This window comes from Elusimicrobia bacterium HGW-Elusimicrobia-1 (assembly GCA_002841695.1).
Taxonomy (GTDB): domain Bacteria; phylum Elusimicrobiota; class Endomicrobiia; order PHAN01; family PHAN01; genus PHAN01.
Genome location: PHAN01000002.1, coordinates 1 through 230,686, shown reverse-complemented (window position 1 = coordinate 230,686; position 230,686 = coordinate 1). Strand labels below are relative to the sequence as shown.

Below are 230,686 nucleotides of genomic sequence, written 5' to 3'. Positions count from 1 at the left end.
AGTTCGTCGTAGCTCAGTTCCTCCGCCTGAGAGTCCAAAACTTCGACTTCATGTGCGGTATGTTGTTTTAGATAAGCCGCGATATACAGAAGTCCCAACGGAGGGTTATACCCCCTTTCTTCCTCGAGACCCCGAGGAAGAATGGATGATATGATATTTTTTGTCGGAGGGTTTATCAATAAAACTTTCATATTGTCAGATTAATGTCCGCTATCTTCTGATACGTAATGTTTTTTTGAACTCAACTGCTCCCGCCAGCAAACCGTAAAATATACCGGCGGCATAACTTATATGGTGCGCCAACAGCGCCAAAACCAAAACCGGAAAAAAATCTCTGTGTTTGACAATGACGTATACGGAAACAGGAACGATATAGATTAATAGCGCAACAGGTATGATAACGGGATCAATCACCAGCGCTAAAAAGAAAGCGCAAATGGCTGTGATAATCATGGAAAACATTAAATTGCGGGTATAAAGAGCCGGATATGCCAATGTCAACCTGCCGTTGTTGGTTCTCAGTTTGAATCTTTGTTTTATATAAGCCCATCCGAATTGCCTTCTATGGTGGCGCACAAATACATCGGACGAATAAAGAAAATCCTTGCGGGTCCTTTTTTTTGCCTGGTATACAAATTCGGTATCCTCGCCGCCGTATCCGATATATTCGTTAAAACCCCCGACAATTTCAAAAATAGATTTGAACACAAACAAATTGCACAAATGTATCTCTCCGAGTTTGGCTTTTCTTGTGCCGCTTTCAGATGAATACCCGGTATGGCCGCTTCCTAAAAGCGGAAAATTCAGCACTAAATCCGTCAATCGTTCGCCGCGCGAGGCGTTTACAGGCAGTAGATTCGGTCCGCCCGCTCCGCAATAATCCGGATTATTTATAAGTACGCGCCGTCCTTGTTCGAGCCAATTATAGGGGGCTATGGCGTCATCGTCTATGAATGCCAATATGTTACCATTAGACGATAGAACGCCTTTATTCCGTTTTATCGCCGGATTTGCAGTTTGAGTTTTTACGAAAATCATTGGGGGCTTTATCGAAGATTCAAGTTCGGCGCGCTCACTTACGACTATTATTTCGTAGTTTTTGCGCGGTATGGTCTGTTCAATGACGGATTCCAACGTTTCATTTATATTCGGCCTGCCTGCGGCTATAATGACGGAAATCAAACTGTTTTCCATATCGGAACGCATTGTTTTAATTTAACGGACAAATGTGCCGGGCGGGCCCAAAAGGAAAAATGCTTTTGCAGCGGTCGTATCAGCGCAATCTTTTGTCTATCAGGTCCGCCAGCATGCCGATGGACATTACGGCGACTGCCGTCATCATTATGATGCCGACAGTTACGTTCATTATAAGGCCGAACAGCAGCCAGCTGATAAAAAAGACGGATGTGGCCAGCAGCACCAAAAACAGGCTTAACGGTATAAAAATCTTCAGGGGGTCGAAATACAGCACCATCCGTATAATCAGCTGGATGAAGTTCAGTGTGTCGTTTATCGGGCTTATTTTGGATTTTCCTTTGCGGGAGTAATAATCTACGGGTATATATTTTACCGAATATTTATTGGTTAACATAGCGACCGTGATGGTGGAAGTAAGAGAAAAACCGTCAGGCAGAAGGTGGATGAATTTTTCAGCCACCGATTTTTTCATAACCCTGAAACCCGAGTTGAGATCCGGTATGTTGGTGCCGGTCAGCAATATCGCCAGTTTCCTGATAAACCATTTGGCTATTTTTCTGAGAGGATGGGATACCACATTCTGTCCGGTGCGCGACCCTACGACCATGTCGTGATTCGCGGATTCTTTCAACAGTGTTTGTATGTCGGATATCGGATATGTTCCGTCGGCATCCACAATAAGTATCAGATCATAGATTGCGTTGGCTATGCCGGTTTTTATGGAGGCGCCGTAACCCCTGTTGGAAGAGTTCTCGTAAAGTTTGACTTTAACATCGCAGTTCTTTATGATTTCCTTTGAGCGGTCGACGGAGGCATCGTCTACTATGATTATTTCGTAATCGAATTGAGTTTGTCGCATGGCGGACTCAATCTCGCGTAAAACTTTCTCAACGGTCGCCTCTTCGTTGTAGACAGGAATGACTATGCTTACCATGTTTTACCTCGCGATGACTGTCTCGATTATTCCGGATTCGGCAAACTTTCTTTTGCCCCGCCCGCCCCGATATGGCCGATAAACAGTATAAACCGGACGCCTATGAGTTAACTGAAAAATCTTTTTATCGTCTCTACGACGTAAGATGCTTCGTCGTTTTCAAGTTCCGGATACATCGGCAGGGATATTACTTCCGCGGAAACTTTTTCGGTTACGGGCAAATTGAAATGCGCCAGACCGAGGTCTTTCTGCTTGTGGAGCGGCCGCGGCCACGACACAAGGACTTCGACGCCGTTAGCGCGCAGATGTTTGACGAGTTCGTCGCGTTTTTTCGTCCTGACGACGTAATTCTGGTAGACGTCGAAATAATCCGCGCCCGATCGCGGGTGCGCGGCCACGTCGCCGACGCCTTTTAATGCCTCGTCGTAAAAAGCGGCGATTTCGCGGCGGCGTGACACCCACTTGTCGAAATATTTGAACTTCATATCCAGAAGCGCAGCGTGCAAATTATCCAGCCGCGTGCACCATCCGAAACATTCTATGATTTCGACGGAATCCACTCTGCCGTTGTCGCGGAAAGCGGTTATCTTGCGCGCCAGATTGTCGTCGGAAGTGACTGCCATTCCGCCGTCGCCGGCGGTGCCGAGCATTTTAGCCGGATAAAAACTGAATATGCCGGCTTTGCCGAAAGACGCGCAGGATTTGCCTTTATATTTGGCACCCAGCGCCTGAGCGGCGTCTTCAATCACGACGAGATTATGTTTTGCGGCGATGGCCATTATTTTGTCCATTTCGCAGGCGTGGCCGTTGAGATGAACGGGTATTATACCTCGGGTTTTGGGAGTTATGGCCGCTTCGATTTTGTCGGGGTCTATGTTGAAATCGTCTCTTATGTCGACGAGAACCGGTTTTGCGCCGCACTGGACTATGGAGCCCACCGTGGCCACGAAAGTGTGGGCTACGGTGATCACTTCGTCTCCGGGCTTAAAAAGCGCCTGAGCCAGAAGATACAGCGCGTCGGTTCCGGTATTTACGCCTCTGGCGTGCTTAACACCCAGATATTCGGCGATGTGTTTTTCAAAGTTCTCCATGTGGGAGCGAAGTATGAAATCGCCCTTGGACATTATTTCTTCAAAAACTCCGTCGAACTCTTTTTTTAGCGAAGCGTACTGTTTGGGATAATTGACGAAACGTACTTTCATCGGCATTGTCGTGGTGTCTCCTTACTTTTTCTTTTTTACTGACGCAAGAGCGGCGCTGACTATGTCTTTTGAAGACGGATAATAGATTTTTTCAAGTGTCGATGCCGCCGGAGCGGGAACGTCGTCTATGGCCACGCGCATCGGAGGAGTTTTAAGGCGTATGCCGCTTTCGGCGACTGAAGCAATTATCTCCGATGCTGTTCCGAAACTGCGCCAGCCCGCGTCGGCGACTACCAGACGTCCGGTTTTGGCCGTCGAGGCAAGAATCGTTTTTTTGTCGAGCGGTTTTACCGTGCGGATGTCTATTATTTCCGCCGATATGCCGTGTTCGTCGGCGAGTTCTTTTCCCGCCGCGACGGCCTCGCGCGCCATGTAGGACACCGCCGCTATGGTGACGTCTTTTCCGCGCCGCCTCACCGCGGCCTTTCCTATGGGCACGCGGAAAAGTCCCGCCGGCACGTTTTCTTCCTCGGAATAAAGCCATCTGTCGTCGATGAAGACGACGGGGTCGGGGTCTTCTATCGCGGAAATCATAAGGCCTTTGGCGTCGCGCGGCGTGGCGGGCATCACGACTTTTAATCCCGGAAAATGCGCGTATGTCGCGTGCAGCGCCTGCGAGTGCTGGGCGGCCTGTTCCCCGCCGCGATTGATTATTCCCCATATCACTACGGGAGCGCCTATTCGGCCGCCCGACATATACCGCCAGTTGGCGGCTTCGTTGGCTATGGGATCGAGCGCGTACATCATAAAATCCATTCTCGGATGCACCACGACGGGGCGCATTCCGGCTATCGCCGCTCCGACGGCTGCGCCGGTTACGGCGTTTTCGGAAACCGGCGTGTCTATCACGCGGCCCGCGCCGAATCTTTCAAGGAGACCGCGCGCGGTATTGCCGACGTACCACGGACTTTTTACGCCTTGTCCGACGAGAAATACCCGTCTGTCGCGCGACATCATCACGTGAAGCGCGTCGTTTATCGCAAGAGAGTAGGTAAGTTTTTTATTCCGCGAAGACATAGCGTTTGAGTTCGGCTTTCCCGGGCAGCGCGTTTGCGCGGGCGCGGGTGTGAGACATTAAGACCTCGGCCGCGACGGAGCGTTTCAGGCCGTCAATTTCTTTTGCGGTCAATATTTTGCGCGCAAGCAGGTATTTTTCAAACCGATCGAGAGGATCTTTGCGCGCCCATGCGGCGATTTCCGACTGCGGCCTGATGTCGGTGTGACAGCCCTGTATGTTGTCGTCGGGGCCGACGTGTCCGCGCATACGGTACGTGCGGTATTCTATGAATGCCGGGCCGCGCCCCGCGCGGCATCCGTCGAGCGCTTCGCGGGCGGATTCGTAAACCGCCAGAACGTCGTTGCCGTCGACGCTTTTGGAAAACGGCAGCATCCGGCCGAAGGCCGGCGCTATGGCCGTCGACGGACGGCAGTCGAGTATCGGCATATGCGTGGCGTAAAGATTATTTTCGCAGACGAAGAGTATGGGGAGTTTCATGAGCGCGGCCAGGTTTGCGGATTCGTAGAGCGCGCCCTCGCCCGTGGCGCCGTCGCCGAAGAAACTCACGGCGGCGCTTTTGTCATTCTTGATTTTTGAAGCGAGCGCGGCGCCCGTCGCAAGGGAAATGGTGCCGCCCACTATCGGCGCGGCGCCCAGGAAATTGACTTCGGGCGCAACCAGATGCATCGAACCGCCGCGCCCCCGCGCGCAGCCGGACGATTTTCCGTAGACCTCGGCCACCATGGCGTCCATACATCCGCCTTTGGCCAGATAATGTCCGTGAGAGCGGTGGTTTCCGAAAACGATGTCGGATTTTTTAAGGGCGGCGCCCACGCCGGCGGATACGGCCTCCTGCCCCGTGCAAAGATGGACGGGACATTTGATTTCGCCGCGAAGTATGGGTCCGACGAAACTCTCCTCGCAAAGACGTATGCGGAGCATCGAGCGGTAAAGAGCCGTCAGAAATTTTTTGTCGTATTTTCTCATCGGACAATATCAAGAACGTTTTATTATTTTGACCAGCGTAAGAAATATTATTTTGATGTCGCCGGAAAAAGAACGCTCGTCGACGTATTTGAGTTGAAGCCGCTTCTTTTCGGGCCAGATTTTTTCCATGTACGTTTTTTCCGGGTCGGGGCTGCCGGCCAGAATCGAACCCTCGTCGGAGTTCCACAAAGACGCCCGGTCGGTTATGCCCGGCTTTACGCCGAGTATCCGCTTTTCTTCGCCGGTGAACATATCGGTATAGTGCGGCACTTCCGGGCGGGGGCCGACAAAAGACATTTCCCCTTTAAGAACGTTTATCAACTGGGGTAGTTCATCGAGCTTATATTTTCTTAAGATTTTACCGGTTTTAAGAAGCCGCGGGTCGTCGCCCGCCGTCGACGGCCCACCGATTTTGTCGGCGTTGACGACCATCGAGCGGAACTTGTACATTTTGAATTTAATTCCGTCTTTGCCGGTGCGGATTCCCGGATAAAAAACCGGCCCGCCGTCCTCTTTTTTTATCAAGATCGCCGCTAAAGCGAATGCGGGCGAAAGCGCGATAAGTCCGATAAAAGAAAATATTATATCAAAAGTTCTTTTCAGCATTTTTTTCTCCGATAACAGTGGACAGGCGCACAATCGTTGTCTAAATTTTGACCAGCGCGGTTCCCCAAGACAAACCTACGCCGAAGCCGCTCAGTACTACGGTGTTCCCTGAGATGATTCTGTTCGCGTCGAGAGCGTTTTTAAGACAAATCGGTATGGTCGCACCCACCGTGTTTCCGGCTTCGCCTATGTTTCTGAATGATTTCTGCGACGGTATCCCCATAATTCTTTCCAGAGAGTCGAGCGCCATCGCGCTTGCCTGATGAAATATGAACATGTCTATCCGGTCAGCGCTCAAACCGTTCCGGTTGAGCACCTCCGATACCTGGGACGGGACTCTGGAATTTACGAACGACAGAATGCCCATACCATCCATGTAGATATTTTCCAATGTCCTTGTATTGCCGCTTTTATCCGTGAGTGGCTTGGAGGTTTCCGGCGTTTTTGGCATGCGGTTTCCGCCAGACGGTATGATCAGTTTATCGTATCCCTTGCCCGAAGTCGCACACTGTATGTCCAGAATGCCGCTTTCATCATTTTCACCGGCGGCAGTTATCAGCGTGACGGCCGCGCCGTCGCCGAAGAGTATTCTTGTGGCGCGGTCCTGCTTGTTTATGTACTTGGAATACGTATCGGCATTTATCAGCAGAATATTTTTTGCCTGCCCTGAAATAACAAGACCTCGGGCCAAAGCTAAACCGTAAATAAATCCCGAGCATGCCAGATTGTAGTCGAAGGCAAAGACATTTTCCGGAAGGTCCAGCATCTTATGGAGCATGCAGCAGTTCGGAGGCAGTATGTAATCCTCGCTTTCCGTACAGAATATCAATCCGTCAATCCTTGCGGCCGCATCCGGAACGGACTTGAAAAGTTGTTTACACGCCGTCAATGCCAGATCCAGCGCCGTTTCGTTGTCGGAGGATATATGCCTTTGGCGCACACCGGTTCTCTCCTCCAACAATTTGACATTCCATGAAGGATTTTCAGCTTTGATGTCGTCGTTTGTCACGACTTTTTGCGGCAGGTAGTATTCTATCGCTTCTATCTTAACGCGGTTGGATGCCATAGAAATTCGGTTATATTCCGCCCAGACCTATGGTTTGAGCGGTGAGTTGTCCGCTTTTTTCTGAAATCATAAAGTCCACGGCTTCGCATATATCGGTGAAGTTTATCAATTTACCGGTGACGGTTTTTTTCAGAGTTTCTTCGGTTGCCGCCGGGCTTATGTTAGCGGCCATTCCGGATTCTGCGACGATGGAAAGTCTCAGAACGTTTGCCGTTATGCCGTATCCGTAAATTTCTTTGGCCAGCACTTTTGTAAATTGTTCGACCGCCGCCTTGGATGCTCCGTAAACGGCGCTGCCTGCACTGCAAAGAGGTACGGCGGCGCTTGAGAAGTTTACTATTCTGCCATAACGGTTTATCTTCATGAGTTTTGACGCCTCGCGGCACAGAAGAAAGGCGCCCCTGACATTAACGTCAAGAATTTTTCGCAGGGTGTCATCCGAAGTCAGCAGAGCGCCGCCTATGGACTGGAGTCCGGCGCAGTTTATCAGAATGTCCAACCGGCCGTATTCCCTGTGGATGTCGGCGAACATCAGTTTAACGGAGTTTTCGTCGGCGATATCAGCAATAAAATGTTTATATCCGGGATTGGATATATCCGATGGTGTGCGACTGCAACCGGCCACGCGGAATGTTTCCCCTGAACTGAGATAGCGCTCCACAATCCTTCTGCCTATGCTTCTTGACGCACCGGCCACGAGCGCCACACGGGGTTCGGACATCAGTTTTGCCTTCCGGACAGGATACTGTCTATGTGATCCGCCAGAGATCCGATATTGGAGAACGGTCCGTCTTGGCGTGTCATAATATCGTCTCCGGCGAGCGTTACGGCCTTGCCGAATTCCTTATGTATTGCCTGTTCCACGCGTACTATCATGTCCACGAAACCAAGAGAATCCAGCGAGCCCCCGGCCAGAGGCGTATCTTCTTTAAGAGGGAGCTTTTGGTCATCCGGAAGTTCGCGATTCATCTCTGCAACGGCATTATATATCAACCCGATTATTTTTCCCCTCACCGGCGTTACACCTCCTTTTTTGCCGCCATCGCCTCGATGTAATCCGAGTAATCGGCGTAGATCTTGTCGGCGTCGAACATTTCTTTATAACTGAGCAAGGCGGCTTCCGACATATTATTATACATATTTTTGTCTCGATACAGGTTTCGAATGCCGCTCAACATGCTTTCCACGTCGCGCGGAGGGCAGTAAAATCCCGCTTTTCGCTCTTCGACAAGCTTTTTGGCATCCCCCGCGAAGGAAGATACTATGGGCAGGCCCGCGGAGAGATAAGCGTATATCTTGTTGCTTGTGTTGTTTACAGTCCTGACTGCGGGACACATGCCGACTTTGGCCATAGACAAGAAATATTCCATCTCTTCGTGATTAAGCCATCCGGTAAAAGTTATATTGTCGAGCGCGGCGGCCTCTTTTTTCAGGGACGGAGCCAATTCGCCGTCGCCTCCGATTATAAAGTGAATTCCCTGAGTGTCTCTCAAAATTTTTGCCGCGCTTATAAGTATGGAAGGATCGTGATATTTTCCGGAAAGCGCACCTATGTAAAGCACTATGAACTTTTCATTCAGTATTTTTTTAAGTCCGGCGAACTTACATTCGATTTTTGAATAATCGCGAATTTTTATTTTCTGATAGCCCAACGGAAATACCATGTCCGCAGGCGTTCTTACGCGCGGCACGCGTGAAAGTCCCCAAGCAAGCAGGGTGCCGGAAACCGCTGTCATTGCACCGGCCATTCTAAGGGCATTTTTCAATATTTTGAAGTCGCGGTACAGCACGACCCTCGCGACGGGCTGAAGCGGAACCGGCAAATGAAACAGAAACGCATCCGGCCATGGATCCCTTATGTCGACTATGAACGGAATTCCGCGCCTGTTCGCGTACGACGCGGCGGAAAAAGCCAAGTTATGAGAGGGCATGGAAGCGACTACTATGTCAGGCGGCGCGCGCTTTTGCGCCTCAGCCGCGAACCTTTGCGCTACCATCTCATGGTCTATATATCTGCGTACGGAAAAATTTTTGGAGTATCCGCAGCCCCGCAGACCGGTTATTTTATAGTTTTCGGAAACGGATAGTTCGGAATTTTTGTCGAAATCGCGGACCCACTCTTTTTTGGAATGGCCGAAGGCGCTTGTCCACCACGTAACAGTATGTCCCCTGTCGGCAAGTTTTTGCGCGAGGATTCCGGTGCGCATGAGTTTAACATCGGGTCTCAACGGCAGAGGCTCGGAGATTTTCAACAGCCATACGTTAAGTTTGTTTTTCATGGCGGATTCAGCGTACGTCGAAGTTCGATAAATTCACTTCCCAGTTGTCTATATCAAAAATCCTGTCGTCGAGCGCGCCGCCGAGCAATTTTCCGATCATCCTGATTTTTTTCGGTTCCAACGAGCGCGGCAGTTTTATAAGGTTGGGCGGAGGAGATCCCAGTTTCCCGATATAGGCCACGGCAGCGGCATTTTTTTCATTTTTTATAATAGATGAAACCGCGCCTTGTATATTTTTGCCGTCTGCCGGTCGAATGTCTATAATGAAGGCCACATCGAATCTGCTTAGTTCACGGCACATCCTGTAAATAAACTCGGTGCCGTCGGGCAAATTAACGGTCCGATACCCTGTTCCGTATCTGTGTTCCATAAAAATATTATCCGCAATCTTTTTTATTCCCGCGTTTCTGACGACGCGCCGAAGTTTTGACACTCCGAACATAGACGCGGCGCGGTGCAGCCATCCTGCCAAAAAATCGGCGGGTTTGGCTGCAATCCCGGCGGGAAACAAATAAAAATCGAGTGCGCCGATATCTCTCCAGCCCAGCACCTTTTTTGTATACAGATAGGCGCTGTCGTTCGGAAAGCAAAATATGAAAGGGATATCGTTCGCCCTGAGATTTTCGTAAACCGGAGATGTCATTTTTTTATAGCCGAGTGGGTCTAATTTTCTGTATTCAGGGTGTATCATTCCGTCCACGGCCAACGCAAATATGAACTCTTTGCCAAAGAATTCGTATCTATACGGCACGGCGGCGTAAAACCCGACTACGCCGGAGCCGTCTATCATAAGACCGTGATAGGAGTATCCTTTTGCCGTCAGAGAATATTTTTTTTCAAAATCCGCGGGGTCAAATACTTTGCCGAAAACTTCGTAATGCAAATCGCGGACGCATTTCTTCTCACCGTCGGTCAGTTGGTTAGTGGTTTTAAACAGATAGTTCATTCGAGCGAACGCATTTTAAGGTAATCTTCCGCGGTGGTGAAAGAGAAATTGCGCAACAGATTCGAAAGTTTTTTCTTTACCGAGGATATTCCGTAGTAAGTTCTGAATTTTCTTATATTTGATATTTCTCTTATGCGAGTCACGACATCGCCCATTTCAAACGGATGAAGATACACCACTCCCGGCAGTCCTTCGGTGTTCAGTCGGGAGAACAGGAATTTGGTCAGCGCAAACGGGTAAAGGCGCAAATAACCGCCTCCGCCGAAGGGAATATTTTTGCCGAGGATGTGCGCGGTTGACATTGGAATCTCAACGAGGCCGTTCTGCATTCGGAACGGCGCCCTTGTGAATCCGCCGACGCCGTAGACATCGTGGAAATCTATCGGGTAAACGCTGGAGTCGTATAAAAAACCCGACTCGCGGAGTATGTCAAAAGCCCATAGATTGGTTTTTGTTATAGAGAAGTCGGGCGCACGGAATCCTACTACTTGCCGTCCGGAAACATCTTCGAGCATATTTTTGGCGTCGCTTATCATTCGGCGGCAGGCAATTTTATCGAACTTATGGATACGGCGATGGATTAGACCGTGACATGCCACCTCGTGTCCTTCGCCGGCTATTTTTCGCACCAGTGAGGGCATATCTCCGGCTATTCGTCCTAAAATGAAGAAAGTCGCCTTCTGGTTGTGGCGCCGCAACAACTCCAGTATAGCCGTGGTGTTGACCTCTATTTCCTTTCTTTCGGATTCCGCGGAAATATATCGCTCGGGCACGTCGAAGGAGTCGTGCGACGCCTCGATGAACCCCTCGATATCGAAAGTAAGAATATTCGCCGGCCCGGTCATTTTAATTGTTAGTTCGTCCTTGATATATTTCCGGCGCTTCCGCCGGCGGGTTATATCGCGATGTCGTTATTTTATAAACTGCCGCGGTCAGACCCAGAAAAATCCAAAGAATCTCGTTGGGCATAATGGTCTTAAAAGCATCCTGCACCAGAGCGGTGACGCTTATTCCGGCGAGCATGGCGTATGCCGTCGCGGCCGTAACTCGACCCAAATCCGTACTGTTTGGGTGTTTTAAAACAGCCCTGCACATACTTGCGGCAATTATCAGAACCATTATGAACGCAATCATTCCGAATATGCCGGTTTCCATTATCATTTTTAGATAGCTGTTATGGACTTCCCCGAATACTATCGACTCGTAACCAGGATACAGTATCTGGCCTTTACCGAATCCTATCCAGAAATTATCACTGATATATTGAACAAAATCTTTCCATATGTCTAATCTATTGAGCTGTATCGCCAGATAATACGCCTGAAACCCGAATACCCGCGCTATGGCGGGCGATATAAACTTTACCAAGATATTTTCAAGCAACTGAAGAGCCAATACGACAGCAACTCCGGAGGCGGCTATCTTCAACATAATCTTTTTTGATAATTGCAAGCTGATGATAATGACAATGCCTACCGCGAAGAGTACCAGAGATATTTTCTCGCCCGACATAACGCTCATAATTGTCGACAATATCCCCGCCGCAAGAAAGAACTTTCTCTCAGGTCTGCGCGGAGCCAGAAAAAAAAATGCGTAGAACAGGTAGGATGCAAAAGCGAAAAACAGGGCCACGTGGAAAGCTCCCGATTCGCCTATGAGACAGGGGCCGTACAACGAAAATCTTCTGGGATGATGGTACGCCCCTTCCGGAATTGTTACGATAAAAAGAGGCCCGTATTTGCGCGTCAGTATTTGTATCCACAGCCACAGGGTATTTATAAAAACTCCGCCGACGAAGAACTTAAGCAAAATTTCAAGATGCTCATCGCTGTTTACAATGTTGGCGGCAAGGAAAAAAAGTACAAAAAACTGCAGTTCCTTGCCGAAGTATAGAAAAGTTCTTAATATGTGTCCCGCTTCGGGGTTTAAAAAAAGCGCGATTCCGGTGGTGGACGCAGCGACGGCAATATAAAGAAAAAACGGCTTATATATCGGAGTGAGATATATATGGGCATGAGGGCGCAGAATTTTTCTGCCCCAAAAAAACAACAACGCCAAAAGCATGATATCTTCCGCGCGAATGTCGATGGTGCGGGAAGGTATATAAAAAGGCAGCGGGAACCGCGGTGACAGGCATACTGCCAGAATGAGCAGGCCAAGCACTATAACGGAAATATCTGTTTTTTTCAGGTCTATTTTCATCGGTTGATTACCATAGAGATTTTTCTTCTTGCCGCCAGTATCGCCCTGCCCGGGCGGGATTCCAGCATACTCATAAATATTCTCCCTGTCAGCCCTCTGCGTGCGATACCGTCGGCCGATAAAAGCAAATCGGCGTTGCGTATTGACATCATATTTGCAAGGCCGGCGAGTTCAAAATTCTTTCTGCTTTCGGGCCATACGTCGCGTTTTGACGGATTTAAGCCGGTATGTTTCAAGTCGTGATCCTGATGGACTGCTAAAATCGCCGCCGAAGCGTCGACTATGGGCACGCCCGTTTCCTTTGCCCTGTACAAAAGCCAGTTGTCCCAGCCCGGGCGGCCTACCGCGAACGGAGGCATCCCGTGACGAAAATCGCGTCTGAAAATAAAATAGTCGATTCCCGAATATCCGTGCAACCGGCCTTTCAGGCGGGCGTCGGACATCAGTTTTTGCGCCCATGCCGAGTCGGAAAAATCCAGCGGGCGCGGTATGCTCATATCGGTTCTTCTGCCAACCGCCAGAAATGATTTCAGATTTATTTTATTTACGGCGGCTTCAAAGTCCGGCATCAGAACTATGTCGGCATTGATGTAAACGAGTATATCGCCCCGCGCGATTTTTTGGGCTGTGTCAAAAGCCGCGGATACAAGCGGAGTCCCTGCTTCGCTGACGGCTATCCGCGGCTCATGCCTGACATCGAGCTTTCGACAGATATCGGCCGCGCCGGGGTCGTCGCCGAAGATTATTATTTCCCCGCTTTTAGCGGCGCGCTTCCAGCTTTCAATGGCATTCGACTGCGCCGTCGCCGCGTCGCCGGCAAAAGCTTTTGGTATGGAAAATACTGTTATCATATATTATGGCGATTATCGGTTTCAACGCTGCGGAATTTGTCGGTAAAAAGTTTTATGTCTTTGAAATAATCCCTATTGGATTTCAGCCATGCCGTATCTTTGTCCCACCATCTGAAGGCGCGCAGAAATTCCGCGTCCGCGGGGTTATCGTATCTGTCTCTTAACTTTTTGGCGGGCACTCCCGCGACTATGGCGTAAGGTTCAATGTTTTTGGTCACCACGGCCCCCGCTCCCACTATCGCGCCGTCGCCTATGGTTATTCCGTCGAAGATAATGACATCGTCTCCGATCCATACGTCATTGCCTATTTCGACCACGAATAGTTTTTTATCATCTACATACAGATGCTCGTCAAACATGCTCGCCGGTGTGAAAGTAAAACCGGCCTGTTTCTTATCGGAAAAAAATGCGGGGTGGGTGCTTACCCATTTTTCCGAAGGGTGCCTGCCTACGCAAGTGCGCACATTTTGGCCTATTGAGCAGAATCTTCCCACCTTGGCTCCGCTTATTCTTGAACGCGGAGCGATAAAAGTTCCACGCCCGATGAAAGAATCCGTGATATCGCACCCGTGATTAATGTACGAATGGTCCTCGAAGCGTGTAGCGGAAGATACGCGCACGCCCCAACCCATATACACCCCGCGATGGCGTATCCGGCAGAGAGTTTTTAGCGCAATATTTCTTAAAAAGCGCAAGATATCTTTTATCAACATCATTTTTTTATAGACCTCGCGGGCACGCCCGCCACCGTATCGGAAGCGGCAACATCTTTGGTTACGACGGCGCCGGCCGCCACAACGGCATTGTCGCCTATGGAGACGCCCGGCAGAACTACGGCGCCGGCGCCTATCCATACGTTGTCGCCCAGAGAAATTTTGCGGGCTACTGCGGTGGTGGCACGCATGTCGGAGCGGGCATCGTGGCTCTGCGACGTAATAACGGCGTGCGCGGCTATAAGCACGTTATTGCCTATGTCCACCCCCCCGCCTCCCCATACAACCACATAATCCCCTATGCGCGCGCCTTCCCCCACGGTTACATTTTCGGGCGCGTGTATGATCACGCCCTTGTAAAAAACGGCGTCGTCGCCAAGCTTCCTGAGCCGGGCAGACCAGTATGCCCGCCTAAGCACACGGGAAACCAAACGATACGTCTTTGCGCCTATTCCGGCGAGGGACTTTATCATGATTTTCTCCCGTCGCAACCGAGCCCGACGGCCGAAATTATTTCATCTATGTTCTTAGGATAGCATATTTTGCCGTTCGATTCTCCGTCAAGATAGCGACGATAGATTTCTCTGCATTCGGGGTCTATCGGGTCTATATAATCCAAAAGAGAAATAGCGTGTTTGCCGGACTTGGCCGCCCATATAAGCGCGGCGCTGGCATAACTTATTACACAGTTAAAACTCGACATTATAATTTCCGATGTCACATAGTCCGGCGCGGCCACACTTATATCTTTTTCCATCCCGTAAAGACGCCGCCACACAGGATGCGGTTTAAGGGCTGTTTTGGCAAGCAATCCATTTTTTGACAGCGCTTTTATAAGTTCGTCCATCCGTTTCAAATACTCGTCTTCGCCGGTGATTCCGTTGCCGGGCGAATCATGGGGCGCAAGTAAAATCTCTTTGCCTTTTAAGTCCAGTCCCAATTTGTCAAGAAAAGCGGCGTTTTCTTTTATGACGAGGGGCTTGTCCCATAAATGTTCTTCCGATACGGTCGACGCGTAGAAAGACGCCGGCATGTAGGTTATATATCTGCCGCCGCCGTAACCGACTTCGACATCCATACCGTAAAGAATCCGGTAGGCGGCTTTGTAAACGAGAGTTTTAAGCGAAAGAGTTTTTTTGAACCCGGCGGGTTTGGCGACTATCTGATGATATATCACTTTATTGTTTGCCGAGAGTTTTTTAACCATCCAAAACTCTACGGGCGCAAAAGCCACCGAGAAAAAATGCACACGGTGTCCGCTGTATGAGGAGAGTATCTTTCCGGCGGATAGCCGCACGGATAAAACTGCCAGCGCTCCATTTATGGCACGCGCAGGCCTCATGGAATTGCGGTTTTGCGCCGGAATTTCAACCGACAGCACATTCTCGTCGCCGTAGAGTTTGCCCATAATCATTCTGCCGGCGGGATATGTCGTGATAATTTTAAACTTTCCCCGCTCCGGATCGGGACCGAGCAGGGTCAGTATGGCGGATACGGCCATAGAAGACGAGCAAATGTATATATCCATAACGAAGTCAGGCGGAGATTTTTTTGAGTTTCAGGATATTGCGTATTTCATCCATGCGCAATAAGCCGTAGGCCGTTGCAGCCGCAAGAACCAACTTGGAAATAAATGCGAATAACGGCCAGCGTTCCAGATAAAAATGGTAGCCGGTCAGTATGGCGCCGGAGCACGCAATATAAGTCATAAGACGAAACCTGCCCGTCTGAACGAAAAAGCATCTCTTAGAGTACTCATATTCTATGGCGTATCCGCATACGAAGGTCAAAATAGTCGCGGCCGCCGCGCCGTTGATGCCGAAGCGCGGTATCAGCGCCAGATTCAGCATTACGTTTAGCACAGCCACAATAAGCGATATGTACATATCCTGTTTTGTCTTTTTAGATTGCGTTATTGAAAGGCCGGCCAAGCTCATAAGCGCCGAAAAATAATAGGCGTATAATACTACCCTGGCGATGCCGTAGGCATAGGAATATCTCGAATCTATAAATGTCTCCATAACTTCTTTGGTGAAAAGAGCGACAAAAAAAATGGATGCCAGCGCCAGTACCGTATATACGTCGTTTATGCGCGACAGTTTGTTTTTGGACTGCAATATATCGGTCGCGTCGTTGGCCATCTTGTAAAAATACGGGGCGTAAGCCGCGTTGAATCCGCCGAATATAACCAGTCCCAAAGTTCCTATTTTATGCGCGAGAGAAAAGACGCCTACATCGGCCAGAGTGAAGTATCGTTCCAGAAAAATCCTGCTCGAGAGGTTAAGCACCCATGCCGTCAGAAGAGAAGGAACCATCGGCATACTGTAGCGCAAAGTTTCGCCGATTATACGCTTGTTTATTCCCGGAGTCGCTATTTTGCCGAGGATATACAAATAGACAGGCGCGGCTATAAGCGCCGATAGAAAAGTGGCTTTAAGCTGTCCCGCCGCACCTTCCCGCTTTACGCATACAAAAAAAACAATGAGGGCCGTAGTAAGCAGAAATTGGCCCGACGAGAGAATCACGAATTCTCCCGCCCGCTCCGTCACCCTGAGGTTTATCAAAGGGATATAAGAAAACGTCAGAAACAAACAGGTCATTATGGTATAGGCGTAGTAGGGATGAAACGGTATGGATTTATAAAGAGACCCCGCCGCATTACTGAAAATAAAAAGCAAGGCGGCCGCCGCCACTGACAGGATTATGGTAAATGTAGCCACCGATCCCAGAAAGATTTTTTTGTCGGCTTCGCTCTTGTAATCATAATATAATCTATAAACCGCGCGCTCGGCGCAAAGAGTGTATAGAATGGCCAGCACCCCGCTTAGTGTCGCCATTGCCGCGACTATGCCATAATCCGCCGGCGTAAGATATTTGGCGTACAGGGGCAGCAAAATAAAGCCCATCGACGGAACCAGGGCGTTGCCGAGAGTGTATATAAAAGTATTTTTGACTAGTTTTGACACGATTCGTTAAGAACGGCTTCCTTAATGCGGATAAGTTCCTGAAAGTCCGGATCTGTATCGGTCAGCTTGGTGCCGAAGGCGGATATTGCCGGCACAACGGCAAAACCGCGCGCTATCCAACGCTTTATTTTACGGGCGACTGTGAGTAATCCGTGGTTTTTATTCATCAGGGAGGGCGTGGCGCCGAATTGCGCAAGGAAATATTCATCCATGGCATTGTCTATTCGCTTGCCTGCTGTCGATATGTCCGTATCCGGGGATTCTTTGGACAATGCGGATAAAAGACATTTTTTAAACCGGTCGTATTTTGCAATATAGGTTCCGTCCTCTATGTAATCCGTCAGAGAGAGCACGCTCTGCCCGGTAGATTTCACTCCGGTTCTTCTGGCGCAGTAAAAAGTATCCAAAAAAGCCATTTTGCCGTATATCAGAGAAAGCGACGAAGGCAAAAGTTCCCCGAATCTCATATCGTCGGTATGTCTCGGAGTTTCGTTCCAAATTCTCCGCAGAACTTCAGTTTTGTGCAGCGCGCTGAAAGTGGCCAGCCGGTATTCGGCCAGGTTTCGGCAAACCCTGTCTATCGCCGATGAATCCGTCACGGATGTTCCGGAATTCACGGGAGCGGCGTGAAAATCGGTTTTCCCTGACCTATCGGCCGACGCGGTATATACGGCATATCTTCCGTGAGCCAGAGCATAGTCGGGATTTTTATCGAGATGAGCCATCGCGGCGGTCAGTCCCGCGGGAGTTATGAAATCGTCCTCGGAACATACGGCGGCGTAAGGCGTGGCCGCGTGCATTAGCCCGTCGGAGAGTTTGTCCTCGAACCTCGTATCATGCGGATAAGAAATGTGCTTGACCGCTTTGTGAGAAAGAATGGCCGATACTTCGCTTTGGTCGGCCGGAGTTTCCGAGGAATCCAGCACCAGTATGGGACAGGGAAAGTCAAACAACGCGTAGTAAGCGAGGAAAGATTTAAGAAGTTTGTGCCCGTAGTGCGGCGTGGTTACTATGGTGGCACTGCTCATTTACAAGCCACCGCGCTCAAAAGCCGCAAGGTTTCGGCTATGCCTTTTTTTATGTCTCCGCGGAAATTAAATCCTTTGCCGGTAAATCTCTTATTGGAAACATTGTAAGAGAGCTGGTTCATTATAGCGCAGTCCACGAGTTCTATTTTTAACGACGGAATATGCTCCGCTATTGCGCCGGTAATTTCCCTTACGGAAGCATTCAGGGTAACGGCATTGTAAATTCTTCGGTCGAAAATATTGTTTTTGATGACAAAATAAAACGCGTCGATCGCATCCGCTATGTCCAGATACGGCCGCTTCTGGCCCATCGCCGTCCTCCAGACCGTTATGTTCTGCCCGACGCTGGCCTGCCAGCAGAATTTATTGACCGCCGTGTGAAATCTCATGCCGGGAGAAACCCCGAATATTGTCCCCAGGCGGAAAATAAGAAAATCGAGTCCGGAAGATTCGCCCAATCCGCACAGAAGTTTTTCGGCTTTTATTTTGCTTTCCGCGTACGGACTTTGCGGTTTTAGGGTTTCTTCCGGGCATTCTTCGTCGACAATTTCTTCCTGCGTGCCGTACACGCTGGTGGTGGAAGGAAATATCAGTTTGCATCCGTTGCGCGCGCAGGCCTCGGCGACATTTTTTGTGCCCTCAAGGTTTACGGAAAAAACCTCGTCTCTTTTGTCATGAGAAGATGCCGCGTCGGTTATGGCGGCCAGATGGATAACCACGTCGACACCCTTAAAATGCTCGTTGATGCCGGGGGAGCGTATGTCGTCTTCGATGAAATTATACTTTACGCCCCGTGGCAAATCGAACAAAGAGCAATATCTCTGCGTGGACAGATTGTCGATTATGATGATTTCTTCTATACCTTTATCCGATGCCGACCGAATCAGACGCGAGCCGATGTGTCCGAGAGCTCCTGTGACAAGTAGTTTCATATTTACCTCGGGATATACTCTTTGATGCAATTTGCGTAGTATTTTTTTGTCTCCGCCAGACCGTCGACAAAGTTGTATGCGGGTTTCCATCCCAGAGTGTCGGTTATTTTCTTATTGCTTATTACGGCATCGCCTATTTCCACGCTTTTTCTTTCGGGCGGCCAGTCGACAAGATTCAATTTCCCCCCTACGACTTCCGTTATTTTCGAGGCGATATCCGCGACGCTCAAATGTTCCGAACTTACGGCGAAATAGACCTTGCCGTCGGTCTCGCGGCTAAGCGCCGACATAATCAGAGCCGTAACGGCGTCGTCCACATAGGTGACATTTCTCAGCTGCCTGCCGGGTTTATAAACAGTGATACTCTTATTCTGCATGGCGAGGCCTATGAAATAATTTACGAAGGTAAAATCAGGGCTGTGTATGCTTGCCCTCGGACCGAATATATTGGCGAATCTCACTACTGTGGCCGGGATTGAGTACGCGTTGCCGTAAAGGAGCACATATTTTTCGGAGACACTCTTGTTGGCGGAATATATATCGGTCGGGAATTCCGGGTGGTTTTCGTCCGCCGGATTGTAGTGGAGCCGGCCTATCTGAGTGCTGGTTCCGATATGGATAAACTTGGCTTCCCTGTTGAAGCGGCGCGCGGCTTCAAGAAGGTTTATCACGCCGCGGCAGTTGACATCCAGGTCTATCCAGGGTTCCTTCATGGAAAAAGGATGCGAAGTGGACGCCGCGCAGTTAAATACAATATCCTGACCGACGATGCTTTTAATAAGTTCGTCGAAATTAAGTATATCGCCCAAAATAACTTCGGTGTCGTTTCTTATGTCTTTTATGTTATAAAGGTTGCCGCCGGAGTGCGGATCCAGACAATCGTATATGACAACTTTCGCTCCGAGTTCCAGACATCGGCGGGCAAGGTTCGATCCTATAAAGCCGAGACCGCCGGTTATGAGAACTTTTTTATTTTTGAGTGTTATGCCGCCTGATGAAGCGATGGCGCAGGTGTCGATTTTTTTCATAGTACCTCGGGTAGTCACTTTTTTCTCGCTTTTGCGAGTATCATAAGTTCACGGTCGCCTTTCCATCTGTATGTTGATATTTCTTCCTCTTCAAAACCCATGCGGGCGAGAATGGCCTTAATTTTTGGTATCGTGTAGCAATTTTTATGACCTTGTCCCGTCGAACTCTGCGAACCGAAAATGCTTGCCGTCAGATAACCCCATCTGCTTGCGGTGGAGTAGGAGTACTGCCCGAACCAGTGCTGTTTGGCCACGGCTTCCGGATCCGAGCGGAAAAAATCTTTCCACTCATCTTTTGCGGCCAGCCATTTTTTTACCGTATCCTCGAAGTCGGGGGTTGAAAAAATAAAAAGTCCGCCGGGGCGCAGCGCTCTCTTTACTTCTTCGAAAAACAGGGGCTCCTCGGTAAAAGATAAGTGTTCCACGAGAGAATCCGCCCTTATCTCCGCGACCGTTCCATCAGGATAGGGCAGGTTGAATATATCGTACTGAAAAATTTTGAGGTCGTCGGGAAATGAGTTGTCCGGATAGCGTTGTCTGAGTTCATCCACGGTATCCATATCGAGATTTACGTAACCGGCGAGGGGCCGTCCGCCGCAGCCAACATTTATTCTTATGTCTTCTTGTTTGTTCATAGTAACCGTCCTAATTTCGGGGGTATATGGAATCTATTGTGGATTTAATGCCGGTTTTCAGGTCGTATTCCGGCGCCCAGCCCGTAAGTTTGGTGAATTCCGAGCGGTCGGCGACGAAATTTCTGTTTTCTATGGGCGATAGGTTTTTGGGGGCGGGAACACTTTTGACCGTGGATTTAATTCCGGGTTTTTTGGCCATCGCCATTTCAGCCACCATGGAAAATGCTTCCGATACAGTATGCCCCGTGCCGCTTCCAAGAACGAAATGTCTGCCGTTTAGAAGATCAATCTTTGATGCCGCCGTCAGAAAAGCCCGCGCGACGTCGTTGACGTATATGTAATCTCTGGTAAAGTTTCCGTCTCCGTAGAGGGTTATATCTTCTCCGGCCAGAGCTTTGCGCGCCATCAGGTTCAGTATGCCGCGATCGGCGCTGCTGCTTTTTTTACCGGGGCCGTAAACATTGGCCAGCCGCAGAACGCAACCCTTAACAAATCCCGATGCGGCGTAATGTTTAAGATAATTTTCCGCGGTGAGCTTGTGTATATCATAAATCGTCATGGGCGCATCGGGATGTTTTTCATCCACCGGAAGATATTGCGACATTCCGGTTACCGTGACTGTGCCGGAAAACAGCACCGTCGGACAATGGCGATTTTTTCTGCATGTTTCCAGCATCGAAAGCATAGGCATAACGTTTATGCGCCAGTCGTCGGCGGGATCTTCCTCCGCCCTGTAAACGCTGGTCTGGGCGGCAAAATGAAAAATGATATCGGCCCGCCGCAATAATTCCGGGCTTATTCCCGAGACCCCGATATCCTCCACAATTTCTTCTATCTCGGGTGATTCGCCGGCGCGCGGAGTCGCCGCTTCCGGTGGTTTGATATCCGCACGGATTACCTTGCAATCCGTGCCACGCAAAAGCGCAACCAACGTGTCGGCAAGATACCCGCGTCCGCCGGTGATTAAGATAGTTTTGTTTTTGAAGGATTCCGTTATTTCTGTCATTGCTTTGACCGATAGATCATTTTATCTCGGGGCCTTTCAACCAGTCGTAACCGATTTCTTTGTCGTTATAAGATATGCGGCCTTCTTCCTTAGTGTCATACACTCCGGAAGTGACATAAAAAAGGTCCGACGGGCCATTTAAGCATTTGCAGCCGTGGGCCACTCCGGCCGGTATCTTCACGATAACCGACGGCCAGTTGTCGCCCATAAAGATTTCCATTATTTGTTTATATGTGGTCGAATCTTTTCTGGTATCATAAAGTACGACTTTCAGTGTTCCGCAAGCGACGTACCACCAATCTATCTGTTTCTTGTGAACGTGCCACGCTTTGACAACACCCGCATTCATGCGGGATACACTTAATTGCCCGAAGCCCTCCCTGAAAAAATCGTCGCTCTTTCTTATTATCTCGCGGAAATATCCTCTCTCATCCGTGTGTGTAACAAGCTCTTTCATCACTACGCCTTCTATCATAAAAAACCTCTCTTTATGTCAAATCGCGGCTCACAATTCGCCGTTGAAAAATTTCTTGACGGCGCCGCAAACAGCGGTTATCTGCGCGTCGGTTATTTCCGGATACATGGGAAGAGACAATATTTCTCCCGCCGCCGTTTCCGTCGCGGGCAGTGGCGCGGATTGTTTATATGCCGGCTGAAGATGCACGGGTACCGGATAATGAATCAGCGGCATTATGCCGATTTTTTTCAGGGATTCCATCAGCATATTGCGTTTTGGCGTACGCACTACGTACAAATGAAACACATGATAAGAACCGGGACGTTCGCGCGGCAGGGTAACCGGCAGGGATGACAACTCCCTGTCATATACGGCGGCCGCCTTCCGGCGCAGGGCATTGTCCGCGTCGAGATATTTAAGCTTGACTCTCAGAACCGCCGCTTGTATTTCGTCCAGGCGCGAGTTCCAGCCGTGCATAAAACTTACATATCTTTCTTTCCAACCGTACTCCCTCATCAATCCGGCTTTTTCGGCGATGGCGGGGTCGTTTGTAAGCACCATCCCGCCGTCGCCTGCGGCGCCGAGATTTTTTGTGGGGTAAAAGCTGAAGCACGCCGCATCGCCGAATGAACCGGCTTTCCTGTCCTTATACCCTGAGCCGTGCGCCTGGGCGCAATCCTCTATAACTTTCAGCCCGCGCTTGCGGGCAATCGCCATAATAGCGTCCATATCCGCCGGCTGGCCGTAGATGTGAACCGGCACGATGGCTTTCGTTTTGGATGTAATCAAACTTTCTATTTTTGCCGGATCAATGGTATAAAAATCCGGCTCTATGTCGGCGAAAACCGGAACGGCTCCGGCCGATACAATTGCGGACACCGTCGCTACCGCCGTATGCGCCGTGGTTATAACTTCGTCTCCCGTACCCACACCGCAGGAAGCAATCGCCAGGTGGAGCGCCTCGGTGCCGGAGCCCGCGCCTATCCCGTGCCGGACTCCTGTGTAGCCGGCAAATTCCCGCTCAAATGCCTTGGTTTCAGGTCCCAGGATGTAGTAGCCGCTCTGAAGCACGCGCGCCACGGCATCGTCTATTTCTTTTTTGCGGACTAAATACTGCGCGAGTGGGTTGGCGCAGAGTATCATCAGAGCACCCTGACGTCCGGAACGTACACTATCCACTTGCCGCCCGCTTCGCTGAATTTGGTTTCTTTGGCCATAATTTCCTTTGCGTGGTTGTATCCGAACAGAAGCGCGTAGTCCGGATATTTATCTTTGAAAGTTTCATAGGGTTTCACGGGTATATGCGCGCCCGGGCTGAATTTCCCCTGTTTGATCGGCGTGGTGTCGCAAATGTATTCTATTTGCCCGGCGGTAATGCCGCAGTAGTTGATGATAGTTGTGCTTTTGGATGTGGCGGCATAACCGACTACGCTTTTGTCTTTTGACCTCACGTTTTCCAGAAGCCGCACAAGCTCGCTCCTGAATCTTTCGCAGTTTTCTTTGAATTTCAAATATGTTTCCGGCCTGTCAAGTCCGAGTTGTTTTTCTTTGGCGAGTTGAGCGGCGACTCTTTCTGAAACCGGACGCTTTCCCTTGTTGGCGATGACATATCTCATAGAACCGCCGTGGGTTTCCTGCGGGAGGGCGTCTATAACTTCCATTCCGTGCGATTCAAAAAGATATTTGACCGAATTCACCGAATAAAGAAACACATGCTCGTCATAAATCTGGTCGTAGGTGGTTTTTTCTATTACGTCGCCGAGATAAGGATCCTCGAAGGCGACCACGCCGTCGGGCGCAAGAAGCGTTTTTATACCGTCGACGACGGAATGTATGTAGGGTATGTGGCACATCACGTTGGCGCCTAAAAACGCGTTCGCCCGGCCGTATTGAGCCACTATTTTTTCGGCAAGGTCCTTGTCAAAAAATTCCGAGACCGTATTGACTCCGCTTGCTCTGGCGACGTCGGCGACATTTGCTGAGGGTTCTATGCCAAGATGTCTTATCTTGCTTTCGGCGAAGTTTTTCAGCATTATCCCGTCGTTAGACCCTATCTCGACGACGAAAGGGTCATTTCCCAGATATTTCTTTTTTATGTCGTCGGCAAATTCTTTGAAATGAACGGCCATTAGTTTCGACGTTCCGGAGAAGAAGGCATAGTTTTCGTTGAACATTTTTTCTCTTTCGGGCTGTTCGGTAAGCTGAAAAAGGCCGCACTTGGGGCACGAAGCCACTTTCATCTCGAAAAAATATTCCGCGGCGAATTGTTCTTCGGTCAGGAATCCGTTGGCTATCGGCATTTTGCCGAAAGACATAAACGGTTCTATCGGGGTTTCGCAGGAGCGGCACTTCTTCATCATTTCCTCCGGGTGTTGTTTATTCTCTATAATTCGACATTTTAAAGTAAATGTCCATGTCGGCGGCCTGTTCGCCCAGGTTTTTTAGCCGGATGACCGGCCCCGACATAAATTCTTCGCACTGTTTGAACAATCCCGGCTTATAAGTTTTATCAAGATGGTCGGCGATCTCGATTTTTTCCGCGGTAAAACTCCCTTTTTTCTGGACGTGGAGCTCTTCCAGTGGTTTTAATATAATCCGACGGTTTTTAGTCATAATTTCCACGCCCCATCTGCCGGGCGACGTCCAATCTGCGTGATAGGAAAAAAGCGCGCCGGTTTCGCTGACGCCGCCGCCCGCAAAGACCGCGGCCGACGGATGCCAAGTCAGCTCCTGCGAAGTGTAACAGGAAATCTCCGACGGTTTCCCGCCCAGATAAAATGCCAGATCGACCACGTGGGTGGAATTGGCCAGAAACCACTTTTTCTTGACCTCGTCGGCTTTGGCGACTTTTTCGACTATATGGCTTAACTCGGTGAACTCAAAATGAAACGACGTCGCGCCGCCGTCTTCCCGCACGATATTTTCAGCCGCCATGACGGAAGAATAAAAGCGACGGTTGTACGCCACGAACACTTCGGCCGTATGGCGGGACGCGGTATCCAGCAAGTCGCGGACTTCGACACGGCTAAGCGCGGCGGGTTTCTCAACCAGAATTCTTTTTACGCCGGAGGAAATAAGCGTTTTTGCGGCTGATGCAAGACCCTCGGCGGATACGCATACTATCGCCGTTGCGGGGATGGTTTCTCTGCCGCCCGACGCGAAGCGTTCGACGCCTCCCGTCACGGCCTCTATGCCGGTTTTGGCGGCAAACTCACCGGCCGATTTTTGTGATCTGCCTATAACTGTAAAACCGGTTTTCATGGCGGTGAGAACTTTCGCATACTCTACAGCCATCGGGCCTGCGCCGACAAGCCATATTTTCGAGTTGTCGGTTTTCATGTAATAGGACACCTTTCCATTTTTTGGCCGGCGGCGGTTTCCATATGTTCGGATAGAGCATTCAAAAGCGGCGCGTGCAACGCTGCCGAATCGCTCAAATCGCTCAAATGACAGCGCCCGGCGCTCAATATGTCACGGGCGATAACGGCGGTAAGTTCGCTTTGAAGAAGCGGCTTGCAAGGAACCGGATGCCATTGGCTGCTATCGGCGCCTCGCCGGTCGTAATATCCCCCACCGGCACTTTCGTCTATTATAAAGCGGACATTTTCGCCCACAATGCCGATTACAGGCGGGGATGCCTTCCACGCCTGAGAGCACAATATCAATTTATCTCCGTTGGCGAAAGAAACAAACAGGGTTCCGTTGACTTCTTTGAACCCCTTTCTCTTGCTCTCGACAAAGCCCTTATCCAGATGCGACGCGTCGACTTCGCATACGGCGGTTCCGCCCAGGAAAGCGGCCAAATCCATATAATGGACAGAGTTGCACGCGAGCCCCCAATTCCCTCCGACAACGGTGATAACTTTGGGGCCGTCCGCCGCCGGGTCTTTTTGAAAATCTCTGTAGAACGGATAATATCTGCGCGGGCAATTCACCCAGCTTTTAATTCCCTTCCGTTCTAAAATATCGAGGATTTCCGCAAAGTCGGAGAGTTTCTGGAAAACAACTTTTTCAAAAACTATATTTTTAACCTTTTTGGAGGTTACCAGTTCTTTCGTAATCTCGGCCCTGACATCCGCGTTTGTGGCGATTATGGCCAAATCTATTTCGTTTTCAAGTCCGGATAGATTTTTGTGAAATGAAACCCCGGAGATTTGAGGAGCGTTGCCCGCTTCTTTGAACCGTTCCGCGGCGATACGCAGCGAATCCCCGGAGGGGTCTAACACGCTTATGGCGGCGGGCATTGCCAATTTTGACAGACCTTGCAGATGCCTGCCGCCTATTTGTCCGGCGCCTATGACAACTATATGTTTCATAACTTCTTTCTTTTCATCAGATATTCGGCGAATCCAAAATCCAGAGCCGTGTCTATGTCCACGGATCTTTCTTTGGGCATAATATACGCATAACAGCGCGGGCCGAAAAAGTTTTTATGTTTTCTGATATAGCCGACGCGCGCCGCGAACAAAGCTCCGTTCAGGCGGTAATACTTCGGGAATTCCTGCCTATTGCGATTGATATACTTCTTCCTTACGAAACCCTTCATATTGCCGTCGGGCGGTAAAGTGTTTTGCCAGTAAGGGTGATGTTCGGTTTCGCATACTGATACCACGGAATCCGCGCCCTTTAAGTCCATAAGCCGCAAAGCTTTATCTATATCGCCGGTTTTTCTAAGAGGCGAGGTGGGTTGAAGAAGCACGAGGACATCGTAATTTTCACCGCGTTTCACAAGCCGGTTTAGCAAATGCAAAACTACATCTATGGATTTTGCGCGGGAAGTGGATAAGCGCGCCGGTCTTATAAAGGGCACATCGGCGCCGTGCCGCGCGGCTACGCGAGCAATTTTTTTATCGTCCGTTGAAACTATGATTCTATCCAAATATTTGCTTCGCGCCCCTTGTTCTATCGTCCAGACCAGAAGCGGTTTGCCGCCCATAACCCGTATGTTCTTGCGCGGCAGGCCTTTGCTCCCCCCTCTTGCGGGAATTATACCCAGTATTCTTTGGTTTTTATACACAGTGATATCAGTAATTATTCAGGTCGATAAAATATTTTTGCAATTCGATTTTCCAGATGCTCGCATTTTTCATTGTGGCAAGAAATTTGTCGGTGCTTTTACCCGTTCCGAAGTGATATGACGGCTTCTTTATCATCTTCTTAATTTGGCCTATGGCCTTAAGAATATCCGTTTTCGATTCGTTGATATTGATTATGGTATCGTGCTTAAATCTTCCGGTCTGACGAGTGCCCAGATTTATCGTCGGCACTCCATATATGGGGGCTTCTCTTATGCCCGCGCTGGAATTGCCTATTATGAACTCGCAATTTTTCAAGAGCGTCAAAAAGTATTCAAACCTTATGGAAGGAAATATTTTTATGCGGGGATTAGAGGCGTATAACGCCAATTCTTCTATTATTATATTGCCGCCCGGGTCGTTATTTGGATAAATGACCACATAGTTTTTAGCGGATTCACTCACTGATTGCATAACTTGTTTGAAATTATGCATTATATCGTGAATTTTCGTGACAACCGGGTGGTATATGAGGATGGAATAGTTATCGCGGAAAGGGATATCGTAATATTTTTTTACTTCGTCTATGGAAGGGAGCCCCGGCGATAACATCAAATCGACGTCCGGAGATCCTATAACAAAAATATTTTCTTTATTTTCCCCCATGCGCAATAAACGTTTACCGGCCACCTGATTGGATACAAAATGTATATGCGCCAATTTGGAGACGGAATGACGAATTGACTCGTCTATGGTGCCGGAAACCTCGCCGCCCTCTATGTGCGCGACTAAAAAATTATTCAATGCGCCGGTTATTGCTCCGGCCAGCGCTTCTACCCTGTCGCCGTGTACAATGATCATATCCGGCTTCAATAAAGTAAGATAATTGCCCAACCCGATTATTGTGTTGGAAAGTATCGTATCCAGCGTATCGTTCAAACGTTGATTTATAAAGTAGTAAATATTTTTAAAACCGCTTTTGCGAACCTCTTCGCCGGTATATCCGTATCGCGGCAACATATGCATGCCTGTGACAAACATATGAACCGCGAATTGTTTTTGCTTTTCAAGAGCTTTGGCCAGAGGTTTTATCTTTCCGAAGTCGGCCCTTGTTCCGGTCAAGAATAATATTTTTTTACTCATTTATGTCGTCCCATTTCAACTGGGCATTCTTTTCGATCTCGCGTGTCGCGCTTTTGCCGAGAATATTTTGAAAATGAAGCGCCTTAATCTCCCCCGTTCCGGGGCGCTTGACCCATATGTTCCGCGGAGTAAATACTTCCCCGGGCTTTATATCCCTTATGGCGACTACGCACGCATATGCAAAGTCGATAGTAGGCCGCTCCTCCTTCAAAATCTTTTTTTCGCCGCCCATAGCCGCATAAATCGCGCGACTGCCGCGGATAAGGTCCGATAGCTCGGGAGGAGTCAGGGATATGGGGATATCAGGACCCGGCCATGCGGCGCTTGAAGTAAAATGTTTTTCAAGGATGGCCGCCCCCAGCGCCACCGCGGCAAAACAGGTGTAATTCCCGATGGAATGGTCGCTCAAACCCACAGGGACATTCGGAAAATTGTTCTTCAGATCGAGCAGAGCGCCGAGTCGCACCTTCTCGTAGGGAGTCGGATATATAGAAGTGCAGTGCAGGAGCGCATACGGCACTTTATGCTTCCGAAGGATGTCAACACTTATGCGAATGGAATTTATGTCGTTCATCCCGGTACTTAATATCACCGGTTTCCCGAACGCGGCGATATGCTCTATTAAGGGATAATTATTGCACTCGCCTGAACCGATCTTGTAAGCGGTCACCCCCATTTTTTCAAGTCGGTCAGCCGCTGCCCTGGAAAAGGGTGTTGACAGAAACATCATACCTTTGGATTCGGTATAATTTTTCAGTTTTTTCTCTTCGGACTCCGTCAGTTTGCACCTGTCCATGATTTTCCATATGGACTCAGAGGCGTTCCCCGGGATAACATTGTTGGGGATCATTTCGTCTTCGATTATGTGGGACTGAAATTTTATACACTCGCAGCCGGCTACGGCGGCATCGTCCACCATCTGCATGGCCTTCGATAAATCGCCCTCGTGATTAATGCCCACCTCCGCAATCACAAGGGGAATTTGACCATCGCCTACAGTGCGTTTACCTATGACGAAAGAACTCATGATTTTACTTGGACGTCTTGCGGCCGGCGGCGTACCGGCATATAGTTTTTTTGAGGCCTTCTTCAAAGGCCGTTTTCGCCTTGAAACCGAACTCTTTTTCGGCCCTCGACGTATCGAGCGATCTTCGCGGCTGGCCGTCGGGTTTTGAGGCGTCCCAGGTTATTTTGCCGTTAAATCCGGCGATAGCCGCCACTTTTTCTACAAGGTCTTTTATGGTTATTTCAAAGCCCGCGCCGAGATTAACGGGTTCCGACTTGTCGTATTTTTCCGCGGCGAGGACTATTCCCTCCGCGGCGTCGTCGACGTAGAGAAACTCCCTGGTGGCTTTTCCGCTGCCCCAGACGACTATCTCTTTGTCGCCGTTTTCAATAGCGTCGAAACATTTTTTTATCAGCGCGGGAATCACGTGGCTCGACGCGGGGTCGAAGTTGTCGCCCGGGCCGTAGAGATTTACCGGCATAAGAAATATCGAGTTGAAACCGTATTGCTGACGGTAAGATTGCGACTGCACCAGAAGCATTTTTTTTGCCAGGCCGTAGGGAGCGTTGGTTTCTTCGGGGTAGCCGTTCCACAAGTCGTCCTCTTTGAACGGCACGGGCGTGAACTTGGGATAACAGCAGATAGTTCCGAGCGCGACAAATTTTTTGACGCCGCGCAGGCGCGCTTCTTCCATAAGCTGCACGCCCATCATAAGATTGTCGTAAAAAAACTCGCCGGGCTTCTCGCGGTTCGCCCCTATGCCTCCGACTTTGGCGGCAAGGTGTATCACAATATCCGGACGAGCGTCGTCGTACATTCTTCTTATATCTTCCGTTTTCGTGAGGTCGTATTTTTCTATGACGGGGACAAACACCGACTTCGCACCCCTTTCTTTCAGACGCGCCGTCAGGCGGGCGCCAAGAAAACCGGCTCCGCCGGTTACCGCGAATCTTTTTTCGGAAAAAATATCACCCACGCTCGCCTCCGGATGAATCCGACCGCTTTTTCGCGGTAATCATAAAATAAGCCGACGACAACAGCAGCCCGAGCCCAAAAGCCACATAGCCGGAGTTTTTCTTGGATATAACTTTAACGGGGGTATCGCTCACGTAGGGTTTGACCAGCATCTCGGTTTTAGAAGGAATCAGTTCGCCCACCTGATACAATGATATGGATGATATAGATGTTTTATGCATTTGTATCAATAACAACAGCATCTCTTCCCTTTTTTTCAGAGCGTTTTCGAAAAGGACGCTGTGATTCGACAGTATGGTTTCGGACAGGTATGTGACTATGAGCAACGCTTCTTCCTGCGACGAAGCTCTGGCCCCGATTCGCAACACATCGCTTTCCTCCGCGACCAGCGAAACTTTTGCCGCCAGGACATTCAAATTGTTTTGCGTGGGCTTCAGGCCTATCACCTTGGCAAGTTTGACCCAATTTTCGGTCACGTTCATTATTATTTTTGTGGTCGAGGGTTTTTCGAGCACCTTGCCGGAAAAATATCCTATGCTGATATACGCTTCGGCTTCGTATATTTTGACTTCCCGGGCAAGGCGTTGATGCACCAGTCCCGCCGCGCCGAAAGTTACCGCAATAATCAAAATATAGCCCCATTTTTTTCGCAAAGCCGCGAGTATATCGTCTATGGCAATAACATCCGTCAAACCATTTTTTTCAATCATATTTTATGCCTCCCTGTGCATATCCAAAAAGTTAATCGTTTTTTTGATGCCGACCGGCAAATCGACCTCGGGTTTCCAGCCAAGATTCTTTTTTGCCCTTGATATATCCGGACACCTGACCTTGGGATCGTCGACCGGAAGCGGCCGGCGTACTATTTTGCTGCCGGATCCGGTAAGCTTTAAAATCAGTTTCGCGAAATCATTTATGGTTCTTTCTTCGGGATTCCCCAGATTGAGGGGTTCGTGTATTCCGGACAGCAGAAGTCCGTAGATGCCCGCGACCAGATCTGAAACATAGCAAAAACTTCTGGTTTGCTTTCCGTTCCCGTATACCGTAAGAGGTTTGTTGTGAAGCGCCTGATAAATGAAGTTCGGAACCACTCTGCCGTCGGCCAGGCGCATACGCGGCCCGTAAGTGTTGAATATCCGCACTATCCTTGTATCCAGCCCGTGATAGCGGCGGTAGGCCATAGTCATAGCTTCCGCGAAACGTTTGGCCTCGTCGTAAACTCCCCTCGGGCCGATGGGATTGACGTTTCCCCAGTAGGATTCTTTCTGAGGCGACTCAAGAGGGTCGCCGTAAACTTCGGATGTGGACGCCAGCATGAACATGGCGTTTTTTTCTTTTGCCAAGCCCAGCGCTTTGTGCGTTCCCAGCGCCCCCACTTTCAGAGTCGGTATCGGATATTTAAGATAATCTATCGGGCTTGCCGGCGAGGCGAAGTGAAGAACCGCGTCTATTTTTCCGCCCACGTGAATATAGTTTGTTACGTCGTGTTTTACGAAGTTAAACTGCGGATGGCCGAATAGATGTTCTATGTTTCTAAGGGATCCGGTGATGAGGTTGTCAAGCGCGATTACGGAGTGTTTCTTCGATATAAAATAGTCGCACAGGTGGCTGCCTATAAAACCGGCGCCGCCGGTTATAAGGACTCGCATACTGCCCTTGTTCGACGGAGGAGATACCCCGATGGAGCGTTTCTTGGTATTCATTTGATAATTAAATCCGGTCTTTGAGAGCTCACAAAGCGTTTTTTGCGCGCCCGTGCGCAAAATCGCGGAATCAGACGGTAAAACCGAACAGATATTATATCATATTCGGCGCAGAACGCTTATGAATGCACTCCATCCGTCGGCCGCCGCATCCGCTTTTTATCTTCCCACTCCGGTGTAAACGAAGCCGAGTTTTTTCATTTTGGCGGGCTCGAACATATTGCGCCCGTCGAGAATTATGGGGTGTTTGAGCAGTTTCTTTATGCGAGACAAGTCCATCGCCGCGAAATCGTCCCACTCCGTCAGTATTACCAGACAGTCGCTGCCGCGGGCCGTCTCGTAAAGATTTTTACAATACTTCACATTCTTTAAAATTCCGCGGGCTTTCGGCATCGACACGGGATCGTAGGCCTTGATTTTGGCGCCTTCGGCTTGAAGTGTTTTTATTATGTCTATCGACGGGGCGAACCTCATATCGTCGGTGTTCGGCTTGAATGAGAGCCCCAGCACTCCGATGGTCTTGTCTTTGATAATCCAGAGCGCCTCCTCGATTTTTTTGACGAAAAGCGCTTTCTGCGTCTCGTTTATTGTCTTTATGGCTTTAAGCATCGGGAAATCGTAGCCGAGTTTTCCCGATATCCACATAAACGCCTCGACGTCCTTGGGAAAACAGAATCCTCCGAAGCCGATACCCGCGTTCAGGAACGACTTGCCGATTCGTCTGTCAAGCCCCATCCCCTCGGCAACCTGCTTAATGTCGGCTCCGACGCGCTCGCAGACGTTGGCCACGCCGTTGATAAAAGATATTTTCGCGGCCAGAAACGAATTGGACGCATGCTTGATGATTTCCGCGCTTTTTATGTCGGTAACCAGCATCGGAGCTTTTATGGGCGCGTAAACTTCCCTGAGTATTTTTTCGGCCCGCGCGGACCTGACTCCCACGACAATTCTGTCCGTCTTGAAAGTGTCCTTTACCGCCGAGCCCTCTCTCAAAAATTCGGGATTGGACGCAACGTCGAAGGGTATGTTTTTTTTGAGATTCCGCCGGACTGTCTCTTCCACGCGGTCTCCCGTTTCCACGGGAACGGTGGATTTATCGACGATGAGTTTATACGAAGTCATCGCTCGCGCAACGTCTCCGGCCACTTTTTCGACGAAAGACAAATCGGCGGAGCCGTCTTCCCTGGGTGGCGTGCCCACCGCTATGAATATCACCTCGGATTTTTTGACGGCGGCGGCGGTATCCGTGGTAAATGTCAGGCGTTTGCGCCTGACGTTTGCCGCCACGAGTTCTTTTAGGCCCGGCTCGTATATGGGCATTATGAATTTTTTAAGCCCGCGGATTTTCGCGGCGTCGTTGTCGACGCAGATTACGCTGTGTCCGAGTTCGGACATGCACGCTCCGGTAACAAGCCCCACATATCCGGTTCCTATCACGCATATTTTTTTCAAGGTGTTACACTCCCGTTTTTAAGTAATATTCGATGAGAGATAATCGGCCACGGCCTCGCGCCACGGCCTTAGCGGCTTGAATCCTTCGGCTGGCCACAGGCGGCTTTTCAAAGAAGAGCACGCGGGTCTGGCCGCCGGAAGTCCCAGCGCCGCCACGGATATTTTCTTGACGCGCTTAACCGGAAGTCCGAGAGTTTTGGCGACGAAAAGCGCGACTTCATATCTTGAAGCGGCGCCCTGATTGGTCAAATGGTATACGCCCGTGCGCGCCGCGCCGTATTCCGCGCTGTCTACAAGCAGGCGAATGGCCTCGGCCAGGTCGACAGTGTAAGTGGGACAGGCGCTCATATCCGACGCCGCGAAAACCTCCCGCCCGGCGTCCGCGGCGGCAGAAACATAATTTGCGCGCCGCGATCCGAAAACCCACGAAGTCCTTACGACGCAGTGCATGGCCCCCGTCGTTCGCGTCAGATATTCGCCCCAAAGCTTGGACTTGCCGTAAACGTTCACGGGCGCGGGCGGCTCCATTTCATCGTAGCCGTCGGGATTTTCGGGCGGACGCGCGCCGAAAACATAGTCCGTCGATATCGATATCAGATATGCGTCGAACCTCCGCGCCGCTTCGGCGACATTTCTGGCGCCGAGGGCGTTGATTCTGTAGGCCGCATCAGGATTGCGCTGACAATCGTCAACGCCGGTCATTGCGGCCGCGTGCACAACGACGTCGGGGTTGATGGCGGTGATTTTGGAATATACCGTCGGAAAATCGCCGATGTCGGCGGCTATGTGGAAAGCCGGATCCATTGTTTCGGGACGTTTTCGGCTCAGGCCGAAAACGTCGGCGTTATCCTTGCGGCTTATGCGGGAATATATTTCGGAACCCAGCAGTCCGGACACTCCCGTAATGAGTATTTTCATTTGTCAGAAAGTTTTCCGTACTGCTTGCGGCAGTAAGATTTGAAGTCCGCGTTCTTGAGTTTTTTCCACCACGCCGTGTTGCTCCGGTACCAGTCGACGGTTTTTTTAAGGCCCTCGGCAAAATCCGTCGACGGACGGAATCCGAGTTTCCCCGTCTTAGAGGCGTTCAGCGAATATCGGCGGTCGTGACCCGGACGGTCGCCGACTCTTTTAACGAGCGTCTCCGGCTTGCCGAGAATTTTAAGAATGTTCGAGGCCAATTTTATGTTTTCGACTTCCGAGCCGCCGCCTATGTTGTAAACCTCGCCGGCGCGTCCTTTGCGCAGGACTATCCCTATGGCGCGGCAGTTGTCCTCCACGTATATCCAGTCGCGCACGTTTTTCCCGTCGCCGTAAAGCGGCAACGGAGCGTCTTCCAGCGCGTTCGTTATGAAAAGCGGTATGACTTTTTCGGGATACTGGTACGGCCCGTAATTATTCGACGAGCGGGTTATTATTACGTTGAGGCCGTATGTCACGAAATACGAACGGCAGAGCATATCGCCCGCGGCCTTGGATGCGGCGTAAGGACTGTTGGGACTAATGGCGGAGGTCTCCCTGAATGAACCCCGGTCGATAGAGCCGTAAACCTCGTCGGTCGATATCTGAATATAACGTCCCACGGCGAATTCCTTCGCGGCTTCAAGCAGAGTGTAAGTTCCGAAAACATCGGTCTTGACAAAATCTCCGGCGCCCATTATGGAACGGTCCACGTGGGTCTCGGCGGCGAAATTTATTATCGCGTCGGGTTTGAATTTCGACACCGTCCGTCGGACGCGGGAACTCTCGCAGATGTCGGCTTTTATAAAGTCGTAGCCGCGGGCGCGTTCGACGTCGCGCAGATTGTCGGGGTTGCCCGCGTAAGTGAGTTTGTCGAAGTTGAGAATTTTATAATCGCGCCCCGACTTCAAAAGCATCCTTATGAAATTAGAACCGATAAATCCGGCGCCGCCGGTGACTATCAGTTTCATTTAGATATTCTCCTTTCGCGGGACGCCAGATACCATTTTACAGTCATTGCGATACCGCTTTCAAAGCTCACCGACGGGGAGTATCCCAGATGTTCTTTTGCGGCGCTTATGTCCGCCCGAGTTTTCCTTACGTCGCCGGCGCGGGTCGGCGCGCGTAGGACGGCGAGGCGCCGGCCGAATATTTTTTCCAGAATCTTTATCATTTCGGACAAAGAGTGCGTTTCGCCGCAGGCAACGTTGAATACCGGTCCGCTTCGGGCGACCGAGGAAGGCGCGGCAGCGGCGGCAAGGTTGGCGGCCACCACATTAGAGACGTAACTGAAATCCCTCGACTGCTTGCCGTCGCCGTGCACCTCAAGAGGAATTCCCCTCGCGGCGCTTTCTATGAACTTGGGGACAACGGCCGCGTACTTGGACTCGGGATTCTGTCGGGGCCCGAAAACGTTGAAGTATCTCAAACTGACGGTTTCCAGGCCGAAAGTTTTTGCGAATATTCTGCAATAATTTTCCGCCGCAAGTTTGCTTACGGCATAAGGAGAAAGCGGCGACGGCGTTTGCGTCTCTTTTTGCGGGAAGACGCGCGAATCGCCGTAGACCGACGACGACGAAGCGTACACCACCCGGCTGGCGCCCGCCGCGCGGGCGGCCGCCAGCAGTTCCAGCGTGCCGGCCACGTTGACGTCGTTCGTGGAGAAAGGATCGTCGACGGAACGTGGCACCGAGCGCAGCGCGGCCTGATGAAGAACCGTGTGCGCGCCTTTAAGGGCTTTCGATAGATCTTTTCTGTCCCGTATGTCGCCTTCTACGACTTCAAGCTGTCCGCGCATTTTTGAACCGCCGTCAAGGGCGAAAGCCAGATTTTCTTTGTTTCCGGTGCAGAAGTTGTCCAGCACGCGCACGCTTTGTCCGCGCCTCAGCAGTTCTTCGACGATATTCGATCCGATGAAGCCGGCGCCGCCGGTTACGAGAAATATTTTTTTCACAGCCCTGCCAACCCTTTTTTGCGGGGACTCATATAATCTCCACCCTCGACGAATCGCCGACCATAATCCTGTATGCGGCGGGTTTTTTGCGCGTGCGCGATATTTCCACGTTCTGCCCGATGAGAGAATCCTCAAGGCGTTTTACGTCGATTATGCGGGAATTCTCAAGAATTATGGAGTGTTCTATTTCGGAATTCTCGACGGTGACGTTGTAGTATATCGACGTGTAAGGCCCTACGTAGGAATTAATGACCGAAGTGTTTTCGCCTATGATGGCGGGACCGCGAATGGTGCTGTTTTTAACGGTCGCGCCTTCGGCGATTTCGACCTGTCCTTCTATTGTCGACGACGAATCGACCGAGCCGCGCAGGGATTTTTTCTTGGTGGAAAGAATTATGCGGTTGGCCTCGAGCATATCCTCAAGCTTTCCCGTATCTTTCCACCATCCGTTGATAACGTGCGGCTTTACCTCCGCGCCGGTATCTATCAGATGTTGTATCGCGTCGGTTATTTCCAGCTCTCCGCGCCCGGAAGGCCGTATGGCTTTTACGGCGTCGAATATGGCGGAGTTAAACATGTAGACACCCACGAGAGCCAGATCGCTCTTGGGTTCGGCGGGCTTTTCTTCCAGACGGACGACACGGTTGTTTTTAAGTTCGGCCACGCCGAACTGCATGGGGTTGGGCACATGCGCCAGCAGTATTTGCGCGGCGGGTTTCAAGACGGCAAATTCGGAAACCAGCGGTTTTATTCCGTCCTTGATGAGATTGTCGCCCAGATACATGACGAACGGCTCGCCGCCGATAAAGTCCTCGGCGATTTTCACGGCGTGAGCAAGACCCAGCGGCGCCTCCTGCGGAATATACGTGACGCGGGCGCCCCATTTGGAGCCGTCGCCCACGGCGGCTTCTATCTCGGCGCGGGTTTCCCCCACAATGATTCCTATGTCGGTGATTCCGCAGTCGACTATGGCCTCGATACCGTAGAAAAGAATCGGCTTGTTGGCCACGGGGACCAGTTGCTTAGCCGAAGTATGGGTGATAGGGCGCAGGCGCGTGCCTTTGCCGCCCGAAAGTATAAGCGCTTTCAAATATTGGCTCTCCAGTAGTTTAAAATATCCTCGAGGGTTTTCTCGAACGGTATCTGCGGCTGCCAGCCGGTCGCTTTCCTGAACTTTGTGTTGTCTCCGACGAGAATTTCCACATCCGACGGTCTCATCCTGGCGGCGTCGGGCCTGACTTCGACTTTGACCTTGCTCATCGATAAAAGCGTGTCCAGAACTTTTTTTATTTTCCAGTCATTGCCGGAACATATATTGTACACTTCTCCGAATTCGCATTTTTCAAGCGCCGCGAAATATCCGCGCACCATGTCGCGGGCGTCGGTATAGTCGCGCCGCGCGTCGAGATTGCCTACGAAAACCACGGGTTCCTGGCTGCCTTTTTCGATGAGAGCAATCTGTTTGGCGAAGTTGCTTTCCACAAAAACGTCTCCGCGGCGCGGGCCGGTGTGGTTAAAACCTCTCGTGCGCACGACCTTTGTGCCGTAGGAGCGGTTATACTGGTATCCGAGCATATCCTGAGCCACCTTGGAAACGCCGTAGGGAGACAGCGGTCTCAGAGGGTTCGTTTCTTTGATAGGCGTCTCGTCCGGATACACCATTCCATATTCTTCCGACGAGCAAGCTATCTGTACGCGGGCGTCGATCCGCAGTTTTCTGAGGGCCTCAAAAATATTCAGCTGCGATATGATATTGGTTGTTATGGTTTCCTGCGGAGCGTGCCACGACGTGGGCACGAATGACTGCGCCGCCAGATGAAATATTAAATCCGGCCTGACCGTCTCGACGGCCTTTTCCACCGACGTCATATCCCTCAGGTCGCATTCGATAATTTTGAGTTTATCTTTTACGTGCTTGATATTTACGTCGCTGGAACGCCATCTGGCGACCCCGAAGACCTCGCAATCTTTTCTGGAAAGAAGATAGTCGGCCATGTGACTTCCGACGAAACCGGTAATGCCCGTGATAAGCGCTTTCATAAATTTCTCCCTGACGTATGTTCTGCGCGGTCATTTTGTCGTCGACGCGCGGACCGCAAATTCTACATTTTTTGAAAGATGAAACCAAAAAACCACGCCGCCCGGGGCGACTGTTTTTGAGGCGGACGCTACTTGCGCCAGGGGTAAACTTCCTTTTCTATCTCAAGCCGCCGGACGGCGGAAATCTCCCCCATTTTCATGGAGAGCTTAAAGAAAAATTCGTCGACAGGGTCGCGCAGCAGGGATTCCCGCCGGCGGTACAGCAGCCACAAGTTCCAGCAGTGAAGGTCGTAATTGAGCTTAATCTGGCGGGAAAGAGGCATAAACTTTTCATCCTCCAGATTGCCTATCAATTGTAATGTAACCGCGATACTTTTGCCTATTGGTACGCTCAATTCCGCGCCGATGCCAAAAGTATTCGTGGATGTGGCATTGTGATAGATATTCATGGACGCGGTTTCTCCGTACGACCAGACGGCCAGAGCGTTCCGGTACTCTTTTGTGGCCCAATCGTGATTTACGTTGAGAAAAAACGAATGCTTGCCGCCGGAGATATTTATTTCGTTTGAAAGCTGCTTGGGGGTTTCTCTTAAAAAATCAAACCCGCCCGATATTTTCCAGAACAAACCGGACACGGGGAAAGTATAAAGCGCGGTAGTGAAGTCATTTCGCCCGATGCCATCTTTGTCGACGATAAACGTGTCCGGCAGGAATCTTTGGGTATAACCGTAGTTCAAGTCCAGAAAAGCCGCGCGCAGCCAATACCAGCGCATACCCGAACCGGCGTAATAACTGCCGGAAAGAATGTAAGTGTTCGACGACTGTTCGGTGTACGCCTCGTTGATTCCGAAGACCGGCGACAGCACCATGGAATTGCCGATTTTTTTTTGCGATGCGGCGGAAGCGTTCGCCGACAATATCGACAAATACGGCGCCTCGTGCCCGATGGAAAGTTTCTGATAGCCCAAAGTATACTGCGGGTAGAAACCTAAAATCCGTTCCATTCTGTAGCGTGTGTACGTGACGGACGGCGCTTCGGTGCGGGCGTTAAGATAGCTCACCGTTTCGGGATCGTACACCTGTCTTCTTTGCACTCCGATATTCAGGTACGACACCGTCGACTGACGGGCGAAAAACAGGTTCGAGTTGACCTCCCGCTGCACGGGATTCCACGCCTCGGTGAAATACGATTCGTTGAACGACTCGTCGCTGGAGTATTTTATTTCGGAGCGCGCCGACCAATCTTCGGATATACTCTGCCACATATACGCCTGCGCCGACCACCTGTCGACACCCGTGGTTTCTTCCCTTATTTTGTAAGCGTACACGGCCGACTTGTGTTTTTTGGAGAAGGAGTGGGCGGAATCAACGCCGAAACCGTTGCCGCGTTTACCGTAATAATCCGCCAAAAACACCGTCCGGGCATGATCGCTGTAATTGTAAGATGTGCGCGTTTTGGCGTCGAATCCGTCCTTGTTGTTGTATCCGGGTTCAACGGCCACGTTCAGAGGGCCGTCGCCCAGAGAATGCCACCAGTACGGCAGCCAGAAAACAGGCACGGAGCCGACGAAAAAGAAAGCGTTGGTCGTGCTCACGAAACGTCGCGGGACTATGGTAAGGCGCGTCGAGTGGATGCGGTAGTGCGGCTTAGTCAGGGTGCAATTGGTGTAAGTCGCGCCGGAGCCATACAATTTTAAGCCGCTGCGTTTGAGCCGGCGGGCGGTAAATGTCCACGACCCCGCGAATCCTCTGGCGTCGGACATCAAACCTGTTTCGTCGGAAGAGCCGAAACTTCCCGTGGAGAAAAAAATCGCCGCGCCTTCACGGGTGAGTTTGGCGTTTCCGCCGGCGTATATCAGATTTCTGTCTATGAATACCTCGGCCTCGTCGGATTCCAGCTTTGTGCCGCCTTGCATTATCACGACGTTGCCGCTCGCCCGGGCGATATGCCCCTCGGTGTCGTACTCTACGATATCGGCCGATATTTCTACGGGATGATTGCTTTCGGCCGCGGCAGCGACGGCCCGCGCGGCGGAAGATTTTTTTACGTCGGCTGACGGCGCCGCCAAACAGCGCGCCGCCGAAAGAAGAATAAATGCCGCCGGTAGAATTATTTTTGTTGCCGATGATGGGCGAAAGACAGAAAATTTCATTTTTTGGAAGGAGCGGAGGCGATAAGCGCCGCGCCTGCGGCGCCCAGAATATCGTCGTGGCCGGTGACCATTATCCGAACGCTTCGCGCGGGATGTTTAAACGCCCTTTTTCTCATCTCGGCGACGGCCGCAGGAAGAAAAAAATCAGCCGCGCGCGAAACGGCTCCGGCTATTATTACGGCCGACGGATTCAGCGCGTCGACTATGTCGGCCAGAAGCACGCCGAGTATTTCGCCCGTCCGCCGCCAGGTTTCAAGCGCGGCGCGGTCGCCTTCGGCCGCAAGCGCCGCTACCGTCATGGGCGTGACGTTCTTTGCGGAACCGGATTTCCGTCGTCGGGAAATCTCCAGGAATCTTGCGACTATCGCGTCGCGGCCCAGATATCGCTCGAAGCATCCGCTGTTGCCGCAGGAGCATTTTACGCCGTCGGGTTTATAGGTCATGTGGCCGATTTCTCCGGCGGAACCCGTCGCGCCGCGCAGAAGTTTGCCCCCCGCGATTATTCCTCCGCCCACGCCCGTGCCCATAGTGACGCAAACAATGTCGGAATAGCGCTTAGCGCCGTCGAGCATCCATGCCCCCATGGCCGCGGCGTTGGCGTCGTTCTCGACGACAACCGGTTTCCCCAGTATTTTGCGGGCTATGGTTCCTATGTGTACGTTTTTCCATCCGAGGTTAGGGCTGAATCGGACGATTCCCAGCGCGGTGTCAATGTCCCCCGCAACGGCTACGCCGACGCGCGCGTAAGCGGAAGTCATGCCTGCGGAATTTTTGACGGCTCTGAATATTGCGGCGGGGTCCGCGTTAAAATCCACCGAAGGCAGACGGATGATTTTGCCGCCGGCGCCGAGCAATCCGGATTTGATGCGCGTTCCGCCCACATCTATGCCGAGGGTTTTCAAGCCTGCACCACCTTGGAACCCCAGCGTTTGCGGTTTTTGACGAGATTTCTGGAATCCACGACGAGCCGCGAATGCCTCGCGATGAAGTCCCCGTCGTAAACCGTGTGGTCGGTCAGCACAATCACGCAGTCGTAGCGCCCAAGAGCGGCCGCGCTCAGTTTGACGGATTTTTTCACGAACGAATACTTTCTCATCCTGGGGGTTTTTGGAGCGTAGGGATCGTTGTAATCCACGCGGGCTTTCTTTTCTTCCAGGAGTTCCATCACTTTGAACGACGGAGATTCGCGCACGTCGTCTATGTCTTTTTTATACGCAAGGCCCAAAATGAGTATTTTGGCTCCGGCGATTGATTTGCCTTGAGCGTTCAGCGCCTCTATTGTTTTTCCGACGACGTAATCCGGCATCTTCGTGTTTATTTCCCCGGCCAGTTCGATAAAGCGGGTGGCGAAACCGTATTCGCGCGCCTTCCATGTCAGATAAAACGGATCTATGGGGATGCAATGTCCGCCCAGCCCCGGCCCCGGATAGAACGCCTGAAATCCGAACGGCTTTGTGGCCGCCGCTTTTATGACTTCCCAAACGTCGACGTCCATTTTGTCGAAGAGCATCTTAAGCTCGTTAACGAGCGCGATATTCACCGCGCGATAGATATTTTCGAGCAGTTTGGCCGCTTCGGCGGCTTTCGTCGACGAAACAGGCACGGTCGTCTCCACAATGCTGTCGTAGAGCGCCTTGGCGGCTTTCAGGCAGGCGGCGGTGTATCCGCCCACTACTTTGGGAATCGTCCGTGTCGTGAAATTTTTATTATTGGGATCTTCCCGCTCCGGCGAGAAAGCCAGATGAAAATCTTTGCCGGCTTTAAGACCGGTTTTTTCAAGAATCGATCTCATATCCTCGTCGGTGGTGCCGGGATATGTGGTTGATTCAAGCACTACAAGCTGGCCGCGTTTGAGATATTTTGCCACGGCCGTCGTTGTATCGAGAACATACGAGAGATCGGGCTCGTGATGAGCGCCAAGCGGAGTGGGAACGCATATTACTATCGCGTCGGCGGCTTTGAGCGCGGCAAAATCGACCGTGGGATGGAAGCGTCCGAGCGCCCTCCATTTTTTTACGATCGACGAATCAAAATGCTTTATGTAGCTTTTGCCCGCTTTAAGCATACGAATTTTTTCAACGTCAATGTCCAAACCCGTCACGTTGAATCCCGCGGACAAAAATTCTCTGACCAGAGGCAGCCCCACGTAACCAAGACCGATTACGGCCACCTTCGCCTTTCCGCTTTTGATTTTCTCGACGATGTTCATTTTACGTCCTCCGGTTTCCCACGATTATGGCGAGCGCTTCGCCCGCGAGCCGCAAAGATCCGGCGATGACTATGTTCGCCGGCGTTTTCTTGCGCAAAAATTGTTTAAGTCCGCCGGGGCCGGAGATTATCCGCGCCGGAGTTTTTAATATTTTTTTGAAAACGGCCGATATCTCGTCGGCGCCGAGAGCTCTGGGGCCGTCGAGCGCGCGGACGGCCACGGAATCCGCGGCGCGGGCTATCGATCCGGCCATCGCGCGATGGTTTTTGCCGCGAAGCGCCCCGAAAACGAACACGCTTTTTTTTGAGGCGAACGGGGATTTAAGATAATCCGCCGTGAAACGCCGCATGGCGTCTTCGTTATGCGCTCCGTCGACGATAATCGTGTTGCCGCCGAATTTTCTGACGTCGAAGCGGCCGGGCCATCGGGCGAGAGAGAGTCCTTTTCTTACGGCGGCTTCGTCCACTCCGCGAAAAACGCGGGAAGTTTCAAGAGCCGCCTTGACGGCCACCGCGGCGTTGCCGATCTGATAAGACCCCATCAGACCTATTTCCAGCCGCGGAATCACCGACGCTTTCTGACGGTAATCGAACGCCTGCCGCATCCGGCGCCAGTCCGTCGAGACGGCGGACGGCTTAAAATCCCGTCCTTCCGCATAAATCGGACAGCCGGCGCGACGGGCCGCCGCAAAAGCCATTGCCGCAAGGCGCGGATTAAGACGTCCGACGACAAGCGGTACGCCGCGTTTTATTATGCCCAAATCCTCGGCTATCATTGCTTCCGTGCGCGGTCCGAATAAATCCACGTGATCTACGGAAACTCCGGTTATGACCGTCACGGCTTTGTCGCCGAAAACGTTGGTGGCGTCGTAGGCGCCGCCGACGCCTACCTCCATAACCGCCGCCTGCGCGCCGCAATCCGCAAAGTGCGCCGCGGCCAGCGCGGTCATCGTCTCAAAAAATGTCAGGCCGGATTTCTCTATGCTCGCGCGGAAACGTCCGTAGAGTTCAAAAAGCCGACCGCGCCCGACGGGTTTACCGTCGAAAACTATTCTTTCTTCCGCGCGGATAAGATGCGGGGATGTATAAAGTCCGGTCTTTACGCCGGCGGCGCGCAGTATCGAGTCAAGATAAGCCGCCGCGCTTCCTTTGCCGTTGGTGCCGGCTATGTGGATTATCTTAAACGCCCGCGGGTTCAACCCCGCGAGATTTATAAAACTCCGAATTCTTTCGAGCCCCGGCTTGATGAGCGTGTATTCCCGTTGCGCCCAGTTGTCAAACAGGTTCGCCGGCGCCTTCCGCGCACGATTCCGTCCGTATGCTGCTACAACGCGGCGGGCCATCGGATTTCAGGCCGCGCCCAGAATGTCAAGGATTTTTGAGACGGTGCTTTTAAGATTTTTCCTTTCGCAGACGATATCGACCATCCCGTGTTCTTCGAGAAATTCCGCTTTCTGAAAATCGTCGGGCAATTTTTGCTTAATGGTTTCCTCTATAACGCGCGGTCCCGCGAAACAAATCAGCGCGCCGCGCTCGGCGATGTTTACGTCGCCCAGCATGGCGTAAGATGCGCTCACGCCGCCGGTGGTGGGATCCGTCAGCACGGATATGAAAGGCACGCCCGCTTCGTCGAGTTTGGATATCGCCGCCGAAGTTTTGGCCATTTGCATCAGCGAAATTATGCCCTCCTGCATTCGCGCTCCGCCGGACGACGATACAACTATCAGCGGTTTTGCCGACTTTGCGGCCGCTTCAGCCGCCACTGTAACCGCCTCGCCGACGGCCGAGCCCATGCTTCCGCCCATAACTTCAAAATCCATGGCGGCTATAACGACTTCGTTTTTTCCCACAAGCGCCGTCCCCGCCAGCACGGCATCGCCCGCGGGCAGTTTAGAGAGCTTTTCGGCGTAGCCGGGGAACTTCAGAGGATCGGCGCTCCGGTGCCCGGTAATCGTTTCCTTGAAACTATTTTCCTCCGCGAGCATGGCTATTCTCTGACGGGAGTTCAGGCGGAAATATCCTCCGCATTTCGGGCAGACACGGAAATTTTCGGTGAGTTCTTTCTCGTAAATTATTTCGTCGCAAAAGCGGCACTTTTTCCAGAGATTTATGCTTTCCGGCTTGTTTTTTTCTTCTGTGCGCGGCATTAGCGTGACCTCTTTTTTTTGATGGCTTTTTTGCAGGCGGCGACAAAATCGCCCACGGCCTCCGGCGCGCGCCGCGCGGGAGTATTTTCAATAATCTCCATTACGGCGGAACCTATAATCACTCCGTCCGCGAATTCCGCAAGGGCCGCCGCGCGGGCGGGCGAAGAAACCCCGAAGCCCGCCAGCACAGGTTTGCCGGCGGACAGCGCGCGAAGTTTTTCAAGAAACTTTGCCGGCGGACGCGGAGCTGTCTCCCGTCGGGCGCCGGTCACTCCGAAAAGCGATACGGCATAGACGAAGCCGCTTGACGAGGCGGCGATTTTTTTGAGACGGGCGGCGGGCGTATTGGGAGCCGCAAGATACACGATTTTTTCGGGCAGCGGCAGACCCTTGCGTCTCATAGATGCGGCGGAATCCGGCGTGAGGTCGGGTATGATGAATCCGGACACATCCGCGCTTATCGTGTCGGTATCGAGCCGTTTTGCGCCGTAAGCCGTCAGAGGATTAAGATAACTCATCAGATAAACGTCCGCTCCGGCATTTTTAAGTTTGCGCGCAATCGAGAATGTTTTTGAAAGGTCGATTCCCCTCTCAAGCGCCTTTTGCGACGCGCGCTGAATGGTTTTTCCGTCGGCGGTTGGGTCGGAAAACGGAACGCCCAGTTCGATTATATCGGCTCCGGCGGATATTGCGGCGCGGGCAATCTCAACGGACGCGGATACAGTCGGCAGTCCGGCCGTGATGTAAATCGCAAGTTTTTTCTCGGAAGATTTTTTAATCATTTTTCAATTCCGGCCACTATGTCCAAATCCTTGTCGCCGCGACCCGACAGACACAAAATTACCGAGTCGCCTTTTTTGGTGCGCGGCATAAGTTCGTCGAGATAACCCAGCGCGTGCGACGGCTCCAGCGCCGGGATTATTCCCTCCGCGCGCGACAGCAGATGAAAACCCGCCAAAGCCCGTCTGTCGTCGACGGCCGCGTAGCGGGCCCGTCCCGTGTCCTTGTAGAAAGAATGTTCCGGTCCTACGCCCGGATAGTCCAGCCCCGCCGAAACGGAGTGTGTTTGGGATATCTGACCTGATTTATTCTGCAGCACATAGGAACGCGCGCCGTGCAGAATCCCGGGCGAACCTTTTGAAAGTGTGGCCGCGTGCATTCCCGATGAAAGTCCCCGACCGGCCGCCTCCACGCCGATAAAAGCCACGCCGGTGTCGCGGTAGAAAGACCGGAAAAGACCTATGGCGTTTGATCCGCCGCCGACGCAGGCCACAAGATGGCTCGGGAGTTTGCCTTCGGCTTTGAGGATTTGTTTTCGCGCTTCCGTTCCTATCACCGACTGAAAATACGCAACCATCGACGGATAGGGATGCGGCCCCACGACGGAACCTATCGCATAAAAAGTATCGGCGGGACGCGCCGTCCAGTCGCGCATGGCTTCGTTAATGGCGTCCTTCAAAGTCATCGAACCGGAGTTGACGGGAACGACTTTTGCCCCCAAAAGACGCATGCGTTCCACGTTGGGCGCCTGCCTGGCCACGTCCTTGGAACCCATATATACTTCGCATTCCAGGCCGAAAAGCGCGGCGGCGGTTGCCGTGGCCACGCCGTGTTGTCCGGCTCCCGTCTCGGCGATGATTCTTCTTTTTCCGAGGGTGAGAGCCAGAAGCGTCTGAGCGACGGTATTGTTTATTTTGTGCGAGCCGGTGTGCAGCAAATCTTCTCTTTTAAGATAAAGACGCGCGCGGTTCCACCGTCGGGTAAGATTGGACGCGCAGTAGAGCGGCGTGGGTCGTCCCGCGAAGTTTTTCAGCAGGTCTGCCAGGCGCGCGCGGAATTTGCCGTCGCGGGAAAGGATTTTGAAACCTTTTGTGATTTCATCAAGGGGCGCGATGAGCGTTTCGGGCGCGAACCTGCCGCCGAAATCCCCCCAGAAACCGTCGGACGGGAAAATTTTATAATCGTGTTTTTGTCTGCGTTTAACCATAAAGTCGATCAGAGTTTTTTGGCCGTTCTTATGAAGGACATCATTTTATCGTAGTCCTTTCTTCTGGGCAGACGCTCCAGGCCGCTTGAGACGTCGACTGCGTAAGGATGACCCGATTTTTCCACGGCCTCGGCCAGGTTCGTCGGATTAAGACCTCCGGCCAGAAATATTTTAGCGCCGGTTTTTACCGCCTCCGCCGCTATTGCCCAATCAAAGGTTTCCCCCGTTCCGCCGGGAAAATCTCCCGACGGCGGAGCGTCGAGCAATATGTAATCCGCGACGGACATATACTCTTTTAACCTCTCGATTACGGATCCGTCGGCCGCGGCGAAGGCCTTGATGACGGCCGCGCCGGTTAAGGCGGCCGCGAGCGATTCTTTCAGCGCGGCGCAGTATTCGACGGATTCGTTTCCGTGCAGTTGAACAGCCGCCAGGCCGCATTTTTTCGAGATTTTAAGCACATTCTCCGGCGGAGCGTCGACAAATACTCCGACGGCGGAAACTATGCCGCGCACGGCGTCGGCTATTTTTTTTGCGGTGGCCGCCGAAACATTGCGGGGGCTCGGCTCGTGAAACACCATGCCGACATAATCGTAGCCCATTGAGGCCGCCATTTTAGCGTCGTCGAGATTTGTGATGCCGCATATTTTTACTTTCAGCATATTGAGACCGTTGAAAAATCCTTGTTATGTCATTCCCGTCCCGCTTGTCATTCCGTGCTTGACACGGAATCCAGCGGGATAAACTCCAGCGGGAATCCAGAATTTAAGGTTATAGTAGATTCCCGATAAAAACATTCGGGAATGACATTTTGGGTAGATTCCCGCTAAAAACATTCGTGGTAGGCATTCGGGAATGACAAAATGGTCAAAAAATAGATTTTTCAACAATCTCATATTACGTTTCCTTATTTTTCCTATACGCCCGCCGCCGATATTATCTCCGACAACTTGCGCCCCGGCTCCGGATGTTTCATAAGAGCCGAACCTATTAAAAATGCCATCTGACCGCCGCCCCGCGCGGATTTTAGCCGGATGATATCTTCGGCTGATTTTATAGCGCTTTCGGCCACGGCCGTAACCGTCGAGGGTATTTTCTTTAAGAGTTTTTCGGTGGCGGCAGCGTCGATTTCAAAAGTGTCGAGATTCCTGCTGTTGACTCCTACGGCGCAGTCGACGCCGGAAGACAGAACCGCGTCGAGCTCTTTTTCGTCGTGTGTTTCGGCAAGAACGGACATTTTAAGCGACCTCGCCGTTTCGGCCAAACGCCGGAATTCATCGTCGGAAAGAATTTTTTTGATGAGCAGAACCGCGTCGGCGCCGAAGTGCCGCGCTTCAAAAATCTGATAAATATCGACGATAAAATCCTTCCTGAGCAGAGGCGTCGATGGAGCGCCCTCGCGGGCGTCGATGAGATTATAGATGTCCCCGCCGAAATACTTTTCTTCGGTTACCACGGATATGGCGGCCGCTCCCGCGACGGCGTATTGCGCGGCGATCTGCTTAGTGTCGCAAAGCGGACGTATTGAGCCGGCGGACGGGCTGGATTTTTTGATTTCGGCGATTACGCGGGTTCCCGTTTTTTTCAATGAAGCGGCAAAATCAAGAGGCGGTTTTAACGCGGCCGAATACGCGGCAGCTTCCATCCCGACGGGGCTTACGCGGCTTTTTGAGCGCTCAATGCGTTCGCGCTGAGTGTTGACTATTGTATTCAAAAATGAAGTCATAAGAGGCATATTTTATGTTTTGTCATTGCGAGGCAATCTCGTCGTTAAATCCTATAATGTTCCGTTTGTAGGGGCGAAAGATTTTTCGCCCCTACATGATTTGGGCAGGGTTACATTTTAGATGATTTGATACGCGCAATGACAATTCGGAAAGCAGATTATATAAAATTCAGCGGATTTTTGCTTTATTCTTCGACTGTCCTTTGTGTAATGGCGGCGTCAAAAACCAAATCCCCCTATATCCCCCTTTTTTAAAGGGGGACGGAGGGGGATTTTCGCTTTGTAGCGGCGGGATTGCTATCCCGCAAACATGACGAATGGCAATTCCGCAATTTAGGCGCATAGTCCCGCCAAACTACGGCGTGCCGCCCGCTACAGAATTGCGGGGGTGGTGTCGAAGTAAGCGGTCTTTTGGGTTTGCGTCCGTCGAATATATCCGTCAATGCCATTTTGACAAAAAAAAGGCGGGCGCCGACCAGCGGGGTTGTTGCCGGCGCTCCGCCTTTAAAACTATGTGCGGCTGTTTCTAACGATGAGCGGATTCTTCCATGATGTAGCCGCCCCCGTACACCGACCTTATGCGGACATTGGCTCCGCTTATTTTTCTTCTGATAGAGGCGATATGCCTGTCTATGGCGCGGGTGCAAGTAGTTTCGCCGGCGCGGGTATCCACTACCGATATAAGTTCGGCGCGCGAGCAGATTCGTCCGGCGTTTTTCGACAGATGAACGAACAATGCGAATTCCATCGGCGTAAGATTTACCTTGATGCGGCCCGATGATATTTCGTGGCGGCCCTGGTTTATGAGCAAACCGTTGAATCGAAAGTGCGAACCCGTCGGCGGCGCGGGGGCCTTCGACGCTCTGCGGAGTATGGATTTGACGAGCGAAACCATTACGGCCGGCGAAAACGGTTTTACGACGTAGCCGTCGGCGCAGAAATCCTCGTATCCCGATGAAATGTCGGCCGCCGATTTATAGTGTCCGCTTACCAGAACTACGGGCAGTTCGCAATACACGCGGTCATGCCTGATCATTTTTATCACGTCCCATCCCGATACCGGTGAAATATTCAGGTCGAGAATGACGGCGTCGGGATTGAATCGCCTTATTTTTTCAAGGGGTCGGGCGGAAACACCGTAGATCATTACTTTGAATCCTCCCGACACACAGAACGCCTGTTCCACCATCGACGACAATTCTTCATCTTCCTCGAATATAAGAATTTTTTTTACGGTTGCGTCGTAGCCGCGGCGGCGGGATGCGGCGAAAATGGAACGCTTGGAGAGATCGTCGGGCGGAAGATAAAACGTGATGCCTGCCAGAATTTTATTTTTTTTGATACTCAAAAGTCGCCTCTGTTTAATCCGCGCTAAACGGCGGTCAGATACGGGCCGGACGACGCATCGGGCATGATGCGTCGCGTTACGGCCGTGGGGGCGACTGTGAACTTATTGTAGCAGTGGATTGTAACGGAATTGTAACGGAGGGCGAAAATATTTCAGGAAATCTTAAAAGACGTCTTGGCTACGAGACCGAGGACGGTTTGGCCGGAAGTTTCCAAAATTTTTCTGCGGGCGGCGGAAACTTCGCGTCCGGCGCCCTTGGGAAGATAAACTCCGCGCGTCTTGGCGAGGCGCGAAAGTCCTTCCAGATACGCGGCGCGGGCCAGGACGGATGCGGCCGCCACGGCCGGATATCTTTCGGCGCGTTCCAACATGCGAATATTTTGCGGCGGCACCGCCGATACTGCCGATATCATATCGCGCGCCGCGCCGGATTTCGCGAAGGCGTCGACTATGACGTCGGGGCGGCGTCCGGCGGACGTCGGGGCCAGACGTCTTATGACATCGGCGTGCAGGCGCGCCAGAAGAGTGTTGAGGTTTCCTCCTCGGGAGAGTTCTTTCGCGTAGGCGGCATTATATTCGACCGGCTCAAGAACCACGACCGCGCAACGGGCGGCAAAATCCGACTTTATGGCGGCGGCTATTCTCAGCGCGGCCTCGTCGGTAAGTTTTTTAGAGTCACGCACGCCCGAGGCCGAAAGCGACTTGTCCGTCGCCGCGTCCGATAAAAAAGCGGCCACGGCCAGAGGGCCGAAGTAGTCGCCCTTGCCGGATTCGTCAGAGCCGATGTAGGGTTTTTTCGGCGATATCACGACCGCGGGAACCGCGGTCGAGGAGACATATCCGCAGAATATTTCGCCTATTGTTTTTTTTAATGCGGCGGAGGCGCCCTGCGGAACGATTTTCGTCCCCTTTTTGCCCGAATAAACGTTGATGACCGCGCGCTCCGCGCCGCGGGCGATGAGAAACTGTTCGCCGTATGGCAATATAGAACGCGATTTGATTGTTATTGCGTGTTTCGAGAGTTGCGCCGCGACGAATCCGGCGGCAAGATGTTTTCGCGCAGCGGTCACAATTCGTTTTTAAGCGGGCGCGTCATAAGATCGGCGACGGCCTTTCGGGGAGATTTGCCGCGGAAAAGTATCGCGCGGACTTCGTCGGCTATGGGAGTGTCGATGCCGAATTTGCTTTTGAGTTTTTCGACGGCGCGGGCGGCGTAAACGCCTTCGGCCACCATCGTCATGGATTTGAGCGCTTGTTGAAGCGTTAGGCCCGCGCCTATCATTTCCCCCAAACGTCTGTTGCGCGAGTGGCTTGAATAACAAGTAACGATAAGGTCTCCGGCTCCGGCCAATCCCGCGAAAGTTTCGCGCTTGCCGCCCAACGCGCATCCGGCGCGCGACATTTCGCTTAATGAGCGCGTCACCAGAGCCGCCTTTGCGTTGTCGCCCAGACGAAGTCCGTCCGTTATACCGGCGGCTATGGCGTAGATGTTTTTAAGCGCTCCGGCGGTTTCGCAGCCGCAAATGTCGGTGTTGACGTAAACCCTGAAGTTCTCCGTCGAGAATATTTTTTGAGTTTTTTCGGCGAAGGATTTCGACGCCGAAGCCGCTACGACCGCCGCCGGAAATCGCCGCGAGACCTCTTCGGCGTGCGACGGGCCGGTGAGCACGGCCACGTCGGCCGACGGCAATACGCGTCTGGCTGCGACGGACAGCGGCGAGGCGTCCCGTCCCGCGAAGCCCTTGGTGGCGATTATTACTCCCGGACGGCGAGAGCTTTTCATATCGTTTAAAATTCCGCGAACTGACTCAAGCGTGCTCTTGAAAGCGAACGACGGAAGCGCCGCGACCATTATGTCCGCGGGAAATACTTCATCGAGGCGCGACGTCACGCGGACCGAAGAAGGCAATCTGAAACCCGGCAGATTTTTAAGAGAACGCCCGACAGCAAGACGCCGCGCCGCGGATTTATCGAACTCCCAGAGAGAAACTTTGTATTTTTTGCCCGCAAGCATAGCCGCCAGCGTGGAACCCCAAGTTCCGCCGCCCAGCACCGCTATATTCCCGACGGCCGACGGAGACGCGGAATATTCGGCGGAGATTTTGCGAGTTTTTTTCATAGAGGCGTTTTCCTCTCCTGCTTGTTTGCGATTCTTATTATGTTGGAGCGATGTCTTATTATAATCACAAGCGCGGCCACCGAGGCGGCTGCCACCGTCGACGGCGGATAACCGGCCGCAAGAGCCGTCGGAGGAACCGCCGCGGCGGCCGCGACAGAACCCGCCGAAACGTATTTGGTAAGTCCGTAGACGAGCGCGAACACGACGAAACCCGCCGCTATGGCCGCGGGAGCCAGCGCGGCGAAAACTCCCAGAGCGGTCGCAACGCCTTTTCCGCCCTTAAATCCAAGAAAAACCGTGTAGGTATGTCCGACCACGCAGAAAATGCCCGCGATTGCGGCGGCCAGGTCGGGATCGGCGGCATAGTTGCCGAATAATGCGGAAGCCGCCAGCACCGCCGCCGCGCCCTTTGAGGCGTCCAGCGCAAGAGCCGCCGCGCCGAGAGTTTTTCCCACCGAGCGATATGCGTTGGTGGCGCCCGGGTTGCGCGAGCCGACTTCGCGCAGGTCGACGCCGGCGAATATTTTCGCCAAAAGCCACGCGAACGGCGCCGCGCCGGCGAAATATCCCAGCAGGGCGGCAAGGATGTATGGCGTCATAATTTTGCTCCGTTTATTTTTTGGATTGTTTGTGGACAGCGCGTTTGAGCACTATGCGCAGCGGCGCGCCTTTAAGAGGGTAGACCTCTCTGATACGGTTGGCAAGGTATCTGCGATAGGAAAAATTCGCCGTGGCCGGATTATTCACCGATATTACCACCGTCGGAGGAGAGGCGGTGACCGACTCTATGCCTTTATAGGAAAGTTTCTCTCCCTCGCGCAGCGCGGGTCTTTTGCGTATCGCCTCTTTTATTATGTCCTCGACGGCGCGCTTGTCTATAACGCAGTTGTACGCCTCGTAAGCGGCCAGTATTTCCGCTATGAGATTCGGGACTCTCATTCCGGTCACGGCCGATATCGACGTAAAACGCGCGTACGCCAAAAATGTGTATTTACTCTCGAACTCCGAAGTCAGCCGCTTGAAAAGATCCTCGCGATTGTCGGCGGCGTCCCATTTATTGAACACCACCACGCACGCTTTGTGCGACTCGGCAACAAGTCCGGCAAGCGCCTCGTCGGCTTTGGTAATGCCCTCAAGAGCGTCGGCCAGCAAAACGGCCACGTCGGATTTTTCGACGAACTTGTTCATGCTCACGAAAGAAAGATAGTCGAGAACGCCGGAAAACTTTCTCTTGCGCGCGATTCCCGGCGTGTCGGTGAAAATTATTCTGCGCCCGTCGATGTCGAGCGCTATGTCCACGCTCTCGCGCGTGGTGCCCGGGCGCGGGTCGGTCACCGAACGTTCCATACCGGCCAGACGGTTCAGAAGCGTGGATTTGCCCGCATTTGGACGTCCCAGAATTATCACTTTGGGAACGCGGGCGGAAGATTCCGAGATTTCGCAGGGGGCCAGAAATTCCGCGGCGGCGTCTAAAAGTCCGTCGATGTTTCGTCCCGTCGCGGCGCTTACGGGAATCGGCTCGCCAAGTCCCAGACGCCAGAATTCCGACGCAGTGTCCGCGCGTTCGCTCGTGTCGGCCTTGTTGACGGTCAGGAGAACCTTGCGGCCGAGGCGGCGCAAGCGCGCGGCGAAGGCCTCGTCGTCGGGCGTGATACCGGTTTTGGCGTCGACCACGAATATGACGGCGGCCGCGGTTGCGGCGAGGCGGTCGGCGATATCGCGCATTTTTTTATGGACGATGTCGGGCGGCGAGGGTTCCCATCCGCCGGTGTCGGCCAGAATAAATCTTTTTCCTTCCCAATCGACTTGGGTCTCTATGTAGTCGATGGTGGTGCCGGACACGTCCGAGACAAGCGCGCGGCGCGTCGAAGTGATTCGATTGAAAAGGGCCGATTTCCCGACGTTCGGGCGGCCGGCTATTACCACACGTTCAAGCATATTTAGGGTCTATGGGTTAGGGTCTAGGGTATAGGGTATAGGGTTTATGAAAACTTTTTTATTCCGTGAAATGCATAGTCCAAAATCGACCAAGCAGTCGCAGCCGCCGCCGCGTAAAGGAAGTAACCGACAAAATGCGAGGTTCCGGCCATTGCCGCGCCGTGGGGCGAGGCCAGCACGAAAAGCACAAGGAACATCTGCATTACGACGGCAATCTTTCCGCTGACGCGCGGCGATACGTCTTTTTTGTTCGTTATGAAAAAAAACAGGAACCATCCTATCACAACCAGAAAATCCCTGCTGAGCACCAGAACCAAAAACCATCTGGGGGACATACCGCGATAACTTAGCGTAAGAAACGTAAATATCAGCAGCAGCCGGTCGGCCATAGGGTCGAGAAAAGCGCCGAGTTGGGTCTGTTCTTTGCGCACGCGGGCTATGAGTCCGTCGGCGCAATCACTGAGCATTATGGGAATATACAAGAGAACCGCCCAGTTCCATTTTTGAAGCAACGCTATGATAAAAAGCGGTATGAGTATTATCCTGAGTATAGTAATTTTGTTTGCGAGCGTCATTTTATTTCAATGCCCTGCGGACGGAACGGACACCTTCGATGTTCTTTATCCGCGATAAATTTTCTTCGGTAGATTCCAGCGACAGTTCGACGCCGTCGTCGGTATACCGCTTGCGGGTAATTATACTCAAATCGTATATTCCGGTCAAGCGTTTATGCTCCGAGTACGGCAGAAAAAAGACCGCCTGTATCATCTTCGGCTCTACGATTTTTTCGACTTCCGAGAGTAATTCATCCACGCCGTCTCCGGTCTTGGCCGATATAAGTATACGGCCATCTCCCCTGAACGCGCGCGCGTCCGGGCGCGGAAGCGCGTCTATCTTGTTATAGACCTCCATTATGCGCGCTTCGGGATTCAGCGACGCTATGGTCTCGGCGGCCACTTCCCGCTGTCTGCGCCAATATTCCGACGACGCGTCAATGAGATGAATGACCACGCGCGCGTGCTTTATTTCTTCCAGCGTGGATTTGAAAGCGTCTATGAGTTCGTGCGGGAGATTCTGGATAAAGCCGACTGTATCGGTAAATATCGCCGCGCGTCCGCCCGGAAGCCGTCCGGCGCGCGAGACGGGATCGAGCGTGGCGAAGAGTTTGTCGTCGGCGTAAACTTTTTTGGACGGGGCAAGGCGGTTGAGCAAAGTGGACTTGCCCGCGTTGGTGTAACCGGCTATGGCCACCGTGGGAGTTCCGCCGCGCAGGCGCGATTTACGCATGGTCGTTCTTCTGGACGATAGTTCCCCGATTTCTTTTTTAAGTTTTGCGATTCTCTCCATTATGCGGCGGCGATCCACTTCAAGTTTTTTTTCGCCCGGGCCTCTTGTGCCGATTCCGCCCGTTTGCTGTTCAAAAGTGCCGAATCGCTCCGTTATCCTGGGAAGAAAATAATTCATCTGGGCGAGTTCTACCTGAAGTTTTCCCTCCGCGGAGCGGGCGCGGCGGGCGAAAATATCGAGTATGAGACGCGCGCGGTCGATGACCTTAAGCCCCAGCAACTCCTCCAGATTTTTTTGCTGGGCGGGCTTCAGAATATTGTCGAATATCACTGCGGATGCGCCGAGCCGCGCGGCGAGTTTCTTTATTTCATCCATGCGGCCTTTGCCGGCGAAATAAGCCGGGTCGGGACGTTCTCTCGACTGCGTCTTCACGTCGGCCGCCACGGCCCCCGCGGTGGCGGACAGACGCTTGAGCTCTTCCATAGAGTTTGCGAAAGATTGTCCGCTTTCCGAGGCGGTCTTTACTCCGAAAAGTATCGCTTTTTCCATTAGTTTAAACCATTGAAGAAAACTATTTTTAAACATTCGTTCATTCCAGAATGCCTACCACGAATGTTTTTATCGGGAATCTGCCCAAAATGTCATTCCCGAATGTTTTTATCGGGAATCTACTATAACCTTAAATTCTGGATTCCCGCGTTCGCGGGAACGACGTCTGGATTCCCGCTGGAGTTTATCCCGCTGGATTCCGTGTCAAGCACGGAATGACAAGCGGGACGGGAATGACAAAATCTATTCAATTTGGTTTCAGTGTTTTACGTTATCCGCCGTTCTTTGCGGCGTCGGACAGAATCTGCGAAGCCGTAACCGCCGCCGGTTGAGACGCGTCGTACCATTTATCGGGAGGCGTTTGCGTGCGGAACCATGTGGTCTGGCGCTTGGCATATTTAATTGTGTCGACGGCAATCCGTTCGATGAGCGTTTCGGAATCGATTTTGCCGTCGATGAAATCGAAGACGGCGCGATATCCTATACCGGTGAAAGCCGGACAGGAACGCGGATGGCCTTCGCCGAGAACGCGACGGGTTTCGTCGATCAGTCCGCCCGAGACCATGCGGCGCGCCCGCGCCGCCAGCCCGGCGCGAAGGATATTGCGTTCCACGGAAAGCCCGGCGCAGTAGTAGCGCGCGCGGCGGGAGTCCCGACGGGCGGGATCGCGCCGCAAGGACATAGGAACGCCGGTAAGCTCGAACACTTCAAGCGCCCGCAGAAGCCGCTGCGGATTGCCGATGTTTTTGTCGGCCGATGCGGGGTCGACGGATTTGAGTTTTTCGTATATTCCCGCCGTCGAGAGTCCGCTCAGGCGCGCTCTCAGCGCGTGGTCGGCGGAGGGCATAGCGTCGAGGCCGCCGTCGAAAAGCGTTTTAATGTAAAGCCCCGTGCCTCCGGCAATCACCGGAAGTTTCCCCCGGACGGCTATGTCGCGTTCGGCCGCCCGAGCCGCCTCAAAGAACTCCGCCGCCGAGTACGCTTTTCCCGGCGACAGAAAAGACACCAGATGCTGCGGCGCGCGCGTGGGCGACAGGTTTGTTCCCACGTCAAGGCCTTTGTAGACCTGCCGCGAATCGGCGGATATTATTTCGCCGACGGCCGCCTCGCAAATCGCGTCGGCTACGGCGGTTTTGCCGGAGCCGGTCGGACCTGTTATGACTATGTATTTCGGCATTATCGGACATATCCCCCGAGGCAGGAGCGCGCCCGTCGGGATTCGAACCCGAACTAGAAGCTTCGGAGGCTTCCGTGATATCCGTTTCACTACGGGCGCATTATGCGAAACTAATATTAGGTTCGCCGGAACTTCGAGGCCAGTTCCGACGAGGAGATTTTTACGAGTGTCGGCCTGCCGTGCGGGCAGGTTTGATAATTCTCGGACGCGAAAAGATCGTTTAGGAGCCGTTGGTATTCGACGAATCCCAGCCGATCCCTCCCGCGTACGGCTGCGTGGCAGGACCTTTTGATTATATCTTCTTCCGTAAGCGAAGTCGAGCCGCTTTCGCGCGACGGCTCGAAAACAGCCATCAGCACCGAGCGGGCGTCGATGTCGCCGAGCGCCGCGGGAACGCCCGAACATTTCAGCGAGGACTCGCCGAAAGGTTCTATCTTCCATCCCAGGTCGTCGAGTTTGTCGATATTCGTCACAACATCCGCGTAGACGGAAGCGGGTATGTCCACTACCATCGGCGCCAGCAGCAACTGCGATGCCGAGGCGGTTTTGCGCGAACGGTATTTTTCGTAAAGAACTCTTTCAGAAGCCGCGTGCGAATCTATAAGATAAAGTCCGTCGCCGTCGGCGGCGATAAGACAGTATCCGAAAACGTCGGCTATAAACTTTACGCGCGAAGACGCCAGTTCCGAGGCAAAGAAAGCGGCGGATTCGCTCTCCGTCGTCGCGGAAGTTTCCGACGCGTCGTATGACATCCCTCGCGCATCCGTCATAGCGGGCGTGCGCCGCGAAGCAAAACCATAACTTACCGGCCCGGACGATGCAAGAGCGCCGCCGACCGCGCTTCTGATGGCCTTGAACACCGACGTATCGTCGGCAAATTTTATCTCGCGTTTCGTGGGGCTTACGTTGACGTCTATGGCGGAAGGCGGCACATCGACGAAAACCGCGAAGACCGGATGCCGCCCGCGCGGCAGAAATTCCCTGAGCGCCTCGTATACGGCCGACGAGACGGTTTTCGATGATACCGGCCTGCGATTGGCAAAGACCCATTGCATCGAACGCGCGGGCACAAAAGCGTCTATGGGGGATATCCATCCGCGCACGGCGACGTCTCCGCCGCGCGCTTCAAAAAATACAGCGCGGCCGAAAATGTCTTTTTTGAGAGCGGCGGCCAATCTTTCCCCGTCGGACTTTGCCGCTTCGAGCCGGAAAGCGCTTTTTCCGTCGACGGAAAGCCGAAACGCGGTCCCGTGGTTGGCCATCGCCAGAGAAAGCGCCGCGGCCACGCAGGCGTTTTTTTCGGTGACGTCGGATTTAAGGAACTTGAGCCGGGCCGGAGTGTTGGCGAAAAGTCCGGCGACTTCAACGGCCGCGCCCGCCGATACCGGAGACGGCGATACGCCCGATATTTTTGAATACGCCGCCGATATTGCCGCGCCGCGGCTTCTTACTCCATCCGGAAGCGCCCCGGCGGATTCGACTTTGACTTCGGCCACGGAAGAAATCGCAGCCATCGCCTCGCCTCTGAAGCCCATGGTGTCGAGACGGAAGAGATCGTCGTAAGACGTTATCTTGCTTGTCGCGTGGCGAAGAAAAACTTTGGGCAGTTCGGCGGCGGGTATTCCCCTTCCGTCGTCGACCACTCTTATGAGTTTACGCCCCGCGCCCTCTATCTCGACCGAAATATTTTGCGCTCCGGCGTCCAGCGAATTCTCGATGAGTTCTTTGACGACGGAAGCGGGGCGCTCCACCACCTCTCCGGCGGAGATTCTTTCGACTGTGTTTTTGTCCAGAAGGCGGATGGACCGTCGCGTGGAAGGAACTTCAGATTTTGACATTCTTGCCGCAGAGATTATAGTAGTGACATCTTTTGAAGCACACGTCGGTTACGCCCAGCGCGAGCTTTGTTTCGCAATCGTTATAGTCGCGCGCGATGGCGCTTATGTGATTTCTGTCTTCCGACTTTATATCAATGAAAGCGATTCCGACCCTGTTGATGTCCGGTTTTTTTTCGACACGCACGCAGCGGCATTTTATGGTTCGGGTTTTAAGTGACGGCAGTTGCAGTGCCATCTCGAATTGTTTGCCGGTTTTGAAATCCGCGGGCGTAAGCAGCGCCAGACCGCCGGCGGAGAGATCGGATATGACGGCCTCGTCGTGGACAATGCCTGCGCCGGTTTTTACGTCCATCGATATTACGTTGTCCAAGTCGTGAGCGACCGGGAATCTGATGTGCCCGCGGCGGTCGTCTTTCATTGTGGTTTCTCCGTTTTTTTGGCCTTTGCGACCGAAGCTCCGGCGATATCCGCCAGAAGATTAAGCGCCTCGACGGGTGTGATGCTTTCCACGTCGATATTCCGAAGTTTATCAAATATCAGAAAATCCTCAAAATCCATCTGGGACGCAGACGATCCCTCGGCGGTTTTTTTCTTGAGCAGGCCGTGTGAATTGGTCTGTAAATCGGCGAGGATTCTGCGGCTCGAATCTATTATGTCCGACGGCATTCCCGCGAGTTTTGCCACATGGATTCCGTAGGAACGGTCCGCCGCGCCGGGCTCGATTTTATGCAGGAACACGACTTCGTTTTTCCATTCGCTTACGCTTACACTGAGATTTTTTACGCGAGGCAGCTTTTCCGACAATTCCGTAAGCTCGAAATAATGCGTCGCGAACAGCACCTTGGGTCCGCCCAGCGGCTCGCCGTCGGGCGACTGGGCGCGCTCGTGCAGATATTCGACTATGGCCCACGCTATCGATATTCCGTCGAAAGTGGACGTGCCCCTGCCGACCTCGTCGAGAATAATCAGAGAACGCGGAGTCATGCCGCGCAGGATGGACGCGGTCTCGGTCATCTCGACCATAAATGTGGATTCCCCGCCCGCCAGATTGTCGGCGGAACCTATGCGGGTGAATATCCTGTCGACCACGCCCATCACGGCGCAGGTAGCGGGCACGAACGAACCCGCCTGCGCCAGAACAACGGCGATGGCCGTCTGCCTGAGATAAGTGGACTTGCCCGCCATATTGGGGCCGGTCAAAAGAATTATCTGATTTTGATTTCCGTCGAGGAGTACGTCGTTCGGGACAAACTTTCCGGCGTGAAGCCGATGCTCCACCGCGGGATGCCTGAGGTTCTTAATGTCGATGGCGTCCATAGAGTTCATCGACGGGCGCGTCCAGAGTCCGGACGCGGCCGTCTGTGCGAAGGAGCACAAAACATCTATGAGGGCGACGGCGGAGCTCAAGGCGGATATTTCCTTTTTTCGCGCCAGGATGAGATCTCTTATGCCGTCGAGCAGCAGTTTCCGGCGCGCTTCGGCGCGCTCCGCGGCGTGAAGTATTTTTTGCTCTATGTCCACGAGCGCGGGAACCGAGTATCGTTCGGCGTGGGCCAGAGTTTGTCTGCGGGTGTAATCCGAAGGAACCGAAACGGAATGGACTTTGGTGACTTCTATGAAATATCCGCTGACGGAGTTATAACCTATCTTCAGAGAATTAATTCCCGTACGGCTTTTTTCGCTTCGTTCGAGTTCGAGTATGCAGTCGCGCGCGCCGGCAGCTATTCCGCCGAGTCCGTCGAGTTCGGAGTCGAAACCCGCCCTGATGAACCCGTCGGCGCCGCCGTCGGGGTCTATCGCCGCGTCAATGCGTGAAGTCACGTCTTCAAGCGACGTTATCCGCGAAAGCGTTTCCGCCAAAAGAGGAGGAGGCGGCGCCATGGACGGCGACGAATCGCCGTCGAAAGCTTTTTTTATCCGCGCGGCTTTTTTTAGCGACGCGGAAAGATGATGGATTTCGCGCGGCGAGGCGGAGGCCGCGCTCAGACGCGTCAGGATTCTTTCGACGTCGCCCACGCCGGCGAGTTCCTCGCGGAGGATGCGGCGCAGAAAAGAATCTTCGACGAGGAATCCCACGCATTCGTGACGGCGGGATATGGCCGATGGGTCGGTGAGCGGCGCCAGAAGCGTCTTTTTAAGCAGTCGCGCGCCGGCGGGCGTAGCGGTATCGTCGAGCACTTCAAGCAGCGTGCCCTCGACGGAACCGTCGCGCATATTTGACACGATTTCAAGCGTTTTTATGGCCGACGAATCCAGCCGGAGGACGTCCGAGGGCGATCTGAAAACCGCCGACGACACTACCTTGCCCGAATCGGGAAAACGTATGCGCTCCAGATACGAGAGCAGCCCGCCCATCGCCGAGCGGGCGGCGGCGTGCGTTCCCGGGTCGATGGACTTCCACGTGGCTACGCCGGCGGTCTCGGTCATTTTGGCAAGCGCCCTGTTTTCGTCGAAAAACCAGTCGGGTTCGGCCGTAAGGAGCGCGGCGCCTGTTAAGATTTTTTTGAAGTCGGCGAAGCGCGACTCCTGGACTATGATTTCCCCCGGCGAGAGCGCCGCTATTTCCCCCGCGAGTTCGGACACAGGAATTTCGGCGATGTAAGCGTCGGAGGCGCTGATGTCCGCCGCGGCGATGCCGGCAAGACCGTCGGGACCGGCGGCGACGGCCATCACGTAGTTGGACCGTCGGGCGTCGAGAAGGTTTTCCTCCCACACCGTTCCGGGCGTTATCAGGCGGACGACCCGTCGGTTCAACAGTTTTTTTGGGCCGTCGGACGCTTCGGCCTGCTCGCATAAGGCGATTTTCTTGCCCGCCGCCAAAAGCGTTTTTATATAGTTTGCCGAGGAGTGGTGAGGCACGCCGCACATAGGCGTTTGCTGTCTTTTAGTCAGCAGTACACCCAGAATAGGCGACGCCTCTACGGCGTCGTCGCCGAACATTTCATAGAAATCGCCGAGACGGAAAAATACTATGTAATCCGGATGCGCGGATTTTATGGCGGCATACTGGCTCATCAGGGGCGTTATATCCCCGTGTCCCGAAGTCCCGCCGGATTTTATTTTCCCGATATTTTTTTCAGCCATCTGTGAGTGCGCGTGACTTTGGCGACATAGTCGCGCGTTTCCTTGTAAGGTATTTTTTCGGCCGTCAACCTGCCGCCCGAATCCCTTTTCCACGAAAGGGCTTTCCCGCGACCGGCATTGTAGGCCGCCAGAAGCTCGATGTCGCTCTCTACCCATCTCTCCCGACGGAGCTTGGCAAGATAATAAACGCCCACCTTAATGTTGACACGCGGATCTTTCAGGACGCTTACGTCGTTCTTCATGCCGAGTTCTTTTCTCAATTCGGCAAAAGTCGAGGGAATAATCTGCATAAGTCCCACTGCGCCTTTGTGCGACTCGGCGGCGGGCATGAAACTCGATTCCGCGTAGATTATGGATACGACCAGAAGCGGGTCTATGTCGCGCCTGACGGCGTGTTCCCTGATCACATCGTAATAAACCAGCGATTTGATAATTCCGGGCGCGTTTATGGCCAAGAGCGCGGCCGGAACCAATAATGCGATAATGAATTTGTGGCGGAGAAGTTTTCTCTTGCCCGCGGCGGCCGAAGCCGCAAGAAGGACACGCAAATTTTTCACGCGCGGGCCGCCTTCGACGGGCAAAGTTCGAGCGCGAGCGCCAGTCGGCGTTCCTTTTCATGTACCGGCACATCGTCGGCCATAACGGCGGAGGCCGTACCCTCGCGCGGAGAATATTTGAACGCGAAAAAGCCGTCGAAGCGAACTTCGCGGATAAGCGAAAGGGTATCTTCGAATTCCTCCGGTTTTTCCGACGGATAGCCGACAATTATGTCCGTGGTGATCTCGGCCGACGGACAATTCCTGCGGACGCTTTCAATCACTTTAAGGTACCGCGCGCGCGTGTATCCGCGATTCATCAGAGAAAGTATCCTGTCGGATCCCGACTGAGCGGGCAAGTGAAAATGCTTTCTGACTTTCGGCTCGCCGGCGGCGGCGATTATTATTTCATCGCTCATATCCCTGGGATGACTTGTGAGAAACCCCACGCTTTCGACGCCTTCGGCGGCGGAAACGGTTTTAAGCAGGCGGGCAAAGCTCATTCCTTCCGAAGAATAAGAATTTACGTTCTGTCCCAGAAGAGTTATCCGCCCCGGGCCGCTTTTTACGACATCTTCCACGTCGGAGATTATTTCCCGCTGCGGGCGGGATATATGCGGGCCGCGAACGTAAGGGACAATGCAATAGGAGCAGAAATTGGAGCAGCCGCGCGATATGGTAACGAATTCGCGCGCGCGCTGGCCGTTCGGGGAGGCGGAGATTTTTCCCCGCTGTCCGACGCGCGCGGACGAAACGCTTTCACCGCCGAACTCCGCGTCGAAACTTTCTATCCGGGGAGCCGGTACGATGCCGTCAACGTGAGGAAATCTTCGCTTAATTTCTTTTCCGAGACGCGTCGCCGCGCAACCTATAAGAAATATTCTCGCCGCGGGATTGCGCGTTTTGATTTTTCTGAGCGTCCCGAGATACGACAGCGCGCGGTCTTCGGCGTGTTGTCGGACGGTGCAGGTGTTTACGACGATAAAATCGGAGTTTTCCGGCGCATCGTTCCGTTCATAGCCGCGCCTTTCAAGCGCGTCGGCCACAAAATCCGAATCGGCCGCGTTCATCTGGCATCCGAAAGTTTTTATGAAGTATTTCATTGTTTTCCCGCGTCGCGACAGGTTCAGGCGGTAAGAGTATACTATTTTTCGAGGGTATCAGAGACGGAGAAGTTCGCCGGCTTCCATAGGCCGCCAGTTTGTTTTGATTCCGGGCAGAGGTTCGGAAGAAACCACCGCCGAATATCCGACAGACGCGGCGTGGATGGTGTAATAATCCGGCCGCTTGGTATATTCGCGGAAAGCGTAGATGTCTTTGCCGTCGGAAAAAAGCGACGTCAGGGACGTGTGCGCGCGATTTACGGCGACGTCCGCGAAAGCCGCGCGCAAATTATTATAAACCGACGGCAAATGTCCGCTCATTACGCGCCCCGCAAGATACCTGAACAATACCTCGGTATCGCAAGAATCGTCGGCCGGACGGATATCGGACGGTATTTCGCCCGCAAGATTTTTGTAATCTTCGACGGTGCCGTTGTGGGCGAAAATATATTTGTCGAACGTAAAGGGATGGGCGTGGCGGGCGTATGTCGTGTCGTCCCAGGCGGATTTCCGCAGGTGGACGATGAGAACCGGCGAGGCGTCGATTTTTTTAATCTCGTCGAGAATCCTGTTTCTTTCGTCTATGGCCGACCCCCCGCTTTTAACTACCGACGGAGCGCCCGCGGCGTCATAGCCGGCAAAGCCCCAGCCGTCGGTGTGGCCGGGTTTGGAATTTTCGGGCACGCGGCCGCAAACCGCAAGGCGCAAAAACTCGCCGACCAGCGGCAGGTGGATATTCTTAGAGTAGTTTTTTATTCCCAAAACGCGGCACATGTCAAAAAAGTGGGTAGTGGATAGCGACCAGTGGCAAGTTGTTAGTAGCAGTGCTCATTTTTACTCGCCACTATCCACTCGTCACTAACCACTGCATTATGCTATTTGAAAAAAAGTTTCGCCGTGATTATCGCCACGACTATTCCTATTGCGTCGGACATAACGCACACCGGCACCAGATATTTGGTTTTTTTAATTCCTACCGCCCCCAGATATACGGCCAGCACATAAAAGGTCGTCTCGGCGCTTCCCATTATTACCGCCGACATAAGAGACGGCAGCGAATCGGCTCCGGTATTTTTAAGTACGTCGGCAAAAACGGCAAGCGAAGCCGAACCCGACAAGGGCTTTACCAGAGCCACGCCCAATGCCTCGGCCGGAATCGAGAGCGCGCCGAGGGTTTTTGAGAACGCTTTCTGCAATATCTCGAACGCGCCCGACGCCTGAAAAGTCCTTACTGCCACAAGAACCGCCAGAATATAAGGAAATATTTTGGCTATCAGTCCAAGTCCGTCCCTGGCTCCGGCGACGAAAGAGTCGTAGACCCTGACTTTCCGCGCCGCGCCGAAAATTACGGCGAAAAGAAGAAACGCGGGTATGACGGCCGTCGAGAGATATTCAAAAGTTTTTATCATTTCTTGGAAAACTTCCTGAAGGCAAAAAGTATGAGCACGGCCGTTACCGCGGATATCAAGGTGGCCGTTATAGTGGGCAGAATTATCGCCGACGGATTAGACGAGCCGTATTGCGCCAAAAGACCCACGACGGTAAACGGGATAAGCTGAATACTGGCCGTATTTATGACTATAAAAAGCATCATCTCGAACGTTATGTCGTCGGAGTCGGGTTCAAGAGACCTCAAATCGCGCATGGCTTTTATGCCCAGAGGCGTGGCCGCGTTGCCGAGGCCGAAGAGATTAGCCAGGAAGTTCATGGTAATGGAGGCCAGGGACGGATGTTCGGGCGGGATATTTCTGAAAAGTATTCTGACGGCGGGACGCATAAAGCGGGCTATTTTTGCCACCAGGCCGGCGTCTTCGAGTATCTTGGTTATCCCCATCCACAGGGACACTATGCCCAAAAGATAAAGCGATACCTCGACGGCCGACTTGGCGCCCTCGAAAACTCCCTGAGTGAAAGCGCCCAGACGTCCGGTGACTACGGCGGCCAGAGCGCTCACGGATATTATTACGACGAATAATATGTTCATTGGTTTTTTGCGGATTGCCCGCCAACGGCGGGATAGCCGTCCAGCGAAAGCACTTCGAGCGCGGCCGTGCCGGATATACGCGGAGCGTTGAGGGCTACCCGCGCCCCGACGGGAAACGTGATTTTGCGCGGGACGTGACCGACGTCGGGACAATATATAACGGGGCATTTCACATTGACAAGAGAGCGTATAACATCGAATACCGCGCGAGTATCCACGCCCCTGAAATCACCCAGCGCCAGCCCGCGAATGCCTTGAAATTTGCCCGCCAGCGCCCAATGGGCGAGACATCTGTCTATTTCGTGCATTTTCTCGTCGACGTCCTCAAGGAAAACCACGGCTCCGCGCGTGTCCGTCTCCCACGGGGTGCCTATGAGCGCGGTGAGCGTGACGAGATTGCCCCCCTTCAGCACACCGGTCGAGCGGCCCGCCGCAAAAGTCCGCGAGACGGCCCCGTCCAAAAGATTTTTATTCGGAAATCCGTCGAGAGCGTTGATAAAAGAGCGGGTCGCAAGCGGTCGCAAGGACGTGAAGTTCCATAACATCGGAGAATGCAGACCGATTACGCCGGTTTTTTCGTAAATAGGATTCAGAAGCGCCGAGAGGTCGCTGAAACCGGCCAGTATTTTCGGAGATTTTTTGATGACGGAGAAGTCCAGATACGGCAATATTTTCATAGAGCCGTAACCGCCGCGTAAAGCCATAACGACATCCGCGCGCGGGTCAAGGAAGGCGCGCCTGATTTCAGCGGCCTTGGCGGCGGACCCCGCGCACAGCATGTGTGCGGGGCGGAAAGCGGGATTCAAAATGTTGAATCCCAGCCGACGGAGATTGCGCTCGGCAAGCAGATGCTCCCGTCGGGACTTTATAAGCCACGCGGGGGCTATTACGTATGCGGAAAGCGGCTTTCGGAGCGACTGCATATAGGCGGGATCTGTCGACTTATGTCCTTACTATTATGAACTCGATGCGGCGGTTTTTCGAGCGGCCTTCGAGGGTATCGTTGGTTCCCACCGGCTGAAACTCGCCGTAACCGGCCGCGGCGAATCTTTCGGACGGAACTCCGAGTTTGTTCATATAGTTTATCACGTTTATGGCGCGATCGACGGAAAGCTCCCAGTTGTTGGCATATTTCGGAGTGCTTATGGGAATATTGTCGGTGTGCCCCTCGACTATGACCTTGTTGGGCACTTTACGCAGCATTTCGGCTATTTCATCCATTACGGACGCCGCTTCCAGTTTCAGTTCGGCGTCGCCGGAATCAAACAACACGGGAGTAGCCAGCTGTATTCTGATGCGCTGGGCGTTTACGTCCACATTCGCCAGTTTGTCCAGGCCTTTTTCGGAAAGATAATTCGATATCTCGGCGGCGGCCTGGCTTTCTTTTTGCTTGGCTTCGAATTTTTCCTGAGCTTTTTTGTCGAGTTTGGTGAATTCGCTCTGAAGTTGCGTAAGCACCTGTTCGTAACTCGATGAGTTCTGGTTATATGTGAACGAATACAAAATCAGGAAAAGAACCATCAGCACCGTCATCATATTTCCGTAGGGAATCAGCCATAGCGACTCAGGGTTGATATCGTCTTCATCGGCGCGATGAGCGCGCTTCCGGCCCGACGATTCGGCGACCTCGGCCTGTCTGGCATCGCGTTCGGCAAGACGTTGTTTGAGTATATCTTCGGGTTTCATAATTATTCCTTAAAGACGCGGCGGCATTTTATTTTTTCACAAGGATTATGTCTATTCTTCTGTTTTTGGCGCGGTCTTCCTCGGTATCGTTTGAAGCCACCGGCTGATACTCGCCATAGCCCAGCGCCGACATACGCGCGGGACTGATGCCTTCTTTCTCCGTGAGATAATTCAGCACCGCAAACGCCCGGGCGGCCGACAGGTGCCAGTTGGATTTATACTTCCCTCCCGACATCGGGATGTTGTCGGTGTGTCCCTCGACCGTAATGGGATATTTGCTTTCCTTGAGCGGTTTTGATATTTCCGAGAGTATTTGTCCGGTTTCGGATTTTACATCGGCCTTTCCTATGTCGAACAGGACGGGCGCGGGCAGCGTTATTTTGATTCTGGACTCCGTCTCCTCGACGAGCGCTATTTTTTTTAATTCCTCCATTTGCCGGTCGTCTTTTTTTTCTTCGACTTTCTGCTCGGTTTTTTTTCCGCTGAACTGGTCTTTGAGCGCGCTTTGTAAGTCCTCGCGCAAACCCGTTTGCAGACGGGACATTGTAAAAAGCATCAGGAAGAACAGCATCAAGTTGGTCATCATATCCGAATAAATGGTAAGCCAAATTGTGCCGCCGTCGTCGCCGTCCTCGCGCGGACGGGCGCGTCTGTCTCTCATACGCCTGAAAATAGCCATATTTTTATCTCTATTCGCGCCGGTGCGCGGCGCCGTCGTATTTTATTTTTTCGCCTCTTTTCTGGTTTTGTACGCCAGGTACGAGTGAAGTTTCCTTGAAACTATGAGCGGTATGTCGCCCGCCTGTATCGAGAGAATGCCCTCGATGGCCACTTCCTTGAGCAGCACTTCCTGTTCCGTCAGCGCGGCGAGTTTTCCGGCCGTGGGCAGAAATATGAAGTTCGTGCCGAAGATGCCGTAAAACGTGGTGGTAACGGCGACGGCCATCGACGATCCTATTGATGTGGGGTCGGTCAGGTTTTGAAGCACCTGTACGACGCCAATAAGAGTTCCCAGCAGACCGAATATAGGAGCGTATGCGCCCATGCTTTTAAAAACTGCGGTTACCTGGGAGTGTCTGCGACGGAGAAACACTATTTCTTTTTCAAGGTTCTCGCGCACAACCGTGGGGTCGAGACCGTCAAGCACGGCTTGCAGGCCGTCTTCCAGAAACGGGTCTTTAAGGGTCGGGAACTCGGCCTCAAGAGAATCAACGCCCGACTTTTTAGCTTTTTCGGCGAGTCGAAGAAGCATACTCATCATATACTGCGGCGTATAGCGCTTCGGCGGAAATAATACGAGCATCATCGCCTTCGGCACTCTTTTCAATATGATAAAAGGGTAGGTAACGAGTGTGGCTCCGAGCGTGCCGCCATACACCAGCACGGCCGCCGGAGCGTTCAGAAGCAACCCGACGACACCGCCGACATACATCGTATAATATATCGCCGCGCCGCCTATCAACAAACCTGATACTGTCATTATGTCCATCTAATGTCTCCTTAGGGGCAGTGGATAGTGAATAGTGAATAGTGGATAGTCCGTTTTTGCTAACCGACTGTAGCCGAACGAAGGGCTTTACTATCCACTATTCACTATCCACTAACCACTTCTTTTTTATTTTCTCGTCACTATATCATAGCCGTCGCCCTGTTCTTTTTTGGCGCGGTCTATAACTATGTCGCCGTTTTTCTCCAAATCCTTGACGGCGGCCTCTATCATCTTGCGCTCTTCCTGAATGCGTTTGTCCGAGACCTCTCCGAGCAGGTCTATCTGCTCGGCCAGCATTGCGCGGGCGCCTTCGGTAAGAGCGTCCATTACCCTGGTCTTGATTTCTTCGGGCGAGTTTTTCAGAGCCAGAGCCAGGGATATTTGTCTGCGCTGAGATTCTCTTATGACCTTAAGCAGCGACGTCTTGTCCAGAAGTATCAAATCCTCGAAGAAGAACAACTGGCTCTTGAGTTTTACGGCCAGGGTGGGATTCTCGGTTTCGAGTGTCTTTAGTATGTTCTCCTGCGTTTCGCGGTTGACGGAATCGAGAATCTGCATAAAGTTTTCTTCTCCGCCGAGGAGGTAATCTATTTTTGTCTTTATGTCTTTTTCTATCGAATCCACGTCGGCGGGGTTGAGAATTTTGACGGTGGCAAGATTCATGGCCACCTTGGCCTGCGTCGCCGGCGCAAGTTCCGTCAATATCAGCGAGGCCATATGCTGCGGCAGATAACTTATTACCACGGCGATAGATTCCGCCGGCTCTTTTTTGATCAGGTAGATGAGATTTTTGAGATTTGCGTCGTTAATGAATCCGAAACGCTTCATCGGGTTTTGCTCTCCTTCCTTGAGTTGCGGACGTTTTCTGTCGAGGACGAGTTCCATAGAACCGCCGCCGAACGGATTGCCCCCGCCGCCCATACCCGCGCCGGTAAGTTCCGCGCCGCCTCTTATCCTGGTGTCCGCCTCGATCTTTAACTCCATAGCTTTTACGACTGTTTTAAAAAAACTTCTCACGGGGCCGAACAGAAACAGCGTGAGAAGTCCCATAAGGAAAAACCAGTAAAGATGCCGCGAATAATCTTCCAGATATTCGCGAAGTTTTTTTGTCTCGCGGCTGAATGCGATCTTTGTTACCTGCACGGTATCGCCGCGCAGCGGATTAAGTCCCAGCAATTCGTTTGTTTCCTTGCGGACGCGCTCTGAGAGCAGTTCCTGGGTTTCCAAAGGAAGCGTAATAAGAACCGTTATCCGTTTTATGACGACATTTTGCTGACCCATGCTGTAAGTGTCGAAAGGGACGTAAGAATAAGTGATGCCGGGCAGATAGTCCTCTTCGGCGCGGCGGGCGCCTGCGAAAGCGTCGCGCTCGCCATCCTTCTTGGACTCCTCGTAGGCAAGTTCGACGGTGGTGAGCACCACCATTTCCTTGGAGCCGGTTATTTTTTCGACGATTTTCTCGGCGCGGTCCTGAATCGCCTTCTCGAAGAGCAGTTTCTCTTCCATAAGAGACGTCGCGGCAAAAGCAGACGCCGCCGACAATAATGAGAATATGGCGGCTATAAATAATCGAAGCGCTCCGGCGGTTTTATTCATTATTGTCTCTCCATGAAAACGTCATTACGAGGAACGCCCTCGCCTGTCATTGCGAGCGACACACTCGCTTTTGTCATTCTGAGTTCCGCCGGTTTTTGGCGGGACGAAGAATCTTGCTACAAGTTACGAGACCCTTCGCTTCGCTCAGGGTGACACTGCGAAGTCAGATTGCTCCGCGGAAGTCACCCCGCGCACCGACACTGTACTTACAATGACAAAAATAAATTAAATATCGGTCTGACTATCATTTGATTTTCTTTATAAGATCGTCGAGATTCTTGTCGTAAACGAGTTCATTGGAGCGCTCCCACATCTTTTTGGCTTTGTCTTTTTCGCCCAGAGCGTAAAAGGCCGAGCCCATTCGTTTAAGCGCCAGGGCGTTGTCGGGCTCAAGTAAAAGTATCTCTTCGCAGAGTTTTATCGTCTCGGCGTAATCTTTTTTCTTGAACGCTATCAAACCCTCGTATTGCATTTTATCGACGAGCGTAAGTCCCGACGCTGGCTGCGAGCGGTCCACGCGGTATCCGGTTTTTTCCTCGACGCGGCCGAGCAATCTCATCATTGTGAAATTATCGGGTTCCAGAGAGAGGGCGTAGGCCAGCGTTTTTACCGACGATTGCCCGTGGCCTTCCACAAAATACACTATGCCGCGGCGCATAAGTTCGCTGACTTTATCCGTAGACATATTCTGAGGGACAATCGGGGTTATCAGGTTCAGGCGCTCGACGTAAAGAGGAACGTCGGGATCCGTGGGGTCTATGTTGCCGGCGTTTTTGAAGCGGTCCAGAGCTATGGTAAACAACCCTCTCTTGTACATATTGATGGCGCTCTGATAATTTTCCTGGAAGGCCATAATGCGCTGTTCGTCCTCGGGCGCGACGGATGTCGTCTCCGAGCTCTCTATCAATTTGGCGGCGGCGGAGGCCTTGCGCGCCAGTTCACGGAGTTCCGCCATCGAACGTCCGAATCGGAAGTTGAACGACGCGCGGTGCGAGAGTCCCAGATAATGAGTGGCCATGGCGTAATCCAGATTGAAACCGCCGAAGCCCAAGCCGAATCCGCCGGTCATCTCCTGGCGATTCTTGCCAAGGCGCAGCGCAAAATATTTATTCAAACGGCTCTCTATACCGACCGCATACGATCCGACGGACGAGCCATCGCCCAGCGTAGCGCCGTAGTCCATGGCCAGCCGCAACCGCTCGCCGAAAACTCTGTAGCCGCCGCCGATTTTCGCCACTACCGGCATAGTATCCGAAGTGTCGCCCGCAATCACCGATATAACGTTGGCGAAACTCAATCCCACGTCGGCCAGCGGCGTCAATCGGTACGCGGCGCCCACGTCCATCGCAATGCCCGACGCCGAAACGGTGTCCAGAGTGTTATTGTGAACACGGCCGCGCAATCCCACGGAAAGTTTTTCGGTGACGGCCTTGCCGTATCCTACGCCCACGGCAATCTGCTGGCCGGCAAAATCACCCGTCACGCGGTTGTTCTCGTCGGTCTTTACGGCGCCGCCGGAATAAAGTCGTATGACGTCGAAACCGATAGCGCCGCGGTCGAGCATGGGATGCACATAAGATAAGTAGCTGTAAGCGGTTTCTTCCCAAAGTACGGCCTGAAGCGTGCCGATTTCTTTTTTTTCAATGAAGCCAAGCGAAGCGGAGTTATAGTATGGCGAGAAAGCGTCGGCGTCGCCCACGGCCGTTCCGGCGCTGCCGAGCGCAAGATGTCTTGCTCCGGCGCCCCACGACATGAACGCGCCGGACCTGCCGGCGGCGTAAAGACAGTGATTAGTGGTTAGTGGGTAGTGGATAGTAAAAATAAAAATGGCAAGGGCGCAGCGTATCAAAGGCCGAGACAGCGCCGTTCCTATTGTCTTAGTGTGAATATATGACTTATTCATAAAAAAACTCTTTATTCTAACCACTAATCACTATCCACTAACCACTGCCCTAATGTATCACACCGATTTTCCAGCGTTTATTTTTCTTTTCTCCGTCGACAGGCGTGACGTCCACTGAAAGAATATACATTCCCATCGCCACTTTATAACCCGAAGAATCGGCGCCGTCCCATCTGATTTCATTAAAGCCGGCCGCTCCGCCTTCGGAACCGGCGGTGTAGTCCCACTTGCGCACCAGATTGCCCAGCAGGTCGTATATTCTCATATCCACGGCGGACGGGCCTTTGAGTATGTAAACTATTTTGCAGGAGGCCAGGCGCGAATCGAAAGGATTGGGATATGTGGAGAGCATATCGAGCGTTTCGTCCGGAAGCGATATGTACGCCACAGACGACGGAAGCGAATAGGCGCTCCATGTGCCGGCGTAATTTTTCGCGCGGATGCGGTAATAGTAAAACTGCGACGGCGACGAGGACGCCACGAAATATTCCACGGCCGTGGCCGTGCCCAGCGCCACCCACATATCCGTGCCGACCTTTTCGGAGATTTCGTAGTACAGTATGCCCGACTCGATGTCTCTCACGGGTTCCCACGAAACCCAGTATCCCGACGCGGACGCGCGACGCGGCGCGGCGGCGGGCGCCGCAGGGGAAGTTTCGTCCTGAGCGGTTGTCTGGGGTTTTTCGGGATCCGGCGGGGCGGTCAGGTCGACTTTCATTTCAAAGGTGTTGACGCGCACAAAATCGTCGGCGCTGGTGGCTTTGCACCAGACATAATATGTCGTATTGTGTTTAAGGTTCAGACGGTCGAAGTCGATATTATCGTCGGAGGATACTCGCCATGCGGTAACGTCGGGCGTGTCGGTGCTCGTTGTCATATCGAATGACGCGGCGGCGTAGCCGAGGTCCCTGACGCCGTTTTCGGCGATTGACGTCCAGGAGAATTTCAAAGACGCTTTCCTGTTGATGAAGTAAGTTATTTTACCCGGCTCAAGTTCTATGCCGCCGGGTTCGTCTATGACAAATTTGGCGGAAGGCACCGACGGAGTGCGCCTGTCGAGAAGTCCCATAAACGTGGACCTTATGTATCCGAAATTCTGTCCCGAGTTAGGCAGGTTATACTGAAGGCCGGAAGAATCCAGCCCCGCGCCCACGGTGCGATCGGGTGTGGAGTTGGGTTCAAAATCGTAGACAACAAAAATCATCTTCGACGCGTCATAAATCGTAAGCGGACTGGCGAGCGCTATCGAGGCGATGCCGTTACTGTCAAATGTCCCCGCTCCCAGAAGCGTGTCGCCGGACGCGGAGAAAAGCGTGTCGCCGTCGTCGTCGTAAAAAATCTTGGCCGCGACTACGTTTGATGGCTCGGCGGTTCCTTCGAGCGCCACCACCACCCTGTCGAGCGTGGCGTCGCAGAATGCCCGCAGTTCGGCCGAAAGCATAAGGACGTTAGTTTCGGCCACGGTCGCGTCTCTGGGCGCGCGCGAGCGCACGGAGGCGGTAACCTCGTCGGGGAAGTCCTGTATTGTGGCTTCCGCCGACTGTATAGGGAAGTTGGTGGGCATCACCTGGTCAACGCCGCCCAGCGTTATATAAGATGTGGAAGCCATCCTCAGAGCCAGTGTGGCTCCGACGGTGGCGCGCTTGGAAATTGCGCAGGCGACGAAATATGTGGTGTGGGCCGGCAGTATTGTATTGAGCGTCTCGGGAACGGCAAAAACAATATCGGCGATGCCTCCGGAAAACCTTGCGCTGCCGACAACCGCGTCGACGGATTCATTAAGCTCGCCGTCTCCGTTGACGTCGCGGTAAAGGGTAACTCTCTCAACGTCCGCATCGACCGCGGTGGATCCCGTGGACCTGTCTATGCGTATCTTCGTCCACACGGCGTTATTGTCGTTGAGCGAGAGGTTCAAAGGCATAAATACCTTCGTGTCGGACTGTCTGAGTATGGGGATGGCTTCAATCACGGGGTTTACGGTAAGTTTGTCGGAAGCGACATTTATTTTTACTGCGCCCGAGAAGAACAGTTTCCCCGCCGGCAATATGCCGTTGGCTCCTTCGGCGTCGAGGGTAAAGTAGTTGGTGGTAAATCTCGTCGTCACCGCGAACCTTACATCCTGAGTGTCGGAAGAATATTTCGAGTTTGGCGATATGTCGGCGGTCAGGAAATATTGAGCCGTCGTAAAAGCGTCGATGTCGGCGAAAAGCCCCGGCTCGGTCGGATTATTCGCAAGCGCGATATTGAGCGCCGCCACGCCAAGAGAGTTGAAAGCCGCGGTGGACACAAGCCGCGTAACTCCGATGTCGTCCCAGTTGTCGGCTCTGTAAAGGTTAAGCTTTTCTATGTCGGACGGGGCAAGGTTCACGCTGTTCGTCGAGATGTCCACCCTGAGACGGGTAAACGGCGACTCGCCGATGTCGGCTATCATCGAGAACGACGATATTCTGACGTTTCTTGCGCCCTGCTCCACTTGCGCCGGCGTAGTTGAGTGTATCGTCATAAAAATGGTGTTTGAACTCGGTATTATGTCTCTCGGCGCGATGTCGTAAGGCAGATTATTTCTGGAAAACGACGGATTGCCGACGGAGCCGACACAGCCGAAATTAAATTGCGCCCCCAGTGTTGCGCCTATGGGCGCGTCCTGCGCAAGGGAATAAGTGATGAAGAAATACGACGTTGTCGCCGAAATCGTCTGATTGGCGAAGTTAACCTGCGCGGAATCGCCCACAAAAACCGCCTCGCCGAGATAGGGCTCGTCCGCGGCGTCGAACGCCCTGTTCCCGTTTCTGTCGCGATATACTTTTACCGACGTGACGGCGGTTCCGGCGGCCGAGCCGGTTCGCGTGACGGTGACACGGTTGGCCGAAGAGTTCGATCCGTACGCGTTCCAGAGGCCGAGGCGGGCGACCGCCTGGTTATTTTTTCTTTGGACTAACCGCTGCGCGACGGGAACGAAGGTGGAAACCATTCCGTTCCAGCGCATTTCCGACGACGCGCCGGCCATTCTGATCTGAGACCACGCGAGTCCGTTGTTGGTGGTGCGAAACTGTCTGCCCGATGTGCCCGCCGCCACCGCTATCGCCGTGCCCGGGAAGTACGACACGCCGTTGAGACGTCCCGCGGCGGCCGAACTCACAAGCACCCAAGTGGCTCCTCCGTCGGCGGAACGGACTATGGTGTCCTTGTCGCCCACGGCAATTCCGTTTGATGGACTCACGAAGGATATGCCGTAAAGCGCCTGGTCGGTCGCCGCCGCCAATGTCCACGAATCGCCGCCGTCGGTAGTTCTTAAAACGTTGCCGCCGGATGTCGCAATGAAACCCGCGCTTTCGTCGTAGAAAAATATTTTTCTGAAATCGCCGGTGTCGCCCGGGGATATGTCGCTCCACGCCGATCCGCCGTTGAGCGTTCTGAATAATTTACCCCCCGCTCCGGCGACAAAACCCGTCGACGGACTCACGAAAAACACGGAGTAAAGCGCGGGCGCGCCGGTCATTGTGCCGAGATTCGACCATGTCTCGCCGGCGTCGTCGGATTTAAGAACCTTGCCTGAGGCCGTCGCCGCGAAGCCCGTGGAGACATCGGCGAAGTAAACCGAGTTTATGCGCTCGGCTACGCCCGATGCCTTTTGAGTCCATCCGGTGCCGGAATCGGTGCTTACGAAAATCCTTCCGCCTTCGCCCACGGCGCAGGCCAGCGAACCGTCGGGAGAATGAACGCCGTAGAATCCCGATGCCGAACCCACCGCGTACCGCTGCGCGAACCAGTCGCCGCCGGAGTTGGCCGTTTTCTTTATGATGCCTTCGTCGGCAGCGGCCCACGCGCGGCCGCCGGCGCCTGCCCATACATCGACGTAATTCTGTGCTATCGCCTCATAAACGTTCACGACGCCGGGACCGGCGTAGAAGAGATTTCTTAATGTGTAATTTTTTGTGCCGGCGTCGGCGGAGGCGTACATATGCGTGGACGGAATGACCTGCATTCCGGAGAAGGTGGTTGTGGATATCATTCCGCCTTCGTATTCCACCGATATGTTGCCGGCGTTGTAACCGTCGTTGGCGTATATCGTCAGATTCTCGTCGATACCTATGGTTCCGGCGCCGTCGTGCGTTACCATATACCTTATGGCCTTGGCCGGAAGGATGGTCTGCTGCTGCTGAGCCGAAGCCCAATCGGCGGACGGGGACTCGTCTGCGGTAATAGTGGGGTTGCCGGACTGCAAGTCCCTGTAGAAGAACGACTGTTGCGAAGAACCTGCCGCGATATTTACGAATGTTATTCCGAAGCTGCCTTCGTCGCCCGACAGCGAGAATTCTCCGTCGGGAGAGTCGGTCACAAGCGAGATGTTTTGAGCGGTGTCCAGACGCAAAACTCTGTCCGAAGCGTCGCGGGCCTCGACGGTAATAGGACCTATCGGGCTGCCCACTTCGCCGGTTCGGGCGGGCGTGACATATACGAGTTTTGCCACTTTGGCGGCGGCGGTTCTGGTGTTTGCGGAATCCAGAATATGCGTGGAAACATCCGAGTAATTTCCCTGATAGTCGACGGATCTTATGGAGAAGCCCCATATACTGCCCGGGGTCAAACCCGTAACCACATAGGTCTGCAGCTGCCCCGCCGCAGCGGTGGTCGAAATATTGGCGACTGTAACCGCCGCGTCGAATTGCGTTGTGGTGTTTATGAGGAAGTCGGCGCGACGCTTGATTACAAAACGGCCGTTTGTCAGTTGCGCCGTTCCGGCGTTGTCCGACGGAGCCGTCCAGGAGAGCACCACACGGCCTTCGTCCGTGGGCGACGGCACGGCCGTCAGGTCCGTTATGGCGGAAGGCGAGCCGCGGTAGTAAAACGGTCCGAGCGTGCTTATGCCCGACGGGATATTGCCCTTGTTGTATGTCCGCGCGTGGAAATACCACGACTCGGAGTTGAAACCCGCCTGCGGAATTATCATTGCCTTTTTAATGTGGAGATCGCCGGAGTCGGGATGGGTTACCGTGGAAACATTCGGAATCCACACCGTCTCGGTATTAACCCACGAGTGCGAGGGCTGTGTGCTGAACACAAAACGGTAGTACTCCACGGATGTAGTCGACATATCCGACGTGAACATAAACGTCGACTGATAAATCGCCGTTTCCGTCGGAACAGTGTTATACTGAACGCCCGCACCCGGCAGAAAAGCGAATTCCTCGGCCACGGGAACCGGCGCGTGCGAATAGGTCGTTACGCCCGCCGGAAGCAGCCGAGAGTCCGACGAGCGGCTCGACGCGTTGCCGCCGTTGGCGCTATATGCCACTGCGTACCTGTTATAGAGTATATTGGGCGACAGGTTATGCTCCGTGTAGAAAGTGGCGTCTGCCCCAAGTTCGCAGAGCATTCCCGTAAGCGAAGACACATAACCCTCGGCGGGCACGGAAACCGTTCCCGAGTATATTCTGTAACCCGTTTCGTTGCTTGAATTATCCGACCATTCCCAGTGAATTACCGTCGAGGAAACCGCCGTCCCGCGGAAGCCCGAAGGCCTCTGCGGCACAGGGCTGTGATCCACGGATATTTCCACAAGAGCCGGCGAAGTCGTGCCCGGTCCCGAGAGGTCGGCGCGATATTGAAGGTAGCGTCCCTGAATATTTGTAAGCGGCGCGCCGTTACTTAAAGCCGTCCACGGCGTGGGCGTTGAACTCTGCAAACTGAACGAATAATTGGATCGCCTGTACTGAATATTGGCCGACGTCCCGGCGGGGGTCGTGACCGTCCATGAGGCGCTGTTGATGTGGGTATTCTCGCCGCCGAGATCTTTTACTTCGGAAAGATAATATCCGTCGAAGTAATACTCGTAGCCCACGATTTCCGGCGACTGAGAGTAGTCGAGTGTGGGCGGCGAAGCGGTATATTTGCGCACGGAAATGAAATCGACCCATCCGCGGTCAAGCCCTGTGCTTATTCCGTCGGTGTTCTTGTTGTATTTCCACCGGATGGTATTCGGCGCCGCGGCAAGGTTCTGCGTGGTTTGCGTCCACGGTATTTCACCGCCTATGAGTGAAATATGCGAGTCCATATTATTCACATAGAAACGCAGACGGTCGGAATTTATTTCGGGCTGGCAGGAAGTGGCCCACCAGAAAGTGACGCGGGCAGCCATGGCGGGATTCACCGTGAATTGTATGTAGGATTCCTGTCCGTGCGTTATGGTGCCCGACCGCACCGAATAAGCGCCGGCGTATTTCGATGATGTCGTAATCTGAAAAGGCGCCTGCCCGCCCATAGACCACTTGCCCGGGTCTATGGCCGCGCTCGACCAGTCCTCGTAGAAATCGTCTACATTATGACGGTTGGAAAGCGATGAGGCCGTGCTGGAATTATTGTAATAAACATATATGGTCTTCTCGCCTACGGGGACGGACGGAATCCTGACCCATATCGGCGCGGCGGTGTTGGCGTTGATCGGAGTGCTTGTGTCCACCCAATAGGGCAACAGCGTTACGCCGTCGGAATCCGTTACTCTTAAATCCGCGCCGTCGGAACGCAATTTGGCCGAATCCACGTAACCCTTGGTGTTCAGCGTCAATTGAAGCTGATATTCGGTGAGTACTCCGGCGGAGTTGGTTATTTTAACGGGCTGTCTTTCCTGCCACGTGTTGCCGGGAACTGTGTACCAGTCGGCGACGTTTTGGATCCGTATCGGCGGCGACGCTACGGTGGAAGTGGTGCGGGAGAAATATCCGTTGGAGAAATCGGAAGCGGAGTTTTCCGTCCAGAAATCGGCATATGACGGAATGGCGAGCGCGAGGGCCGCCAGAAATACGGCGGCCGAGGCGAATACCCACCTCGATAATTGAGGTCTTGTCAAGGGCATTTTTATCGAACGTAAATTATACATTTTTTTCGGCGTCAAAAAATAATTTTATCCGTCTTCGCGGCGGATCAGGCGCCCGTCAGCGACTTTATGCGTTTTTCCAAATCCTTCAAGTCGAAAGGTTTGGCTATATAATCGTCGGCGCCGGCGGAAAATATGCGCGACTGCGTTTGCTGGGAATCATAGCCGGACATGGCAAGTATGGGAATCTTGCGGGTAAGGGCTCCGGCGCGAAGCGTTCTGGCCACTTCAAATCCGTTTATTTCTCCGGGCATCATAATGTCGAGAAGCACGAGATCCGGAAGCGTTTTTTTTATGAACTCCACGGCCGGAACGGGCTCGCCGAAAAGCGCGTACTCAAAGCCGAGTTTTTCGGCTATGACTTTTACAACCTCGGCGACGTCGGCATCGTCCTCGACTATCACTATTCTTTTCATATTTTGGCGATCGGCAAACGAATAATTATCTCCGTTCCCTTTCCCTCTCCCGGGCTTGACGCCGTAATTGAGCCACTGTGCTTTTGAATTATGCCGTAACAAATCGTAAGACCGAGGCCGGTTCCCTGGCCTATGTCTTTAGTCGTAAAAAACGGGTCGAATATATGATTGATATGTTCCTTTTTGATGCCGATTCCCGTGTCTTTTATCGATATCGCGACTTCCTGTCCGCTGCGATAGGTCGATACGAAAAGCGTACCGTTTCCGGTTTTCATGGCCTGAGTGGCGTTGGTCATTATGTTGAGCGCCACCTGATGCATATGCGACGGCGAAGCCATGACTTTGGGCACCGGCTTAAGGTCTTTTTTGACGATTATGCTCTTTGACTGCAATTCGCTGGACAAAAGGTCCAACGTTTCTTCGATTATCTGATTGATGTCCGTCGGGGCGAAGTTGTAGTCCTTGTCGCGCGAGAAATCCAGAAGAGAGCGGACTATCTTGCGGCACCGCTGCGCCGCCGATTCTATTTTAACGATGTGACTGCGGTAGAGCGAGTCCTCGGGCAGTTTTTCAAGCAAAAGCTGCGCCTGCCCCAGCACACCTGTAAGCGGGTTATTTATTTCGTGCGCAACGCCTCCGGATAATTGACCTATCGACGACATCCTGTCCATTTGCACTACTTGCAGCTGAAGTTTGGCGAGGTTCGAGACCATAGAATTAAAATTATCCGCGAGGGTTTTGAGTTCCGGCGGGGCGCGCTTAAGAATAATGGTGTGCGTAAGGTCTCCGGAACCTATCAAGCGGGCGCCGTCTTCCAGAGTTTTTATGGGCACGGAAATCGAGCGGAATAGAGAGACACTCAGATAGGCGGCAAGAAAAAGCGCCGCGAGCCCTCCCATGACGGAAAATATGAAACTTTTGCGAGTGCGCGCCGCGATATCCTTTTCTATTGAATCTATGCGGATGGCGTAGTCGTCTATGCGCCCGGTTATATCATCGGTGAGCGCTTTCATAGCCGGTTCCACGCGCTGTTCAAAGTATCTCATCGGAGTTTCCTCCGGAGTGTGCGATGAGAACATCCTGTTCACGGCGGCGGCATAATCACGGTAGGCGTCGCGCCAGACGGCTATGTCTTTTGCCTCCGACGACAATCTTATAAGATTTATAAACTCATCGATTTTCCTTACGATGAGCAACCCCTGGGTATTGAACGATTCCTTCTCGGCGGGCGTGGCGAACATCAAGTAATAATCTATGGTCCGGCGCTGCCTTGCAAAAGCAAAATCCGTCTCGCGCCAGAAGGACAGTACCTGGGCGTAGGAAATGCTCGAGTCCAGCTTGTCTCTTAAAATCGCGCTCATATAAAGATTCAAGGCGGCGATAGAGCACACCAGCGCAACGAACAACCCGAATGAAATAGTAAGTCGTGTGCGTATTCTCATAATATCATTCCCGCCTCTTGCTTCTCATTGAGAATAACAAACCATAAACACCTTAGCTGTCATCCTGAGCGAAGCGAAGGATCCTCTTAGAGTATGGCGAGGATTCCCCGCCGGAATATGACGGGGATTCTTCGCTGCGCTCAGAATGACGATTTATCTTGACTCTCGCTTCTTGACTCTATTTAATTGCTCTGGATTTCCGCGTTCCCACAGCCCCGCATTTGCGGAGCATCGCCTACGGCGCGGCGCGGGAATGACATTTTGCTTTTTCTTTTACTAACCACTAACCACTCGCCACTAATCACTTTATTTTATCTTGCCACCACCAATGTCCCCGAAAAAACTTTTCCGTCGGCTTCAAGCTGATAAATATAAACGCCGGGCGACACCATTGACCCCGCGGCGCAGGCGTTCCAGACGAGACGTTCCGTTCCGGCCGCGCCGTAATCAATTTCCTCTATCTTTCTGCCGTCGAGAGTGAATATTCTTAAAGTGAGCTTTTCGTCCGGCTCGACGAAAGAAAATATTACGCGGTCGTTGAAACCCGACGAGCCGCCGGGCGTAAGCACGCGCGGCTTTACATCGACGAGACGGAACTCGGCCGGCGCCGGCGCGGCAAGACAAGCGCAGGCGACAAGCGCGGCCATTACGGCTGAGAATGTTTTATTTATTTTCATAATTGTGCCTCATATCATAAAATTACCTTTATTCGCCTGACAAAAATCCGGAATATAGCCGCCAACATTAAATCCCCCTCTTTCCCCCTTTTTCAAAGGGGGATGAACTTCACCCGACAATCTCTTTCAACCCCCCTTTTAAAAGGGGGATACAGGGGGATTTCTAATTTGCTTTTCCGGCGGGACAGCGGGTGTTCTTTCCTCCCCCCACCCGCCTATGGCGGGATAAACTCCGATGTAGACCCCGTGTCCCGCCGATATATTATTTTACCGTCTTAAGCTCCTCTTTGGCGACAGTTACATCGACGCCGAGCACCTGGTACTTGGTTATCATGCGATTGAGTATGTCCTTGCGCTCCTCGACGGATATACCCTGCCGTACGAGACGTTTGTAGTAAGTAAGCGCGTCGTTATAGAACTTGGTCTGCGCGGCGAATTCATTCCTGAGTATCATCTGTTCGTCGACGGCTTCGGTTATCTTTATCTTGCCCTGATAACGCGCGACTATGACGTCAACCGCCGCGATGCGCTGCTTAATATCCATTTTGGAAGCGTCGCGCTGATACTGGTTGAATTCTTTGGCATAAGCGGCTCTCAAAGCGTCGATATCGGTGGGCATAGCGGGCGCGGCCGGCGTTACGCCGGGTTTGACGGCCGCGGGCGTCTCCGTAACCGTCGGCTTGGGCGACGCGATTTCTCTTGGCGCCGGTATGGGAGCCGACGGACGCTTGAGCAATTCCTCTATCTGATTTTTGAGCTGTCTTATCTCTTCTCTAGCGCGGGCGAGTTCTATCTCGGACACCCTGTATTTCTGCTCGTACTCTTTGCGGGCGGTAATTTCCTGCGCCAGGCGCACCTGCGTTTCCGAGTCGGATTCGGGGTGGCGCATAACGGGCCCGAATTTGAAATTCACCGAGACCCTGTGACTGCCTGAAGTGTTCTTTATGCCCGACAACGGCCATGCGAGGCCGTAATCGAAGCTGAGGGCGTCGGCTTTGAATCCGAAACCGCCGGCGATATTGGCCCATCCGTCGGTGCCCATTCCCAGCCCGGCCCTCAGGGCGCCACCGAAGTCGAAACTTTTTTCGACGCCGACCATTCCGCGCACTACCGAAGAGTCCGAAGCGCCCGCGACATCGGCCGAAAGCGCGTAGGCCTTGCCGGTGTGAGCAAGGCCGAAACGGTAACGACGCGGCAGCGCGACATTGGGGTCGTTGACGAGCGATATATTTGCGCCCGCCAGATTCTGCGCGACGGCGGCCACGGCGTAATTTTTGGCGAAAGCGTATCTTATTCCGGCGTCGAAGTCGGCGGCGGATTTGATATAGCCATAGTTGAAAAGCGGGTCCGCCGCGCCGGTCGTGTTGCCCTCGTTGTCGAAGGCGTTTTTGGTGTAGTCGTTTTCGCCGTAGGTAATAGAGAGCATTTTGGCGCCGAATCCGAAGGAAAGTTTGTTCTTTACAATGTCACGCGCCCAGGACAAGATTATAGTATTTTCCTGATAAAGTTCCGCAAGGTCGAATCTTATCCATCCCGCGCCGATTGTGCCGTAATCGGCCGAGCCGAATTTAAGCGGCTGCGCCACGCCGAAAAAAGCGTTGGAGAGTTCCGAACCGTCCGTAAGCCCCGTATGAAGTTTGGAATATTGCGCGCCGAACTCGGCCCTTGCCATACCCGCAAGCGCCGCGGGATTGTAGTAGATGGAATACGCGTCGCCTTCGACCGCTGTATACGCGCCGGAAAAAGCCGCGGGACGTCCGCCGACGGAAATATCCTCGAATGCGGCGTAAAGAGGGTGAATAGTGGATAGTGAATAGTGAATAGTAAAAACGATAAACAAGAGAATAAACAATGACGACGGCGGCGGAAATTTTTTGATGATTTTAATAAGTGTATTCATAAAATGCTCCTTTGAAGACGGCATCGCCTCGTCGGCGGACAAAACAGAGAATCTCCCTCCCGCCTGTGGCGGGATAAACTCCGAGATTGACTTGGGTTTGCCCGCCGATGAAGCGACGCGCCGATAAATATATTTGTTATTGTCCATAAAATTCTTGTTATCTGTCATCCTGAGCGAAGCGAAGGATCTTGTTAGAGTATGGCGAGGATTCTTCGCCGGAAGATGACGAGGATTCTTCGCTTCGCTCAGAATGACGGTTTATCTTGCTTCTTGTTTTTTCTTTTACTATCCACTAATCACTATTCACTTCTTTATCTTTACCTGGCCACCACTATGGTGCCGTTGATAATTTTTTCTTCAAGTTCCAACTGATAAACATAGACGCCGGGCGCGACGATGCGATTGTTGTCGTCGAGACCGTCCCAGAATATATGCTCGCCGGGCGTGTCCGACGCGGCCGTTGTCTCGCCTATGTCTCTTACAAGAACGGAATTGATGTCGTAAATTTTAAGCGTAATCGAGCGTCCCTGCGGATTGGCAAAGCGGAACATCGCCCTGTCGTTGATACCGTCGTTATTGGGCGTGATGATTCGCGGGACGGCATCGTAGAAAGCGAACTCGCCCGTAGAGGCGGCGCGGCGGAGTTGATATTTGCCCGCGAACCGCACGGACGAGATAACATAGCCGTCGGGCGCGGCAGCCGAGAGATTTATCCTCTGCCACTCGACCCCGTTGTAATAGAACACTCCGAGCTGCGACTGTATCTCCGGGCGCGACGGCGCTTTGCGCGAGGGCGCGGCGACGGCGACGGAATCTCTGTCCGTATCATAGCTGAACGCCAGTTTCGCTCCGGGCGCGCCCAGAGAGAACCCGGGGACGTCTTGGAGCCGCATAGCGTCGGACGTCTCGGATATGGCCGACGAGCGGAACTCCACGGACTTATAGATTATGCCTTTCTCGTCGGCGGGAACGCGCGAAAGCGAAAGCAGATGCGAATCCTTGGCCGGATTCGACGGCGTGCGCAAGGACGAAACGATGTCCGCCGGCACTTTCACGTAGCTTGAATCGCCCGCGGCGACGTATATGTTGCCGTCGAGGTCGAAGGCGTATGAGTCGGCGCAGTTGCGTCCCGCGTCGACGGCCCGTATCTTGTAATATCCGGTCGCCGCCGCGGCGATGTCGCAGAAAGTCAGCGACGGATTCATTCTGTCTCCGACGATCCAGGGGCCTTTCATCGACGTAGATTTGAGGATTTCGTAGAAGTAAATCTGGTCAGTGCGCGGCGTCGCATAGTTGGGTATGGCCGCCAGGTTAGCGTCGTATTTCACGGGGCTCCACGTAACCCTGCGCGATGACGAAATCCTGACGTCGCGCGGCACGTGCGGCGAGACGGTATCCGTCCACGGAATATCAGTGTAGACCGCGACCTTAGCCGGCCGCGACGCCGCGCCGCGCTCGGCGACGGCAAACAGCGATATGTAATTGGTGGTAAGCGATACAAGCCGCTTAAATTCCGCGGAGCCGGTCGCGTCGGGCAGTCCGGTCCATTCCGTAAGCGCGTCGCCGTCGGAAACGGACAGCGGGAAGCCGTCGAGCGATATTCTGGCGACTATACGCGCAAAATGCGATTCCGGCGGAGCTCGCCACGTGAGCGCGACTTTGCAGCCGTCGGCGTATTCGCGCGAAGCGGTATAGAGATGGGTTACAATAGTCGGAGCCGACGGCGGCACGTGATCTTCGCAGATATAGACCGAGTGAGTCGAGCGCTCTACGGCCGTCTGCTCGTTTGAGATTGCGTCTACACTCGCAAACGAGTAATAGTATGTCGTGTAGGGCGCCGCGCCTGAATGAATAAACGCCGTCTCGGAGGCGGAGGCCGTCGAGAGATACACGTGGTCGGCGGGGTCGGCCGAGGTCGTGCTGACATAGACCCTGACTCTGTCAAAGTCGATATTCCTGTAAAGCATAGCGGCCGATGCGTCCGGCGCGCTCCACGCCAGGCGTATGGCATAGGCGTCTTCGTCTCCGTCGGTAGAAACATCGACGAAGGACGTTATATTTTTGACGCCGGCGGGCGGATTTATATCGAACGATGTGAACGTTTGCGCATTGCGCGGCGAGGAGTAGAAGTGGTTGGAGTCGTACGCCCAAACGGAGTAATAATAATTATGCCGCGGCAGCAAACGGATATGCGCGTAGTCGGTGGATGTGCCGGACGCAAGAGGTTCTACATCAAAATAATTTCCGGAATCGGGCGATGACGGATACGACGACGTGGAATATCCCACGCGCGCGCCGGCGAAGAACTGCTCGTTTTCGGGATTTTCCCACGAAAGCGTGACGAAACTGGCTATATCGTTGTCGGCGGACGCCGACGCGGTAGCGACGAGATCGTCCACGGGCGAGAGGTCTATGTAAGGCCGCACCGTAGTGACTGGGTATGACGCATAAGACCACTTGTTAGGCCATTCGTTTTTGGTGAAAAGATGGACGTAATAGGTGGTATTGTGCGAGAGTCCCGTAAGGACGTAGTTTTGCAGGTCGCCCGATTGGACGTTGCGTGTGGATACTATGATTCTTTGAGAAGCCGCCCAGTTGTTCGGCTGGTTGGGTCTGTTGACGGGCTCGGGCGGAGGCGCCGTAGAATACTGGATGCAGTACTGTCCGAGTTGTTTTATGTGACCGGGAAGAATTTCGTAAGGCGGATTATTCTCCACAAACAAAGGCGCGAACCATTCAAGCATTGCCGCCGCTCTTATTGCCGCCATAGGTTCTGCCGCAAGCGTTGTGACTATGTAGGGCTGCCACGGCGGAGTGGTGGCGTAAGCGTTGCTTTGCGAGGATACACCGTCGTAAGGTATGTCCCAGACGGAGAATCTGTGGTATCTGTCGACGGACTTGACCGCGAAATAATAATACGTTCCGGATTCAAGGCCGGATACCGATATTATTTCGTTTCCTTGCGACGACACGAGAGATTTTTTGCCCCAGCGAACGTTTAGTTCCGGATCAAAGGCGGTTATACATTGCGGATGATCCCACCAGGCGTCTTTGTCCCCTCCCATATCCGCGACGGAAAAAGTCGCGTACTTGACTATGTAGGAGAAAACGTCCAGACCTCCGGCGTCCGACGGAGCCGTCCAGTTCAACTTTATTTTCCCCTCCGCTTCCGGCGCTGAAAAATCGGGAGCGGCGATGATGGACGTGACTCTGTTCGGCGGTCCCGCGTAAGGCGGTGAGCCGCGAAGCGTAACGGGGGCGGCGTACAGCATCGAGGGCATAGGAGCCCCGTGAGCCGCTATAATCCCTGTCAGCAGCGCTCTTAAGAAGATAGTGGAAAGAGATTTATTCCTTTTCACCGATGCGACTCCCTGTTACAAAGGAGACATCGACGGAAAACGGAAATCCTGTCTCGCTTGGCGCGCAATATGATAAAACGGACTTTGCGCGCGGCGCGGACGATTTGCCGCTCCGCCTTCTTTTAGTAAGCGCTGACCCTCAGCGTTATGGCTGTAAGGGCGTTGGCGTTTTCAAATGCCGTAGGCGTCTGGAGCTTGAGCCACATATGACGCTCGGACTTCGTCGCGCTATAGCTGGCCGGAAGCACCTTGGACGCGTTGGGACTGAATGACGACTCGACATAAGATGCTATCTGGTCATAGAAATGGCTGCCGTTCACCACGTCGAGGCGATAGGCCTTGGCGCCCTGAGCCGTCGTGGAAACAGTATCCAGCGCCACATCAAAGTCGCCTGACGTAAGCGTGTTCGTCGAGAACTTTGCGTGAAGCGTCATTCTGTTAAGCCCCGGCGTGTTTCCTATGACCCACGCGCTGGCTCCGCCGTCCTGCGTAATTTCCGTGATGTCGAGCGTCCAATTGGCTATGGAACCCACTCCGCTGTTTCTTACGCCCACGGGATTAGCCGAGACGTAAACGCCCGCGGCCCCGACTTCGCCGAAATCATAGAAGGTCGCGGAGGTCGGAAGTGACCCGCCGCTGAACAATTCTATGGCGACGGTGGCCGTGCATCTCAGCGTGATATACGCCGATGCGGTCGTGGCCGCTTGCGCCTGAGACGCCGAAATGGCGCCCAGACCAACGGCTGCCGCCGATAACAACAACAACTTTCCGAATCCCGCTATGCGGGATTTCACTTTGTAAAACATACTGCCTCCCTGTCCCCGCGTTTCCGTCGGGGGACTTGATTTTGTTTCCCGCACCGTTTGCGGGACATCTTTGAAACGACTTAAACCGTTCATACTGCCTCCTTTAAAGAGAGTGGATAGTGATTAGTGGATAGTAAAAACAAAAAACTAACCACTGCCCTTTCTATCCACTAACCACTCGCCACTATCCACTACCCATAACCACTCGTCACTATCCACTACCCACTTTTTCTCAGTTGACATAAACCCTCACGAATTTTGCGACTTCAAGCGTCTGCGACTTTATGGTTATTCTGACAATATAAAACGACTTGTCCGACGGCACTTTCCTGAGAAACACTCCGATATTTTCAATCTTGTCCGGCTCAAGAGACGCCGACGTCTTTGAAAAACTTATGTCCTTGGCCGCGCCCTTGGCATATCCCGACGGCGCCGATATCCCGGCGACTTCGGGCGCGACGGATTCTATCGTCACGGACACTTTTTCCCTCGACGAATTGATAATTTTAAGCGGTTCGTCGGCCGTTAATTCGGCGTTGATGCCCCCCGCTTTTACCGATGCCTCAAGCCGCTCCGGCTCAATGATCACCCCCCGCCTTGCGCGTATTCGTTCGCGCCTTAATTCGGACAATTCCTCTTCGGTCGGCGGCTTGCCGGCCACGCTCATAAGTATCTTCCCGTTTACGGCAAGGGCAATCGAGACGCCGGGCGAACCCTTGGGCGGATTTGCCGAAACCTCGACGAGCGCCTGATATTTTTTGCCCAGATGTTTCGGGTCGTTTGGCACGTTTACCGTTACGTCGATATTGGCCGTTTCGTCGCTCATCAGTTCAAACTCTTTTTTTGAAACCGTTATCCACGAAATATCGGGCACGGGTTCGTATCCCGCGCGCATAACTTCCTTGAAAGGCAGTTTCGGCGTCACTTTTATCAGCGCCCTGTCGCCGCCTTTCCACAATATCCACATAGGATAATTGGCGGTGGCCGTAAGATTGTAGGAGCCGCCGATTTTAAGATTGTCCACGTAAACGTCGGAGTAATTGGTGGCAATCGAGGCCGCCGCCAAACCGCGCGGCGCAATAAATGCCGATAAAATCAGCAGAGCAAGCGGGGTGAAAACATTTTTAGTCATAATATTTCTCCGATAAGAAAATATGGGGGCGGTACGCGGCGGTGTTTTTCTCCCTCCCCGCCTTCGCGGGGATAAACTCCGATAATAGACAACCGTGTCCGCCCCCGATAGTTGAAGGGGCGGCTCGTACGCCCCCCGAAAAAGATGCGGACGGGCGATGCGTACTGCCTCCCCGTAGAGGTTCGACGTTCGTGTCCGTCCGCAAAAAAAAGTAAGCCGGCGGGACCGGTAGTGATGCACTCCCCGTAGAGGCAAACTTCCGGTCCGCCGGCAAAATGGTTTTTTGAAATCCCCCTCAGTCCCCCTTTTCCAAAGGGGGAGGTGCGATATTCCCCCTTTTTAAAGGGGGATACAGGGGGATTTTCCCGACGCGTTTCTGCAAAATAGTAAGCGGAGCGGCAGGCGTTTCTCCCCGTAGAGATAGACCTCCGCTCCGCAAAAAAGAAGGCCGGCGAATGGGTGATGTTTTTTCTCCCCGTAGAGAATAGACAACCGCATCCGCCGGCAAAATCGTTTATTCGGCTATAAAAAACAAAAGCCGTCGGGCGCATAGCCGCGACGGCAAAATAATCTTTAAACAGATGGGGCGCCGACTTCATCGGCGCCACCGATAATTCCGGGGTCGCAAACGTCTCGGGAAAATGACACCCGAAAACATTCGCGTCCATGATGGCGGACACGGAAGTCTACCTCTACGGGGAGTAATTTTGTTAACCTATGGAGTCCCGCCGGACTACGGCGGGATACCAAAGACCAACTTACGCTGACCTTAAACTGCTGTGACTAATCTTTATAGACCTAAACCGGCCTTGACCAATACCTCGAACTTACGATACATACTGTCCGTAACGGCCGAGGGCGTCAGAACCCTGAAGTACAGGTTCCTTGTGTCTGTCGGCGCGACCATATTCAGGTTGTTACCGCTGGCTACAGCGCCGAAATATTCGTCGGCAGCGGGGCCTAAATCTGCCGAACCTGTCTTATAGACCGTGCCCGTGGAGAAGAGCACGTCCAGGTCGTTGTAATCGCCCAAGACGGCGGGATTACTCTTGAAAACAGCGGCGATTACAATCTTGTTTGGGCCATTGGCCGTAAGATTGTTGCCGTACGTCCAGTCCGGATATGCGGTCGTCGTGTTGGCGAAATCGGCTATATCAGGCGTAGCCGAATAGGTCTGCGTCGATACCAAATGGAGCGTCCAGTTGGTTATGGCACCAGAACTTGTGTTCCTCACGGCCACACCCGTCGACACATATATCTGATTGACACCGCCGTTGTACGGTCCGGTACCCGGCGCGTCGTTGATGTATGGCACCCAGGCGTTGTCTGTGCCTGTGGGGGCGACATCAACCGACACGTTAACCGTGCAACGCACTACGACGTAGGCGTTGTCCCAGTCGGCTGCCTTTACCGTCGAGGCAAAAAGCCCCACGACGGAGGCGGCCAGAAGCATAAAAAATAGCTTCTTCATAAATCCTCCCTCTTCCTTTTGATTTTTGCCCGCGCCTGTCACGGATGACGGTGCGCACTCCGTCACCACCGACGCCGCGAGCTCTTTTTCTCTATTGCTTTTTAAAGATTGAATCATACGACCTTTTTTCACCTCCTGCCCTTCTTCGGCGGGCCAACCCACGTCTCATTTTATTCAAGATGTTAAATTAAGAAGTATGCTTCCTGTTTGATATACAGTATATAGCAAAATAATTATATAAAGTCAAGGGTTTTTTAGGGGCAGTGGTTAGTGGTTAGTGAATAGTGGATAGTAAAAACAAAAAACTAACCACTGCCCTTTCTATCCACTAACCACTCGCCACTATCCACTGTCTATAGCGGTTAGTTTTTTGAGTAGGCCGTGTGTCATCTTTTGAAGTTCGGCAGTTTGTCTTTCTATCCACTCACCACTATCCACTGCTTTTAGATAACCCAGTTCCTTGGCTATTATTGCCTGTGTATCAAGTTCCGCCAGGGAGCCCAACGCCTGATACAGAAACTGCACAAATTCTTTCGTATGGTTTCTGGCCTGCCCTTCCGCTATATTTGAAGGTATCGATACGGCTGCCCTTCTCATCTGATTTGTCAATCCGAATAATTCTTTTTGCGGGAAACTACTGGTCGCTTTGTACACAATTTTTACAAGTTCCATACTTTTTCGCCAGATTATTAAATCTTTATAACTCCTAACTCCTATCATACTATTCCCCCCCTTTTTCATTTTTACTATCCACTAACCACTTTTTTTTATTTCACTAACCACTGCTACTTCATATCCACAAAGAATCTGACCAGATGATTGACTTCTCTTATGGGCGATTTGACGGTTACGGCAATGGCGAAATAGTAGCTTTTCCCCTCGTGTTCCGGGCCGGAAGGAATGTTTATGGTAACCGGCGCCTCGGCTATGCGGTTTTTCTGAATCTTGATTTTTCTTTTTGCGGGCACAAGCCATTTGTGATCGGGGGCGGTTTCATAACCCGACGGGGCGAACATCCCGAACTTGGCGGGGTCGGCGGACTCTATGACGGCCTCTACGTCGAAATCCGACGAGTTCACTATTTTTATAACATCGCCGAAAGTTTTTTTGACGTCTATCTTTTTTCCCGCCTCGATTTCGTTTACGAAAATTCTTTCCGGAGACACAACCACACCGACCGACTGTCCGTGCCGAAGGCGCCGTAACTGCCGGATTTCGTCCGGCGTGGGAGGAAGCGCGGCTATGTCGAGGCGCAACTGGCACCTGAGCGCCGTGCCGAAAACAATGCCCGCTCCGCTGGCGCGCGGCGCGCCCGACTGTGGCTGTATTATGACGATATATTTTTTGTCAAGATGCGCGGTGTCGTCGGGGATTTTTATGAGGATGTCGGTTTCGGCGGTCTGGCCCGGATCGAGAGAGAAATGCGAGCGTTCGATTTCTATCCAGTCGTTGGACGGGATGGGTTCGTATCCGTCGGATGTCGCGGTGGACAGCGCGATCACGCTTATGGACAGGTCGGCCATTGAGCGTCCTTTGTAGGTGGCTTTGAATGGGTAGCCCAGCAGTTGTCTGAGTGAATACGTCTGGCCGATTTTAAGGTTACCCAGATACATCGAGGCGTTGGGAGACGAGAGACCGGCGGCGTAAAGACAGTGGTTAGTGGTTAGTGGGTAGTGGATAGTAAAAACGATAAACAAGAGAATAAACAATGACCCTGTCGATGAGAATTTTTTCATTTTTTCCTCCAATCAAAAGTAAGTGGCTAGTGTATAGTGGCGAGTGGTTAGTGAATAGTGGATAGTAAAAACAAAAAACTAACCACTGCCCTTTCTATCCACTAACCACTCGCCACTAACCACTGCCCTTTACGGGTACGTCTCCTCGCTTGTAATTACCACCGGTATGGTCTGATATTCGGTGGTCGATGTGGAAAGCGGCGTGGAGAGACGGAACCATAAAGTCGTGTCGGACAAAAGCGGAGCCGCCAAAAACGGCTCTATGTAGCGGCCTTCGTGAGTGCCGTCGGAAAAGTTGACACCGGTGGCGTAAATATCTTCAAGCGTGAGCACGTCGTCTCCCGCGGCCGCGCCGAAATCTCCGTCGAGCGGCTGGGCGTTTTTGAACATTGTTTTTAACACGAATCTGTTGGCGCCGATAGTCGTGGATGTATCCCAGATAGTGTTGGCCGGAGGCACTGTGCCGGTGGCGATGCGCAACAAATAGGACGCATTTACGTTGCCGTCGTTGCGGACGATTATTCCGTTCAGCGACACGGTCGATATTTGAGTGGGCACGGCTCCGAAATTGTAAGTGGACGAATCAAGAACGTAGACGGAAAGATTTACCACCTGCGCCCACGATGTGGCCCCGTTTGAAATGTTCGACCAGTTGTCTTCGAAGCGGTCGCGGGTCCAAAGCCGGAAATAATAAGTCGTGCCGGGCGAAAGCGCGGTTATGTTGAGCGCCTCATCCTGACCGGGCGAGGTATCCGTCGACCATATCATCTCATACTTATAAGTGCGGTCGGTCCAGTCGCCGCCGTTCCAGAACGAATCGCCTCCGTCGACATAAGTGGAATATTTCAGACGGTACGCGCCGCCTGTTATGTCGCCGGTCATTACGTTGTCGCCGGGAGCCGTCCAGGCCAGATCGATGGAACGTCCGCGCAAAGCGGGAAGCGCGGTGAGGTTCGTTACGGCCGCGGGCGCTATAAGAGACGCCCACGACGTCGCGACGTTGGAGGCAAGAGATGTGACGTTAAAATCAGAATGCCAGTACCAGACGGTGAAATAATAAGTGTTGCCTTCGTCCAAGGACATCTTGGTGTAGAACTGATGTTCCCCCACAAGAACCGGTCCGGTGGAGATTACCGTCTGAGCATTGTCCACATTCCAGTTAAACGGCGCGTCCAGATGCGTGGAATGCTGTATGTAGTAGCGGCTGCCTATGGGCAAATCCACGTGACCGCAAATTCCGGGGTACGTCCAGTCAAGGTCTACCGCGCCTTCGGCGTCCTGTGAAGTCGCGGCGGCCAAATCCGTAATTGTTTTTGGTCCGCCGGTCACCACCGTGGAGTGACGCACGCGGAATATGGCATCGCGGGAGGTACGCGGGTCAAACGTCGTTCCGTAGTTGACGACAAGGGTACTGTCAGCCCCGCGATAGGTAATGGCGTCCCTGTAAGTTTCGGTGGCTCCATGATTGAGGGTGGCGAACTCGTAGTAGCCCGACGTTGAGCCGGTGGATTTAAGAATTATCCAGTATGTGCTTCCTTTCAAAAGCGGCGCCGGGCATTCCACCATCTGCTCCGAAATGTGCCAGTTGAATTCGGTGGCGACGGCCTCAGGAGAGGCCAGAAGTCCCGATGACAAAACATTGGACGAGTCATTCGGGCCCAGAAGAAACCAGTAAAGGCCGTCTTCCGGCTGTACCGCGGAACGTTTTACCCAGAAGTGGAATGCCTTGGCCGATACCGACGACTTTTCCATGGTGAATATCTGGCCTATGCATGTCGAACCCTTCACCTGATAGTACGCGCCCGACGAGATTACGCCGAAGGGATTGCCTTCCTGGTAATAAGGCGGAGCGGCGTAGTGGAAGTAGTAGATGGGCGTGAAGTTCCTGACCATCCAGAAATCAGGGTTGTCGTCAAAGCCGTAATCCAGAACATTTGCCGCGAAGTCGGGCTCGGCGTCTGTGGGGCGGTTGAACGAAAGCGGCGCGGATTTTCTTATTCTATAGTTGGTTGCCGCGGTGTAAGTGGAGTATATCACCATATGATATGTGGTTCCTTTTGTGAGAGACCACGCGCCGGTGGCGTAATGCCAGCCGTCGTTTTTGTATATATTCGCGGTGGATGAAGACAAAAGAATGCCGGGATAGCCATCGCCATCGTCGCCGCGCAACTCGAACACGTAAGAATCATTGCCGGCGGCGGTCGAATTATAGGTGTAGACGCGGTTGTACGGGCGGGTGTCGTTCGCGGTGAATCTTATCGACATTTTCTTTGTGGTTCCGACGATGTCGGTGGTCGTAAGGGTGTCCGTGGAATAATAAAGGTTGCCGTAAGTCGGATGCCCCACGAAGTCGAGGTCGCTGCGGTCGTTGGGGAACGAGGAAAACTCGTAGCGGTCGGGATAGGAAGAGTCTATGCCGCTTGCCGTGGCCGTGGTAAAATGCAGAGCCGCGCTCGACGGCATCACGATGTACTGTCGGCAGACCGGCACGGTGAACGAGTAATTTCCCCCCGCGTCGGTAAACGTACGGCCGTTCCTGAAACCGGACAGTCCCACGCCCACTCCCTGAATGGGCTGTCCTGTTTCGGAGTTAGTGATTTTTCCGGAGAGCGTTTTTGTAGTTGTGACCGATATGGGACCGCCGGAGTTTGATGACGAAGACCAGTTTTTGACCTTGTCGCCCGTCCATATTTTGAAATAGTAACTTACCCCCCAATGCGGCACGCTAATATCGTAAACGCAGGGCGCGCCGGCGGCGACTGGGCCGGCCGTTACTTTTACCTGGGCGTTTGCGCGGCTCCAGCCGACGTCCATATCCGAATACTGTATCCAGAACTGCGACGTCTCCGTGAGGCCGTTTTCGGTGCCGTCGCCGTAGGGTGCCGTCCATTCAAGACGAATTGCGACACAGGAGCCGTCCACCACGGAAGCCGTAAGATCGCCTATCGCCGACGGGGCGGTTATGTCCCGCCGAAAACACCACAAGTCATTGGCCGTCGCACCGCGCCAGATATAAAGATGGTCCAGAGCGCCGTTGTCGGAATGATACGCCAGACGATTGCCGGTATTAGTGCCTACCGGGGAGGGAAGATTGGGAAGGACTACCCAAGAACTCGTCTCGATGTCGTAATGCCAAAGGTCGGTGTTACCTCCGCCTCTTATGGCGTAAATAGAGTTGCCGCCGGTGTAAAGCAGCGAGCCGCCCGCGCCGACGTTCTCCGGAGCGCCGGTCAGGTCGGTCCAGGCGTCTCCCGACGGAGAATATCTTTTGAACGTCTTCAGAGTGCCGCCGCGCAGGCCGTAAACGTATGTTCCGTCCCATGTAAGCCCGCCGCCCAATCCGAAGGCCACGCCGTAATCGGCGGGGTCGCCTCCGTCGGCAACGTTGTTCCACCTGTTGTTGGGTATGTTGTATCGCCAGAACGGCCCGCCGGCTGCGGGACTGGACACGAATATATCGGCGCCGCCGGTCCACACCATCGCCGCGCCGCCCGCGACGGCATCGGGCAAATTGGCCATCGTCTGCCAATAATCCTCCGCTATGTTATAACGGTAAAAATGGTCTTGAGCGCCGCCGCGAATGGCGTAAAGCCACGACTGTCCGGCCTCCGTGCCCGTGGAGACCCAGACCATAGCCGAACCGGTGCCGGCCGCGGCAGGAAGTGTCGCCTTGGAATTCCATAAGTCGTTGGGTATGTCGTATTCATAAAATAAATTTGACGCGCCGCGTATCAAAAACAATCTGCCGCAGGCGGTCGTCTTGGCATAGACGATATTTGTTCCCGAGCCGTATGCGCCTCCGGAAGTCAGCGCCGTGAATGTTTCTCTGTCGCCGTGGGCGTGCCCGACGGGGGACCCGGGAGAGTACTGCGTCGCGCCGACGGAAATATCCGACCAGTTGTTGGCGTTTTCGTCACGCGTCCACATTCTGAAATAATACGTCGCGCCTGACGGCAGGCACGACGCGCCCGCCGTCAGGCCGGTAATTGTCAGCCCGTGGGTGTGCGACGGAGTCGCGTCGGTGGAGAACTCAAGAGAATATTTGTTGACGTAGTCCGTCCAAGTCCCCGAGTCCCAGTCGGAAACCGCGGATGTAGACCATTTGACGCGGTATTTGCCGCCGGTGATATTGCCGACGGAGCCGTCGTCGCCTGGCGCGGTCCATGAAAGGTTTATCCGACTGGAGGAATCGCCCGGCAGCGCGGAGAGATTCGTGATTTTGTCCGGCGGAGAGGTGTCCACGATGAAAGAGCGCGACGCCGACGACACGGAAGCCGCCCCGCCACGGTCGCGCGCTTTGACGCGCCAGTAGTACTGCCCCTGATCCAAAACCCCCTGCGGCACCGTCCACGAAGTCCCCGCGACGTTGACCCGACATTGCACCAGCGTCGGAAAATTCGCCGAGGTGGAAATCTCTATCATATACGAAGTCACTGCGTCGCCAGAATCGGGGTCGCCGTTGTCGCTCCACGAAAAAGCCGGCGTGGATATATCGACACCCGCGCCATCGGCGGGAAGCGAAAGAGACGGCGCGGATGGAGGTTGGTTAATTTTGAGGCCCGAGGCGTCTATCTGCGCCTGCGCCCAGAAATCCGCGTCGGAATCGGATATGTCCTCGTCCCAGGAGTTCATACCCCACTGCGAATCGTTGTAGGTCGAAGCGGCGGAAATACGCGCTATGGACATCGCGTCGAGTGCGTCGGGGGCGTAGTATTTGGTCGAGTCCACGTCGCCTATGAGTCCCAACAGATTCTCGAAAACCGCGGCGGAGAATTTCAGGGTTTTGATTCCGGCGGCGCCTATGTCGGAGCGGCGGACTTTGGCTTCCATCCATCCGCCGTCGCCGGTGGTAAGCCAGCAGGCAGTGTTTCCGGCTCCGGTGAGCGCGGGCGTGTCCCATCCGGAACCGCCGTTTTTGTACATATGTATCCTGAAATCCGTGCCGGCTGTGGAAATGTAGCGGAAAGCCAGTATGGCCGCCGCTTTGAGCGCCCCGACGTATTCGCCGCCGAGGCCCATAGCGGTGCCGCCGTTCGTGTCGGAGTTGGAATCGTCGCCGAGCCAATTTAATCCCGTCGCGCCGCCCGTGTCTATGGCGACCGCAAAATGATAAAAATCCTTATCGGTGATGTTGTCGTATTTCGTATAAAAATAAATGTATTCCTCGTCGGCGGCTACGCGGAAATTCCTGAGGTCGAAATTGCGGTCGTCCTGAGCGGAATCGGTTCTTTGCTCCCACGCCTTGTCGCGCCACGACCATTCGTAATAAGGAACTGTGCCGGAGCCGGATGCAAGCGTGGTCGTTGATTCATTGACCCACGGCGACTCCACGGAGGTCGCCCAGTCGGAGGCGGAACCGTCTATCGAGATTCTGGCGGTGCGTATGGCAACCGCCGAACCGACGTCGCCCTCGACGGCGTCTTTATAGGCGCATACGGCGAACCAGTAAGTGGTATTGGGCAATAGGGCGGACGTAGTGTACGATTCCGCGGCGCTCGGCGTAGCCGTTCCGTCGAGGGGGTGGCTTGCGTCGCCCCTATTGCCGTTCGTTATCGCGGATACGGATGAGCGATAGATTTTGTAGCCGTCCATCCCGCCCTGGGCTGCCCATGTAACGTAAATTTTCGCTCCCATCTCATCTGCCCGCGACAGCGTAGGCGTTATGGGATCCGGCGCGGCGTCCGCCTGAACAATAAACTCGGAAGGCGTATTCGTGGCAATGTATGTTTCGTAACATCTTCTGCTTTGTCCGCCGCTGTAATACAGAAGAGTGGTGTCGTGGCTGTCCGCGTATGCTACGCTGATATAATATTGAACGGTTGTCCCCGCTGTATAAGAATTATTCAGGAGAGCACGCCAGTATTTATTGTTGCCGGATGTTGAATCATAGGCAAAAGAAACGGAACTCCATGATGGTTCCGTTTTTGCCTTATAATAAAGCGTCCCGCCCGACATATCGCCCGGGTTTCCGGTTCCTTGAAAATAATTGCCTACATAAAAAGTTGTGGGCGTGTTTAAATAAATATACGTCAGGGGGTTGCGCATTGATATGCCGCCCAAATCGGAGGTGTTGTCCGGTATGTGCCAGCACTGGCCGAGGAATCCTTCGCGGGGATCCGAACTATTATTTGAAATGTACGAACTTATCAGGGTCACAAAATCGCTTGAGTTGTTGTGTGTATCCATGAAATGCCCCGCGTATGTGTCCTCGCCATCAAGACGCATGGATGCGGAACTTGCGGTTGTTGACCATGCTTTTCTTTGAAAACTATCGGCGGTGCCAGGATTGGCGGGAGCGCTACCTTCAAGGGCGACTGTTTGCCCCCCCCATCCAAAAAGATCGGTCAATGTCCATGTGTCGGTGCCAAATGTTGTCGTATTGGAATACGCTATCACCACCCCGTCATCTGAGGTATCCAGCCCAGCAGCAAAAGTTATATCGGCGGTTTTCGGCGGTGTCCCGGATGCGAGTAACGAAAATCCTCGCGAGGAGATCGTATTTGTAGAAACCACAGTCAGTGTTTTATTTGTTCCCGTTGCTCCGTTATATGTTCTAAAGCGCAACACTAATCCGGTCGGCAAACCATGATGCGATTGCAGGTTACTTAAATATAATGCCTCGTCATTTGGATTATACAGTGTGACATAATCATTCCCGGCCGCGCCTGCATTTGGCGACACATCAGCAATAACAACCCCCGGATATCTGTACCTAATTAAATTCGGGAACACTCCCGTGGATGAGCAATTAGGATAATACCAAGACAAACCCATCAACCTTCCCGTCGCGCCATTGGGATTTTCCCTCGGGGTAGTTCCAAAAACATAGTTATTTGACCCGTTAGTGATATACATGGTAACCCTGATTGAAGAAGGGTTGCCGATATCTGCTCTGGGTATTTTTATCTCTACTATACCACTGCCATAATTCTGGCTTGTAGTTGCGCTCCCCGCCCAATCTCCCGACCAAGCCGAGCCGGTCCAATTTCTGTAGGTTTTATACTCGGCATTGGGCCTGAATAAATAGACGTATCCTGCACGGAAGGGAAGTGTATGGGTGCCAGTCCAATCAACCGAAGTAAAAGTTCCGGCGGTAGATGTTGGCGCTACTGTGCTGATATAAATCCAGACAACATCCGGGTCAGCGGTAAAAGTTCCGCCGCGATTATAAGCAAAATAAAAATTGCTCGCATCCCATGTGAAATAAAATTGCCCGAAAGAAGTGCCGAGCGCCTCATTGCTTTGCCAGTCGGCGAGGGCGGCGTCTATGGTTATCGTATTATTGGTTGTGGCAAAGGCGGGGCGCAGAACGCAAAGCGTCAAAAAAAACCAAACTCCGATAGCGGCAAAAATCCGTTTAACCATCATTAACCCAAAGTTACCGACTGTTCGTTCCTATCAGAATAATATCTTCTTAATCTTCCGTGCTTCCGTCTCGTCGTTAATCACAAGAATCTTTGGGGTGCGGCTTTCTATTCCCCCTTTTTAAAAGGGGAGCTCGACGAAATGTCTTAATCCCCCTTTTTTAAAGGGGGACACAGGGGGATTTTTACAAATTTTCATATATTTGCCCAACCACTAAATCAATATTTTGTAAAACTTCTCTGTCCGTAAATCTTAATATCTTGACACCGAGATTTTTAATGTAATCATCACGGATCTTATCTCTGCCCATACCATCTTTCGTATAGTGTTGGCCGCCATCGATTTCGATGACCAATTTGGCGGAGGAACAAAAAAATCCACTATATATTCACCTATCACTCTTTGTCTGTAAAATTGACATTTCTTTAATTGCTTCCGTCGGAGTTTTCCCCATATTTTTTTCTCGGCATCCGTCATATTCTTTCTTAATTCTCTTGAATATGATTTTAACTTGGGACTGTATGGCAAAATCATAAAATTAAAATCCCCCTCTTTCCCCCTTTAAAAAGGGGGAGGCCGATTTCCCCCTCAATCCTCCTTTTCCAAAGGGGGAGGTATTTCTTACGGATACGTCTTAAAAAAATCACAATATCATCTTCTTAATCTTGGCCGCCAGAGCCGCCACCTCAAGAGGTTTGGCCAGATAATCGTCGGCGCCCGATTTCATTATGCGTTCTTTGTTTTCCGTCGTATCATAACCCGTTACGGCCAGAATCTTTACGCCGTTCATAAACTTGCTTGCGCGAATCTGCTTGCAGACCTCAAAACCGTTTATCCCCGGAAGCATCAAGTCGAGCACTATTAAATCCGGCAGATAATCCGACAGCGCGCGGCCGGCGGTGAACCCGTCGTAGACGATTTTGACTTCGGCGTCGGGGAACTTCTCGGCGGCGACATCCCTGACGAGATTTCCCACCTCCGGTTCGTCGTCTATCACCAGTATTTTTTTGGATTTTCTGCCGGCGGCGAGTTCTTTTTTTATGGCATCCATAGTGAGTCCGCGGGCCGAGAGAAACTTTATCTTGTTTACGATCGCGGCGACGTCGTCGGGGTCGTAGAGGCGGTGCCCCCCTTTGGTTTCGTCGCTTGACTTCAAAAGTCCGATATCGGTGTAGTAACGGATTGTGGATGGAAGGACGCCTACAAGTTTGGCGGCTTCGGAAATTTTAAGGAGTTTTCTTGACATTTACATATCCTCGCTTTATATGAGATTGCTTTCATGTATGATTATGTAGCGGGCGCATTGCTATGCGCCATAATTGCGGGATAGCAATCCCGCCGCTACACATATCGCAGCAAAACATCAATCGAACATCACACTTCGCGTTTAATACGGTATTTATAGCAGATTCGCGGCGAAAAGTCAAGGTTTTTGTGGGATAGGGGGCGACGAAAAACGGCGGGCGAGAGCATTGTTGTCATTGCGAGGATTTTGTAGGGACAGGTCGCGACCTGTCCCTACTGACAAAACAATCTCGCGTATAGGGAGATTGCCACGCCCCTTCGGGGCTCGCAATAACAATGGGTGAGATTGGATGCGCGAGGTTTCAGATGCCGCGAAGGACGACGGCGCTCATCGGGGGGATGCGCAACTTTTTGAGTTGGATTTTTTTGCCGCTTACTACGTCTTCAAAGGACGCGGGGTTTTTGAAAAACGGCGGAAGTTCAACGCTGACTTCGGCGGGGCGGGGCGAACGGTTGATTGCAACGACGGCAGTTTCGCCGAAATAATTTTTGAGGTAAACGAGGGTGTTTTCCGACGACACAAGCGTGTGGCGCTCGCCAAAACGGAGCGCCTTGGAGGCACGGCGGAACGCGGCCAGCGCGCCGACATATTGGAGGGTTTCGCGCTCGTCGCCTGAGAGTTTGTCGAACTTCATCATTCGGCGGTTGTCGGGGTCGCCCGCGCCCGAGAGGCCTATTTCGTCGCCGTAATAAATCATGGGAACGCCCGGCTCAGAGAGAAGAAAAGCGAAAGCCATACGGAGTTTTTGATAGGTAGAGCGGTTTTTGACTTCGGGGCGATTGTCCCACGAGCGCGCTTTTTCGTTGGAACCGGGAGGTATCGCGCCGTCGGCGAAAGCGCTGAAACGGGCAAAGTCGTGATTGCCCAAAAGCGGGCTCGGAATGGATCCGACGTACTGCAAAGCTGATTTCCCGCTCTCGCGTTCGAGATAGTCGAGACCTTTAGTTTGCCAGGCGAAGACGTCTTTTATCGCCCAGTATATCGGAAAATCAAACTGTCCGTCGAGTTTATCAAAGCCGACGTATTCCATTATTTTTTCGCGTCCGGAGATGGTTTCTCCTACGAGGTAAAACATTTCTCCGCGCGGGATTTCGATGTCGCGGCGGATGCGGCGGCGGAGTTCCGTCCAGAATACCATAGGCACGTGCTTGACGGCGTCGAGGCGGAAGCCGTCGCAGTTTGTTTTCTTGATCCAATCGAGGCAGTTTGAGACCATATATTCGACGGCGGCGGGATTACCTTCGTAGGCAAAGTCGGGCAGGAAGTCGTCGAACCACGTGTCGAGCGGACGCTCGTCGAAAAGACGGATATTTTTGCGGCCGTCGGCCAGAGTAATTTTTGAAAACCATCCGGGATTTTTCTTGTAGACGGGATTTTCCTCGTGGGCGTGGTTTAACACCATATCGAGAATGACTTTGATGCCGCGCTTATGGGCCGCGGCCACGAGTTCGCGGAGTTCTTCAATAGTCCCGAATCTCGGGTCGGTCTCGTCGAAAGAAACCGGCCAGTAGCCGTGATAGCCGGTAAACTTTCTATGCGGAGGAAGAGCGTCGATATATGGCCGGTCGGGATTCTTAAAGTGAGGCGATATCCACAGCGCTCCCACGCCGAGCCGCTCAAAATAGCCGTCGCGGAGTTTTTCTGTGATGCCGGCAAAATCGCCACCGCGAAAATCCGCCGCCGGCGCAACGTCAGGGTCGCCGGATGGCCGGTCATTGGCGGCCGAGCCGCTGTGAAATCTGTCGGTGAAGGCGAAGTACATCAGCCGCCCGTTCCATCCGTCGTCCGACGGAAAGCGGGCGACGAAGCCGCTCAGTATCGCACCCGATTTATCGCGGGCCAATATCATGACGTCGGCGGGCGGCGAACCGAGGGATGCGAGTTTAATCGCTATTTCGCCGCGCGTTTCATCAACGGAATAGTCGCCTCCGCGGGCGAGGATTTTATCGCCGGAGACGAGCAACAGCGATGCGGCGTCGAAAGACGGCGCGGCTTTGCCGGCGATATACGCGACGCGCGCGGTTGTATCGTCGACGACAACGCTGTGCCATCGGCCGGACTTAGGCGGCGCGCCTACGAAAACAACGGAGTTCGTTCCGCCGAAGCCGTCGGGGACGGATGCGGGGTTGGCCGTGTCGGCGAGCCATTGTCCGTCGACGACGAACTTATAATTGTACTCTCCGGCGGCGAGTTTAAGCTCAATGGAGTAGAAACCTTTCTTGTCGGGCCCCGTCATGGGCGAGGCGGAAGGATTCCACGAATTAAAGTCCCCCGCCGCGGCGACGGATTTGACGGATTTTGCCGGTTTATAGCGCAAAACAGTCCGGCGCGGCGCTGTCACCCTCACCGCCACGGCGCGCGAAAAAGTCGTTTTGCCGTCGGAGGAAGCCGAGACGACGAAAGCGTCGAAGCCCGAAAAACCCGCCGGCGCCGAAATGACGAGGGCGGATCTTTTTGGCGCGACGGAAACGCGGACGGACTTCGCGCCGGATATATTGGTAACCGCCGGCCCCGACGCGACGGGCGCGCCGACGAACAAATCAAGCGGCATCTCGACGACGGAACCCGCCTCGACGTCGATGACGGGCGTTTCAAGCCCTCGCGCGTGCGCGGGCGGCGGGAATAAACCGGATATCGTCGATACACAAAAAAAAGCAGCCGCCAAAAATGTTTTTGTTTTTGGGTTCATATTTTGCCTCTTACTTCCTATTTTGGTGTAGTGTAGGGGCTTGTCCCCGTCAATAAACGCCCATAAAGAAACGCCCATAAAGAAACGCCCATAAAGGGCTACACTACCTTTACGGAGCGCACATTATTTAGTGAGACATTATCCTTTTCACCATTCACCATTTATCATTTACCTCCGCTTTCAAGCCAGCGCCGTTTCGGTTTCCTTGTCGAAAATCTTTATTTTATCGACATTGACGACGAGTTCGAGAATCTGGTTGGGCTTAGCGGTGTTGTGCGAATCAACCTTTGCGACGAAAGAGTTTTTCCCGGTGTTCATATGCAGATAAATCTCGGCGCCGAGCGGCTCTATGACGTCCACCGTAGCGGTGAAGATATTGCCGTCCATGGGGCCTATGCGATAGAAGAGTTTGTCGTGAATATCTTCGGGGCGGATGCCGGCCGTAACCATTTTACCGTCGAGATTTTTAAGCGCGGCGGTGAATTTAGCGGAGAGTTTAATATCGAAACTACCCTCGGATATCCACACCGCGTCATCCTTCGCGGCCACCTTGCAATCGAAAAAGTTCATCGGCGGGGAGCCGATAAAGCCGGCCACGAACTTGTCGACCGGATCCGAATAAAGTTTAATCGGCTCGTCGACCTGCAGTATCACGCCGTCTTTCATCACGCAGATTTTATCGCCCATCGTCATGGCCTCGATCTGGTCGTGCGTGACGTATATCATCGTCGCCTGAAGTCGCTGGTGGAGTTTTTTGAGTTCCGCGCGCATCTGGGCGCGGAGTTTGGCGTCAAGGTTGGAGAGCGGTTCGTCGAAAAGAAAGACCTTAGGTTTTCTGACGATGGCCCGTCCCACTGCAACGCGCTGACGCTGACCGCCCGAGAGATCCTTGGGTTTTCTGGCCAGGAGATGTTTTATGTTGAGAATGTCGGCGGCTTCGTTGACACGCTCGTCGATGAGTTTTTTTGAATAACCCCGCAGCTTCAGTCCGAAGGCCATGTTGTCGCGCACATTCATATGCGGATAGAGCGCGTAGTTCTGGAAGACCATGGCGATGTCTCTGTCCTTCGGAGGCACACCGTTGACGACAACGTCCCCGATGAGGATCTCTCCGGATGAAATATCTTCGAGTCCGGCTATCATGCGAAGCGTGGTCGTTTTGCCGCAGCCCGACGGGCCCACGAGAATGCAGAATTCCTTGTCCGCTATCGTAAGATTGAAATTTTTTACGATTTCGGCGTCCCCGTATTTTTTCCAGACATTTTTGATGATGACTTGAGCCATATTTCCTCCGGTTATCCAAGGTTGTCAGCCGAATTATACATAATGAAAAGGCGCTTTCCAAAAATTGCGCGGACGGCGGATACCGCCTGTGTTAAAACGTTTTACCGATTTTTGCCTGCGAGGGTCATTTTTGTATAATGGCTTCGCGGCGGAATTGAACGATGCCGCCTTTTCATCCATCTCTCTGTGACGTAATGGAGGCACAATGTTTTCATCGAAAAAATGTTTCTTCGCGGCGGTTTTCTCCGTCGCGCTGTTGATGACGACGGCTCTGTCGGCGGTGATTGCGCCGACGCAGAAAATCTCTTTTCTATATGAACCCCGGCCCGGAGAGGCGGTAAATTCCGTGGCGGTAGTCGGATCGTTTAACCAATGGAATTCCTCAAAAGACCTGATGCGCCGGCGGCCCGACGGGAAATTCGAGGCGAAGCTCGAACTCAAAGAAGGCCTCCACTTATACAAACTCGTCGTCAACGGCGACCGCTGGATGGAGGACCCCAAGGCCGACGCGGCCCTAAAAAAGGAAGACGGCTTCGGAGGTTTCAATTCGGGCATTGCCGTCGGTGAGACGGGAACGTCATACGGGGCGCCTATTCTCAACAACATCGCGGTGGCGGCGCTGCGCCACGATCCTCGCAAGATAGAATATTTTAACGTAATAACGAAGGGTCTTGCCGAGATAAAACTTCGCGCGCTCGCCGGAGACGTCGAAAACGCCGAAGTCGTCTCGGGCGGCGGCAAACGTTTTGCGATGGAAAAAACAAAGACCTATCTCGGCTTCGACTACTGGAGCGCTTTCGCCGAGATTCCCCGCGACGCGCAAAATCTCAAATATTCGTTTGCCCTGGCCGACGGAAACACCAAGATAATTTACCCCTCCGCCGGGACGGTTTTCACTGCCTCGACAAAAATAAAGTTCGCGACGCCCGATTGGGCGAAAGGCGCGGTCTGGTATCAGGTAATGCCCGAGCGCTTCCGCGATGGCGACCCCGCGAACAATCCCGACGGCTCGCTTCCGTGGACATGGGATTTTTCCAGGAAACATCCCTCGGAGCAGGGCGGCTTCTACGATTTCGTCTGGGGACGGCGCTTCGGCGGAGACATTCAGGGACTCGTCGAAAAACTTGATTATCTCAAAGAAATGGGCGTGACCGCGCTGTATCTTACGCCGGTATTCAAAGCCGAATCGCACCACAAATACAACACCTCGGATTATCGCCACATAGACGACAATCTCGGATTCAAGGGCGACATCGCCGAACTCAGGGGCGAGACGGATGATCCCGCCACGTGGAAATGGACAAAGACCGACATGCTCTTTCTGGATTTTCTTAAAAAAGCCAAGGCGATGGGCTTTCGCGTCATCATCGACGGAGTATTCAATCACTCGGGCGATAACTTCTGGGCATTTAACGACGTCAAGAAAAAAGGCAGGAAATCGAAATACGCCGACTGGTTCAGTGTCACCGACTGGGAATTATTCATGCGCGAAGCGCACACTGGCCGCGGCTACGAGGGTTGGGCGGGATTCGGCGGGCTGCCGGAATTCAGGGAAGACGAAAACGGTCTCGTCGCCGGCCCAAAAAAACACATCTTCGACATCACCCGCCGCTGGATGGATCCCAACGGCGACGGCGATCCTTCCGACGGTATAGACGGCTGGCGATTAGACGTTCCCGAGAATGTCAAGATGCCTTTCTGGGTCGAGTGGTCGCGGCTTGTCAAGTCCATCAACCCCGACGCCTATATCTCGGGCGAATTATGGGACGAATCCCCCGAATGGCTGAAACCCGAACTTTTTCACGCGCAGATGAACTATCCTTTTATCAAGACGACGCTCAACTGGCTCTCCAACGGCTGGATAAAGCCCTCGAAGTTTGATTCGGAGATAAAACGGCTTTTGGCGCTTTATCCTTATCAGGTCAACTTCGTCCAGCAGAATCTCTTCGACAGCCACGACACCGACCGCGCCGTCTCGATGCTTTCTAATCCGGGGCGCCACTACGACAAGGGTAACCGCCTCAATCCGTCGGACACCGGCGACTATAACCCGTCGTACAAGCAGGGGCGGCCGTCGAAAGACGTCTACGAAAAACTCAAAAAAGTGACGGCTGTGCAGTTTGCGCTGCCCGGTGCGCCGATGATATGGTACGGCTCCGAAGCCGGGATGTGGAGTTCGGACGACCCGTTCTGCCGCGAGCCTATGGTATGGAAAGACCTTGCGTTCGACGATAAAGATAAAATATTTATGCGCGATATTTACGAGCACTACAGGAAACTCTCCGCGATACATAACACGCGCGAGGAACTCCATACCGGCGTTTACGAGAGTGTGCTCGCCGACGACGAAAATGAAATTATCGTCTTTGCCAGGAGAAGAGGCGCGGACAGGATTTTTGTCGCGGTCAACAATTCCGCCGCCTCCCGCGCCGTCACGTTCGACGCGGGCGCGCCCGACGGAACGGAGTACTTCGACATCCTCGGCGAGAAGCGCTACGAACTCTTCGACGCCCCCGGCGCCGACGGCGGACGCGTCGTAAAAAAAATCAGGGTCGCAAAGCCCTCACGCTTAATGAAAGTAAAAAAATCGAAGTTGTCCGTGGACATCCCGGCAGGATCGGCGATGATACTCGTTGCGCGCTGAAAAATACTTATTGAGATTCGCATAATGAGATTGTTGAAAAACCCTTAATTATGTCATTCCCGCGAAAGCGGGAATCCAGAGTTTCCGTCAGTAATGGATTCCCGATTAAAACGTTCGGGAATGACAAAATAGTAAAAAATACTTTTTCAACGGTCTCGTTATAAGGGCACACACATGAAAATACACAAAATATCTTCGGCGCCGGTGGTTTATCTCGTCGACAAAAACTACCGCGTCACAGTTTACTCCGACTCGCTGCTGCGGCTTGAATACACCGCGGAGGGAGTTTTCGACGACGAAAATCCGCTGATACTCGAACCGAATTTCAGCGGGGAAGTCCCCCACTCGGTTGTAACCAACGGCCTGTTCGCCCTCAAAACCCGCCGCTTCGCGCTGGAACTCCTTCCCGACGGAAAATGCTTCGACATAGGCAACCTCAAAATCCGCGTCTTCGGCGCGCTCTCGGGCGAGAGTGTATTCGAACCGGGGGGCGAAGACACCGAAAACCTCGGCGGCGCGCACATCGACCTTTACAAATATCCGTCGGGCAAGATTTACGAGAGCTTCACGCCGGGCCTCGTCTCGAAAAACGGCTACTTCGTCTACCGCAACCACTGCGATTTTCTGCGCGACGAAAAAACCGGATGGATAAAAAAGCGCTCGTCGAGCGACTTTCAGGATTGGTATTTCTTCGCCTGCGGAACCGACTACAAAAAGGCCTTCGCCGATTTTATCGGACTATTCGGGAAAATCCCGATGATACCCCGATGGGCGCTCGGCTACTGGTACTCGCGCTGGCACAAGTTCCGCCACGATGATATCCTCGGCGTCGTCGACAAATTCCGCGAACTCGGCATACCTCTGGACGTCTTCGTCATAGACACCGACTGGCGAAAATGCGGATGGAACGGCTACGAGTGGAACTCCGAGTTCTTTCCCGATCCCGCGCGGTTCATCTCGGATCTAAAAAAACTCGGAGTGAAATGCTGCCTCAACGACCACCCCGGCTACGGCGTTTCGGACGAGCTTCCCCCTGACGACCCCTGCCGCGCCCAAATAAAAAAAGTCCTGCCCGATATAAGCGATTTCCGCGTTCAGTGGAACGACGACCGCTATGTGCGCGCGTGGTCGGAAAAGATATTCACGAAAATTCTCGACGAAGGAATCGACTTCTGGTGGGTGGACGGCTGGGGCGCTTCAGGCGGGATAATGGACTTGCACTCTCAGATGTGGCTCAACAGGTTTTACTACGAAGCCGCCGCCAATGCCCGCGACGGCCGCAGAGCGATGATACTTTCACGATGGGGCGGTATCGGCTCCCACAAATATCCGGTACAATTCTCCGGCGATACATATTCGACTTTTGAGACGATAAAGCGCCAGATTGCATTCACGCATCAGGGCGGGAACATAGGCGCGGCTTACTGGTCGCACGATATCGGCGGGTTTCTGGGAAAAAATATAGACGAGGAACTTTTTATCAGATGGGTAGAGTTCGGATGTTTTTCTCCTGTTTTGCGCACACATTCGTCGGGCGCGTCCCGCGACGCCTGGAATTATTCCGAAGAGGCGGTTTCTATCTTCAAAAAATACGTCCGCGCGAGATACGCGCTGAATCCTTATCTTTACTCTTTGGCGCGCGAATGCCACGAAACGGGAGTGCCGCCTTTCCGCGGGCTTTACGTCGAGTATCCGCGGGACGCAAACTGCTACGATTACAGGGAGCAGTACCTCATCGGCGCTTCGCTTATGGCCGCGCCCGCTTACTCGCCGGGCAGGGTTTCCACGAGAATGACATATTTCCCCGAAGGCACGTGGATACCACTTGAGGACGGCGAGATAATAAAAGGAAAACGCTCGCGCCATATCGACGTCGCCATCGACAAAATCGCGCTCTTCGCCCGGGAGGGCTCGATAATTCCGTCGACCGCGCCGGCCGGGCGGCTCGGCGTGCCGAAAAATATTGAATTTCTCGTTTTTCCGTCGCGCGGCGAAACGTTTTTTGACTACTACGAAGACGACGGCGTCACAAACGCCTGCGACAACGGCGCGTATCTTAAAAGACGCGTTATTGCGCGCTCGCGCGGCGGCAGGGTCTTGATAAAGTTATCGGCGGCGGAGGGCGGCTCTTATGACGGGGCGCCTGAAACGCAGGAAATCAGTTTTCTGGTTTTTGGAGGGAAGCGCAAAGCCAGGAAAGTTCTCGTCGAAGGGAAGAAAACCGAGTTCTCGACGACAAACAAGATATTCGGCGAAACGCTTGAAAGCCGCTTTAACTTCGCGCGGGTAAACGCCGAGCGTGTCGCGCCCGGCGACGAAATTTCCGTCGAAGTCATTTTCTGAAAATTCCCCACCCTTGCCCCCAAAAAAAGAGAAAAAAAGCAAGATACCGAGATTGTTGAAAAACTCCGTAATTTGTCATTGCGAGCCCCGCCGTTGTGTGGCGGGGCGCGGCAATCTCACATTTTGATTGAAAAACGAGATTGCTTCGTCGGTCGCCACGGCGACCTCCTCGTAATGACGACCAAGGGGACTTTTTTAACGGTCTCATAATAAGAAGCAAGAGGCGAGAAGTAAGAGACAAGATAAAGACAATTCTTGTTTCTTACTTGAGACCGTTGAAAAACCTCTATTTTGTCATTCTGACCAAGTTGAAAACTTGGGAAGAATCTCGCCTTCCTACGGACAACGAGACCCTTCACTTCGTTCAGGGTGACATCCGGTGAACTTTTTCAACGGTCTCACTTCTTGCCTCTTACTTCTTAAACTTCTCCCTTCTTTTATATCAGCGAACCTCGATGACTGAGTTTTTCCCGCCGAGGCCGTCTTCGGAGTTTTGGGAGTTCGACGGATCCTCTTTCCATTCGCCGTCGACGACAAACTTATACTGATATTTGCCTTTACCCAGAGGAACCGATGTCTTCCAGATGCCCGACTTATCCTTTTCGAGACGGTGCGACGAGGCGCTCCAGTTATTGAAACTGCCCGCAACTGCGACGCTTTTGGCGGATGCATTTTCGTAAACGAACTCTATCCCCGTCTTGGTCTGTCTCGTCGCGGCCGACAGTTTGTGCGACGGCGCGGCGGCTGCGACTACTTCCAGAACCGAGTTCTTTCCGCCGTAACCGTCGTCGGAGGTTGCGGTATTGACGGGATCATTGAGCCACTGTCCGTCGACGATGAACTTATAATTGTATCTTCCGGGGGGGATTTTCTTGACGAGCAGCCACGTTCCGTCTTTCTGCCTTATGAGCGGATCGGCCTGCGCGTTCCATGCGTTGAACTCGCCCGCCGCGAAGACGTTTTTCGCCGCGGGGTTTTTATAGACAAATCTAACGCCCTCGCCCGTAACTTTCGGCCCGCCTGCGCCGGGCGCCGCGGTTGCGGGGGCGGGTTTTCCATCTGCCGCAGATTTTATTTCCACAGCCGAGTTTTTCCCGCCTAAGCCGTCGTCGGAGGTTTGAGGATTGGAAGGATCTGCCATCCAGTTGCCGTCGACGACGAACTTGTACTGATGCGTTCCCGTTTTCAACGGCAGCGTCGCGCGCCAAACACCCTTTTTATCTTTCGAAAGAGCGTCGCGCGAAGAGTTCCAGTCGTTGAAAGAACCGGCCACGAAGACGTTTTTCGCCGAGGGGTTTTCGTAAACGAACTCGACGCCCGCGCCGGTAACGCGCGTAGCGCATTCGACGGATTTGCCGCTCTCGGCCGAACCGACTTTCCTCAGTTTCGCTCCGGCTGAAGAAACGGCGAATGCCGCCGTCAGAGCGCAAACCAGCGCAACCACAAATCTGCGTTTCATCTTAATACCTCCGTTATCCCCCCTAATCTCCCAATCTCCTAATTTCCTATTTTACGACGAGAAGCGAGTTGAGATTGCCGGTTCCGTCATCGACTGTGTTGGTGTTATATGGATCGGTAATCCACGTTTGATAATCTATCACTATTTTATATTGATATCGGCCCGGAGATATCTCGGACGACGCCTGCCAGACGCCCCCCTTTTCGTTTCTTTTCATCACTATCGCGCGCGGCTGTTCGGGACGATATTCCCATCCATTGAACTCACCGGCCACCGAGACGCTCTTAGCGGAATCGGAGTCGTAATAAAAAACAACCTTAGCGCCGTCAATTACGGGCGACTCTATACGGTCGCGGATAATGTTGAACGTGGCGCAGCCGGAAAATACGGCGAGTGCAAGGAAGAACGTCGCCGCGACCGGAATTATGCCGGCCCGACGCGATTGTATCCGGTCTGTCGCAGAATATTTTTCCATATCGTTAAAATCTCACGAACATACGCACGGAAATTCTCCGAAGCGACTCAAGCGTCCGCGCGGCTTCAAGAATCGACGCTTCGCGCAGATTATATAAAAAGCTTTCCCGCGCGTCAAATCCCGCGAGAATATCGTCGTCGGTGTCCTCGGGGTCGAGCCCCCAACCGAGCCGCACGTATGAATTTTTCGAGAAGTCGTATTTGAGCGCCAGAAAAAGCGCCGAGTATGCTTTCAAGCCGCCTTCGTTTTTATCGTCCCACGCGAACAATCTGAGCGCGGACTCGACCGTAATATCCGGCCAAATTTTGACGGCGGCATCGAGCGCCGACTCGGAAAGCGTGATTTCGTCGGGCGCGGCGATGAACGGATTGACATTCCAGATTCCGCCGGCGTAGGATCGCGGCAAGAGTTTAAGCGAAGATATTCTGCTTTTCGCTCCGACGGAAAACGCGGGAGCGGAATATTCCGCGGCGCTTATAACGGCATTTTCCTCTTCGACGGCATGGACGAGAAATCCGACGGACGCGGCTTCCATCGGAAATAGACCTTGATAGACGAGAGGCCGCGCGTAGGGATGTATGTCGAGCGGGAGTATTTTTTCTATCCGCGAGTTTTTTCGCGACGAGCCCGCCGCCGCTAAAGTGAAAGATCCGGCGCGCAGACGCGCGGCCAAAGAAAAACCGGAGCCGGTGGCGGCGAAGGTTTCGCCCGCATAAAGCGGCGGGGTGAAAGTTGTGTTCCGGCTTGACGCCGAGGCCTGAAGCGAGAGTATCTTTCCGCGCGAGTATTTTACGCCGTAAATACTCTCGGCGCCGTTTTCGATGGTCCACGTCTTTTCGTGCGCGCTGCCCCCCGATATCTTTTGCGATTTCAATTCTTTCTTTACCGACGCCGTTTCACCGAACAGGGCGACACCGGGCAGAAAGTCGAATTTTCCGTCAACGCCTATGAAATCTTCGTTGAGATATCCGTTATACCAGGTCGCAACGCTTCCTCTGGCCGCGGCGTCCCATGAGTAGCCGTTCGGCTTTTCGGGATCGGGAAACCAGTTGTTGTCGCTGTTCGCCCACGGCCACCATCCGCCGCGAGTGCGCCTCGTCGTAAAAGCGATTTTCAACGGGATGGATTTGAAACTCCGCGCATAACGAAGTCCGCTGTTGTCTTCAAGAGTGTGAAAGTACGTCGCCGGACGGAGCATGTCCGAATAAAACGCGGAAAAGGCCCCGCCGAGAAAATCCGTTTTTACGGCGACGGCCTGCTCCCAGAGACCGAACGCCTTATGCGGATTGGTTTCATCGAAGAACTCGACGGCGTCGTATTTCAGCGTCACGGCCCTGTCTGTCGCGCGCAGAGGGTCGTCGAACTGAATCGCTTTCTGCTTGTAATACATCGACGTCTCGAAACCCGTCGGCGCGAAACTTATCCGGCCCTGTTTAAATAGGAGTTTGCCCGAGGTTTTGTCGCCGTCATATTCAAGCCGCGCGAAGCCCGAGGCGTCTTTCGAGGCGGTTATATTCCAGTCGAAGTCCGCGTGATTGACGGGCGGCATGGAAGAGAAGTCGTCCCGCTGTTGGCGGGACTGCGCTCCGAGTTCGGCGACGAACTTGCCCGAGAAATTTATCTTTGCCGAGTAGGGCGTATTGGGCGCGGAGGCGGGCTCCTCAACAACAAGCCGTCCGTCTTTCTTTTTCACTTCGGCGACGAGATTGGCGCCCTCCTGCCACGTTCCGTCGACGACAAATTTATATTCGTGTCTTCCCTCGCCAAGCTCAACAACCGTCGTCCAGAGTCCGCGGACGGGGTCGTACTTTAGAAATTTTTTTTCATGGTTCCATGAATTAAACTCACCGGCCACGGCAATCTTTTTGGCGTCGCGGGCGGCTTCGTAAGCGAATTCCACGCCGCCCTGAACGGCTTTCGGCGCCAAAGGACCGGCGGCGGAAGAAACCGCAAGAAGCGCTACAAAAACCGCCGAGGCGATGATCATATGATTCTTGTTCGCGAACGCGATATTTTTTTTCTTTTTCATATTTGTCTCCGTTCGACGACAAAATCAAAAGTTAATCTTGAAAAGTATCCTGACCACGTCGACGAGCGAGCGATCGTAATCGGTTATGTCGGAGTCGTGCGACAGCGAATCGGTGTGCCAGCCGTCGCCGTATTCAACATAACCCTCGATGTCCCATCCCATAAAATATCTAAGTTGATAGAAAGCGCTCGACCAGTTTCTGCCGCGTTTAGCCGCGTTCACCGAGACCGTGCGCGCATAAAGCTGCAGATGATCGGAAAGGTTGTATCTGACTTCGGCGCCGATGATGTGTCTTTCGCCAAGACCCGTTTCGGAGCCGGCGTCCTTTACCCTGAACTGGACGCGCGAATAAACATCGCGCGTATCGCCCGAAATTTCAAAGAGAAACCCCGGCCACGATCCTTGTCTATCGCCGGAAAGCTCGACGGCGGAGATGTTTTTTATGCCGTTGGCGAAATCTATCCGCGATTCGATAGCGTCGTAGGAACCGGTATACGTCTCTGTGGCCCGGTAAATAATATAATCCTCGCGGATATTCTGATTGTTGGTCAGGTAATCGAAGTCAGACATTCTATATTTTCGTTTGTACGTGAAGGTTATCATTTTTTTCGGCCACAGATAGCCGGTTTCAAAGTAATATCCCCGGCGGCCGAACTCTTTGTCGGCGTCGTTTCCGTCGCGGGAGAGCCGCCCGAAGGCGCGCGACAGCTCCGAACGATAGCCCGGCCCATAGTCGTAGAAACGCGTTTGCAGGCGCAGCGGCCTTAAGTTTAAGTCGCGCAACTCGGCGGCGAACGCCGTCTGATTTTCCGACGGAAGCGGGTCGTTCGCCGATCCTTTTTTTTGGGAACCCGACCATTCGCCCGTCAATGTCGCGTCGAAAACCGAAAGTTTGGCGTCGAGCGAAATGACGTCGTTTATCATCGCGTGCTCATTGAGAAAATTGCCGGCGGAATCGTACTTTTGCTGTATCAGCGCCGAATTCAGATAAGATCCTCCGACGGATATTCTGTCGAGCGCCTCGATAGGTGTCCTGAAATCCGCGCCAAGGCGTGCGACGAAATTATGCGCGTTTTCGTCAAAATAAGAGCCGTACCACTCCTGCCGCGCTTTAGGCAGGGACTTTGTTAAAACAACGCTTGCCCTCAAGGGTGTCCCCGCGCCGAAAAAGTTGATCCGCGCGCCGGAGCCGTCGTTGAAGTATGAGGCCTTCGATTGTTCGGATATTCGTAAGAGCGGCGAGTCGATCCAGTGTCTTTCTTCTTTAAGCAGAAAAAATGTCTCGCCCGAACCAAACCGCCATTTTCCCCACCCGCGCTCAAGTTCGAAAAAATATTTTTCGTTCCAACTTTCGTTCGTGCGCGCCGAAAACTGCGAATATACTTCCACACCTTGTCGCGGATTCGCCCAAAACTTTGTCTGCAGGTAATGCTTTGGCGAGGCGAGATTCCATTCGAAATCCGATTCCTTACGCCAAGAAAATTCGGTTTCGTAATAACCGCCGATTCCGACAGACGAAGCCCAAGCCGCGGCATCGACAAAGCCGAGCGCCATAACCGCCAGAATGAGGCGCGCAAGCGGTTTTTTCATAATTTCATCCTGACACCCGTCTGGTAGAGTTGACCCAGATTATGGTCGGAAAGCAGGGCGAAATCAATCGAGATAAAACCTGTTTCTATGCCGAATCCGAAGGTCGGGCGGCCACGCTCGACGCCGACGCGCACCGGCAGCATTCCGCCGATGACGACCTCAAATCCGCAGCGCAAAACATTGCCGGCCGTTTCGTGTTCCGCTGTTACAAGACCGCTCGCAAATGGATGGTATCTTAAGCCCAGCCGCGCCGATTGAGCTAGTTTTTCGCCGTCGGCAAGCTGCGGTTCGTTGATGTTGTCGGCGACGGCGGCGGCAAGTATGTCGTCGGAAATCTGCCATAAAACGCCGAGGGCGAAGCCCGCGGCCGAGCGTGGGCCTTTATAAAACGGCGTCGTAAAATTCTTGACTTCACTTTTGTAAGAAGAAACCGCCGCCCCGACGCTCGTACTGTCGGAGATTTGCCTTGCGAAGGCGATAGCCGCGACGTCCTCGTCATAAGTCCCCTGAAGTCCGAGTTTCTCCCACGAGATGCCCCACGCCGAGGCGCCGCGCGCATAAACCGCAGCCGTCTCGGCGCGGTACAATCCATCGGCGGCATAGATATCGGCGTAGCCGCAGGCGAGAGCGATTCCATCCGATTGAACCATCCCCGCGGGATTGGAGCGCACGGCCGATGCGTCGTCGGCAAGCGCCGCCGAGGCGCCGCCCAGCGACAACACCCTCGCTGAGGACGGGAAACGGATGAAAGCGGCCAGCGCGTCCGTCGGGCATAAAACGAGGAATATTGCGGCACAGACAAAGACAGGGAATTTCTGCACCGACGAGAAAAGAGAGAAAAAGTCCATAGTTAAAAGTTCACAGTTCGGCAAGCGGAAAAGATGAGATTAGGTGATTGTGAGATTAGAGGATTATTGCGCTAAAAAGTAGTTCCCTAATTTCCCAATCTCTTAATCTCTGCCTTCTGGTTTCTGTCCTCTGCCTTTAATCACCTTATGACAACGACGGCCTTATTAAGACGCGCGCTTTCGTCGAGCGAAGACGCGCGCAGATTGATTATGTAAACGCCGCCGGCGACATCGGCGCCCGAATCGTCCCGGCCGTCCCACGAAAAACTCAGGACAAAATTTTGGGCGGAGGTCTGTGCCGAAAGCGTCCTGATTTTTTTTCCGTCGAGGCCGTAGATTTCCGCCGAGACCGAAGATTCTTTTGTGACCTCGACGCGCAAAATCGTCAAGGAGTGAAGCGCGGGCGCAAACTTAACCTCCGAAAGAGACACCTCTCTGAAGGAAAGCGCAGCGCGCGCAAAAGCGTCGTCGGGCAGGCCGTCGCCGTCGGAATCGACGACGACTTGCGCGTAATTTGATATCAGGGCGTCGCCGAGTCCGGTCAATTCGTTGTCCGGCGCGCAGTCACCGCCGAGATAGCCGTAATCTCCGGACGCGGCCGAACCTATGTCGCCGGTGGCAAGGGAGGCGAATATCTTTATGCGCGCCCCGGTATCGACGGCGTTCCCGCGCGAATAAAGAAGGTCGAAAGGAATCTTCATCTCCCACCCCGCCGCGGCCGAAGTTTTAGAGTTTTTCAGCGAACACTTTGAACTTACGTTCTCGGCGCTCCACGAAGAACTCAACCTGTAAAAATTGCCGTCGGAGCCGTCCCACGCGCCGTAGAAGAAATCGGGCGCAAAGTTTTCGAAGCTCACGCGGCGGTTCCACGTTTTTATTTCGCGCAAATCGGAATAACCCGCTCCGCGCCCGCTGTCGAGATATAACAGGATACCTTTGTCCGTCGCCATTCCCTCGACGCCCACGTAAAGCGCCTCGGCATCCCACGTGACGCGGAGATTTTTTATCTCGTTTTTGCCGGCGCCCGGGTCCCATACGGAGTCGGCGGAATCGGCGACTCTTGTTTCGTCGGACGCCCACTCGGATAAATCGCCGTCGACGGTAATGGTGTGACGCGGCGCGGAGAAAAGCAGGGCATGGGGTTTAGGGGTTAGGGTATAGAAAAAAATTAAAACAAAAATCCTAACCCCTAAACCCTGAACCCTAAACCCTGCCTTTCTAAACCCTGTCTTTTCTATATTTTTATTCATTTTACTAAACCCTAGACCCTAACTTATTCCAGATTCAACACCCTCTTGTTGATTTCCTCGACGGCGTCCTTGAGCGACCGCTCGACGGTTTTCTGTCCCGAAAGCGCGGTGTACATCTCGGCATTCATTATGCTTTCGAGTTCGTCATAGTCGAGAACCTTCGGGCGCGGCACGGCCGTCTTCATCTGCTCCATGAATATTTTCAGTTCCGGCAGCGCGGAAACGTTCACCATCGGATATGCCTTGATATTGACGGGAATCTGACTCAGCGCCTCCGCCCACTTTTTCTGCGTCGCCGGCGAGACAAGATACATGAGAAACTTATACGCTTCGTCGGGATGGCGGGATGTTCTGAATACCACCATACTCGATCCGCCGACGTTTGTCGACGAACCGGCGGGTCCGCGCGGTATCAGCGAAACGCCGAACGGAATGCCCGCGTCCTTGAATCTTTTGAGGTTCCACGGGCCGGTAAATATCATCGCGTATTTGCGGTTAATGAATCCGGTGTCGGGGCTTATCGCGCCCGCCTGCCAGGCGCCCGCCTCGACCTTGTGCCTGGCGTAGAGATCCACTTTAAGTTGAAGCGCCTCGCGCGCCGCCAAAGAGTCCAGCAGACAGGTTTTTCCGTCGTCGCTGATGAATTTCACACCGTATGTGTTAAAAAACGGAAATGTGAACCACAGCGAAAGGTCCGCCGCAAAGCCGAACTGGTCGGCGCGACCGTCGCCGTCGAGGTCGCGCGTGAGGGCTTTGGCGTATTTGACGAATTCTTCCCACGTCGCAGGCCCGCGCGCGAACCCGGCATCGGCGAAGAGTTTTTTGTTATAAAAAAGCGCCACGCCGGTCGTCTGATCGGGAAGGCCGAATATCCTTTTGCGCGACGACGTCGAGCCGTGGACGAAGAACGACTCGGGGAAGACGTTCGCCTGCGCCGCAGCGGGTACGAGATCTCCGATGATTCTGTCCGCGCCGTAATCACTCAAGTCGATGACCGAGCGCGACCTCACGAGCCGCGGCAGGAAAGCAGGGTCAACCCGCGCGATGTCGGGCACCGTATGCGTTATCATCGCTACTTTTATTTTCGTGACGTGCTGATCCCACGGTATGCGCTGAACTTTTATCTTCACGCCCTGATTATTCTTTTCGTATTCGGAGACGACCTTGAGAAACACATCGTGTTCCTCGTTATTGTACGTCTGCCAGATGGTGAGAAATTTGACGCCATCGGCAATCGGCTCTTTTGCCTTCCGGACGCAACCACCGACAAAGACAGCAAAAAGTAAGGAAACAAGTAGCAGGCGAAACTTGTCCCGAGTGAAACGAGGGATTGCTATTCGCCCTAACGGTCGCATTAATCTTATTTTTTTCATTTTCCCTCCGGTCTTTTACGATTTGTAGCGCGAACTTTTAAGTTCGCTTTTTTATTAGCGAGGATAAATCCTCGCGCTACATTTACTCTTTTACGGCTCCCGACGTCAGTCCCTCGATAAAAAACTTCTGGGCGACAACGAATATCAACGCTATCGGGATTATACTGAAACACGACGCCGCCATCATCTTTGCCCAGTCGGAGGTGTACTGCCCCTTAAAAAGCGCGAGGCCTATGGGCAGAGTAAGTTTGTCCGACTCGGGCGTGTTTACGACGAGATGCCAGAGAAAGTTCGACCAGTGAAAAAGAAAGCTCAAAAGAAAAACCATCGTTATTATTGTCATGGAAAGCGGCACTATCAGCCGCCAGAATATCTGCCATTCGCCCGCGCCGTCTATCTTGGCGGATTCTATGATGCTCGTCGGAATCGTCTCCATGTACTGCCTCATCAGGAATATCCCGAAGACATTGGCCAGATGCGGAACAACCATTCCCGAGTAGGTGTTTATCCACCCGAGTTTCGTGACGATGGCGAACTGCGGCACCAAAAACATCATCCCCGGTATCATCATCGTAGCCAGAAGAATCCAGAATATCTGCTCTTTGAAATAAAAATCTTTCTTCGCGAAAACGTAACCGCCCAGCGAGCAGAACAGCGCCGTGAAAAAACCGCCGCTCGTCGCCACTATCAAACTGTTGACGAAGAATCTTCCGAAAGGATACGAGGGATTCGTCCAGATGTCGACGAAATTTTTAAGAAGCGGTTTTTGCAGGATAAAATTCAGCGCGAAAACCTGTTCGTCGGGTTTCAGCGCAACGAGTATCATCCAGAAAAACGGGAAAAGCACGAAGACCGCGCCTACGGCCAGCGCGACGTAGAGAAATGTTTTTTTTGCCAGTTCCGGCGTTTTTGTTATCAATGTCATTTTTTTCCTCCGTTGAAATAATGTAGCGGGCGAATTGCTATTCGCCGAATTTGTGGGATGGCAATCCCACCGCTACATCCTTTTTCTAATGCGACGACTTAAGAATCTTCGCGTTGACGTAAGAGACCGCCAGCGTAATAAAAAGAAGGGCGTAGCTCATGGCGGCGGCGTAACCGTAATTCATCCTGTCCCACTGACGGAAAAGATAATATCCCGCCACGCGCGTCGCCTCCATCGTCTTACCGAAAACGACGACGTTGGGCTTGCCGGAAGTCATCGCGTAAATTTCGGTGAAGGAGTTGAGCGCTCCTATCATACCCGTCACAACCATAAAAAGGATTATGGGTCTCACGAGAGGTATCGTGATTTTCGTGAACTTCTGCCAGTTACTGGCTCCGTCGATGTCGGCGGCTTCGTAGACCGAGCGTGATATGTTTTGTATCGCCGCAAGAAAAAGAATCATTCCGAAACCGGTGTTTTTGAGAACCAAAGCCACGACGACTCCGAGCATTGCGGTGCGGGGGCTGCCGAGTATTCCCTCGCGCGAAAAAAAATCTATGCCGAGAGCGTTCATAATCTGCGAGATGACGCCTCCCTGCGGGGCGTAGAGGAACATCCATATGGTTCCGACGACAAACATATCCAGGACATTCGGCATGAAATAGGCGCTGCGGAAAAACGAGTGCCCTTTGAGATGATTGTTAAGAAGCACTGCCAGAACGAGCGAGGAGAAAATCAGAAGCGGTATATAGAGGATAGCGTAGTAAAAAGTTACGGCGAGCGACCACCAGAAGTGATAATCTTTCGCAAGTTCAATATAGTTTTTCAGGCCGGTAAATCTCATATCTGAAAAAACGTTGAACATGTCGGTATCGACGCTCACCGTCCTGAAACTCAGATACATCGAGTAAAAAATCGGATAGACGAGAAAAACGGCGTAAACGGCCAGAAACGGCGAAAGAAAAACGAGAGCCACCGTCGTGTCGCGCCATTTCGGGGTCATCCTTGAAACGAGTTTTTCCAGCATAATTTCCTCCGTTAAGTCATTCTTGCCGCTTATGGCGCGGACGGGCGACTTGAGAGTACCGAGCGGTTTCTGCCGCTTTCTTTAGCCGCGTAGAGAGCATTATCGGCGGCGGCGCATAGAGCCGCTCCCGTAACGCCTGAATCCGGATATACGGCCGCGCCGACGCTCGCCGTTACGTGGAATTGTATCATTCCCCGAAGATTATCCGAAAAATCCGCGGCCTCTATCGAACGTCGCACGCGTTCGGCTTGTTCGAGCGCCGTTGAGGAATCGCAGTAAGGCAGGCAGACGACAAACTCCTCGCCGCCGTACCTTCCGACGAAAGCGCCCGGATATTCAAACGCCGCAAGCACGGACGATATTTTGACGAGCACCGCATCGCCGGCCGGATGTCCGTAAGTGTCGTTGACTTTTTTGAAGTTATCCGCGTCGAGCATAAGCAGAGCGAAACCGCTTCCGTATCTGTGCGCTCGCTTAATCTCGATGTCGAGTTTCCGAAAAAAATAACGCCGGTTAAAAAGTCCGGTGAGCGCGTCGTGGCGCGATTTCGATTCGTACTCTTCAAAGAGCGCCGCGCGGCGATAGCCGAGAGCAAATACGGAAAATAGATTTTCAACGGCGCTAAGGCGGTCGCTCGCAGGGGCCGACACAAACTCCGCCAATATCGCGCCGAGCCGCCTGTTCCCGTCCGATATCGCGCCGAAAAAATAATTTCCGTTCGACGGCATTGGACCGTTCTCAAAAAAGACACGCACGTCGGCCGAGTGGCTTTCCGACGGAAGGCGAGGAAAGGCGGAAAGGCACGATCCCTTGTGGTCGAAAACACGGACGCCCGACACTCCCTCGACCGATGAAACGAGGCGGGTTATATTTTCGCAGAGTTCCTCTTTATTCATTTGCGAGAGCGTTTCTTTAGCCGCGACGAAGTCGGCGGTCGTTTTGTCGAGATCTCGCTGAAGCTTAATAGCCCCGGCAGTCGCGGCGGCGAGTCGCTCTTTTTCGACGGCGAGCCGGCATCCCATCTCATCTATTTTCGCGGCGCAACCCCTCGCCGCGCGGCCGAGTGATTTATAGAAATCCGAGGCGAATATCGCCGATATCGCAAAAAATGTAAGCGGCCCGACGATCGCGCGCGACTCCATCCCGATTGTCGGCCACAGTATCGGAAACACCCATATCAGAACCGCTGCGGTCGAGACAGCCGCCGCAATCGCCCGGGGTTTGGCGGCTGTCATCGTCAGTGACCACAGAAAAGCCGCCGACAGGAAGTAACCGATGTGAGGGTAGACGTATCCGATAAAGTTCATATCCTTAATTTTTATCAGGGCCGGGTTTTGCTCCCGATCCGCTATCCGGCGACGGCATCACGCGATTTCGACCGGATATTTTGGCCGCATAAAGCATCTTGTCGGCGCGAGAGAGAATTTGTTGCCAGGATTCGTCGGACGATTCCATCGAAGCCGCGCCCACGCTTACCGTCACACGGAGAGCCGCGGACGCCGGTCCGGCGAAGAATCTTTCGTGTTCTATCATCGATCGGACTTCTTGGGCGACGGCCAGGGCGGCGGCGCAGTCCGTATGCGGCATTACGGCGACAAACTCTTCCCCCCCGTATCTTCCGAGGATGTCGGTCTCGCGCAGTCGCCTCCTGAGCGAATGAGCAATGGCTTTTAGCACTTCATCTCCGACGGTGTGTCCGTGTTCGTCGTTAATGCTCTTGAAATGATCGATGTCGAACATAAGCGCCGAAAGGGGAGCGCCGTGTCCGCGCGCGAGCGTAAATTCCTCATCAAAGCGCTCCATAAGGTAACCCCTCAGATACGCTCCCGTGAGTTCATCGAGTATGGATAGTTTCTGAGTTTTTTCGTAAAGCATCGCATTTGCCGCCGCCGTCCTTGAAAAATCAAGAGCCAAAGAAAGAAAACGCTTATCGTCGTCGGTCAGAGCCCGGGAAGTTTTTTCGACCAAAACCCATTCGCGCCCGGGGACTTCGTCGAGAAAAGTCGCGGCTATGCGCCTCGAATCGGCGGAGACGAAAAATGCTCCGGTCGCATGGAACGCGCCCGCGCTTCCGCCGGCGGCCGCCACAAAATCCGGCGGAGCGGAGCGGAAGGAAAGCATCGCGCCTTCGCCGAGATAGCCGGCGAACCTGCCGCTCAATGCCGCAAAAAAATCCTCCGCGTCAAGAAGGCCGCACACCGCGCGCAGAAACGCGGCCATTTTAGAATAGTTTTCTATCCTGCGTTCACAGGCAGCGGCGGTCTCTGAATGCTCCGCCGCAAACCGCCGCGTCTCGTTAAGAGCTATCTCAAACTCTTCCGATTTTTCCGCGAATGCCGCCCGACGGGAATCCATTATAGCCGCGTATTTCAGCGCCGCGAAAAACACCGCCCATGAGAGCGCCAGAGACGAGATGAAAGTCGCCCTGTTCGTCACCGATGAAGCGGCTATCGCGCCGACGAGAGAGATTATGGTAAAAAAAGCCAGCAATGACGCCGCGACGGACGTTCCCGAAAAAATGTGACTCAAAAAAATTACGAGGACGGAAGCCGGATACACAAGAATTATGTGCTGCGGCGCCCTTAGAGAAACGAAAACTACTGCGAGCGCCAGAGCGATCCACAGCAACACCGCCGTCTGGGCGGCGAGTTCCGCGCCGAAGAGAAAGGTGTGCGGGGTTTTGTCCTTCGCCGAAATTGTCATTATTTTATCCTGTAAGAAAACTCGGCCGCGAAATCGCCGAAGCCGCCGGATATCACGTAGGGATATATGAAAGCCGCCGTCAGGGCAATATCGCCGGAACGCAGGGTCGCGCCGGCGGCCGCCTGCGACGAATTGACGCCCAGACGAAAATCCGCCGCGCCGGCTTTTATCTCGACCGAAGGTATCGCTTCGGTGAAACCCTTGTATCCTGATGCGGCGAAGTCGAGCCGCAACTCGTATGGCCGGAAGACCGCCGCCGCGCCGATGAGGAAGGAGACATCCTCAGGCGCGTTTTCATAGATGCCGAGATTCGCTGGAATGAGATTGCGCCCGACGACTCCCAATCGCAGACGACCGGCGGTATATATCGCCCCGACGTCCAGAGTCAGCGCGCTTTTACGCCCTGAGTACACGGAGAAAAAATCGGAGGTATATTCGTCCGCGACATAAGAAATCGAAACCTGTTTGAGCGCGGCGCCTATGACGATACGGTCATCCGACGACAGATGATCGCCCTGCGAGGAATAGGTCGAGCCCCCGACCGGATATGCGGCGTAAAGAACCAGGTTCTGACGCGAAAAATAATCCTTGAGCCCGAGCGAATAGAATCCCGCGCCGGCCGTCAGACCGTCGCCGAACGGACAGAGAACTTCGAGCGTCGTCTCGGAGATGTCCGGCCTGATATATCCCGGCACTCCTTCTGCGGCGGAAGTGTCAACCCCGGCGAAAAACTTTTTATAGCCGACGCTCGACGCAAATCCGTCGGCGGCGAAGGCCGCGGCGGCGGGATTGAGCCAGACATAATGCGCCGACATCGCGGCGGCGCCGCCTCCCGCCGACGATAAAATAGCCGCGTTTGCGCCCGGCTCGTAGGATCTCGACGCCGCGGCGCAAACACATAGCACCGCTGCCGCCAATGCCGCCGCGCGAAGACGCGCAAACGAATGTTTCGTCATCATCATTTTATCGAGCCAGCCACCGTAAATATTTTCACCTTTTAATTTGAGTCAATTGAAAAACCAACCTTTTTCCCGTATGCCTGCCCTCGAACGTTTTTATCGGGGGTCATTCCCGAATGTTGTTATCCCCGATAAAGACATTCGGGGACGAATCCATACTACGACTGAAACTCTGGATTCCCGCTTTCGCGGGAATGACGTGATAAGGGTTTTTCAATTGACTCAATTTGTTATCCGATTAACACACGGTTACCTGATTACCACACAACTGCCGTAAATATTCTTTCTTCCCGGCTCGGGCGTACTGAGACGATAAAGATATACGCCGGGCGCAGTTTTGGAGCCGAGCGAATCGCGGCCGTCCCAGAAGTTCCCGTCAAAAGTCCGGATTAGGCGACCGCGCATATCGAATATTTCTATCTTCGACGGCGTCTCGCAGTCGAACTCCACGACTTCGCCCAGAGACGGATTAAATGTGGGCCGCACGACTTTTTTAAGCGGCCCGGCAATCGGCGAGACGGCCGTCTCTCCTGAAAAAATCGCAAAGCGGGAAAAATGGGACGTCTCGAAAGATATTTTATTTTCGGCCGCGGAAACCGTTCCTTTGAGCGCCACGTTTCTTGCGCCGGCTATGCGCCCGACGGAAAGCTCATATTCGGATACGCCGGCGATGTCGTCGTCGAAATATCTGAGCTTAATCAACGCGGGCTTTTCGAAAACCACTCCGACGCGGCTGCCGCTTCTATCAAGCGCGTAAAAATCGTAATACGCGAGCGCTCTGAGTCCGCCGTCGCCGTAAAGATCGCCGTTCGACGATGAATATTCGAAATAGATGGTCGTCGCGGTCGAGAGCCCGTCCGGCGGTATTTCCATCAGGACTCCTCCCCCGAAATCGAGCGTCGAAGTTTGCGTCGAGAGCGGCGCGTACGCCGAACCGCGCGACTCTATCTTTACGGCATACGAGAAGGCCGGCGCCGAGGCGGGCAGAAGATGAGTGCCGGCCGAGTCCGTTATTTCGAAATAATATTTCAGTGTGGCCGGGATTGAAGGCAGCCAAAGAGCGTATGAGGCCTTGGATCCGGCGATGTTCATCGCCGACGTGCGCCAGACATTTTCAGAGTCAAACAAATAGCGCAACGCAACCGCCGACGGCGCGGCGGAGGATTCGACTTCAATATCGAGGATTTTACCGGGAAAGCAAAATACACTTTGCGCCGAATGCGCGAGCGAAGGGCGCAGCAGCCGCGAAACCAACGTTTCAGAACAACCGCCTTCCCCCTCGCCCGAATATACCGCCCTCAGAAAAAAATGATAGGTCGCACCCGCGACGAGGCCTTCTATCGCGGCGGACGTCTCCGTCGATGCCGCGCGGACGTAACGCCCGTCGGTTCCGTCTTGGGCGTAATACAGCCGGTATTCGTCGAGATTGCTTTCGATGATCCCGCGCGTCTGCCAGGAAACCTTCGCATCGAACGGACTTTGCGGAGTTAAGACGAGCGAGCGCGGCACCGGCGACCGGTCGCCGGAGGTTCCCGAAAGATTCAGAGCGAGCCACGTGTCTATCGTAGAAGAATCGTGCCATACTTCGGGGAAAACCGCCTTTTGGTCGGGTATCGTGTCGCGCGCCGAGCCGAAAAGATCGTCGGAAGAATCGAGCGTGCCTCGCGTATCCATACCGCCCGTGACAGCCGCCGCGATTCTGATTTCCTCTCCCGACGGGAAAGATGCCGCGCCGAATAAAATCTGCCACGGTATCTTTATCTCGGCGTAACCGATATTGCCCGCGCCCCCGCCGGAGGCCTTCTGCGCGACGGAGCCGTTGAGATTCGCGGTCGTATCGTCGGGATAGAGCCGGAAAAATCCGTGGCCATCCGCGGGATCCAGTTTCATCTCGTAAAGATGCCACTGAAAATCCGGTCTGAAGCCGTGGGCGAATTTATTCCCTCTGCGCCACCACCACATCCCCGAGGGATTACCCGGATCTTTCAGAAGGGAGGCGTCCGCGATTCCGTCGAGCGGGGATGTGTCTATGTAGACGATAAGGTTGTTGCCGTCCTTCTGAACGCCCGATACTCCAAGGTACAAAGCCGAGTCGTCCCATGTGGCGTACAATCGGTGGATTTCATTTTGCGCGCCCCACGGAGAGTCGTTCCAGGAGTCGTCGTAAATCAACTCGTCTTTGCGCCATTCGGCGATGTTGCCGTCGATAGCAATTGTGTGGGGGGTTGTAGCATAAAGCAGGGTATAGGGTCTATGGGTTAGGGGATAGAAAATAGAAAAAAGAAAAAAGAAAAAAAACCTAACCCCTAAACCCTGAACCCTAAACCCTGTCTTTTTTATACTCTGTTTTTTATTCATTTTACTAAACCCTAGACCCTATGCCCTAAACCCTGTCTTTCTAAACCCTGCTTTTTCAAAACTTTCCCCCGAACGATATTCTGTGAGAATAACCGAGCTCTCCATAAGGCGCGAAAGCGTAGTCAAGAGAATAATTGTGAAAAGAAAACCCCATCCCCAGAGCCGCGCCGGATGTTCCGTTAAGCCGGTCGTCGTAGAACAAATCTTTGAAGCTCCATCCGCCTCTGACGGCGAGCGCGTCAAACGCCCTGTACTCGGCGCCGAGATTGATCGAAAGTTGATAGTCGACGGGCTTGACGAAGTCGAGCGCGAGTTTGAGTTTTCCGGCGACAACGTCATATCCGAAGCCCGCGCGAAAAGTCAGCGGCAGCATTTCGTCGGCCGCGATGAATCTTATCGTCCCGCCGATATTCTGGACGGACAAACCGAACGCGAGACGGTCCGTCACGAGATGAAGATATCCGACGTCGGCGGCGAGCCCCGTCGCTTCATTATCTTCTATCCTCTCCGAAAGCCACCTGACGAGCGCTCCGACGGCCTTATCATCGGAGATTCGTCTTGCCGCCGCAACAAAAAACGTCCTATCCTGGAGCCGGTAATCTCCCTGCGCGCGAAAACCCGCATAAACATCGTCGTCTATGAAAGTCCTTGTTATCTCGTCGGTATACAGATAGCCAAAGCCGAATGCGACGACCGTTTTTTTCATAGGATGAGCATAGCACAGCGAATCGTAGCGCACGTCCTGAAAATGTTCAAGATGCATAAACGAAAATTCTTTCGCGTCGACTGAGGCGAGCCCCGCAGGGTTCCATGCGACGGAGTTGACGTCGTCGGCCACGCCTGCGAACGCCGAGGCCATCCCCACCGGTCTCGCCCCGACACCGAGTTTAAGAAAAGTCGCGGATGTCGTGCCGGCGGCGTGTAGAGAGTGGTTAGTGGTCAGTGTATAGTGGATAGTAAAGGCAAGGACAAGGGCAATCCGTCGCAGGGGCCGTCCTCGTCCGCGAGTTGCCGTCGAAACACTAGTCGAAAGACACAATTTTCTCATATATTATCCGTTTTATTTACTAACCACTATCCACTGACCACTTTATCTTACAATTCCCACTTTTCCTGTGAAATGGTTTTTGCCGACCTTGACGCTTTCATCTTTCGCAATGAAAATGTAAACGCCGCTTGCGACGCGTTCACCGTCGTCGTTCATGGCGTCCCAGCGGCACTCTCCGATCTCGTCGGCTTCAAGCCCTTTGTATCTGACCAATTCGCCGGCTATATTATAAATCCTGATATCCGCGTTCCGTGTGAGGTTGGTGAATCTGATTCCCGTCGAATAGTCGCCCGTTTCGCGTAAGCCGTCGTGCGGCTTGAAGGGGTTCGGATAAACCGCTACGTTCGAAAGATCGGCGGCGGGAGCCGGCGCGCGAAAGAGTGCGTAGACCGAGAGTTCCTTAGTTTTGAACTTTATGAGCTTGGCGTCGCGGTCTATATCGGGTTTGATATCTTTCAGTATCCGCCAGAAATCGTTTTTTTCGTTGAGGCGCGCGACTTTCAACTCCTCCGGCACAATGGACAGCCCTGCGTAAGACAGCGAGACGACTATGTCTTTGCGCGCTCTTCTGCCGGCGACGGGATTAAAGTAATCGTTTTTCGCCGAATCGTAAAGATCGAAAGCGAAAACGCTCGACGACGCAAGGTTCTCGTTATCCGCGACATAGCCGAATCTGGCATCACGCGAGGCGAGTGAATTGGCCGCGTCTATCTTGGCCGCGACCGATCCGTCGAGCCGTAATTCCCCGAGATTTTTTATGACTCCGAGATATTCGCCCTGTTGAAGCGCACCCGGCGGAAACTCCATCGCCGCCACGCTCGGCGCCTCCGGCGAGGATCCCGCGAAACGCAACGTTTTGACGACGAGGCCGCCATCCTTGGCGTCGAAGGCCTTGGGGGCTACCGCCACGACGGAAGTTGAAAATCCCACGACGTGCCACGAGCCGTAGACCGCGCAGACCGCAAAGTAAAAACCCGGGCAGTCCCCGCCGAGGTTCAAAGTCGTCAGACGCCCCGTCGCGCCCAACGGCAAACCGCGCGCCGCGCCGGCGGTCTTTGCGCGATGAAAAGAATCGGCGCCGATTATCGGGAATGTCGCGTATTTGACAATGTATGCGCTCGCCGCGCCGTAGGCCGCGTCATGAGACGCGGCATTCCACGCAAGTATGACTTCACCCGTCAGATTACCGATATCGCAAATAAAATCGCCCGCCGCGAAAACCTCTTGGGCGGCGGGATTGTATCGCGGCAGAGATTCCCCGACGGACGGAGGATTGGCCTTTACGGCATCGGAGAACTCCGACCATTGTCCCGACGAGGATACGGCGGCGATCCTGTAGAAAGCCGTCGAGCCGTCGGCGAGGACGTCCGAGTAGTAGAATGTCGCGGGGCCCAGGATATCCGGCGAAGATATTACGGAATAACCGCCGGCGGCGAACGACGAGCGCTCAAGTGCGTAACCCAGAAGAGTGCCCGTCGAAAAGGGGTCGCAGTCCCATGTGATTTTGACGGCGCCGGCGGACGGCTCGGCGGAAAAAGCCGTCATAAACCGCGGCAGGTTCGACGGCGTTCCCGTCGGAGTCCAGACCGACCAGACGTCTTTAATAGTCATTCTGCGCGAACCCTCATCCTTTATCGCGACATTTCTGTACGGCCCTCCGAGCGCAGGCGGCAGATCGGGTTCATAAAGTTCGCCGTTGACGAGATATTTGTATTTGATGAGCGCTCCGGAGTAAAGCGAAGCGTCGGCGTGTTCGAGCCGCCATTTGCCGCCGCCGGCGTAATCCATACTCAGACGGCCTTTGTAAAACGGCGGCGAGGTGAAATCTCCGATAACGGAAACCCCGGTTACTCCCGATAGCGCGAATACGTCGACCTCGAGGGCAACCGTGACGTAATTTCTTTTCGATGCGGGCGAAGTTTGCGCGGGAGACGAAAGCATTGGCGGAAGATACGCGTCGTAGGCGCGGACGCGGTAATAATAAGTCGCGCCCGCCTCGACGGACGAATCAGGAAAACTCATGCGGCTTAAAATCGCCGTGACGGAAGATATCACGGCCATACCGTCGGAAAACGATACGCTTGAGCGCCATATCTCATAACCGCCTCCGCCCGTAAGATCGAAAACAGCGGTTCCGTCGAAAAGCGGGTTGTCCCATTCAAGAGATACGAAGTCGTTGGCGGCTGACCAGAAAGAAGTGAGATTGGCCGGAGGCGGCGGAGCGTCCGAGAAGTTGTGCCAGACCGTAGCCGCCGCAACGAGACCCGCCGCCGGATACGCCGTTCCGTCGACGATAATTTCGCCGGGATTCGAACTGCTGACGTAGATAGTTCTGTATACCGGCGTTTTTTGCTCGCCCGACGATTGAGTTTTAAAATAGTAGTAAAAGGTGTTGCCCGCCGTTACCGGAATGTCCGCGAAGTATATCGTCGTGCCGTCGGCGAGCGCCTCGCGTGTCATCGCCGCCGACGAACTCCAAACGGAGTCCGAAGGCGAGCCCGACGAAAGATAGTCGCCGTAAAAATGTTTCTGCTGCGTCGCAAAGCCGCCCGTCTCACCCGCAGGAGTTCCGATTTCAAGAGCATAAAGCAAATTGCAAATAAATAATAACAGTAGTGTAGCCCCTTGCGGGCGTAAATACGTATGCAATGTAGCCCCTTGTGGGCGTAAATACGCAAATTTGTTACGGGCATAAATCCCTACACTACACGGGCGTAATTTAAAATTCATCTATATACCCACAATATGGATATTCTTTCCAATTTTTAACCAAACCTTTTCTTACAGGATTGCTAACTATATACTCCGCAATTTTTTTAGCATCTTCTTGCTTTCTTAATATATGATCGTAAAATCTTCTTTGCCATAGAACTTTTTCAACACCGTATTTCCAACCAATTCTTGTTGTCAATCCTTTAAATCTATTCACAAAATCAGTAATTGAATAATTTTCAGCATTTGTTGAAATTAAAAAATGAATATGGTCAGGCATCAAACAATATACGAAAATACTATATCTGTTATTTCTCTCCGTCAATAAACACTGTATAATTTCGCGATTAAAGTTGTCCTCTATAAAAAAACCTTTTTTAAAATTTGTATTAACAGTAACAAAATATATTCTTCCGGGTTGTGAATATAGTTCTTTTTCCAGCCGGATTTTTTTTGGTGGTTCCATTTTTGTCTACGGGGACAAGCCCTTTTGTCTACGGAGACAAGTCCTTTTGCCTACGGGGACAAGCCCTTTTGCCTACGGGGACAAGCCCTTTTGCCTACGGAGACAAGTCCTTTTGCCTACGGAGACAAGTCCTTTTGCCTACGGGGACAAGTCCTTTTGCCTACGGGGACAAGCCCCTACACTACAGGGCGTAAATACGTAAATTTGTTACGAACATAAAGCCCCCTACACTACAACAACCATCTAATCGCATCACTTATTCTGTCTTTCAATGTTTTCGAAAGTTTTACTTCGACGAGCCGCGCGGGGATTCTTGCGGGCGGGCACGGCGGCGCCCCATCCGAAGCCGCGTTCGGCGTGAGCCACGCGAGATAACCCTTCTCTTTTATCACCTTCCAGTCGATGCCTTCGACTCTGAATCTTATCGGAACCGCCTGACCCGGAGATGCTCCCGGCGTCTGTGACGACGCCGCGTCCGAGCATAAATTGACATCGCCGAGAACCCCCTCGGCGTCGCCTTTGTAAGCGTCGCTCGACGAGACGGCGTAATAATATCGCACTCCGTTCTGAACGTTCGTATCCGTCCATGAGAAACAATGTCCGGGAGTCGAGGCCACTATTTCGTATGGGCCGCCCGCCGCCACCGACGAGCGGTAAATAACATACGCTCCCCCCGCGATTACATCAATGGCTTTGTATTGTTGGGAGCCCGTGCCCCACCAGCCGTAGGGCGCGCCCCATGTAAGATGAACCTTGGAGTCGCCGGGCCGGGCGCGAAGGTCCGTCGGGGCGGATGGGGTCGAAGCCCAATTGCTGAAAACGTAAAACGTCGTGCCCTGCGCGAGATCCGGTATTGCGACGTATCGACGGGCGTCGCCGCCTATGGACCTGTATTCCGCCGAGCGCGTATCGGAAGCAAGCGGCGCCGCGGGCGAGGTCGAGGCGATGAAAGCCGCGTCCGAGCCGTGATTCGGAACGGCGTCGAAATAAGTGAGACCTGTCGTGACGCCGGCCAAAGGCGTCGTCGAAACGGCGAAGAACGCGAAATTATATTCCGCGCCCGGATACAAATCAAATTTTATCTGATACGTGCCGTCTCCGACGGGAGACATCGTCGCGGCATACATCCCGTACTGCTCGTAGCTTATGTCGCCTCGGTCTTCCCATGCGCTTACGCCGACGCCGCGCTGGAGGGCTATTTTTTTCTGGAAATTCCCCCACTGCGCGAACGCGCCCGCGCCGGCGGGGAGTTGGGCGCAAATCCTACCCGCCGACGCAAACGCGACGACTAAAAGAGCCACCGATAGAAACGTCTTCGATTTTTTCATATCAGCAATTTAATACAAACGAGACGATTTCAAAAATCCCCCTTTATCCCCCTTTAATAAAGGGGGATTGTTCCCTTATTCCCCCTCTTTGAAAAAGAGGGGTTAGGGGAGATTTTACGTAATGTGCCAACGCGTTTGTATCGGTTACTTAATTCTATATTTTATCCTCATCCCTTCGGCAGATAAGCGGAAAGAAACACGCCCTGAATCTTGTGTCGGTATAATCTGCCGTCCTCGTGCCACGGAGTCAGATAAACGAGATCGCCGTGCTCCCTGACGTAGTTCTCGTCGATATTTTCGACTTTGAAATAGACCGGAACGGGGCCCGACGGCTTGCCGTATTTATCATTATGCGCGTATTCGCCGGAGTTCCACATCGTGCCGGTCGGCGGTATGCCGCGCGAAAGATTCGCCCAAAGCGATTTCGACGCAGTGTATGTGGACAGCGTTACACCTCCGTAGGGATCGGATGAGACGAATATGAAATAATACGACGTACCGTTGGCAAGTCCCGAGTGAGCGTAATGCGTGGCCGTTCCGGCGAGATCCGCCAGAAGCGAGTAAGGCCCCGCGGAGTTGGACGTGCTGACGTAGAGCAGATTTCTCCCGCCGAGGGCGTCGACGGAAGGCATACCCGACCCCCACGTTCCCAGCGCGCCTTGCCAGTTGAGATCCACCCGTCCGGACGATATCTTCACAGAGTAATTCGCGACTCCGCGCGGAAGCGAGCCGAAGTTGTTGAAGACGTAAATGGTCGTGCCCGGATCAACCGTGGGCATATCTAACTTTCTTCTTGAATTTCCATTGTTGTCGACGACGATATTGACGTACGACACCCCGCCATCGCCCGTCGACGAGTACGCCGTCGAGGATAGCGATACGAAAGTGCCGGGATCGCTCGTCGCGTAATTGCCCGAGTCGTCCTGCTGGGAACCGTCGGGGATAGGTTCGGCGTAATCTTTTTCGGCATCGAACCCCCATGCGCCCTGCATTATCCTGGCGCCAAAGATATAGTTATAGACGCCACCGGGTACCAGGTCGGTTCTGAACTGGTAAGTGCCGTCTCCGACGGCTTCCATCGCGCTTTTCCCCGCAACGATGAACGATGTGGCGTCTCCGGTTATATCGTTTTTGTTGACTTCCGGCCACGCCGGGACGCTGACACCCGGATGAATCACCACCCCGACCTGTATCTGCGCTGCGTCGCCCCAAGGGGCGTTGGCCGATGCCGCAAAAAGCGCCGAAGCGCCCACTAACGCGGCCATTGCGGCGCACAACAACAACCTAAACAATCTGTACATCATAACTACCTCCCAGTCAAGGGTTTACCCTTGACTTTTTTTATCACATATCCTGTTAAAATCGCGCCATCATTTTACCCCTCAAATACCCCGTCCCTTCGGGACACCCCTTTTGTAAAAGGGGAATAACACCTCGTCCTTCGGACACCCCTCTAAAAGAGGGGAATAATACCCCGGCTGTATTCCCCTTTATTAAAGGGGTGGCAAACCGAAGGTTTGACGGGGTATTTGCAGCCATCCCCCTTTTGATAAGGGGAGAGGAAACTATGCGGCAAAAACTCCCTCTCCCTCGATGGGAGAGGGGCGGGGTGAGGGCGCAGTATGGCGATTTCTATCGCGCGGACGTATCTTTCGTCGAAGAAATTATTTTCGACTTTGAAATAGACCGGCGCTTTTTCGCGCGGCGTGACGGATGCGTCCGACGAGGAAAACTCCGGCGCGCCGGCGCGGTACATATTGGGTATAAAGTTTCCGCTATATGAGTCCGACGACACGACGACATAAAAATAAGTCCGCCCTGCTTCAAGCCCCAGCCCGTCGCCCGGCGCGTTGAGATCCGCGTCAATCCAGTTTCTCGCCGACGTCGAAACCCAGAGATTCCACGGCCCCGCCGAACTGACGCTTGAACGCCATACATAATAATGTCCGCCGGCTATGACGTCGGCGGCTTTCAAACTTTCGCCGCTCGTTCCCCATGCGCCGTAAGGCGTCCATTCGAGTTGGACGGAAAACGTGCTCACGACGGACGCACTTAGATAAACCGCGCTCGGGCTGGAGGCGAAGTTGCAGTAGACGTAAAGTGTGGAGCCCGACGGTAAATCGGTCGGAACATACAAAATCCGTCTTGCGTCGGAAGCCGGCCCCGCCGGCCCGCAAAGCGCTTTGCCGTGCCCTGTTATAGAAATGGTCGAGGTCGATGTTATCATTCCGCCGGCGCCGAAGTTCGGCACGGTATCAAAATAAGTGGTGTTTGTTTCAAGCCCCGCAATAGAAAAAGTGGAGTATGCGAAAAGTATGAAATTATACGAGGTGCCCGGAATGAGGTTCGCCGAGAATTCCTGCTCGGTTGCATCATCGGCGGGGGCGACCATATTTACCGCTTTACCTGTCAGCGTGATATTTGACTTCCCGTCGGCGTCCCATGCGGGAACGCTTGTGCCTTCCTGAAAAGCGATTGTTTTTCTCACCGCTTTCCACAATGGATGCGCCCCGCGGTTTACTCTGACACTTACGGGAACCGCCGCCGACGTGGGCTGAGCGCTTACGGTCGCCGACAAAACGCTGAAATTATTTCCCACAAGTCCCTTGAAAGTATCGGATGAACGCATAAGATAGTAATAAGTTACGCCATTTTGAAGCCCCGTAAACGTATAGTTCATCGTTCCGCCCGAAAGCGTGACTGTTGCGGTATAAGAATTAAACGAGCCGTGGTTATATGTGGTGACGAAAATGTGGTACACTCCGCCGGCAACGACATCGGCCGCTTTCATCGACTCGCCGCCGCCCAGAGGGACATTGCCGGTTTTTTCAGGAGACGGATACGTCCACGGCGAACCGTACGGCGCCGACCAGTAAAGGGTAACTTTATTATTTCCGCCGACGGCCTGTATATAAGTCGGCGCGGTGGGTGAGGAGCCGAAGTTCGCAAAGACGTACATCGTGGAGCCGGCCGCAATATCAGAGGGCAAAACCAGAACACGCCTGGCGTCGCGGGTTATCCCGAACGGCGCAAAAACAGCCGATACGCCCGCCGGAGGAGAAATACCCGTTGATGAATTGGAAACTATAAAACTCCCCGTATCCGGGACTGTATCGTAATATTCGGTGTTGCCGTTCAAGCCCGACGGAGGATTGTTTGTCGTCTGCGCGAAGAATGTAAAATTGTAGCGATTTCCGACAGCCAAAGGAACCATAGCGCGATATGTTCCGTCGCCGGAGGCCGTCATCACCATTTTTCCGTCAGTAACATTTGCTCTTTCGGAAGTGTTCCAGACGGAAAGATCCGTATCCGTCGAGTTGTGCACGGCCAGATACATCTTTATTTTGTCGGCATCGCCCCACGGCGCGCTTGATTGTCCGACTGAAAACGGGATTCCGAAATGGACGTAAACTCTCGAAGATATGAAAACAGGAACGACCGAGGCGGCGGTGCTTTCCAAAACCTGACTCCCCGAATCAACCGCTTTTACCGAAAAGTAATATGTAGAGCCGGTGTCCAGTCCTGTGACGGTATAGGGTTGAATATAACTCGTGGGCCCCGCATTTAATTTAAGTGTGGGCGTAGTCGAGGGCGGCTCGGAGCGATAGATGTTATATCCAGCGATATCCTCTGCGGTCGTGTTCGCGTCCCAGTAAAGATATGCTTTGTTGACGCCGCCGTAAACCTTGACGCCTGAAACCATATCGGGGTTTTGCTCCCAGTCATTACTGACGACGGCGGTGGAATACCCGATTACATACTCGCGGTATTGCGAGGAAGACGTCGCAAACGGCTGTTCCTCGACGGAAGCCGAGTTATAGGCGTAGCGATACCAGAGCGTAGTTCCCGAAACAAAGCCGAGTGTAATCGTGTAGGTACTGGCCGCCGGACACGTCAAACTATTTGTTCCGCTCCAATCGAGCGGTTTTGTGTTCCCGAGTATTTGAACGTTTGAAGGATTGATATTTCCCATATCGACATTAAATGTCACCGGAATGATTTTTACGGAAAGTTGAACGGAAGGGTTTGAGGTGTTGCCGCTGTCGTCAATTGCAACAATCTTGTAATAGTACTGCGTGCCGGTTGTTGTGTTTTTGTCGGTGTAAAGCGGTTCCTGCGACGGCGAAATCAAAACGATGTTTAACTTATTGGCGGCGACGGGCGCAAACTCGCTTTCCGTCGAGCGGTGAATATTATATCCCGCCAAATCGCCTTCATAATTTGCATTCCATCTTACTTCAACCGATCCAAGCCCATTTGTTCCCGAACCATACGCGGCCAACCCCGATGGCGATACAGGCGCGGTTGTATCCGCCGCCCGAGGATATGCCCAAATGGTTGAAGACCAATCGCCGATATTCGCCCTTCTGTCTATCGCCCTGATCCTGTAGTAATAAGTGTTGCCATTGAGCAGATTCGTGTCGACATAACTAATCTGGTCCTTGCCGATGTTAACCGATGCGACCGCGCCCGAAAATCCCGAATTCCATGTCGAACGTTGAACGGTATAATATTGTAAATCCGGCTCGGCGTTTTTTGTCCAGCCGGTTGTTAAAATGTTTGGACCGGCTGAAATCCCAACCCCCGACGGCGCTCTCGGCGCTCTGTCCTGATACCACCGCCAAACGTTCGGCAAAAGCATCGTTCCGTCGCCTTCGTCCCTGATTTCCACATTGGGTATGGCGTCAAGATAAATCTCGCCGCGATTTTCCGCCCCATTGGTCCCTGCGGGGTCATTGAACAAATGCCCCGCGTCGCCCTCCCCTATCCTTCCTCCGCCGGAGGTCGTAATCACGTATTTGTATTCTATAAAGTCGGAATCATCCATATCAAAAGTTCTCTGGAATGTCCCATCGCCGTTGGAAAACAATTGTGTCCATCCCCGGACGTTCCTTTCAGGTTTGGTATCGCCGAATGCCAGAGCGTCTCCCTCCACATCCACGGATGCGACCGACTGCCCGCTATCTCTAGTATCAACCCAGAAGGTGGCTTTTATCGGTCTTGGAACGATCGCTATTTGATTTGAAAGCGCGGATTTGTTCCCGCTCCTGTCAACAGCGCGGACACGGTAATAGTATGTGGCGCCGTTTTCAAGAAGATCCACGTGTTTTCCGTCGGAATTTATCCGACCGTCAAAATTGTTGTCATAATAATACGGAGAAAAAATCTCGACTAACGGCGCGGGGAATGAGCCGGCGGCAATGGAAACCGTGCTTCTATAAACGATATACGACTGGATGTCCCCCTCCGTGTTCGGCTGCCAGAAAATCATAGCGGCATTTTTTCTGGGCCGACCGCTCAGGTTCGTAGGCGGCTGGGGCGGCGCGTTGTCGGCAGTCAGAGTGAAATTTTGCGTCCTGTTTACACCGCCCGCTATCACAATGTTGGTCGAGATATCTACGATGCCGAAACCGTTTGCCCATACGCGTATTGTGCGATTGCCCGTCAGGACTTTTCTTAAATCCCCCGACAGCGAGTAGTTACCGCCGGCGTCGGTAGTCGTCGTCCAGTGACTTTTTCTGTCAATATCAACGACCGCGCCCGGGACAGGATTTCCCGCCCCGTCTTTGACGGAACCGGTTATATTCACCCAGTCGTATCCGCCCCTGATTAAAATTCTGCCGTTATGCGAATCCACATTAAAAGTATTAAGGTTACCATCTCCGTCCGTATTATCATTATCCTGAAGAATGCCGCTTGCATTTGTAGTAAAATTTTTATCGGTCAACCAATCTTTATAGACAGTATTGTTATCGCCTGTGCCCACACTGCTCATCTGGACGTTCCCCGCCGAGCGGTTTATCATAACGATTGATTTTCTGTCGGGGTTGGCCCATGTGCGGGCAACGACAAGAACGTTGTCGTCATACTGTCCGCCCGTATACCAGCCGCGGCCGCCTTTTTTGGGGTCGCCCCTGAGTTCGGGGAAGTTCGCTTTCGCCTGAAGTGTTCTTCTTATGCTGTCTCTGACGGCTATCCACGGCCACTCATTGGCGCGGTTGAACAGCATCTGGCGGACGTTGCCGTTTCTGTCCATCTTCTCCGACGAGCCGCCGCCGTAAGGGCCTTCAAGCCCGACTTCGCCGCCGTAGAAAATCTTCGCGGGCCCGCCGACGAGAAAAGCCGTCATATAAGCCACCCGCTGCTGCCACTCGCCATTTGCTCCGCCGGGCCTGTATCTTGAAATAAGCCGGGTTTCGTCGTGGTTTTCCATCATCACCGGATTTATCGAGAGGTCATTTTTCCATGTCACTTGCTGCTCGTCGAGACCCGAACGCACGCCGATGGTCGTTCGCGATTGGGCGTCTCCCGGCCTTGCCCACGCGCATATATGGTGGTCCCACGCGTCTTTATAACCGCCGCTCGCCATATCAATAGCCCCGTGAATCATCGGTCCCAGAGAGCCGGTGTATTCGTTGAAATTACCGACGGTGCCAGGTATCTCGCCCATCATGTAGAGTTCGGGGTTCCATCTGTCTACGGCAAACCGCAGAACGCGGCAGAATTCGTATCTGCCGGGGCCGTCGCCATTGTCCCAGAATTTTGGATTATCGAATCTGAATCCGTCGGTAAATGACGACCACCAGACCGCGTTATTGACCATATACGCCCTCGGCTCGGCGAACTCCTGCCTTAATCCGTAGCCGAAGATTTCGTCCTGGAAATAATTAGGATATTTTTTGCCCGTCGGAGAATCCTTGCCGCCAACCTGTCCCGGAACCCAGTCGAGCATCGTTTTTAAGTTGCGATTTTTAACCTTCTTCGCCATCTCAATATATTTATCTCTCCCGCCGAACCTGCTCATAAACTGATAGGCGTCGTCAAGGTTGTAACCCCAGATTCCTCCGCCGAACTGATGCACGGGGGCAAACCACAGCATATTTATTCCCATCTCGTTAAAGTAGTCCGCGCTGTCCATTACGCCCTGAAAGTCGCCGCCGTAACTGTTTGTGTCCGTGGGATTATTGTTCGCGGGGTCGCCGTCGCGCCAGGCATCAACGAAAATATTGTAAAGCATATAATCCAACGCCGACGGAGGGGCCGAGGCGTCCGGCTGCGGCTCCGTCATCGGAGGAACACTGTTCGCCGTCGCGCCGCTTACCGCGGTTATGGCGCCTGACGTCGAGAGCGTTATGGCCATGTAATAATCCACTACCCTGTCGGAAACCTCGTTCCAGGTGTTGGTTCCCGAAGATGTGACGACATCAACTATATTTGAACTACCTGCGCCCCACTGGCCTACTACTCCGTTATCATTCCAGAATGTCGCGACGGTAAAATTAACGGTTTTGCCGAGAAATCTTTCTTTACCGCCGAGATTTGAAAGAGGCATCGCCACTTCATAAAAATAATTGTCGTTGTGCTCCGAGTATCCGCCGAAATTTCTGTTTGAGAATTGGCTGTCTTCGACACGGAAAACATCGTTGTCCGTTACGATTTCGCACAGATACTCCCACGCGGTATCGCCGGAGACATAACTGTCCTCCGAGCCGACGCCTCTTCCCCTGAACACTCTTTCCGTGGAAGTGAGGCCGTTGTCGAGCATTATCTGGATAAAATTTCTGCCGTCAAAATTCGCCGCCACGGTTGACGCGAAAGCGACAAACATGTATAAATTGTACTCGTCACAGGATATTCCGACGGAAGAAATATCAAGTTGCGTGGAGCTGTGATTATCGGATCTCTGGTCGGAAATCGCATCGCGCCACAAGGCGTCGCCGGCTGAAACCGTCACTGAATTTATCACCGCCGCGTAGTTGCCGGACCAATCGGATAAACTTGAATCTATCGTTTTACGGCTCACATAAATTCCATCCGAGATAGTCCAGGGGCTTTCGTCTTCGTCGGTATTTTTTGCTTTTACCCGACAATACCAGCGAACGCCGCGGGGCAGCCCGCTCACCGTATAAGTACTCACGGCAGATGATAAAGTCGCCGAGGAAAAATAAAAAGTCGTGTTGATGTCGTTGGAACTTGACACACGGACAAAATAGTTTGTTATAGACCCGCCGCCGATAACCTTCGGCCAGATAAATGATACTGTGCCGTCGGCGTCTTCTATACCGTCAACAACGCCGTAGTTATTCTTGTTTACCTCGGACCTGTCGTCGTAAACGACGGTTACTTTCATGGACTCTGAAACCGCCGGAACAGTGCTTGCGATTACCGAAAGCTCCGAGATAAGCGCGGCGCTGCAAAGCCCGTTGTCGTTATCGCCTTTATCAAGGGTTTTTACCCTGTAATAGCAAGTAACACCGACCGAAAGGCCGGTGTCCGTAAATGAAGACGACGGGTGGGTGCGTGTCGCTATATGTTCGACAAAAGCCGTATTTTCCGACGAGAACGAAAAAGTCGCCCGATAAACCCAGTAAATATCGCGATCGTCATAACCGCCGAAGGACGGCAAATCCCATGAAACATCAATTGTCGTTGAACCGGCGGGAGTCGCGGTAATTCCCGGCGGCGGAGGAGGAGGGAGGTCTTGCGCGGGCGCGGAATTCTCGGAGTTTACTCCGCCGCCGACCGACCACGAAGAAACGTTGCCGGCTTTGTCTCTTGTTTTTACGGCAAAATACCAGGTCGTCCCGGGGTAGAGTATCCCGCGGACGATATACTCCTGCGGAGCCCCGGCAGCGGAGGTCGTCGAAATCTCGACGATGTGCGTATAGGGCGGGTTGTCGATTACCGCATCGTAAAGGTCGGATGTTATGTTGTAGGTGGCGGCTTTTATGACGTAGACGGCTCCGATGGGCGGTTCGGATGCGCCGTCGTCGGAAGGGGCGCTCCATTTAAGTATCACGTCTCCGTCGAGCGCGCCCGTAAGGGCGGTGAGATTTGAAATCGCCGACGGGGGCTTCGAGTCGATCCTGAAAGCGACGCCGCCCGATGCGGCGGTCGAGTGCGGCCCTGAATAATTCTCGACGGAGTTATCCTGAGAAGAAACGCGCCAGTACCAACTCGCGGCGTCGGTAAGTTCGGCCGAGAGATAATTGGTGGTGCCATGCGGCAGATATATCGAGGTGGTGGAATGAAAGATAAATGAGAAATCGGAATGAGTACTGAAATCAACGATGAAGCCAAGAAGGTCGAGCGAGTTAGAGTCGGCTTGGAAAAACGCGGCGCGAACGCTCTTCGTCGAGAGCCACGTGCCCCACTCAAGCGCAGCGGGCGGTTCTCCGACGGACTGGCTCAAGGATGACGGCGCTTGGGGCGGGACCGGCACATCTTCAAGATAAACGGTCGCGCCGACGGAAATGTTCGACCAGTTGTAGTTCTCGTCGCAGTGCCGAACGCGAACGTAGTAAGTTACGTTCATCGTGAGATTTCCGGCGATGAAAGTTTGGAGTTCCCCCTGCGTCATCAAGGTCGAAATAGAGACGCTGTAAGATGTCGGCGAATAATCGTAGGCGGCGTAAGTCGCCACCGTTATTCTGAAATATCCGCTTGTGATGTCTCCAACGTCGCCGTCGGAAAATGGCGCCGTCCAAATAATCGTTATATCATTGACGGCGGGCCCCGACGACGCCGACAAATCCGTAACGACCGACGGCGCCGTCAAATCCTGTCCCCAAAAACCGCCGTAAAAAACGACGCCCGCGGCGGTCATGGATGACGCGGCGGTTTGAGCCGCCGAGAAACGCTCGACGGAAACGCCCGATGCCGTCAGAGACGAGCCGCCGGAGTCGAAAACAGTCGCTCGCAACTGCACCGTGTTTGACGACAGCACCGGTACGGCAGCGTGTAAAGAACCAGCGGGAAGAAGTAAGAAAATGGAAATATGAAAATATAGAGATATGAAATACCCCGTCCCGATAAATCGGGACACCCCTTTTATAAAAGGGGAATTTTGTAGCGGGCGAAACTTGTCCCGAGTTAAACGAGGGATTGTTATTCGCCAAATTTGTAGCCGACGCTTAAGCGTCGGGAAGTAAAGAATATTTTTTTTCATTCTCTTGTAACGTCGGTTTAATTCCCCTTTTACAAAAGGGGTGTCCCGAAGGGACGGGGTATTCTCTTTAACCCACACCTTAATTTGCTCTAAAACTGTATCTAATGATTTTTTTACATCCAAGTCATTAAAATGCAAAATTTTTAAATCTAATGACTTTAAAAACCACTCTCTTTTTTCATCATATTCACACTTAAACTCGTGACTGATACCATCTATTTCAATCACCAAATTTAATTTTGGACAATAAAAATCAACAATATAATTTCCAATCACTTGTTGTCTGGTAAAATCAAATCCGAGCATCTGTTTTTGCTTTACCTTGTTCCACAGCAAAACTTCTGATAAATTACCCGCCTTTCTGAGTTCTCTTGCTTTTTCTTTTAACGCTGGGTTGTAAGGTAATTTCATTAAATACCCCGTCCCGCCTTGGCGGGACACCCCTTTAAGAAAGAGGAATACTCCGTCCACATTTTTACTATTTTCATGGCAATTGTGGGCGAACCAGAAGAATTGCCGGATTAAAATTAGTAGTAGAGCCGCTAACCCACCCGTATAAACTTACCCACTTAAGTCCATTTACAGTGGTATTTTTCCACCCCGAATCTTTCATTCCGGATGTCGTTCCGCTCATAGTTCCATCTGTGTTAATAACAGGATAGTTGTTATCAGTGACATTATGTAGCTGGAAATTATAAGTTCCCCCTGTTATAGAATCCACATTTACATATAATCTAACCTGTATATTCCCTGAGGGGTGAAACCATGTTCCATCAAGCATCGTTCCACAACCACCGAGGTCCGCTCCCCCTGTGGCGCTCAATGCGTAATTACCCCCTGAGCCCTCTTTCCACAATTCCAAAATAGTTATTCCACTATAATCGGCGCGAATGACCCCTGATATATAAACATTAGACGAAAACCTTGTGGCATAATTGGCGGCGTCGTCGGTTATCCAGCGGTCTGTTTGCGACTGGCCAATATAGACGCCTGAAGAAATTCTCAGACTATTTGCTCCGGCCCCGCCGCCGGCCGCGCCCGACAAACCCCCGGCACCTGTCACAGTCACACTGCTTGTAAACGTCTTCACGCCCGTGATGTTTTGATTTCCCGCGATTTGAACAAGCGCTGAAGAATCTATGTTATCTATTTTGTCCGCGTCATAAGAATAAGCCGCGCTCGACGAGAAAAACGCATACGGGCTCGCCTGCAGCCGCTCCCGGGGTGAGAGGGTTACACCGTCTATAACAACTTCAAGGTAACTCTCATAAGTCCGCCAGTCGTGAGTCGAACACGCGATGACATAATTGAAAAGCCCCCTGTCGAAGTCGAGCGAAACGGCGGGAGACGACCAACGCAGTGTTCCGGACGTCGGGTCGTCATAGATTTTAAATTGACAATTTGACTTATTGCCCGTGAACGGAACGTTGTCTGCGACGTAACGCCCCTGATAGTTTATACCGGGCGGAACACCCGCGCTAAGAGCCGCGGGCTCAACTATCGACGAGACCAGATACGCCGCCAAGAGCAGGCGCGCCGAGGCGAACACTTTGCCGAGAATTCGCGCGCGGAGCGCGTTTCCATTTTTAATATTTTTCATAAAACCTCCGGTTACCGGCATATTTTTTTTAGCGCGATCGACGGGGCGGCGGCGCTTTTTCTGACGACAAGGTCGACTTTCAAAGTTTTTGAAATTTTACAGGCCGTATCATTTTTCACAGAATCTATGAGAGCGGCCGCGGCAAAGGAACCCATCGCGAACACGGGATACTTTACCGTCGTAAGAGGCGGGCTGAAGTCGGCGGCTGCGGGGATATCGTCCATACCGACGACGGAGACGTCGCAGGGCACGTTGAGCCCGAGAGACGCAGCGGCGCGGATAGCGCCGAATGCCATAAGATCATTGCCGGCGAAGATCGCCGTCGGAGGATTCGTCGATGAAAGGAGTGTTTTCGCGGCGAGGTAGGCGTCCCACTCGCAGAAGCGTCCGTCCATGGCGAGATCCGGCGCGAAAAGAACGCCCCCGTCGGAAAGGGCTCTCAGGTAGCCGCGCAATCTTTCGCGCACGGAAACAACCTTGATGTCGCCGTGGATATGAGCGATATTTTTATGCCCGAGGTTAAGGAGGTAATTCGTCGCCGCGAGGCCTCCCTTGAAGTTATCGCCGGAAACGCGGGGCAGGCCGCGAATGCGAGCCGAACCCTCGCCGACTACGACGTAGCGGCATGGCGTTTCAAGAGAGGCAAGTTTTTTGTGCTCGCTTTCAAGACCGCCGAGAAATATCACGCCTTCGGCGAGGCGGTCTGAAGCGAGCCGCCTGTATTCTTCTTTCGTCCAGAAGGATTCGTCGCCGACCTCCAGTATTATTCTATAACCGCGGGGTTTGACGATGGAATATATTCCGTCGAGGGCCTGAGCGTAAAACGGGTCGGAAAAAACATTCTCGGCGGGCGGCACGAGAACCGCTATAATCCCCGTGTGGCCGCTGACTAAAGAGCGCGCCATGGGATTAGGGCGGTAGCCGAGATCGTCTATCTTCTTTCTTATTTTTTCTTTGGTTGCGGCGGGGATTCTGGGGTGATCGCTTATGACAAGCGATACCGTCGAGGCGGAAACATTGCAGGCGTTTGCTACATCTACTATGGTGGGAGGGGACACTATCGCCTCCGTTGTCGGTTGGCGCAAGCGCTCGGCACCGACGTGATTTCTTATCCGAATTGGCACGAACGCAAATAATAATACTTTTTATATGCGCGTCGCGACGAACGGCGCCGTTTAAAACACGAGCGCCTGAATAGGTGTTCTAAATATAGCAAATTGCCCCCGCTCAGTCAAGCGTTTTAACAGCGCGCCGTTAAGGAATCTGATTGACGGAATTCGTTTATTCCCCGAAGCGTTGGGCCAAGGTTTTTTAGAAGCGGAAATTGGAAAATCGGGAGATTAGAAAACGAGGAAGGAAAACATCTTAAAAGCAATCACTAACCACTATCCACTTCAACTATTCGTTCCTGAACATACCCATATCAAACTTGATGCCTTTGGCTTTGACTTCTTCAAGGAATGTGGGCGTGGCGCCGGTGGCGCGGAACTCGCCTACGACTTTGCGGGTGGACGGGTCAATGCCGGACTGGACGTATTTGAATATGGGGCCCATTGTGATGGTATCCCCCTCCATTCCGGTTACTTGCGAAATGTCTATCACTTTGCGCGACCCGTCGGTGAGCCGCGACAACTGCACTATCACGTTGACAGCCGATGAAATCTGCTCCCTGATGGCCCGAACCGGTAGGTCGTAGCCGGCCATAAGCACCATAACTTCCAAACGCTTCAGCGCGTCTCTGGGTGTATTGGCGTGGACGGTGGTCATAGAGCCGTCGTGGCCGGTATTCATTGCCTGAAGCATATCCAGCGCCTCTCCGCCGCGGCACTCTCCGACGACAATTCTGTCGGGGCGCATTCTTAAAGCGTTTATTACAAGATGACGAATTGATATGGCGCCCTTGCCCGCGAGGTCGGCGGGGCGGCCTTCGAGACGTCCGACGTGCGTCTGATTGAGACGCAACTCGGCGGTGTCCTCGACGGTAAGTATGCGTTCGTCCTCGGGGATGTACGACGAGGCGACGTTGAGGAGCGTGGTTTTACCGGAACCGGTGCCGCCCGATATTATCACGTTCTTGCGGGCGGAGACGCAGAGGTTGACGAAGTCCGCCATTTTCTGGGTGAGCGCGCCGAACTTTATGAGGTCGTCGACGACGAGGCGCTTCTTGGAGAATTTTCTTATGGTTATCATGGGGCCGACAAGCGATATCGGCGGGATGACGATGTTTACGCGGGAGCCGTCCAGAAGGCGGGCGTCCACGAGGGGCGTTTCTTCGTCGACGCGGCGGCCTATGGGTTTGAGTATGGCGTCGATAACGGCGGCGATTTCTTTTTCGTCGGCGAATTTTTTATCCGTAAGTGTGAGCTTTCCGCCGCGCTCTACGTAAATCTGATTTATTCCGTTAATCATAACTTCCGTAACGGATTCGTCGGAGAAGTATTCTTCCAGAGGGCCTAAATATTGGTCGCTCATATTATTGTTGTAAATAATAATGCCTAAAGAGTATGAAGTCCCTGACGTATATAATATCGCCCGGCCGACCCGTAACACCCTGCCGCTGGCTGGTGCCGGCCCATGTGACGGGCGCCACGGCCTCAAGCGTGTATTGTTCCACATTGTTGCTCACGAAACTCCTCGGCACCGATGCCGCCATACTGTAATTTCCCGACGCGTCCGTGACTACCGACGTGTTATCGTTCATAAGTATTACACGCGCGCCCGGGAGCACTCCCAGCACAATGAGCGTGCCGCTTGAGTTTTCTACACCGTATAAAACACGGCCGCGAAATTCCATACTGACAGCAGCCGGCGGCCGCGAACAACCTTGCGCGGCGAAGACGGCAAACGCTATTCCCGAAATCATTAATGCGGGGATTATTTTTTTCATATTTTTTCCCTCGTTAATTTACGTAACTCGGGGTTACGAAAATGACGACCGTGCTCTCGATGTCCTGCATACTTCTTCGCTTGAAAAGCTCGCCCAGAATCGGTATATTCATAAGAACAGGCACGCCGCTTATTTTATCTTCTTTCTTGCTCTCCGTAAGACCCGCGATGGTCAGCGTGTCGCCGCCATTGACGATGATTTCCGAAGTTGCCTCGCGAGTTACGACAGCCGGAAAACCCTGCACTTTGTTCGCCCAGTCCAGACGGCTCACCTCGGTGGTGATGGTGGCCGATATTTTTTTATTGGCCAGCGCGACGGGCTTGATTATAAGTCGTATGCCGTATTCTTTCCACTCTATGGTGCCGAGCGACCCACCGACGCCGGCGACAGCGATGGGATACGCGCCGCCGACGAGAACTTTGGCTTCCGAGCCGCTTTTGGTAAGAAGCTTGGGCTTGGACATTATCTTGGCCGCGCCCTTCTCGACAAGCATTTTAAGTTCGGCGGTAAACGGGCTCCAGCGCGCCCAGTCGCCGACTTTGATGACGGAAGGAACCTCGGGAAGCATTGCCGGCTGGCGGCCGCCCGCATTCCACATTACCTCGCCTGTCTGCACTGTATCCACCCATTTAACACCGAGGTCTTTCGCCTTTGAATTAAGCACTTCCACGACTTCGACGGTGATCTGTATCATTTCATTCTCCGCGAAAACGGAGGATGGCGACGCGAAACAAAACAACACGAAGACAGCCATCGACACCGGCGCAAATTTCGGCGGCGTCAATCTTTTTACGTCCGACATCCCACGAACGGCAGTTGTATTCGATATCACCGATAACCTCCGCACAAACGTCGAAAAGTTCTTTGCGTATTTCATCCGTCGAGACCTATGTGTTTGGAACGTCTTAAAACCGATTTAATTTTGGCCACCAGCACGGACGGCTCGAAGGGTTTTGTGACATAATCGTCGGAGCCGACTTCAAGGCCCCATATCTGTTCTTCGTCTTTGCTGCGGACAGTCAGCATTATCACCGGCGTGTCTCTTAGCGTTTCCGATTTGCGGATTTCGCCGCAGAGTTGATAGCCGTCCATCCTGGGCATGTTTATGTCGACTATCGCCAGAGAGTAGCCGCCTTCCTTGAGTTTTTCCCATCCGTCGGCGCCGTCGCAGGCGGTTTCCACGTCGTAACCTTCGCTGCCCAAAAGGAGTTTCAGGATGTGGAGATAATCTTCTTCGTCGTCGACTACCAATATCTTTCCGCCCATTTCTTTTCTCCGTTTGCCGTGCCTACCCGGTAAATTAGAGTGCCGCGGCCGATTTTTTATTCCGTCGCCGGCGCCAGAGGAATCGTAAAAATAAACGATGTCCCTCTGCCCGGCTCGCTCTCAACGCGTATGACTCCGCCGTGTATTTCGACGATGGCTTTGGCAATCGTGAGCCCGAGCCCGGTTCCTTTGGGGCCTTTTATGTTGTCTCTTACGCCTTTTACCTGCTCGAATTTTGAAAATATTCTGTTTAACGCCTCTTTGGGTATGCCTATGCCCGTATCGATCACGGAAACGACCGCACGGCGCGCCGCCGGCTCGGTGACCGCTTTTATGGTGACCGCCCCGTCCGAGGGCGTGAATTTAAGCGCGTTGTTTACAAGGTTAGTTATTACCTGCCTTAATCTGTCTTCGTCGGCGGTTACCATTACGGCCGCGGACGGCAAGTCGGCTGAAAGTTTGATTTTCTTTTCGGCGGCGGATGCCGCGAACAGGTCGATAACGTCCGTGACGGCGGGCGACAGATTCATTCTGACGCAGGATACGTCGAGTTTTCCGGCCTCTATTTTGGCGACATCGAGCAGGTCGTTTATGAATCTGCCGAGACGAAGCGTGTTATTTTTGATTCTTACCATACTTTCTTCGATTATTTCGCGCGAGAAATCCTTTTTTTCCAGAAGTAACGAGACGTAACTCTGCACGGCGGCCAAAGGAGACCTGAGTTCGTGGGTCACGGACGCCACAAAATCCCGTTTCATATCGTCGAGTTCTTTGAGTTTGCGGGCCATGGAATTAAACTCGTTTGCCAGCACGCCGAGTTCGTCGCGCCGTCGCACGTCGATTTCAAAAGAAAGGTCGCCGCCGCCGATTTTTTGCGCGCCCTCGACGACCTTGTAAATCGGCGCGGTTATGGTATGCCCCAGAAAAAACGCTCCGACCAACCCCAAAAGAACACCCACCACGCCGATGGCGTATATCCTGTATCTTGTGTCCGACAGCGCGGACTCTATAACTCCGTCTATATACTCTTTGGAAAAGCCCACTTCGGCAAAACCGATGCGGCGTTTTGAAAGCAGGACTTCCTGCTCCTTTACTATGATATTCTCGTCGGCAGGCATATCGCTTTTTGCTTTTTTATAGATGTACTTAGGGTCAGTATGGGCCAAAAACAATCCTGAACGGTCGCGAAAGGCCGCGTAAACCACGGCGGCATCGGTTTTTTTGATGAGGTTGGTGTAGTTCAGCAGAAGCAGGTCGTCCTTGACTACGAGCGCGTCCTCGGAGACCTTAACGAAATGTTTGAGTGTAACGTCCATCTTCGCGGATACATCGCTTAATAGCATCTGCTTTTCGTAATGATAGAGAACAAGCATCGTCGAAGAAAGCACCGCCAGCACCAGGCCGACCATTATTATCGAAATTCGCAGTTGTAGTTTCATCGTTTAATTTTCCGTCACTCCGCCGTTTGTCATTGCGATCCCCCGATTTATCGGGGGAGAAGCAATCTCTGCTTACGGGAGATTGCTTCGTCACCCCGATGTCCATCGGGGCTCCTCGCAATGACGGAAAGGGGCGAGCGGGATGCTACCGGCCGCCGGCGAGTTCGGCTTCGGCCCTTTCCTTGGCTTTGCGCGCGCGGTCGTGTCCGGGGTTCATTCTTAAAGCCAGATCCCACGAGCGCACGGCTTCTCTTAAACGTCCTTGCGCGTAGGCGACCATACCTTCCTGATAATATCTGTTGGCGGCGGCCTCGTCTACGACAACCGCCGCTTCGGGTTTGGCCGGTTCTTCCGCTTTGGGCGCCGCGCGGCGGCGGGCGGCAAGTTTCTCTATCTCTTCGAGAGCTTTTTTAATGGCGTCGCGGGCCTTTGTCTCCCACGCGGGGGCTTCGGGTACGTCTGATTCTTTGCGGGCGAGGTCGACTACTTTTTCCCACTCTTTTATGGACGGGACGTATTTTTTAGCGTCGAATTCTTTTTCGCCTGCGCCATAGAGGGCGGCAAGACGGGCGGTTATCTCGGCTATGCGGCGGTCGCGCTCCAGGGCATCGAGGATGGCCTTGGCGTTCTTAAGATAATCGGAAACCTCTACTCGCCTGGGATTTATGGCCAGAACTCTTTCCCATTGCCTGGAGGCCTCGGCGATATTTTTGTCGAAGTAAAACGCCGTAAAGCCCTTGGCGTAACTTAATTTTTCCATATCGGGTATGGTATCGGCCACGGCGGTGCCCCGCATATCTTCGGTAATGTTATTGTCGTAAAATTTCACGTTCTTAAAATCCGGATTGACGGAGATGATCTTCCGTATGCCCTCATAGGATTTGAGATAATTTTTCTTGTTGTAATTGGAAACTGCTTTGGCGTACAGCGAGTCGGTGCTCTCGACTTTTCGCTTGCCCATCAATTTGCGATAGGCGGCCATTACCTGTCTGCGTTCGGCCTCGATGCGTTTCTTCTCGGGATCCAGTATTTTTTGAGCCGTTTTCTCCAGCCGCAAACGGGCAGCGCGTCCGTCGGGCGCGATCAAGAGCGCCTGCATATAGCTGTCCATTGCGGCGGGATAATTCTTTTTGCCGAAGGCCTCGTCGCCGTCGCGGATTTTTGCGGCCGCTTCCGCTGCGGCTTTGCGGGTCCGCTCCCGTTCGGCGCGCGCCGCCTCGATCAGCCGGTTTTTCTCGGCGAGTTCGTCGGCCTTGGCTTTTTGGGCGTCGCCGCGCGCCTTGTCTTTTTCTGCTTGGGCTTTTTCCTTTTGGGCGTTGGCTTTTGCCGACGATTCCGAAACCTCGGCGGCGGATTTTTGGGCGGGTGTTTTACCGGAAGGCGCGGCGGCGCAAAGGGTACGCGCGCCGATAACCACCGCGCAAACCACCAACGGCATAGCCGCGCGGGATGCTATATGTAAAAACCTCGAAGCGTATCGCATATATCCGGACACGCATTACTTTTATCAAAAACTTGTTACGAACTTGTTACGAAAAGAAAGGACGCAAAGCGGGAAAGGTGAAGCGGAAAGAGTAGTTTTCCTTCAACCCTTCACCATTCACGCTTCACGTCTTTTGCTGTTAAGTTTTTATCACCAGATTTTGCCGGACATAAAGGACAGGACGATGGGGCCGAAAATAAGTATCCATATCGTCGGAAAAATCAGCAGAACCAGCGGAACCATCATCTTCATGGGCGCCTGCTGTCCCATTTTTTCGGCCATTTGCGCCCGCTCGATGCGGTACGTGTCGGAGAGAATTTTTAACGTGGGGCCAATCGACGCGCCCGTCTGCATGGACTGGACTATGGAATTTATCACGGAGGTAAGATGCTTGTGTTTGACGCGCTTCGACATATCGGTCAGCGCCTGGATGCGGTTTTTCCCCAGGTTAATTTCCCTGCGCGCCTGATGGAATTCATCGACAAGCGGGCCGGACTCGGAATCTATGTATTTATTAAACGCCGAGCTGAAATCGAGGCCCGCTTCGACGAGAAGCGTAAGTATGTCGAGCGCGTCGGGGAGTTGGCGGAATATGTTCCGCTCGCGTTTTTTGATTTTTTCTTTAAGCCACAGAACGGGCGCGTAAAATCCTCCGGCGGCAAGCGCCGACAGGATGACGATGTTGTAGACGTCGAAAACCAGTACCGCGATAAAAACTATCGTCAGCGACGATAGAACCTGGTATCCCGCCAGCGTTGATGGTTTGACGCCGGACATTCCGGCTTTTGAAAGGTTGAGCCGGTTTGATTCAAGCATCGCGGGAATGCCGGAAAATCTGGATTTTTCAAGATACGCGCCTATGTCCACGGCGAAATTTTTTACGGTGGCCACGAGTCCTTTGTCGGCGATGGTGTATTCGTCCTGAACTTTGCCTTTGAGGCGTTTGGAAAGCGAAAAATCTTTTACAATATCAAGAAACCACGTCAATAACATCATTACCGCCGCGAATACCAGAAGCACGACCAGAAATATCACTATCATTGCGGTTTCTCCCCTTCAGGGCGTTCGTCGCGACCGGCGCGAGACGCTTCTTTCCATTTTGAAAAAGCAAGAACCATAAGCATGGCAGTGAGCACCACTTCCGACGAGGTTATCTCAAAAAGTTCGATGAGCGCGTAGATAAAAAGCGCGAGCCAGGCCGCATCGAGCCACGCGGTCAGCCGCGCGGGTTTGGCGGCCGCCGACTGAAGGCGGCCGAACCACAGAGGGAGCGCGGCGGCTCCGGCTATGACGGAGGCAAAAGCCGGCGAATTGCCGGCGTAAATAAGAAGCGCCCCCGCAAGAAGCCACACTGCTATAGTTCCCGCGATAAGAGGAAAGAGTTTTTTCATAAGAAAGTGGATAGTGTAGAAGTAGTGATTAGTGGTTAGTGATTAGTGGCGAGTAAAAGCATTTTTTTTCTATCCACTATCCACTGCTTCTACACTATCCACTAACCATTTGGCCTCGACGATGACATAAGTTCTATGAGCCGCAGCGCGGTTTGGCGGTATGCCGCGGGGACTTCGCCGTCGCCGGACCATCCGCAAATATCGGCCGAAGTCGGGGCGGGGCGGCGACGGAATATCGCCGCAATGAGCGATGTGAGTTCGCGCGGCTCCAATGTGCCGTTGCCCCAGCCGGTGTGCAGGTGTTCGGCGGCAAGGACGTCGAGGTCTATGCTCAGGTGCGCGCAAGCGGCCCCGCCGTCTTTGACGGCGGGCGGCGGCGTTGCGCCGAAATCGGCGGTGGATTTCCAGCGAACCCACGCCCCCGGTTTCCCGAAAAACCCGGCGACGCGGTCAGGACGAAACGCCGCCGTAGCGTTCCGCGCCGTTGCGCGGAACGCGGCCGCCGTCGAGACAGCGGCCTTGACGTAGCCCCAACTGCGGGCCGCGGACGGAGCCGCATAGACATCGAGGCGGCCGCTCGTCAGCAGTTCCGGCGAAAGCCATCGCATGGTTTCTTTGGTGAGGCCGAAATATCCGCCCAAGAACACAATGCCTCCGTCGAAATAATTTACCCAGGAACCGCAGTCAAGCCGTCCCGACGGCCTGGCGTCGGGATGCGCGTCTATAAGATACAGTACCGACGGCTTGGGACTTCGCTCCGAAATAAACATCGCGGTGTGATGATGATAGCTGCCGGAGCCGGACAAGAATATGACTCGCGCGCCCGATGGCGCCCGGGCGACGCGCTTAAAATCCTGATACAGCCATCCGCCGCCATTACCGACGGCGGTGTCTCTTATCTTGCGCGCGCCGTCGTCGACCAGATGAAACACCACGGCAACATTTCGCCGCGCGGAAAAATACACTTCGCGGCTCACCGAACCGGCCGACGACTCCCGCAGCGACGGCTCAAAAATCGAGCGCGCCAGATTCAATATGACGTCGCTTCTTATCCAAAACACCGCGACTGTGAGCGCAAAAAGAACTAATGCGGTCAATCTCCCGCGCAAGCGGTTTTTATCGTCGAAAATATGTTTTTCGGGAGGCGTCACGATTAAATGTCTATCTTGACTATTTTCATTATGACGTAATTCCCGATGGAAACAAGTATCACGGATACACCCAGAAGGATATTCCCCAGGAAAGTCGTAAACATAAGACCGAACATTTCCGGCTCCATCCATTTAAGAATGAAAAGAAGCCCCAGCGGAACAAAAGTCACCACCCAGCCCGAAAGCCGCCCCTGCGCGGTAATAGCGTCGATCTTGCCGCGAATTTTTTTGCGCTCGCGCATAACGCTCGATATTCTCATAAGATTTTCGCCCAAATTGCCGCCGTACTCTCTGGTGACGGTAATAGCAAGCACAGCCAGGCGCAAATCCTGGCTTTTAATCCTTACCGTCATTTCTCTTAACGCCTTATCGATGGAATTGCCGAGCTGAACCTGCCTTAACACCTCGGAGAATTCCTCTTTAAGCGGTGTTTCGGCTTCGGCCGTTACGACTTCCATGGCTTGAACCAAACTCGAACCCGCGCGCATAGCGGTGGATATCGTGCCGAGGGCGTCCATCAACTGCTCCTCGAACGTTCCCATTTTTTTATCCTCGAAATATTTCACTATGACCGACGGAATCATATATCCGGCGAAGCCGAATATGAACGCGAATATCACCGCGTTTCCACCGAACACGACCAGCGTGACTGCGGCGGACACGGCCGCGACCAGCAGACGGAAATACCGCGCGACGGGCGAATCGGGAGAGTCCCTGAGCGCGGACGTCAAAGTTTCGACGGAAAATGTCGCCGCCACGGCATCTCTGTTCTTGCCGGCGGCCCTGCGTATTTTAGCCAGCGTCTCGACGAAGGCAAGCCACGACGACCGCACGCCGCCGATGATTTTTGTAAACAGTAAAAACGATGCGGCCGCCGAAACCAGCACAGCAAGCGTCATTATCAGTAAGCTCATTTTACCGCTCCGGATGTCGCGCTCTGAATGCCCGCCGGCGCGCCGTCCGGAGCGCCGGACGGCGTAAATATTTTATCGTCAAGTTCGATACCGTGGGTTTTTATGGCGTCCATAAACGTGGGCCTGTTGCCGGTGGCCGCGAAATCGCCGTGTATCTTTCCTTCTTTTATTCCGCGTTGTTTATAGACGAAAAGATCCTGCATCCTGACATCCGTGCCGTCGAGGCCGGTGATTTCGCTTATCTGCGTTATTTTTCTGGACCCGTCGGAAATGCGCGACGTCTGAACGATTATGTTGATGGCGCCCACGATCTGCTCTTTGATTGCGCGCTCCGGAAGTTCCGTGCCGGCCATTATCACCATCGTGATGAGTCGTGAAACCGCGTCTTTGGGAGTGTTGGCGTGTATCGTGGTCAGAGAGCCGTCGTGGCCGGTGTTCATTGCCTGCAACATATCCAGCGCCTCTCCGCCGCGGCACTCTCCGACGACAATTCTGTCGGGGCGCATTCTCAGGGCATTTATCACAAGCCGCCGTATGGCTATTTCGCCGGTGCCCTCTATCGAAGCCGGACGCGATTCAAGAGTAATCACGTGCCTCTGAGGAAGCCGCAACTCCGCCGAGTCCTCCACGGTAACCACCCGTTCGTCCGACGGTATGAACGATGAAAGCATGTTCAGCAGCGTCGTTTTGCCGGAACCCGTGCCTCCTGAAATAACTATATTTTTCCTTAAATTTACGCAAACCCTCAAGAATTCGACCATGTCGCGGGTAACCGCTCCGTAGTTGACAAGGTCGTCGATGCCGAGTTTTTTCATGGTGAATTTTCTTATGGTGATAACCGGACCCACCAGCGAAAGAGGCGGAATTATCACGTTTACGCGCGAACCGTCGGAGAGACGCGCGTCCACAAGCGGCGTGGATTCGTCGACGCGGCGGCCTATGGGAGCCAGTATTCTGTCGATAACGGTGCGGATGGAATCGTTGGAGACGAATTTCTCTTCGGCGGGAAACAATTTGCCGCCTTTTTCAACGAAAATATCGCGCGTGCCGTTGACCATTATTTCCGAAACGCTGTCGTCGCGCAAAAGGTTTTCAAGAGGCCCGAGACCCAAAACGTCGTCGATAAGAGAAAGCACCATCTGTCCGCGCTCTTCGCGGCCGAGGCCTTCGGTGCCTTCCTCGGAAAGTATTGCTTCTATCTTCTCGCGCACGTTTTTTTTCATCAAATCCGGACGCGCGGGGTCGAGCGACTTAAAATCGAATTCATCAAGCAGACGGCGGTGTATCTTGCCTTTAAGAGCGTTTACTCTGTCCTCGGCATTGCCTTTGCGTATATCTTCGTCTTCTTTTTTAAGAGACGCCTCCTGGCGCGCGCGCCGGCGGTCGTCGGCGCCGGCCAAAGCCGCCGCGAATATACCCGATTTATCCGCCTGAAACGATTCGCTCTCCTTTATTATGTTTTGCGCGATATGTTTTATCGCCCGCGAAAAGTTCGACTGCGGAGCCGATTCTATGGCCGGCACTCCGTCGTTGATGGACGGCAGCACCGTGACGGAATCGTACGGGATTTCGGCGAATACCGGAGTGCCGATGAAATCCTCGATATTTTTTTTGGATATGCCGGATTTCACGTCGGACATATTGACAATTATCTTTATCATCCCCAGCGGATAGTGGAGGGATTGCATGCGCTCCATAAACCGTTTTGCCTGATTCATAGAGAGCAGATGAGGAGATATCACAAGAAAAACAAGGTCGGATTCGTCGAACAAGGCGCTTGCGCGGGAATTGATGCGGTTTTCGCAACTGGCCACGGTAAACGGATACATCGACTTCATCAGGTCGGTAACCGCGCCGATGGCTTCGAGCTTTATTTCGCGCGGATTGAAATCCGCCGACACCCCCGGCAAAACATCCACGCCGGAGCGGTGCTTTACCAGAAAGCCCTTGAGTATTCTTTCGTCGAGCTGGGACATCAGGGGAAGCAAGTCGTCGAAGTGCTTGTTCGACTGGAAATTAAGAAGCACCGACATCTCGCCGGCCCCGCTGAAATTAAGGTCGCAGAGTCCCGCGCGCTTGCTCGACTGCGACGCCAGCGCTATGGCGAAGTTGACCCCTATTATGGCCTGCCCCAGGGCCTCTTTCGTCTCATAAATAGTAATCAGTTTTCCGGCAGCCATATTTTATCCGCTCCCGATTATATTTTGCTATCGCCCGTTTTTTGACTTACCACGACCCAACGGTCAACGCCTCTGGTAACGTTTGAGCATATCAAGCGCTTCCTTGGTTTGTCTCTCGGCTTCAATAACGGCCGCCGAACGCGGCGGAGCTACGGCTCGCGCGGGAGCCGCCTTGAATATTTTATTCAGAGCCGCTCCGGAAAGTTCGTAAATTCTTTCGTCGCCTATCGGACGGAGCGACATAAATATCTCACCTTTTTTCTTGGCCAGGGCCACGGTCTCGGCCTCGGGAGGCGTAACGGCAAGCGACACCGTTACAACGGACTCCGGAGCGTCGGCGGCCACGGCGGCCTCCACACGGCCCTTTTTCATCGTAACCGGCTCCATCGCTCCCAGCACTGCCTTGCCGACGGCCAGCACCGTCACGTTTTGTATGAGCGTAACGGCCTCTTCCCTTCTGGCGCCGCCTTCGCCGTAGTAATCGAAAACTCCTATGACGTCGACCTTGTTACCGGGCCGGATAATTCCCTGGACTTCCTGCCTGTCTAAAAGAAACGTCATCGCGCGATATTCCGACGGAACAACCGAAGCCAGCCCCGTCTCTGCGCCCAGAGCCAGAAGCTTGGAGCCCAAAACCTGCTCGCCTTCCATAACGGGAACTATCGTCATGTAATGCGGCATCTTTTCCTTGCCGAGTATGTCGGCGAGAGATGCTATGGCCTTGGGCTGGACGTATTCGCGCGGCATCTGCACTTCTTTGACCATGTCCTCCGAGACCATAACTCCCTGGTCGATGTAGCGCGTAGCCGTAAGCACGGTGACTTTCTGCGCGCCTTTCCTGTATTTGTCTTCCAGAGACGCCAAAAACGCACCGACGAGAATTGCCACGAATACGCTTAAAACTCCGGCAATGATAAGCTGGTTCTTTTTCATTCCTCTTGCTCCTTGCGGCATCCGGCGGGATTCGCCGGGCTATATGAAACGAAGAACATCCCCATACGATACTTCATCAGGAGATGTTCCTCGTCCCACGTTGTTCGACTCAGAGACGTCATTCGGAAAATCCCGACGTCTCGTCTTTGATTTTGCGGGTCGAGCGGACGATGAGATCCTTTATCTGCGATCCGAAAAGCCGCAGCGACGCCACGCAGACCACCGCGATCAGGGCTATTATGAGTATGTACTCGGTAAGTCCCTGCGCTTCTTCGCCGTGAATAAGTTTCTTCAACATGTTTTTTCACCTCCTTTTTCGGCCCCGACTTCGAGGCGGGGCGGCGTTTATTTTTTTGCTTCCTACACTTTATTAGAGTGCCGGGCGTATAAATATATTCCAGCTGTTTTTCAGTCGTGGATATCAGATTTACACCCTGTTCCGGCGATTACTTCCGAGCGAGCCGATATATATATTTCGCCAGGCAGTTCGCCTGCGTTCGGGATATACGAAGAAAACGCCTTAAACATAGTGGGCAATTTGAACGGATAATATATCTCCACATACGACGTTTTGTAATTCATCAAATTCACCAACATCATTGCAGTGATTGCATCTTCGGGGCCTATCTTGGAGAATCTGTTTATTTCTATCTTTATTTTATCATCGGTCAATTTGGAAGGATTAAGAACCCTGCCCTGAACATCGGGTCCTTTGTGCGTCAGATAATTTTTTATTTCCTGTCTGATATCGGCCGCTTCCATGGGAGTGTGCATTATCATATCAGTGCCGTATCTTGCAGCCGTAAGCAACTGCTGTCTGGTGAGTAGCAGCCGCGAGAACCACACTATGACCGATATAATTATCACGAGCATCGGCAACAGCACTATGATTTCAATGAGCGCCTGCCCGTTGCGTCTCACCTCGTTTGAAAAAGAGGGAAACGGAAAACGAAAAAGATTTTTAATTCTTTTTATTTTCATATTTTCTTTAATGCTTAAAGCCCGAGCCGACGGGCACAAGGTGCGCGTCCCAGCCGCCTTCTTCGGCCTCGTCGTATGCGTCTATATTTTCCTTAATTTCCTTTTTTTTCCACGGGCTTTCGTCCTTAATCACAAACATAGCGCCGGCTTTGTTGTAGACGGCCGCCGAAGCTATCGCATAGGTGGCCGGCCACTCTTCTATGCCGAAGATTTTTCCAAGGAGCGGATACCCCTTATTCGACGGAGAATCGGATTTTTTTCTAACCACGACCGTTATTTTCTTTTTGTAAAACTCTTTCTTATTTGCGAAGTACCATGAATCTTTCGTTTCGCCGATTTTATACGGCTTGACTATATGTACATGCACTCCGGGCGGTAGAACGATAGGAATCGGAGGAACACTTCCATAGATATGCTCGGCGCCAAAATATTCTATCATGATTTCATTTCTTTCAAGGCCCAGACCAAGGTCGGTAAAAGTTACATCCAAAATACCTTGATCCGCGCCGGTCTCCGCGCCGGCGGCGTTTAATTCCTGCCTACGAGCGACTTCTCTGGCTATCTTGGCGGAATACATCGGTCCAAGTTGGGCTATCTTTTTCTGTAATTCCACCAACCCGTCCACCTGCGTCTTCATCGAATTTACACCCGTCTCCACTTTATCGCTGCCGTTACCCGTCCCCACAGAACATTTGGTCAAACCTATAGGATAAACATCTATCGTGGCGCCGACCCTTGTAACATTATCCTGCCACGCCCCCTGCGGCAAAAGCGGCGCAAGAGCGCAGACACCGTATACACCGCCGCCGCCGCCTGAAAATGACTCTCCGGGATGCATACCCATCGCCCCCAGTGTGGGGCCCAGAGGCACGCTGTCGTAAAACACTTTGGCTATCATCTGGTTGATTTGGCCCAGCATATTTAGTGTGCGCGCCTGATTAATGGCCGCCGCCATAACGGCGTTGTCGGCGGCGTTTTGAAGCATCATTCTGTCTTTTATCATCTTGGAGACGTTAATCAGCATTGCCCAGCACAAAACCAGAACTATCATCATCATAAAGAAATAGGGCATTGCCTGGCCGCTTTGGGAGTGGCGGGTGGTTAGTGTCGAGCGGTTAGTGGGCGATAATTTTTTGGTCGTCATATACTTTCGCATCGCGAAGCATTTATATTATTCATTAAACTTCTTTGCCCCCGGATAGGCGGTCTCGTAAAACTTCCAATCAGGGGATTTCATCATTCTGCAATGCGCCGCGCCCGTTACGCCATACTTGCGGGAAACATCGAGTGTTCCGTATCCGCCGCCATAAAAACTGCCCGCCATTCCTTCTGATTGGATAAAAGGGTCATTGTCCCCCAGTATGGGCTGCAAAATCGAAGAGAACATTACCGACTGTGTGTAATACGCGTGCGCGGAAAACATTTGCTTTGGATTACCGCTGTGGTCGGCGCCTGCTTTACCCAAAGGGTTTTTGTTCCATATAGTCGCTTTGGCGGGCAAGCCGATTCCCAGCACATAGGTGATAGCCGTTTGGGCATTCTGTTCCGGATCCTCTCCCTCGGCGCCGGCAGAACTGTTTCCTTTGGTGACTATGGCGGCCCTTACTCCGGCCTGCGCGGCGTCATTGGCACGCATCCAGCCGAGCGTTATCATCGTAAATTGGACCATAGTAAAGATAATCGCCGTCAAAAACAAGACGGTCACTAATAGCGTCTCCACGACGCCTTGTCCCGACTGTGACTTGATGATTTTTTGTTTTATCATTGCCAAAATAAGTTTCATAGAAAACCTCAGGGCATCATGCCGGGCATTCCCGTTCTTATGCTTTTTGTCTTTCTAAACGAGGACCCCAGCGCCGAACCGAAAAGTTTTACCGCGCCCAGGCCGAATATCGCCATTATGGCGGCTATCATAACGTACTCGACGGTGGACTGAGCATTTTCGCCCGATAAAAAAGCCGTAATGCGCGTCTTTTTCTCAGACATCGAGTATGTGCCTTCTGTAGTCGAACTTGTCGGAATAGACATAGAGGTGGAATCCGAAGTACAGCAAGAAAAGCATCGTGATTTCGGGGCTGAAATTGTCGGCGCTCAAATACAGAAGCATTCCGGCGGAAAGGGAGAGTTTGTAGAAATGCCGCTCGAATATATCGAATACGACGGACTGCTTTGATGCGGCGATTTTGCGCCTGATTTTAAGACCCAGAGTGGCGGGCGCGAGAGCGGCGGCGGGAGATATACTTGTCGAAAGCAGGGTCGACCTGGTCGAAGCGTAGGCGAAGAAAGCCGCCCTGCACGAGTCGCATTCGCGCACGTGTTCTTTTACTATGCGGGTTTCTTCGGGGGTGGTTTCGGAATCGACGCAGGCGCTTATCAAACGCTCGTCGAAACGACACTCGGGGGATTTCATGGGAACACTCCTTAAATCGGTTCTGCCCTACACCAACTTAGAGTGTTCCGGTTGCGGGATTATTCCGTTGTCACTTCTTGACTTCCGAATTTTTCTGGCAGGTTATGCAATAGCGCACCCACGGAAGCGAGCGGAGGCGCTTGTCGGCTATTTTTTTATCGCAAAGCGCGCAGTTTCCGTAAGATCCTTTTTCTATCCTCTTTAATGCGTGGTCTATTTCTTCTATGATTTTCTCTTCATTGGAAGTTATGCTGAATATCAGATTTTTTTCGATGGACGACTCGACCTTATCGTCCTCGCTGATTTCATTTTCGCTCAAGTCGACTTCCTTTTTTTTCATCAGCGTGGCCAACTCTTTTCTCTTGTCGTCGAGCATTCTGCGGTAATTGGCGAGTTCTTTTTTATTCATAACATTCTCCTTTATGTATGTATTACATCACTACTTTTATGGTTTTAAGCGACTCCGTCTCCTGACCGCTCACGCGGATTTTTTTGCGGGCCAATTCCTGAACGTAATCCACGACTTGCGAAGTTATGCGCTCGCCCGGTATCAATACCGGAATCCCCGGCGGATAAGGCGTCAGCGTCTGCGCCGATATGTGTCCGGCCGCGCGCGACAGCGGTATCCTTTTTATCTTTTTGCTGAAAAATACCTCGCGCGGAGCCATAACCATTTCCGTCGTCAGCGGCGGGAGGTCGGTCATGTCCGGCGCCGGCCCCACGACGGAGGCGGCAATCTTTTTTTCTATGTCGGCCAGCGCCGAAACAAGCGCTTCGGTGTCGCGCGGCGTCGAGCCGATGCCCATTATGGCTATAAGATTGAAAGTGTCGGCGCAATCGACCTGGATATTATACTCTTTGGCGAGTATATCTTCCACATCATAACCGCTCATTCCCGCGCGCGTAACGTTGATGGTCAGTTTCGTCACATCCAAATCGCGGCCGTTATTCTTTTTTATGTCCTCGCGCGTGAAGCAGGAAAAATGCTCCAGCGCGTTTATTCTCCGGCGGGCGCGCTGCGCGGTTTTTATCACCCTGTCGAGCATCTTTTCGCCCTTGTGAACCGCCTGCCAGCGGGCCATATCCAAAGAGGCCAGCGTAAGATAATTCGGAGACGTCGTCTGATTCAGAGAAACAACCTGTCTGACGGCGTTTATATCGACCATGTCGGAATTTACATGCAGCATAGACCCCTGCGACATCGCCGAAAGCATCTTATGCGTCGACTGCACGCACATATCGGCTCCGGTCTCCACGGCGCTGACGGGCAGATCTTTATGAAATTTAAGATGCGCGCCGTGCGCCTCGTCGACCAAAAGAAGTTTTCCCCGACGGTGGCAGATTTCGGCTATTTTGAAGAGGTCGGCGACGACACCGTTGTACGTGGGCGAGGTAATGAACACCGCCCTGGCTTCCGGAAATTTATCGAGGGCGTCCTCTATCTGGCGAGCCGAAGAATTGTTGATTATTTTGTTCTGCTCGTCGATTTCGGGTTGAATCCAGATGGGCCAAACGCCGGAAAGTATGACCCCGGCCAGAACGGATTTATGCGCGTTGCGCGAAACTATGACGGACTCGCCGGCGCGCATCGTGGCCAGAAACATGGCGATGTTCCCGCCGGACGACCCGTTTACCATAAACAGCGAATGGTCTACGCCGTATGCGGAGGCGGCGAGTTCCTGCGCTTTTTTGATGGGCCCCGTAGGGTCGTGCAGAGAATCCACCTCGGGGAAGACCGTAACATCGAAGTAATAGACGTTCCGCCCCGTGAAAGATTTCAGGCGTTTTTCTATGCTTTCGCCGTTTTTGTGGCCCGGAGTGTGAAAAGAAACGACTTTTCGGAGGGAGCGGTTATAAAGGACATCGAATAGTGGCGTGCGGTTCTGGTTCATCGCTCAGGGACGGGCTGTCCGACCGCCCGTTGGTTTTCTATTTAAAGAAAAAAACGGGTCTGTGAGAGGAAATAATTCTTTTTTCCGATGAAAGTATGTCCCTGTAAAACTTGGGTATCGCAAAAAGTCCTTCGTGCGTAAGTCCGTCGTAAAACTTGAGTCGTCCGGCTTTTCGGGAATCGAGTTTTTTAATTTTGGCGTCCACGGCTGAGGCCGAGACGCGGCGCTTTGAGTCCGACGCCACAATAAACGCCCACGGCACGTCGAAACTCGGGACATAGGAATAATATGCTCTGGCGTCGTTAAAAACGCTGCGCAGGGTTGCGAACAGCATTTTGTGGAAATTAAACTGCAGCAGATTCCCCGAACCGGCCTGCACGGCTAAGATGCCGCCGCGCGCAAGTTTTTTCTTGAGTGTCCGGTAGAATTCCGACGTGTACAGCGCGTAAGCCGGCCCCCCCTCTATGGGCGTGGGCAGGTCGGATATGATAATATCGAATTTTTCCTCCGTCGTCTCGACGTATTTTTTGGCGTCGTCGATTACAAGCTCCACGCGCTTATCGGAAAACGCTCCGCAATGCCATTTTCCCAGATATTTCTTGCAGAATTCCACCACTTCGCCGTCTATATCCACCATTACGATTTTTTCGACCGATTTATACCGCAAAAGCTCCCTTGCGGTGGCGCCTTCCCCTCCGCCCATAATAAGAATTTTTCGCGGAGCCGGGCAGGACATCATTGCGGGATGCACAAGCGACTCGTGGTAAATGCGCTCGTCATATTCGGCGGACTGCATCTCACCGTCGAGCACGAGACATCTCTTGAACGACGCGGAATCCGCAAGGATAACGTTTTGGAATTTTGTCTTTTTTCTTACGATATATTGTTTAAGCAGGTGGGAGTGTTTTTCTTCGGGTGTGAAATATTCGGTAAGCCAGGTGCCATTTTTGGGGTGATTCATCGCGCTCGCTCCGTCAGGAATTCTTATGTTTTATCACGCCCTTGTTTCTGAGCACCCCTCTTTTCATCTCCAGCGCCGTGGAATTGCGGGCTTTGAGTTTTGACTCGATATGCTCGCAAGCCACCCACGGGTCAATCTCTTCGCCGCAGGTATATACGTCGACGGAAGCGTAGCCGTACTCCGGCCAGGTGTGAATGGCCAGATGCGATTCGGCTATAACCACCACGCCCGATACGCCCTGCGGATTGTAAGAGTGAAAAATCACGTCGACGATATGCGCCTTGGCTTTTTTGGCCGCGTCGACCATTATCTGCTCCACGGAACGGACGTCATTGAGCAGTTTACAATCGCAGTCGTAAAGTTCGACGATAAGATGTTTGCCTAATGATTTCATTTTTTACATTCGGATGCGGAATTTTGCCGCATCGGCGGGCAATCGCGCTATCCGTTAAAAAACGGCTATAACTTATATAATTTTCTTAAAACGTTGTCAAGGTCTCCGACGGAAAATTAAATTCTGGCTTCCGGTTTGAAAACCGTCGAGGTCAAGAGAAACGTATGTAAAACCGAGTTTTTTGAGTCGGCGCGTTATGTCCTTGCGCTTGCGCAGCGCGCGCGAAAGTTCGCCGCTTCCGAGTTCGATGCGCGCCACGCGCCCTCCCATGGCGCCCGACGGATGAAAGCGCACGCGCACTTCCCTGAAACCCAGTTTTTGCAAAAACGCCTCGGATTTTTCGACGAGAGAGAGTTTTTCCGGCGTGATGGTTTCTCCGTAGGGCAGCCGCGACGCCAGACACGCCTGCGACGGTTTCGACGCGGTGGACAGTCCCAGCGCGCGGCTAACGAGGCGCACGTCGGCCTTGGTGAAACCCGCTTCGCGCAGCGGCGCGGCGACTTTCCATGCGGCGGCGGCTTTCGCGCCGGGGCGGAAATCGCCGTCGTCCGACAGCGTGGCGCCGTGAAAAACGACCGCGGCGCCGAAGCGGCGGGACGTCGCGGTGACGCGGCGGAAGAGTTCGTTTTTGCAGTGGAAACATCTGTCGGGCGGGTTGCCGGAAAAAGAAGGCGAATCTATTTCGCGGGTTTTTACGACGACGACCTTCGAGCCGATTTTCTTTGCCAGCGCGACGGCCTTGCGCTTTTCGGCCGCGGGATACGTCTCGGAATCCCCTATAACCGCGATAACCTTCGACGGCGAAAGCGCGTCGGCCGCGGCCGCAAGAAGCAGCGCGGAATCGGCTCCGCCGGAATAAGCCACGGCGGCCTTTCCCGTCGGACGGCTTCTGCGGCGGATTATCGACTTGAGCAATTCATAATTTTTCATTAACGCCTCGCTTGCCCGCCGTCCGTTTGTCGTCGAACGCGTACCGATGCGGAACCGATATTCTACAAAATTTTGATATACTGCTGCGGATTCCCCGCGTAAAAACAAGCGCGGATTTTTTATGAAAGTCAAAATAAAATACGAAGCGATCCTGCTGCTTCTGGCTTCTTTCGCGATGTTCTTCGCGGGGACGGCCGGATTTGAGGCGTTCGACTACGACGAAGCAATCTACTCCGCCACGACCGCCGAAATGATAAAATCGGGCGACTGGGTGGCTCCATCGTTCAATTCCAAAAAATTCTACGAAAAACCGCCGCTTCTTTACTGGCTGACCGCCGCCGCTTACAAAGCTTTTCCTTTTAATAGTATATCCCGCGCCGGACGGTCGGTTGCCGCGGCATCGGCGGCGGGCGCGACACTATTGATATATCTGTTCGCTTTGTATTATTTCTCAGAGGGGGCCGCGCGTCTCTCGGCGCTGGTCTTTGTGACGTCGCTGGGCACCGGCATAATGTCGCGCGCCATTCTTACCGACGGGCTTTTCGCGCTGTTTACGTCGGCGGCGTTTTTCGCGGCCGTCCTTTATATCGACACGGGACAAAGAAAATACTCGATGATGTTTTACGCGGCGGCGGCTTTCTCAATGCTGGCCAAAGGCCCCGCCGGACCGGCGCTGGCGGGAGTTTCGGCGTTTTTCTACGCTCTTCTGTCCGGAAAAAATATTTTTAAGGCGATCGGAATTTTCGTCGAGCCCGCGGGCATCGCCGTGTTTCTGGCGATAGCGGCGCCCTGGCACATCGCCGCGGCGTTAAGAACGGGCGGCGAGTTCTTCCGCGATTTCTTTCTGGTGCATAATCTCAAAAGATTCGGCGGCAAGGCCTTTGAGGGACATTCCGGCGGCGTATTTTACTATCTGCCCGTGGCTATGTTCTGGCTTTTCCCGTGGAGCGCTTTTTTGCCGCAGGCGCTGCTCGGATGGCGCAAACACCGCGCGCTTGCGGGCTGCGTTATAGCGGCGGCCGTGCCTTTTGCGGTTTTTTCCCTCTCGAAAACAAAACTTCCCAACTACGCCGCGCCGATGTTTCCGCCCCTGGCGGTGCTTCTGGGTTACTGGCTCGACGGGTTCGTCCGGCGCCAATCGCGTGAAAATAATTTGCTGCCGATTCTTTCGGTTTTTGTGGCCGCTGTCGTCGGAGCGGTCACAGGCGGAGCGTTTCTTTTCGCCGAGAATTATCTTAACGCCAACGCGGCTCGTCTTGCCGACGCGGCGCCGTATCTTGAGCACGGCGCGCGGCTCGGATTGGCTCCGGCGGCGCTGGCCGCCTCGATTTTTGCCTGCGCGCTCTGGATGACGTTTGTTCCCTTTTTGCGCCAAAAAGCGCCGCGGCTCGCTATCGCGGGATTGGCGGTATTTTCCGTGGCCGCCGCAAATATCGCGCTGCCCCTCGTCGCCCAAAAAGTGTGGATTACCGCTCAAAAACCGCTTAAGGAACTTACGCTTGAAGCCGCCGCCGAAAAACCGGACGCTAAAATCGTCGCCTACGGAATGGTTATGTCCCCGTCGATAACTCTTTATGCGGAACGTGAAATCGTATATCTGGGACACGGCGAACTGCCGGAACTCGCAGCGTTAAAAAAAACTGCCGCGCCGGTGCGCCTGTCAACCAAAAATATTCAGGGTGTTATGGTAATATCCAAAAAATCAGAATTTGACCGCGACCTGCGCGGGGCGGGTTTTGTATTGGTACGCGAAGCCGGCGGATACGCGCTGTCGCGCTAAATATGAGACCGTTAGAAAACCTCGCTCATAATGCCTCAGGATAAACTCCGCGAAGAATCTCGTTTTCCGACGACCACCCTTCGGGTGGAGACCCTTCACGGAGTTTATCCTGAGCCAAAGCGAGACCCTTCGTTTCACTCAGGGTGACAAAAGCGAATGGTTCAGGGTGACATTTTGGGTACTTTTTCGACGGCTTCAAATATATGAACATCTCCGTAATAATACCCGCGTTTAACGAAGAAAAACGTCTCGGACCGACGATAGAGCGGATGCTCGCCTATCTTGCCGCCGACGGCGGCGACTTTGAAATTCTGGTTGTGGACGACGGCTCCGCCGACGGCACCGCCGCCGTGGCCGAAAGTTTCGCCGCGCGCGGGAAAGTGCGTCTCATAAGAAGTGACGTAAACCGAGGCAAGGGCTTTTCCGTAAAGCGCGGAGTCGAGGAAGCGCGGATGGAGTTTATACTTTTTTCCGACGCCGACCTTTCCACTCCCATAGAGGAATTATCCAAACTTAAATCATCGCTCGACGGCGCGGACGCCGATATGGCCGCCGGTTCGCGCGCCGCGACGGGAGCCGACGTGGCGCTGCATCAGCCCTTTTACAGAGAGATGATGGGAAAGGTCTTTAATAAAATAGCCAGAACGCTGACGTTCGGAAGGATAAAGGACTCTCAGTGCGGCTTCAAACTTTTTCGCAAAAATGCCGCCAAAAAACTTTTCGCGCTCTCTCGCATCGACGGTTTCGCCTTCGACGCGGAAATAATATTTCTGGCGCAGAAAAAGGGCTTCGGCGTAGTCGAGGTCCCGGTAAGATGGATAAACAATCCCAACACGCGGGTGAGCGCCGTGAGGGATTCCGTCAAAATGCTTGTCGAACTCGTAAGAATCAGGATTAATTATATGCTGGGCAGGTACGACTGAGGTTTAGCGATGAATATTTTCGGCGCGATACAGCGTTTCGACGACGCCGTCACGGTTTTTCTGAACGTCCGGATGGGTTCCGATGCCGCCGACGTCGTGATGACCGTGATAACTCATCTGGGCAACGGCTTTGCGGCGGCCGGCCTTATCGCGCTGGCGTTATATCTGAACCGCGAGACCGCCGGCAGGAATTTTTGGAAGGATTTTTTCTGGGCGATGGCGGCGGTCATCGCGGCGGGAGCCGTCGCGCAAGTGATAAAATTTTTCTTCAACCGTCCGCGTCCGCTGGGCGGCATAAGCAATCTTCCGCAGCTGCGCAACGTCCTTGGCGCCGACCTTCACTGGCGCTCGTTTCCGTCGGGACATTCGGCGACGGCCTTCGCCGCGGCGACGTATCTGTCGGCAAAAATCGGCAGATTTCGCCCGCTTTTCTACTGCGTCGCCGCGCTCATAGCCGTTTCGCGCGTCTACACCGGAGTCCACTTCCCCACCGATGTCGCAGCCGGTTCGCTGCTGGGATACATCGCGGCGATATCCGTCCTGTCTATCCGCAAAAAACGCGGCGCTTAAAGCTTTATTCTTTTTGTCGCCTGCGCGAACCATCCGCCGCCCAAGTGGTGAACCGTCGGACGCTTCGAGGGATCCAGATAGCCGTCGTATGCCCCGTCGTCGACGGCGGCGTATAAGACCTTCGCCGTAAAAAGCGCCACTCCTTCGTAAATCCTTTTGTCGCGTGTCTCGCACTCAATCCATCCGACGGCGTCGGCGAGATGGGGCGTTTTTATTTTTTCCCCATTGGCCATTCGCGCGCCGAACCGCTTTATTTTATCGGTATCGCGGCCCGACACCTTGCCCGCGCCCAGAAGAGAGGCAAGCAAATCCGAATCCGGAACGTTGACGACAAATGTTCCGGTCGCCGAAATTAATTCGGCGGTATATCCGTCTTCGGACAAGGCCACGGCGACAAGAGGCGGGTCGTCGTTAAGCGGCATTTTCCAGGCCACCGGAGCGATATTGGCTTTTTTGTCATCGCCCGACGATATTATGACGCAGGGGCCGTGGTTGATGAGGCGGTAAAATTCTTCTTTGGGAATTTCTTTGTGCATAATGATACCTCTCTGACACAAACGTATTTTTTTTGTCTGTTTTCCTCAAAACCACAAACTTTCTTTTCTTGTTTCTTTTTCTTGTCTATTTCCCCAAACCCCGCTGCCTATGAGTCAGGATTTTTGAGGCGGTTTCAAACTCCGCCGCCCCGCCAGACTACGGCGGGGTCGTCGGACAATAGTTAATTCCCCCTTAACAAAGTCGCAGACTCCGTATCCGAAGGCATCGGAGGGGGTACGGGGGTTGTAAAATCGCCGAGAAAAACACAACCCCCTTGCCCCCTTTTCTAAGGGGGAAGCCGATTTTTCTCTCAGCTCCCTTTTTCAAAGAAGGAATCAGATTTCCCTCTCAACCCTCTCCTCCAAAAGGTGATGTTTTTATACCTGTTGTTCATTCCCCCTTTATAAAGGGGGATACAGGGGGATTTTTTTACCGCTATGTAGCGGTGGGATTGCTATCCCGCAATAGTGGCGCATAGCAATGCGCCCGCTACAAAATCACTGATATATGAAACTTAAAATACCACCTCTATTCCGCCGAAGAAGTTTCTGGCGGGCGAAGGATAGTAATTTCTCGCCGTGCCGGCAATGTTGGACACTCCGTACTCGGAATATTTCGCGTCAAGAATATTATTGACGCCTGCGAATATCTTTACGCCGTCAAGAGAGTAAGACGCCTTGACGTCGGCGCGAACGTGGGCCGGCAGTTGCGGGGAAACGTTTTTCTGGTCGCTGATGAAATATCTTTCACCGACGTAATTACCCGACATACTCACGACGTATCTTCCCGATGTCAGAGTGTTTATCAAAGATGCGGAATGCGCCGGAACTGCGGGCACAACGGAATCCTTGTAATCTCCGCCGGTGATTTTCGCGTCGGTGTAGGTGTAATTCGCTTTCAGCGAGTATATTTTCGACGGCGAATACACTGCGCCCAGTTCGGCGCCTGTGCGGCGCGTTGCCGGATAGTTTTCGTTGGCTCCGCCTGTAAATGTAACAGGGTCGAAGGGATTGAAATATATTTCATTCTCGGTATCCGTTTGAAAAACGGAAAGATTTCCCGACACCGTCCGTCCGAAAATCTTTTTTACTCCCAGCTCGACGGATTTGGTCGCCTGATTGACCAGCGATGCGTTGAGACCGCCCCATACGCTGTAGTATTCGTCCACGGTCGGGGCGCGGAACGCCGTCGCCCATTTGGCGTAGACCGAAGTTTTCTCGTCGACAAGATAATTCGCTCCGAGAGAATATGCCGCCACAGGCGAAGATATTTTCATTTCGTCCGAACCGGCCGTCTCAAAGGAAAACGCGGCCATTTCGTATCTTGCGCCGCCGATAATTCTGAGATCATCGCCCAGAAGTTTTATTTCGTCCTCGGCATAAACGGACAGTGTGTTTTTCCTGAGAGCCGTCGAGCCGGGCACAGGCACGTCGTTTACATCGAGGTCAACAACCGTCTGACCCGCGAAATACGCCTCCACACCGCAAGTGACGCTGCCGACGGGCGCATCCGCGAATAACGCCTTATTGAGCGCTCCGAAAGTTTCGGTCTTGCGCTGTTCGCCGGGATTCGGAAACCATATAGGGTCGTAGTAATCTCTCCAGTACGATGCCGCTGTGCGGCTCCTGAACGACAGGATGACTTCGTTGTCGAATCGCGGAGTTACTGTCGCTCCCAAAGAAATCTGCGCGTAGGAATCATTCGTTCCCGCCTCGTTTCTCGTCGAGGCCGCCTTCGTAAGATTTCCCTTGTCCCAGTCCGCCTCGCTTAAAGCGCCGGGCATTCCGTACCTGTCGCCGTGAAAACCGAAATCTATCGACAACTTCGTCTTGGCGATTTTGCGCGCGATGAACGCGTTAATGTCCGAGCTTCCGATGCCGGAGTTTTCCCTGTAACCTCCGACGGATTCCCTGCCGGCTGACACTCTGAACGACGTTTCACCCCTGCGCCCCGAAAAATCCAGACGCGCCGCGCCGCGCCCGAAAGAGCCGCTTTCCGCCGAGATGCTCGTCTTATCTTCGGGCGAAAATGCGGTGATGATGTTTATGACACCGCCCGTCGCGTTGTCGCCGTAAAGCACCGCCGAGGGTCCGCGGATTATCTCTATTCTTTCGACGGCGGACAGAGGAATTTGCGCCCAGTCCACATTCGACATATCTATGTTGTTCGTGCGGCGGCCGTTGACGAGCACCAGAACATTGGATGCTCCCGTTTCGCCGAATCCCCTCAAATCAATGCCGACGGTTTTGCCGCTTCCGGTAAAATCCCTTACTATTATCCCCTGCTGGAGCCGCAAAACATCCGTGAGAGTTGAGGCGCCGAGTTTCTCTATGTCGGCTTTTTCTATGACGGTGACGTTACCGGCCGAGCGGAAAGAATCCGACGGTAAACCCTTGCGCGACGTAACGTTGGTACGCTCAATCGCAAGATACGCGTCTCCTCCGCCGGCATAATTCACATCTGCGATCTGAGCCGAAAGCAAGACCGGTAGCGCGAGCACCGCGCAGAGAACCGTTGAAACAAGACAAACGATTGATTTCTTAAACATACTGCCTCCTTTGTAAAGAAAGTGATTAGTGAATAGTGGATGGTGAATAGTATTTTTTTCTGTCCACTAATCACTATTCACTTCTTTTTACTTCACTATCCACTTCCTTATTATTTCACCGAATCTTACTTCGTATGTAAACAAGCGGGCGGCCTTCCGCGCTTTGCAGCACGGAAAAATTCTCAATTCCGTAAACCGCCCTTATGTTTTTTTCGGTTATTACATCGTCCGGAATGCCCGCGCAAAACAGAATCCCGTCTTTCATCAACGCAATCCGCGAGGCGTACTGCGCCGAGAGATTTATATCGTGATTAACGAACATTATGGTAAGGCCGCGCTCGCGGTTGAGACGCGCGAGCAAATCGAAAAACATCGATGCGTGATTCAAATCCAGATGAGACGTCGGCTCGTCGAGCACAAGCGCCTCCGATTCCTGCGCGAGGGCCTGCGCCAGATAAACCATTTGCTTTTCGCCGCTGGAAAGCGAATTTATTTTTCTGTCCAGCAGATGTTCTATCGCGGCCAGGCGCGCATATTCGCGGCAGGCGGCGTCGCCATGGACGTCCGCATCGCCCCAAAAATTACCCAGAGAATATCTGCTCATCCTGAGTATTTCCGTAACTGTGTAGTCGTAAATAGCGTTTATTTCCGACGGAAGATATGCCGTTCTTCGAGCCATTTTGCGGCGGGATAACCCGCGGACGGATTCACCGCCGATATTTATTTCCCCCTCGTAATCGCATAAACCCAGCACGCACTTTATCAGAGTGGTTTTGCCCGCGCCGTTGGGGCCTATTATCCCGAGAAACTCGCCTCGGGGAACTTCAAGCGTAACGCCGCGCAACACTTCTTTTGCGCCGAAGCTGCGACGCACGTCGAAAAGTTCCATTGCCGGCCTGTTCATTATCATTCTCCGCGCGACAGTATGTATATGAAATACGGCGCGCCCAATATCGCGCTTACCACGCCGACGGGAAGCTCCACGGGCGCAAACAGCGAGCGCGCCGCCGCGTCGGAGATAACCAGATATATCGCTCCGACGACAAAAGCCGACGGTATCAGTTTTTTCAATGACGGCCCCACAAAAATACGGGCCGCGTGCGGCGCCACAAGTCCCACGAAACCGATCACTCCCGCCAATGAAACGCTGACGCCCGTCAGCACGGACACAAGCGCCGCCGCCGCAAGGCGACGTCCTGCGACATTCGTTCCGATTGTGGCGGATTTTTCTTCTCCCAGCGCGAACGTGTCCAGAGACGGCGCGGACTTTACAAGCAGCCAGATGCAGGGCGCCGACGCCAGCGCGGCCACGGCTATGAGCCGCGGATTATTTTCCTGCAGATTGCCGAACAAAAACATTACGAGGGTGTGGGCGTCTCTGGCCGAAACATAGTAAAAAAGTATTATCGCGCCGGAGATAAACACGTTAACCGCGACGCCCACCAGAATCAGCCGACCCGACGACGGCGACGCCGACACGCCGCGCCCGAAACCGTTCGCGGCCGCAAACACGAAGGCCGTCGCGGCGAAGGAGAAAACGAACGAAAAAAGCGGCGCCATATATCTCGCGCCGAAGGCCTCCGCCATAGCCACGCCGAGAGCCGCGCCCGAAGCCGATCCGAGTATGTAAGGGTCGGCCAGAGGATTTCTGAGTATATTCTGATACACCGCGCCCGACGACGCCAGAGCGCCGCCGACAAGCACTCCCAGAATCACTCTGGGCAAACGCAGCCGCAAAACAATTTCGGGGTCGAATCCGCCGGCGCTTCCGACAAACAGCGACGCGGCCGCGACAGCGGCAAGCGCAACGACCATCAGCGCCGCATTCTTATTCTTCATCTGTGAATATCCTTTTGCGCAACGCGGGCAAATTGCGTATCATCCTCGGCGACGCTCTGACCAGCGCGCCGCGATCGGACCAGATTATGACGTTCGAATTTTTGATGGCTTTTATTCCGGCAAAACCCGTCCGCGAGGCGATGTTTTCATCGCCGCTTAAAACCAGAATGACATCGGGATTTTCTCTTATTATCGTCTCGGAAGACACCGGAAAAAAACCTTTTCGCGCGACGGAGAATATGTTCCGGCATCCGATGAATCCGGCCGCTTCGCCCAGAAAGCTCTTGTCGGAACAGCTCCACGGCGGCGGATAGTTCGTCTCTATGTACAAGCGCGGCTTCTCCGAGACAGGCCGCGCGGCTGCGCGTTTTTTTTCGCCGCGAACAACCGAATCCAGTTCGGCGACAAGCCCAGAGGCAGCGGCGGGTTTACCCGTAATGCGTCCGATATCCGTTACCGTTTGTTTCAGCGACGAAAAATCCTGCGGATCGGAAACATAAACCTTTATCCCCATATTCCGCAATATGCGCGCGGTCTTTCCGTCGGACAGAGAGAACACCATCGCGGGTTTAAGCGAGACGATTTTTTCTATGGCCGGAGTAAGATAATCGCCCACTTTCTCTTTCCGCGCCGCCTCGGGCGGCCAGTCGCAGTAAGATGTCACTCCGACCACGGTCTCGGAAAGCCCCAGTTCAAAAAGTATCTCCGTCAAAGAGGGCGCCAGAGAAATTATGCGCGGGGCCGGCGTCTCCGCGCGGACAGCGAAGGCCGCGGAAGCCAAGAAAACCGTCAACAGCGATAATTTCAGAAATATGCTTTTCATAACTTGAGCCGATTGAAAAACACCCCCTTTTTTCCGTATTATCCCCGATAAAGACATTCGGGGACGAATCCATACTACGACGGAAAATCTGGATTCCCGCTTTCGCGGGAATGACATGACAAGGATTTTTCAACGGTTTCAAATACCTCGATGCCCAAAATAAAAAACCCCGCCTTCAAGAAGAGAAAGCGAGGTTATCGCGGTTTTCTTCCCTCGAAGTCGCGGCGCTCGTCTGAATCCTCGTCGGAAACGACGTTCGCCGTGAACGCGCGATAGACCGGGCTCATCCAGACATGCTGGATTTACCGTTGCGGGGCAGCGCCGGGATTTTACCGGACTTCCTTCGCGCGGATTTTTACTGCGGGCGGGACTATATCAAAAAATACAAGCGGCTGTCAAGTGCGGCCGCGGTGTCATTCCATTATTCTGGCGCGGTTTTTATCGAGACGCGCCTTGGCCAGCTTCATGTCGACCACATATTTATAATCTATTTTCAGACGGCCCAGAAGCGGCACGGTTTCCTCCATAAGTTTGCCGTGACAATCTGTTCCGCCCGTCATAAATATGCCGAGGTCTTCCGCCCACTTCTTGAAATTCGCGGCGGCCTCCGGCGGATGTTTTATGTGCCATACTTCTATGCCCATAAGCCCTTTGTTGACGAGCGATTTTACGGTCGCCTTGTTTATTCCGCCGTAGAACGGATGCGCCAGCACGGGAAGTCCCCCCACGCGATGAATCATCCTTATGGCGTCCTCCGGCTGAAGACGAAGTTTGGGCACGTACGCGGGACGTCCTTCGCCGAGATATTTTTCAAAGGCCTCCTGAGTGTGCGAGACGATTTTTTCTTCCAGCATGGCCTTCGCGAAGTGCAGGCGGCCTATGCTTCCTATGCCCGCGATTTTGAAAAGCCTCTCTTCGTTGAGCTTAATGCCTATCTGGGCAAGTTTGTCGAGGATATGAAACGCGCGTCTTTCTCGCGCTTGACGGAAAAGTTTAAGTTCTTCCTGGAATTTCACGCTTTCCCAGTTAAGATAGTATCCGAGTATATGCATCTCGTGCTCGCCCGACGTCTTGAGTTCTGCCGAAAGTTCTATGCCGGGAATCACCTCCACGCCGCGCTTGGCTCCCTCTTTTAAGCCCTCGGTTATGCCATCCGTTATATCGTGATCGGTAATGCTTATCGCCGATAAACCGGCCTTCTGAGCATAGCGCACCAATTCCACCGGACTAAAAGTTCCGTCGGAGTAGGCCGTATGCAAGTGAAGATCCGCGAAAAGTCGTTCCATAATAATTCAGCATCACCGGTAGCGGTGGGATTGCTATCCCACAAATTCGGCGAATAGCAATTCGCCCGCTACAAACTTACTGCTTAATCCTTAACCCTGCCTTTTAATCCTGTCCTCAAAGCAGGTCGGAGGCCAGCGCAGCCAACGCGCTTCTTTCCGATTTGTTGAAAGTGATGTGCCCGTACATTTCCTGTCCCTTGAATCTTTCCACGAGATTCGTCAATCCGTTAGACGAAGCGTCGAGATACGGGTTGTCTATCTGGTGCGGGTCGCCGGTGAGTATTATTTTCGTTCCCGCGCCGGCGCGGGAAATTATGGTCTTGACTTCGTGGGGAGTCAGATTTTGCGCGTCGTCTATGACGATATACTGATTCGGCAGCGAGCGGCCTCTTATATATGTAAGCGCCTCGATTTCAAGCGCGCCCGTGTCGAAAAGATACGACACTTTGGAACTGATGTCCGCGCCCGGATTCTTTTTTTCAAGCAAAAACTCAAAGTTGTCGTAAACGGCTCCCATCCACGAGGTCAGTTTTTCTTCTTTGGTTCCGGGCAGATAACCTATGTCCCTGCCCATGGGAACGACGGGACGCGCGATAAAAAGTTTCGTATAGTTTTTTTCTTCGAGCACCTTCTGCATTCCGCAGGCCAGAGCAATCAGTGTCTTCCCCGCGCCGGGAACGCCTATCAGCGTAACCAGATTTATTTCGTTGCACAGAAGCAGCTCGAACGCGAATTTCTGGTGCACGTTAAGCGGTTTGAGCCCCCACGGAGTGGCGTTCTGATGGAAAAGCGGCTGGAGGCGCATCTGGCGGGCGTTATATTTTGCGATGGCGCTTTTGCCGGAGTTTTTTCCCTTGAGGATAACGCATTCGTTAGCCAGCAAATCCGACGGAGCGGCCGCTTTTTTGCCCGCGTAAAACGCGTCGATATCCGCGTCGGGCACTTCCACTTCCTGCCAGCCGTTGTAAAGATCCTCCACGCGCACTTTTTCCTTCTCGTAATCCTGCGCGTCTATGCCCAGCACCTCGGCCTTGATTCTAAGATTTATGTCCTTGGTTATGAATACGACTTTTTCGCCCTTTTTGCGGCTCTGAACGTCGAGAACTATGGACAAAATTCTGTTGTCGGCCAAAGACGCCGCGAAAGGAAGATGTTTTTCCGACTCGGAGCCGAGAATAATCTTGAGAATGGAGCCGTTTGAAAGCTTTACCCCCTCGGACAATTTTCCGCCGGTTCGCAGCGCGTTAAGATTCCTGCTGATGGCCCTGGCAGCCCTGCCGCGCTCGTCGTTGGCGCGCTTAAATCCGTCGAGTTCTTCTATGACGGTGATGGGTATCACGACTTCGGAATTCTTGAAAGATAAAAAGGCGTCGGGGTCGTGAATCAGGACGTTAGTGTCGAGTACGAATATTTTCATCAGGCGCTCCTTTAGAAATTTTTCTCCAAATAAATCGCAAACCGCCGGGAATCGCCGCTCATGCCCAAAAGAACGGCGGCCGAGAACGGAAAACTGCCGGAATAATGAACTCCCGGCGACAGATAAAGCTCCTGTTTGAAAGCGTCGGGATTCCGCCGGTAATTATTGAAGCCCTTGAGCTCGCCCGTCAGAACAATGTCCTTTTTGTAGTCGTAACGGGCGCCCGCCTTAAATGAAAATACCCGCGGCGGCCTCGCTCCGGCAAGGACGTCGTTGTCGTTGAATTCGCCGGCCAGCGCCGCGAAAACGCGCAAGGGCTTCATTTCTTTTATGATGTTCCATCCGGCGGACAATCCCACCCCGCCGGCGCCAAGGCCTCTTGTGTGGTCGGCCGTCGGCAGAGAAACACCGCCCTCAATAAATATGGCGGGAACATCGCCGGCGATTTTTGTCAAATTGTATTTAACCGCGAACTTCAGGTCGGATATGCCCGCCTGGCCGTCGGCGAAAATGGCGCCCCAGCGCGTCGCAAGCTCCGCGTTGTCGGAAATCCCGTAAAAAATCTTAAACGGCGTTTCAATATATCCGTCGGCAAGCAGCACGGAGGCGCCGAACGAATGTTCCGATCGCGGCGTGGCCGCCGGTGAAATATCGTTACGCCAGGGTTCTATGACGGAAGCCGCGCTCATAGACGCAAATGCGGCCACCAGAACCGCCGAGCGCAAAAAAACTCTTTTTACTCCGTTACACATTTCGTTTCTCCGGTTATCTATGAAATTGTCCTGCCGGCCAGCATAAGCATGACCACTACCACGAACAAAAGCACCGTCTGAACAAGCAAAAACTGAGCGCCCACGGGGCCGGCAAAACGGATTACCATGGCGCCGAATCCGATAAGCAGATTCAACAGCAGTATAAAAACGAGAGCGCCGTTGGCTCCGAAACCCATTGTTATAAGACGATGATGCAGATGATCCTTGTCGGTGTACTCAAGCCACTGCTTCACACTTTTGACACGTCCGTTTTTGATTCTGGAGACGGTCGTATAAATCATGTCGAATATGGGTATGCTCAAAATCAAAAGGGGCGTCGATACGGACACCAGCGGATTTTTGTGCGCCCACGAACCCATAACGGCAATACCGGCCGCAAGAAACCCGATGAATGTTGCGCCGGCGTCGCCCAGGAAGATGCGCCCCCGCAGATTCGCCGGCATAAAACCTATGCAGCCGCCCGCCAAAGCCATTGTGGTATAGGCCAGATAACTTTGTCTCGTCGGAAAAGCCACCAGAAAAAAAAGCAGGGCGCAGAGGGCGGTCATTCCGGAAGCGAGGCCGTTGATGCCGTCGAGAAAATTGACGGCGTTGGCTATTCCTATAAGCCAGATTATCGTTATGACATATTCTATCGCAAGTTTGGCGGGAAAACCCGCGGGCAGGGACGTTATTCTCACACCTCCCAGAAGCACCACCAGCGCCGCGGCCAGTTGCGCCAGAAGGCGAACGCTCGCCCGCTGGGGACGTATATCGTCTATAAGTCCCACAACATAAATTATCGACGAGCCGGCGATAAGCGAAGTAAGCGCCGGCGAGAACTGAAGATTGCGGAAAATAGAGAGGATAACCGCCGCAAAAACGGCGAAGCCGCCTATTCTCGGGACGGGAAACGCGTGCATTTTTCTTTCGGCGGGTTGATCCAGAATTTTGAGTCCGTGACCTACGGGGACAAGTATTTCCGTAAGAGAATATGATGTCAGAAGCGCGACGACGAACACATAAAGCCATCGGACGCCAAGAAGCCACGCCCATCTCCCACCCGCCGGATGCAGCAGCAGCGCGGCGGCCACTAAAAGCAGTATGAGTTTTATTTTATTCATCGTGCGTATTTATCGATTTATTTGGCGACAAAGCAATCTATGGATAATCTCAGCGGCGCGAACACCTCGGCGTAGCGCGCGCGATTCTGGTAACCGCGAAAAGTCGCGGTCGCTTTGGCCGCGTCAAAAATGGAAAGCGACGCTATTCTTGTGGCATACGCCTGCGACTTATGGGCGTCGAGCAGCCGCAGTTTGTCCTTGATGCTCGATGATATATCCACAAAAACGTTCGCCGGAGAAAAATCCGACGTGGTGGGCACTTCGTAAAAAAGCACATTTTTGATATAGCGCGCGGCCGTGATCGCCGCCTGCGCGGTGTTTCTGTGATCCTGATGAGTGTCCGACGGATGGTGGACGAAAATTATATCGGGTTTTTCGCGCTTGATTATTTTTTCCACAAGTGTAATAACTCCGCGCGACATAGGAACTTCGGTATCCTTGAAACCGCCGCAGAAAAGTTTTGCGCCCAGTATGGACGCCGAGCGTTTCTGCTCGCGCCACCTCACCGATGTCTTTCCGCCTCTGTCGCCGCGCGTCATCACCAGCATGGATATCTTGAAAGTGTCCGCGAATTTGGCCAGTGCGCCGCCGCAGCCGAACTCGATATCGTCGGGATGGGCGCCTATCGCAAGAATTTTCATGGTCGTCTCCGTGATCAGTGAATCCTCAGACCTGCAAACTCTGAACCGTCTCGACGACGGTCTCCGCGTCTATTTCTTGCAGCCCTTTGCCGAAGCCGGTAAGAAGCGCGGAATCGCAGAGTAAATTTATCCTGCGCGGAATGCCGCCGGAACGCTCGGCGATAAGAGCTATGGCGTCGTCGGTAAATATGCCGGCGCGGGCTTCGGCTATTTCAAGGCGGTGAGCCATATATTTGGACACTTCTCCGACGGAGAGCGGCTCCAGAAAAAATCTCATCGCGATGCGCTGGTTGAGTTGTTTGTTGCTTTCGATTTTTTCTCTGAGCTCCGGCTGACCGACGATAAGAAGCGACAGCAGAAACTTGTCGTCGCGCTGATAGTTGAGCAGCAGACGCAGCTCTTCGAATATATTTTTATCCTCGATGGTATGCGCCTCGTCGACGACAACGACCGTTTTCTTGCCGTCGGCCGCGTTATTCTTAAGAATATTTTCAAGTTCTATAAGCACGTCGGCTTTGCGCGCGGGCGGGGACGCCGAACCAAGCGAGTAAGAAATCATCCTGAGCATTTCGATGTCGTCGAGACGGGGATTCGTGACGAGGGCGACTTTGTAAATGGAATTTTCCAGCTCTTTCATCAGCGCGCGCGCAAGAAGGGTTTTGCCGCAACCGTAAACTCCGGTAAGAAGTCCGGCGCCTTTTCCCTCTTTTACGACGTAAAGCAGCCGGTTAAGCCCTTCTTCGTGCTCCGATGAATAATAGAGATACTTGGGGTCGGGAGTGTTTTCAAACGGTTTTTCTTTAAGTCCCCAGTGTTTTTCGTACATTATTATTTATCCTGAATGCCCAAGAGTTTTGCGGCTGCCGCCGGGCCAGCGTTGAAAAGCAGGTCTATGGCCGACATATACGGCTCAAATCCGTCGAATGCCTGCTTGTAGACGGGATGCTCGAACTTCTGGTATACAAGCCGTATACCGTTGTCCTCGAAAAGTTTTTCGTCGAGATAATCCCGTCCGCCGGCTCCGGACAAATATTCGTCGGCGCCCAGCCGCAGACAAATGTCGACGATGCGGCGGGTGGAGGATGTTTCCAGCGCCAACTCGCCCGAGAAACGCACGGGCGTCTTAACGCCGAGTTCCCCGGCTATGAACCGCGCCGTCTCCACGTTCAAATCGGCGAGTTTTTGCCACTGAGTATTATATAAATTTCCGCAATATTCGGCGTAACGTTCGAAATGCGCGGATCGGGCGTAATTTGCGCGTATGCTTTTTAAATGTTCCCGCCGCCAGTTGCTTTCCGGTTCTATGCGAACTTCGGATATTTTTTGCTCATAAAGCCCGCGGGTCAGAACGGGGACCGTAAGCCAGATAAATCCGTCGGGCGAGCGGATTTTATTGCGGTTCTGAAACTCCCGTTTTTTATACTGAACGTCGTCGAGATAAACGAACAGGTCGCAGGACGCCATCTTATGAAAATATCCGAGCCACGGCATATATTGCGGCTGATGGACGGCTATTCTCATTTTGTATCTCCGCGCTCGTAAAATACGGGGTTGGCGGCTATATAATCCGGGTATCCCGCATCTATCATCAACCTGACGTAACCGCGAACCGGCGAATTTGTCCCGGAGCCGGACAGTCGGGGAGGCGTAAACTTATGACGTATCCGCGACGGCGCGGAAGTTTCTATTATCTGAACGGCTTTGCCGTCGGCGACAATCGTTATGACGGCGGGACGTGTTTTACCGTCGATAGTTTCGATGTCCGCATAAACGGCCAACTCGCCGGCGGCCTTGATCTTGCCGCCGAATATCGCGCGCTCCCCGCCGAGACCTTCCACATAAAAATCTTTAAGGCGTATCCCGCCGTCTTTTCCTTTCCAAAGCGCGTAGAAAGTTCCCCTTTCGAGCGCCGTCAGCACGTCTTTTTTCGACGGCAGCGCGGATGACGTTCTCTCAATCCAAATTACATTTTGAAGAATATCTACGGGCGCTCCGAAAAGCTCTCCGCCGTAATCCAATTCGCTCGCCGCCCAGACGGGCGATTTTCTTTTCCCGTCGCAGTATTCCGTAAGGACAAAATCCCAGACCCCGCCCGGAGCGCCGGCTCTTCTGTATCCCTCGGCGAATACCGCAAAGCCCGTGTAAGAGCTTATGGCGCGCAGAAGTTCCGGATACGGCTCCGTGACAGCGGATATTTTCATTGCCGCGGGAAATTCTTCGCGGTTGGCCGCTTCCGGATGCGCCCAGAAAGACAGCGCCTCGCGCGAGCGGACATAGTCGGCAAGTATCTGATAGGGACGCGAAAAGTTTCCCGAATCCAAAGGTGAATATTTTAACGACCCGCCGCCGTACGGATGCCGGCCCGCGAAAGGATAATTACCGGCCATCAAAATTACTCCGGCCAGAAAAAGGGTCAGGCCGCTGCGCGGATGATACCTGAGGGAGCCATAGCCCGCTATAATCAGAAATATCGGCCACAGCATCAATGGATTAAAAGAACCCCCGGGTTTTATTCCGACCGCCGGCAGGTTCCTGTAATCGTCGGGATCTTCCATCCCCACGACGAGCATGTGCCGGTGCCAGCCCCTTACTGTCATGTCGCGCGCAAGAAACGACCCCGACCACGAATAATCGGCCGCGACCTCCGCGCCCGGAATGATTATCATGTCCGGATATTTGTTTTCGAGCAGCGCGATGTCGGTAAGATATTTTTCCGGAGAGAAATACATTATCGACGGAAATTCTTTTTTTACCGACAATAGCGCGATAAACGGGAAAGGCCGGTAGTCGAATCGCGCGGCGGCGTGGTCGGTAGGAATAATCGCCCGGATTCCCGCGGCGCGGGCTTTAATCACCAACTCTTCAAGGGTATCGTTTCCGACTCTTGTGTAATTGCTGTGAAGATGCATGACGCAGCGAATTTCGGTTCGAGGACGGGCGCCGAGAGCGGCAGCAACGACGGAAGGAATCAAAAGAGAAAGAGCCGCAAGCAGTAATGCGCGCGCGCGAATTCCGTAAGTGCTAATTATTTCCGATGATTTTTTCATAAAGTTTCTCATGCAGATACATCATTCTGCGAGCGCCGAAACGCGGGCCGCCTTCGATTTCCTCCGTGGCATAAGCGTAAGCCGCTTTGCCCAGACGCCCCGCCGCGGACGGATCTCCGACGAGTTTTTCTACCGCGTCGGCGATGGCCTCCGAATCGGACGGCGGCACAAGCAGACCCGTGCGGCCGTCGGATATAAGATCGGGAATTCCCTGCACGTTGGTTGCGACTATCGGCTTGGACAGATACATCGCCTCGACTATCGTGCGGCCCATGCCTTCGTTGAGCGACGGCTGGACGTAAATATCCATAACGTTTATCAGGTCGGACACGTCCTGTCTGTATCCCGCGAAAATAATTTTATCGGCGACATTCAGCTCCGAGGCGATGTCCTCAAGCGCCCCGCGCAGCGAACCGTCGCCGACGACAAGAAAGCGGATGCCGCCGGAATTGGCGGACTTGTCCCCGACAATCCGCGCGGCGGCACGGACAAAATATTCCACTCCCTTGACTTTCTCCAAACGCGCGACGGTCCCGACGACGACGGCTCCGTCGGGTACACTCAATTCTTTCCTGACATCAGGCGCGGAACGCGACGGCTCCACTGCCTCCACGCCCGACGGTATCACCGTCCATTGTCCGGCCTTTCCGAGGCCGCGCGCAAGCGACTCGTTTTTCTCGCCCTCGGTAAGAGCCGCGAGACAATCGGTCGCAAACGCGGTCAACCGTTCCGCCGCCGTGAAAAACGCCGTCTTCAATCCGCCGTAATATCCGTAAAATATATGTCCGTGCGGCGTATGGACTATTTTTGTCTCCTTCAGCGCGGGTGAGACGATTTTCGCCGCGAATGCCGCCAATCGGCCGAGCGTACCGGCCTTTGAAGAATGAGTATGCACTATCCGCGGACGCTCCCGCAAAATTATTTTTACGAGGTCAGCAAAAGCAAGCGCGTCGTCGAGCGGGGAGATTTCGCGGATAAGTTGAGGCAGATATATGATTTTGGCGCACGCGCCCGACGGAGCCGCCACATTCCTATCCGCCTCGGACGTGCGTCCGTAGAGCAGAACATTTTCGAACTTTCGCGGGTCGAGGCCCGCGCAGATATCGCGCAAGGCGCGGGACGAACCGCCCATATCGAGCCGCGTTATTATGTGAAGAATTTTCGCGCGCGGATTTTTCTTCACTGCCCGCGCCTCTATGGCCGATGAAACCAGAATTCGGCCGCCTGTAACGGCGGATACAACCTGCGCGATTGCGTAATAAACTTGCTTGAACACGCCCACAAACAATCCGCCGAGCCGTCCGCCGGTGCCGTAAGGGTCTCCGGAAGTCGGGCGGGCGTTCGCTATTTTTATCGACTCAAAACCGGCGCGGGAAAGAATAGCCGCAAGCGACGCCCCGCTGAAACCGTAGTTGTGAATAACCGCGGGAGAAACGCGCAGAAAACGCGGAATTGCCGTCGAGGCGAGCCGGAAAGCGTTGCGATGATACGTAAAATTATTTACCCTTATAAAAAGAATGCCCCCCGGTTGGAGTATCCGCGCGACTTCTTTGAGATCCGCGGCCGGATCGGGCAGCACGTCGAGCACGCCCCACATTGTGACCGCGTTGTAACTTTCCGACGGAAGTCCGAGTTCCGTCAGCGGTTTGTCGTATATTTTAAGGTCAAGCCGGCCGCGCGCGTGCTCTATTGCGGCGTGCGAAATCTCGATGCCCTCGCACGTCCATCCGTCGGTCGCGGCGGCCTTAATGAAGTAGCCGAAGCCGCATCCGACGTCGAGGAGCCGTCCGCGCGACGGCGCAAGAGCGTTCATTTTTTTAAGTGCGCGCGCAAACAGATTCTTTTTTGAATGCAGATAGACCTTCTCATTATTTTCCGACTGAGGCGCGGGCTGTTTGGCGGGACGGGAGGAAGAAGCCGCAGAGGAAGACGCGAATAATCCGCAATCGCCGCAGACAAGTCCGTCGGGGCGCTCCGCGCGGCGGGTGTTTCCGCCGCACGCCGCGCAAACGGGATTATTTAATTCCGGTGATTTCATATAATTTTTTTTCTACCGCCTTCGCGCACGCGCTCCACGAAAAGTTACTCAGCGCATATTCCCTGCATTTGTTCCGCAGCGACGGCGGCTTATAATCTTCCGATTGAATAAATCGCGCCATACCTTCGGCAATCGAAGCCGCCTCGGCGCTCTTAAATATGAACTCGCCGCCCAGCGGCCCCAGTATTTCCTCGTTAGAACCCACGGGTGTGGCCAAAACCGGAACGCCCGACGAGAGCGCCTCTATCGTCACCAGACCGAAACCTTCGAGCATTCTGGTCGGCAGGACGAAAAAATCGGACGCGCGGTAATAGTCGGGGAGTTCGTTGTCCGGTATACGTCCGGCGAATGTAACCGAACCGGCGGGACATCTATCGGCGGTAAGCGCCGTAAGTTTATCTTTCAGATAACCGTCGCCGCCTATTACAAGACGCGCCGACGGAAATTCCTTCGCAACCGCGGCGAAGGCCTCTATGAGGTTTTCGAGGCCCATTCTCGATACGAGATTCCGCAGAGTAAAAATCATTATGCCGCCCGTCGGAACTCCCGAGGATTTTCTGACGGCCGCGACGCGCGTGTCGCCTTCGGCCGACGGCGAAAATTTTACCGTATCTACGCCCAGATGAAGGACTTCGGATTCGATTCCGTGATTTTGGCGGAGACGCGCGCGCATAAAATTACTGTTCGTAAAAACCGTCGATGCTGATTTCAGAACCGCGCGCTCGGTCATTTTCCTCAGGAAAGACCCCGCCGTCCGACGGGCAAAACCCCTGCCCAGATCATCGCAGCGTATTTCGTATTCTTCGTGCCAGGGCGAATAGTGGAAAGCAATAGCCGGAATCCGCCGCGCGACGCGCAAAAACCATCGGGACGTAAACGGTTGATGAAATATCATAACATCGGCCGGGATGTCTTTACCGACGGAAGAAGCCAGGCGTATCAGCGCGGCGGGATTAGAAAAATGCCGAAAAACCTCTATCCCACCGATATTCTCCCGCGCCGACTTGCCGCGAACGCCCCGCGTCACCACGGAAACCGCGTGCCCCATGCGCGAAAGTTCCGCCGATATCTCCCAGGCGGCGCGTCCCGAGCCGCCCGCCTCGTCGGGCGATATAAGGTCGGCTGCGGAAAGAATGGAGAGTTTTTTGTCGGTCATAAGTCCAAATTATCCAGAGTTGCCGCTATCGCGGCGACGGCTTCCGAGTCGGATACCGCCTTCATACATTCGTGGCTCCGGCACTCGCCCCTCGAACACGGCGAACATTTGAGGTCGCCGCGCAAGACCTTGTGCCTGTTACCGTCGGGAAACCACTTGGGATTCGTGGGACCGGCCACGGAGACCGTGGGGACGTTCAGGGCGGCGGCGATGTGAAGCGGCCCTGAGTTGTTGCCGAAAAATATGTCGCAACGGGCGACAACAGCGGCCAAAACGTCGAGATCCGCGCCGCATAATTCCATTATACCGTCGGAAGACAGACGCTCTCCGTTTGGCGAAAGAATGCGGTCGACAAGCCGTTTTTCATCGGAAGAGCATATGAGGCATATCTTGACGCGGCGTGAGGCCAAATATTTTATTACCGCCGCGAATCCATCGGGGCGCCACCTCTGCGACGGATAATGCCCTCCGGGATGAACGGCGGCCTTAATGTCCGAATCCGCAAAACCGTTCCGACGGAAAATCTCGGCGGCTTGATAAGCGGCGTCTTTGCTTATATTGAGCTTCGGCGGTTCCTCCGCCGAAGGCGACACGCCCAATGCCGAAAGCGCCCTGTCATTGGCCGCCGGAACGCTCAGGGAAGAAAAATCGCCGTAAACCGCATCCGTAAAAAACAATCCGCGGCCTCCGCCGGAATCCCATCCGATACGCGCGGGCGCGCCCGACAGCAAAGTCATAATCGCGGTTTCAAGCCGCCAGTCGCAGGTAAGGTCCACAGCGATATCAAAGTTCCGTCGGCGGATATTTTTTATAAAGCGCGCCGCCGGCAAAAACCGGCCGAGGGACAGAGCAATCGTCTCATCGACGGCGGGCTCCGAATCGGCAAGAGGCCGTGTCACGGGCGAAACCGCAACCGTAAGCCGCGCTTCGGGAAATCGTTTTTTCAGCGAGCGGAAAGCGCCCATTGTAAGAACCAAATCGCCTATACGGTCGGCCCTTATCACAAGTATGTTTCGAGGCGCTTTTCCGTCGGCGGGGCGGGCATACGCAAAGCGCAGGACAGCGGCAGGAATAATCAACAGGAATTTTCTGAGCGACAAATAGGATGACAGCAAAAAACGCCTGAATCTCATTTTTTTATCGCCCTGATTTCGATTGCCGTGGAGATATTTATTCCGGAAACCGCCGCCAGCGCCACGGGAAACGCATCGAGCGTCTTTCTGAGAGCTCCGGCGTATCCCGCATCCGGAATTATTTCTGTCACGCGAAATCCGGCCTTGTCGAATATCATTCGAAGAGTCGATGGATCGAAATGATGAATATGCGGCTCCCTGTCGACCACGGAAAGCGAACTCCTGAATTTAAATATCCTGTAAACCGCGCGATAGATTATTGCCGAAGCGTTCGGAACGGCGGCTACGGCAAGGCCGCCGGTTTTAAGCATCCCGCGGACTTTTTCAAGAAGAACAAGAGGTGAGGCGACGTGCTCAAGCACGTGCCACATTGTCACCGCGTCATAATAGTCCGACGGCAGATCCATATTTTGCAATTCTCCGGCCCGCACGCGAAGGCGCCGGTTTTCGCGCGCGTATTGCGCCGCCCATTCCGATATATCCGACCCTTCGGTTTCCCAACCCGCCTTCGCCGCCACTTCAAGGAACATCCCGTCGCCGCAGCCGACATCGAAAATACGACCGGCGGGGACGAAACGCTCTATCGACTTAAGTCGTCTGTTCCATATTTTTTCGCGGGCAGCGCTCTGCTCTCCGAGCCATGGAGCGTAATAATCCTTATCGTAATGTCCGGCGGACGGCGCTTTGCCCGTCGGAAAAATTGTTCTTACAAGTCCGCATCCCCCGCATCTGAGCACCCGGGCTCCCCGCCCGCCGGGAACGACCTCTCTGAAATCGACGCCGCCGCACAGAGCGCAGCGAACCGGCTCATTGTTCATCGAGTATCTCCGCGTATACTTTCATAATCTCTTCGGCATGTTTCAAGATTGAAAAATCGGCGATGGCGCGCGAACGGGCGGCCTTGCCCAGGATAAAACGTTCCGAATCATTTTCCAGAAGGCGAATCAGGGCGGCGGCAAGGGCATTTTCGTCGCCGGGCGGAACAAGCAGTCCTGTCTCGCCGTGAGTTATTGCCTCAGGATTGCCGCCGATAGCGGAAGCCACCACGGCTTTACCGGAAGACATCCCCTCTATGACGGAACGCGAAAAGCCCTCTTTCATCATAGTCGGCACGACGACGACATCCACGGCGGCGTAGAAGCCGCGAGGGTCATCCAAAAAACCGCAGAAAACGACACCGCCGATGTTATCCGCCCGCGCGCGCAGGTCGCTTGAGGCGGCGCCCGAACCCGCTATAGCCAAAACTGCCGAGGGTATTTTATTTCTGACAATGGAGAACGCTTTCAGCAGAATATCGACACCCTTGCCCTCCACCAACTGTCCGCAGTAACCCATCAAAGGCGCCGAGGACGGGATATTTAACGCGGTTCTGGTTCGCGCCGCCGACTCAACGTTTGCGTCGGTGAACTTGTCGATGTCTACACCGTTGTAGATTATGCGTATTTTAGGGGCGGTACTTTCAAATCCGTCAAACCTTTTGAATCTTGCGGCGGCGGCGGATGAAGAGCATATAATGCGTCGGGAAAAAAAGTGGAGTATTCTGTCGAGCCGGCCGCCGGACTCCGATGTCCTGGCGTGGAATATCATAGGTATACCGCTCAGTCGGGAGGCCAACCCGCAAAAAAAACCGGCGCGGGGCGTATCGCAATAAAGAATTTCAGGACGCGACAAAAGTATCGCGCGCATAATCGCAAGTTGATAAAACGGCGCCCTCAGGAATCCTGCCGCCGAATAAGTCGGCGCTTCGAGTGAATAAAAAACCCGCGTGGCGGCCGATTTCTCCAACCTGCCGGATAACTCTCCGGCCCGAGGCAGCAACGAGGCGAATCTGAACCTGCGCCGGTCCGCGATATCCAGAAAATTCAGGAAACTAATCTCTCCTCCACCGACGAGGCCGGAGTAAGTGTGGATATAGAGAATGCCGGCGGCGAAACGACTGCGGTATAAACTTTCCACGGATGATATCATGCGATCTTCCGTAAATTGTCCGGCGTAAATCCGCAATGATGCTTCCGACGACGCGCGCCGGAACGCCTCGTCTCCGGCCACGCGCAGCATAGCGGCCGCCAGCGCGGAAGGGGCTTCGGACGGCACGACAAGACCGTTAACGCCGTCGACAATTACCTCCGGTATTCCCCCCACGGCGGTTCCTATCAAAGGTTTTCCGGCCGACATCGCCTCCGCCAGAAAAAGCGAAAAGCCCTCCCTTTCACGAGATGCCAGCGCGGCGGCATCCATAGCGGCCAGAGCGCCGGAAATATCTTTCCGGAATCCGGCGAAAACCACTCTGTCGGCGATGCCCGAACGGGCGGCCATATTTTTGAGTTCATCGGCGCGGGAGCCGTCGCCGACTATCAGCCAGCGTATTTTTTCGGCGGACGGATCGGCGGCGAGGAGGCGGGCGGCGGCGATCATAACGTCCACGCCCTTGAGCGGCTCCAGGCGGCACACGGTTCCGAAAACGAACGCATCGTCGTCGAAACCAAACTCTTTTCTGGCCGGGCCGCGAAGTCCCGCCGCGCCGAAACGCGAAACGCCGTTGTATACGACTTGTATCTTGCGACTCGGCGCGCCCGAAGAAGCGGCGAAATCCGCGACGGCGCGCGAACAGCATATCACCCCGTCGGTGAACTTTAGCAGAATGCTTTCTTTAACGCGCCGCCTCAGCCCCGTCGGACCGCCGGCCGTATGAACGTGATAAAATATCGAAGGGACGCGGGCGGCAATGGCGGCAAGACGCGCCGGCACCGAAGCCGGATAGCCGTGCGCGTGCACTACGGATGCCTTTCGCGCGATAAAATACTTTCGGATTTTATTGATAAACAAAGGATTTTTTGGCGACGAGGCCGGCAGAATATCGACGGCAATACCGGCGCCGCGCAGTTCGTCCGCCATGTCTCCGCCTGCCATTAAACAAAGAACCGATACGTCGTGTCCGGCTGCAGCGAATCCCAATGCCAGCGATTTGATGACTTTTTCCATACCTCCGGTTTTAAGGTCCTCGGCAACGTGCACTATGCTCAATTTTTTGTCTCTCATGGCTGTTCACATAATCAGGTGAAGCTCAATAAGTTCGCAAAATAGTTTCCAGGCGCCGCAGATAGGTATGCTCCGCCAGCGCGAGCTTCCGGCCTGCGGACGCTATGCGCAAACGGTCGTCGGGATGCGCAAGGTAATAATCCAGTTTTACGCGGAGGTCGTAGGGGTTTTTAAAATAGACGAGATGCTCGCCGTCGGAAAATAAGGCCGCGGCATCCGGCTGCGCATCGCAGAGAACAAACGCTCCGCAGGCCAGCGCCTCATAAACGCGAGGACTCGCCTGCCGGCACGGAAAACCGCCCGCAGGGTCGGCGTAATGCATACACAGGACTATTTTTGCCGCCGAGTATATCTTTGTCCATACCGACGGCGGGGTATGCTCCGCGACAATGCGGGAGCGCAGCGCGTATGAAGACGGAATCCGCCGGACTCCCGGCCCCCAAACTCCCAAATTGTAGTCGGCGATACTCTCTAAAACGGCTGAGCGGAAAGGATATATGAGCGGATTTACGGTTCCCACAAAAACAACGTCGCGGGATAATGTCTTTTTTTCTTTATCGTCGAGCGGAGCGGGTTTGTGGTCATCTGGCGAGCAGGCGAACGGCAGCCACGCGGGGTTTTTTACGCCGGCGCGCTCAAGGATTTTCACGGCTTCGGTACCGCCGCAAAAAACCTTGTCGTATACTCTCGCGGCGGCAATGATATATTCAAAATCCGCGGACGGCGCGTCTATAGTCCAGAGAACCGTTTTTATGCCGTACGACTTGATGCGCTCTATCGAGCGGGGCGATATTCGATGCCCTCCCGTGACTATGCACAAGTCGGGACGGGATGCCTCGGCCAGACGGCAAAACCTCTCGTTCATCGCGGATAACGCCGCGTTGTCGATTTTTTTCCACGCCGAGCGCAAAAAACCGGGAACGCCGTAACTCCTGTCGTCGAAAGAGGTCAATCCGAAACCCGATTCGCGCACGGCTTTTTCGACATATTCGGTTATCGTGGGGTATCGCGGATTATGATAGCCCGCTAAAAGGATTGATTTCATTCCGCGACGCTCCGGATGTGCGAACGCCTGATTCTTAACGCAATTATTCCGAATATTCCGGCCGCGTTGAGAATGTAACCGGCCAGAATAGCGTATATTCTTGCGGGCGCCGAACCGTTTTTTCTTACACGAAAATTAAAAGGCAATGCCCGCCGGGTTCTGTCTTTCCTCTCAAAAACCGCCGAAGCGGCGTGCGCCGCGTCCAAAACCGCAAACCTGGCGAGTTCGCTTGCGGACGAATTAAGAAGTCGATACCTGATTTCGTTTTTCTTATGGATGACAAGCGTCGAAACGGAATTATTTTTTTCTATGGACTTGCTTACAAGGTGTACAACTTCGGCGGATGGCGCCACGATTATCTTATATCCCGCCCGTCGGGCGCGGGCGCAATAGTCCATATCTTCGCCGAGATAAGGATAAAAACCTTCATCGAGCAATCCGATTCTTTCGATGACTTCCCTCTTTATCATAAACACCGCTCCGATGACGGCGTCCACTTCGTAAGGATCGGACGGCGATCCGCCGAAGTTTTCCTCCGATATACCGCGAAATCCGGATGACGTCGCCATGGAACCCGCGTGTTGCGGTCTTCCGTCGGGGAAAACCAGACGGCATCCGGTTATGCCGGTACGGTCGCGCTGCGCGGCCGCGGATACCATTTTCGCAAGCCATCCGGGGTCGTCAAATCGCGTATCGTTGTTTAAAAGCGCCACAAAGTCCGGATTATGACGCCGCAAAGCATATTTTATACCGACGTTGTTACCGGCGGGGTATCCGATGTTGCGCCGGTTCCGGACCACTTCCACAGCCGGATATCGCACCGCCGCGCGGTCGGCCGACCCGTCGGTAGAGCCGTTGTCGACCAGTATAATCCGCAACGCGGCATAATCCGTGGACAGAAGAGAGCCCAGACACGAGTCAAGCATATCTCCGCCGTTCCAGTTCAACACTATGGCCGACACTCTCATATCCATATTACTTGAATGCCACCGCTTCTATTTCTTCGCCGACGTTCAGACCGAACCGGCACATCGCCGACTCGATGGCTCCGAATATCCGTCGGCACCGTCGACGTTTAATCGCGTCCAGATCGGTTATTTTCCCGTCCGAGGAGATGGCCGCGCTCGCGTCATATATGCCGGGCGCCGAATAAGGCGTAGTGCGAACCGACATCCGCGTGAAACCGGCGTCGCGCAAAATTTTTCTTATACTCCGCGCCGTAAAAATATTCAAATGTCTCGGCGGGTCGAGCGCAAAGAAATTCCGCCCGAAATGTCCGTGCGCCAAACTTTCGGCATTGGGCGTGTATATTACCATTCTGCCTCCCTTTTTAAGTATCCGCAGGCACTCGGATAAATCTTCGAGCGGGTTCGGCAGATGCTCCAATACGTGAATCATTGTAACCTGATCGGATGAGTCGTTTTTTATGGGGGCGTCTTTGAGCACTCCGCGAAAAACATCCAGGCCCGACCGAATGGCCGGCTCCGAGGCGGCCGAATCCGGTTCTACGCCATATACGCGCCATCCCAAGGATTTCATCTTATTGAGATAAACGCCGTTGCCGCAACCGACATCCACTATAATCCCGCCCGGAATAAATACAGGCAGGCGTTCTGCGAGATCGTATTTCGCGCGTCGGTCAAGCAAGGGAATAAACGACAGCGCGGGGCCGAGACGACAAATACCGTGATTCGTATGCAAATGCTTATATCCGTAACGTCCGCAGAGTATGGCTTCCCGAAAAGCGTCGCGAAGCCCCCCCAACGGCCTGAATCCCGCGGTCGCAGAGATGTGTTCGGGCGCAGCGCGGTGGGTATAATATTCTGTGTAACACTTGGGAAGGTCGGATTCCGCAGGACGCGGGTCAATCCACAAAAGACCGCAGGCGCGGCACTTTTTGAAACCGAATTGTCCCTGAACTCCGAAAAGTCGGTCGGGAAGTCCGGCGTACAACACAGATCCCGCGCTTCCGCAAATCGGACATACGGGAACGGCATTGAATCTCATGACAGGCGTTCTCCCCTGAAATTCAAAATAAAAAAACGGGCTCTTCTTTTGTCGTTTGAATCCAGACCGAAGAACCAGACCATAACCGCGTACGCAGTGAATATCGACAGAATCCCGCCGATGCCGGAAACACTTAAAAACTGCGGATTCATTATCCTCAATAAGCCAAGAGCCGAAGCGACCGCGGCCGACGGCAAAAAGATTCTGCGGGCCATCCGCAGATACCATTCGCCCAGGCCGACGCCCAACAACCTGCAGGAAGCCGCCTGAAGAAGCATGGCGTCCACCGCGACACGACCGAGCCATACCGCGGCGGCGCCCCTGGCGCCGAAGCGGGCTACAAAAAAATACGCCAAGGGCAGGTACACCACCGCCTGCGCCGCATGAAAAAGCGCGGGAATCGCGGGTTTGCCGTAACCCTGAATGGCCGTGATGGAAGGATAGGCGGTGGCGTTTATTACGCCCGCAAGAGAAAGCATCGAAAGAACCCCTGCCGACTTAACCGCAAAGTCCTCGCCCATCCAAAGTCCCAAAAACCGTTCCCCGAAAAAAATAAAAAACAGCGCGGGGAACCAACTGATAAAAAAAACATAGACGGTACTTTTAAAATGAAGCTCCCTGTTAACGACATCGCCGCTGTCCGCGCACTGGTAGAAACTGTACGCAGGAAATAAAACGGAAGCAAGGGAAGACGGGATAACGCTTAAATATTTCACCACCGAAAACGGCACGTAATAGTATGTCAGAGCCGCCGACGACCTCAGCGCCGTAAGAAACAGCTTTTCGGCGTTCGACAAAAAAGGCCCTATTACCGTCGTAACGGTGATAAACCCCCCGTATTTCAACATTTTCACGAAAACAGCCGTGTCCCATCGCGACGGGACACTCAACGCGGGCACGGCCAGCGCGGCATATCTCCAGTAGAGACCCGCTCCGAGAAATTGCGTAGCCACGTTGGCAACAACTATCTCTTTAAGAGAAAACCCGAGTTTCAGTAAAACGACCGCGCCAAGCGTTTGAAGCGTTCCCAAAACCATGCCGATACGATTGAGCGGTCCGAATCTCCCCGCGGCTTTAAGAACACCGCTGACCACAACCGTTATCATGGACACGCCGAATCCCACTCCCGCGGCGCGCAAAGCGAATGTAGCCGCAGGCGCCAGAGTTTCCGGCATCTTTAAAACACGGGACACTATGGCGGGCGACAAAAACCATATCATCGCCGCGGCAAGCGTCCCCATGAAAAAATACACGTACACGCACGACCAAAAAACGGCGCGCGCTCCGGCTTCATCCTTTTTTGCAAGGTGCTCCGAAATATATTTTACCGACGCGCTGCCGATTCCCAGCTGCAGAAAGGCAAAATATCCCACCACAACGCCCACCAGCGCGTAAACCCCGTAGAGTTCGGCTTTCAATTCGCGCACGATGTACGGCATCGCAAAAAAAGATATTACCAACATCCAGCCGTAACCGACGAAGTTCCAGATGGTATTGCCTATCATCTTCTGCGCGCTATGTCCGCTCAACTTGCCTCCGCTTTTTCCGTCGGGCCGTCCGCGCCGGATTCGCGGCGCCACCGCGCGGCCACTATGGCTCCCAGCAGGAACCAAAACGGCGTCATAATTCTTACGATTATGAAAGTATTCACTCCGATACCCTGCACCAGCAGTCCCGCAAAGGCCGCCAGAAAACCCGCCGCGACCGAGCGGACCAGAATATCGTCGGCATTTTTAATCGCCCGCTTTACCTCCATAAAAATTGAAGCCATGAGCCACGCGAAAATACCGAATCCGATAAGTCCGAATTCCCCCAAAATTCTCGGATACTGAGTATCCACCAGTCCCACGCCCGTGGCGCCGTATCCCAAAAGCGGACGTGTCGGCAGCCATTGCGAGAAAATCCTCTTCCAACTGTCGAGGCGAGCCGCGGCCGAGAGTTCCAAATCCATCCCGAACTCGGTTCGGGGACCCGTAAAAGTTTCCTGTAAACGTTTTACCGCGTCTCCGGTAAGGCCGGGCGCCAGCACGGGCGCGCCGACAAGGAATGCAAGCATCCCCAGAATAAGAGTCAACTTCCTTTTCGGAGAAAATATCACAAGCGACGGGAGCGCGACGGCAATGGCATAATACGACGCGCGGGAAAGTGTCCTTACGAAAGGAGGCAGAGCGAAAAGAAAAAGCCCCAGCGACAGCAACCTGACAGGCATCGCCTCGGAATTAGCGAAAAACGCCAACGCCAGCGACATTATGATAATAAGATACCCTCCGAGAGTGGCCGACTCTCCGGTTCTCCCCGTCGCCTCGTGATCAAACGGCGAATAAACTCTCTCGACGGTCGGGAAAAGAGAATACGCGTAAATGCAAACGATAATCGCCGTCACGACTCCGGCAATTATCACGCGCTTCAGGGTTTCGCGGGAAGTTATCAAGTTTGAAGCGATCCAAAATAAAATAAAATACTGCACATATTTAAAAACGAAGAACATCGAAGCGAGCGGCTTGAGCCGGCCCTCTATGTTGCCTATGGCCGTCGAGAGAAAATATACGATTATCATGGCGATAAGAGGCCTGTCGATGGGAGTGCGGACAAACTTTCTTGCGTGCGGGTTGACCGCGTGGTAGGTGACGTAAGATATAAAAACGGCTATCAGCAGAAAATCGTCTATGCGTACGGTTATGGAACGTCCGGGTATCTGGGCGAGCTCGATTTCGGGAGAAAGCATCATCGAAAAAACCAGCAGGATAAGACCGTGCTCCGGATTCAAAAAAGTGACGGCGCCCGCCGCAAGAGCCAGAACCAGTCCCGTCACAAAAAACATTTCCCCGCCCGAAATGAGCCGTCCGAAAACCAAAATGAGGACAAGAGCAATCGCGGCGGATACGGCTTTTATAAAGTTATTGGCGGGCATCGGCGGTCCTTATTGAGCTTCGCATAATAGGGACGGATTTGAAAACGGCTAAGGGATTTACGACGGCAGGTTGTCATCCCTTGTGGTAATACTTGTAGGTGTAGTAATAACCGTAGCGGTGCTGCATATCGGAGGCCTTAATGTCATTAAGAACCACGCCGACCAGATTTGCCTTTACTCCGGCGAGTTGATCCTTGGCTCTTTTAAGAGCGTTGCGAGACATCTTTCCGACCTGATAGACCAGAATTGTGGCGTCGGCGATACTCGATATTATCAGAGGGTCGGCGAACAGAAGCACCGGCGGGCAATCGAGTATCACAAGCTCGAAACTCTGGGAAAGCGACTTGATGAAAGTTTTAGTCGAGGCGGAATTAAGAAAATCAATGGGATTGGTGGGTATTTCGCCGCAGGTGACAATTTTAAGATTTTCTATGCCGGGCACGTCGATAATATGTTCCACCGACAATTCGCCGAGCATCAAGTCCGCCGTCCCTTTGACGATATCAGCCGGAGGTTTGCCTATGACGCCCTCGGTAATCCCCGGTATCCTCGGCAGACCGAGAATTTTATGAAGCAGCGGCCGGCGAAGATCCATTTCGACAATGACCGTCTTTGTCCCCGACTGCGCCGCCGCCAGCGCGAAGTTTATCGCGGTGATGGTTTTTCCCTCGGAAACGCCCGCGCTGGTAAAATTAATGACGTTTCCTTTTTCTTTGAAAGCCGTAAACTGCAGGTTCGTGCGCATCGTGTGATACGCCTCCACAAACGGCGACTTGCCGGAGTGGAAAATTATCATCAGCGAGCGCTGCGCCGATATTCTGTCGCTTTTCTTGGACGTCTTGAGTTTCGTCGGCGACTCGTGCGGGATAATCCCTATGACGGGTATGCCCAGAAATTGTTCCACGTCTTCTATCGTGCCTATGGACGTGTCGAGATTCTCGAAAAACAGAGCCATCAGAAAGCCGAAGAATATCCCTATGAAAACGCCGACCGTCATATTCATGGCGCGGTTGGGTTTCACCGGACTCGACGGCTCGACCGCCGGAGTGACTATCGAGGCGGTCCGCTCGCGGTCGGCCTCGGCGATTTCGGCCTCTTTGTAACGCTTGGCCAGGAGGGTGTAGAGTTCTTCGTTGATTTTTACTTCGCGGGTGAAGCGCGCGTATTCGAGTTCCTCTTTGGGTAAATCTCTCATCTGGAGTTCGACGGCGTTTATCTGATCGGAGAGTTGCCTGACTTCGGGATGCTGCCCTGTGTATTTTTTCAGAAGTTCGCTTTTTCTCGTCTCAAGATCGACCATGCGCGAGGCCAGAAATCCGCCCGTCCCCTTGGCTCCCGACATTTCGGTGAATTTTCTTAAACTTTCCTCGGCGGACTTAAGGCGCGAGTGGGATTCGTCCATCTGCCGTTCTATGAACTCTTTGAGCTCGCGCGCGCGGCGCGAACGGTCTTCTATGCCTTTTTCTATATAGGTGTCGGCCGTGGCGTTGGCTACGATCGCCGTGTTGCGCGGATCGGACGAGGCGGCGTTTATTCTTATGAGATTTGAATCGCCCACGCGCTCGGCGTCCACCATATTTTGCAGAGACAGAATAATCGCCTGCCTCTCGGATTCGCTCATTTTGTCGTCGAGCATTCCGAGTTTGCGGGCGGTGCGTTCAGCGACCACCGCGCTTTTGATGACCTTGACCTCGGTGTTGAGCGCCATATACATATCCCAGCCGGACTGGTCCACAGCCACGCCGGGAATCGCTTTGGGCTGCTCGACTTTGACTTCCGCCGTGGCCCTGTATAAAGGCGTTTGCATATCCGTGTATACGTAGGTCGAAAACACGGTGGCGACCGCAACAAAAATAATGACCCATCTCTTTCTGCGGAGAATGCGCCAGTAATCGTGAATGCCCAGGGTGTATTGAGTCATATATTTAAGTGGTTAGTGGTTAGTGGTTAGTGGTTAGTGGTTAGTATTTTTCTGCTATTCACTCGCCACTAACCACTCGCCACTGCCTTTTACACTCGCCACTGCCTTCATAACCCGCCCCGTATAACCAGAATGAGCGAAATAAGAGTCAGCCAGGGCAGCGCGCTGGACGCCCACCAATTCGCGGTCGATATGGATTTTCTGGGGATATAAACCGTGTCTTCCGGCGCAAGCGGCACGTCGCTTGTGTGTCCTTTGAGTACGGCGTCAAGGTCGACCTTTATGGACTTTGTGTCGGCTCCCTGCTTTCGCAGTATGGTGACTTCCTTTACGCGGGCCGTGTCCAGAAAACCGCCCGACATCGAGACGATTTCGACGACTTTCATCCCATCTTTGTAATCGTAATATCCGGGCGTTCTGACATCGCCGAGCACGGATATTTTTTTAAAGCCGGCCGGCACTTCGACTATATCCTGCGGCTCCAGCGCGAAATCTTTTGTAAAATCGCCGGAACGCATTAAATCTTCGACGTCGACGATAAACGTTTTGCGGACGGCGCCTTCGCCGCGCAACACCTTTACGTTTTTACGGTCGGCGCGGTCGGTAAATCCGCCCGCCTGCGAAATCAGCTCCAAAAGGCGCATGCCTTCTTTGTAGGGGTAGCCGCCCGTGGATTTAAGTTCGCCCGTGATGAAAATCGTGCGGCGGGCGTACTGTCTGACCGTGACGGAAACTTCGGGATTGGTAATGTATTTTGAAAGCGCGATTTTTATGTCCTCGGCAAGTTGCGCGGGAGTGATTCCGGCGGCGCGGACGATTCCCGCCAGCGGAAGAGATATTTCTCCGCCGGGATTGACGGTAACTTCGCGGGTTATTTCCTCGGCGGGCGTAACGGTCACATAAAGCACGTCGCCGGGCTCGATTTTATACGCCGCCCGCGCCGCGGCCCGGGGGTCGAAAGATGAAGACGTCGCGGCGACGGCAATAGGCGTCGATGCCAAGACCGACGGCGCGGTGACAGTTACGGGCAATGCGGCGACGGGCGCCGCCGACGAGGTCGAAGAAATCGCGGCGGCGAAAGCCGTGACCATCTTTCCCTTTTCAGAATCGTCCTTGGCGACAATCAGCAAAAAACCCGACGTCGAGTCCTTGAACGTGTGGCGGACGTTTTTTTTGAGATATACGACCATTCTGGCAACCGGCGACGGTTCTTTGTCGAACTGCGCCGTTCTTATCCGCTCGATAGTCGCGCCGCCCACGGCGATATCCTTATCCGCCGACGGCAGCGCCTCCGTAAGTCCATAGAAATCGGCCACGATTTTAGGCGGAACTTTCGGATCGGGATCTTTGAGCACAAAAACGTTGCGGCTGTCGGGATTATCGGAAACTACGAGTATTTCCACGACGTCGGCCTTTTCCGTGACCTGAACGGACGACAATCGCCGCCGCGACGGGGACTTCGGCTTGGACGGTTCGGCCTTAACCGATGCCGTCGAGGCAGAAACCGTTACGGACTCGGACGAGGGCGCCCGCTCGCTGTCGCGTATGGCGCGCCGGCGGGCTATTTCCTTGTCAATCCTGCCGATGTCCAGACCGGCGGCCTCGTATTTTTCTCTGATACGGAGCAATATGGCAAGTCGGTCGTTGTTGTTGAGTTTTTCGGAAGTTGAAGTTTTTTCGTAGTACTTAAGCGATGCGTCGAGGTCTTTCGCGGTGAGTTTCGGGGCGGAATCCGAAGCGGCGAATACGGCGCAGGGAACGGCGTATGCCAGAAAAACGCAGGCAAATACGGCCGATAGGACTGCCGCGATTTTTTTCATTTGTCGTCGGGCGTGAAAGGTTTGACTTCCAGGGACGAACTTACGAACCCGCGGCCTGTATCCTTGGTCTTGGGATTATTAAAATCCCTGACCGGACGGCCGTCGACTATAAAATTATAGGCGTAATCGCCGGGAACGATTTTAAGAGCTACCGTCCACATGCCGGAAGCGTCCTTCGTCATACCCTGAGGTGTCCAGTCGTTAAAATCTCCGACGATGGAAACCTTTTTTGCGGCGGATGATTTTACCGCAAAAAGAATATTTCTGAGCCCGGTTTCCGACGGAATCGACGGAAGCGACGCATTCGCAGGGGGAACCGCGGCGCGCTTCAAAATATCTTTTCTGCTGACTTCATAGCGTTCCTTAAGCTCGGACTGACGGGCATGGTAGGCCGCGCGGGAATACATGACGTATGCGCTTGCCGCCAATGTAAGAAGCACCACAAAAAAATCGAAACTGAAAATATTTTTTTTCACTTCTGCTCCGAGCCCGACAAACCCGCCAGTATTTTATACATGGCGTCGAGTTTGACGGCAATGTCTCCGCGCACGGTCGTGTCCGCCGGAGAGCCGCCCGTCTGTATTTTTGCGTCCAATTCATCGAGACGCTTGCTGATGGCTATGATATTTTCAAGGAGAAGCTGGAATTTGGCGTCCTGCGACAGATTGACGGTGGCATCATGCGCTTCACCGGCGGAATCACGATTGGCGGCGCGCGAGGCGCCCCTGTCTTTAAGAGCCGATACCAGCATCCAGAGGCATATCGACAGCGCCGAAATAAAAACGACTGCCGCCAGTTGGAAAACAGGGTCTTTTATCGTATCAGATACTATGAATCCCATTTGAACCCTCTTATTATTCGCCCGCCGAAAATCGCCAAAAACTACCCGTGACATCATCGGTCAAAACAACCGCGAAATTATACAAAATATTCAGGTTAATCGACAAAAAATATATACTCTGAAACGGATGCGGCGCGGCCGCGATGTCCGATTACCGCGCGCACAGCCGATTCAAAAAAATATGCTGCTAATTTCAAAGATATCCAAGGGATTTCGCGGGCGGGCCGTCTTCGACGACGCATCGCTCCGCGCGGCCCGCGGCGAAGCCGTCGTATTGACGGGCGCCAACGGAGCCGGCAAGACAACGCTGCTGCGCATAGCGGCCGGAATTCTTCCGCCCGACGCCGGCGACGTCCGTCTTTGCGGAACGGAATGCCGCGGCGGGTATTCGTCGCGCGCTTACAGAGAACTTGCCGGATACGTTTCATCCGACGATAATTCTTTTTATGGTATGCTCACCGCGAAGCAAAATCTGGATTTTTTCGCCGGACTGCGCGGTCTTAATAAAATTCCCGATGCCGTTCTGGAGCGGGCGGAAATGCTGGATGTGTCGGGATTTCTTGACACAACTTTCGCGTTTCTTTCAAAGGGAACTAAACAGAAATTTTCATTCCTGAGGGCGTTTATGGGAGAGCCCAAAGCGATTTTCGCCGACGAGACCGACGCAATGGATCCCGCTTCGCAAAAAAAAGCCGATGATATGCTGTCCGAATTCGCCGGCAACGGCGGCATAATCCTGTGCGTCGGCAAGGGCAGGGCCGGATTCGCCGCAAAACGATATTTGATTGAAAACGGAAGGTTGACCGAATGCGAACGCTGAAACTTCTCAAAACTTTTTTCTTGAGGGATATGGCCATCGAGAGGGCTTACAAGTTCCGTTTTTTTATATCGGCGGCGGACGGTCTGACAAAGGCAGTCATATTCTATTTCATAGGACGGCATTTGTCGCCGGCTTACTTCGCCTATGTTTTTGCAGGCATAGTTTTCGGAAGATTTTTCCACTATTTCTCCTCGGCGTTCACGAATTTCATAAAACACGAACAGCACCGCGGGACTATGGATATGATTGCGGCCTCGCCCGCCGGCGTGCCGACGGCGGCCTACGCCGCCGTGGCGGCGGGACTTCCGCGTTTCATACTGGAAATATCCGCGCTGGCCGCCGCCGGAGCGGCGCTCGGCTTGGGCGCGAAAATATCGTCGACACCGGCTATAGCGGCGGCGGCGGTTATCACATCGGTTTTTTTTGCGGCGATTGGAGTGACATTCGCGGGGTTGGCCTTCGACGTAAAAAGGAGCGAACAATCCGGATGGCTCTTCGCTTCGCTGGTAGAGATACTCAGCGGAGTTTATTTCCCGACCGAGGCGCTTCCGCCGGCGCTGCGCGGGATAGCTTCGCGTCTGCCGACGACGATACTTCTGGATATGTGGCGGGCGGCGCTGTCCGGAGAGGGTAACGGATTTGTTCCCGTCGCGCTGGCCGCGGCGGCCGCGGCGCTATCGTTATCGGCGGCGGATTTTTATTTCAGGGGAGCCCTGCGCAGGGCAATGAAACGGGGCGACGCTTCGATTTATTGACGGCGAGCGGGAATAATTGACGATGCCGCTGCGCAAACCAACGAACCGGCCGCGGCGGCGAGTATGGCAAAAGGGCGGACGAATCTTCTAAGCATCACACCCGCCCGCGACGAGGCGTCGTACCTACGGGCTATAAAATCTTCGGAAGGAAATAAAACTCCGGCGGCATAGGCCGCTTTTTTTTTGGGCGAGCCCATCAAACCGAACCGTCTTACAAAACCCGCCGACGGGACAGCCCCGTCGACGAAAAACGCGGAAGCCGGATTAAGCAGGCCGGGGCATAACTCTTCCGCTCTCGCGCGGCCTTCGCGGACGGCGGACGGGCCGAAACGATTTTCTATAACTTCCAGATCCCCTCGCCATCTGCCGTCGAGCCCGCCGTGCTGCGCCGCGTGTATGATTATGTCGGCGCATAAATCCGCCGCTGAAAATATCCGCGCGTTCGGCGGAATGCCGTCGGCGGAGGCGGATTCGGACTTTATGCGCGCGAGGTCGCGGGATGAAGCGTACCATAAATTCGTGTGCACGTCGAAGGGTCTGACGGTTCCCGAAACGCTCTCAAAGGTCTGGGAATCCCCTGTTCTTTTGGCAAAACCCATACGGATCAAAACCGCGGAGACGGCGGCATAGTCGTCGACAAGGATGTCGGTATCTTCCATCAGGCGGGTTGCGACGGCTTCGGGGCTTATATTTATTATAGCCGCGCCCTTCAATAAATATATTGCCGCCGGCGAGACCGACCTTGCGAGTTCGTCGACGGCGGACATAGCCCTGATATTGTCGTAAAGGATTCTATTCATACACTGCTTGAAAATCAACGGGTTGCTCCGACTTTATCTCGTATACAAAACGTCCATTAGAAGTCCCTCCGGCGGAAGCCGCCTGCCGCGGCGCCTCAACGACAGATACTTTCGGCGGGACACCGACGGCCGACGGGGGCATCAGAGCCCTCGCGGATTTGATTTTTCCGGATGTCTCGATTACCACTGTCACATCGCTTAACCGCCCCGGCGCGTCCATCCTGAAATAATACTCCGACGAAGAATCGTCCGGCGCGCGGCGCACCGCCGTGCGCAATGCCGCGCCGGAGAAAACACCGCGCGCGGAGATCGACGCTCTGAAAGATTTGATGCCGTCGCGGGACGGCTCGGAGAATATCGATCCCGTAACTCCCGTCGCGGAAACTATGCCGGGCGTAAAAATAATCGTGGATGAAGAAAATTCTGAATCCGGCGGCGTCCGGGATTCTGCGGCGGGCAACGGCCCGCCCCGGGGCAGCGCCACATCAATCCGCGGTATCGTCCGCGGCGCGGAACCCGATGCGGACGGTTCCCCGCGGGGGGCGATTTTTTCGTCGACGCCCGCGATACGCGGTCCGAAAACCGCGCTCAATGTTATTTTGTGGGAATTCCCGAGCGCGCCGTACGGGTTGAAGGAATAATCCAGCCGCAGGTCGGATATTTTTACCCCGGCGCCGACGGCAAGACCGCTCAAATCATCGAGTTCAGGGCCGTTGAAACGGTAACGGTAACCCGCGCGCACGGCGAACATTTCGACGGGAAAGTATTCCGCGCCCGCGCGCAGCGACGGATAATTATCGTTCGGAAACGAGATTTCGACGGCGCTTCTTAAAAATCCCGACGACGGGAATTTTTTAGACCACGCGGCGCCGAGATTCGCGGACAGCGGAAGCGGATAGCTTTTTTCCCCGACGGCAAGGGAAGTGCCCGCGTTTTTAATCGTTCCGGCAAGCGATATTTCATCCGAATATTCGTACAAAACGCCGATATCCGAGGCGACTGCCCGGCCGGTTCTGTCGTCGATGGTCTGATTTATGACTTTTACGGCGGCGCCGGCCGACAACTTCGCGCCGAATCTTCGCGCGGCCGCCACGGACAATGCCGCGTCGTAAGCCGCGAAATATCCCTCCACCGGCGACAATGGTTCAAACGGGTCGTCCTCGTTGAGACCGCCGCGCCTCTCGATATCCGCGGGCGTATAAAGCCCGTAAAACGCGGCGCCCCACCGGTATTTTCCTTTCAGTCCTCCGACGTATCCGACGTAATCGTGTCTTATGCCTTCAAAAGATTCGTTATGAGCCGCCACAACCTCTCTGCGCGGAACCGACATAAGTCCCGCCGGATTCCAGTAGACGGCCGTAGCGTCGTCGGCGATACTTGTGAACGCTCCGGCCATTGACGACGCGCGCGCGCCGGCGCCAAGCTTGAGAAACGCCGCCGCCGTAGTACCCGCGTCGGGATGTATGGACACGGCGCAGAAAGACGGACGGACCATCGAAAAAATCAGTTTATCCCCGATAAAGACATTCGGGGACGAATCCATACTACGACGGAAAATCTGGATTCCCGCTTTCGCGGGAATGACATAACAAGGGTTTTTCAACTGACTCAATTTATGACGGCCAGCTTTTTCTTTAGCGACTTTACGGCTCCCGAAACCGAGCGCGCCTCTATTCTCCAAATATAAACTCCGCTGGCGACGCGCGACGCGTCCCATTCCAATTCCGAGGCGATGCCCGCCGGATTATCCGCGCGTTCCAGACGCGCCACGATTTCACCCGCCACGTTGTAAATCTCAATGGTAACGTCCGCTTTGTCGCCGAGATAATACTTAAAATGAGCTTTCGAGCCGCGAGTCGGGTTGGGATACACATAAGTGCCGTCGAATGAGATAAGTTCTTCCCGCCCGGGCAGATATTCCATAATGGCGTAAAGTGAAAAGCCCGGGATTTCGGCGCCGACTTTCCGGGCGGACGTGTCGACAAAAGAAGTGTTGACCGCCCGCCACTCGGATTTATCCTCGGAATATCTGTAAATTCTCAGATTGTCCGCATTCATTCCGGATATGTCGGCGGCGGAGTAGGGAATTTTGATGGTGACGGGGACAAGAAAACGCAAGAGTTTTTCGCCGTTGGCTTTAGTGGCGCCGAATTCATAAATCCTCGATGTCTTTTTCGCCCAGCGCGGAACCCCGCCATCGGGTATCGACGAAGGAATGCGTATGCCCACGAAAATGGTCTCATCCGTCGCGCCGGCGGGTATATGCGCCTCAACCACCGTGCCGTCGGGCAGGGACAGTAAAATTTCCGCCGCCGCGCCAGGCGCGACTTCTTTGCCGTCGAGTATCGAAAAAGCCGACGCCTCCGCGGAAAACTCCGTAGAATCGCTCAAAGAATCGTAGGCCTTGAGACGGTAATAGTAAGTGGTGTGGTCCACCGTCGAGGCATCCTCGTATGAAGTCGAACCGGCGAAAGCCGTCGCAATCCGGACGAATCCTCCGCCCGAAAAAGTGCTTCTGTAAATCTTGTAGCCCGCCACGTCGTTATTGCCCGCGCCGTCGTCGGCGGATTTCGACCACCGCAGGATTATGCGCCCACCGCCGTCGAAAGGTTTGTCCGATGCGGACGGATTAGTCGGCGGGGCCGGCGAATTATTCAGGGTAAAACGACTGAAAGCCCGCCGCGATACCGAAGAATTGGCGGTAAGCCGCAACACATAAGCTCCGTCGGCGACGCCCGAAGCGTTCCACTGCGCCACGGCAATATTTTCCCCCGAGGCGGCGGAGCCCTCGGATACGGACGCCCAGACGGAATCCGTCTCCTTTCTGTACTCAAGCGTATAATCGTTCACTGACTTGTCCGTGATGGCAGCGGTAACAGTCACGGAGTTTACCGCAACGTCGTAATCGTCGGGGTAAGTCAGGGATATTTTCTTTTCACAGTCGAACGCCCAAAACCTTCCGCCCAGAGTTCCGGCAAAAACTCTTCCGCCGGAAACGACACAGGATCCGGCGGAACCGGAGCCGAGCCACACGCCCGTGCTCTGCTCCACCGCGGCGCCGGTAAACGGCTCGACAAAAGAACCCGAAGAAGTCAGCACCATCAGGTATCCGTCGCCGGACACTATAAAGACAAGATCGTTGACTAAGACAGGAGAGGGCATGCGCCCGCCCGAAGGCGGAGTTCCGGTATTGCGCGCCCAAATCGTGGTTCCGTCGGCCAGAGAAAATTTCAGCAGCGTCAGTCGGGAGGAGTCGGAGCTCACGGCTACGTAACCGTAGGAATCGCCTATGGCCAGCGAGGAAGCGCTCATAGGGACGCGCGCCAGCGGCGGCGTTTTCCATATTTCGTCGCCGTGAATGTCGAAAGCCATCACGCGGCGTTCGTCGCCGTCGGTGGCCGCGTATATTTTCCCGTCCTTTATGGTCGGCGTTATGTACTTGATTCCGCCGAAGGTCTGAATTGGGACGGTCTGCGAAGAATCAAGGTCGATTATGTTTATTTTGCCGTCGTTGGTTCCCACGGCGAGTATCCCCCCGTCGACGGCAGGCGAGGAAAAACCGTAGAGCGAAAGCTGAATTTCTCCGAGCAGCGCGCCCGTGGCAGGATTAATTTTGACCAGCGCCGAGCCCGGAGCGCCGGACATAAAATACAGCGTGTCCCGGTAAACAATCGGCGACGAGACGTTGCTTCTTCCGGTCGACAATGTCCACACCGGCTCGCCGGTCGCGCGATTAAAACAGTAGACCACGCCGTCCTTAGAAAGGGCTATGAGATAATCTTTCCACACACAGGGGGTCGAATCGACCCAACCCGACGTGGACTGCTGCCAGAGGACTTCGCCGTCCGAGGCGCGCCACGCCCACACGGAGCCATCGCGGGAACCGGCATAAACCGTGTCACCGTAAACCACCGGAGAAGCAAAGAACGCTCCTTGCACGGTATAACTCCACAACGGCGTCAGTTTCGGGCGGGCGTATTCCATAGCGTCTCCGGTTCTGGAGGCGTTTTTGCGATAGGAAGTCCACGATGCGGCGCGAGCCGGAGCAGCTGAAAACAACAAACCAAAAAACATTGTCATTGCGATGACCCCGCACTTGATGCGGGGGACGAAGCAATCTCGCCGTTGTAAGATTGCCGCGTCGTCATCAAGTGTGAACACTTGATTCCTCCTCGCAATGACCTTAATGGAAACAGCGTATGGTTTTTCCATAACTTTACCTATAACTTTTACGGTTGCACGCAATACATTTTTCCGTCGGTGGAACCGAAATATAATCTGCCGACAGCTCCGTCGTATACCGGAGACGTCCTGACTTTGCCGCCGGTAGCCACGGGGAATCCTGGCAGCATAGAACCGTCGGTCATGTTCAATCCGTAGAAATATCCGTCGTCGGAACCGAAGAATACTTTGCCGGGTCCGAGCCATGAAAGCACCACAGGATCCGTCCTTATGGGTCCGCCCGTGGCAAAACTCCATATATGTTCGCCGGTCAAAGCGTTAATCTTGTAAAGTTTGCCGTCGTCGCAGCCGAAATAAACATTGGCAGGCGACTCCCAATCGTACCAGGGGGAAGACCTGACCGCGGAAGAAAGCGCGACATCCGTCCAGCCGTCGGGCGATGACGTCAGGTTCGACGACAGCCGCTTTCTGAGCTTGCCGTCGTCGGATCCGAAAAAGACGTGATGAGTGTTCAGATTAGAGTCGTATTTTCCGGAGACGAGATATGGCGATGTGAAAACTCCGGAGAGTCCCGTCAGTTCCGTGACCTTGGTACCGTTTACGTTTTCTATCCTGTACATCCCTCCGCCCGACGTGCCGAACCATATCGCGTTGACGTCGGGAGTCCAGTCGTCGACCACGGGCGTTTTCACCTGGGCGCCGGAAATGCCGGGCGAGTTTTGCCATCCGCCGTCGGGAGCGGCGTCGTTTCCGTCATGATATATCTTATAGAATCTCCCCTCCTGGGTCGCCGCCAGATAATACGGAGGCAGAGAGCCGGTAGGCGAAATGGCCGTCACGCGCGAAGCATTGAGATTTCTGCTCCATAGGATTTCCGCCGATGTTACGTTATCCTTAATTTTTATCAGATTTCCGTTCGCTGTGGCGACATAGGCCACGGTGGACGCCTCAAACCCCATCCTCGACGGAGAATAAACCTCCGTGACGGGGCTTTGCGCGTCGAAAGTCCACTTCGCGCCGCCCGAAGCGTTGAATGCCCGGAGAATACCGTCGGCGCCGCCGGAGAAAGACGTTGTGACGGTTCCGGCTGCGTTCACCGCCAGCTGTACCTGCTCGTTGGCTTCGTCTCCCGCCGGCGCGACCGCGACGGGATACGAAGTCCCCGCGGGAGTGGGCGCGGGCGATATTATGGCCGCGCTCGAAGTTGTCACCGGAGCGGAAGCCGCGGCGGATTGTCTCTCGTCGGACAGCGCTTCGCGCAGGACTATCGCGGACGGATCGAAAAACGCCTTGAATCCCGCGGGCGTCGCCTGATGAGCCCAAGACGATATCTCCACGACGACAAAATATGTTTTGGGCGACGTCGACATAATCACGGCGGACGTCTCGTTCGGCAGCGAGATATACAGCGTCTGCGAACCGCCCGCCAAATTGAAATCCTCCGCGAGGATTTCTCCGACTGTTTCGGTGTCGAGCCCCGAATAATAAGTTCCGTCGCCGCCGACGTCGGCCACGAACATAATTCTTTTGAACATTGCGGCCGCGCGCGCGGTGGAAAGCGCCGCGCCGTCGGGCTCAAGAAGTTTTATTACAAGAGTTTCGGCCTCGATACCCGCGGAGCCGGAGGGTGACTTATTGTTTATCCGCACGGCAAACAACAGCGCCTTCTGCGAATTATTAAACCGCGCCGCCGACGACGCTATCGCTGTCGCCGACGCCGAGTGCACGGCGGCATCGCAGTAAAGACCGTCGACGGTAACGGCGCTCGAGGCGGCCGAACCGTTATCCGCCGCAAGAATCATCCTGTAACCGGAGCCGTCCACCAGCGGCAGGCCGTCGGCGTCGGGGTAATTCACCCACAAAACCGACGTGGACTGCGCCGTCGTATATGACGAATCCAGCGCCAAATCGGCAAAACGATACCTGTGCGGCGAATTGGGGTCGGGCGCGCCGTGGGTTCTTACAAACCACACGGAATTGTAACGCCCTTCCGAGAAGTCCTCGCCGAGGGTAACCGATATTTTTCCGAGCCGCGGCATATACGCTCCCGCCGTCGGATAGTGAATTTGACTTGAGGCGGCCGGCACGGGATTGTAATTCCGCGCCGCGTAAGTTTTGGCTTCAAGCGCTTGAAAGTCGACGGCATTGGAACCGCTGTCCGTTCCGTCCGTCTGATATCTGCCTATCGAATGAACGGCTCCTGCCGGAGCGCCCTGAATATAGGCGAGAGATTCCGACTTGTAATTTTTGTAAGCGTACTGCCATGTCACGCGGTCTACGACCTGTCCCTGAGCGTTTTCAAGCGCGATGAAATCCGACGACGCGGCGAGTCCGGACGCGCCGAAAGCCGCGGCGTAACCCGCGCCGCTATCGTCGACGGAAGAGAAATCGACTACGGCGAATGACGCGGGATGCAGCTTGCGGCCGAAACTGAAAAGGTATCCGCCGGAATTCCTGATGTTCCATCCCGAAAGCGTCAGGGTTGATTCGGAAGTATTGTAGAGTTCGACGAATTCTTCGGCCGACGAATAGTCGATTTCGTTAATTTTGACGGGCGAATTATAAACAGCGTTCGCGATGTTCTGCGTCGTGCCGGGGTCGACCTCGAAATAATCCGAGCCGTCGCGTATCCGCGCGAAAGAACGTCCGGAGGACATCGCGGGCCACTGCACCGCATCAACCTGTCTTCCCAGATTGTCGAGAAGTTTTATGTGACGGCTCTGCGAGGCCGAAAGCGTCAGGCCGTCGACGGTAAGAAACGACAGGGAAGACATAGTATCCGAAGCGCTGCCGGTCCAAATCACCGCTTCGGACGCTGGATTATCGATCGTGCCCTGATTGTAAACCAGAGTCCATCCGTCGAGCAACTGTTCCGACGGAAGGTTGCTGAACAGTTCCACCCATCCGCCCGACTGAGGATACACCTCGTTTATGTGAACATTCTCCCCTCTCGGCCGCGTGGACGGCGACCCCGAAAGAGCCGACCGGTTGTGCGACGGGTTGGGCGGGGATTCGACGAAGTCGCGAGTTCTCACGCAGAAATAATACGTCGCCGAAACGGCAAGACCCGTAATGGTCAGATTTTCCGTCTGAGCGAACGATTTCGCGGACATATTCGTCGTCCATGACGTCGCCGCGTCGAAAAGCGCGGTATCGGTTATCTGGTAGGACGCGTATTTTACCGTGTAAAGATTGGCGCCGCTTTCCGCGTCGCGGGGCGACGTCCAGGTCAGATCCACGCTCCCCTTGAAAGGTCCCGCCGCCGCCGACAAATCCGTTATCGAGGCCGGCGGCGTCGTGTCCTTAAGCACTTTGTAAGCCGCCGCAATCGACGAAGTGTTCCCCGCCACGTCGTAAGCGGATATATTCAGATAATTCGTGCCCGACGGCAGCAGTTCCCACGACGAGCCGGACAGCCCCCAGTTTGTTTCGTAACTCAGGCGGGCGGGCGCATACTCGAAAATATTCTGCGAAACCGCGCCGGAGACATACGTCGCGCTCGACAATAGCGAAAGGCCGGTTTGATCGGCAAAATCCACATTTATGACGGCGCCGGGATTTGCGTTGCGCCACACGGACGATTCGCCCGCGGAATTATTGGTTATCGTCGGGGGCTCCGTATCCTTTCTGACGTAAAAAGCGTCCGCCAGAGAGGCCGTATTGCCGGCTCCGTCGAAAATCTTTACCGACACGTGCGTCTGTCCGCGTCTCAGTTCCGACCATGTCTGGGCGCAGAACCGCCACGGTTCCGTCAGAGAATCGGAGTTGATGCCCGTTATTTCATCGGCAAAATCCCTGTAAACGCCTATGCCGCCGGCGCCCGAAGCAAGGCGCGTCTGAAGCTTCGAGAGGCGGGAGCCGCCGGAATCGTAAAACTCCATATCGTAGAAAGCCGAGGCGGTGTTTCTCCACGTGTCGTCGTCGGACTGGTTATCGGATATCGTCGGAGACACGTTATCGTGTCTGTCGTAATCGGATGAGAAAAATTCGTAGGAGGCGTTTGAACCGAGCGCCGTGAGGGCTGCGTCGCCAGACCATAAATCGCCCGACCAGACCAGTGTTCTAAGAGACACGGCCCCGGCGGAACCCGCGTTGGAAGCCGACAGAATTATTTTGTTGGAGTTGGGATCCGGCGACAATCTCATCCATCTTATATCGACGGAATTGCCCAGATTGTAGGCGTCGTAGAGAGACGCGGCGGACCAACCCCCTGCGTCCGTCCAGACGGAATACGAAACGTACTGCGCCGGCGCCGCGCTCACGGCTCCGACCGCAAGACACTTGCCGGTGTCCTTCTCCCAAGCCACATCCGAAAGACGCGTGAGCCGCTCGTCGAGGTTTGAACTTAAAGCGGTGGCGTCGGGCCAGGCCGTGCCGTTCCATACGGAGACCAGCCAGTCGACCGCGCCCAGATTGTCGGCGCTGATTATCGAGGCGGCTATTCTGTCGGAGCCGGACGATCTGTCGTATGCCATACGCACCCAGTTAATGCCGGTAGCCACTCCGCTTAAAGCCGGTCCGGCAACGTCCACCGCTCCCCATACGGAGTCCGTAGACGACCACATCGCGTATTTTACCGTCGCGGCCTGGCCCCACATTATCAGACAGTTTCCGCGCGAACCCTCCCACGCCAAATCCACGCATTGATAATTCGCCGTGTATGCGACGTTGGCGCCCGTCGTAAGAAGAGCGTTGTCCGACCACGCCGAGCCGTTCCAGCGGTAAGCGTATATTTTGCGGTTAGCGTCCATCGTCACAAGCATTATCTCGTCGGTTCCGGGACGCGGCTCAAGACGCGCCCACCTGATGAGTCCGGTTCCGCCGATAATAATTTCCGTGGAGTCGTTGGCCCAGGAAGCGGCGGTCGACGACCAGATTCTGTAATAAACGCGGCCGGCCGTGCCAGACCGCCACACCACAAGAGCGCGCCCGCTCGTCTGCTCGTAGGCGACGTCGAAAGGTTTTACGACGGCGTCGGCCGACGCGATGGTGTCGAGCAGAACGGGCGTCTGCCACTGCTCCGATATTCCGTCGAATCTTTGGAAGTATATTTGCCCGCCCGACGACAAAGTGGCAAGAAGTTTTTCGTTGCGCAGTACGGGACAGCCCTTCAGCGACGACCAGTAAATAGTGCCCGCGGCGGCCTGCGCCGGATAAGGCCCCGCCCACGACGCGCCCGCGGCCGTCATAGTGTAATACTGCGGTGTCGCGGAAGTCCCCTGCGCATAAACGGCCATTCCGTCGGCGGGGCCGCGCGGCGCCGACACGACGGAAACGGTGTCGGACATAACGGAATAGTTCGCGCCGGAGGCCGCTCCGTCGTAGGCCTTTACGGCGAAGTAGTAAGTAGCTCCCTGCTGAGGCATCGAGAGCACGCGCTCTTCGAGCGAACCCGCCGGCAGAGGAGACCACGACTGAGAATACGAGTTTACCCAAGACCACTGCGCGTCGGAAAACGCGTAGGTGGCGTACCTGACCGCGTAGCCCGCCGCCGTACCGGAGTAATCGTCGTTGCCGGTCGCCGTCCACGAAAGGCGGACTTCGCCGGGATTGAGCGTTTCGGGCGCGGACGCAGCGAGCCCCGTAATCTTCGACGGAGCCACACGTTTGGCCCATGCCGAAGACGTGGAAATCGCCGAAGCATAACTGCCGGCCTTGTCCGACGGGAGTATCCCCGTCCAATAAGTGGCGCCCTCGGTCAGACCGGTCACCGTGAGGTTTTCAGTCGAACCCGGAAGACCCGGAGGCGGAGCATACTGGAAAGTCGTTCCCGACGCCAGAAAGTCCGCCGTCGACGAAAACGGCGAAGTTTTATACTTGACGAGATATGATTTCGCGCGCAGGTCGGATGGCGCGCTGATGACGTCGTCCGACGGAGCCGTCCACATCAGCCCGACGGTAGCGGATACCGCGCCCTGCGAGGCCGACAAATCGGTCACGGCCGAAGGCGGAACGGTATCTTTGAGAATTCGGAATATATCGGTTGAGACCGCAACATTACCGAGGTCGTCGGCCGCCCGCACGGACACATAGTTGGTGCCGGGCGCCAGAAGGCCGAAATCCGGACTCCATCCGCCGCTGAAAGACCCCGCCGGAGTTTCCGTATAGAATACCGTGGTCCACGGTATAAGTTCGTTGCCGCCGAAGTTCGGAGCGGACCGTACCGTGCAGGACGCGGTTTTTACTCCCGAACCGCCGTCGAAGAAACCCACGTCTCTGTTTCTGTCGGCGTTTTCCCACGAAGGATACGCGGATTCGCCCGAGGTGAAATATGGCGGGGCTGTGTCCTTTTTAACGTAAAAAGCATACGAGGAATAATCCGTGGAATTGCCCGCCAAATCTGTTGCCTGAATAAATATGAAATTGTAACCCTGCGCCAGATTTCCCCACGAAGCGTCAATATTCCAATCCGACGTATAGTGCGTCGTTTTTTCGGGAAGCGTCTTGGAGAATATTTGAGACCATCCCGCAAGTTCCTGACCCGACGGCAGGCCGGCGGACGTGGTGGACGCGTAAACTCTGTAATACGCATCCCGAAGACCCGCTCCGGACGACGGCGGCTCGTCGAAGAAGTCGACATCGTAAACTGTTCCGGACGCGGACCGCCATGCGACGTCGCCCGACTGATTTACCGCCGCGCGGGGTCTTTGGGTGTCGATTGTAATTTCCGACGACGCTGAAACGGAATAGTTGCCGGCGCGGTCAAGAGTTCTTACCTGCCAGAAATAAATGCCTCCGGCGGGAGATACGGCGGCGTATATCCGGTCGGCTCCGACCGCGGACGAATACGCTACCGTCGTAAAATCGGAAGAAGTCGCCACGCGAAGAACATAACCCGCGATACCCGACGGGCCGAAGTCCTGCGACGGCAGCCACTCAAATACCACGGTCGCCGACGATAACCTCGCGCCTGACCCCGGCACTGTCATTGCAACCGCCGAAGGCGACGTCGTGTCCACGGCGAATGTCCTCGTAGAAGAATAAGCCGAAAGATTTCCCGCTCTGTCCGAGGCGCGGACGCGCCACCGGTAGAGACCTTCGCCGAACGCCGCGGTATGAGAAGGCGCTCCGGTCGCCGACGAATATTCAATGTTTGCGAAGTCCGCCGACGTCGACGTCTCCACGACATATCCGCCGATTCCCGACGGGCCGACGTCCTGCGCCGTCCACGCGAAATTAACCGAAGCGTAGTTCGTCGCGTGATTATCGGACGGCGCCATCAACGCGGGCGCCGAAGGCGGCGACGTGTCGTAAACCAGCGCGTATGCTGAAACCGACTCCGAATAGTTTTCCGCCCTGTCTATCGAAACAGTGCGCCAGTAATAAGTGGCCGACTGTGCAAGCGCCGCGGACGCTTGCAACGCGTAAACATAAGAAGAGTGCGACACAGGAACGAATCCCGCCGAGGTGGATATTTCCAGACGATATCCTTTGATACCCGCTGGTCCCGAATCTTCCGAGGAACTCCACGAGAAAACCGGCAGATGATAATTCGTCGCGAAACCGTCGGCGGGAGAGGCAAGATTTGCCTGCGAAGGCGGAGTTGTGTCTACGGCGACTGAATACGCGGCGGAGTAGCCGGAGTAATTCGACGCGGCGTCCTGAGCGCGCACTTTCCAGTAATACGTGGCCTCCGTCAGAGACAGCGTCACCGACGGCCACTGCGACGCCGGCGCGGACGACGAAAACAGAATCACGGCGAAGTCATCCGAGGACGACACCGAGAGTTCATAAACAGTCGTGCCTCCGCCGAGGTCGGCCGCAATTTGCCACGACAGCGACAGAGCGGCCTGCGACGTCGCCGAGCCGTCGAGCGGCGAATACAGGGACGGCACGGACGGCGGGGTCGTATCTTTCTTGACGATAAAAGCGTTTTCGAGCGTCACCGTCCGACCCGATTCCGTTTGGGCGCGCACCGATATATAATGCGTTCCGCCGTCGACAAGTTCGTCGAAGCGGTCAATAGCCCAATCGTCCTCAAATAAATCGACGCCGGCGGAGAAACCCGGCACGGGAGCCCATCCGAGCGTCTGCGCCCCGTCTTTGAAAGCGTTATATTCAACGAATGAGAGGCGCGACAAACCGGCGGCGTAAACGTTTACGTCGTAAGTTCTCGCCGTGGAACCCGTCCGCCAGAATTGGTCGCCGCCGGATTCATTGTTGACGATTGAGGCGGGAGCCGTGTCCTTATTGACGACAAAAACGTATCCGGCGGCGGTGGTCGTGTTGCCGGCCGCGTCGTAAACTCTCATAAAGCAATAATTCGTGGACGCCGACGACATCAAATCAAACACCGCTTGCGGCACCTGATAGTCCGCCGAATACGAATAAGTCGCCGTCGCAGCCACCAGCGTCCATCCGACCAGTTCGGAAGCCCCGTCGTAGTCCGTCGACACCATAATGTCGAAGCCCGCTATTCCGGAGCCGCCGGCGGAATCGGCAAAATCCACGTCCACCGTCGGAGGAGTCGAACGCCAGGCCGCCTCGTCCCACGTCGAGTTTTTCGTAATCGACGGAGGCGTAGTATCTTTCCTGACTATGAAAGCGTCGGCAAGGGTTTCTTCGTTGCCGGCGGCGTCGAATACTCTGACCGAAACGCGGTTGAATCCTTCCAAAAGATTTTGGAAATCCATCGACCACACGGAAGTGTAATGCGTGGTATTCAGACCCGACAAGTCGCTGTGGTCGGTCCAACCCCACACTACGGCGCCCGAACCGGCGGAGGCGGTCGTCACGCGTGTCCGGAATTTAGAAAGTTTCGAGCCGCCCAAGTCGAAAAAGTCGACATCATAAATTGCGCCGGGGTCTTCTTTGCGCCACAGCGTATCGAAGCCCGCCGCGTGGTTATTGACGACAGAGGGTTTTGTCACATCCTTTAAAACGTAAAAAACATCGTAATATGTCGCGTGGTTCATAAGCGAATCTCTGACGGACACGCTTACGTAATTGGTTACGCCCTCCGACAGAAACGCGAAGGCCGGCGCCCACGATACGGCATAATCGGAATCGTTCAGATTGGAGAATATCGAAACCCAACCGTCGCCCGCAAGCGGCCCTGAAGCGGCCGTGTTCGTAGACACCGCATACCATGCGTCTTTGAGCAGAGAATGTCCATCGTTGAATTTAACGTCGTAGCCGCCGGATTTTGCCGCCGAACGCCAGACGTTGTCCGTGCCTTGCATTGCATCGGCTCCGGATATCGACGGAGGAGAGGTGTCCTTCTTTACGAAGAAAGCGTCCGCAAGTATAAACGACAGCCCCACCGCGTCGTATACGCGAACCGACACGTAAGCCGTTCCCGCAGGAATATTCGCCCAGTCGTCGCCGCTTATCGCCCACGACGAATCGTAGACACTCAGAGGCGTCCCCGCGTATATAGCCCTCCACGGAGTCAATTCATCCTCGTCCGCGTTGCCTCCGGCGGAACATATTCTGTATTCCGCGGTGGTAAGCCCGATGCCGATATCCAAGAAAAATACGCGCCATATCGCGCCCGGATTCGACGACAGCCACACTCCGTAACCGCCGGCCTCAAGATTTTCTACGGACGGGGACGATGTATCGACCAGAAACTCTCTCGACGCCGAATATGCCGAGCGATTGCCGGCGACGTCGACGGAGCGGATTCTCCATCGGTATCCGCCCGAATTATGCGCAATCTGCGTGGATGTTTCCGTTGTATAAAACGCGGACGAGAGTACGCCGAAATCGGCGGAAGTCGAGACCTCAAAATCATATCCCGCCACGCCCGAGGCCGAGTCCGACGAGACGCCCCATTCAAATGTAACGTCGGCGGACGAAATGAGCGACGCGTCTTCCGGAATACTCGCGGATGGAACGCTCGGAGGCGTCGTATCTTTAAGAACGTAGAACACCGCCCAGCTCGATGAGGCGTGGCCGAATCCGTCGAACGCGCGCACGGAAACATAGTTCGTGACCGCCTCCGCCAGAAACGAGAACGCCGGCGCCCACGGAGTGACGTAGGCGGCCTGCCCGCCCGTCGACGGCACGCTCAACGCGAATACTGTCGTCCACCCGCTAAGAGCCGTTCCCAAAACATCGGTCGAAGAACGGCTCACCAGATACTGCGCCGACGAAAGTCCGACACCGTAGTCGTAAAACGCCACATTGTACAGCGTGCCCGACGACGCCCGCCATACGGCGTCGCCTTCCTGCGCGGAAACTATCGACGGAGGAGCCGTGTCTTTCCTGACATAAAAAGCGTTGTACAAAACCGCGGATGTCGGCACCAGATCGGTCACCCTCACGTGCGCGTAGGATAGCCCCTGCGGCCACCGGTTGAAGAAATACGAATCCGGCTGAATCTGCCAGTTTTGAGTGTAACCGACAGCGCCGATATTCGCCGCGATGACCGACCACGTGGTTATCTGCACGCCTCCTCCGTCGGAGGAACTGGTGACGGATATTTCAAACTTGTCGAGATGAAGACCGGAATTCGACTGGAAGTCGACATTGAAGTATACGCCCGAGAGGGTATTGCGCCAGTTATCGTCGCCGGGCTGATTATCCGTGATGCCCGGGCCGGTAGCGTTTTTATAGACACTCATGACGTCGACGTAAACGGTGGAGAGGCCGGCAAGGTCGTAAGCCCTCGCGGAGATGTAGCTTGTGGCCTGGTTCGGCAGCTGCGCAAACGGAAGAGACCACGCCTCCGTGTAATGTGTGGCCCCGGACGGAAGCGCGATGTCCGTCCAGTTGATTATGTACTCGGCGGGATTTCCCGCCGACGGCGCGGCGCGGTACTGAACGCGGTCGAGACCCGAACCGCCGTTGTCGTAGAATTTCACCGCGACGGCGGCCACATCATTCTGCGAGTGGGCCGTCACGTCGGGTTGTTCGTCCGCGCATACCGGCGGAGTCACGTCTTTGCGCACGTAGAACAAATCGTAAAACGTCGTCCGGTTGCCCAACGCGTCGTAAGCCGTCACCGTCACATACGATGTCCCTTCGCCCAGCAGTTCAAAATCGCCCGCCGCAAAAGCAAACGTTTCATCGTGCGACGGCGAGGCGACGCCTTCAAACAGCGTCGAAGGCCCGGCCACTTGTTCCCCGCCGAAACCTGCCGCCGAGTTGACGAAGTAATATGCCGATGAGAGCCCCGATAGTCCGTCGTAAAAAGCCGCGGTCCATATGGCGCCCGGGTCGGCGGCAAGCCATGTGTCGTAACCGGCCTGAGTGTCGGTTATCGACGGGCCGAAGGTGTCTTTGAGCACGATGAACGCGTCGGCCAGAGAAGTCGTGGAGCCGGCCACGTCCCAAACTCTCAGGGTGATATAGTTTGTGCCCGCGCCGAGCATATTAAAGCCCGCGTTTACCGCGTCCGAATACGACGACTGCCCGAGCGAAGAGAATATATCCGTCCATCCGACGACAAGAGAACCGCCGCCGTCGGGCGCGGCGCGAGCCGACCACTGAGCCGTATCAAGCCCCGAATTATGCGCGAAGACGTCTTCAAAAGCTGCATTCCAAACGGCTCCGGGATCGGTTTTCATCCATCCGCGCGATACGTTCTCGTTGTCGATGATTCGCGGCGCAACGGTATCTTTGAGCACATAGAAAACCGAACTCGCCGACGAGGTGGAATTGGCGGGCAAGGCGTTATCGAACGCTCTTACGAAAATATAATTCGTGGCGCGGGATTCGAGCGCGGTCCAGACGGAAGAAGGCAATGCCCAGCTCGAAGAATAAACATCCGCATTTATTGACGACTGCGCCGTCGTCCATCCGGCAAGAAGAGCCGACGCGCCCCAAACGCCGGATGTCGCCGCCGCGACTTCAAAACGGGAAAGCTTGGAGCCGCCGCTGTCCGCAAAATATACTTTGTAGGCGGCGGTGGAGTTGGTTTTGCGCCACGCGGTGTCGCCCGTCTGCTGGTCGTTTATCGTCGGCGCGGTCGTGTCTTTTCTGACATAAAATATGTCCGAGAGTTCGCTTTCGTTGCCCGCTCCGTCGAGAACCCTTGCGGAAATATAATTGGCTCCCTGCCTTAAAGAATTCCAAGTGCCCCATGAAAGCGGCCAGTTGGCGGTGTAAAAAGTCGCCCCTGAAAGAATTTTCTCGTCCTGCCAGTCGCGCACGATTTCCCCGCTTTGCGACTGTCCCGTGGCGGCCTTCAGCAGGAATCTGTCGAGGCCGGAGCCGGACGACGGCGTGTCGTAGAAGTCCACGTCATACTGAGCCGTCGGCGTGCTTCGCCATACAGTGTCGTCGCCGGAGACGCGGTCGACTATCGACGGTACGGAGACGTCCTTGAATATTCTGAAAGCGTCCGTCAGTGTCACCGTCGAACCCGCGGCGTTCCAGCATCTTACCGACACATAATTAGTGCCGCCCTCAAGAAGAGCGGCAAAAGCCGCCTGCCAGTCGGCGGTGTACGACGGCGCGCCCACCGGCGGAGCGACTATATTCGTCCAATCAACCCGCGAATTTCCGCCGCCCGACGGAGCGTCGCGGACGGTATACTGAACCGCCTCAAGATTGGTGACGCCCGTCGCGTAAAAATTTACGTTATAATTCCGCGACGTATTTATCCATGTCACCGTCGCGGTGTCGAAGGCCACTTCGATTACCGGCGCGGCGGTATCTTTTTTGACATTAAACGCTCCGACGTAAGTCGTGACGTTGCCGGCAAGGTCGACCGCCCTCACGTCGACGCGGCTTATTCCCCCCGGAAGTTTCGCGAAGTCCACCGCAAAGTTCGTGACGTAATATGTCGTGCCGACCGACGTAGCCGTCGCGCTCCAATCGATAACCGTGCCTCCCGTGGAACTTATCGCGCGGTACAAAATATTATTCAGCCCCGACGACCCGGGCAATCGGCCGGCAGCCGGAGTGTCGAAAAAGTCCACGTCCCATATCGCTCCGGGGTTTGAAACCAGCCATCCTCGGTCGGGCGGCTCGTTTATTACACAGTGCGGAAGCGTGGTGTCTTTGAGAACCGCAAATGCGGCGAACCACGTTGTGGTATTGCCCGCCAAATCGTGCGCGCGAACCGAAACGTAGGAAGTGGCTCCGTCGGGCAGCAGCGCGAACTGCGAAGCCGTCAGCGGCCACGGCGACGTATACGCCGCCGCGTTTATGGACGCGACGCGATCCGTCCAATCCAGCAGAGTCGCCGCATTCGGTTCCGGCGAGGTGGAAAGCCGGACCTGAAACTTCAAAAGATTCGAGCCGCCGGAATCATTGAACTGCACGCCATAGGTCGTGCCCGACGAATTGCGCCAGGTAAAATCGCCGCCCTGAATCAGATTTGTAACGGTGGGATGAATCACGTCTTTCATTATTCTGAAAGCGTCTATCCAAGTCGTCACATTGCCGGCGAGGTCGGATGCCCTCAAAGATATGTAATTAGTCCCGTTCGGCAAAACGGCGAAATCGACTCCGATGTTATTTTCCATCGAAGAGGCCGTCCACGGAGGCGTGAATGCCGCCGCGTATGGCGAATAAGTGCTTCTTATCGTTTCCCACGACACTACGACGGCTCCGCCTTCCGACGGAGAAGCGTGCACCTTATAGACGACATCATTGAGACCGGACAGTCCGCCGTCGGCGAAATCGGCGTCGTACCCGCCGGACTTTATGTCGTTTCGCCATACCGAATCGCCGCCGGCCTCTTTGTTGTCTATCGAGGGCGATATCGTGTCGATAACAATGCTCCGCGTAGACGACCATTCCGAGTAGTTGTCCGCTCCGTCGACGGCGCGGGCGCGCCAGTAGTAGCGTCCCGAATCCAGCGGGTCGACGGTTTCATAATACGACGTGGCGCTCTGCGCCGAAAGCTCGTTAACCGTGAAAAATATGTCGGTAGAGATGTGTAATTCGTAGGACGCGATAGCCGCGCTTTCCGACGAGGAATCGCTCCAGTCGAATACCGGGAGCGGATTTGAGGACGCCAGGCCGTCGGCGGGACTCAGCGGCACGGGCGGCGTAGGCGGCGACGTCGAAATCGTCAGGGTAAAGCTTGACGAATACGCTGAATAATTGCCCGCTCCGTCGACGGCGCGGACGCGCCAGTAATAGCCGCCGGAACCAAGATTGCGTTCGACCGGAGGCGCCGATGCGTACTCCGAAGACGCAAACACAGCAAACGCGGAATCCGTCGATACGTAGAATTCGTAACCGGCGACTCCCGAATGCGCGTCTGTCGCCTGTGACCAGTCGAAAGCGACCTGTGTATTGTTTCCCGTGCTCCCGTCAGCGGGAGACGAAAGCGAGGGCGCCGAAGGAGCAAGGACGTCCTTGCGGATAAAGAACTCGTCGGTAAAATCCGCGAAGTTCGCCGCAGAATCGAACACCCTCAACGAAACATAGTTCGTGCCGTTCGGGAGCAAGCCCCATCTCTGGGCCGTCAGAGGCCAGGGTTGTTCGTAATATGTCGCGCCGATCGGAAGCGAGTTTATCGGCGTCCAGTTGAAAATCATGGTTCCGCTTTGTCCGGTGGAATTCCAGACCCTGTAATAAGCGCTCGTCAGACCGGCGAGGGCGTCGTAAAATCTTACGTCGTAAGCTGTCCCCGATGATTTTTTCCAGACGTAATCTCCGTCGACGTTTGATATGCGCGAAGGAACTGCGGTATCCATAACGACGGAATAACTCGAAGAATAAACCGACACGTTTCCCGCCGCGTCCCGAGCGCGGACTCTCCAGTAATACAACGCGGACGCGAGCGGGCGCGAGACCGACTGCCCCGCGGCGAACTCCGACGACGTAAACACCGAAAAGTTGGACGCGGTCGAAACGTAAAACTCATAGCCGGCGACGCCCGACGCCGAATCGCTCGACGCGTTCCAGCCGAATGAGAGCGGCGTCTGGTTGGTTGCCGCGCCGGTCAGCGGGTATGACAAAGACGGCGCGGTGGGCGCGGTCGTGTCCTTTTTAATATAGAAAAGATTTTCGCCGACGGCGGAACCGCCGGCGCCGTCGAATACTTTAACGTGAATTCTATTGGTTCCATCCCTGATACCGTTCCACACACTCGAAGATAATTGCCACGGAGTCGCGTAGGAATCAAGCGCAGCGGCGAAGGTCATATTGTCGGTCCAATCCAGAATCATCTGCGACGATTGTGCCGTACCGGTGGTGGCTTTAACCTGGAATTTTGAAAGATTTGAACCGCCGGAATCGTTGAAAGTAACGGAATATGCGCCGTCGTTTGCCTTGCGCCATACGTCGTCGCCCGTCTGATTGTTCGCCATTGTCGGCGGCACTATGTCGTGACGGTCGAGCGCCATATGTGACGGTTCGCGCGTACCGTCGGAAACGGCCGTGTCTCTTACGGATTTCCCCGCCCACGCCGAGCCCGTCCAATTAACCACGCTCAACGCTCCCGACTGGTCGAGAACATAGCACATAATTTTATTCTGATTCGGGTCGCCGAGCAGTCCTATGGTGTTGATGTCTCCGGAAAGATTCATTGTTCCGGCGGACGTCTTGGGCGCGGTGTTGGGCGTGAGGGCTCCCGTCTGCGAGACGGGGTCGTGCCACCCGTCGGACGGCGACCAGAACAGATAAGAAATCTCGCGCGAGTTAAGGTCTCCCGCGACGGAAACACAACGTCCCGAATCTTTTTCCCAAGCGATGTCCGCAGCGCGGGAGGCGTTGGTTTCAATGGCTGCATCTTTGGCCGGCGGCGCCGACCACGCCGACGAGCCGTCCCAAATGCTTACGTTCCACGAAGGATTTCTGGGGGGCGGCGTTCTTCCCACCGCCGTGACCGCAAGCCGGTCGGACGTCGGGTCGGCGGCGAGTTTAACCCAGTATATATCGTCGCCGAAAGCGGGACCGCCCGCGGAAACCGTGGCCCATACGGACGCCGTCGACGACCAGAGCGAATAGCGTATTGTGCTGGTCGGCTGCCCCCACATAACCATGGCGCGGCCGGAGTTTCTTTCCCACGCAACGTCGAAACTTTCGTAAATATTCGATTCCGCGGCCGTCGTATGCACCATAGTGGATACCGACAGAAACTTATTGCTCGCGCCGTCCCATACGGCGCTGAAGATATAAGAATTGGAATCAAGCGCAGCCATAATTATCTGATTGGACGAAGGACGGGACGCAAGACGCAGCCACTGCACGGCGCCGCTCATTCCGCTCATCGCATATGAAACAGGCGCGGCCTTTCCGACTACCCAGTCGGCGGCCGTGGAAGACCATACGCGATAACCGACGGCGCCGGTAGTTCCGTTGTAATAAGTCACCAGCGCCCGTCCGGAGTTCCGCTCATAAGCCACGTCGAACGCTCTGTATCTGTCGTCGATAAGCGTGGAGTTAACCTGGCCGAGCATGTCCGTCCACGACGAGCCGTCGAACCTCTGCAAATAAATTTTTCCGCTTCCCGCGGCGGCGTTACCCGCCAGGACACCGACTATTTTCTCATTTCTGAGAACAGGACACGCCGCGACTCGCGTCCACCTTACCGTCGAAGCGGCCGAGGCGGCGTTGGCCGAAACGCTCCAATCGGGAGGTGTCCACCGGCTGACTTTCGGAGTGCTTAGCGCTCCCGATCCCCATAACATATGGCCCGCAGCCGCGCCCGGCGGAGCGGGCAAGGATGATGCCGCGTTTGAAGTGGAAAAATTACCGGCTTTATCGACGGCGCGCGCCATAAAATAATAAGTCGATCCCTGATTCAGACCCTCGACGAGGTAGTTCTCGCGGCTTCCGGCAACTCCGGGCGCAAACGGATTGTCGATTTGGGTATATCCGCCCGTATCGAAATTTGACACGGGATTTGTATTTTCCCAGCGGCGGATTCTGTACCATCCGGAATAAGCGTCGCCCTCGACATAGGTTCCGGCCAAATTACCGTCGAGACCGTTATCGCCGGGCGCAAGCCACGAGAGTCGTATCTGCCCGGCGTAATCGCCCGCGGATGCGGCGAGCGTGGTCACTGCGTAAGGCGACAAGGAATCCGCAGCGGCCATTGTTTGCTGCGGCGAAAAGGCGGCGGGCGAAATATTGCCGACCGCGTCGACACTCTTTACGGCGGTATAGTAGTAACGTCCCTGGCTTAATCCCGTCAAAGTCCTGTATTCCGTGCCGCCGGAGAAAGCGGGGCTCCAATTCTGCAGAAACGTCCCGACGGCGGGATTTCCGTCGAAGCCGGATTCAGTGATCTGGAATGTGGCGTATTTTACCGTGTAGTAAGAAATTCCGCCGCCGGGCGCGGGATCGAGCGGCGACGTCCATGAAAGGTTTATCCGGCCTTCGCCGGCGCCCGTCTCTTGCGAAATATCCGTTATGACCGACGGAGGGACAGTGTCCTTCTTGACGAAATAAACATCGTCGAGAGAGGTTACGTTTCCCGCCGCGTCGAACGCGCGAACGGAAACATAGTTGTATCCCTGAGAGAGCGCGGAGAAGTCCGGCTGATGCGCGGATGTGTATTCATCAAGATTCAGTCCGGAGAATATGGCGGTCCAGCCCTTTACAAGTTGGCCCGTGCGGGCAGGCCCGGTCGAAACATAGTACTGGGCTGAATCCAGCAGAGAAACCGCGTCTCTGAAGCTCACGCTGTAATTTCTCGACGATGAATACCACGTTTCGTCATCGGTCTCATTATCCGTTATTACGGGAGGGGTGGTATCCTTGCGGACATAAAACGCGTCCTCCAAAACCGAATAATTGCCGAGCGCGTCGTAACAGGCGACCGAAACATAATTGCCGGCGCCCTCGGACATATTCAGAAAGGCATCGGCGCTCAATTGCCACGGCGTCATATAGTAAGTGGCGTTGATATTGTCGAGAATCGTGCGCCACCCGTCGAGCAAATCGCCTCCGCCCGACGGAGCGGAGCGCACGGACGTCCGGAAATACTTTACGCCGGAATGTTCATCGCGGAACGAAACGGAGTATGACCCGTTGTTGGCCTTACGCCAGGCGGTATCGCCCGACTGGTTATCGTCTATAACCGGCGGCAGAGTGTCTTTAAGCACGCGGAAGGCGTCAACCCACGCGGTTGTGTTGCCGGCCATATCCGCCGCGCGCACGGAAATATAGTTGGTTCCGTTTTGAAGCAAATCAAACGCGGCAGGCCACGGCGAGGCGTAATACGTGGCCCCGATGTTGACGGCCGACGCCTGAGGCGTGGTCCACGACACAAGGGCGGTTCCTCCCAAAGCCGGCGCCGTGCGCGCCGTGTATTCCAGCGATTTCAGTTTATCGGTGCGCCCCGCCGATATTCTGTCGCCGGCAAAAACGCTGTAATTCCGTCCGGTCTGCCGCCAGACGGAATCGCCGCCGGATTCCTGGTTCGTTATAGTCGGCGGCGTAGTGTCTTTAAGAACGAAAAAAGCGTAGTGCGTGGCGGAGTTGCCCGCTATGTCGGTAAGTATAACGTGGACATAATTGGTGGAGTTTTCCCTCAACGCCGCGAAATTGACCGTCCAGTCGGCGACGTAGCCGTGCGAAGAGACAGCCGTGGCAATGGCTTGCGGCCCGTATATTGTCTGAGACGAGGGCTCGGAGGAGGCCGCGATTCTGTAATCGGCGCGGGAAATCATCGACAGTCCGTCGTAAAAATCCACGTTGTAACCGCCGGAGCGGGCGGCGGCAAGCCATATTTCGTCGCCGCCGGAAGCGTAATCACTGTAAGAAATCACCGGAGACGAAGTATCCTTTTTGATGTAAAAAACGTTTTCAAGGGTAGACGTTTTTCCCGCCACGTCCCATGCGCGCACCGATACGTAGTTCCAGCTTGATTGAAGGGCGGCGAAATCCGGGTGCCATTTATCGTTGAATGAATTTTGCCCCAGCGCCGAGAATATGTCGGTATGCCCCTTGACCACGGTGTCATACTGAGACGGCCCGGCGCGCACGATGTACTGCGCGGTGTCCAGTCCCGAACCGGCGTCATTGAAATAAACCGCGTAGCCGTCGGGCTTGGCGGCGGCGCGCCATGAATCGTCGCCCGCCTGCTGGTCATTTATCGACGGCGGAGTCGCGTCCACAAGAACCGTCGCCTCCGGCGCAGTCGCCGAAGACGGCGGGTCGGCGGCTCCGGCGTTAAGAGCGTTATCATAAGGCACTAACCTGAATCCGTAAGTTCCTTCGACGGACGCCTCAAACCACGCCGGATTCGCCGTGGTCGAAGCATACAGCGTGTAAGTGTAGGGCGGTTCCGTCTGGGAAGTGTAATATATTTTGACGTGACTTATTCCGGAGAATCCCCCGTCGGAAACTGTGTAGGGTATTTCAAAGGCGAGCGAGGACGAAAAACCCGCGACATCGAGGAAAGCCGTCGGCGGCTGAGTGTCTTTCAAAATATAAAACGCCGCATCGACGGTCGTCGTTGAAAAGGATTTGTCGACGACGCGCACTGAAATATAGTTTGTTCCGGAAGCAAGCATCGTCCATTGCTGCGACGTCAACTGCCACGGAGTCGCATATGAAGTGGCTCCCGAAATCACCGTCGATCCGTCCGTCCAGTCGAATATATAGGGCGACGCGGCATAACCGACGCTCGACGCGCGGATTTGATATTTACCGAGACGGGAACCGCCGGTATCCTCAAAACTTACGGCATACGCCGAAGCGCCGTCTTTTCGCCATACATCATCGCCGGATTGCGCATTATTTATGGTCGGCGGGACGGTGTCTTTCAGGACGTAAAAAACATCGGCCGACTGCGTTTCATTATCGGCGAAGTCGACAACTCTGACCCAAACGCAGGACGTCGAGCCCGATATTATGGAAGTCCACGCGGCGGACGGCAACTGCCAGTTCGGCGTGTACTCGTGCGTTGCCGTGGAAATGACCGCGATCCAATCGGTAAGAAACACCGAGGCCGACGGATAACTGGCTGTCCTTACGTCGAATCTTTGAACGCCGGAACCGGACGCGGCGTCGCGGAAATCGACATTGTAGAAAGCGTTGTTCGCGTTTCGCCAATTATCGTCTCCCGCTTGATTATTGACGACGACGGGAGGCGTGGTGTCCTTCCTGACATAAAAAGCGTCCGAGAGTGTGTCGGAATTGTAACCCCGCGACGGAGACCACGAATTGTCGAAAACTCTTGCGGAGACATAGTTGCGCCCTTCGGGCAGCGCGTTCCACGACTCCGCGGATAACGGCCACGGCGTGTGATAGAAAGTCGTCCCCGCAACGGACGTCCCCGATGAAGTCCAGTCCTGCACAGTAGCGCCCGACCCAAGCGCGCCGCGCATTATCTTAATCTGAAATTCCCTGAGTCCCGCTCCGCCAGCGTCCTGAAATCCCACGGAATAGACGGCGGCGCCGGTTTTTCTCCACGAATCGTCGCCCGGCTGATTGTCGGATATCGACGGGTTCGTTATGTCTTTAAGAACAGTGAACGCATTGTAGTGTGTGGCATACCGCAAAAGAGTGTCCCATGATCTGGCGGACACAAAGCAAGTCGCGCCCTGCGGCAGCGCGTTAAAATCTATCTGCCAGTCGTTTGTAAAGTACGCCGCGCCGGCGGGCGATGTTATATCGGTCCAATCCTTTACAAGCGTGCCGCCTGCGCGCTCACTGGACGTGTATACCGCATACTGCACGGCGGCAAGTCCTCCGACGGCGTCGTAAAAATCGACATCGTATTGAGCGCCCGTGTTATTTATCCACTGACCGCCGCCGGTCTGATTAACCGTGATTACGGGCGGAGAGGTGTCGATATTAAGCGAATAGGCGGACGTGAAACCGGAATAATTGCCCGCGGCATCCTCGGCGCGAACTCTCCAGAAATACTTTCCCTCGCCGACGGCAATCGCGTTGGCGGCCGACGTCACGCGCTCCGAAGAAACCGTCATCGCAAAATCCGCCGAGGTGGAAAGATAAAACCCGTAAGCCGCGACGCCCGAGCCGCCGCGCGAACCGCCATCATCGGACGGCTCCCACGAAAAAGACATAGCCGTCTGTCCGGTGGTTTCACCGTCGAGCGGCGACGACAGAGCCGGCGTCGACGGCGGCGTGGTATCCACAAGCACACTGAAGTAAGAAGCGCTCGTCGCGCGGTTGCCGGCCCAATCCTCGGCGGCGACCCGCCAGTAGTGTGTCGCCTGATTAAGCAAAAGCGGGGCCGCCGTCGATAAGGTAACCGACGAAATATTTATCGGGCTGAAATTCTGCGACGAGGACACTTCAAGGACATATCTTCTGACACCGGTGAAAGAATCTTCCGACGACACCCAGCCGAACGACACCGTATTCTGATTGGCAGCCGAAACATTCGCGGGCGTCTGCAATACCGGCGCAGTCGGCGGCGTCGTGTCTCTCCTGACGGAAAATACCGACGACCACGCGGAAAAGTTGCCGGCGGCGTCGGCTGCGCGGACCCGCCAGAAATGCGTCGTCTCGCCCGAAAGCGCGGTTATGACAAGATTCGTATATACCTGCGAGGATATTTCGGGCGGTGAAAAATCACCGCTTGCCGAGACCTCGAACTGATAAAAAGTTACGCCGCTCGTCAAATCCGACGACGCCTGCCACGAAAACACAACCGAATTCTGATTGGTGGCTCCGCCGTCGAGCGGCGAGGAAAGCAGCGGTACCGTCGGCTGGGTGGTATCCTTGCGCACAACGAATACGTCGTAGAGTGTTGAAGTGGCGCCTTCGGAATCGTAGGCCTTTATTGCGACATAATTGACACCTTCGATTAACTGCGCCCAAATGGCGTAGTCGGGCGTGAAAGTCGCGGGAATGACGCGCCAGTCATCGTTGTATTCCACGACATCGCCGGTAGATATTACGATTGTTTCCGGCACGAGAAGATTACCGCCGCCGTATGGCGCGTCGTAAACCACGACCGCAGCCGTCGACACAAAGGCATCCTGACCAACGGCGAAATCGACGTCGAAGTATCTCGACAGAAAAGCGTCGCTAGAACCGTGCCATTCGTACGTGTCCGTTTCGTTTATGGTAATTATCATCGCGGTGGGGGTTGTGCGCAGCACTCTGAACGCGTCTATATGCGTAGACGTATTTTGAGCCAGGTCCGCGATATTCACGGACACGTAGCAAGTCGTTCCGACGGGAAGAGCGGTAAAATCGATTTTCCACGGGGTGTCAAAATATGTCGCGCCCGCCGTCAGACCGGATATACCCGTCCATCCTTTCCTTTCTGTTCCCGTCATTCCCGTCGAAGTGTATATCGCGTAGCGGGCAGAGGACAATCCCGATGCGCCCGGCTGCCTTCCCGGGGTTTTTGCGTCGAACAAATCCGCGTCGACAAACCAGTCGGAATGGGTGTATTCGTAGTAGTCGTTATTGACGACGGCAAACGGAGGAGTCGTATCTTTGAGAATCAAGAAAGCCGCCTCGCTCAATGTCTTTACGTAACCCGCGGCGTCGTAACACCTTACGAATACGTGGCTCGTCGTTCCTTCGGGGAGAACGACGAAAGCCGCCGAGGAAACAGACCACGAAGAAGCGTAGCTTTGATAAGATGCGGTGCCGGAAAAAATATTTGTCCAGTCAAAAATAGTCGATCCGGACGGATCGGTAATCCGGTACTGCGCGGTGGTAACACCCGACACCGCATCGTTGAAAAACACGCCGTAAAGCGTTCCGCTCGACGAGCGCCACGACAAATCGCCCGTCTGGCTCTTTTCAATCCAGGGCTCCGAGGCGTCTTTTTTGACGTAGAACACCGGCTGCGAACTCTCAAAAGAATGACCCGCTCCGTCGGAAGAGCGCACGAACACATAGTTCGTCCCTTCCCATAAATCGGCGAACGACACGCTCCAGTCGTTGTAATATCCCGAAGTTCCGGTGGATGTAAATATGTTCAGCCACCCGCGCGGCCACGCGGTATCCGACGGAGACGGACCCGACCTTACGATATATTGAGCGCCTCGCAGAAGCGATTCCTTATCCTCAAAATCGACATTATAAACGGATCCGCCATAACGCTGCCACACGTCATCGCCCGTTTGATTGTTCAGAACGCGGGGCGGCGCGGTATCTTTGAAAACATAAAAAGCGTCCGTCAGCGCCGTCGACGTGTTATAGGCAAAATCAACGGCGCGAGCGGATATGTAATAGCGGCGCGAGGAGGAGTTCATCTGATTCCACACCGAAGCGGGCAGCGCCCAGTCCTGAGTGTATTCATACGTCGACGTGGATAAAACGGCGGTCCAATCGGAAACGTAAGGCGGCAATCCGCCGGCGGTCGTCGACACTCGGATGTCGAATCTCATTACGCCGGATCCGGAAGCGGCGTCCCTGAAATCCACGTTATAGAATCCGCTGTTGGATGTGCGCCAGGTATTATCGCCCGACTGATTATTAAGGGCGACGGGCGGGGTCGTATCCTTGCGGACGTAAAACGGCTGAGGATACTGCGTCACACTCTGCGCATTGCCGGCGCCGTCATAAACGCGAACGAGTATGTGATTCTCCCCCTCGGTCAATGTTCCGAAATCGGGGACCCAGTTTAATCCGTAATAATTCTGCTGATACGACGAAAATATATCCGTCCAGTCGGCGGGATAATAAGTCGCGCCTCCGGCCAGATAGCGCGCCGGCCTGTACTGCGCCGAAGCCAGAGCGGATCCGCCGTCGTCCTGGAAATATACGGAGTATCCCGCCGCCCGGGATTCTTTTATCCACGAAGAATCGCCGGATTGCTGGTCGTCTATAACCGGCGATGTTATATCCTTTTTAACATAAAACGCGTCCGTGTATGTCGTCGCATTACCGGCAAGATCGACCGCCCGCACGGAGACGTAATTGGTTACGTTCTCCATTAAGGGCGTAAATGAGACACGCCACTCCGACAGATAAGAGGGCTGGCCTATCGGCGGGATTTCTATGTCTGTCCAGTCGATACGAAGTGGCGCTCCCAGTATCGGTGTCGTAGATACGGCGTACTGTATGCTGTGAAGCTCGCTTTGGGCGTAACCGGAATCCTGAAAAAATACCTTGTACGTTTTGCCGCTCACCCTTTGCCATTCGTCGTCGCCGGTCTGTTGATTGTCCACCTGCGACGGCGTCGTGTCGACGGTAACCGAATAATACGACGGATAGCCCGACACGTTCTGCGCTCCGTCCCGCGCGCGCAC

General features: G+C 53.9%; 169 protein-coding genes, 1 tRNA gene, 1 pseudogene and 1 riboswitch (1 of these 172 cut by a window edge). Of the genes and pseudogenes, 7 read left to right on the top strand and 164 right to left on the bottom strand.

Annotated features, from left to right (window positions below):
- The 90 genes and pseudogenes from CVU77_01885 to CVU77_01440 form a co-directional block, all read right to left on the bottom strand.
- Window positions 1-191, bottom strand: partial view of a hypothetical protein gene (locus CVU77_01885; protein ID PKN02197.1) — the 5' end (the start) only. 1,225 nt of this gene lie to the left of the window's left edge; the window shows 191 of its 1,416 coding nt (coding positions 1-191); it begins with the start codon at window positions 189-191; its stop codon lies off the left edge, out of view.
- Window positions 192-210: 19 nt separating this feature from the next.
- Window positions 211-1,206, bottom strand: coding sequence for a hypothetical protein (locus tag CVU77_01880; GenBank protein ID PKN02196.1), 996 nt, complete (start codon window positions 1,204-1,206; stop codon window positions 211-213).
- Window positions 1,207-1,273: 67 nt separating this feature from the next.
- The gene (locus CVU77_01875; GenBank protein PKN02195.1) at window positions 1,274-2,131 is read right to left on the bottom strand and encodes a hypothetical protein; all 858 of its coding nucleotides are present in this window, start codon (window positions 2,129-2,131) and stop codon (window positions 1,274-1,276) included.
- Between the two features lie 107 nt (window positions 2,132-2,238).
- Complete coding sequence (locus CVU77_01870; GenBank protein PKN02194.1) at window positions 2,239-3,339, bottom strand: DegT/DnrJ/EryC1/StrS family aminotransferase; 1,101 nt, start codon at window positions 3,337-3,339, stop codon at window positions 2,239-2,241.
- Between the two features lie 15 nt (window positions 3,340-3,354).
- Window positions 3,355-4,350: an alpha-ketoacid dehydrogenase subunit beta gene (locus CVU77_01865; protein PKN02193.1), complete on the bottom strand. Its 996-nt coding sequence runs from the start codon at window positions 4,348-4,350 to the stop codon at window positions 3,355-3,357.
- Window positions 4,334-5,317 (bottom strand): acetoin dehydrogenase, encoded by a 984-nt coding sequence (locus CVU77_01860; protein ID PKN02192.1) that lies wholly within the window; start codon window positions 5,315-5,317, stop codon window positions 4,334-4,336. The genes CVU77_01865 and CVU77_01860 overlap by 17 nt, the downstream gene beginning before the upstream one ends.
- A 9-nt stretch (window positions 5,318-5,326) precedes the next feature.
- Window positions 5,327-5,923, bottom strand: coding sequence for a sugar transferase (locus tag CVU77_01855; GenBank protein ID PKN02191.1), 597 nt, complete (start codon window positions 5,921-5,923; stop codon window positions 5,327-5,329).
- Window positions 5,924-5,963: 40 nt separating this feature from the next.
- Entirely contained in the window at window positions 5,964-6,989 is a 1,026-nt protein-coding gene (locus CVU77_01850; protein PKN02190.1) for a 3-oxoacyl-ACP synthase, read from the bottom strand.
- A 10-nt stretch (window positions 6,990-6,999) separates the two neighbouring features.
- Window positions 7,000-7,710, bottom strand: a complete 711-nt coding sequence (locus CVU77_01845) for an oxidoreductase (protein PKN02189.1) — start codon at window positions 7,708-7,710, stop codon at window positions 7,000-7,002.
- Window positions 7,710-8,003: an acyl carrier protein gene (locus CVU77_01840; GenBank protein PKN02188.1), complete on the bottom strand. Its 294-nt coding sequence runs from the start codon at window positions 8,001-8,003 to the stop codon at window positions 7,710-7,712. The genes CVU77_01845 and CVU77_01840 overlap by 1 nt, the downstream gene beginning before the upstream one ends.
- 5 nt (window positions 8,004-8,008) lie before the next feature.
- Window positions 8,009-9,268 carry a hypothetical protein gene (locus CVU77_01835; GenBank protein ID PKN02187.1) on the bottom strand — a complete coding sequence of 420 codons (1,260 nt, stop codon included), beginning with the start codon at window positions 9,266-9,268 and terminating at the stop codon, window positions 8,009-8,011.
- A 7-nt stretch (window positions 9,269-9,275) separates the two neighbouring features.
- Window positions 9,276-10,214 (bottom strand): hypothetical protein, encoded by a 939-nt coding sequence (locus CVU77_01830; protein PKN02186.1) that lies wholly within the window; start codon window positions 10,212-10,214, stop codon window positions 9,276-9,278.
- A complete protein-coding gene (locus CVU77_01825) occupies window positions 10,211-11,059 on the bottom strand; it encodes a polysaccharide deacetylase family protein (GenBank protein PKN02185.1) in 849 nt (282 codons plus the stop codon). Before CVU77_01825 ends, CVU77_01830 begins: the two co-directional genes overlap by 4 nt.
- Window position 11,060: 1 nt before the next feature.
- Complete coding sequence (locus CVU77_01820) at window positions 11,061-12,416, bottom strand: hypothetical protein (protein ID PKN02184.1); 1,356 nt, start codon at window positions 12,414-12,416, stop codon at window positions 11,061-11,063.
- Window positions 12,413-13,267, bottom strand: coding sequence for a hypothetical protein (locus tag CVU77_01815; GenBank protein ID PKN02183.1), 855 nt, complete (start codon window positions 13,265-13,267; stop codon window positions 12,413-12,415). Before CVU77_01815 ends, CVU77_01820 begins: the two co-directional genes overlap by 4 nt.
- Window positions 13,264-13,899 (bottom strand): acetyltransferase, encoded by a 636-nt coding sequence (locus CVU77_01810; protein PKN02217.1) that lies wholly within the window; start codon window positions 13,897-13,899, stop codon window positions 13,264-13,266. The genes CVU77_01815 and CVU77_01810 overlap by 4 nt, the downstream gene beginning before the upstream one ends.
- Window positions 13,900-13,979: 80 nt before the next feature.
- Window positions 13,980-14,453 (bottom strand): acyltransferase, encoded by a 474-nt coding sequence (locus CVU77_01805; GenBank protein PKN02182.1) that lies wholly within the window; start codon window positions 14,451-14,453, stop codon window positions 13,980-13,982.
- Entirely contained in the window at window positions 14,450-15,508 is a 1,059-nt protein-coding gene (locus tag CVU77_01800; GenBank protein ID PKN02181.1) for a hypothetical protein, read from the bottom strand. The genes CVU77_01805 and CVU77_01800 overlap by 4 nt, the downstream gene beginning before the upstream one ends.
- Before the next feature lie 7 nt (window positions 15,509-15,515).
- The gene (locus tag CVU77_01795; GenBank protein PKN02180.1) at window positions 15,516-16,946 is read right to left on the bottom strand and encodes a hypothetical protein; all 1,431 of its coding nucleotides are present in this window, start codon (window positions 16,944-16,946) and stop codon (window positions 15,516-15,518) included.
- On the bottom strand, window positions 16,934-17,974 hold the full coding sequence (locus CVU77_01790) for a hypothetical protein (protein PKN02179.1): 1,041 nt from the start codon (window positions 17,972-17,974) through the stop codon (window positions 16,934-16,936). The genes CVU77_01795 and CVU77_01790 overlap by 13 nt, the downstream gene beginning before the upstream one ends.
- The gene (locus CVU77_01785; GenBank protein ID PKN02178.1) at window positions 17,971-18,906 is read right to left on the bottom strand and encodes a nucleoside-diphosphate sugar epimerase; all 936 of its coding nucleotides are present in this window, start codon (window positions 18,904-18,906) and stop codon (window positions 17,971-17,973) included. The genes CVU77_01790 and CVU77_01785 overlap by 4 nt, the downstream gene beginning before the upstream one ends.
- A gap of 2 nt (window positions 18,907-18,908) precedes the next feature.
- On the bottom strand, window positions 18,909-19,934 hold the full coding sequence (locus tag CVU77_01780) for a hypothetical protein (protein ID PKN02177.1): 1,026 nt from the start codon (window positions 19,932-19,934) through the stop codon (window positions 18,909-18,911).
- Between the two features lie 14 nt (window positions 19,935-19,948).
- Window positions 19,949-20,569, bottom strand: a complete 621-nt coding sequence (locus CVU77_01775; GenBank protein PKN02176.1) for a methyltransferase — start codon at window positions 20,567-20,569, stop codon at window positions 19,949-19,951.
- Between the two features lie 10 nt (window positions 20,570-20,579).
- Window positions 20,580-21,575 carry a hypothetical protein gene (locus CVU77_01770; protein ID PKN02175.1) on the bottom strand — a complete coding sequence of 332 codons (996 nt, stop codon included), beginning with the start codon at window positions 21,573-21,575 and terminating at the stop codon, window positions 20,580-20,582.
- A gap of 16 nt (window positions 21,576-21,591) precedes the next feature.
- Window positions 21,592-22,050 (bottom strand): hypothetical protein, encoded by a 459-nt coding sequence (locus tag CVU77_01765; GenBank protein PKN02174.1) that lies wholly within the window; start codon window positions 22,048-22,050, stop codon window positions 21,592-21,594.
- A 30-nt stretch (window positions 22,051-22,080) separates the two neighbouring features.
- On the bottom strand, window positions 22,081-23,175 hold the full coding sequence (locus CVU77_01760; protein ID PKN02173.1) for an erythromycin biosynthesis sensory transduction protein eryC1: 1,095 nt from the start codon (window positions 23,173-23,175) through the stop codon (window positions 22,081-22,083).
- Entirely contained in the window at window positions 23,175-24,389 is a 1,215-nt protein-coding gene (locus CVU77_01755) for an SAM-dependent methyltransferase (GenBank protein ID PKN02172.1), read from the bottom strand. Before CVU77_01755 ends, CVU77_01760 begins: the two co-directional genes overlap by 1 nt.
- Window positions 24,390-24,408: 19 nt before the next feature.
- Window positions 24,409-25,371, bottom strand: a complete 963-nt coding sequence (locus CVU77_01750) for a myo-inositol 2-dehydrogenase (protein PKN02171.1) — start codon at window positions 25,369-25,371, stop codon at window positions 24,409-24,411.
- The gene (locus CVU77_01745) at window positions 25,368-26,348 is read right to left on the bottom strand and encodes a hypothetical protein (GenBank protein ID PKN02170.1); all 981 of its coding nucleotides are present in this window, start codon (window positions 26,346-26,348) and stop codon (window positions 25,368-25,370) included. Before CVU77_01745 ends, CVU77_01750 begins: the two co-directional genes overlap by 4 nt.
- Complete coding sequence (locus tag CVU77_01740) at window positions 26,345-27,049, bottom strand: CMP-N-acetlyneuraminic acid synthetase (protein PKN02169.1); 705 nt, start codon at window positions 27,047-27,049, stop codon at window positions 26,345-26,347. The genes CVU77_01745 and CVU77_01740 overlap by 4 nt, the downstream gene beginning before the upstream one ends.
- Window positions 27,050-27,056: 7 nt before the next feature.
- Window positions 27,057-28,190, bottom strand: coding sequence for a UDP-N-acetylglucosamine 2-epimerase (hydrolyzing) (neuC, locus tag CVU77_01735; protein PKN02168.1), 1,134 nt, complete (start codon window positions 28,188-28,190; stop codon window positions 27,057-27,059).
- Window positions 28,183-29,217 carry a polyhydroxyalkanoate biosynthesis repressor PhaR gene (locus CVU77_01730; GenBank protein ID PKN02167.1) on the bottom strand — a complete coding sequence of 345 codons (1,035 nt, stop codon included), beginning with the start codon at window positions 29,215-29,217 and terminating at the stop codon, window positions 28,183-28,185. The genes neuC and CVU77_01730 overlap by 8 nt, the downstream gene beginning before the upstream one ends.
- 4 nt (window positions 29,218-29,221) lie before the next feature.
- Window positions 29,222-30,172: a GDP-fucose synthetase gene (locus tag CVU77_01725; protein ID PKN02166.1), complete on the bottom strand. Its 951-nt coding sequence runs from the start codon at window positions 30,170-30,172 to the stop codon at window positions 29,222-29,224.
- The gene (locus tag CVU77_01720; GenBank protein PKN02165.1) at window positions 30,165-30,881 is read right to left on the bottom strand and encodes a hypothetical protein; all 717 of its coding nucleotides are present in this window, start codon (window positions 30,879-30,881) and stop codon (window positions 30,165-30,167) included. The genes CVU77_01725 and CVU77_01720 overlap by 8 nt, the downstream gene beginning before the upstream one ends.
- A 3-nt stretch (window positions 30,882-30,884) precedes the next feature.
- Window positions 30,885-31,820: an NAD-dependent dehydratase gene (locus CVU77_01715; protein ID PKN02216.1), complete on the bottom strand. Its 936-nt coding sequence runs from the start codon at window positions 31,818-31,820 to the stop codon at window positions 30,885-30,887.
- A 213-nt stretch (window positions 31,821-32,033) separates the two neighbouring features.
- Entirely contained in the window at window positions 32,034-33,326 is a 1,293-nt protein-coding gene (locus CVU77_01710) for a UDP-glucose 6-dehydrogenase (protein ID PKN02164.1), read from the bottom strand.
- Window positions 33,327-33,344: 18 nt separating this feature from the next.
- Window positions 33,345-34,244 carry a dTDP-4-dehydrorhamnose reductase gene (rfbD, locus tag CVU77_01705; protein PKN02163.1) on the bottom strand — a complete coding sequence of 300 codons (900 nt, stop codon included), beginning with the start codon at window positions 34,242-34,244 and terminating at the stop codon, window positions 33,345-33,347.
- Window positions 34,241-35,254, bottom strand: coding sequence for a dTDP-glucose 4,6-dehydratase (rfbB, locus tag CVU77_01700; GenBank protein ID PKN02162.1), 1,014 nt, complete (start codon window positions 35,252-35,254; stop codon window positions 34,241-34,243). Before rfbB ends, rfbD begins: the two co-directional genes overlap by 4 nt.
- On the bottom strand, window positions 35,251-36,237 hold the full coding sequence (locus CVU77_01695; protein PKN02161.1) for an LPS biosynthesis protein WbpP: 987 nt from the start codon (window positions 36,235-36,237) through the stop codon (window positions 35,251-35,253). The genes rfbB and CVU77_01695 overlap by 4 nt, the downstream gene beginning before the upstream one ends.
- A gap of 28 nt (window positions 36,238-36,265) precedes the next feature.
- Window positions 36,266-37,327, bottom strand: coding sequence for a glucose-1-phosphate thymidylyltransferase (locus CVU77_01690; protein ID PKN02160.1), 1,062 nt, complete (start codon window positions 37,325-37,327; stop codon window positions 36,266-36,268).
- Window positions 37,324-38,277, bottom strand: a complete 954-nt coding sequence (locus CVU77_01685) for a GDP-mannose 4,6-dehydratase (protein PKN02159.1) — start codon at window positions 38,275-38,277, stop codon at window positions 37,324-37,326. Before CVU77_01685 ends, CVU77_01690 begins: the two co-directional genes overlap by 4 nt.
- A gap of 128 nt (window positions 38,278-38,405) precedes the next feature.
- Window positions 38,406-40,430 (bottom strand): hypothetical protein, encoded by a 2,025-nt coding sequence (locus CVU77_01680; protein PKN02158.1) that lies wholly within the window; start codon window positions 40,428-40,430, stop codon window positions 38,406-38,408.
- Window positions 40,427-41,461, bottom strand: a complete 1,035-nt coding sequence (locus CVU77_01675; protein ID PKN02157.1) for a hypothetical protein — start codon at window positions 41,459-41,461, stop codon at window positions 40,427-40,429. The genes CVU77_01680 and CVU77_01675 overlap by 4 nt, the downstream gene beginning before the upstream one ends.
- Window positions 41,329-42,639, bottom strand: coding sequence for a nucleotide sugar dehydrogenase (locus CVU77_01670; GenBank protein ID PKN02156.1), 1,311 nt, complete (start codon window positions 42,637-42,639; stop codon window positions 41,329-41,331). The genes CVU77_01675 and CVU77_01670 overlap by 133 nt, the downstream gene beginning before the upstream one ends.
- Before the next feature lies 1 nt (window position 42,640).
- Entirely contained in the window at window positions 42,641-43,981 is a 1,341-nt protein-coding gene (locus CVU77_01665) for a hypothetical protein (GenBank protein ID PKN02155.1), read from the bottom strand.
- Window positions 43,982-43,987: 6 nt separating this feature from the next.
- Window positions 43,988-44,785 carry an acetyl-CoA carboxylase carboxyl transferase subunit beta gene (locus CVU77_01660; protein PKN02154.1) on the bottom strand — a complete coding sequence of 266 codons (798 nt, stop codon included), beginning with the start codon at window positions 44,783-44,785 and terminating at the stop codon, window positions 43,988-43,990.
- Complete coding sequence (trpA, locus tag CVU77_01655) at window positions 44,785-45,567, bottom strand: tryptophan synthase subunit alpha (GenBank protein PKN02153.1); 783 nt, start codon at window positions 45,565-45,567, stop codon at window positions 44,785-44,787. Before trpA ends, CVU77_01660 begins: the two co-directional genes overlap by 1 nt.
- A complete protein-coding gene (gene trpB, locus CVU77_01650; GenBank protein ID PKN02152.1) occupies window positions 45,564-46,772 on the bottom strand; it encodes a tryptophan synthase subunit beta in 1,209 nt (402 codons plus the stop codon). Before trpB ends, trpA begins: the two co-directional genes overlap by 4 nt.
- Before the next feature lie 8 nt (window positions 46,773-46,780).
- Window positions 46,781-47,434: an N-(5'-phosphoribosyl)anthranilate isomerase gene (locus CVU77_01645; GenBank protein ID PKN02151.1), complete on the bottom strand. Its 654-nt coding sequence runs from the start codon at window positions 47,432-47,434 to the stop codon at window positions 46,781-46,783.
- Window positions 47,435-47,688: 254 nt separating this feature from the next.
- Complete coding sequence (locus CVU77_01640; protein ID PKN02150.1) at window positions 47,689-48,507, bottom strand: indole-3-glycerol-phosphate synthase TrpC; 819 nt, start codon at window positions 48,505-48,507, stop codon at window positions 47,689-47,691.
- Between the two features lie 517 nt (window positions 48,508-49,024).
- Window positions 49,025-49,846, bottom strand: coding sequence for a hypothetical protein (locus CVU77_01635; GenBank protein PKN02149.1), 822 nt, complete (start codon window positions 49,844-49,846; stop codon window positions 49,025-49,027).
- A gap of 152 nt (window positions 49,847-49,998) precedes the next feature.
- Entirely contained in the window at window positions 49,999-50,919 is a 921-nt protein-coding gene (locus CVU77_01630) for a hypothetical protein (GenBank protein PKN02148.1), read from the bottom strand.
- The gene (gene gpsA / locus CVU77_01625) at window positions 50,913-51,965 is read right to left on the bottom strand and encodes a glycerol-3-phosphate dehydrogenase (GenBank protein ID PKN02147.1); all 1,053 of its coding nucleotides are present in this window, start codon (window positions 51,963-51,965) and stop codon (window positions 50,913-50,915) included. The genes CVU77_01630 and gpsA overlap by 7 nt, the downstream gene beginning before the upstream one ends.
- Entirely contained in the window at window positions 51,962-52,564 is a 603-nt protein-coding gene (gene plsY / locus CVU77_01620) for an acyl-phosphate glycerol 3-phosphate acyltransferase (GenBank protein PKN02146.1), read from the bottom strand. The genes gpsA and plsY overlap by 4 nt, the downstream gene beginning before the upstream one ends.
- A 13-nt stretch (window positions 52,565-52,577) precedes the next feature.
- Complete coding sequence (gene der, locus CVU77_01615) at window positions 52,578-53,903, bottom strand: ribosome biogenesis GTPase Der (protein ID PKN02145.1); 1,326 nt, start codon at window positions 53,901-53,903, stop codon at window positions 52,578-52,580.
- Between the two features lie 44 nt (window positions 53,904-53,947).
- On the bottom strand, window positions 53,948-54,478 hold the full coding sequence (locus CVU77_01610) for a CDP-diacylglycerol--glycerol-3-phosphate 3-phosphatidyltransferase (GenBank protein ID PKN02144.1): 531 nt from the start codon (window positions 54,476-54,478) through the stop codon (window positions 53,948-53,950).
- 1 nt (window position 54,479) lies between these two features.
- On the bottom strand, window positions 54,480-55,775 hold the full coding sequence (hflX, locus tag CVU77_01605) for a GTPase HflX (protein PKN02143.1): 1,296 nt from the start codon (window positions 55,773-55,775) through the stop codon (window positions 54,480-54,482).
- Between the two features lie 235 nt (window positions 55,776-56,010).
- Window positions 56,011-56,916, bottom strand: a complete 906-nt coding sequence (miaA, locus tag CVU77_01600; GenBank protein PKN02142.1) for a tRNA (adenosine(37)-N6)-dimethylallyltransferase MiaA — start codon at window positions 56,914-56,916, stop codon at window positions 56,011-56,013.
- Window positions 56,917-56,943: 27 nt separating this feature from the next.
- Window positions 56,944-57,015, bottom strand: a tRNA-Arg gene (locus CVU77_01595).
- Between the two features lie 17 nt (window positions 57,016-57,032).
- Window positions 57,033-58,754, bottom strand: a complete 1,722-nt coding sequence (locus tag CVU77_01590; GenBank protein PKN02141.1) for a hypothetical protein — start codon at window positions 58,752-58,754, stop codon at window positions 57,033-57,035.
- The gene (locus CVU77_01585) at window positions 58,741-59,172 is read right to left on the bottom strand and encodes a hypothetical protein (GenBank protein ID PKN02140.1); all 432 of its coding nucleotides are present in this window, start codon (window positions 59,170-59,172) and stop codon (window positions 58,741-58,743) included. The genes CVU77_01590 and CVU77_01585 overlap by 14 nt, the downstream gene beginning before the upstream one ends.
- Window positions 59,169-61,994: a DNA mismatch repair protein MutS gene (locus CVU77_01580; GenBank protein PKN02139.1), complete on the bottom strand. Its 2,826-nt coding sequence runs from the start codon at window positions 61,992-61,994 to the stop codon at window positions 59,169-59,171. The genes CVU77_01585 and CVU77_01580 overlap by 4 nt, the downstream gene beginning before the upstream one ends.
- Window positions 61,811-62,419: a lytic transglycosylase gene (locus CVU77_01575; protein ID PKN02138.1), complete on the bottom strand. Its 609-nt coding sequence runs from the start codon at window positions 62,417-62,419 to the stop codon at window positions 61,811-61,813. The genes CVU77_01580 and CVU77_01575 overlap by 184 nt, the downstream gene beginning before the upstream one ends.
- A complete protein-coding gene (gene miaB / locus CVU77_01570; GenBank protein PKN02137.1) occupies window positions 62,392-63,477 on the bottom strand; it encodes a tRNA (N6-isopentenyl adenosine(37)-C2)-methylthiotransferase MiaB in 1,086 nt (361 codons plus the stop codon). The genes CVU77_01575 and miaB overlap by 28 nt, the downstream gene beginning before the upstream one ends.
- Before the next feature lie 57 nt (window positions 63,478-63,534).
- Complete coding sequence (locus CVU77_01565) at window positions 63,535-64,251, bottom strand: class II glutamine amidotransferase (GenBank protein PKN02136.1); 717 nt, start codon at window positions 64,249-64,251, stop codon at window positions 63,535-63,537.
- A 101-nt stretch (window positions 64,252-64,352) separates the two neighbouring features.
- Window positions 64,353-64,886 carry a spore maturation protein gene (locus tag CVU77_01560; GenBank protein ID PKN02135.1) on the bottom strand — a complete coding sequence of 178 codons (534 nt, stop codon included), beginning with the start codon at window positions 64,884-64,886 and terminating at the stop codon, window positions 64,353-64,355.
- Window positions 64,883-65,461, bottom strand: coding sequence for a spore maturation protein (locus CVU77_01555; GenBank protein PKN02134.1), 579 nt, complete (start codon window positions 65,459-65,461; stop codon window positions 64,883-64,885). Before CVU77_01555 ends, CVU77_01560 begins: the two co-directional genes overlap by 4 nt.
- Window positions 65,458-66,384, bottom strand: coding sequence for an LD-carboxypeptidase (locus CVU77_01550; GenBank protein ID PKN02133.1), 927 nt, complete (start codon window positions 66,382-66,384; stop codon window positions 65,458-65,460). Before CVU77_01550 ends, CVU77_01555 begins: the two co-directional genes overlap by 4 nt.
- 19 nt (window positions 66,385-66,403) lie before the next feature.
- A complete protein-coding gene (locus tag CVU77_01545) occupies window positions 66,404-67,147 on the bottom strand; it encodes a hypothetical protein (protein ID PKN02132.1) in 744 nt (247 codons plus the stop codon).
- A 28-nt stretch (window positions 67,148-67,175) separates the two neighbouring features.
- Window positions 67,176-67,826, bottom strand: coding sequence for a hypothetical protein (locus CVU77_01540; protein PKN02131.1), 651 nt, complete (start codon window positions 67,824-67,826; stop codon window positions 67,176-67,178).
- Between the two features lie 42 nt (window positions 67,827-67,868).
- Window positions 67,869-68,636 (bottom strand): motility protein A, encoded by a 768-nt coding sequence (locus CVU77_01535; GenBank protein ID PKN02130.1) that lies wholly within the window; start codon window positions 68,634-68,636, stop codon window positions 67,869-67,871.
- A gap of 126 nt (window positions 68,637-68,762) precedes the next feature.
- A complete protein-coding gene (locus CVU77_01530; protein PKN02129.1) occupies window positions 68,763-70,232 on the bottom strand; it encodes a hypothetical protein in 1,470 nt (489 codons plus the stop codon).
- 244 nt (window positions 70,233-70,476) lie between these two features.
- Window positions 70,477-71,985 (bottom strand): hypothetical protein, encoded by a 1,509-nt coding sequence (locus tag CVU77_01525; protein ID PKN02128.1) that lies wholly within the window; start codon window positions 71,983-71,985, stop codon window positions 70,477-70,479.
- Between the two features lie 199 nt (window positions 71,986-72,184).
- Window positions 72,185-79,012 (bottom strand): hypothetical protein, encoded by a 6,828-nt coding sequence (locus CVU77_01520; protein ID PKN02127.1) that lies wholly within the window; start codon window positions 79,010-79,012, stop codon window positions 72,185-72,187.
- A gap of 44 nt (window positions 79,013-79,056) precedes the next feature.
- Window positions 79,057-79,425, bottom strand: coding sequence for a hypothetical protein (locus tag CVU77_01515; GenBank protein ID PKN02126.1), 369 nt, complete (start codon window positions 79,423-79,425; stop codon window positions 79,057-79,059).
- Window positions 79,422-80,867 carry a hypothetical protein gene (locus CVU77_01510; GenBank protein PKN02125.1) on the bottom strand — a complete coding sequence of 482 codons (1,446 nt, stop codon included), beginning with the start codon at window positions 80,865-80,867 and terminating at the stop codon, window positions 79,422-79,424. The genes CVU77_01515 and CVU77_01510 overlap by 4 nt, the downstream gene beginning before the upstream one ends.
- Window positions 80,868-81,178: 311 nt before the next feature.
- Window positions 81,179-81,544: a hypothetical protein gene (locus CVU77_01505; GenBank protein PKN02124.1), complete on the bottom strand. Its 366-nt coding sequence runs from the start codon at window positions 81,542-81,544 to the stop codon at window positions 81,179-81,181.
- A 262-nt stretch (window positions 81,545-81,806) separates the two neighbouring features.
- On the bottom strand, window positions 81,807-83,612 hold the full coding sequence (locus CVU77_01500) for a hypothetical protein (GenBank protein ID PKN02123.1): 1,806 nt from the start codon (window positions 83,610-83,612) through the stop codon (window positions 81,807-81,809).
- 149 nt (window positions 83,613-83,761) lie between these two features.
- Window positions 83,762-86,725: a hypothetical protein gene (locus tag CVU77_01495; protein PKN02122.1), complete on the bottom strand. Its 2,964-nt coding sequence runs from the start codon at window positions 86,723-86,725 to the stop codon at window positions 83,762-83,764.
- 200 nt (window positions 86,726-86,925) lie between these two features.
- Entirely contained in the window at window positions 86,926-87,702 is a 777-nt protein-coding gene (locus CVU77_01490) for a hypothetical protein (protein ID PKN02121.1), read from the bottom strand.
- A gap of 139 nt (window positions 87,703-87,841) precedes the next feature.
- On the bottom strand, window positions 87,842-88,741 hold the full coding sequence (locus CVU77_01485; protein ID PKN02120.1) for a hypothetical protein: 900 nt from the start codon (window positions 88,739-88,741) through the stop codon (window positions 87,842-87,844).
- A complete protein-coding gene (locus CVU77_01480) occupies window positions 88,738-89,409 on the bottom strand; it encodes a hypothetical protein (protein PKN02119.1) in 672 nt (223 codons plus the stop codon). The genes CVU77_01485 and CVU77_01480 overlap by 4 nt, the downstream gene beginning before the upstream one ends.
- Window positions 89,410-89,531: 122 nt before the next feature.
- The gene (locus CVU77_01475) at window positions 89,532-90,329 is read right to left on the bottom strand and encodes a hypothetical protein (GenBank protein PKN02118.1); all 798 of its coding nucleotides are present in this window, start codon (window positions 90,327-90,329) and stop codon (window positions 89,532-89,534) included.
- A 225-nt stretch (window positions 90,330-90,554) separates the two neighbouring features.
- Window positions 90,555-90,932, bottom strand: coding sequence for a four helix bundle protein (locus CVU77_01470; protein ID PKN02117.1), 378 nt, complete (start codon window positions 90,930-90,932; stop codon window positions 90,555-90,557).
- A gap of 65 nt (window positions 90,933-90,997) precedes the next feature.
- The gene (locus CVU77_01465) at window positions 90,998-91,825 is read right to left on the bottom strand and encodes a hypothetical protein (protein ID PKN02116.1); all 828 of its coding nucleotides are present in this window, start codon (window positions 91,823-91,825) and stop codon (window positions 90,998-91,000) included.
- 252 nt (window positions 91,826-92,077) lie between these two features.
- The gene (locus CVU77_01460) at window positions 92,078-98,173 is read right to left on the bottom strand and encodes a hypothetical protein (protein ID PKN02115.1); all 6,096 of its coding nucleotides are present in this window, start codon (window positions 98,171-98,173) and stop codon (window positions 92,078-92,080) included.
- Window positions 98,174-99,497: 1,324 nt separating this feature from the next.
- Window positions 99,498-99,844, bottom strand: a pseudogene (locus tag CVU77_01455) (hypothetical protein).
- Between the two features lie 112 nt (window positions 99,845-99,956).
- Complete coding sequence (locus CVU77_01450; protein ID PKN02114.1) at window positions 99,957-100,559, bottom strand: hypothetical protein; 603 nt, start codon at window positions 100,557-100,559, stop codon at window positions 99,957-99,959.
- A gap of 361 nt (window positions 100,560-100,920) precedes the next feature.
- Window positions 100,921-103,386 carry a hypothetical protein gene (locus CVU77_01445; protein ID PKN02113.1) on the bottom strand — a complete coding sequence of 822 codons (2,466 nt, stop codon included), beginning with the start codon at window positions 103,384-103,386 and terminating at the stop codon, window positions 100,921-100,923.
- Between the two features lie 102 nt (window positions 103,387-103,488).
- Window positions 103,489-104,592 (bottom strand): glycerol-3-phosphate ABC transporter ATP-binding protein, encoded by a 1,104-nt coding sequence (locus tag CVU77_01440; GenBank protein PKN02112.1) that lies wholly within the window; start codon window positions 104,590-104,592, stop codon window positions 103,489-103,491.
- A gap of 205 nt (window positions 104,593-104,797) precedes the next feature.
- Here CVU77_01440 and CVU77_01435 point away from each other — a divergent pair, with 205 nt between their 5' ends.
- Both CVU77_01435 and CVU77_01430 read left to right on the top strand, forming a co-directional pair.
- Window positions 104,798-107,236: a hypothetical protein gene (locus CVU77_01435; GenBank protein PKN02111.1), complete on the top strand. Its 2,439-nt coding sequence runs from the start codon at window positions 104,798-104,800 to the stop codon at window positions 107,234-107,236.
- A gap of 174 nt (window positions 107,237-107,410) precedes the next feature.
- Entirely contained in the window at window positions 107,411-109,579 is a 2,169-nt protein-coding gene (locus CVU77_01430) for a hypothetical protein (protein ID PKN02110.1), read from the top strand.
- A gap of 442 nt (window positions 109,580-110,021) precedes the next feature.
- On the opposite strand, the gene CVU77_01425 is transcribed toward CVU77_01430, so the two are convergent.
- The 43 genes from CVU77_01425 to CVU77_01215 all read right to left on the bottom strand — a co-directional run bounded on the left by CVU77_01425 (window position 110,022) and on the right by CVU77_01215 (window position 164,890).
- Window positions 110,022-111,038: a hypothetical protein gene (locus CVU77_01425; GenBank protein PKN02109.1), complete on the bottom strand. Its 1,017-nt coding sequence runs from the start codon at window positions 111,036-111,038 to the stop codon at window positions 110,022-110,024.
- Between the two features lie 46 nt (window positions 111,039-111,084).
- Window positions 111,085-111,513, bottom strand: a complete 429-nt coding sequence (locus tag CVU77_01420; protein PKN02108.1) for a hypothetical protein — start codon at window positions 111,511-111,513, stop codon at window positions 111,085-111,087.
- 4 nt (window positions 111,514-111,517) lie between these two features.
- Complete coding sequence (locus CVU77_01415) at window positions 111,518-113,542, bottom strand: hypothetical protein (GenBank protein ID PKN02107.1); 2,025 nt, start codon at window positions 113,540-113,542, stop codon at window positions 111,518-111,520.
- Window positions 113,543-113,566: 24 nt separating this feature from the next.
- Window positions 113,567-115,132: a hypothetical protein gene (locus CVU77_01410; GenBank protein PKN02106.1), complete on the bottom strand. Its 1,566-nt coding sequence runs from the start codon at window positions 115,130-115,132 to the stop codon at window positions 113,567-113,569.
- A complete protein-coding gene (locus CVU77_01405; GenBank protein ID PKN02105.1) occupies window positions 115,129-115,980 on the bottom strand; it encodes a hypothetical protein in 852 nt (283 codons plus the stop codon). The genes CVU77_01410 and CVU77_01405 overlap by 4 nt, the downstream gene beginning before the upstream one ends.
- A 140-nt stretch (window positions 115,981-116,120) precedes the next feature.
- A complete protein-coding gene (locus CVU77_01400; GenBank protein ID PKN02104.1) occupies window positions 116,121-117,230 on the bottom strand; it encodes a hypothetical protein in 1,110 nt (369 codons plus the stop codon).
- Window positions 117,231-117,253: 23 nt separating this feature from the next.
- Window positions 117,254-118,603 (bottom strand): hypothetical protein, encoded by a 1,350-nt coding sequence (locus tag CVU77_01395; protein PKN02103.1) that lies wholly within the window; start codon window positions 118,601-118,603, stop codon window positions 117,254-117,256.
- An 82-nt stretch (window positions 118,604-118,685) separates the two neighbouring features.
- Entirely contained in the window at window positions 118,686-119,528 is an 843-nt protein-coding gene (locus CVU77_01390) for a carbohydrate ABC transporter permease (protein ID PKN02102.1), read from the bottom strand.
- Between the two features lie 85 nt (window positions 119,529-119,613).
- Window positions 119,614-120,555 (bottom strand): hypothetical protein, encoded by a 942-nt coding sequence (locus tag CVU77_01385; GenBank protein ID PKN02101.1) that lies wholly within the window; start codon window positions 120,553-120,555, stop codon window positions 119,614-119,616.
- A gap of 29 nt (window positions 120,556-120,584) precedes the next feature.
- Entirely contained in the window at window positions 120,585-121,862 is a 1,278-nt protein-coding gene (locus tag CVU77_01380) for a hypothetical protein (protein PKN02100.1), read from the bottom strand.
- Between the two features lie 4 nt (window positions 121,863-121,866).
- Window positions 121,867-123,258 carry a hypothetical protein gene (locus CVU77_01375; GenBank protein PKN02099.1) on the bottom strand — a complete coding sequence of 464 codons (1,392 nt, stop codon included), beginning with the start codon at window positions 123,256-123,258 and terminating at the stop codon, window positions 121,867-121,869.
- On the bottom strand, window positions 123,258-124,220 hold the full coding sequence (locus CVU77_01370; GenBank protein ID PKN02098.1) for a hypothetical protein: 963 nt from the start codon (window positions 124,218-124,220) through the stop codon (window positions 123,258-123,260). The genes CVU77_01375 and CVU77_01370 overlap by 1 nt, the downstream gene beginning before the upstream one ends.
- A 246-nt stretch (window positions 124,221-124,466) precedes the next feature.
- Entirely contained in the window at window positions 124,467-126,575 is a 2,109-nt protein-coding gene (locus tag CVU77_01365; GenBank protein ID PKN02097.1) for a hypothetical protein, read from the bottom strand.
- 55 nt (window positions 126,576-126,630) lie between these two features.
- The gene (locus CVU77_01360; protein PKN02096.1) at window positions 126,631-127,434 is read right to left on the bottom strand and encodes a hypothetical protein; all 804 of its coding nucleotides are present in this window, start codon (window positions 127,432-127,434) and stop codon (window positions 126,631-126,633) included.
- A 231-nt stretch (window positions 127,435-127,665) separates the two neighbouring features.
- Window positions 127,666-130,215, bottom strand: coding sequence for a hypothetical protein (locus CVU77_01355; protein ID PKN02095.1), 2,550 nt, complete (start codon window positions 130,213-130,215; stop codon window positions 127,666-127,668).
- 127 nt (window positions 130,216-130,342) lie between these two features.
- Window positions 130,343-130,801, bottom strand: a complete 459-nt coding sequence (locus tag CVU77_01350) for a hypothetical protein (GenBank protein PKN02094.1) — start codon at window positions 130,799-130,801, stop codon at window positions 130,343-130,345.
- Window positions 130,802-131,031: 230 nt separating this feature from the next.
- Window positions 131,032-132,129 (bottom strand): hypothetical protein, encoded by a 1,098-nt coding sequence (locus tag CVU77_01345; protein PKN02093.1) that lies wholly within the window; start codon window positions 132,127-132,129, stop codon window positions 131,032-131,034.
- Window positions 132,130-132,296: 167 nt separating this feature from the next.
- Window positions 132,297-133,394, bottom strand: coding sequence for a hypothetical protein (locus CVU77_01340; GenBank protein ID PKN02092.1), 1,098 nt, complete (start codon window positions 133,392-133,394; stop codon window positions 132,297-132,299).
- 188 nt (window positions 133,395-133,582) lie between these two features.
- Entirely contained in the window at window positions 133,583-142,489 is an 8,907-nt protein-coding gene (locus CVU77_01335) for a hypothetical protein (protein ID PKN02091.1), read from the bottom strand.
- Window positions 142,490-142,562: 73 nt separating this feature from the next.
- Window positions 142,563-143,678, bottom strand: coding sequence for a hypothetical protein (locus tag CVU77_01330; protein ID PKN02090.1), 1,116 nt, complete (start codon window positions 143,676-143,678; stop codon window positions 142,563-142,565).
- A gap of 11 nt (window positions 143,679-143,689) precedes the next feature.
- Window positions 143,690-144,802, bottom strand: a complete 1,113-nt coding sequence (locus CVU77_01325) for a hypothetical protein (protein PKN02089.1) — start codon at window positions 144,800-144,802, stop codon at window positions 143,690-143,692.
- 274 nt (window positions 144,803-145,076) lie between these two features.
- Window positions 145,077-146,294: a type II secretion system protein E gene (locus tag CVU77_01320; GenBank protein ID PKN02088.1), complete on the bottom strand. Its 1,218-nt coding sequence runs from the start codon at window positions 146,292-146,294 to the stop codon at window positions 145,077-145,079.
- A gap of 284 nt (window positions 146,295-146,578) precedes the next feature.
- Window positions 146,579-147,442, bottom strand: coding sequence for a hypothetical protein (locus CVU77_01315; GenBank protein ID PKN02087.1), 864 nt, complete (start codon window positions 147,440-147,442; stop codon window positions 146,579-146,581).
- Window positions 147,439-147,831: a hypothetical protein gene (locus CVU77_01310; GenBank protein PKN02086.1), complete on the bottom strand. Its 393-nt coding sequence runs from the start codon at window positions 147,829-147,831 to the stop codon at window positions 147,439-147,441. The genes CVU77_01315 and CVU77_01310 overlap by 4 nt, the downstream gene beginning before the upstream one ends.
- Window positions 147,832-147,887: 56 nt before the next feature.
- Complete coding sequence (locus CVU77_01305; GenBank protein PKN02085.1) at window positions 147,888-149,270, bottom strand: hypothetical protein; 1,383 nt, start codon at window positions 149,268-149,270, stop codon at window positions 147,888-147,890.
- Between the two features lie 145 nt (window positions 149,271-149,415).
- Entirely contained in the window at window positions 149,416-150,708 is a 1,293-nt protein-coding gene (locus CVU77_01300; protein ID PKN02084.1) for a hypothetical protein, read from the bottom strand.
- Between the two features lie 195 nt (window positions 150,709-150,903).
- Window positions 150,904-151,794, bottom strand: coding sequence for a hypothetical protein (locus tag CVU77_01295; protein PKN02083.1), 891 nt, complete (start codon window positions 151,792-151,794; stop codon window positions 150,904-150,906).
- Entirely contained in the window at window positions 151,791-152,144 is a 354-nt protein-coding gene (locus tag CVU77_01290) for a hypothetical protein (protein PKN02082.1), read from the bottom strand. The genes CVU77_01295 and CVU77_01290 overlap by 4 nt, the downstream gene beginning before the upstream one ends.
- A gap of 101 nt (window positions 152,145-152,245) precedes the next feature.
- Window positions 152,246-153,295, bottom strand: a complete 1,050-nt coding sequence (locus CVU77_01285; protein ID PKN02081.1) for a hypothetical protein — start codon at window positions 153,293-153,295, stop codon at window positions 152,246-152,248.
- Window positions 153,296-153,297: 2 nt separating this feature from the next.
- Window positions 153,298-154,209, bottom strand: coding sequence for a hypothetical protein (locus CVU77_01280; GenBank protein ID PKN02080.1), 912 nt, complete (start codon window positions 154,207-154,209; stop codon window positions 153,298-153,300).
- Complete coding sequence (locus CVU77_01275) at window positions 154,206-155,432, bottom strand: type II secretion system protein E (protein ID PKN02215.1); 1,227 nt, start codon at window positions 155,430-155,432, stop codon at window positions 154,206-154,208. Before CVU77_01275 ends, CVU77_01280 begins: the two co-directional genes overlap by 4 nt.
- Before the next feature lie 1,020 nt (window positions 155,433-156,452).
- Window positions 156,453-157,343 carry a Flp pilus assembly protein CpaB gene (cpaB, locus tag CVU77_01270; GenBank protein ID PKN02079.1) on the bottom strand — a complete coding sequence of 297 codons (891 nt, stop codon included), beginning with the start codon at window positions 157,341-157,343 and terminating at the stop codon, window positions 156,453-156,455.
- Between the two features lie 97 nt (window positions 157,344-157,440).
- Complete coding sequence (locus CVU77_01265; protein ID PKN02078.1) at window positions 157,441-157,620, bottom strand: Flp family type IVb pilin; 180 nt, start codon at window positions 157,618-157,620, stop codon at window positions 157,441-157,443.
- Between the two features lie 110 nt (window positions 157,621-157,730).
- Window positions 157,731-158,303 carry a hypothetical protein gene (locus CVU77_01260; GenBank protein PKN02077.1) on the bottom strand — a complete coding sequence of 191 codons (573 nt, stop codon included), beginning with the start codon at window positions 158,301-158,303 and terminating at the stop codon, window positions 157,731-157,733.
- 7 nt (window positions 158,304-158,310) lie between these two features.
- On the bottom strand, window positions 158,311-159,459 hold the full coding sequence (locus CVU77_01255; protein ID PKN02076.1) for a hypothetical protein: 1,149 nt from the start codon (window positions 159,457-159,459) through the stop codon (window positions 158,311-158,313).
- 15 nt (window positions 159,460-159,474) lie between these two features.
- Window positions 159,475-160,086, bottom strand: a complete 612-nt coding sequence (locus tag CVU77_01250) for a hypothetical protein (GenBank protein ID PKN02075.1) — start codon at window positions 160,084-160,086, stop codon at window positions 159,475-159,477.
- An 8-nt stretch (window positions 160,087-160,094) separates the two neighbouring features.
- Window positions 160,095-160,289 carry a hypothetical protein gene (locus tag CVU77_01245; protein PKN02074.1) on the bottom strand — a complete coding sequence of 65 codons (195 nt, stop codon included), beginning with the start codon at window positions 160,287-160,289 and terminating at the stop codon, window positions 160,095-160,097.
- Window positions 160,282-160,713: a hypothetical protein gene (locus CVU77_01240; protein ID PKN02073.1), complete on the bottom strand. Its 432-nt coding sequence runs from the start codon at window positions 160,711-160,713 to the stop codon at window positions 160,282-160,284. The genes CVU77_01245 and CVU77_01240 overlap by 8 nt, the downstream gene beginning before the upstream one ends.
- Before the next feature lie 70 nt (window positions 160,714-160,783).
- The gene (locus CVU77_01235) at window positions 160,784-161,122 is read right to left on the bottom strand and encodes a hypothetical protein (protein PKN02072.1); all 339 of its coding nucleotides are present in this window, start codon (window positions 161,120-161,122) and stop codon (window positions 160,784-160,786) included.
- Between the two features lie 22 nt (window positions 161,123-161,144).
- Window positions 161,145-162,605, bottom strand: a complete 1,461-nt coding sequence (locus CVU77_01230; GenBank protein ID PKN02071.1) for an arginine decarboxylase — start codon at window positions 162,603-162,605, stop codon at window positions 161,145-161,147.
- Between the two features lie 37 nt (window positions 162,606-162,642).
- Entirely contained in the window at window positions 162,643-163,566 is a 924-nt protein-coding gene (locus tag CVU77_01225) for a polyamine aminopropyltransferase (GenBank protein ID PKN02070.1), read from the bottom strand.
- Window positions 163,567-163,579: 13 nt separating this feature from the next.
- The gene (locus tag CVU77_01220; protein PKN02069.1) at window positions 163,580-163,960 is read right to left on the bottom strand and encodes an S-adenosylmethionine decarboxylase proenzyme; all 381 of its coding nucleotides are present in this window, start codon (window positions 163,958-163,960) and stop codon (window positions 163,580-163,582) included.
- Between the two features lie 96 nt (window positions 163,961-164,056).
- Entirely contained in the window at window positions 164,057-164,890 is an 834-nt protein-coding gene (locus tag CVU77_01215) for a TIGR00268 family protein (GenBank protein ID PKN02068.1), read from the bottom strand.
- 121 nt (window positions 164,891-165,011) lie between these two features.
- Here CVU77_01215 and CVU77_01210 point away from each other — a divergent pair, with 121 nt between their 5' ends.
- The 3 genes from CVU77_01210 to CVU77_01200 all read left to right on the top strand — a co-directional run bounded on the left by CVU77_01210 (window position 165,012) and on the right by CVU77_01200 (window position 168,163).
- Window positions 165,012-166,670 carry a hypothetical protein gene (locus CVU77_01210; GenBank protein PKN02067.1) on the top strand — a complete coding sequence of 553 codons (1,659 nt, stop codon included), beginning with the start codon at window positions 165,012-165,014 and terminating at the stop codon, window positions 166,668-166,670.
- Window positions 166,671-166,873: 203 nt separating this feature from the next.
- The gene (locus tag CVU77_01205) at window positions 166,874-167,593 is read left to right on the top strand and encodes a glycosyl transferase family 2 (protein PKN02066.1); all 720 of its coding nucleotides are present in this window, start codon (window positions 166,874-166,876) and stop codon (window positions 167,591-167,593) included.
- A gap of 9 nt (window positions 167,594-167,602) precedes the next feature.
- Window positions 167,603-168,163 (top strand): hypothetical protein, encoded by a 561-nt coding sequence (locus CVU77_01200; protein ID PKN02065.1) that lies wholly within the window; start codon window positions 167,603-167,605, stop codon window positions 168,161-168,163.
- Here CVU77_01200 and CVU77_01195 read toward each other — a convergent pair.
- The 27 genes from CVU77_01195 to CVU77_01065 form a co-directional block, all read right to left on the bottom strand.
- A complete protein-coding gene (locus tag CVU77_01195; protein PKN02064.1) occupies window positions 168,160-168,699 on the bottom strand; it encodes a flavin reductase in 540 nt (179 codons plus the stop codon). The genes CVU77_01200 and CVU77_01195 overlap by 4 nt on opposite strands.
- Window positions 168,700-169,214: 515 nt before the next feature.
- Window positions 169,215-171,248 carry a hypothetical protein gene (locus tag CVU77_01190; GenBank protein PKN02063.1) on the bottom strand — a complete coding sequence of 678 codons (2,034 nt, stop codon included), beginning with the start codon at window positions 171,246-171,248 and terminating at the stop codon, window positions 169,215-169,217.
- A gap of 115 nt (window positions 171,249-171,363) precedes the next feature.
- Complete coding sequence (fecE, locus tag CVU77_01185; protein PKN02062.1) at window positions 171,364-172,158, bottom strand: Fe(3+)-dicitrate ABC transporter ATP-binding protein; 795 nt, start codon at window positions 172,156-172,158, stop codon at window positions 171,364-171,366.
- On the bottom strand, window positions 172,155-173,087 hold the full coding sequence (locus tag CVU77_01180; protein ID PKN02061.1) for an ABC transporter permease: 933 nt from the start codon (window positions 173,085-173,087) through the stop codon (window positions 172,155-172,157). Before CVU77_01180 ends, fecE begins: the two co-directional genes overlap by 4 nt.
- Window positions 173,077-174,027 (bottom strand): hypothetical protein, encoded by a 951-nt coding sequence (locus tag CVU77_01175; GenBank protein PKN02060.1) that lies wholly within the window; start codon window positions 174,025-174,027, stop codon window positions 173,077-173,079. The genes CVU77_01180 and CVU77_01175 overlap by 11 nt, the downstream gene beginning before the upstream one ends.
- Window positions 174,028-174,167: 140 nt before the next feature.
- Window positions 174,168-174,299: riboswitch (cobalamin riboswitch) on the bottom strand.
- 24 nt (window positions 174,300-174,323) lie between these two features.
- The gene (locus CVU77_01170; GenBank protein ID PKN02059.1) at window positions 174,324-175,196 is read right to left on the bottom strand and encodes a hypothetical protein; all 873 of its coding nucleotides are present in this window, start codon (window positions 175,194-175,196) and stop codon (window positions 174,324-174,326) included.
- A 115-nt stretch (window positions 175,197-175,311) separates the two neighbouring features.
- Window positions 175,312-176,613: a phosphate starvation-inducible protein PhoH gene (locus CVU77_01165; protein PKN02058.1), complete on the bottom strand. Its 1,302-nt coding sequence runs from the start codon at window positions 176,611-176,613 to the stop codon at window positions 175,312-175,314.
- Window positions 176,614-176,624: 11 nt separating this feature from the next.
- Window positions 176,625-177,365 carry a hypothetical protein gene (locus CVU77_01160; protein ID PKN02057.1) on the bottom strand — a complete coding sequence of 247 codons (741 nt, stop codon included), beginning with the start codon at window positions 177,363-177,365 and terminating at the stop codon, window positions 176,625-176,627.
- A gap of 17 nt (window positions 177,366-177,382) precedes the next feature.
- The gene (locus CVU77_01155) at window positions 177,383-178,489 is read right to left on the bottom strand and encodes a hypothetical protein (GenBank protein PKN02056.1); all 1,107 of its coding nucleotides are present in this window, start codon (window positions 178,487-178,489) and stop codon (window positions 177,383-177,385) included.
- A gap of 17 nt (window positions 178,490-178,506) precedes the next feature.
- A complete protein-coding gene (locus tag CVU77_01150) occupies window positions 178,507-179,130 on the bottom strand; it encodes a hypothetical protein (GenBank protein PKN02055.1) in 624 nt (207 codons plus the stop codon).
- Window positions 179,131-179,155: 25 nt separating this feature from the next.
- Complete coding sequence (locus tag CVU77_01145; protein ID PKN02054.1) at window positions 179,156-179,956, bottom strand: ATPase; 801 nt, start codon at window positions 179,954-179,956, stop codon at window positions 179,156-179,158.
- Window positions 179,957-179,958: 2 nt separating this feature from the next.
- Window positions 179,959-180,651, bottom strand: a complete 693-nt coding sequence (locus CVU77_01140; protein PKN02053.1) for a hypothetical protein — start codon at window positions 180,649-180,651, stop codon at window positions 179,959-179,961.
- The gene (locus tag CVU77_01135; protein PKN02052.1) at window positions 180,648-182,177 is read right to left on the bottom strand and encodes a hypothetical protein; all 1,530 of its coding nucleotides are present in this window, start codon (window positions 182,175-182,177) and stop codon (window positions 180,648-180,650) included. Before CVU77_01135 ends, CVU77_01140 begins: the two co-directional genes overlap by 4 nt.
- Window positions 182,152-184,215 carry a hypothetical protein gene (locus tag CVU77_01130; GenBank protein ID PKN02051.1) on the bottom strand — a complete coding sequence of 688 codons (2,064 nt, stop codon included), beginning with the start codon at window positions 184,213-184,215 and terminating at the stop codon, window positions 182,152-182,154. Before CVU77_01130 ends, CVU77_01135 begins: the two co-directional genes overlap by 26 nt.
- Window positions 184,193-185,371 (bottom strand): hypothetical protein, encoded by a 1,179-nt coding sequence (locus CVU77_01125; GenBank protein PKN02050.1) that lies wholly within the window; start codon window positions 185,369-185,371, stop codon window positions 184,193-184,195. Before CVU77_01125 ends, CVU77_01130 begins: the two co-directional genes overlap by 23 nt.
- The gene (locus CVU77_01120) at window positions 185,368-186,504 is read right to left on the bottom strand and encodes a hypothetical protein (protein PKN02049.1); all 1,137 of its coding nucleotides are present in this window, start codon (window positions 186,502-186,504) and stop codon (window positions 185,368-185,370) included. The genes CVU77_01125 and CVU77_01120 overlap by 4 nt, the downstream gene beginning before the upstream one ends.
- Entirely contained in the window at window positions 186,501-187,322 is an 822-nt protein-coding gene (locus CVU77_01115) for a hypothetical protein (protein ID PKN02048.1), read from the bottom strand. Before CVU77_01115 ends, CVU77_01120 begins: the two co-directional genes overlap by 4 nt.
- Entirely contained in the window at window positions 187,312-189,543 is a 2,232-nt protein-coding gene (locus CVU77_01110; GenBank protein ID PKN02047.1) for a hypothetical protein, read from the bottom strand. Before CVU77_01110 ends, CVU77_01115 begins: the two co-directional genes overlap by 11 nt.
- Window positions 189,544-189,568: 25 nt before the next feature.
- Window positions 189,569-190,588, bottom strand: a complete 1,020-nt coding sequence (locus CVU77_01105) for a hypothetical protein (GenBank protein PKN02046.1) — start codon at window positions 190,586-190,588, stop codon at window positions 189,569-189,571.
- On the bottom strand, window positions 190,585-191,562 hold the full coding sequence (locus CVU77_01100; protein ID PKN02045.1) for a hypothetical protein: 978 nt from the start codon (window positions 191,560-191,562) through the stop codon (window positions 190,585-190,587). The genes CVU77_01105 and CVU77_01100 overlap by 4 nt, the downstream gene beginning before the upstream one ends.
- A gap of 1 nt (window position 191,563) precedes the next feature.
- Complete coding sequence (locus CVU77_01095) at window positions 191,564-192,901, bottom strand: hypothetical protein (GenBank protein PKN02044.1); 1,338 nt, start codon at window positions 192,899-192,901, stop codon at window positions 191,564-191,566.
- On the bottom strand, window positions 192,592-194,100 hold the full coding sequence (locus CVU77_01090; GenBank protein ID PKN02043.1) for a hypothetical protein: 1,509 nt from the start codon (window positions 194,098-194,100) through the stop codon (window positions 192,592-192,594). The genes CVU77_01095 and CVU77_01090 overlap by 310 nt, the downstream gene beginning before the upstream one ends.
- Before the next feature lie 20 nt (window positions 194,101-194,120).
- Window positions 194,121-195,506, bottom strand: coding sequence for a hypothetical protein (locus tag CVU77_01085; GenBank protein PKN02042.1), 1,386 nt, complete (start codon window positions 195,504-195,506; stop codon window positions 194,121-194,123).
- 73 nt (window positions 195,507-195,579) lie between these two features.
- Window positions 195,580-197,427, bottom strand: coding sequence for a hypothetical protein (locus tag CVU77_01080; protein ID PKN02041.1), 1,848 nt, complete (start codon window positions 197,425-197,427; stop codon window positions 195,580-195,582).
- Window positions 197,428-197,534: 107 nt separating this feature from the next.
- Window positions 197,535-199,247 (bottom strand): hypothetical protein, encoded by a 1,713-nt coding sequence (locus tag CVU77_01075; GenBank protein ID PKN02040.1) that lies wholly within the window; start codon window positions 199,245-199,247, stop codon window positions 197,535-197,537.
- Window positions 199,244-199,723 (bottom strand): hypothetical protein, encoded by a 480-nt coding sequence (locus CVU77_01070; GenBank protein PKN02039.1) that lies wholly within the window; start codon window positions 199,721-199,723, stop codon window positions 199,244-199,246. The genes CVU77_01075 and CVU77_01070 overlap by 4 nt, the downstream gene beginning before the upstream one ends.
- On the bottom strand, window positions 199,720-200,088 hold the full coding sequence (locus CVU77_01065) for a hypothetical protein (protein ID PKN02038.1): 369 nt from the start codon (window positions 200,086-200,088) through the stop codon (window positions 199,720-199,722). The genes CVU77_01070 and CVU77_01065 overlap by 4 nt, the downstream gene beginning before the upstream one ends.
- Before the next feature lie 127 nt (window positions 200,089-200,215).
- Between CVU77_01065 and CVU77_01060 the strand changes: the two genes are divergently transcribed.
- Complete coding sequence (locus CVU77_01060) at window positions 200,216-200,908, top strand: hypothetical protein (protein ID PKN02037.1); 693 nt, start codon at window positions 200,216-200,218, stop codon at window positions 200,906-200,908.
- The gene (locus CVU77_01055; GenBank protein ID PKN02036.1) at window positions 200,896-201,663 is read left to right on the top strand and encodes a hypothetical protein; all 768 of its coding nucleotides are present in this window, start codon (window positions 200,896-200,898) and stop codon (window positions 201,661-201,663) included. The genes CVU77_01060 and CVU77_01055 overlap by 13 nt, the downstream gene beginning before the upstream one ends.
- On the opposite strand, the gene CVU77_01050 is transcribed toward CVU77_01055, so the two are convergent.
- Genes CVU77_01050 through CVU77_01035 form a run of 4 tightly spaced genes read right to left on the bottom strand, consistent with a single transcriptional unit; the run spans window position 201,657 to window position 230,686 of the window.
- Window positions 201,657-202,463, bottom strand: coding sequence for a hypothetical protein (locus tag CVU77_01050; GenBank protein PKN02035.1), 807 nt, complete (start codon window positions 202,461-202,463; stop codon window positions 201,657-201,659). The two genes, CVU77_01055 and CVU77_01050, sit on opposite strands and share 7 nt — an antisense overlap.
- The gene (locus tag CVU77_01045; protein ID PKN02214.1) at window positions 202,456-204,180 is read right to left on the bottom strand and encodes a hypothetical protein; all 1,725 of its coding nucleotides are present in this window, start codon (window positions 204,178-204,180) and stop codon (window positions 202,456-202,458) included. Before CVU77_01045 ends, CVU77_01050 begins: the two co-directional genes overlap by 8 nt.
- Complete coding sequence (locus CVU77_01040; GenBank protein PKN02034.1) at window positions 204,072-206,942, bottom strand: hypothetical protein; 2,871 nt, start codon at window positions 206,940-206,942, stop codon at window positions 204,072-204,074. The genes CVU77_01045 and CVU77_01040 overlap by 109 nt, the downstream gene beginning before the upstream one ends.
- Window positions 206,693-230,686 carry a hypothetical protein gene (locus tag CVU77_01035; GenBank protein PKN02033.1) on the bottom strand — a complete coding sequence of 7,998 codons (23,994 nt, stop codon included), beginning with the start codon at window positions 230,684-230,686 and terminating at the stop codon, window positions 206,693-206,695. The genes CVU77_01040 and CVU77_01035 overlap by 250 nt, the downstream gene beginning before the upstream one ends.

Excerpts from the sequence above, each read along its gene's own strand:
- CVU77_01660 (PKN02154.1), bottom strand. The coding sequence starts at position 44,785 with ATGCCGCGCACAGAAGAAAAAAACAAGCCGGAAAGCATAAATCTCTGG.
- CVU77_01750 (PKN02171.1), bottom strand. The coding sequence starts at position 25,371 with ATGAAAACCGACAACTCGAAAATATGGCTTGTCGGCGCAGGCCCGATG.
- trpB (PKN02152.1), bottom strand. The coding sequence starts at position 46,772 with ATGGTTAAACGCAGACAAAAACACGATTATAAAATTTTCCCGTCCGAC.
- CVU77_01770 (PKN02175.1), bottom strand. The coding sequence starts at position 21,575 with ATGACAGAAATAACGGAATCCTTCAAAAACAAAACTATCTTAATCACC.
- CVU77_01215 (PKN02068.1), bottom strand. The coding sequence starts at position 164,890 with ATGAAAAATTATGAATTGCTCAAGTCGATAATCCGCCGCAGAAGCCGT.
- CVU77_01305 (PKN02085.1), bottom strand. The coding sequence starts at position 149,270 with ATGAAACTACAACTGCGAATTTCGATAATAATGGTCGGCCTGGTGCTG.
- CVU77_01145 (PKN02054.1), bottom strand. The coding sequence starts at position 179,956 with ATGTACGAAAAACACTGGGGACTTAAAGAAAAACCGTTTGAAAACACT.
- CVU77_01310 (PKN02086.1), bottom strand. The coding sequence starts at position 147,831 with ATGGGCGGAAAGATATTGGTAGTCGACGACGAAGAAGATTATCTCCAC.
- CVU77_01685 (PKN02159.1), bottom strand. The coding sequence starts at position 38,277 with ATGAAAGCGCTTATCACGGGCATTACCGGTTTCGTCGGAAGTCACATG.
- CVU77_01520 (PKN02127.1), bottom strand. The coding sequence starts at position 79,012 with ATGTATAATTTACGTTCGATAAAAATGCCCTTGACAAGACCTCAATTA.
- CVU77_01380 (PKN02100.1), bottom strand. The coding sequence starts at position 121,862 with ATGAACTTTATCGGATACGTCTACCCTCACATCGGTTACTTCCTGTCG.
- CVU77_01405 (PKN02105.1), bottom strand. The coding sequence starts at position 115,980 with ATGGACTTTTTCTCTCTTTTCTCGTCGGTGCAGAAATTCCCTGTCTTT.
- CVU77_01680 (PKN02158.1), bottom strand. The coding sequence starts at position 40,430 with ATGAAATTTTCTGTCTTTCGCCCATCATCGGCAACAAAAATAATTCTA.
- CVU77_01180 (PKN02061.1), bottom strand. The coding sequence starts at position 173,087 with ATGAAGAATAAGAATGCGGCGCTGATGGTCGTTGCGCTTGCCGCTGTC.
- CVU77_01780 (PKN02177.1), bottom strand. The coding sequence starts at position 19,934 with ATGAAAAAAATCGACACCTGCGCCATCGCTTCATCAGGCGGCATAACA.
- CVU77_01315 (PKN02087.1), bottom strand. The coding sequence starts at position 147,442 with ATGAAATACGCAAAGAACTTTTCGACGTTTGTGCGGAGGTTATCGGTG.
- CVU77_01640 (PKN02150.1), bottom strand. The coding sequence starts at position 48,507 with ATGCCTCTTATGACTTCATTTTTGAATACAATAGTCAACACTCAGCGC.
- CVU77_01235 (PKN02072.1), bottom strand. The coding sequence starts at position 161,122 with ATGAATAAAAAAGAACTCGCCAATTACCGCAGAATGCTCGACGACAAG.
- plsY (PKN02146.1), bottom strand. The coding sequence starts at position 52,564 with ATGACGCCATACATCCTTGCCGCCCTGCTGGGATATTTCGCCGGCGCG.
- CVU77_01085 (PKN02042.1), bottom strand. The coding sequence starts at position 195,506 with ATGCCCGCCAATAACTTTATAAAAGCCGTATCCGCCGCGATTGCTCTT.
- CVU77_01745 (PKN02170.1), bottom strand. The coding sequence starts at position 26,348 with ATGAAACATATAGTTGTCATAGGCGCCGGACAAATAGGCGGCAGGCAT.
- CVU77_01480 (PKN02119.1), bottom strand. The coding sequence starts at position 89,409 with ATGGACGCGAATGTTTTCGGGTGTCATTTTCCCGAGACGTTTGCGACC.
- fecE (PKN02062.1), bottom strand. The coding sequence starts at position 172,158 with ATGATAATGAACAGGCCGGCAATGGAACTTTTCGACGTGCGTCGCAGC.
- CVU77_01170 (PKN02059.1), bottom strand. The coding sequence starts at position 175,196 with ATGGAACGACTTTTCGCGGATCTTCACTTGCATACGGCCTACTCCGAC.
- CVU77_01230 (PKN02071.1), bottom strand. The coding sequence starts at position 162,605 with ATGAACCAGAACCGCACGCCACTATTCGATGTCCTTTATAACCGCTCC.
- CVU77_01495 (PKN02122.1), bottom strand. The coding sequence starts at position 86,725 with ATGCCCTCGATGCTGTACGCCGCCCCCGTTACGCTTCGCGGCTCACCG.
- CVU77_01530 (PKN02129.1), bottom strand. The coding sequence starts at position 70,232 with ATGAATAAAACCGCCGGAGCGCTTCGATTATTTATAGCCGCCATATTC.
- gpsA (PKN02147.1), bottom strand. The coding sequence starts at position 51,965 with ATGAAAAAAACTCGCAAAATCTCCGCCGAATATTCCGCGTCTCCGTCG.
- miaB (PKN02137.1), bottom strand. The coding sequence starts at position 63,477 with ATGAAATACTTCATAAAAACTTTCGGATGCCAGATGAACGCGGCCGAT.
- CVU77_01330 (PKN02090.1), bottom strand. The coding sequence starts at position 143,678 with ATGAAAAATATTAAAAATGGAAACGCGCTCCGCGCGCGAATTCTCGGC.
- CVU77_01075 (PKN02040.1), bottom strand. The coding sequence starts at position 199,247 with ATGAAAAAAATCGCGGCAGTCCTATCGGCCGTATTTGCCTGCGTTTTT.
- CVU77_01065 (PKN02038.1), bottom strand. The coding sequence starts at position 200,088 with ATGGGATTCATAGTATCTGATACGATAAAAGACCCTGTTTTCCAACTG.
- CVU77_01845 (PKN02189.1), bottom strand. The coding sequence starts at position 7,710 with ATGTCCGAACCCCGTGTGGCGCTCGTGGCCGGTGCGTCAAGAAGCATA.
- CVU77_01265 (PKN02078.1), bottom strand. The coding sequence starts at position 157,620 with ATGTTGAAGAAACTTATTCACGGCGAAGAAGCGCAGGGACTTACCGAG.
- CVU77_01290 (PKN02082.1), bottom strand. The coding sequence starts at position 152,144 with ATGAAAAAACTCTTTCCTCTTATCGCGGGAACTATAGCAGTGTGGCTT.
- CVU77_01790 (PKN02179.1), bottom strand. The coding sequence starts at position 17,974 with ATGAGCAGTGCCACCATAGTAACCACGCCGCACTACGGGCACAAACTT.
- CVU77_01815 (PKN02183.1), bottom strand. The coding sequence starts at position 13,267 with ATGATAACAGTATTTTCCATACCAAAAGCTTTTGCCGGCGACGCGGCG.
- CVU77_01505 (PKN02124.1), bottom strand. The coding sequence starts at position 81,544 with ATGAAAATAAATAAAACATTCTCAGCCGTAATGGCCGCGCTTGTCGCC.
- CVU77_01340 (PKN02092.1), bottom strand. The coding sequence starts at position 133,394 with ATGGCCGCGTTAGTGGGCGCTTCGGCGCTTTTTGCGGCATCGGCCAAC.
- CVU77_01730 (PKN02167.1), bottom strand. The coding sequence starts at position 29,217 with ATGAGTTCTTTCGTCATAGGTAAACGCACTGTAGGCGATGGTCAAATT.
- CVU77_01765 (PKN02174.1), bottom strand. The coding sequence starts at position 22,050 with ATGATAGAAGGCGTAGTGATGAAAGAGCTTGTTACACACACGGATGAG.
- CVU77_01645 (PKN02151.1), bottom strand. The coding sequence starts at position 47,434 with ATGCTGAAAGTAAAAATATGCGGCATCACAAATCTCGACGACGCTAAA.
- CVU77_01715 (PKN02216.1), bottom strand. The coding sequence starts at position 31,820 with ATGCGAGTCCTTATAACCGGCGGCGCCGGTTTTATAGGCAGCCACCTG.
- CVU77_01395 (PKN02103.1), bottom strand. The coding sequence starts at position 118,603 with ATGAAAAAAATAAGATTAATGCGACCGTTAGGGCGAATAGCAATCCCT.
- CVU77_01130 (PKN02051.1), bottom strand. The coding sequence starts at position 184,215 with ATGAAATCACCGGAATTAAATAATCCCGTTTGCGCGGCGTGCGGCGGA.
- CVU77_01490 (PKN02121.1), bottom strand. The coding sequence starts at position 87,702 with ATGAACGGTTTAAGTCGTTTCAAAGATGTCCCGCAAACGGTGCGGGAA.
- CVU77_01150 (PKN02055.1), bottom strand. The coding sequence starts at position 179,130 with ATGAAAATTCTTGCGATAGGCGCCCATCCCGACGATATCGAGTTCGGC.
- rfbB (PKN02162.1), bottom strand. The coding sequence starts at position 35,254 with ATGAAACTGATAGTCACCGGCGGCGCCGGATTTATCGGTTCTAATTTC.
- CVU77_01470 (PKN02117.1), bottom strand. The coding sequence starts at position 90,932 with ATGATAGGAGTTAGGAGTTATAAAGATTTAATAATCTGGCGAAAAAGT.
- CVU77_01175 (PKN02060.1), bottom strand. The coding sequence starts at position 174,027 with ATGTCATTCCCGCGAAAGCGGGAATCCAGATTTTCCGTCGTAGTATGG.
- CVU77_01210 (PKN02067.1), top strand. The coding sequence starts at position 165,012 with ATGAAAGTCAAAATAAAATACGAAGCGATCCTGCTGCTTCTGGCTTCT.
- CVU77_01720 (PKN02165.1), bottom strand. The coding sequence starts at position 30,881 with ATGATTGAAAAAAATGGTTTGACGGATGTTATTGCCATAGACGATATA.
- hflX (PKN02143.1), bottom strand. The coding sequence starts at position 55,775 with ATGTTTAAAAATAGTTTTCTTCAATGGTTTAAACTAATGGAAAAAGCG.
- CVU77_01850 (PKN02190.1), bottom strand. The coding sequence starts at position 6,989 with ATGGCATCCAACCGCGTTAAGATAGAAGCGATAGAATACTACCTGCCG.
- CVU77_01665 (PKN02155.1), bottom strand. The coding sequence starts at position 43,981 with ATGGCCCGCCGCGTTGTAGCAGCATACGGACGGAATCGTGCGCGGAAG.
- CVU77_01440 (PKN02112.1), bottom strand. The coding sequence starts at position 104,592 with ATGGCTCAAGTCATCATCAAAAATGTCTGGAAAAAATACGGGGACGCC.
- CVU77_01410 (PKN02106.1), bottom strand. The coding sequence starts at position 115,132 with ATGAAAAAACCGCTTGCGCGCCTCATTCTGGCGGTTATGGCGCTCGGC.
- CVU77_01560 (PKN02135.1), bottom strand. The coding sequence starts at position 64,886 with ATGATAAAAACTTTTGAATATCTCTCGACGGCCGTCATACCCGCGTTT.
- trpA (PKN02153.1), bottom strand. The coding sequence starts at position 45,567 with ATGATTAAAAAATCTTCCGAGAAAAAACTTGCGATTTACATCACGGCC.
- CVU77_01420 (PKN02108.1), bottom strand. The coding sequence starts at position 111,513 with ATGGAAAAATATTCTGCGACAGACCGGATACAATCGCGTCGGGCCGGC.
- CVU77_01565 (PKN02136.1), bottom strand. The coding sequence starts at position 64,251 with ATGTGCCGCGTTTTGGGAATAAAAAACTACTCTAAGAATATCCACCTG.
- cpaB (PKN02079.1), bottom strand. The coding sequence starts at position 157,343 with ATGCCGCAAGGAGCAAGAGGAATGAAAAAGAACCAGCTTATCATTGCC.
- CVU77_01365 (PKN02097.1), bottom strand. The coding sequence starts at position 126,575 with ATGAATAAAAAACAGAGTATAAAAAAGACAGGGTTTAGGGTTCAGGGT.
- CVU77_01400 (PKN02104.1), bottom strand. The coding sequence starts at position 117,230 with ATGAATAAAAATATAGAAAAGACAGGGTTTAGAAAGGCAGGGTTTAGG.
- CVU77_01095 (PKN02044.1), bottom strand. The coding sequence starts at position 192,901 with ATGGCTCGGTCGTGTCGCGGTGGACGCCATGCTTCTTCAGGCGGCTTC.
- CVU77_01515 (PKN02126.1), bottom strand. The coding sequence starts at position 79,425 with ATGAAAAGAATAGTGATAGTCGAGGACGATGCCGACGTCGCCGAGGTT.
- CVU77_01320 (PKN02088.1), bottom strand. The coding sequence starts at position 146,294 with ATGTGGAACAATACACGCTTGAGGCCGTGGCGCCCGTCACATGGGCCG.
- CVU77_01545 (PKN02132.1), bottom strand. The coding sequence starts at position 67,147 with ATGAAACCCGAAGATATACTCAAACAACGTCTTGCCGAACGCGATGCC.
- CVU77_01240 (PKN02073.1), bottom strand. The coding sequence starts at position 160,713 with ATGAAATCCCCCGAGTGTCGTTTCGACGAGCGTTTGATAAGCGCCTGC.
- CVU77_01870 (PKN02194.1), bottom strand. The coding sequence starts at position 3,339 with ATGCCGATGAAAGTACGTTTCGTCAATTATCCCAAACAGTACGCTTCG.
- CVU77_01370 (PKN02098.1), bottom strand. The coding sequence starts at position 124,220 with ATGATGATGACGAAACATTCGTTTGCGCGTCTTCGCGCGGCGGCATTG.
- CVU77_01200 (PKN02065.1), top strand. The coding sequence starts at position 167,603 with ATGAATATTTTCGGCGCGATACAGCGTTTCGACGACGCCGTCACGGTT.
- CVU77_01115 (PKN02048.1), bottom strand. The coding sequence starts at position 187,322 with ATGAACAATGAGCCGGTTCGCTGCGCTCTGTGCGGCGGCGTCGATTTC.
- CVU77_01390 (PKN02102.1), bottom strand. The coding sequence starts at position 119,528 with ATGACATTGATAACAAAAACGCCGGAACTGGCAAAAAAAACATTTCTC.
- CVU77_01155 (PKN02056.1), bottom strand. The coding sequence starts at position 178,489 with ATGAATAAAATAAAACTCATACTGCTTTTAGTGGCCGCCGCGCTGCTG.
- CVU77_01475 (PKN02118.1), bottom strand. The coding sequence starts at position 90,329 with ATGATTCAATCTTTAAAAAGCAATAGAGAAAAAGAGCTCGCGGCGTCG.
- CVU77_01345 (PKN02093.1), bottom strand. The coding sequence starts at position 132,129 with ATGAAAAAATCGAAGACGTTTCTATCGGTGGCTCTTTTAGTCGTCGCG.
- CVU77_01040 (PKN02034.1), bottom strand. The coding sequence starts at position 206,942 with ATGGAGTTTTGCCACGGGCGGACCCATAAGGACGGATCCTGTGGTGCT.
- CVU77_01125 (PKN02050.1), bottom strand. The coding sequence starts at position 185,371 with ATGACCGACAAAAAACTCTCCATTCTTTCCGCAGCCGACCTTATATCG.
- miaA (PKN02142.1), bottom strand. The coding sequence starts at position 56,916 with ATGCCGAAATACATAGTCATAACAGGTCCGACCGGCTCCGGCAAAACC.
- CVU77_01140 (PKN02053.1), bottom strand. The coding sequence starts at position 180,651 with ATGAGAATAGCCGTCCATCAGCCGCAATATATGCCGTGGCTCGGATAT.
- CVU77_01335 (PKN02091.1), bottom strand. The coding sequence starts at position 142,489 with ATGAAATTACCTTACAACCCAGCGTTAAAAGAAAAAGCAAGAGAACTC.
- CVU77_01165 (PKN02058.1), bottom strand. The coding sequence starts at position 176,613 with ATGAAAATATTCGTACTCGACACTAACGTCCTGATTCACGACCCCGAC.
- CVU77_01830 (PKN02186.1), bottom strand. The coding sequence starts at position 10,214 with ATGAACTATCTGTTTAAAACCACTAACCAACTGACCGACGGTGAGAAG.
- CVU77_01080 (PKN02041.1), bottom strand. The coding sequence starts at position 197,427 with ATGACTCAATACACCCTGGGCATTCACGATTACTGGCGCATTCTCCGC.
- CVU77_01250 (PKN02075.1), bottom strand. The coding sequence starts at position 160,086 with ATGAAACTTATTTTGGCAATGATAAAACAAAAAATCATCAAGTCACAG.
- CVU77_01375 (PKN02099.1), bottom strand. The coding sequence starts at position 123,258 with ATGACAATTTCGGCGAAGGACAAAACCCCGCACACCTTTCTCTTCGGC.
- CVU77_01435 (PKN02111.1), top strand. The coding sequence starts at position 104,798 with ATGTTTTCATCGAAAAAATGTTTCTTCGCGGCGGTTTTCTCCGTCGCG.
- CVU77_01550 (PKN02133.1), bottom strand. The coding sequence starts at position 66,384 with ATGCAGTCGCTCCGAAAGCCGCTTTCCGCATACGTAATAGCCCCCGCG.
- CVU77_01855 (PKN02191.1), bottom strand. The coding sequence starts at position 5,923 with ATGCTGAAAAGAACTTTTGATATAATATTTTCTTTTATCGGACTTATC.
- CVU77_01045 (PKN02214.1), bottom strand. The coding sequence starts at position 204,180 with ATGGGACGCGTCGCGCGTCGCCAGCGGAGTTTATATTTGGAGAATAGA.
- CVU77_01295 (PKN02083.1), bottom strand. The coding sequence starts at position 151,794 with ATGATAGTGATATTTCTGGTCGTGCTTCTGGTATTCGCGGCGGTAATG.
- CVU77_01245 (PKN02074.1), bottom strand. The coding sequence starts at position 160,289 with ATGTCTGAGAAAAAGACGCGCATTACGGCTTTTTTATCGGGCGAAAAT.
- CVU77_01205 (PKN02066.1), top strand. The coding sequence starts at position 166,874 with ATGAACATCTCCGTAATAATACCCGCGTTTAACGAAGAAAAACGTCTC.
- CVU77_01445 (PKN02113.1), bottom strand. The coding sequence starts at position 103,386 with ATGGGCGTTTCTTTATGGGCGTTTATTGACGGGGACAAGCCCCTACAC.
- CVU77_01510 (PKN02125.1), bottom strand. The coding sequence starts at position 80,867 with ATGAGAATACGCACACGACTTACTATTTCATTCGGGTTGTTCGTTGCG.
- CVU77_01810 (PKN02217.1), bottom strand. The coding sequence starts at position 13,899 with ATGGGTTGGGGCGTGCGCGTATCTTCCGCTACACGCTTCGAGGACCAT.
- CVU77_01485 (PKN02120.1), bottom strand. The coding sequence starts at position 88,741 with ATGACTAAAAATGTTTTCACCCCGCTTGCTCTGCTGATTTTATCGGCA.
- CVU77_01880 (PKN02196.1), bottom strand. The coding sequence starts at position 1,206 with ATGCGTTCCGATATGGAAAACAGTTTGATTTCCGTCATTATAGCCGCA.
- CVU77_01260 (PKN02077.1), bottom strand. The coding sequence starts at position 158,303 with ATGAAAATAAAAAGAATTAAAAATCTTTTTCGTTTTCCGTTTCCCTCT.
- CVU77_01195 (PKN02064.1), bottom strand. The coding sequence starts at position 168,699 with ATGCACAAAGAAATTCCCAAAGAAGAATTTTACCGCCTCATCAACCAC.
- CVU77_01255 (PKN02076.1), bottom strand. The coding sequence starts at position 159,459 with ATGCGAAAGTATATGACGACCAAAAAATTATCGCCCACTAACCGCTCG.
- CVU77_01120 (PKN02049.1), bottom strand. The coding sequence starts at position 186,504 with ATGAGATTCAGGCGTTTTTTGCTGTCATCCTATTTGTCGCTCAGAAAA.
- CVU77_01525 (PKN02128.1), bottom strand. The coding sequence starts at position 71,985 with ATGTCGTGGGGCGCCGGAGCAAGACATCTTGCGCTCGGCAGCGCCGGA.
- CVU77_01535 (PKN02130.1), bottom strand. The coding sequence starts at position 68,636 with ATGGACATAATGACAGTATCAGGTTTGTTGATAGGCGGCGCGGCGATA.
- CVU77_01360 (PKN02096.1), bottom strand. The coding sequence starts at position 127,434 with ATGGCCTCGGCGTTCGCAGGCGTGGCCGACGACGTCAACTCCGTCGCA.
- CVU77_01755 (PKN02172.1), bottom strand. The coding sequence starts at position 24,389 with ATGAAGAAGTGCCGCTCCTGCGAAACCCCGATAGAACCGTTTATGTCT.
- CVU77_01090 (PKN02043.1), bottom strand. The coding sequence starts at position 194,100 with ATGATAGGCAATACCATCTGGAACTTCGTCGGTTACGGCTGGATGTTG.
- CVU77_01100 (PKN02045.1), bottom strand. The coding sequence starts at position 191,562 with ATGGATATGAGAGTGTCGGCCATAGTGTTGAACTGGAACGGCGGAGAT.
- CVU77_01050 (PKN02035.1), bottom strand. The coding sequence starts at position 202,463 with ATGAATAGAATCCTTTACGACAATATCAGGGCTATGTCCGCCGTCGAC.
- CVU77_01775 (PKN02176.1), bottom strand. The coding sequence starts at position 20,569 with ATGAACAAACAAGAAGACATAAGAATAAATGTTGGCTGCGGCGGACGG.
- CVU77_01110 (PKN02047.1), bottom strand. The coding sequence starts at position 189,543 with ATGAGAGACAAAAAATTGAGCATAGTGCACGTTGCCGAGGACCTTAAA.
- CVU77_01610 (PKN02144.1), bottom strand. The coding sequence starts at position 54,478 with ATGACGCTCGCAAACAAAATTACTATACTCAGGATAATACTCATACCG.
- CVU77_01280 (PKN02080.1), bottom strand. The coding sequence starts at position 154,209 with ATGAGCTTACTGATAATGACGCTTGCTGTGCTGGTTTCGGCGGCCGCA.
- CVU77_01500 (PKN02123.1), bottom strand. The coding sequence starts at position 83,612 with ATGACAGATAACAAGAATTTTATGGACAATAACAAATATATTTATCGG.
- CVU77_01825 (PKN02185.1), bottom strand. The coding sequence starts at position 11,059 with ATGACCGGGCCGGCGAATATTCTTACTTTCGATATCGAGGGGTTCATC.
- CVU77_01875 (PKN02195.1), bottom strand. The coding sequence starts at position 2,131 with ATGGTAAGCATAGTCATTCCTGTCTACAACGAAGAGGCGACCGTTGAG.
- CVU77_01585 (PKN02140.1), bottom strand. The coding sequence starts at position 59,172 with ATGAAAGACGACCGCCGCGGGCACATCAGATTCCCGGTCGCTCACGAC.
- CVU77_01590 (PKN02141.1), bottom strand. The coding sequence starts at position 58,754 with ATGTCAAAATCTGAAGTTCCTTCCACGCGACGGTCCATCCGCCTTCTG.
- der (PKN02145.1), bottom strand. The coding sequence starts at position 53,903 with ATGCTTGAACGTGTGGTAATAGCCGGCCGCCCGAACGTCGGGAAATCG.
- rfbD (PKN02163.1), bottom strand. The coding sequence starts at position 34,244 with ATGAAAATACTCATTACGGGAGTGTCCGGACTGCTGGGTTCCGAAATA.
- CVU77_01300 (PKN02084.1), bottom strand. The coding sequence starts at position 150,708 with ATGCCGTTGGTGGTTTGCGCGGTGGTTATCGGCGCGCGTACCCTTTGC.
- CVU77_01160 (PKN02057.1), bottom strand. The coding sequence starts at position 177,365 with ATGTGTAACGGAGTAAAAAGAGTTTTTTTGCGCTCGGCGGTTCTGGTG.
- CVU77_01105 (PKN02046.1), bottom strand. The coding sequence starts at position 190,588 with ATGAAATCAATCCTTTTAGCGGGCTATCATAATCCGCGATACCCCACG.
- CVU77_01785 (PKN02178.1), bottom strand. The coding sequence starts at position 18,906 with ATGAAACTACTTGTCACAGGAGCTCTCGGACACATCGGCTCGCGTCTG.
- neuC (PKN02168.1), bottom strand. The coding sequence starts at position 28,190 with ATGAGTAAAAAAATATTATTCTTGACCGGAACAAGGGCCGACTTCGGA.
- CVU77_01800 (PKN02181.1), bottom strand. The coding sequence starts at position 15,508 with ATGGATATATACATTTGCTCGTCTTCTATGGCCGTATCCGCCATACTG.
- CVU77_01385 (PKN02101.1), bottom strand. The coding sequence starts at position 120,555 with ATGCTGGAAAAACTCGTTTCAAGGATGACCCCGAAATGGCGCGACACG.
- CVU77_01460 (PKN02115.1), bottom strand. The coding sequence starts at position 98,173 with ATGCGTCTTGATGGCGAGGACACATACGCGGGGCATTTCATGGATACA.
- CVU77_01865 (PKN02193.1), bottom strand. The coding sequence starts at position 4,350 with ATGTCTTCGCGGAATAAAAAACTTACCTACTCTCTTGCGATAAACGAC.
- CVU77_01060 (PKN02037.1), top strand. The coding sequence starts at position 200,216 with ATGCGGCGCGGCCGCGATGTCCGATTACCGCGCGCACAGCCGATTCAA.
- CVU77_01225 (PKN02070.1), bottom strand. The coding sequence starts at position 163,566 with ATGAATCACCCCAAAAATGGCACCTGGCTTACCGAATATTTCACACCC.
- CVU77_01805 (PKN02182.1), bottom strand. The coding sequence starts at position 14,453 with ATGATAAAGTCCCTCGCCGGAATAGGCGCAAAGACGTATCGTTTGGTT.
- CVU77_01135 (PKN02052.1), bottom strand. The coding sequence starts at position 182,177 with ATGAAAAAATCATCGGAAATAATTAGCACTTACGGAATTCGCGCGCGC.
- CVU77_01860 (PKN02192.1), bottom strand. The coding sequence starts at position 5,317 with ATGAGAAAATACGACAAAAAATTTCTGACGGCTCTTTACCGCTCGATG.
- CVU77_01190 (PKN02063.1), bottom strand. The coding sequence starts at position 171,248 with ATGTTTAAGAAATCAATCGTTTGTCTTGTTTCAACGGTTCTCTGCGCG.
- CVU77_01450 (PKN02114.1), bottom strand. The coding sequence starts at position 100,559 with ATGTCAAGAAAACTCCTTAAAATTTCCGAAGCCGCCAAACTTGTAGGC.
- CVU77_01220 (PKN02069.1), bottom strand. The coding sequence starts at position 163,960 with ATGAAATCATTAGGCAAACATCTTATCGTCGAACTTTACGACTGCGAT.
- CVU77_01835 (PKN02187.1), bottom strand. The coding sequence starts at position 9,268 with ATGAAAAACAAACTTAACGTATGGCTGTTGAAAATCTCCGAGCCTCTG.
- CVU77_01540 (PKN02131.1), bottom strand. The coding sequence starts at position 67,826 with ATGGCTATTTTCAGGCGTATGAGAGACAGACGCGCCCGTCCGCGCGAG.
- CVU77_01415 (PKN02107.1), bottom strand. The coding sequence starts at position 113,542 with ATGAAAAAGAAAAAAAATATCGCGTTCGCGAACAAGAATCATATGATC.
- CVU77_01555 (PKN02134.1), bottom strand. The coding sequence starts at position 65,461 with ATGAACATATTATTCGTCGTAATAATATCCGTGAGCGCTCTGGCCGCC.
- CVU77_01670 (PKN02156.1), bottom strand. The coding sequence starts at position 42,639 with ATGAACATCGTCGAGAAAATCAAAAGCGGAAAGGCGAAGGTGGCCGTA.
- CVU77_01760 (PKN02173.1), bottom strand. The coding sequence starts at position 23,175 with ATGATACTCTGCGCCAACCCACTCGCGCAGTATTTAGTCCGCAAAAAA.
- CVU77_01425 (PKN02109.1), bottom strand. The coding sequence starts at position 111,038 with ATGAAACGCAGATTTGTGGTTGCGCTGGTTTGCGCTCTGACGGCGGCA.
- CVU77_01820 (PKN02184.1), bottom strand. The coding sequence starts at position 12,416 with ATGAAAATAGACCTGAAAAAAACAGATATTTCCGTTATAGTGCTTGGC.
- CVU77_01055 (PKN02036.1), top strand. The coding sequence starts at position 200,896 with ATGCGAACGCTGAAACTTCTCAAAACTTTTTTCTTGAGGGATATGGCC.
- CVU77_01580 (PKN02139.1), bottom strand. The coding sequence starts at position 61,994 with ATGGGTAGAGAGCGACATCGAGCTTCTGGCGGCCTACAATGCCGGTCG.
- CVU77_01275 (PKN02215.1), bottom strand. The coding sequence starts at position 155,432 with ATGAAAAAAAACGTGCGCGAGAAGATAGAAGCAATACTTTCCGAGGAA.
- CVU77_01350 (PKN02094.1), bottom strand. The coding sequence starts at position 130,801 with ATGGAACCACCAAAAAAAATCCGGCTGGAAAAAGAACTATATTCACAA.
- CVU77_01465 (PKN02116.1), bottom strand. The coding sequence starts at position 91,825 with ATGTATCTGGGTAACCTTAAAATCGGCCAGACGTATTCACTCAGACAA.
- CVU77_01430 (PKN02110.1), top strand. The coding sequence starts at position 107,411 with ATGAAAATACACAAAATATCTTCGGCGCCGGTGGTTTATCTCGTCGAC.